Below are 230686 nucleotides of genomic sequence, written 5' to 3'. Positions count from 1 at the left end.
ATGCGAAGAACAAAGATAAAGATTGCCAAGTGAGATAATTTGAGTAGTTAAATTAATCTAATACATAATGATTGGAGAATAAGTATGAGCGATTTGCAGTCACTGTCGGAATTGTATCAAAATAAATTGTTTCGTATCCCAGATTATCAAAGGGGATATGCTTGGAAGCAGGAGCAGCTTGTGGATTTCTGGGATGATATCTTGAATCTGCAGAAAGACAGGTATCATTATACTGGATTATTATCATTGAAAGCTGTCGCAAAAACTGAATCAAAGAGCTGGAACAACGATACATGGTTACTTGATTCTGGTTATAAAGCGTTTCATGTAGTTGACGGACAGCAGCGACTTACAACTTTTTCCATTTTGGTAAATGAGATTGTCGCTTTTCTCGAAGGGTTAAAGTGTAATGAAGGTAAGACGGATGAGGAAATCGTTCTTTGTTATCAGACTTTGAAGGCTATCCGTTCGAAGTACATTTCACAGAAACGGCCACCGCAAAACCTAATTACAACCTACCTTTTTGGGTATGAGAGTGATAACCCTAGTGCAGATTATCTTACCTACAAAATATTTGAAGAGCCGTTCAGTGGGACAGTGAATGAAACCTATTACACAAAAAACCTGAAGTATGCAAAAGAGTTCTTTCGGGATTGTTTGGAAAAACTGTATGTCTCCGATGGAATTGATGGTATAGAGGGTATTTTTCGTAAAATTACGCTCCAACTCATGTTTAATATCCATGAGATTGAAGATGAGTATGATGTTTTTGTGGCTTTTGAAACAATGAACAATCGTGGTAAAAAACTGACTAATCTCGAACTTTTGAAGAATCGGCTGATTTATCTGACAACACTTTATGATAGTGATAAATTGGATGCAATGGACAAAGCTGAATTACGCAAACAGATTAATGAGGCCTGGAAAGAGGTATACTACCAACTTGGTCGAAATCAGAATTCACCGCTATCCGACGATGAGTTCTTAAGGGCACATTGGATTATGTATTTCCAATATTCTCGCAAAAAAGGTGATGATTACATCAAGTTTCTCCTCAATAAGTTTTCAGCAAAGAACGTTTTTGCGAAGCAGATTGTTGCTATTGAAGAGGAAACAGCAGAAATTATTGATTTGGATATTGAAGAAAACGATGAGGTTCTACAATCTACTGAGTCTGAGATAATAACCGCCATCAGTAAATTAGAGCCTGAGGAAATAGCAGCCTACGTTAATAGCTTGAAAAGCGTAGCAAAATACTGGTTCTACACGTTCTTTCCTGAACAGAGTGATATGACACACGAAGAGAAAGTTTGGATCGAACGCCTAAATCGTATAGGAATTGGCTATTTCAGACCACTTGTCGCAGCAGCATTAACTCCAGATGCAAATACCACACCAGAAGAACGTATCGAGTTCTTCCGAGCTGTTGAACGTTTTATTTTCTTGTCATTCAGAATGGCAGCGTCACAGTCAAGTTATCAAAGCAGCGAATATTATCGCAAGACTCGTGATGTTTATACCGGCAAATTATTCTTAAGCGAAGTCACCGCATCCTTGATCACCACTGCCACAAATGACATGGATAACTCTATTAATAGTTTTATTACGAGGACGGATAGACGTTTTTCAAATGGTGGAGGATTCTATGATTGGCGCGATCTGCGCTATTTACTCTTTGAATACGAATATAAGAAGGCTGAGGAAACAGGGATAGAAAAACTTGGGTGGACACCATTTACGAAAGTTGAAAAAGATAAGGTATCGATTGAACATATCCTTCCTCAGACACCAACAAAATTGTACTGGAGAAATCATTTCAGACAGTACACAGAAGATGAAATAAAAATTCTTTCTGGTTCACTAGGTAACTTATTGCCGTTGTCGCAAAGTGTGAACTCTGCTTTGCAAAATGACGGCTTTATAGAGAAAAAATCCTCGAAGAACATTGGTCGACGGGGTTATGAGGATGGGTCACACTCAGAGATAGAAGTATCCAGGCAAACTGATTGGGATGCCCAGCGTATACTTAAACGTGGTATTAAGCTTCTTAAGTTCATTGAAAATCGTTGGAACATCCAATTTAAAGATGAAGCACAGATGATTGAACTGTTGCACATATCCTTTGTCAATGATGGTCGAGCTGACGTGCCGGAAATACCGGAGCCAGAAATTGAAGAGACAATCGTCCAACCTACAGATACAACAAGCGGATTTTCTGATCTAAAACAATTGAGATTGCATTTTTGGACAAATTTTGTCCAGTACTGTCGGAACAATGGGAGGGGAGAGGATATCGCATCTCGAAAACCGTCATATGTCAATTGGTATGATGTTTCGGTCGATAGCCCAAATTATTATATTTTCTTTCAGCTTTACAGAGAGAAAATACTTCGTATAGGAATTTTTGTTAATCGACAAGAGTATTTTTCCAAACTAGAATCGAATAAGGCTGAGATAGAAAACATATTTGGTTTTCCTCTGGAATGGTACACTAGCAGAGAAAAGAGCATCGCAAAAAGAATCCTCTTTTCCGAAGAAAAGGACATCCATAATCCTGAACTGTATCAGGAGCACTTCGACTGGTTAATCAGCCACTTCGATAAGCTAAAAGATGCTCTGGATGAAGTAGAATAAAAAAGTTTATTAAAGTATAAAAAACGAAACTTTACAAATGTGTGTGGGAACGATTTTAGATTGCATTATGACTTTGAAACTGGACACCGAGAATGTCGTAACTTTATTGGAGCATTACCCGGATGAAGTTAAAGGGTTCTAGAATTTCTGTATAAATCTCGTAAAAACTTTAGTAGGATGTATTACGGACATGTATATCGCAAGACCAGTCATTATTTGAAAAACATTAAAAAAGTGGAAATCCAGACTTTATGGATTCCCACTTTTTTATTTACCCTAAATCCCAATGTTTCACCATCCCCTTATGGTAAAATATCCATATTGACATACACGAACAGGAGGCGATCCGATGGGGTTGCAGTTTATTTTAGGCAAGGAATCGGCGGACAAGAAACAAGCGATATATGAGCGGATTTCTAGAATTATGACGGCAGAGCCGGATGCTGAGGTATTCGTGCTGGTTCCGGAGCATGCGAAGTTCGAGGCGGAGATGTCGATCTTGGAAAAGCTTTGGCAATTCGAGGCTTTCCGCGGGCAGGACATGATGGGCTCGATGAATCTGCAGACGTTCAGTTTCAGCCGGTTGGCATGGTATTTGCTGAAGAAGTCGCCGATTTTCCAACAGCAGCAATTGTCGGAAGCCGGCCTCAGCATGCTGGTGCGGAAGATTTTGATGGAGAAGGAGCAGGATCTGATCCTTTTCCGCCGTGAAGCCAATAAAGAAGGCTTCATCAAGCAGCTGACTGATCTGTTTCTAGAGCTGCGCAGCGGCCGCATCGAAGAGGAAGACTTGCAGGGGATTTTGGCGAACCAAGCCGAATCCGGCAACGAGGCCGACTTCCAGCTGAAGCTGACGGAACTGAAGGAGCTTTACCATGCCTTCAATGAAGCGCTGCTGGACAAGTACCTCGAGAAGGAGGTCATCCTTGAGGCACTGGCCGGCGTCATCGAAACGCTGGACATGCAGAATACCTATGTCTTCATAGACGGTTTCTACCGATTCACGGCCCGCGAGCTGCAGATCGTCACGACGCTGCTGCGCTCCGCAAAACAAGTCACAATCACCCTGGCGCTGGACAAAGCTTACGTCGACGAACCGCCGGCCATGCATCAATTGTTCTATACGGCCGGCTCGACCTACCACACGCTCTATCATTTGGCGCGCAGCCTGCGCGTTCAGGTCATGAAGGACCACTGGGTTGCGAAGGACACGGACGGGTACAAGGATGCGCTTTTGGCCTTGGAAAATTATTGGATTGCATCCACCGATGCGACCGCCAACAAAGTCCAAGGCTCGTTCGAGCTGACTGCGGATCAGAAGGAAGCTATCCGGGTCTGGGGCTGCGAAACGAAACAGGCGGAAGTCTTCCATGTGGCCAATGAAATCAAAAAACTGGTCGCCGAAGACGGTTACCGCTACAAAGACATCCTGATTTTGGCGCGGACAGTTGAAGAGTACGAAACAATGGTGAAGCCGGTCTTCGACAAGGACGGGATGGACGTCTTTTATGATAAAGCTGACGCCATGAAGCACCATCCGTTCATGGACTTCATTGACGCGCTGTTCCGCATCCGCCGCCATCATTGGCGCTATCCGGACATTATGCGCTTGCTGCGCACGGAACTGTTGACGCCGGCCAACCATGAAAATCCGGCAAGCCTTGAGGAAACGGCGGCAGCCGTGCTGCATTTCCGCGAACAGGTCGATGTAATCGAGAACGTCCTGCTGGCATACGGCTATGAAGGCAACAGTTGGCTTTCGAAAGATGATTGGTATTTCGCGACATTCAGGGACGAAAATGGCAACAGCAACCAGAGTACCGAGGATAGACGGATGCAGGACACCTCCAATGAGGTCCGCAATTATCTGCGGGATCTGCTGCTGCCGTTCTTCCAGAAGATGGCGAAGGCCAAAACCGGCCGGGAAGCCGCAAGGAACCTGTACAATTTTCTGATTGCGGCCAAAGTCGACAAACAGATGCTTTTCTGGCGCGATGAAGCCTTGGCGCAGGGGGACCTGATCCAAGCAAGGCAGCAGGAACAGATTTGGAAAGTTTTCCTGAACCTGTTGGACGAATACGTCGAAATTCTGGGGGACAGCCCTTTCCGAGCGGCGGCTTTCCATGAAATACTTTTGACCGGTTTCCAGAACGCGACTTTCAGCCTGGTGCCGCCGAGCATCGATCAGGTTGTCTTCTCGAGTATCGAGGGGGCGCGCTTCGAGCCAGCGAAGGTGGTCTTCCTGATGGGGATGACCCAAGACCATTTGCCTGCACAGAAAGAGAATAAATCATTGCTGACGGAAGAGGACCGCGAGCGGCTCAGCGGTTCCTTGCATAATGAAGAGAAATATCTGCACCCGACGACCGCAGAATCGATGGCCGCCGAACCGTATGTGGCCTACCAGGCTTTCCTATCGGGGACGGAGAAGGTCATCTTCAGCTATCCGATGAGTGCGGACGACAGCAAGAAATCGCCGAAGATTTCGCCTTACGTGTCGCGCGTAGCCAATGCGCTGCAGATCCCTGTCGAAATCAAGCACCAGGACATCGCCGATGCGGAGGATACGACGGCCTTCCTCGGCAGCAAACAACAGAACATCAGCCAACTGGTCCATCTGCTGCGCCACCAACGCGCGACGAACGAGCCGGTGCCGACGCTGTGGAAATACATTTTGGCCTACATCTCCAAGGATCCGCAAGCCAAACGGATCATGCAGCAGGTCTTCGCCAGCCTCTGGCACAAGAATGTGCCGAGCAAGCTGACGGCGCCGGTCGCCGAGCAGCTCTACGGGAAAGACCTGTATCTGTCGGTCTCTCAGCTTGAGCGCTATTTCGAAGATCCGTACAGCCACTTCCTGCAATACGGCCTGAAGCTCAAGGAACGGGCGAAATACGAGCTGTCCGCTGCCGGCACAGGCGAATTTTTCCATGAAGCCTTGGAACAGATCGTCAACCAGCTGAAGAGCAGGCTCATCGATACCGCTGACCTGAGCGAGGAGACGGTCAAGCAGATTGCCGATGCTGTTCTGCAAAATATCTACGGGAACGACAAATATAAGATTCTGTCGACCTCCAACCGGATGGCCTTCATCCGCGACCAACTGGGCGAAACGATCCAGAAGATGGCTTGGGTCCTCAACCAGCACAGCCGTCGGACGGCGCTGAAGAACATCCGCACCGAAGCGGTCTTCGGGCAAATGGGCGGCGAACAGATGCTAGACGGGTTGGACATGCCGCTGAACAACGGCGGCACCCTGCATATCCGCGGGAAAATCGACAGGATCGATTTGGTCAATGCCGGGAAAGAGAATTACCTGACCATCCTCGACTACAAGTCGAGCGCGCACAGCTTCAATTTCTCCGACGCCTACTACGGCTTGGCGATGCAGATGATCACCTATCTGGATGTGGCTTTGCTGAACGCCGACAAGCTGCTGGCCGGGAAAACCTTGCCTGCAGGAGCTTTCTATCTGCACGTCAAGAACCCGTTCATCAAGCAGAACAGTTTCATGACGCTCGAGGATTACCAGAAGACGATCATCACCGATTACAAGCTGAAAGGGCTATTGCTGAACGATACGGCTGTTTTGGACACAATCGATCCGTCCGTCGAAAGCGGCAAGTCTTCGGAAATCTTCCCATTCAACAAACTCAAGGCCGGCAATCTGGGCAAAAAAGACGAATTGATTACGTTGGATGATTTCCACAATCTGATCGCCAAGAACCGGGCAAACATGGTGGAAGCCGGCGATAAGATCCTGTCCGGTGACCTGAAGCTTGATCCGATCAAGGAACGGCCATATACGCCGACAGTCAGCGGGCCTTACCGCGCCATCTCGCAGTTCGACAACACGTTGCCGGAGAACCGTTACCGCAAATACATCAAACTGAGCAAGGAAGATGTCCTTTCGAAGATCAAGGAAGAAATTGAAGGGCATGACGGGAACAATCAAGAATCCAACGAGGAAGGGGAGGAGCAATGATGACGGGCATACCGGCACGCACACCCAATGAAAAATTCACCGAAACGCAATGGCAATCGATCTACCAGACCGGGGACAACATCCTCGTCTCCGCCTCGGCAGGCTCAGGAAAAACGACGGTCCTGATTCAGCGCATCATCGAAAAAGTGAAGGGCGGGACGAACGTCGATGAGCTGCTTGTCGTCACCTTCACCGAATCGGCAGCCAAGGAAATGAAGGAGCGGATGACGGGAGCCATCCAGACCGCCATCAACGAAGCGCAGTCGCAGGAACAATACCTGCACCTGATCAAGCAGCTCTCGCTGATGCCGCAGGCGAACATCTCGACGATCCACGCCTTCTGCCTGAAGGTCATCCAGCGCTATTTCTATCTGATCGATCTGGATCCGGTCTTCCGCTTGTTGGCCGACACGATCGAAGTCGAGCTGCTGAAGGAGGACGTCTGGGAAGAGGTCAAGGAGGAACTCTACGGGGAGCCGGATACGCACTTCAAGAATCTGGCCAAGGCTTATTCGAAGGACCGCAGCGACGACGATCTGATGAAGCTGATCTTCTCGCTCTACGATTTTTCGCGCGCAAATCCCATTCCTTACCGCTGGCTGGATTCCTTGCCGTCTTTGTACAACACCGAAAACGGGTTGACGAACAGCGTGCTCTACCAGGAATTGCTGAAGCCGCAGTTGCTGAGCCTGATCGAAGGCATCCGCTACGACATCGAACAAGCGCGGCATCTGGCCGGGCAAGACGTGGAGACGGCTGCCCAGCGCGAAATTTTCGAAACGGAACAGGGCTATGCCGATCGCCTGTTGGAAGCTGTCCAGCAGGATGATTACGAATTGGCCTACACGATTGCGAACGAACAGCTGCAGTTTGCGCGTTGGCCGAGCAGCAAGAAGGCCGATCCGGATGAAGTGAAGGATCAAAAAGCGCTGCTGAAAGGCCTGCGCGACAAATACAAGAAGGATTTCGCCGCATTGAGCGCGCAGTACCTCAACCGGCCGCTTGCGGAACAGGAGGAAGTGCTGAAGGGCATCCATCCCTATGCCGAAGAGATGGCCCGGGTGACGAAACGCTTTTCCGAAGCCTATTGGGAACGGAAATTGGAAGACAATGTGCTTGATTTCAATGACCTTGAGCATCTGACACTGCAGATTCTGGCGCCGATCGCCGAGGACGGGGAGCGCAAGATGAGCGACGCGAGCGCTTATTACCGCAACAAATTCGCGGAAGTGCTGATCGACGAATACCAGGACGTGAACCAGCTGCAGGAAAGCATCCTCTATTGGGTGACGCGGCACCAGCCGGAAACCGAGAACCTGTTCATGGTTGGGGATGTCAAACAGTCCATCTACGCCTTCCGCTTGGCCGACCCGAGCCTTTTCCTGCGCAAATACGCGGCCTTTGCCGACAAAGACGGCGGGGAACGGATCATTCTGGCGGAAAACTTCCGTTCGCGCGCAGAGGTCATCCATTTCACGAATTTCGTCTTCGAGCAATTGATGGACGAAAAAGTCGGGCAGATGGATTACGATGAAGCCGCGAAGCTCCAAGCCGGCAACAAATCTTTCCCGGAGAGCGAGCGCAACCAGACAGAGCTGCTGATCTATCTGTCGGAGAATGCCGACAACGACGAGGAAGCCCTCACACCAGAGAATGATCTCGAAGCTGACCTGACGATCGACGATAAGACAGCCGGGGAGGTCACAATGGTGGCCCAGAAAATCAAGGCGCTGATCGATGAGAAGTTCCTGATTTACGACAAAAAGACCAAGGAAGAAAGGCCGCTTTCCTACCGCGACATCGTGCTGTTGACGCCGACGAAGAAGAACAACCTCGTCATCCTGGAGATCTTCAAGGATTTCCAGATACCGGTCATACTGAACGATACGGAAAGCTATTTCCAGCGCACCGAGGTTTCGATCATCCTGTCCTTGCTGAAGGTAATCGACAACCCGCGCCAGGATATCCCGCTAGCGGCAGTGCTGCGTTCGCCGATCGTCGGTTTGGACGAGAAACAACTGGCGCTGATCCGCATCCAGCAGAAGAACGGCGATTTTTACGAAGCCGCGCAGCATTTCATCAAAATCTGCGAAGCTTCTGAAATCGACCAGTCTGCGGAAATAAAGGATGCGCACAGCAAATTGGCGCTGTTCATGGGCCGCTTGCTCGAATGGCGCAACACGGCCAGACGGAGCAGCCTCGTTACGCTGATCTGGACCATCTACAACGACACCCACTTCCTGGATTATGTCGGCGGCATGGTCGCCGGCAAGCAGCGGACAGCCAATCTGCACGCACTCTATGAGCGGGCCAAGAAATACGAGGAAACGAACTACAAAGGGCTGTTCCAGTTCATCCGTTTCATCGAGAAGATCCAACAGCGCGACAAGGATTTGGCCGAGCCGACCTCCTTCAGCGACGATGAGGATGCCGTCAGAGTCATGACCATCCACGCCAGCAAAGGCCTGGAGTTCCCGGTCGTCTTCCTGATGGATCTGTCGAAACGGTTCAACCTGAGCGACACGCAAAGCAAATACATCTTCTCGGAGACGCACGGGCTCGGAACCGATTATTTCGACGTCCAACAACGGGTCCAGTATCCGTCCTTGGCGCGCCAAGCGTTGGCGATCGAAAAGAAAAAGAAATTGCTGGCTGAAGAGATGCGCAAACTCTATGTGGCTCTGACCCGCGCCGAGCAGAAACTGTTCCTGGTAGGATCATACAAATCCGAAGAGAAACTCTGGGCCGATTGGCAAGTGGCCGACGGAACAAGCGGGAAGCTGCTGCCGGATTACCTGCGCCTGCAGGCCGGTTCGATGATGAAATGGCTCGGCATGTGCCTGTACCGGCACGAGGATGCCGAGAACGACCATTTCCATAAGGAATACCGGGGCGAACTGACACATTATCCGGTGCATTTCAGCATCCAGACTTTCCGTGAGGAAGACTTGCTGTCCTACATCCCGGTCGCCATGGAGGAGATCAACGAATCGCAGTGGAAAGACGAAATCGAGCAGATGGCATCGGCGAAAGTCGAGGCGCATGAACATTCCCTGGCTGAGGAGATGAAGTTGGCCGTTGCCCTGATGGAGGCGAAATATCCCCACGAAGCGTCAACGACGACAACCAGCTACCAGTCCGTTTCGGAAATCAAGCGCCTGTTCGAGGATCCTGACGAAAGCCATATGCTGAAGCTGGATCTGTCCGACACGAAGAGGGTATCCCGCTATGTGGAGCCCGAATTCCCGCGTCCGCGCTTCATGCAAGAGACGGTGATGCCGAACAGCGCGGAAATCGGTACCGCGACGCATTTCGTGATGCAGTCCGTGGATCTGGAAAAGGAAATTACCGCAGCCTATGTGGCGCAACTGTTGCTTGAATTGGTAGGTGACGGGCTGCTGGAGACGGCTGTCGCTGAGAAGCTCGACGCGGAACAGATCGCGTTGTTTTTCCGGACGGAATTGGGGCAGGAAATCCAGGCGAATGCGGACAGGGTGAGACGGGAAATGCCGTTCTCGCTGCTGATCCCGGCCAGCCGGATATTCGCTGAGATGCCAGAAGACTCAACCGACAATCTGCTGATCCACGGTATCATCGACGGTTTCATCGAGTATGACGACCACATCGTCCTCTACGACTTCAAAACCGATTTCGTGGGCGATCAAGCTCCGGTATTGCCCGAGAACATCATCGACAAGTACCGCGGCCAGATGAACCTGTACAAGAAAGGCCTCGAGACCATCCGGCAGAAACCCGTCAGCGCGGCATACATTGCGCTGCTTTCGAACCATACGAATGTGGTTGTCTGAATACGGGGGTATGTTATTGAACGACAAATAGAAGGTGCAGCATCCTTGGTTTTCGCCAAGCGTGCTGCACCTTTTTCGATAGCACGCTGTGTGGGGTGGGGTGCGGGGGTGCGAATTGTCAAATGTTTTCCATACATTCGACAACTTCGTCTCGCTGGAGGGTTAGATTGTCGAATGCCTTCCAACATTAGACAATTTCACCTTACATAGTAAAAAAATTGTCGAATATCCTGCCTACGTTCGACAATTTCGACACTTATCGGTACCCAGGGCGTTACCGGCAACAAAAATAAGGTGCAGCACCCCTTGGTTTCCGTCAAGGGATGCTGCACCTTTTGCTGTTACTTGTAGATATCTTTCCGGTGGCCTATTTCAAGAACTAAGATAGTGATTGTATCATCATTGATGTCTGCAATCAGACGGTAATCACCAATCCGATAACGCCATTCACCGGAATGATTCGCGACAAGTCCTTTTCCGTGTTGTCTGGGATTCTCCGTATCCACCAGATTCTTTTTGATCCAAGATAAAATGATTTGCGCTTGATAACGATCCATTTTCTTCAATGTCTTTTGAGCGCTGCTTTCAAATTCTACTTTAAATGCCACCATCAGAAATCTAATTCCTTCATCATTTCATCGAAAGAAAGAACTTGAGGGTTCTCGATGTGTTGTTTCATGGCGACATGGTAAAGGTCTAGGTCAATTTCATCTTCGATTTTTTCTAATACTGCATTCCTGAAGAGAGCAGAAATCGTAATGTTTTTGGCTTTCGCATATTCCTTGATTAATTTTTCTTCTTCTTCATCCATGCGTAATGATATCGTGCTCATGATAATCACTCCTTTGTATGTACATTGTATTACAAATGCGGCTATTGTTCAAATGTTTTGAAAGCCCATTGGGGATATTTGCCAACCTGGTGAAAAGCAGGCTGTGGAACGGCACATTTCGTAAGCTTCCGCTTTCGTTTCTTTCGGGATTATGGTACTTTTAGGGTGATGAAGTAAAAGGAGGCATCTGGATGAAACGAATAGACCGAATCTACGAGTATATAAAAATCCGCTCGCAGGAGTGTACAGAAGCTGCTTTTGAGCAGGGGAACGAAGGCGTGACGACTCAGGAAGTTGTGACGGAGCTTCAGATCATACGGCCCAATGCAAGCAGCGACTTAAATGAGCTCGTGCGTCAGGGAAAACTAATCAAATCCTTTGGACGACCGGTCAGATATGCGGATCACTCTTTGAAATGGAATAAGCAACCGCAAAAAAAGGTGCATACATATAAAGAAGACCAGCCCAAACCAACCTCAAGGCCAACCAGTGAAACGCGCGGCCCTGCTTCTGACATTTCTCGTGTTCCCGCAACCCGGGAAGGAAAGCATGCGGGCAACCGTGAAACAAATAATGAGGTGTTTGCGAATGTAATCGGTTCAAATGACAGTATGCGGACTCAAGTTGATCAGGCAAAGGCGGCGATCCTCTATCCTCCTAAAGGGTTAAGCTGCTTGATCACTGGACCGACAGGAAGCGGGAAAACCTTTTTTGTTCATGCGATGTTTCGTTTCGCGCAAGCAAATCAAGTTTTCGCAGCTGATAAGGAACTGGTTGTATTCAATTGTGCCGACTATGCGCACAATCCTGAGTTATTGATGGCCCATTTGTTCGGATACCGCAAGGGTGCTTTTACAGGAGCGACAGAAACGACGGACGGATTGATCCAACGGGCAGACGGCGGCATGCTCTTTATGGACGAAGTGCACCGCCTGCCGCCTGAAGGGCAAGAAATGATTTTTTATCTACTGGATCACGGCACTTATAATCGATTAGGCGAAACCGATAAAGCCAATAAAGTCAATGTCCGTCTTGTTTGTGCTACGACGGAAGATCCCGCTTCCAGTTTGCTTCAGACCTTTGTGCGACGCATTCCGATCGTCATTAAATTACCGCAATTTTCAGAACGTCCGATTGCGGAACAGCTGGATTTGTTGAAGCGGATGGTCTCGATCGAAGCCAATCGAATCCAAAAAAGCATCCACGTGAAACAGGATGCAGTGAAGGCATTGATTGGCAGCGTAACCTACGGAAATGTCGGGCAGCTGAAATCGAATGTCCAGCTTGTTTGTGCGCGGGCCTTTTTGAAATATATGAATTCAGATGAAATATCGATTACGTTGGATGAGCTGACCCCAGAGATCCAAAACGGTCTGATGAATCTGGCGAATAATCATCGTGAGCGCTTGAATGAACTCACTCGGATACTGGAGCCCGTGCTGAAGGTGGTGCCGAATGAAGGAGCGGAAAGCCAACTGATCAGCGATTCCTATGAGCTTCCTTATAATCTGTATGAAATCATCGGAAATAAGGCCGCACTTCTGCGTGAAGAAGGGCTTGATAAGGAATCTATCAACCATTACATTACGACCGACATCAATGTCCATCTGAAGTCTTTTTATCGTGATACGGGTTTGACCTTTGACACGGAGAAAAAACTTTCGGAAATCATTGATCAACGCATTATTCGCTTTGCAAAGAGTATGTTTGAGTATGCCCAAGATCATTTGGATTATCACTTCCAACGGAATTTCGTCTATGCGATGAGTCTGCATATCAGTTCGTTTTTAAAACGGATCCAATTAGGCGAAAACAGCCGGACGCTCCATGCAAGCATCAAAAATATGGTGGAAGATTATCCCCAAGAGTTTACGGTCGCTAAATGGATGAAACAAGAGCTGCAAAAAGAATACAGCATCAACATCCCTGAGGTGGAGACCTATTATCTGACTTTGCTGCTGGTTTCATTAAAGCAAGACAAGGTCACAGGTAGAGTGGGTGTTGTGATTGCCGCCCATGGCAGGAGTACAGCAACGAGCATGGCCGAGGTTGTGACGACACTGTTGGGGGTCGACAATATTCGCGCTGTAGATATGCCTCTTGAGATGAAGCCCCAAGTGGCCCTCGAAAAAATTATTCATTGTGTCCAAGAAATCGATCGAGGGAGCGGAGTCATTTTGTTGGTCGATATGGGCTCGCTGGCGACTTTTTCCGAAAAAATCACCGAAAAAACAGGAATTGAAGTCAAAACGATCGACATGGTCACAACGCCAATCGTTTTGGAAACGGTACGCAAGACAGATCTTGTTGAAACGACACTTGATGAAATTTATCGGTCGCTCCAATCTTTCCGTGGTTATGCAGGCAGCAGCGTGACCACCAGAGAAGAGAACGGGCACACCTTGAAGCGCAAAAAGGCAATCATTGCGATCTGCGCTTCGGGTGAAGGAACCGCGCAAAAGATGAAGGAGATCATCGACAAGCATTTAGAGAAATATTTTGATGTGGAAATCGAGGTACTGCCGATTTCGGTAATCGAAATGGATGAGCAATTGGCAAACTTGCAACAGGAGTATGAAATCCTGGCGACAACAGGAATCGTCAAACCAAAAATCGATGCCGTTTACATTCCAATGGAACATTTCTTCAACGGAGATGCCGAAAAAGTATTGGACTATTTAGTGGAAGAGGCCGAATCCTATGATGATAGCGAGTTGACATTGGAAAAGGCGAAGCAGATATGCGTGGAATACATGACGCAAAGCTTTACTTTCTTGAATCCGCAAAAGCTGATCGAACCTTTGTGGAAGTTTAGTTCTTCCTTATTGAAGAATGAAGAAAATTATTCCCAAGCAATCAATCTTCTGATGCACCTCGCGGGAATGTTTGAGCGGTCCTTGCGCCAAGATACATTGATTGCACCGCTTGAAGAACTGGAAATGACCGAACAGTCCGATACATTTAAGCAGCTGGAACAATCCTTAAATCTCCTCAGCAGCACTTTTCAAATTGAAATGCCGAAAGATGAAGTATACTATCTACAACAATTGTTGGCTTATCAAGAATAACGATACAGTATCGCATACACTAACAAAAAATAACAATCGATACACTAAGACACTAAGTGTTTTAGTGTATTTTTTTAGCTTTTTTATCCGAAGAAACGGGCCATACACTAAGTTGGCACGCTTTTTGCATATAGTATAGTGTCTGGTAAATGGCCTGCTAAGCTATTTATCCAAACAGTCATAAAATATATTCAATAGGAGGTATACAAATGGTAGGAATTATCCTAGCAAGTCACGGGAATTTCGCTGAAGGCATTCTGCAATCCGCTTCGATGATTTTCGGCGAACAAGAAAATGTCAAAGCAGTGACCTTGGCGCCTAGCGAAGGTCCGGACGATGTCAAAGCAAAGATGCAAGAGGCCATCGCGTCCTTTGACAACCCAGAGGAAGTGTTGTTCTTAGTCGACTTATGGGGCGGAACACCGTTCAATCAAGCCAACAGTCTTTTTGAAGCACATAAAGACACATGGGCGATTATTGCCGGAATGAACCTTCCAATGGTCATCGAAGCGTACGCTGCACGCCTAAGCAGTGACTCGGCACAAAAGATTGCCGCACAAATTCTTCCAGCAGCGAAGGATGGCGTAAGAGCTAAGCCAGAAAGTTTAGAGCCAAAGAAAGTGGAAGCGGCTTCTAAGGGGCAACAACCAAAAGGCAACCTTCCTGTAGGGACAGTCGTTGGTGATGGAAAAATCAAGTTAGCTTTAGTTCGATTGGATTCACGATTGCTTCATGGACAAGTAGCAACAACGTGGGCGAAATCAGCTGGAACAAATCGGATCATCGTGGTTTCGGATGATGTCTCAAGAGATGAATTGCGGAAAAACCTGATCGTGCAAGCAGCACCGCCAGGAGTCAAAGCCAATGTGATTCCAATCAAAAAAATGATTGAGATTGCGAAAGATCCTCGTTTTGGGAACACCCATGCCCTCTTGCTTTTTGAAAATGTGCAAGATGTCGTTCGGGTAATTGAAGGCGGCGTGAAGATTGAGGAGTTGAATGTTGGATCAATGGCTCACTCAGTCGGCAAGGTTGTCGTGAATAAGGTCTTGTCAATGGGGCCTGAAGATGTGAAAGCATTTGAAGCATTGAAAGCAAAAGGTGTTAAATTTGATGTCCGGAAAGTTCCGAATGATTCATCGGAAAAAATGGATGCGTTGCTGAAAAAAGCTAAAGAAGAATTAGCTAAGGCATAACAAGAAAAGAGGAGGTATATTATGTCAGTCGTTTCAATTATTCTAGTCATCATCGTGGCATTCTTTGCCGGGATGGAAGGCATTTTAGATGAATTCCAATTCCATCAACCGCTCGTTGCATGTACACTTATCGGACTTGTCACAGGTAATCTTGAAGCTGGTATTATTCTTGGCGGATCATTACAAATGATCGCATTAGGTTGGGCAAATATCGGAGCAGCTGTAGCCCCTGACGCGGCACTTGCTTCTGTTGCATCGGCAATTATTTTAGTTTTGGGTGGTCAAGGCGTAAATGGCGTATCTTCCGCTATCGCTATTGCGATTCCTCTGGCTGTAGCTGGATTAGTCTTGACGATGTTTGTTCGTACACTCGCTGTTCCGATCGTTCATTTGATGGACGCAGCTGCAGAACAAGGCGACTATCGCAAGATTGAATGGCTTCAAATTGGGGCTATTGCCATGCAAGGTTTGCGTATCGCAATTCCTGCTGCAATGCTTCTGTTCATCCCTGCAGACGCTGTCCGTTCTGGGTTGGAAGCAATGCCGGGTTGGTTGACTGATGGAATGGCAATCGGTGGCGGTATGGTCGTAGCCGTTGGTTATGCAATGGTAATCAATATGATGGCTACTAAAGAAGTATGGCCATTCTTCATCATTGGTTTCGTCGTTGCCGCTGTATCTCAATTGACGTTGATCGCATTAGGAGCCCTAGGTGTTGCAATGGCCTTGATCTACTTGAACCTTTCTAAAATGGGCGGTTCCGGTAATGGCGGTTCTGGCAATACTGGCGATCCACTTGATTCTATTCTCAACGACTATTAGGAAAGGAGACTGCAAACATGACACAAAATACGGTAGCAAAAAAATTCGTATTAACTAAAAAAGATCGATTAGCGGTTGCTTGGCGTTCCACCTTCATTCAAGGATCATGGAACTATGAACGGATGCAAAACGGTGGCTGGGCTTTCGCAATGATTCCAGCAATCAAGAAACTTTATCCAGAAAAAGAAGATCGCGTCCTAGCATTGAAACGCCACTTGGAATTCTTCAATACACATCCATATGTGGCATCTCCAGTATTAGGAGTAACGCTGGCTCTGGAAGAAGAACGCGCAAACGGAGCTCCAGTAGATGATGTTACGATTCAAGGTGTGAAGGTCGGGATGATGGGACCTCTTGCCGGTGTTGGTGACCCTGTGTTCTGGTTTACAGTTCGTCCAATTCTGGGGGCTTTAGGTGCATCCTTGGCCTTAACAGGAAATATCTTAGGACCTATCTTATTCTTTGTTGCATGGAACGCTATCCGTTGGGGATTCATGTGGTACACCCAAGAATTCGGTTATAAAGCTGGATCAAAAATCACTGAGGATTTGTCTGGCGGAATACTGCAAGATTTGACAAAAGGAGCTTCCATTCTTGGGATGTTCGTATTGGCTGCCTTGGTGCAACGTTGGGTATCCATCTCGTTTGCTCCAACCGTTTCTTCAGTGAAACTTTCAGAAGGCGCATTTATCGATTGGGAAAACTTGCCGAGTGGCACTGCCGGTATCCAGCAAGCTTTGACACAGTACACTTCAGGTTTGTCACTGACTGACACAAAAGTCACTACCCTGCAGAACAACCTGGATCAATTGATACCTGGATTGGCAGCATTGCTGTTGACATTCCTATGCATGTGGTTACTGAAGAAGAAAGTTTCTCCAATCGTGATCATTCTTGGTTTGTTCGTTGTCGGTATCGGCGGACGCTTGATCGGATTGCTATAATTTTCGGATGCATCAAAAATGACGATTATGAGGCTCAGGCAAACAGGCCTGAGCCTTGTTTTTCTTGTAAAAAGTAAAGAGTATATATTATACTCAAACCAGACGAAATGAGAGAGGGGCATATGCAATGGTTGAATCCCTGAATACAAAGGTTGATATGGCAGTGGATGGTACTTCTTATATGGGTTTGACAGACTATGGGAAAATTATGATCGGAGATAAAGCGTTTGAATTTTACCATCATCGTGATCCGCGAAAATTCATTCAAATCCCTTGGGAAGAGGTCGACTATGTCTTGGCATCCGTGATGTTCAAAGGAAAGTGGATTCCCCGCTTTGCGCTTCAAACAAAAAAAGACGGTACGTATACTTTTTCAGCAAAAAATCCCAAAGACGTGCTACGTGCGATCCGGCTCTATGTAAGTCCAGATCACATGGTTCAATCATTGGGTTTCTTCGATGTTTTGAAGAATGCCTTCAAGCACATGTTCAAAAAGAAAGCATCCTGAATAGCAGCGGGAATTTGAGATGCATATGTTTGGCGGTTGCTGGAAGAGCGTGTTAAGGAGGTTTTGAAGTGGCAATGGATATTCGATTAGTCCGAATCGACGATCGTTTGATTCATGGGCAGGTGGCAACCGTGTGGACAAAGCAAAGTAAAGCAGAGCGGATTATTGTCATCAGTGATGAGGTGGCGCAGGATCATCTGCGAAAGACGCTCTTGCGTCAGGTCGCTCCACCAGGTGTAAAGGTCAATGTGATTCCAGTAGAAAAGTTTATCGAAATTTACTTTGATGATACGCTCAATCAATTCCGCGCGATGCTCTTGTTTACGAATCCTACCGATATCGCACGAATCGTGCAAAGGGGCGTTCAAATTGATTCCGTCAATATCGGCAGCATGAGCTATTCGGATGGTAAGAAGATGATCACAAACGCAGTAGCGGTCGACAAACGTGATATTCAGGCTTTTGAGTACTTGAACTATAAGGGCATCCACTTGGATATTAGGAAGGTCGTCGCTGACAATAAAGTAGATCTCATGCAAGTGCTGAAAAAAGAAGGCTTAGTATAGGCGCTCATTAAAAGAAGGCACGAAGCGAATAGAACAGCTTTGTGCTTTTTTAGGTACAGTAACCTTGAGGTGATGGAATGTTAAAAGAAGCGTGTGTAGAAAATTTTACGAACGTCCCAGGTGTCATTGAACGTGGGGCCAAACGGATTGAACTTTGTGACAACTTGGCAGTAGGGGGAACGACACCAAGCATTGGCGTCATCAAAATTGCCACGGAGTATTGTTCCGACAAAGATGTATCCATCATCGTGATACTGCGACCACGAGGCGGAGATTTTGTCTACTCTATAACGGAAAAAGCCATCATGATGCGGGATTTGGAAGAAATAATCGGCTTGCATTCCAATGGTATAGCGGTAGGAGCATTAACCGCAGCTGACGAATTGGATAAACCATTTTTGGAAGAAATCGCCAAGCTAGCCATCGATAATGGGATTGAACTTGTTTTCCATATGGCATTTGATCAAATACCGGAAGATAAGCAAAAAGACGCATTGTTGTGGTTGAAAGAAATTGGTTTTACACGGATTTTGACGCATGGCGGTCCAACCGAAAACACGATTTTCGATAATGCAGCGCATATTGCCGAACTTGCGGAAATCAGTCCAGACATGACGGTCATGCCGGGTGGCGGCATCACGAAAGACAATCTGGCAGACCTTGAAAAAGTTTTGGCATTCACCGAAGTACATGGGACACGAATTGTGTAGGAATCCAGATTAATGAATGGCGACAAAAAGCTCGACCGGAAAAATTTCCCGGCCGAGCTTTTCGTTAGGCTCTTGTTAGTAAGTGTAGTTATTCAGCGCATTCCACAACAGGAACTCGTTGACGCCGGCATCATACAGTGCCTGCACTTGGGCATCGACTTGTTCTTTGCCGTAGGTTTGGTAGAACCCGGAACCCAGGTAAGAAGCGGTGAAGTCCTGCAGCCATGGTCGGCTGATCGGCGGTGTCTCGAGTGTTGCAAGCAACTCGTTTTCGACCTTCATGTATTCAGCAACCAGTTCATACGGATACAGATCCGGCTTGTAGATGCCGAAGTAATCGGTGCCCCAGTGGCTCGGGTAGATCATCGAGGAGATGACATCGACATTTTCGGAAATCTGCGGGAAGTTCTGGCCGATGCCGGATGCTTCGACGACAGAGGCTGTATAGCCGAAGATATCAACGGATACATCCACGCCATAAGGCATCAGTTTCTCTTTCGCATAAGCGGTGAAGTCGGTGATGGCTTGTACACGTTTTTGGTCGTTGGTCATTTCCAAGTCGGCGTAGTCGCCCATGTCATAATTCAATGTGTCTCCCCAAACTTCGAAGCCTTCCGGGAAGCGGACATAGTCGAACTGGACTTCCTTGAATCCGACTTTAGCGGCTTCGATGCCGACATTGACTGCATAATCCCAAGTCTTCTTCAGGAACGGGTTGATGAACGATTCGCCGTTGGAAGCGACCCAGACAGAGCCATCGCTTTCGGTGAAGGACATTTCCGGCTGTTCGTTGGCCAACAGAGTGTCCTTGAAGGTCACGATGCGGGCGATCGGATAGATTTGTTTCTCTTCCATCACGTCCATCAGCTCTTCAATATCCGGGATGTACTCTTCCGTGTTTTCCTGGATGTGGGTGTCATCGGATTTGAAATCCGCAGTCACGACGCCCATGTCGTCCTTGATGTCGATGACCATCGCGTTCAGGTCGGTCGAATCGACGTAATCGACCAATTTGTTGAATTTTTCTTCATAGCCGACCGAGTAGGCTGTCACATAGATGCCTTTGACGCCGTCAGCCGGATAAGCGATTTCGACGCCGCTGTCGTAGAAAAATTTCTTCGGCAGTTCCTTGGCGGTAGGGGTCTTCAAAAGGGCACCTTGGCGCAGCGTCAGCGTGCTTGTAGTAGTGGCTGCTGTTGTTTCTGCAGTGGCGTTTTCGCTTGCAGCAGTGCTCTCGGTTTCGCTGGCCAAAGCTACTGTCGTTCCGGATAGGAAAAACAATAAACTGGCGGCAGCGAGTGTCTGTTTAAAATAGGTCATCATTACATTTCCTCCCGTTCAGGTGATTCGATCACGTTCGGATCCACGATTGTGATATCTTTCGCGCGCAAGCCGTCGATGATGGCGGCGATTGCATCGTTTGTCCAGGGGCGATCGTGCATCAGCAAGTTCGCGCCGTCTCCCAGGTATTGCGAGTTCACCATGACATCGGCTAAAGCAGTGCCTTCCATGTATTCTTCCACCCAGTCATAGCCGTAGGTCCAGTTCATGATCGTCATGCCTTCTGCTGCGGCGATTGCTATGGTGTCGTCATTGTACTGTCCGTAAGGGGCACGCAGGAAGCGCGGACGCTCACCGGTGATCTCTTCGATCAGGTCGTTTGTCGATTTGATTTCTTCCAGTTGCTCATCGTAGGTCAAAGATTGGAAATCAGGATGCGAATAAGAATGGTTGCCGATTTCGAAGCCCATGTCATAGACGGTCTTGATGTCTTCTCGCGCCTGTTCGTTCGTCAGGAATTGTCCCATCACGAAGAAAATAGCGTTGGCATCCTTCGATTTGACGGTCTTGGCAATTTCCACTGTGTAGCTGTTCGGTTGTTGCGGCGCATCGTCGAAAGTCAGCAAAGCGACTTGCGTGTTGCCGTCCTCAGCAATCGGCTGGACTGTGGAAATCTCCGGATTGATTTGATATTCATAGCTGACGGGCTCAGCTTTTTTTGCTGGCTTTTCGGCAGCGGCGGTTTCTGAGGATTCCGCAGCACCGGCAGCAGAGTCTGTTTCTGTACTTTCTTCCTTGCCGATTGCGGCGATGGCTGCTTCCAATTCAACCAATTGTGCATCCAAAGTCGTCAAATTCTCAGCGACGGGGGAGAGGTTTGCTTGGTTTGTTTCGGCAGTCAGGTTGATCGCTTCGATGCCCGCAAAGAATGTGTCAAAAGTGGAATCATCTGCTCCAAAACCAGTCAACAGTTCTTCCTCCTGATCCAAGCTGTCTCTATAGGCAGCCAGGTAAGCCAATGAATTTTCGCTGAACAAATCCAGCGTTTCACCGATCGCCTGCATCTGATCCAGCGGCAAGGTTTCTTCGTCGAATGCAACGAAGTCGGTTTTAGTCTCGGCCAATCCTTCCAAAGCGCTTTCAATTGAATCGACTAAAGTGCGGCGATCTTCAAGGTTGCTGAATACGGCAGCGGAGCCGTCTTTGAAAGTCTTTAATTCTTCATCGCTTGCCAATGATTCATCGAATGTTTTCTGTAACGCAGTCTCCAACTGTTGCAGCTCATTCAACTGGGCAACAATTTCGGTTTCCTCGGTTTTGATCTGGGTGATTGTCTCTGACGCTTCCTTAACTTGATCTGCGCAGGCTGACAATACCAGAGCACCGGCAAAAACTAATGCAATCTTCTTACCTCTCAACATAAACAAGCTCCTTTATTACGTGATATATAACAATACAAGCTTCATTATACCGAAAATGGCGCTTGATTATCAAGGTTGAACGCAATATCTTCAGAAAATTGTTAAATTTACATTAAAACGATAGTCGCGGCAATTATGATCGATGCACCAACAAACGGAAATGCCGGAATCAATGACTATACAATTCGAAAAATTAGTTTACAATAGATAGAGGCAAAAGGAACGTAAAAAACGTTAATTTCAGAATAAGTGAGGCTGTCGGATGATTATCTATTATATAATGGCCATCTTGCTGTTGGTCCTGGACCAGTGGAGCAAAATTGCCATCGTAAATAATTTTGCATTACATGAAGTAAAAGAAGTTATACCGGGTATCTTGTCCTTGTTCTATATCCAGAACGAAGGTGCTGCCTGGGGTATTTTTGAAGGAAGAATGTTCTTTTTCTTCATCATCACAGTGGTCGTCGTGGGTGCGATGGTCTATAATGCGCATAAGCAGGGATTCGACAAAAAAATCGTGGGCATCAGCTATGCTTTTCTTTTGAGTGGTGCTCTCGGCAATTTCATCGATCGGATGCGGTTGGGATATGTGGTGGATATGTTCCGTCTGGACTTCATCGATTTTCCGATTTTTAATGTGGCGGATGTCTGTTTGACGATAGGCGTCATCCTGATGACGATCTATATCCTTTTCATGGAAGAGGAAGAAGTAAAAAGAAGTAAAAATAAGTAAAAAAAATAAGCTAAAGTAAAGTGGGATTCAGAAGATGACAGAAAAAATTGTTTTTAATATTGATGGTCAAACCGGCAGGATCGATAAGATTTTGGCGGATTTCATGACCGGCACGAGCCGTTCGCAGATTCAGGCATGGATCAAAGACGGCAATCTGATGGTGAACGACAAAGCCGTCAAATCGAATTATAAGGTCCAAGATGGGGATCTTCTGGAATTGACGATTCCGGAACCGGAACAAATCAATGTCACACCGGAGGACATTGACTTGGATGTCATCTACGAAGACGATGCGCTGTTGGTCGTCAATAAGCCATCAGGGATGGTTGTCCATCCATCCAAAGGTCATCTTTCCGGCACCTTGGTCAATGGCTTGTTGTTCCACGTAAACTCGCTATCCGACGGCACGGCCAATATCCGTCCTGGGATCGTTCACCGCATTGATATGGATACATCCGGCTTATTGGTCGTCGCGAAGACGAACGAAGCGCACCAGAAATTGGCCGAGCAGCTGGAGAACCATACGATGGAACGGGCCTATCTTGCTTTGGTCCATGGCGTGATACCGCATGAAGATGGCACCATCGATGCGCCGATCGCCCGGATGATGATTGACCGCAAAAAACGCACAGTCGCTGACGGCGGCAAAAAGGCAGTGACGCATTTTGAGGTCATCGAGCGTTTCCGTGATTTCACTTTGCTGAAGCTGCGCCTTGAAACCGGCCGGACTCACCAAATCCGCGTCCACATGAAATACATTGGCCATCCAGTAGCTGGAGACCCTATGTACGGACCTGCTGAAACGCTAAGCGGTCACGGCCAATATTTGCATGCGGCCACTTTGGGCTTCATCCACCCGACAACGGGTGAGAAAATGCACTTCGAAGCGCCTTTGCCTGATTTCTACAGCGAAAAACTGGCGGAACTGCGCAAAAACTGATTGACAGCAACGGCTCTATTCGTTATCATTACAGTAATATTGAAGGAACCTTTAAAATAGTCCAGAGAGGCTAAAAGGTGCATCACATTTTGTATAGCGTCACGTGACTGTACCCTTATGCCCACATGCATAAGGGTATTTTTTTCATTATTGACGATGAAGGAGTAGTGGAGATGGCAGAAGAAATCGAAATCATGGATGCCCAGACGATGAAACGCGCGCTGACCCGCATCACACATGAGATATTGGAAAAGAACGATGGCACCAAGAACCTGATTTTGGTGGGCATCAAAACGCGCGGCATCTACCTGGCCAAGCGCATCGCGGAACGGATCAAAGATTTTGAAGGCATCGAGGTTCCGGTCGGCGAGTTGGATATCACACTTTACCGCGATGATGTGCACCGCGACACGAATGAAAATCCGGTGCTGCACGAAACGAACATTCCGTTTTCGGTTACCGGCAAACATGTCGTGTTGGTGGATGATGTCCTGTTCACCGCCCGCACGATCCGGGCCGGCATGGATGCGGTGATGGATTTGGGGAGAGCGAAACGGATCACGGTCGCGGTCCTGATCGACAGAGGCCACCGGGAGCTGCCGATCAAGGCGGATTACGTCGGCAAGAACATTCCGACATCCCAGGCGGAACAGATTTCCGTCCGTTTGGATGAAGTCGACGGCATCGAAAAAGTTACATTGATCAGAGCGTAAACAAATAGGTCGGTGATTCTTTAACTGTGTCCCGAGAGACCCAGAAGAATTTGCTTTGAAGCTTGCTCCATCGCATTTTTTTAGATCACCTTATTTTGTCAAAATTAAGGAGGAAAATAATTATGAGTCAAGCTATGATGACAGTCGTCAGTCAAACAGAAATCGCAAAAGATATCTTCGAATTGCGCCTGAAAGGTGCATTAGTGAATGAGATGGGAGCACCGGATCAGTTTTTGCATATCCGTGTCCCTGGGGATGAATTGCTTTTGAGACGCCCCATCAGCATCGCTTCAATCGATGCCGAAAAGCAAGAGTGCGTCATCATCTACCGCACCGAAGGAAAAGGCACAACCATCATCAGCCAGCTTAAAGCAGGCGACGAATTGGACATCCTGGGGCCATTGGGCAACGGTTATCCGATCGATATGCTCGAAGAAGGGCAGAATGCTTTGCTGATCGGAGGCGGCATCGGTGTTCCTCCGCTTTATGAATTGGCGAAACAATTGCATGCGAAAGGCATCAATGTTGTGAGCTGCTTCGGTTTCAAAAACAAAGCGGAAGTCTTCTATGAGGCAGAATTCGCGGCATTCGGCAAAGTGAACATCGCGACGGATGACGGCAGCTATGGCAAGCAAGGCTTCGTCACGCAATACTTCGATGAACTGGACGGATTCGTTCCGAACGCAGTCTTCGCTTGCGGCCCGAAAGGCTTGTTGGTGGCGGTATCGAAAACATTCGACCCAAGCCTTACCTACCTTTCGTTGGAAGAGCGGATGGCCTGCGGTATCGGAGCCTGCTACGGCTGCGTCTGCGATAAGAAAAACAGCACATCAGCATACGATAATTACAGAGTCTGTGTCGAAGGACCGGTCTTCAGAGCAGAGGAGATAGTACTATGAATCGATTAGCAGTCAGTTTACCCGGTTTGGAACTAAAAAACCCGATCATCCCAGCAAGCGGATGTTTCGGTTTCGGCGAGGATTACGGCAAGTTCTACGACCTGAGCCTGTTGGGCGCCATCATGACGAAAGCGACGACCCTTGAGCCCCGCAGAGGCAATCCCACGCCGCGTTTGGCGGAAACGCCATCCGGCATGCTGAATGCCATCGGCTTGCAGAACCCAGGTGTTGAGGTTGTTGTTGCACAGAAGCACACAGCACTTGAAAAATACGATGTGCCTTTGATTTCGAATGTCGCCGGAAACACGGTCGATGATTATTACCAAGTCTGCAAAGCCGTTTCCCAATCGCCGAACGTCAAAGCGATCGAATTGAATATTTCTTGCCCGAACGTCCATAAAGGCGGCCTGCAGTTCGGAACCGATCCGGAGATGGCAGCTGCCGTAACGCGTGCGGCCAAAGAAGGCGCAACCGTTCCGGTTTATGTCAAGCTATCACCGAACGTCACGGATATCGTTGAGATCGCCAAGGCGGTTGAAGCAGCCGGAGCGGATGGCATTTCGATGATCAACACGCTTGTGGGCATGCGCATCGATCTGCACACGCGCAAACCGATCATCGCCAACAAGACAGGCGGCCTTTCCGGTCCTGCCATCAAACCGGTAGCAATCCGCATGATCTATCAAGTGGCGCGCGCAGTCAATATTCCGATCATCGGGATGGGCGGCGTCTATACGGTGGATGATGTGCTGGAAATGTTCATGGCTGGAGCCAGCGCAGTCGGCGTCGGCATGGCCAACTTCACCGATCCGTTCGTTTGCCCGAAACTGATCGAACAGCTTCCGCAACGCATGGACGAATTGGGCATCAACAGCCTACAGGAATTAATCAATGAAGTGAGAGAAGGCATCCTCAATGAACGATAAACCGATAATAGCGTTGGACTTTTCAACAAGCGAAGAAATCAAGAACTTCCTTTTGTTATTCAAAGATGAGTCGCTTTATGTAAAAGTGGGTATGGAACTGTATTACCAACATGGAGCGGAAATTGTGAAAAAGATCAAGGAAATGGGCCACGAAATCTTCCTGGACCTGAAATTGCATGACATCCCGAACACCGTTCACCGCGCCATGAAAGGCTTGGCCGCTTTGGATATCGATATGGTCAATGTTCATGCAGCTGGCGGTTCGGAAATGATGAAAGCCGCCAAAGAAGGCTTGATCGCCGGCACACCGGCAGGAAGCGCTGTTCCGAAACTGATTGCGGTCACACAATTGACTTCAACTTCCGAAGAAGCGATGCAGGCGGAGCAGCTGATCAAAGTCAGCCTGCAGGAGAGCGTCCTGCATTACGCGGATTTGACATGCAAATCCGGACTCGACGGCGTCGTCTGTTCCGCATGGGAAGCGCGCATGATCAAGGACCACACGAATGATGATTTCATCTGTTTGACACCGGGTATCCGCCCGGCCGGCAGTGCGGTTGGGGATCAGAAGCGTGTCGCGACACCGGGCCGCGCAAGAGAAATCGGCTCATCCTTCATCGTAGTCGGTCGTCCGATCACCCAAGCAGCGGATCCCGTTGCTGCCTATCACGAAATCAAGAACCAATGGAATGGAGCGGAATAAAATGACGATAGCAAAAGAAGTAGCAAAATCATTATTGGACATCAAAGCAGTGAGCTTAAGCCCGCAGGACCCTTTTACTTGGGCATCAGGCATCAGAAGCCCGATCTATTGCGATAACCGCGTCACTATGAGCTACCCGGCTGTGCGCAAACAGATTGCACAAGGCTTGGCTGATCTGATCAAAGATAAATACCCGGATGCAGAAGTGATTGCTGGAACTGCGACTGCAGGCATCCCGCATGCTGCATGGATTGCCGACATTTTGGACTTGCCGATGGTCTACATCCGCAGCAAAGCGAAAGACCACGGAACAGGCCGCAAAATCGAGGGCAAAATCACTGAAGGCCAAAAAATGGTCGTAGTCGAAGACTTGATTTCAACAGGCGGCAGCGTCATCGAAGCATCAAAGGCAGCTGAACTGGAAGGCGCAAATGTATTGGGCTGCGTCGCCATCTTCACCTACGAATTGGCTAAAGGAACGAAAAATTTCGCCGATGCCGGTCTTGCGATCGACACATTGTCCAACTACAGCACACTGCTGGAAGTTGCCCATGAAACGAGCTACATCTCCGAAGAAGAATTGGAGTTATTGAAAGACTGGAGCAAAGACCCTGAGAACTGGTTCAAGGGCTAATTTAGCGGTCAAATTGTTATCATACGAAACCCCCGTAGACAAGATCTTGAATCTTGCTTGCGGGGGTTTCTCATCATTTTTTACAAGTAAGCGCTCTAATGGTGGTATACTGGATGCATATATTTTTTCGACAAGTACGGGAAGAGGTGAAAATGATGGCGAAACAGGAATTCCAACTGAAACAAACGCAGCAACAATCGGTCCGGATGACGCAGCAGATGCGGCAGGCATTGCACATCTTGCAGATGCCCATGTCTGAACTTTCCGCCTATATAGAGGACAAGGCATTGGGGAATCCGTTGATGGACATCAAAAAGCGGGCATCGGACACGGGCGCGGTGGCCGTCTCCAATGTATACACGGCGGATAATCAGACGCCCTGGTATGAACGCATGGAAAGCAAGAATCAGTCGCTCTATGACTTTCTGCATGAACAGATCTATCTGAACATGAAAAACACGCCGCTCAGGCAGCTGGTTCTGTTCCTCATCCGATATGTGACGGATGACGGCTATTTGGATATCAAGCTGGAAGAGGCTGCGGAAGCAACTTCCGCCGGCGAAGCGGAAATGCTGGATGCCTTGACGCTCCTGCAGCAGTTGGATCCTCCCGGTGTCGGTGCCCGCGACCTGCAGGAGTTTCTGATGCTGCAGACCGAAAGGGACGAACAGTCGCCCCCATTGGCCTACTACATACTGGAAAATTATTTCAAGGAGCTGTCTACCTATCGCTTGGAGTCGATTATGGACGCCGAGGAGATCGACCATGACGAACTGATCGAAATCATCACCTACATGAGTAAGCTGAAGACGAAGCTGCAGTGGGAGGCCACATTCGAGGAGACGGTCTTCGTCGAACCGGACATCTATGTAGCCATAGCCGAGGACAACACGCTGGACGTTTCCTTCAATCAAAGCGGCCTTCCATCGGTCGCGTTCAACGAAGACTATTACAGCGAATTGCTGGCGTTGGCGGATAAAGATATGAAACGTTATCTGGAAGAAAAAAAGAAAGAAATTTCCTGGATCCAGCAGTGTGTTCTCCAACGGACACAGAACGTCATCAAAATAACGGAAGCCATCCTGCAGCTGCAGGCGGATTATTTCTTGGAAAAAGCCTCATCGATGAAGCCTATGGCGATGAAAAACATCGCCAAACTGACAGACCTGAGTATTTCGACGGTGAGCCGGGTCGTGAATGACAAATATATGGCGACCCCGAAAGGCATATTTGAATTGCGCTTTTTCTTCCGGAGCGGTTTTATGAAAGAGGATGACGGGGATCAGGTAGCCATCTCATCCATCGTCATCGAAACCGAAATAAAGAATATAATCGGCCGCGAAGAAAAGGCGAAGCCGGTTTCCGATCAGGTGATTGCCGATCATTTCACCGCTCAGGGAATCGACATCTCCCGCAGGACGGTGGCGAAATACCGCATGGGTTTGGGGATACCCTCCAGTTCGAAAAGAAAAAGGACATAATTATGTCGATCTGTTCGATGAAATCGGCATGAACATAAAACAAAATTAAAAATCCATACAAAAAGCTCCCAGCAAAAATTCTGGGAGCTTTTTTTTGCGTATGTTTTTCAGGTTGAGAAGCTCAATCCGCTTTTAAGGATTTGATCATTTCTTTGTCCGGGGTCACATAGACCGTTTTCTGTCCTTCATAGATGACAAAGCCCGGCTTAGCGCCGTTAGGTTTGCGGATCTGCTTGACGGCGACGTAATCGACGGGGACATTGGCGGAGTTCTGGAATTTGGAATAATAAGCCGCAATATTGGCGGCCTCCAGTATCGTTTCCTCACTTGGATTGTTGCTCTCGATGATGACATGCGAACCGGGGATGTTTTTGGCGTGGAGCCAAGTATCCGACTTTTTGGCGGTTTTCAAAGTCAACTGATCATTTTGCAGATTGTTTTTGCCGACCAGGATGCTTGTGCCATCAGTAGATCTGAAACGATGGGGTTTGCTGACTTTTTTCTTCTTGTGCTTCAGAGACTGCTTACGCTTCAGGTAACCTGCTTCACTCAACTCATCCTTGATTTCCTCCAAGTCCTGCGGATCGGATAATTGGATCTGTGTTTCGATCGTTTCAAGGTATTCATTTTCTGCATGCGTCTGCCTGATCTGTTCATTCACATGGTTGACGGCAGTCGTCAGCTTCTGATACTTTGAAAAGTACTTCTGCGCATTCTGTGAAGGCGTAAGCGAAGGGTTCAGAGTGATGGCTACCGGTTTCTCGTCATCGTAGAAATTATTCAGCACTACTTCTTGTTGGCCTTTTTCGAATTGATGCAGATAAGCAGTCAAAATCTCGCCTTTAATCCGGTAGACATCCGCCTTCTCGGTTTCCTGCAAGGTCTGATCGAGCTTCTGTAGCTTCAATTGATTTTTCTTGCGTTCGGTGCTGACGATCTGCAGCAAGTCTGAAGCGACTTGGTGGATGCGGTCTCGGGTTGCCTTCTCCGCGTAATAAGCGTCCAACAGTTGGCTGAGGGTTGCGAATGACTGCTTCTCACCGGTCAGGCTGTCATAAGGGAATGGCGTAAAGTGCTGTTTCCTTTCGCTTTCGGTCGTCAAGGTCGGCGTCACCGTTTCCAGCCGTTCTTTGAAAAGCTGGATGCTGGCTGACACCGATTGATTTTCGTCAGCGGCATAATGCGCGATTTCCTGCGCCGAATCGCTCCCAAGACCTTGGAATGTTTTTTGTAAAGAGTTCCGCAAAGGGGCTTCGGGATCGAACTGCGCAATGATGCTTTCGATCTCTTGTGGCTCAAGCGCAAAAAGATCCGACCGGTCCTGATGCGGAGGCAGCTGATAAGCTACCCCTGGATGCAAAGGCCTGAAGCTGTTCTGGTAAAAAGGTACGTGCTTCAGGCAATCGATTATTATTCTGGATTCCTTATCGATCAAAAAGATGTTGCTGTGACGGCCCATCAATTCGACGATCAATTCCATCTGGCGTTGGTCGCCGAGTTCATCGAAATTCCGGAACGAGAAAATGATGATTCGGTCGTTGCCCAATTGTTTGATGTCTTCGATGTAGGCACCCTCCAGATTTTTGCGCAGCACCATACAGAAATTGGGCGCGGAATCGGGGTTGGATAAGTTATCATTGATTACTTGTATCCGAGCGTAGGATGGGTGAGCTGACAGCAATACCCGTTTGTTTTTCCGATTGGCTCGTATGGTAAGAATAATTTCGTGCTGAAATGGCTGATAGACCTTACTGATCCTGCCGTTTTCCAGGTCGCGGTTCAATTCCTTAACCATGGCACGTGTAAATACACCATCAAAAGACATGAGAACACCTCCTAGTACATGTCAATATACGCCTTTCATTATACCATATCATCTCCGGCGTCTGGCGTGTTTCTTCTTTGTGTCATATTTTGGTGCAAAACAAAAGGGAAGGCGCACCTGGTATACTTGTATTGTCATTCACCGGATGACAGATATCCAAAACGGCATTCAAGAAGACAATTTACAATCCTAACAACGAACAAAATACAAAAACATAAGTTTCGGTAATTTGAATTACATCAGAAGGAAGAAGGAATATGCGAAATTATTCGGGTTTTTACTTTTATTTTTCCAAAATAAGTAGATTTAGAAATAAACACATGTTCCGAATTAGCGGTTGCTAAAAAATGCGACAACTAAAAAGTGGATTTAATCAAGAATATCATCAATTCGACGATGGGCTCCAGTTGCTGCTGAAATTCGGGAAGGGGGTGGATGAAAACAAAATACTGTTAGTTTCCCAAGTAAACAATCAACATAGTGACATTACATTTGATTTTCAGAGTTTGCTGATTTTTAATAAACAACAATGTATTTTATGTCGGATATCTCATTCAAAAAATCTAATTTCCTAGTGAACAGAGTGTAAAAATAGTATGATGAAATGCTTATACATAGGTATTTTTAGTGATTTAACCTGGGGTCAATGGTGAACGATTCGCGAAATTCATTCCATCAATTTACACGACTGGAAATTATTTTAGGATGGGGATTACATGGATCATTGCACTCGGAAATAAATAAGACAACAATTTTACATAAAAATGTTGCTTTTAAAACGACAGTGACTTATACTAAGAAAGTAATCGAAACATGGAAGCGGTTGCAACTTACCTGCCATCGTGTGTTATTGAATATCAGCACCACTATGATTGGAGCCCGTCATAATGGGGGCCTGCTGTTCCTTCATAACCACTAACAGAAAGTCATCAACTTGCCTTCATGCGGTGTTGCAGAAGAAAAGGCTTGCGATATCCAAACTGAATCCATCGCGACAGCTGAACTTGGAGGTTGTCGCTTATAAAAAAATCTCATTACTGTATGTAGTGAAGAGAGGTAACCTTGGGGGGATGGAGTACGTAATGGATGAATCAATAAGATTGCTGGGTATGGTGTTTTGCTCATTTTTTCATCAGCTAAATCAGCAAACTTATACTGCCATTATTCAATGCATATCCATCCTTTATTCAGCACCCTTCGATTACACGTATACGCAAAATAGGTGAAATCATTTCGAAAGCCAATTTGAACTTCCCCCGAAGTTTTTTTGGGACAATTAAAACAAAAAACATGATCACAGGGTGGTTCCTTGATCATGTTTTTTGTTTTGTGCAGTACACACGGGAAGTAATATGAGAATACCTCATCTTTTTCTAATCCTACTCTTGACTTTGTTTTTCGCATTGGTTACTATTAAATTATCAATCATAAAAGGAGCAATCAAGCATGTCAGCATTTACTAGCGTTTCCAAAGTGAATTTTTTTGATTGGCAAAGCCACGTGGAGTAGGTTGTTCTTTGTGACGTATTGATTGTCCGTAGATACAGCCTCAGATGTAACATCTGAACAGTATCTATGTGGATTACTAAAGATATTTAAGCCGCCACATAGACAATATCGGTCTGTGTGGCGTTTTCTGTATTCAGCCGCCATACTTGGTTCAGATGGCGGCTTTTTTATCACCTTTTTACAAAATAAGAAGAAGAAAAATTGGAGGAATCAGAAATGAAAAAATTATTCAGAGCACGCGCAAGCATCTTGACCCTTATGGCAGCGACAGTATTGATGGCATGCGGCAATTCGGATGCCAATAATTCGGACACATCTTCGGACGGTTCCGCGGCCAGCTCCGCAGACAGCATCAATCCGGATTTGCCTTACATCGGCATCATGCAACTGACGACCCACCCGGCACTTGATCAGATCGGGGAAGGCATCATCGACCAATTGGAGGAGGCCGGTTATGTGGATGGCGAAACGGCAACGATCGATTTCCAGAATGCGCAAGGCGATCAGTCGAACATGCAGTCGATAGCGGAGCGGTTCGTTTCGAATGATGCGGACATCATGATCGGCATCGCTACCCCTGCAGCACAAGCGTTGGCAAATGCATCCAGCGATATTCCGATCATTTTGGGAGCCATCACGGATCCAGTAGCAGCCAGTCTTGTGGATTCATTGGAAAAACCGGGCGGCAACATCACCGGCGTCAGCGATAAGACTCCTGCACGCGACCAATTTGTTTTGATTCAACAGTTGCTTCCTGAAGCCGAAACGATCGGTATCCTTTACTCTTCGGCTGAGGACAATTCAATCAGCTCCGCAAAAGAGGCTGAGGAAATCGCCGCTTCATTAGGTTTGAAGACAGTCACTAAAACTGTCACTTCCACGAACGATATCGCGCAGGTTGCTGAAAGTCTTGCTTCTGAAGTGGATGCCATCTATGTACCGACAGACAACACCATCGCAAGCGGCCTGGCAACACTTATCCCGGTTGCGGATGCCTACAATATTCCGGTGTTCCCTGCAGTGGACACAATGGTAGAAGAAGGCGGTTTGGCGACAATCGGTTTGAATCAATACGCGCTAGGTACCCAAACTGGAGCTGTGGCAGCTGATATTCTGGCTGGAGCAGATCCCGCAACATATCCTGTACAATACGCTACCGGGATCCAGCTGGTCATCAATCAAGCGAAAGCCGACCAATTGGGCATCACGATCCCCGATGATATCGCACAGAACGCCATCTTTGTAGGAGAAGGAGAGTAGACTGAATGAATATGATTATTTCCGCCGTCTCCCAAGGGTTGCTTTGGAGTATTCTGGCACTGGGTTTATTTGTAAGTTTCCGTATTTTGGATCTTGCCGACATGACAACCGAGGGTGCGTTTCCCCTCGGTGCGGCTGTGGCTGTTCAAGCCATCACGCTAGGAGCCAATCCTTTTGTTGCTATTATATTTGCCATCATTGCCGGCAGCTCGGCTGGTCTGATCACTGGTTTTTTGATCACAAAATTGCAGATTCCCAGCCTTTTGGCAGGTATTTTGACGATGACCGGTCTCTATTCCATCAACCTGCGCGTAATGGGCAGAGCCAACATCAGCCTGTTGGGCAAGGATACGATCTTCACTGTTTTCCAAAACATGAATCTTCCCAGACATTTTGACACGATTGCGTTAGGCTCGTTGGTTGTCGCCCTCATCATCGGGCTTTATGTCATTTTTTTCAAAACGGAATTCGGTCAAGCCGTCATCGCGACAGGCGACAACGAAGCGATGGCCCGCTCATTGGGTATTTCCACAAACACGATGAAAATCGTTGGGCTGATGATTTCGAACGGTATCGTCGCATTGGCGGGATCCATCATCGCACAGGACAATGGCTATGCCGACATCAGCATGGGTATCGGAACGATCGTCATCGGTCTGGCTTCGATCATCATCGGTGAAGTATTGTTCACGAATGTCTCTTTCAAAATGCGTTTGGTTTGTCTGATGTTAGGTTCGGTCCTGTACCGCCTGATCATGGTGATGGTACTGGAAGCGGGCATGAACCCGAATGACTTCAAGTTGATCTCAGCTGTATTGTTGACCTTCTTCTTGGCGTTGCCGAAAATCAAGGAAACCTACTACATGTACTCATTGCGAAAGAAGGTGAAGAGAAATGACTAATCAGGAAGCGATGTTGACGATGTCACATGTCTCAAAAACGTTCTACCCTGGTTCACCCAATCAGGTCAACGCACTGCAGGACGTCAATCTGACGGTCAGACAAGGCGATTTCATCACTTTGGTCGGTGGTAACGGGGCCGGCAAATCAACTTTGTTGAATGCCATTTCCGGTAACTTTCTGCCTGATACAGGAGACATCATCGTAAACGGACAAAATGTTACGTTCCTCAAAGAAGATAAGCGTGCGCCTTACATCAGCCGTGTCTTCCAGGATCCAAAAATGGGTACCGCCCCACGGATGACTGTGCAGGAAAATTTATCTTTGGCATACCGCAGAGGCCAAAAACGGACGCTGCGCTTCGGAACTTCGCACGAAGAAAAAGCATTCTTCAAAGAGGAACTGAAAAAATTGGGCTTAGGCCTGGAAAACCGGATGGGTGCTGAAATCGGGCTATTGTCGGGCGGCCAAAGACAAGCCATCGCTTTGCTGATGGCAACAATGAAACGGCCGGACATTCTGCTGCTGGACGAACATACCGCAGCATTGGATCCGAAAACGGCCAAATTGGTTCTGGAATTGACGAATCAACAGGTAATCGACAACAACCTTACCAGCATCATGATCACCCATAACCTGCAGGACGCGATCCAGTACGGGAATCGCATGCTCGTGCTGCATCACGGTCAAATCATGAAGGATTATGACGCAGAAATGAAAAAATCATTGACGCCCGAAAAAATATTTGCTGAACTTCAGGAGTTATCCATCCAAGACATCTTGGTCTGACAGAAAGGTAGTGATCTTTATGTGGCATCCAGGAGATGCGATCGGCTTCATCAGCTGTTCGAACGGATTGACGAATAATGATCGCTCGCTGGAAATGGTTTCGTCACTCAGCCGGAAACTCAAGGATGATTTTGGCCTTGAGACTGTAATGGGTGACGTGCTGTTCCTGGATAAAGAGACACAGCAAACCGAGGCCCCTGCATCCCGTGCAGGGGCTTTATTGTCCCTTTATTCCGATGCGAGCGTAAAAGCGATATTTGACTTGTCCGGCGGGGACTTAGCCAACGAAATATTGCCTTATCTTGATTTTGAAATCATCAAAAAAAATCCGAAGCCCTACTTTGGCTATAGCGACAATACCGTGATTGTGAATGCCATTCAGGCTAAAACCGGCATCCAGAATATCCTCTATAACCCAAAAGTGCTCATGAGTCAGGAGGAAGCTTTACAGACTCGCGCACTCGGTGACTTGTTCAACTTAAACGATGCAGACTGGATCGAAACGTTCGAAATAGCCGAAAATCATCTCTCTGATCAATTTTCGGCAGTTTTTGTAGGCGGGAATCTGCGCTGCTTCCTGAAGCTGGCAGGGACCCCTTATTGGCCCGAATTGGAAAACAAAGTGCTGGTCCTCGAATCGGCAGGCGGCAGATACGCAGCGATGTGCAGCGGGTTGGCTCAACTGGAACAATTGGGCGCGTTCGAAAAGATCAACGGCATGCTCATCGGGCAATTCACGCAAATCGAGTTGGACGGGAAAAGGGCTGCTTTTCTGGCTGTGTGCCGGGAATACGCTTCGCGGTACGGGTTCCCGGTTTGGGAAACAGACTGCATCGGACATGATGACCGTTCCAAGCCGATTCGCATCGGCTAAAGGGAATGCGTCTTGCCTGATCGAGAAAAACACTGCATGCACATGGCCAGCATTGACAAAAGCGCCTCTGCGCGTTATTATTTTAGCAACAGAATGAATTTCCTTTAACGAGAGTCCAGAGAGACTACTAAGGAGCATATCAGGCGTACTGCGCCTTCATCATGACTTTATGCCCATTGTCTCTTTGACCATGGGCTTTTTTTCTGGAGATTTATCCTATCGCACAATTTAATAGCGAATGTGAGACTTTAAGGGGGTCCTGTGAGGCCCGCAAGGTCACTAGATGGCCGCTCTGTACCCAAATCCCGGAGCGGCTGGCCTAGAACCTGAAGAGCTTACAAATTCTTCGGGTTCTTTTTGCCTCCATTCACAAAAAAAACTAATTTGGAGGGCTTTAAAATGATGCAAACGACAAATCAGATCGCATTAAAAAACTTTGTAAGTGTCGAGGAACTCACGAATCTGGAGATCATGTCCCTGATCCTGCGTGCATCCGAATTCAAAAACGGCATCCAACCGGACAGAAATTTGACTGCAGGAACATACGCTTCGAACTTGTTTTTCGAGAACAGCACACGCACACACAAAAGCTTCGAAATGGCGGAGCACAAGTTGGGGATGCAAGTCATCAGTTTTGACACTTCGACAAGCAGCATCAGCAAAGGCGAAACGCTTTATGACACAGTCCTGACCTTATCGGCGATCGGCGTGGATGTGGTCGTTATCCGCCACAGCGCAGAAGCCTACTACAAAGAGTTGATCGAAAGCCCGGGCATTACCGCATCCATCGTGAACGGCGGAGACGGCGCCGGCCAGCATCCAAGCCAGTGCTTGCTTGACCTTTTGACGATCTACGAAGAATTCCATACTTTCAGCGGAGTGAAGGTGGCCATTTGCGGCGACTTGTCGCACTCACGCGTCGCCAAAACAAACATGCAGATGCTGCAGCGCCTCGGAGCGACCATCTATTTCACGGGTCCTAAAGAGTGGTACGATCCTACTTTCGACCAATACGGCACGCACAAGGAAATCGATGACATCATCGGAGAAGTCGATGTCATGATGCTGCTCCGCGTCCAGACGGAACGCCATGGCGGGAAAGCCATGCGCTACACAAAGGCAGAGTATCTCGATCAATTCGGACTGACAGTCGCAAGGGAAGCCCGCATGAAGGAGACGGCCATCATCATGCATCCCGCTCCTGTCAACCGCGACGTAGAATTGGCGGATAGCCTAGTGGAATGCCGCCGCTCGCGGATCGTGACGCAAATGAAAAATGGCGTCTTTGCCAGAATGGCCATCCTGGAAGCCATCATGCACGGAAGAGCAACAAACGTATAATCACAACAATTCACCAGTGGAGGGATCACATGTCAGTTTGGATAAAAAATGCAAAAATGTTGGGTCAAAAAGAGGGACTTATTCCTGCAGAGATATATGTAAAAGACGATAAGATTAAAGCAATCGGCCAGGACCTGCAGATAAAGGATGAAGATGCAACAGTCATCGATGCTAAAGGCGGTCTGGTCACTCCCGGACTGGTAGACGTGCATGTGCATTTGCGCGAACCCGGCTTCACCTATAAAGAGACAATCGAAACAGGAACGCAGGCAGCCGCTCGTGGAGGTTTCACTACTGTCTGCGCAATGCCGAACCTGAATCCCGTTCCGGATACGGCAGATAAATTCGCTGCTATCCAACAGCTGATCAAAGATACTGCCATCATCAAAGTCAAACAATACGCGCCAATCACCGAGAACTTGCGCAGCGATGTCCTGACTGATCAGAAGCAATTGTTGGCAGCTGGCGCTTTCGCTTTCACCAACGACGGTGTTGGTGTACAAACAGCCGGAACGATGTATTTGGCAATGCAGGAAGCTGCCAAGAACAACGCTGCTCTTGTTGCGCATACAGAGGACGACTCCCTTTTGTTTGGAGGCGTGATGCATAAAGGCACGCGTTCCGACGAATTGGATCTGCCCGGCATCTTGAGCGTCACTGAATCGACCCAAATCGCCCGCGATGTGCTTTTGGCGGAAGCGACAGGCTGTCATTACCATGTCTGCCATGTTTCCACGAAAGAAAGCGTACGCGTTATCCGTGATGCCAAACGTGCAGGGATCCATGTTACTGCCGAAGTCGCTCCGCATCACTTGATTCTGATAGATGGTTCGATCCCAACGGACACCGCCATCTACAAGATGAACCCGCCATTGCGCGGCGCTGAAGACCGCGCAGCCCTGATCGAAGGGTTGTTGGACGGCACAATCGACTGCATCGCAACCGATCACGCACCGCATGGCGAAGAAGAAAAACAAGGCGGAATGGTCGGCGCTCCGTTCGGCATTGTGGGCATCGAGACTGCTTTCCAATTGATGTACTCCAACTTCGTTTTGGGTGGGGTCTTCACCTTGAAACAACTGGTCGATTGGATGACCGTCAAGCCTGCAGCATTGTTCGGCATGGAATCCGGGACACTGGATATCGGATCCCAAGCGGATATCGCCATCTTCGATTTGGAAAATGAATACGAAATCCGCAGCGAAGACTTCCTTTCGAAAGCGACAAATACACCGTTCACCGGCTGGAAAGTCAAAGGTGAAACACTTTATACATTAGTGGATGGCAAGGTCGTCTACACCAAATAAATGCAAGACCCGGAGTAAGCAGCGAATTGCAATTCGTTGCTTATTTCTTTATAATGACTAGGCACAATAATGAATGGATAGGTGAAAAAATGACGAAACATTTAAAGAACATGTTATTGGTCATCGTTGCGGTCACCATAACCGCTATCGGGGCGAGTTTCACAGTGAAAGCCAACGTCGGCGTGGGTGCCTATGAAGCCCTTAACATGAGCATCAACCAACTTTCCGGCATCAAAATCGGAACGCTGGCAATCATATTGAATATCATATGTGTAGCGATACAATGGATTTTGATGAAAAAAGATTTTCCACTCAGACAATTGTTTCAAATTCCTGTCACATTGATCCTCGGCCAAGTGATGAACCTGATGCTGTATACGGTATTTTCCGGTTTGACGATCGACCAGTACTGGGTGAAGATCGCCATGGTCATTTTAGGGGGCATCATAGCCTCAATCGGGGTCGGATCGATGATGGCTTTGAATTACATCAATATGCCTTTAGAGGGCGCTTGTATGGCCTTCAGTAACCGTTTCGGCTTCAACTTCGGCAAAGTGCGCCAAATGTTCGACGTGCTTCTGATTGCAGCCGCTTTGTTGATTGCTTTTTCAACCAACACGGCTATTACCGTACGCGAAGGGACCATCATCAGCATGCTTTTCTTCCCGCCAAGCATGAATTTCGTTTATGAGAAAATCAAAGCTTCGGCCGCCGCTCAGGAACTTTCCATCGATCTGGATTGATTCCGCCATCCTGAACCACTAGATATGGTTTGTTTTTTAATCAACAATACTGTATGATGTATCCATAAGCTTTATTCGAAAAGGAAGTCATCATCGAATAACCAATGGAGGGAACCATCATGTCTAACAAGAATGTCACAGTATACACAAAACCGAATTGCATGCAGTGCAATTTCACAAAGAAATTTTTGGATGATAACAGCATCCGTTATGAAATCAAGGACATCCAGGAATCCGAAGCGGCCTTGGCCGAAGTCAAAGAGTTGGGGTTCCAATCTTTGCCGGTAGTCGTCTTTGATGGCGTTGAGCCGTTTTTCGGTTTCAGACCTGATTTGCTTGAACAATTGATCACCGCATAGTCGTTGTCTTCCGAACAGCACCAGATTTCCCTTTACGGGACATCCGGTGCTGTTTTTTTCTGCTAATTGTGGTGAATCATGTTAAGATAGAGGAAACAATCAACAATAACGGTGGCAAGAAAGGGGACTAATTAAATGACAAAATCGTTATACCATACGGAAATCATCAATGCTGAGGGCTTGAACGGGACCGTCTCTGTTTCGGACGGTGAATCTCTGCAGACATCTGATCCGCTGAAGGATTTAGCCGGCTTCAATCCGGAACAATTATTCGGCTTATCATGGGCGACTTGCCTGAATGCGACCATTGAAGCCCTGCTTAAGGCGAGGAAAGCCGAGGCTAGAAGCAAAGCGGAAGTGCACGTCGATTTCTGCAGGGAAGAAGACGGAAAAGGGTTTTATTTCGATTTGAAGGCCTTTATTTCGGTCGAAGGCATGGAGTTGGCGGACGTTGAGAAACTTGCGCAATCCGCCCATAAACGCTGTCCTGTTTCAAAAATCATCGGCGACTACAATCACATCACTTTGGAAGTTGTCCCTTACGCGGAATAACAGCTACAAATCGGCTACTTCAATTAACAGCTAATCCGTATCACTTTGCTTCAGACTGTTTTATGATAAAATAGTGAAAAGCAGAAAAGGTGGCGTAGCATATGTTAAAAGATTTCGATTTTGACAAAAAAGACACGACATTATCCGGCACAAAAAGGTCTGAACTCGGCATTGAACTGGCCGCTTTGCAAAGAAAACTGGTCAACAGCGACTCCTCCATGCTGATCATCGTCGATGGCTGGGAATCCTCAGGCAAAGGGCATGTACTAAAGGATCTGACGAAGGAATTGGACCCACGTTATTTCGAAGTAAGCGTCTTCGATGATGCTTTGGACGACTATGCAGAGCGCCCATTTTTGTGGCGTTTTGCGAGAGATTTGCCCGGAAAAGGCCGGATAGCTTTTTTTGACCGCAGTTTCTATTCGGAACTGATGAACGATTTGAAAATGAAGGACGAACGCCTGGAACATCACCTTGGCTATATTAGTTTTCTGGAACGGATGCTGGTTGCCGACAACACCATCGTCCTGAAACTGTTTCTGCACCACTCAGAAAACACGATGGAAAAACGGATCGAGAAACTGAAAGACGACCCATACAGAGAGTTCCTGATCACCAAAGACGATGAAAAACAACTCAAAAAATACTCCAAATATTTGAAGCACTTCGACAAAATATTGGAAATGACGAACTTCGACGCGTCGCCATGGCACGTGATTTCCTCAGAAGACCTTAAAGATGCTTCCCGAGCAGCACTAAGCATCGCGAGCAGCACTTTGAAGAGCCACCTTGAGCAAACAGAAAAGAAACCACCGGTGCCGATCCGTTCCGGCCTAAAGGAAAAACCACTGGCCAAAATCGATCTGAAAGTTGCCATAACAGAAGAAGAATATGAAGCCCAGCTGGAGAAACTGCAGGAAAAAGCGGGGGAATTGGTCTACGAAATGTGGCTGAAAAAGATCCCTTGTGTTCTTGTGTTCGAAGGCACGGATGCAGCAGGCAAGGGCGGCGCAATCAGCCGCTTGACAAGGTTGATCGATCCGCGCAGTTATGACGTTGCCACGACTGCGGCACCCACCGAGAACGAGAGTCGCTATAACTATCTTTGGCGCTTCTATCAGACTTTTCCGGTCAAAGGGAAAATGACCATTTATGACAGAAGTTGGTACGGCCGCGTACTGGTGGAACGGGTGGAAGGCTTCACCCCGGAACACCGCTGGGCCGCTGCCTACGAAGAAATCAACGAAATGGAACACAACCTGGTCCATGATGGTTTGTTGATCGTTAAATTCCTGATTGTGATAGACAAAGAAGAGCAAAAACAGCGCTTCAAAGATCGGGAAAACGATCCGGAGAAAAACTACAAGCTGACCGATGAAGATTGGCGGAACCACGAAAAATTCGAGCACTACGAAGAAGCAATGAACGAGATGGTCGCCAGAACGGACACGAAAGATGCTCCGTGGATCATTATCGAAGGGAACCAGAAAGAATATGCCCGGATTAAAGTATTGAAGGAATTCATCAGCCGGGCAAGAGCCTTCATCGATAGACATGAGGGCAAGAAGCAAGAAAAATAGTCGAATGTAAGCGGGGCGTATAATTTGTTAACAAACAAGAAAGTAACCATCTATGTAACGGGCGGCATTGCAGTCTATAAAGCTGCCGATCTCGTCAGAAAATTCATCAAAGCAGGCGCCGAAGTTAAAGTGGCGATGACCGCTTCCGCTCAGGAATTCGTCACTCCATTGACTTTTCAGGTACTGAGCAAGCATGAAGTCTACACAGACACCTTCGACGAAAAAGATGCGCAGTTCGTCAGCCATATCCATTTGGCTGACTGGACGGAACTTGCTGTCGTGGCGCCGGCAACAGCCAACATCATCGCCAAGATGGCGAACGGCATCGCCGATGATTTTGTGTCGACTGCACTATTGGCAACAACGGCTCCACGCCTGATCGTTCCTGCCATGAACCAGCACATGCTCGAGAACCCGGCTACAGTCCGGAACATGGGAGCACTGAAAAGTTATGGTTATGAAATCATGGAACCTGACACAGGCTTTTTGGCTGAAGGTTATGAGGGTAAAGGGCGCATGCCTGAACCGGAAAAGATTGTCGAAGCTGCACAGTTGGTCGTTTTGAATAATGCCAAGGAACTGCCTTTGAAAGGCAAAAAGGTGCTCATCACGGCCGGAGGAACGAAAGAGCGCATCGACCCAGTCAGATTCATCACCAATGATTCTTCCGGCAAAATGGGCTACAGTTTGGCGAAAGCTGCCCGTGATTTAGGCGCTGAAGTAACGTTGGTAACCGCAACGAATTTGTTGCCGATTCCTTTTGGGATCGAACCAATATCCGTACAATCGTCCAAAGAGATGGAAACGGCAGTTTTAGATAAATTTCACAATATCGATATGGTCATCATGGCTGCGGCTGTATCTGACTACAGACCGAAAACGCAAGCGACAGTCAAAATCAAGAAAACAAACGAGGATATGAATTTGGTTTTGGAGAAAACAACGGATATCTTGGCTGAGCTCGGAAAAAGAAAAACAGGCCAATTTTTGATCGGTTTTGCGGCTGAAACGCACGAAGTCGAACGGTATGCAATGGACAAACTGAATCGCAAAAACGCGGATATGATCGTAGCGAATGACGTTTCGAAAGAATATGCAGGTTTCAACAAAGATACAAATGAAGTAATCATTTACCAAGTTGACAAAGAACCGATCCAAATTTCGGTGAGATCAAAAGATTTGATTGCTGAAGAAATTCTGTATGCAGCCATCGAATCGATGCATGATGAAATGGGCACGGAATAAGTTAAAATGACAAATAAATAACATAATGTAGCAAAATTGTGAAGAATGTGATCATTTCGCAATTTTGCTATTTTTATATGGTGCGGTCAGGTAGAATTCGATTATTGCGGTTTCTGATAACTTTTACACATAACTTAGTATAATATATATTATGTAAACTTGAATATAGAATTTTTCTGTATAAGATTCCAAACGGCCATAATCCCCCGTTTTCCAGGTTTTTTTCGGTCGAAAAACGCCTCAGGTTATCTATTGATAATTATTAGCAACAAAGGCATTATTTTTCATATTCATCCGTTGGATTCGTTGCTTCAGGGTTAATCAAGTCATAAATACTGGCAATCAAACAAAATAAATAGTTGGATTGCCAGCCATTACAAGCATTTATGGATTAGATTGACATGGATGGACATAATCAGGTCGCTGCAGATAATTATTGCTGAAGGGCCAGCTGATTAAAGTTATTGAGCCACTTTTGGAGGAAACTTAAGGGACAGGAAGGTTTGCACTGGTATTTGGGTTATTTGACGCGACTAACGAAATTTTTCATATAAACAGGCCTAGTATGGTCCTGAAATACAAATCGGCTTATCTGAGCTGGATAAAATCCTGCCCGAAACACAGATAAGCCTGATTAAACATTATAGTTGTCAGTCGAAATACGCAAAAAGCTTTTCTTTGACTTCCTCAAGAAATCCTAAATCTGATGCAGTAGGATTTTCGATTTCCAGCAATGTGAGATAATCATCAGTATCCACGCTGTTGACGACCAGTTCGGCTAAAGAACCATGGGGAAATTTGTTCATACGGACGTCGAGCTCAGATTCCAGATAAGCACGATTACAACCTGAATAGGACTGAACCTTCCTGATCAAATCATCATAATTCACGTTTTTTCTTTGTTCGATTACGATTTCTTCCATGAAGGTCAGGATATCTTGTTCCGCTTGACTCTTGTGTTCCGGAGCCACCCTTTCTTTCAGACCCAGCAAAAACTGCTCCAATTTCAATCTGTTGACTGTTACGTTTTTCATAGTACCATTCACTCCTTGCTCCAGACAGGCTACCAATGTCGTTTACACCTATATATTAACACCATGGGAGCTGATTGGACGAATGATAACGTTTGGAGGAAAGACTACAAAAAAGCGGATGCGCCCTTTCCTACTCTAGGGAAATGGTCGCATTCGCTTCTGTTTTTTATTTTCAGCTTCTTACAGGCATAGCCTGCAGCATTTGGTACAATTCTGATGGAGATGGCACGTCGCTTATATTTGCTGAGTAATGGCTCAAAACAACTTGCCCTCTTCTGTCGACGACGATTGTCGCTTGCAGTTGCAGTTCATTTCCCTCAAAACGTTGACATTCGATCCCATAGTATTCGAATTCCAGCAGTTTTTCTTCGGAAACGCCGTAAACAAGATTGCGCATCGAATCCGATGAAGGGATATCAAAGTGTTCGTATAAGGATTGCTCAGGGTCTGCTATGACGGTATATGGGATTTTCATTTTTGCTGTTCTTTCGGAAACAGCGGCTTCTGCCCCTTGTATCACCATCAGGATCTCGATCCCCTGATCTTGGAGGAAATGATAGGCATCCCGGTATTTCAGCATATCCAGTTGACTCATGCCGCAGCCCAGATGTCTCAGGAAAAACACGGCAGTGAAATCACGTTTCAGCTGAGGTCGGAAACTTTCAAAATTCCCATTCTTCGTCAAAAATAAAAAATCGTCTATTTCTGTTCCTTCGGTCAACTTCACTTGGCCCACCCCTTCCGCATTTTCCCGCAACAGGGTGTTCCTGATGCGGTTTGCCGTTCAATTAACACAATTTGTTGATTCTATGTAAGAATATCTTACCGTTTCTTTCTGATTTTGTCGATGATATTGTTACATTATTCGTCAGAAAATCTGACATACGTTTTCTGAGGGCTGTAAGTGTTGTCATATTTATCCAATGGCTTTAAATTGACAGCGCTTGCACACTGTGATAGATTGACTTTGATGAGGAAAACAAGTACTCAAGGAGGTGTATGTATGGCAAGAGGAGGCGGTGGCGGATCACGGGGAGGTGGTGGTTCTTTCGGTGGAAGCCGTGGTGGCGGAGGCCGTAGCAGCGGTGGTCGCGGCAGTTCTTTTGGGGGCGGATCTTTCGGCAGCAGCAAAAGTGGTCGTGGTGGTGGAAGCAAAGGAAGTAGCGGATCGTTTGGGGGCGGTGGGTTTAATATCCCCCGTTCTTCCGGTTCAAGTGGTCCGATTTTCAGGAGTGGCCCCATTATCAGAGGCCCATCTTCCGGCGGTCCCAATTATTCTGGTGGTAGCCCTAGAGGTGCACCGGGCTGCGGTTTAGGCTGCGGTACGATCGCATTGGTCGTGATCATTCTGGCTATTGTTTTCGGTTTGATTTTCTCCTTCAATACGGGATCTTCTCTTTCCGGTTCAGGCGGGAACAGCGAAATCACCCTTTCTACAGTGGAACGGGAGCCCCTTCCAACGGGTTCCGTTACGGAAACGGATTATTACACAGACACGATCGGTTGGATCGGAAACCGTTCTGAATTGACCTCGGGATTGAAGCATTTCTACGAGAAAACCGGCGTGCAACCCTATCTATACTTGACGGATGACATCGACGGTTCGACGAATCCCTCGATGGAGGATTTGGAAAACTTCGCGAACAAAAAATATGACGAACTATTTGCGGACGAGGCCCATCTGCTGTTGGTATTCTTCGAATATCAGTCCAGCATGTACATGGATTATTATGTGGTCGGTACCCAGGCGGCCACTGTAATCGATACAGAGGCCGGCGATGTCTTGCTTGATTACATCGATTCCTACTATTATGACGACAACAAAACGGATGAAGAATTCTTCAGTGACGCTTTCCGGGATTCCGCGGATCGCATCATGGAAGTGACGCGTTCCCCGTGGATCGCTGTTCTGATTGTGTTCGGCGTCATTATCCTGCTCGCCCTTCTGTTCTTCTGGTGGCGGCATGCAAAAAAACAAAAGAATCTGGAAGCGCAGCAAACCGAAGACATCCTGAAGACGCCGTTGGATACATTCGGCAACACAGAGGCGGAAGAACTCACGAAAAAATATGATGCCGATGTCTCGCGGCAAGTCGATACCAGCCCTACCCCGCAGGCAGAAGACGAAACCCAGGAAGACACGAACCCATAAGGAGGAAACTGAAATGGCAATATTAGAAAGATTCTCGGATATCATCAGTGCGAACATCAACGCTTTGATCGACAAAATGGAAAATCCGGCAAAAATGATCGATCAATACCTGCGAGACATGATGGAAGATTTGGCTGAAGTCAAAAGAAGCACAGCCGGCGTCATGGCCGAGGAGACCCGGACCAAGCGTTTGGTCGATGAAAATCAAGCGGAAGTCATCAAATACACCGATTATGCCAAAAAAGCCTTGGAAGCCGGCAATGAGAACGACGCCCGCATCTTCCTGACCAAAAAGCAGGAATTGGAAAATGTCGGTGCAGGACTGGCTACTTCATACGCTTCGGCGCATGAGAATGCCGTCAAGATGCGCCAGATGCACGATAAACTGGCAACCGACATCGAAACGCTCAAATCCCGCCGCGAAATGATCAAATCCAAGATGGCGGTCGCCAAAACCCAAGAAACTCTGAACAAAGCGACGGATTCCATCGCGAGCACGAAAGGTGCCATGAGCTCCTTCGAACGTATGGAAGAAAAAGCCGACAAAATGTTGGATGAAGCAAATGCGATGTCCGAGCTGAACATGACACCGATCGATGAAGCCAAAGCTCTTGAAGAAAAATACGCCAGCCAGGGCTCGGCCTCAGTCGAAGATGAGCTTGAGAAAATGAAAAAAGATATGGGATTGTAAATCCCCGTCAAATTAAAAAAGTGCACCCTGCCGTTTTGGATGGCAAGGTGCACTTTTTGCTGTTTTTGCGGAAACGCATTTTGAGACGATTTCAAATTAGATGACGCATCCACCATCACGAAATTCTCTCAAAATGCTTTATTTTTTTGGGAAGTCAAAATCCGAAATCGACGCGTTTGTAAACGTTGTTGATGTTCTCCTGGGTGATGTCGATATAGCGGAGCGTGACCGCTTGTGAGGAGTGCTGGAAGATTGTTTGGAGCAAGGAAATATCTACGCCCTGCTTATATGAATGGTAGCCGAAGCTCTTCCGCAGCGAATGGGCGCTCAAGGTGATGCCGATCATATCCCCGGCATGCGCGATGATCCGATGCGCCTGCGTGCGCTTGATGTGACTGTTCTTGTCGGCGTTGGAATAGAACAAGTAATCAGTTGCCGCCAGTCCCTCCCTTTCCACATAATCCGAGATGGATTGCTTCAAGCGGTCGTGGATGGCCAGTTCTTTCTTCTTGCCCGTTTTCATCTCCACGATCTGGTACGACTCTTTCCCCAGTACTTGCCCTACCTTAACGTTCAGGATATCGCTTATGCGCAAGCCGGTGCGGATTGCGTACTCCAAAAGCAGGCGATTTTTCGAATAAGGCGGATAAACGTCCATCAATGTTTGGATTTGGCTGATGTCTTTGATTGCGTGGGTGGTATTCACTTAAATGCCCTCTTGTTTCCTCTATTTTTCCCCTCCAAAATCCGGGGTTTTTCGGTTGATTTCGCTTAAAAAAGCATACCATTTTGGTGTTGATAAATCAACATTTCTCAGGGAACACAATTATACATGTGTTCCCTCATTTGGTGGCAATGTCTATCATTTAGTCGGCTGCAGACACGACTTTTGAGACGATTTCGAGCCTGGATGCGATCGACTGTGCACGAAACTGCACAACAGGCTTTTTTGGGAATGCTTTGACTTTACGTCGCGGAAGCTTCATACTTATTTAATGAAATCATAATACATTTCGTAGGACATCTTTGATACAATTTTAGCAAGCTACGAAAGAAAGAAGGTTAAAGCATGAAACTGAAAAAATTTGTGACAGTAGGTCTGGCTTCGTTGACCTTATTGGGAATTACCGCTCCGGCAGCGTTCGCCGATAAAGTCGCGATCGAACCGATTTTCACATACGGCGAGAGTCTGAATGCCGCTCAACTGGAGGAGACAAGAGAAACGCTCGGAGTAGCTGAAGGAACGAATGAATTAGTTGTGGCAGTCAACGAATTGAACGCCCTGCTGCAGGATAATTATCCCTATAACCAAGTCTATTCCAGCACCTACATCACACCGGCCGACAGCGATGGCGCTGTATCGGTGGAGATACTGACGCCTGAAACCATCACCGCCATCACGGAGGCGCAATACAAGAATGCTGCCATCACAGCCGGAGCTGTGGATGTGGACATCAAGGTGGCATCCGCCGTCACAGTTGACGGATCCGGGGCATTGGCAGGCGTATACAAAGCTTTCGCTGATTCTGGAAACACACTGGATGCAGCCGCTGTGGAAGTCGCTCAGGAAGAACTGGCCGTCACTTCTGCAGTAACCGAGGAAAACCAAGCCAACAGCGGCTATTCGGATGAATTGATGAATGCGGCGATCGTGGAAATGAAACAGGACATCCAAGAAGCAAAGGATGCCAACAACGGCACCCTCAGCGCTGACGATATCCGCCAAATCGTCGAGGATGTGCTGAAGAACTACAACCTTGACAGTATCCTGTCCGCTGACAATATCACGAATATCCAGAACCTGATGATCAATTTCGGAGACATCAATCTTTCCCCTGAGCAAAAAGAGCAAATTGCCGCTTTCGGTGAAGAACTGCAAGCCACTGGCGGAGAATTGTTCGAACAGGCAAAAACAGCCTGGAGCAATGTCGATCAGGAACAACTGAAAGAAGACAGCATGGGCATTTGGGAATCCATCGTCCAGTTCTTCACGAACCTTTTCGGCGGGAAAGACAGCACAACGACTGAAACCGAATAATTGAAGCTTTACAAGCTGAATGATAAAGAAGCCTTCCTTTCAGATTTTATCGAAAGGAAGGTTTCTCGCTATATAGGGACGCAATTGGACTAAACCATGATAATTCCTTACCATCTTCACAATAAAATAAAATTTGCATGTTATCCTCTTGGGAAAGTATTTATGTATGTATCGAAAGGAGGATATAGTATGTTTGACATTTCCGTATTGATTGCCATTTTTTTGGCGATGGGCTATTTCACCTTTTCCAGCCGCGGCATGTTGGCTTATACGTTCGGCATTTATCTGGACCTCCCCAACGTCATCATCCATGAATGCGGCCATGCTCTGACGGCGCGCATATGGGGCGGAAGCATCCAATCGGTAAAATTTAATATCCTTCCCTCCATTGTCAAAAACGGCGGCATCCTCGGTGTAGCCGAAATCGGAAACCGCAGCGGATTGGGGATGTTTTTTAGCCTGCTGGGCGGCTATTTATCGCAGGCATTGTTCTTTCTGGTGATGGCTTATTTGTATCTGCATGGACAGCTGCTGTGGATCATTCCCCTTTTCTTAATTTTCTATTTGCTTACCAATTTGTTGGCGAAGGAGAAGAGTTTTTGGCAGAATCTGATCATCCTGATTGTGATCGGCAGTTCGATTTTGATTTACCGTGATAACTCCAGTTTCCTTTTGCTGATTTATCAATCGTTGGATGTCATCACAATCGGTTTCGTCGTCTGGTACATGCTTGGATTGGCGCATCAATTTTTCATCGTTTTGCTTCTGAAAAGTGACAGCCAGTGGGACGGGGCGGCCTTGGCGACAAGAACATATATCCCTAGCCTTATCTGGAAAGTCTTCTTTCTCATTGCCATGGGCGGAGCCTATTTCGCCCCCTTTTGGCTGCATCTATTGTTGATTTGAAATCAGATAGTCAAAAAAAGCTGAAGAATCGCCTGCAAAAGGTCGGTTCTTCAGCTTTTTAGCTGATTTTATTGTTGAGCCAGATGTGCTTCAATTTTGGCAATGTCGGTCAGATCTTTTTCCCGGCCCAGCTGCTTCTTCATCATAATGACAGACTCCAGGCTCGCGACCGGAACACCCTCGATCAAGGTTATTTCCCCTGCGTGCCAATCTTCAAAAATTTCTACGTCATCGCTGTAGATCACTTTGCGTGCGAAGTCGCCTTGTTTGATCGGGTATCCCTGAGCCGTTAACGCTCGGAACGCTTCCTTTGTGCAGCTGATGTCGATATCTTTCGTTTCCTCTTTTATGCCATGCATCACCAACGCTGTCCCGGTGATGACGCAATAGTCCCCAGATTGCAACGGAAGCGCCGATACGCTTTCCCTGATCGTTTCTTTTCGGAACATATCCTTCACTCCTCTTCTGTTCATCCAGCAACCATTATAGCACGCACTCCCATCAAATTTTTCAAGTGAAGCAAAAAAAGACGGGCCGACGAACAGTTACACTGCTCGAGGATCCGTCTATAAATTAATCTATTTTTATTTCACGTCTTTGAAAAGACCCGTAAAGTCGAACGTTGCAAAGTAATCCGCAGGCGTTTCAGCGCGACGGATCATTTCCGTGCCGCCGTCTTCCTTCAACAGGATTTCGGCCGAGCGCAATTTTCCGTTGTAGTTGTAACCCATCGAGAAGCCGTGCGCTCCTGTGTCATGGATCACGACCAAGTCACCGATGTCGATTTTAGGCAGCATCCGGTTGATGGCGAATTTGTCGTTGTTTTCGCACAATCCGCCTGTCACGTCATACAGGTGATCCGCTGGTTGATCTTCTTTACCCATCACAGTGATGTGGTGATAAGCCCCGTACATCGCCGGACGCAACAAATTGACCGCGCTGGCATCCAGACCGATGTAATCTTTGTAGATGTGCTTTTCGTGGATGGCCGTTGCCACCAAACAACCGTATGGCCCAAGCATGTATCTGCCTAGCTCCGTATAGATAGCAACATCTCCCAAACCGGCAGGGACCAAGATTTCTTCGAACGCTTTGCGGACACCTTCACCGATTTTTGCCACATCCGCAGCTTTTTGCTCCGGAAGGTAAGGGATGCCGATTCCGCCTGAAAGGTTGATGAAAGTGATATCCGCGCCAGTTTCTTCCTTCAATTCAACGGCCGTCTGGAAAAGGATGCCTGCCAGGATCGGGTAATACTCATCCGCTACGTTGTTGCTTGCCAAGAAAGAATGCAGGCCAAAGTGTTTCACGCCTTTTGCCATCAGCTTTTTGAAGCCTTCAGTCAATTGCGGACGTGTGAAGCCGTATTTTGCGTCTTCGGGTTTATCCATGATTTCGTTATTGATCGTGAACTCGCCGCCGGGATTGAATCGGCAGCTGACCGTTTCCGGCAGTCCGGCTGTTTCTTCCAGGAAATCGATGTGGGTAATATCATCCAGATTGATGGTCGCATTCAGTTTGCGGGCCAATTGGAAGTCTTCCTTAGGCGTCACGTTTGATGAAAACATGATTTCATCGCCTTTGAAGCCGAGCGCATCGGACATCATCAACTCTGTATAGGTTGAACAATCGACGCCACAGCCTTCTTCTTTTAAAATCTGCAGAATGGCAGGTGTAGGGGTTGCCTTCACGGCGAAGTATTCCTTAAAGCCTTTGTTCCAAGCGAAAGCCGCATTCAGTTTGCGCGCATTCTCACGGATGCCTTTTTCATCATATAAATGGAAGGGTGTCGGATACTGTTTTACGATTTCTTCCAACTGTTCTTTTTCAACAAATACTTTTTTTGTCATTTGGCTTCAAATCCTCTCATCATTTCGACTACTTTGATTTCGTTCTGCAACGATTCTTTCAATAAATCAACTACATTTTTCTTTCCGGAGTATAGGCAAGTGGAAAACTCTCCCTCATCGATGTCTCCAGTAAGGACGGTCGTGGAATCCACGATGATCCTTACTTGCTTCTTCGGTTTCTCCAAAAGATGGACCGTCATCCCATCATGGGGGAACGGTATATCGGTTATGACGACCATTTTTATGCCGCGCTGATGGGCTGCCTGCATTTCCGTCAAAAGTGCCGGCAGGATGTTCCCGGACACGGACAAGTACACGCGGGACTTTGATTCGGAAATCATATTGCGCATTTTGTCCATTATGCGGTGTTCGCCTGTGATGGTTATGTAACCTTCGGCATCTTCTCTTCTTTGCGGGATATTCTTGATCAATTCCTGCTTGGATTCCTGAAGCGACCGGATCTTGTTCCCGCAGAATTCTTCCACGGGTACTGGTGTGTATCGGGTTGTCTCTCCTTCGATAATGAAGGCAGCTCCTTTTTCAACCAACGAAGCCAATGAGGCATAGGCATTCGAGCGTGAAATACCGGTTATTTTCGAAACCTCATAGCCGTTCAGGTCCCCGTCCGCTAGCAAGGTCAGGTAGATGGTCGCTTCGTGCCTGGTAAGATTAAATCGCGTCAACAATTCTGTGTTATCCACTGAATAGATCCTCTCGTTTCAATGCGTGTTCTGCTTTTTTGACAGTAGTATTACTGCATAGGAACACTATATACTATTTCTGTTTTCTTGTCTATTTCTAATGCTTTTTTCATCAAAAAATTTCTCTTTCGAATTTGTATGCTGAGACATTCTGCATCATGCATGGTGATGGCTGTAATGCTCAACCAAGTCCCCGAGCATATCGGTGGCTATGTCGTTCTGGCCCCCTCGCGGTACGATGATGTCTGCTTTGATTTTGGATGGCTCTATGAACGCATCATGCATCGGTTTGACCGTCGTCAGGTAGCGGGCGATTGTACTTTCGTATGTGCTGTTCCGCTCCCTGATGTCCCTCTCGATCCTTCTGATCAGGCGGATATCCGGTTCAGCATCGACAAATATTTTGATATCGATCATGGAAACTAATTTGGGTATGGCCAAAATCAGAATTCCTTCCAGGATTACGACCGGCTTCGAAACTATCGGAGTCGTCTTTTTCGAACGCGCTTGATCACCGAAATCGTAGATTGGTGCCTCGATGTTTTGTCCAGAACGGAGTTTGGCCAAATCAGAAATCAAAAGTTCGTTATCGAAAGCGTTAGGATGATCGAGATTCAGCTTTTCACGCTCTTCTGCGCTTAGATGTGCCTGATCTTTGTAGTACCAATCCTGCGATACATAGACGACATTGCCCTTGCCCAGTCTTTCCGCGATTGTTTTTGCTACGGTTGTTTTGCCGGCTCCCGACCCTCCGGTAATCCCGATGATGATCATCTTTATCGTCCCCTATCTTAACGGATTGTTGTGTCACTTCTACATCCATTATAAGCTTTCACCGGGCCATAGGCGAACCAGAGTGAACAAAAAAGGAAACAAGAATCTGCATCTGAGCAGACTCCCGCTTCCCTAGTTAGCATTCAAATCAAGAATAATGATTTCAGGACCGTTATGAACACAACCAAACTGAACATCGAAAAGATGGTGGTGAAAACGACGATTTGGCTCGCCAAATCCGGGTCTCCGCCCATCTGTTGCGCCATCGTGTAGCTGGATACCGCTGTCGGCCCTCCCAGCATCGTCATCATCGGCACCAGATTTTCTCTGGTCAATCCGTAGAGGACAGCCAGCGTCAGACCGATTATTGGGATCAGAACCAACTTGAAGAATACAGTCATTGCCAGTTGGATCCGCGCATTATTCAAAGCGTCAAAGCGGAAAGTGCCGCCCATAACAATCAACGCTAAAGGTGTGACCAGACCTTTGATGCCGCTCAGTGTATCGTCGAGGAACAGAGGGAATTTCAATCCGGAAAGGCTGATCAGTATCCCGATTATCGTCCCGATGAACATCGGATTCTTAAGGATATCCAGGAGAATCCTGCCGGGTTGAATTTTATGATCCGAAAAAATGGAAAGTGCCACGACCGACAGAACATTATTCAAGGGAACGATGACCGCGATCAGTATCGATGTCATCCCCAATTGGCTTTCCGACAACAACGAAGTGGCAATCGGCAAGCCGAAAAGGACAAAATTGGAGCGGAATGTGCCTTGCAGCATCACCCCGCGTTTGGCATTGTCCTTTTCTATCCGCGGAATGAATAAGGCAAAAAGGAAGAAAATACTTAAAGTAAGTCCGACAGCGAACAGGAGCACATCCACTCTGAAGGTGCTTCTTACGTCCGCTTCGTAAACGTTCATAAGGAGGTTGATCGGCAAAAAGAACCGAAAAATGGCGTTATTCAAATTTTGATAGGTCGTGCCGTCCAACAGACGGGCCCGCAACAACCCCTGTCCAATCAACATGTACAACAACAAAGGCATTACCGCATTCAATGCAATGGGAAAATTCTCCAACTGATCCTCTCCGTTTCTGGAAGTATAAATATTGTTACGTAGCCTGCTTGAGTAATGAAAGGCTGAATCAATCAATATTATCAGTGTACCATACACAGTTGGAGAAGGTACACTGATTCCCTGACCATGGACTTTCATTGAATAATCTGTGTGTTATTCTTTGCTCCCAACCTCATTAAAGCGCTATACTTGAGGAAAGAAGAGAATAGGAGTGGTCGGAATGATTTATGAATTCAGAGTTGCTGTCCGAGACATCGGCGTGCCGATTTGGCGGGATATCCAGGTGAACAGCGATGAGACTTTCTACGACTTCAACAGCATCATCCAAGCAGCATTCAGTTGGAGCGGATTTTTCGAACACCGTTTTGAAATCACGCGTTCCGGCGGGTCAGATCTCCTTCCTATCATCATTGAGGAGACACCTTTGGACACTTTGGAAGATTACACAGACGAGAGCGACTTCCGGGAATATTCCAATGAAGAACGTGAAGATGTGGATGAAATCGAAGAAAATGAATACGACTATTATGATGAAAACGACAGCGCGGAAAATGAGGACCAGCAGCTGCTGAAATATTTCACCGATATCGATGATGCGGCGACCTACATCTATTTCACGGATGCCGTCTTGGAAGTGGATATCCAACTCACGGAAATGGTTGCTCCCCAAGAAGACTGCAGCTATCCGATTTGTGTAGCCGCGGAAAACGCCAGTCCCGACGAAATGGAGGACCGCCCCACGATTCTGCAGAATCGGGATAAATTGAAACTGACGGACACACAAGATTTGATCCGTTTGATCAATTTCGCATTATCCCAGTTGGGCGATTCGGATATTTTCGACACGGAATATGAAGACTTTGGGTCAGAGTATGCGATCGATACTAACTGGGATGATGTTCCGCCTGATGAGACGGAAGATTCTCCGCCAAATTTCTGATTCATCCTTCAAACTGCACAGCATACCGCTCATTTAGCAGTGGTATGCTTTTTTGATGCATCCTGAAATAACATCCTCACAGTTTGTTGCTTCGGTTCACGTTTTTGGTCATATGGTGAAACAGGTCATACTTTCTTAACAAAATAATCGTCATTCCGAAACAAATGCATCATAAATCTGTGTTATGATGTCCTTTGAATGCTCCAGAACTACAAAAACAGTGTCGTTCCACAAGTTGTTCAGAGCAAATAGACATACAAGGGGGATTAGGCATGACCTACCCGATCATCATCATTGTTCTTCTTATCCTGACATTCATCCATATTACGAGAAAACACAACGGCAAGGAATCCAGATTTCCATTTACGTCAGTGTTTCTCGGCGTGCTCTTCGGATACCTGCATCAGGCCACTGCTGTCGGCAACATGATCGGCATTCCGGACCTTGCCCTTTACCTTTCACTCTTATTTTTGGGACTAGCCACTCTGCAGGTCCTGTTTGGGAAAAGCAAGCAGAAACGCGAAGCAAATGCCCGATTCCGCAGTGGCGTTTCCGGTTTGATCCTGGGAACCGGCTTCCTCTATCTGCACACCCAAACAGCCACTGATCAACTGATAACTGCCAGAACAGGCATTTCCGATTTGACGCTCTATTTGGCCATCGGTTGTTACGCACTGGCGTTCCTGTCCTTTTCGGCAAATTTGAATAAGCTGTTGAAGAAGCAAGGCACTCATTTCAGAAACGGTGTACTCGGTGCGCTGTTCGGCACATTATTCCTTTTCCTGGATACGCAAACGATGGCCGGCGATTTTTTGGCGAACATCACGGGCCTGAACAACTTGCTCCTGTACGCCGCACTCGTCAGTTATGCGATTGCCGTCTTCAGTATGCTTATGGAGGGCAATAAGCGCTTGAAGCTAGCCAGCGGCAACGCCAAACGGGCGATCCTGTGCGCAGGTTTGGGCGCATTATTAAGGTATATCCATCTCCGGACAACTTTGGATGACCTGTTGGGTGTTTCCGGTTGGATGGGAGCCATCTCGTTCAGTCTCTTTATCGTAGCCGCAGGTTTCCTGGCGCTGGACCTGTTCAAATCCGGCAAATTTAAAGGAAAAATCAAAGGGAAAAAGCGTTTTGCTGCAAAATCTGCCAAACAAACGCCAGCTGTCTTCACAGCGGAACAGCCAGCCGTCGAAAATGCGGAAACAAGCGGACTCTCGCGGACTGAATACAGGCGCAAACAAAACCTGTAAACCTTTCAATTAAGTTGCATCCTAAACGAAAAAAAGCAGCGAGCTCTCTTATGATTGAGGGTTCGCTGCTTTTTTCAATCCTCATCCTTGATGTCGGGATCTTCCGGCAGAGGCGTGTTCAGGTAAGTCTCCAGTTCTTGTTTGTACTTTTCCCTTTGTTCGATGAAAAGGTTGAATTGATCGCGGTTCAGGAGTATTTCCTCATCCACACTGATTGTGCGGATTTGACGCTCGCGGATCAAACGATGGATTTCGCTGACCGGCACTTCCAGATAGTCGGCCGTTTCTTGAATATTCAAATACATAATAACACCTTCCACAAAGCTCATTTCATTCATTTTACACCAAGTCCGGAAACTTTGGGAAAGTTTTTCTATTCGCAACAGAACGCCGGGTTACCTGTGCACTTCTCGCCGGCAGTTCTTTCAACGCAGCCGATTGATGTCGGGATTGAAATAGTTCTTCCGTTTGACCCAGACCGGGCCGTCCCCTTTCGTGATCAGGAGCACATCGATCGGCCCACCTACCGTTTCCATCGAAAAGGATATTTTCCCTTTGAAGGAGGTGATGTTGACCAACGTTTCAGCAATCAGAGCAAGTTCCTCCTTCGGCATGGAATCGATCGTCATCAATACAGGGGTCAGATGCCGCTCCTGTTTCATGTTGTCGAAGGCATTCAGGCCCGATTCGACTAGCGTCGCCTTCAGTTTGTTGATTTCCGGAGCATCACTTTCCTTCAGCAACTTTTTCTCAGTAAGTTCCGAAATTAGTTTTTCGAGTGTGGCGCGGAGCAATTCCCCGAGATCGGCCTCCAGATCAGGCGCTATGCCGTTTATGACCGTATGGACCATATCCTGTTGCGCAAATGGAACTATGGCCGAAGAGCATCTGTCTTCGGCAAAATCATTCATCACGATTTGGCGCACAGTCAGCCGTTTTTTGATCACTCTATCGACGACACCGGATATGTCGTACTGATAGATGCTGGGGAACAGCTCATCGAAGCCGAAGCCGGCGATCACCAGGCCGGAATAGGTGTCGGGATAGTAACTGTCGCTGTACACATAATTCCGCACGATCTTATAAAGATCCGGCTTAAATTTATCATAGAGGTTTAAGCCCAAAAACACCGTATCGAATAGCTCCTTAAAAACCTCATCCAGCTTCTCCCCGTAACGATCGGTGAAAACTTTGATAGGCGCCTTTTTGGTGATGCTCTTCATTTTTTCGCTTTCTTTCAGCAAAGCGGGAATCTTTTCCTCGACAGCTTTTTGGTAATCCGCCAGTGTGAAAGCACCGGGAGACGGTATGTAAGTCGTATTCTCCAAAATATTGCAAACATTCTCCGCATAGCCGATGATGAGCACTTCGGAGTAGATTGAGGAGTAGATCTCATCCACACTCTCAAGATAATTGAAGAATTCGGTGCAGTAATCCGAGACCGTATCCAATGGTCTGGCCCCTATTTTCTGATGGAACCCTGTAACGATGATCTCCCATGGAATCCCCATGAATTGTACATTCCCGAACATCATGATGGCAACCGAATGGCTCGGCCCCAGCGAAAAAATCTTATTTCCGGAATTGAATATTTTCATTTGTTCGCTGTTCCCCATCGTCAGGGCGGAATCAGCAGCCAGCACCACTCCGTTCGCGTTCAATATCCCTACTTCTGCCGTCATAATGGTTCCTCGCTTTCTTTACAAGCCTATTCTCCAAAAGCGCTTTCTTTACTTCATTATAGCCTTCCCATATCTTTTCTCAAAACATTAGGATGCCGTCGTAACTTTGGATTCTGCCTGAACGCAACAAAAAAGACCAGTCGCCACAATTAGGTGGCGACTGGTCCGGATTGATGCTAGTCAGTATAGGAATCCAAGCGTGCATACGACTGATAACGGTCTTTTGCGGCCTGTAGGCTTTCGTTGAAGATCGCCTGTACATGCTCAGCATCATACTGGTTGTACAGCGAAGAATAGCGGACTTCTTCCATCAGGAAATCCTGGAAACGTTCAAACTGCGGTTCCTTGGAATCCAACTTGAACGGGTTTTTCCCTTTCAGTTTGTTTTCCGGGTGGAAGCGGTATAGATGCCAATAACCGACGTCCACTGCATCTTTTTCGTGTTCCTGCGATACGGTCAAACCGCACTTGATGCCGTGGCTGATGCATGGGGAATAAGCGATAACGATGGAAGGACCATCGTAGGCCTCCGCCTCGGAGATGACTTTCAAGGTATGCCGCGGATTCGCGCCCATCGCAATCTGGGCGACATAAACGTACCCGTAGTTCATCATCATCATGCCCAAGTCTTTCTTGCGGACCGGTTTGCCGCCGGAAGCGAACTCAGCGATTGCGCCCAGGTTGGAAGATTTCGAAACCTGTCCGCCTGTGTTGGAATAGACTTCCGTATCCAACACGAGGATGTTCACATCTTCCCCGCTTGCGAGGACATGGTCGATACCGCCAAAACCGATATCATAGGCCCAGCCATCGCCGCCGATCATCCAAGTGGAACGCTTCATAAGATAGTCCTTGTAGTCCACTAGTTCGTTGACCAATTGTTGGATTTTCTGATCCGTTGTGTCCGCAGTTTCCAAAGCTTGGATGTAAGCTTCGGCTAATTTGCGGGCACCATTCTTGTCGTTGAATCCTTCAGTCCAGGCTGTTGCTGCCGTTCTGAGCGAATCGTCGATCTGCAGGGTCAAGAGCTCTCCTGTCAATTCCAATGTTCGTTGGCGCAGTTGTTTCGTCGCATGGTGCATCCCTAGGCCGAATTCCGCATTATCCTCCAATAAGGAATTTGCCCAAGACGGTCCGCAGCCTGCTTCATTGGTCGTATACGGCGTGGAAGGAGCAGAGCCTCCATAGATTGACGAACAGCCTGTCGCGTTCGCGATCTGCATGCGATCGCCCACCACTTGGGTGACCAGTTTGATGTATGGCGTTTCGCCACAACCAGCGCAGGCCCCTGAAAATTCGAACAACGGTTGTTCGAATTGGCTGCCTTTCACCGTATTGATGGCGACAGGATTTTCCTTGTGCGGCAGACGGATCATGTAATCCCAGTTATTATTTTCTTCAAGATGGTCTTCACGGTTTTTCATCTCGATCGCTTTTTTGCGGGCAGGACAGGTCAAGACGCAGATGCCGCAACCCGTACAGTCGGCAGCGGACACTTGGATCCGGTATTTGTAGTCTTTGTATGGGCGCATCCCATCCAGAAATTCCACACCTTCAGGGGCCTTGGCTGCCTCATCCTCGGTGGCCAGGAAAGGTCGGATGGCGGCATGCGGGCAGACGAAGGAGCATTGATTGCACTGGATGCATTCTTCGGGATTCCAGATCGGAATCTGGACGGCGATTTCGCGTTTCTCATATTGCGTCGTCCCCTGCGGGAAAGTACCGTCAGCCCGGTCCAAAAAGGCGCTGACCGGCAATTGGTTGCCTTCCATCCGCTCCATCATGCTGGCGATGTTGCGGACAAAATCCGGTTCTTCTCTTATTACTTCCGGCTCATCCTGCGCATCCTTCCAGCTATCCGGAATGCTGATTTTTTGGACAGCTTCCATGCCGGCAACAATCGCTTTCTCATTCATGGAAATGATGGCTTCGCCTTTGTGTCCGTATGATTTGCGGGCCGCCTCCTTCATGTGCTGCATCGCCTCTTCAGCAGGTATGACCGGCAGGATTTTGAAGAAGGCCGCTTGGCAGATTGTATTGATCCGTCCGCCCAAGCCGATTTCCTTGGCAAGATTGATGGCGTCGATCGTATAGAAATCAATCTTGTTTTGTGCGATGTACCGTTTCATCTTGGCAGGCAAGCGTTGTTCGAGATCCTCAGCACGCCAATTGGTGTTCAGAAGGAAAGCTCCGCCCGGTTTCAGGTTCTTCAGCATATCGTATTTTTTGACGTAGGCATGGTTATGGCAAGCCACAAAATCAGCCCTTTCAATCAGGTACGGCTCATGGATAGGCTCCTTGCCGAAACGCAGATCGGAAATGGTGACACCGCCCGATTTTTTCGAATCGTAGGAGAAATAGGCTTGGACATGCATATCGGTGTGATCCCCGATGATTTTGATCGAATTTTTGTTGGCTCCGACAGTCCCGTCAGAACCGAACCCCCAGAACTGCGCTTCAAAAGTGCCTTCCGGACGGACATCGATCTGTTCATCGATCGCAAGCGACAGGTGGGTGACGTCATCGTTGATGCCGATTGTGAAGGGATGCTGCGGTTGCTCTTTCTTCAGGTTTTTGTATACTGCGAAAATTTGTTCCGGCGTTGTGTCCTTCGAACCCAATCCATAGCGGCCGCCGATGATCATCGGACGGTCAAGTCGACTGTTGAAGGCAGCCACGACATCCAAAAAGAGCGGTTCACCGATGGAGCCGGCTTCTTTTGTGCGGTCGAGTACCGCAATCCGTTTTACGGTGTCCGGCAAAGCCTTCAAAAAGTGTCCGACACTGAATGGACGGTAAAGATGCACATTCAGGACACCAACTTTTTCTCCCAAGCGATTCAGGTAATCCGCGGTCTCGCAGGCAGTTTCAAACACGGAGCCCATGCAGATGATGACCCGCTCCGCATCCATGGCACCGTGATAATTGAACAAGTGGTAGTCCCTTCCGGTCAACTGGTTCATTTTTTCCATATAACCTTCGACAATTTCCGGAACAGCATCATAATATCGGTTTGCCGCTTCCTTGGTCTGGAAAAAGACGTCGGGATTCTGAGCCGTTCCCCGCAGGGTCGGGTGATTCGGGCTGAGGCTACGGTCCCGGAATGCCTTCAAAGCATCCTGATCGAGCATTTCCGCAAGGTCGTCATACGATTGAACCTCGATTTTTTGGATTTCGTGCGAAGTCCGGAAGCCGTCGAAGAAATGCAGGAACGGCACGCGTCCTTTGATCGCAGCCAAATGGGCGACCGCGGCCAAGTCCGTCGTTTCCTGAACGCTGGAGGAAGCTAACATTGCATAGCCGGTCTGTCTGCAGGCCATCACGTCAGAATGGTCACCGAAGATGGAAAGCGCATGGCCCCCAACTGCACGAGCGGCAACATGGATGACGGAAGGCAACAGTTGCCCGGCCATTTTATAGAGGTCGGGGATCATCAACAACAATCCTTGCGATGAAGTATAGGAACATGCCAAAGCGCCTGCTTGCAGCGCCCCGTGCACAGTTCCCGCCGCGCCAGCCTCAGATTGCATCTGGGTTACTTTCACGGTTTGGCCAAAAATATTCTTGCGGCCTTCCTGAGCCCAATGATCGACAGCATCGGCCATCGGGGAAGACGGTGTAATGGGATAGATCCCTGAAAGTTCAGTAAAAGCATAAGATGTATAGGCTGCGGCAGTATTGCCATCGACAGTCATATACATTTTTTCGTTGGACATAAAGGATTCCTTCTCTCAAATCGTATAGTTCACATTCAGCGGGTTGTTTTTCTGATATTTTTCGACCAAGAGTCGCAGAAAATGACGGGCTGGTGCATTCGTGTGATTTCATTATAGCAAAAAAGTAAGTGCTCCGGTACACAAACAAAAGCGTTTATTTACGATTTCCTTACCGCGGAAACCCCCTGAGTGAGTATGTTGTAGGTACATTTTGCCAATTCCTGTATTTTTATTCCATAACAGGCGGACTGAGGATGGGTATTTGCCTTCTGACGGATGCAACGCGTTCGAGATCCACCGACACGATTGCGATGTCTTCCTCAAAACCCAGTTGGGTCAGGACGCTTCCCCAAGGATCCGCCACAAGGGAATGGCCGTATGCATGATAACTGAAATCGAGGTCGCGGGCAGGACTGACTCCTACCATGAAGAGCTGATTGTCGACTGCGCGCGCCCGGAACAGCAATTCCCAATGCGCCGGTCCGGTCGTCATGTTGAATGCGCCGGGCACAATGCAGACAAGCGCCCCTTGTTTTTGGAGCATCTCCCAGTCGCTTTGGAATCGGACGTCAAAGCAGATGCCTAAGCCGAAAAGGCCGAATTCGGTCTGGAATACACCCATTCCGTTCCCGGGAGTCAACGTATCGGATTCCTTGAATGCCTGCCCGCCATCAACCTGGATATCAAATAAGTGGGTTTTGCTGTAATCATGGAGCTCGTTGCCTTGGCGATCGAACGTATAGCTTGTGTTGTATATTTTATTTTCCTTGATCTGGGGAATCGATCCGCCGACCACATAGATGGCATTTTCTTTCGCCATCTCCGAGAGCCTCCGGTAGGTTTCCCCGCCCTTCGGTTCCGCATATTCCGGGAAATAGGCGTTATCATAAGGACAATTGAACATTTCCGGGAGCACCGCCATATCCGCTCCACCCTGTGCTGCTTTGTTGACCAATTCTTCTGCACGCTTTAGGTTTTTTTCCTTATCCGCTGTGACCATCATCTGAAGCAAGGCTATTTTCATCCCTATCACCCTCCTGTTTGTTTTTATCAGTATAACGTTTTACTGACGAAGTGTCACAAAAAGCAGGGACGCCTATGTGTGGCCGTCCCTGCTTTTCAATTTTAATAGACTACAACCGGAGTGCCGACTGGATAACTGTAATACAACGTCCGGACCGCTTCATACGGTGTGTTGACGCAACCGTGCGATCCATAGTAGAGGTAGACATCACCGCCATAACCGTGCGTCTGCCAAGGCGAATCGTGCAAACCGACCGAATTGCCCACAAACGGTATCCAGAAGTTAACTGGAGAAGCATAATCCTCCCCGATCAGAACGGAGGGGGACTGCTTGTATGGCTGGATGTAGAATAGCCCTCGCGGCGTGGCGTTGTTGGCGGATGGCTTTCCGGTGATGACCGGAGCGGAAACGAGCATCGTTTCGCCTTTATAAGCCCAGACGCTTTGTTGACTCAAGCTGACGATGATGTAGCTATTGCCGATGTAGTAATTGACTCCGGAGTTGCTGCGGAAATACCCGTTGATCACTGTCCAGTCCGGACCCTTGGCATAGGTTGGAAGTCCCGACAGTGCCGCTTTGTCCACCCAACCGATGTAGCTGCCGTTCAGGGAAATGAGCACATAGTGACCATCCGCTGATTCCTTGACCGCATCGACCTTCTGCCCGACATAGCTATCCGTGCTTGTCCGCCACTGGTAACCGGCATACCCCCAAGGTAAAGTGTCGACCGAAAAACCGGCCTTCGCGATCGTCGGTGAATAGCTCACGATGGTTCCACCGGAAATATTCTGTGCCTGCGGTCGGTTGTTGAAATCCCCCAATGCCTTTTTATCGACCCAACCCAGTTTTTTTCCGTTCAGCGAAAGCAGTACATACGCTCCGTTTGCTGTCTCTTTCACAGCCTCAACCCGCTGCCCTAGGTAATCGGTTGAAGTGGCCATCAGTTGATATCCAGTGTAACCCCAGGGCAGACTATCAATCGAATAGCCTGGTGAAGTGACGGCTGCCGTATAGGCAACAACGACCGCAGAGGCTACATCCTGGAGTTTTGGGGGAATGGAGATATCGGTCAGTGCTCGTTTATCAACCCAACCCAATCGGTTCCCGTTTGACGAAATCAAAACATACAATCCGTTCGGCGACTCTTGGACAGCTTGGATGCGTTCCCCGATATGGTTGTTGGTCGTGTCGATTTGTCCGTATCCGGCATAGCCCCAAGGTAAGCTGTCTATGGAAAACCCGGCTGCTATAGTTGCTTTATAATCTACAGATACCCCCGTTGCCAACTCCTGTATTTTTGGTTGGATATAGATATCCGTCAGTGCCCGTTTATCGATCCAACCCAATCTGTTGCCGTTCAGTGCGATCAGCGCATAGAGACCGTTGGCTGTTTCCTTGACGGCTTGTACGCTATGATTCAAGTAAGCCGAACTTGTTGCCATCTGGGCAAATCCGGCATAGCCCCAAGGCAAACTGTCGATGGAAAAACCGGCTGCACCGATTCGGGCGGCGTAGTCGACTGTCAGCGCGGAAGCGATATCCTGAACTTTAGGTGGGCTGTAGATGTCCGCCAGAGCCCGTTTGTCGATCCAACCTAAATTTTCGCCATTCAGGGAAATCAGCACGTACTGCCCATTGGCGGTTTCTTTTTCGGCCTGGATTTTTTGATCCAAATACGCTGCGCTCGTTCCCATATACATGTAGCCAGCGTAGCCCCAAGGCAGACTATCGATCGAAAAGTTCGCAGCATTTATGCGAGCAGTGTAATCCACGGCAATCGCTGATGCAAGGTCTTGTACCTTAGGGATGATGACAATATCGGATAAGGCACGCTTGTCGACCCAACCCAACTTTTCTCCATTCAGCACTGCCAAAGCGTAGAGTCCGTTCTGCGATTCCCTGATCACTTCGATTTTTTGACCTATAAAATCGTTCGTCATGTAGCGGAAAGCATAGCCGGAGTAGCCCCAAGGCAGGCTGTCGAGCGTAAAGTCCCCTTTAGCGATGACAGCTGTGTAAAAAACGGCTAGGTCAGAAGAACTTTCCTTCACTTCGGTTAATGATGTTGCCGCCGTAGTTATTCCCTCTGCGGGTGCAGATTCAATCTTTACAGCATCGCTTTGCTGGGGAACACCCTCTGTGCTTGCGGGCGCTTCTTCTTCAGGATTTTCCGCGGTGAGACCCAATGCCGCGGTGCCGGAAGAATCCACTGATTCGGTCCCTGTTTCTTCAAGCGGAACATCAGTAACAGCTTTGTTTGGTTCCTCAACGGGGACGGATGATTGCTCAATTATATCCTGTTCTGACTCCGTAGTCGATTCGACTTTGATGCTGCTGCTTTCGTTCACTGCAGTTGTTTCCGCAAAAACTGAGTGTGCCGGTGCCGCCAACAGCATGACAGCGGACAGACCGCAAACCGTAATGACACACCACTGAGCTTTGACTTTACGCATTTTTTTCATGACTTACCCCACCAATCCGTTCGATATTGTAAAGGCTTTCATTCATTGCGAAAATAATTTGATGATGGCGATTCGGAAATCCACTTCATACTTTCATTATATCAATATATTTTTTATCTTCAATATCTACAATCTATTTCTTGCCATTTATTGGGAAAATGGCTGACGGATATATAGAAAGAGCCGAACAGAGACCGATTTGGTCCCTGCTCAACTCTTCCTTTCAGCCAAGATAGATGTGGGCCAGCTTCATTCTGAGTCGTACTCGTCACCGCTGTAATTGTTGAGCAGATCATTCGCATTTTGCGCAGCTTCGATGCTCTTGTTGTATCTTTCCAGCTTCTCCTGGACTTTTCGGAAGACACTGCCTTCCGTGAAATTTCCGTCCGGTTCTCGTTTTCCGCAATTCAGGCCTGTCAATAACTCGATCCCTTCCGAAACTGTTTTGACCGAATAGATATGGAATTTAGCTTCCTTCACAGCCGCGATGAGTTCTTCCTTAAGCATGAGATCGTCCACATTCTGTTCCGGAATAATGACACCCTGTTCTCCACTCAAGCCCTTAGCCTCACAAAGATCGAAAAAGCTTTCGATTTTCTCGGTGGCGCCGCCGATCGGTTGGATTTCACCCTTCTGATTGATGGAACCCGTGACTGCGAAATTCTGCTTCAGCGGCACATCAGCAAGGCTGGACAGGAGCGCATAAAGTTCGGCACTGGAGGCACTGTCGCCATCGACACCGCCGTAATTTTGCTCAAACGTCAATTGGGCGCTCACTGCCAGCGGTTTTTCCTGCGCAAACTGCCCGCCCAAGAAACCAGCCAGCGTCAATACCCCTTTCGAATGGCTGCTGCCGCTCATTTTGGTTTCGCGCTCGATGTTTGTCACACCGTTCGAACCGATATAGGTACGCGCCGTGATCCGCGTCGGATGGCCAAAAGCATACTCTTCGGTCTGGATGACCGAGAGGCCGTTCACTTGACCGATGACCGAATCCTGAACATCAATCATGATTTTGTCCTTCAATAACATTTCCTGGAATTTTTCTTCAATCATGTTGGCCCTGTATTTCCTGTCAGCAAGGGCTTGTTTCACGTGCATATCGGAAACGATAGGAGCCCCCTCGAATTTGGCGATGGCGCTGGATTCATGGACAATCTCCGTAATTTCGTTGAATTGAGTGGACAATTTGGTCTGATTACCCGCAAGCCGCGATCCGTATTCGATTACTTTTCCCAAACCGCTGCGGTCAAAATGCAGGATTGCCGATTCTTCGCAGATCGAGCTGATGAATGAGACATATTTCCGTATGTTCTCTTCATTGCGGTCCATGCTGATATCGAAGTCGACCTTCACTTTGAACAGTTTTCTGAAATCTTCATCGTAGGTTAGCACTTTGTAGAATATCGGGCTCCCGATCAAAATGATTTTGACGTTCAAGGGAATCGTTTCCGGTTTCAGCGTCAAGGTCGGTACATAGCGGTACTGCTCGCCGATGTTCTCAATCAGGGCTTGTTGGTGCTTCAGTACTTTTTTTAGGGCATCCCACATGAAGGGGTCGAACAGGACATCTTTCGCCTGAAGCACCAGATACCCGCCATTGGCTTGGTGGATGGCGCCGCCTTTCACCATGGTGAAGTCAGTCGTCGTGAACATGAATTGGTTTTTGTATTCGATTTTTCCGAAAATATTGTAATAATTAGTGAAAGGTTCGATGATCGCCGGGGCCCCTTTGTTGTTTTCATTGTTCACAAAGAGATTGACTTTGTATTTTATGAACGGGTCACCGTCGTTCTCAGGCAATTGAAAAGGATTTTGCGCTTGCGGTGCATCAGCCAACCGGAAGATGAGGTTGTTTTCGGTAATGTCAGTCAGCACTTTATCGAGATAATCCTGGATTTTTTCCGAATAAGCGTATTTTTCTTTTAATCTGGCGATGGCAGGCTCCGTCGCAAACCGGGTGATCTGCCTGTCCAATTCTTTGAGTTGTTTATCGGCCTCTTTCTCGAGCGCACGGGAACCGCGGATGATTTCATCCAGCCTCTTTTCAAGTTTGTAGGTATTTTCATCAATGATTTTACGTTCATCCGCCGAGAGGGCTTTATATTCTTCCGGGGAAAGCTGCTTGCCGTCCCTGATTGGTATCAAGGCCACGCGTCCGGGTGCTTGCCGGACGACGAACCCGGCTTTGAGCGCTTCCTGTTCGATGCTCCGAAAAACAGCATCCACCTTTTCCTGGACCACTTGGATGATGGTGCCTTTCTGTTGGTCATAATCACTGCTCTCGAACGTTTTCGGAATGAGGCTGCGCATATCCTCTATGAACTCGGTCATGTCATTGCGGAATATTTTTCCTTGTCCTGCAGGCAGAGACACAGCAATCGGTTTATCCCGATCGGCAAAATTATAGATGTAGCACCAATCATCAGGTGTATTGCCTTTCTCTGCCAATCTGGATACAATGGTCTGGACGTAAGTACTCTTCCCTGTTCCTGGTGGTCCGGAAACGAAAATATTGTAGCCGGGCACCGCCATTCCTAAACCGAAATTCATCGATTTTACGGCCCGGTCCTGACCGATGATGCCCTGCAAGGGAGGGACATCCCTGGATGATTCGCAAAAATTCAGTTCGCCGGTATGCAGATAACTCCAGCGCAACTTCTCGACCGGTATACGGTATTTTTCTTCAATCGACATGCAAAGGACTCCTTTACTGTTGGATTGCGCTGGTTGTCCCGGGTAAAGATATCTCCGGGCACACAGAGAAAGCGCTATCATGCTTCAACTCTATTGTATAACAATTTTGCTGAGATGTGGAATTTTTTCTATTTTTTATTCGATTATGATCAGGAGCCATTATTACTCAAAAAATTATCATTATCCACTTTTCAGTCATGGATTGCTGCGCTATACTGATGCAATAGGACGGAGGGATCCACACGCATGCGTTTTACCTTTAACACCAAATTTACAGCTTTATGCCTCTGGATGGGCGTCATTTTTCTCCTGTCGCACCAAAATGGACAGGATTCGTCCGAAACGAGCGGAATCCTATTGGAATTGCTGAAATTACTGGGGATCGGGCCAGGCAGTTCCATTCAGGGTGCGCTCAGTTACCTAGTGCGTAAGGCAGGCCATTTCACAGAGTATCTGATTTTGGCTATCCTGTTTTTGCGCCATAGGAAAGAAAGAAGGTCAGCCGGAAAATCAGCTTTCTGTGCTTTGCTGTTTGTATTTCTGTATGCCTCCTCAGACGAGTTCCATCAGTCCTTCATTCCGGGAAGAGGTCCAGCCTTTTCCGATGTATTGATCGATACCTCAGGAGGCTTGACCGGTATCATTCTGTATGAATGGAAACAGAGATTGATGGAGCGGCAAAATCCGATTTACTGCAAAAAATAAACAGTCAGCGGTCTCCAAAAGACGGCTGACTGTTTTGGAATTATTAGAGTTCTCTATCGCATACCTAATCGACAACGTCTTTTGGCTCATTGAAGACATAGACATTCAGATCGACCGAATCATCATTCACGCTTTTTGCCATGATGTGCAGCCCTTCACAGATCAACTCATCATCTTTGAAGAGGGGTGTTACCCGATAGCGGACTGTTGAGCCTGACTGGATTGCTTCACTGACAATGAACTCTGAGGCAAAATACATGGCCGGGTAGTTTGCATTGCGGTAAAGCGTCACCAGATTGCGCCAATCCTCGCCGCTTCCGCCGAGCACATCCGCCAGCAGATGCCCGCGGTTCAGCTGTTTGGGATTCGAATCATTCTGATTGCTCTTCGACCAGCCAGTCGGCAGGATGCTGCTGTCTGCATCGGTCCCCGTCTGGTACATTTCCGGCGTGATCATTGCGTCCATCGTCGTGACGCGGTTCAGCTCATCCAAATCGCCGTAACGGATCCAGCCTTCCCCTTCAAAGTGCAATTCTGAAGAATCAAAGTTGCTCTTCCCACCGTTTATTTCGATTGTATCCGCACCTGTATATTGAGGCGCATCTTCCGCGGACAGGACAACTGAAGTGTCGGCAGTGCCGTCCTGATTTGAAGTCGGATCGGCACCCTCATGTATCTCGATCCAGGTAAGGATGAGAAACCATGAAAACAGCAAAAGCAGCCTCAACAATTTGTGCTTGCCTGAAGTTTTTCTTTTTGCCATTTCTTCCCCCACTGTTAATAATTGAAAGCATTCCTTCATTTTATCAGTCAATCATTGGGAGTGCAAACAGATTTCCGTTTACAATCGAACCAGTTCCCTTCAGCACAGCAGATTTTATTTTGGAAACAAAAAAACTCTTCTTAAATTACAAGAAGAGTAGGTAAGGCAAGATTATTCAGTGGCAGGTCCATTTTTGACACTCGCCCGGATATCGAATTTCCCTATCGGATCCGGCCCGCGCATGACTTCCCTTTTGATCTGGAGCAAGCCGTCCTCATTCACGCGCGTTTTCCATCTGACCAATTGGATTTGGCCACCGGTGATCTCGATGGCGGTAATGCTTGTCGGATAGATGCAGCAGCCCGAATTGAAGTAAGGCAAATCTTTGGTCTTCGGATATTTGAAGCGGTGCGTATGGCCGCAGATCAGCATTTTTTCATGCTTCTGGATCCACTTCACGTAGTTTTTTTCGATTTTATGCCGTTTGTTCATATTTTTCACGGGACTTGTCGGGCTCTTGACGCCGAAAGCGTGCAGGAACCTCCAAAAATACTTCAGGGAAAGCATCGTCGGATACCAGAGTTGATCGTTAGGCATATCGCCCTGCATGCCGTGGACGACGAATATTTCCTGTTTCGTCGTCCGGTCCTTCAAAACCAACGCTTCGATCGGTCGGATTCCAGGGAGGAAATCATAGAAGAACTCGGTATATTCATCGTAGTTCCGGAAATAATTTTGTTCCACATACCATTGGCTTTTCAGATAGATATTGTGGTTCCCGTAAATCATAATCAGACGTTTTTCGTCATAAAAACGTTTCAGGATAGCGAATACCTCCGGATGGGCATTTTTGATGTGCTTGAATTCATTGTGTTCCCACAGTTCATCACCGTCCCCGTTTTCAACGTAGATAAACTCATTTTTGTAATAGTATTCCAACGCGTACAAAAAAATGTTTTTGTTCCGTGCGAATTCATCCGAAAGGCTCCCATCGCCTCTGTGACAATCGCTCAAAAAAACATAATTGGATGTTTCGTCGATGTATTCGACCCTAGCTTTTTCGTAGGCTTCCGTCAGCCGTTTATCCGTAAACATGCACTTCACCTCATCTCACTGAATCCGTTACTTATATTATAGTTCTCCAAGACCGGAAGCGCCACTATTTAGAGTGTTAAGGAACAAGGAGTGCACTGAAATATTTTATCCGGTTCTGCAACTCAGTTTGGTTCGGAGTGTCCTTTTGATGCTCTCGACAGCAGCGGCACGATGCCCAACAGGACCATACCGAATCCGACGATATAAAAATAAAGGAGATAGACTGAATCAGTGCCGGCTATTTCCAGAACGCCCTTCAGGAAACTGCCGACCGTGAGAGTGGCGATCCCCGAATGGTAGAGGTTGGAAAAGCTGCGCAATCGCTCTGCATCTTCAATATCAACCTTTGCGCGGTTCAAGAGATAAATGAGCAGCCCTCCTGCCAATGGGAATAAGAACATCCAAGTCATTGCCGGCGATGTGACGCCGTGCCCAAACAACCTGTAAATCTTTTCGAGGATGACAATCGCAACGGTCGCGATGAGATAGGTGATGCCCGTTTTTTGCGGTACAGAAGACTTGTTATTCATATCCAATATAGACAATGTCGCTCACTTCCCTTTCCCCTGTGCTGTTGCCGCTTGTCGGATTATTGATGATTTCGCCGTTGAAATAGAGTGTCGACGAACCGCCGCCATCCAAGTTATAGGCCGTGACAGCCCCTCTGTTTTGCATTTCTTCCGCCAACTGCAGCAGAGAAAAGCCTTCGCTTTCATCGGTCCGGCCATCCGACACGATGATGATGTAGTGCAACGGCGAAATTTGGCCGATGGCGGTCCGCGGATTGCTGGTCATCGATTGGGACACTTCACTTGAAGCATCCACGCTGATTTCACCATCTTCGATCAATGCGGGGCCGAAAGAAATGATTTGTGCAATGCTTGATGTGTCCAGGGAAGACAGACTCGTTTCATTTTCGGAAATGATCGAGAAGTCACCCTCGTCATCGATGACCAATGCCTCCGCATCTTCGGTTTCCCTTGCCGTATCACGGTAAAGTGTACCGTTCCTGAGGACATAACCCGCATCCCGGAAACCATAAAAATCGCCGTTGATCGCCAAAATCGCATCATGGCTGGCAGCTATGCTTGAAGTGACAGCTTTTATGTTCCTGCCGTAAGTGTCCTGTGCCAAAGCGGTTTTCAGAAAGGAAGCATCGGAAACTTGGATATCCACCGCATAATAGGTTGTATTGTTGCTCCGTCCTGTTTCGATGGAAATTTGGATATTCTCATCTTCGTAGGAAGATTCGGTGACGATGGCTTCGGTGATCGTTTGTTCACTTACGGATTCGGATACATCCGCCTCCGTCTCCTCATTGCTTGTGCTGGTCGTTGTCTCTGTAGCGGATACCGCAGACAGAGACTTTGGGATGACAAAGGCATCCAATAAGACGAATGCAGTTGCTGCACTCAACAGGCTCGAGTAGATGAGAGCCCAACGATAAGGCTTCGAAAAAAATTGTTTCATAAAATGGTATGTCCTTTCTTGACCGTATTGAATACGTATTTTTTTTGGATAACGTAACTGGCAAAAAAGAGCGATGCATCAATGAATGCTTTTACAAGCAACAACGGAATCGGCAAGCCGCTCAAAAGCTCCACCAGCAGTCCGCTCAAAAACAACTGTGTGATGAAGAGAGCGCCATATTTGATTCCTTGGCTTCCCAATGACCGTTCATTTTGGAATACCCAATGCTTATTCAGCATAAAATTCACAGCTCCGGAGATGCATCTGGCCAACAGGGTCGCAAGGCCTATTTTTGCTGTCATGGATGGGAACAGGTAGGTGCAGAACAATCCGAACAAAGAGAGGTCTACCAGTGCTGACAGCGCTGAAGACAGACTGTATTTCAGAATATTCAAATAGATGCGGACCGAGTCCTTGATCGGGTCGAAATGCGAGGCGCGGTTATTCTCGATGTAGATGGTCTCTATCGGCACTTGCCTAAAAGGGATTTTGTTTTCCACAAATGTCATGAGCATATTCATCTCATATTCATATCTTTCCCCTGTTAGTCCGAGGCACAGATCAGCGTACTGCATCGGAACGCCCCGCAGTCCGGTCTGGGTATCTTGGCAACGGATGCCTGTTGCGGCGCGGAAAATCGAAGAAGTCATTTTGTTGCCGAAGCGGCTGCGGAAGGGAATGCCCTGCTCCTTGAAATTCCGTACGCCCAACACCAGTGCCTGCGGATTTCCGCCCAGCCCGCCGGCGATTTCCCCGATGTTTGCGACCGCGTGTTGCCCATCTGCATCCGCCGTCACAAAACCAGTGCTGTCCGGATACTTGTCCAAAAGAAATCTGATGCCCGTCTTCAAGGCCCGTCCTTTTCCGCAATTGCTGGGATGCGTGCAGACATCGCATGCGTATTTGCTTTTCAAAAGTTCGAAAATAGCTGCATATTCCGCACCGCTGCCATCGTCCACCACGATAGTGTGCAGATCCTTTTTCTGTAGCTCTTCAACCAATAAAATCAACTTTTCGTCAGGGTTAAGAGCTGGAATGATTACGACTGGATTCATATTGACGCCTCCTAATTTTTCAGTCCGGCCAACCGTGCCTCCTTTTCTGGTGCTGATTCCATTTTAAAAGAACGCACCCACTGAATTCCTCGAAATCCATACGAATAGTTGCGGAAAAAAAGTAGCGAAACATACACAAATAAAAGCCCTCACCAAGTTTGGAGCAAAAAAAGTGCCCCAACCACAGGAACCGCTCCTGCTGTGGTTGGGGCACTATCATTATTCGGTATATTGCTTAATTCTGAAACACTGGGGTGGAAAGGTATCTTTCGCCGTTATCCGGAGCGATCGTCACAACCGACTTGCCTGCGCCAAGTTGACCGGCCAAGGCGATGGCTCCTGCCACTGCCGCACCGCTGGAGATGCCCACAAGAATGCCTTCCTCTTTGGCAAGTCTGCGCGTCATTTCGAAAGCTTCTTCACTTGAGACCTGGAACACGCCATCGAATACCGCTGTGTCCAATACCTGCGGAATGAAGCCGGTACCGATTCCCTGAATCTTATGCGGTCCTTTTTGGCCACCGCTCAACACTGCGGATTCGGAAGGTTCAAGCGCATAAATGCCGACATCCGGATTCGCTTTTCGTAAGGCTCTCCCTACCCCTGTGATCGTACCGCCTGTTCCGACAGCCGATAAGAAAGCATCGGGGCCGACGCCGTCGAATGCCTCAATGATTTCCGGACCGGTTGTTGTTTCATGGATAGCCGGATTGGCTGGGTTTTCGAACTGCAGAGGCAGAAAATGGCCAGGTTGGGCTGCAATTTCTCTGGCTTTTGCGATAGCTGTAGGCATCCCCTCAGCCCCGGGAGTCAACACGAGTTCGGCGCCATAAGCCGAAAGCAACAGACGCCTCTCGATGCTCATCGTATCCGGCATCACAAAGATGGCTTTATAGCCTTTCGCTGCCGCCAACATAGCCAAACCGACGCCGGTGTTCCCGCTGGTCGGTTCAACGATTGTGTCGCCCGGCTTCAAGATTCCCTCTTCTTCCGCTGTCGCGATCATGTTCAAAGCGATGCGATCCTTGATGCTGCCGCCGACATTGAACGCCTCTAACTTCAAATAGACATCTGCGAAGCCTTCCGGTACGACTTTGCTTAATTTGATGATCGGTGTATCTCCGATCAACTCTGCTACTGACGATACGATTTTAACCATGCTGATACCCCCATTAAGTGTGTTATTTATGAATGTGTGCTCCAAAATTTGAGTATGAAGCGACTTCTCTGACATTGGATGATAAAGGAAGCATAACACGGGAAAACCTCTGTGAAAATCAGACATAAACGAACAAGGGTGATCGGTTTTCCCGAACACCCTTTGGATTCAATTATCGCTATTGTATTGTTTGTGCCCCATCAGTTCATCTATCGCTTCTTTTGCTTGTTTGTAACGGGCATAATAACTGAATTCGTCCTTCTCACCGATCCCTTTTGCATCCAGCATGACGACTTTATCCAGGTTTCCGCTTCTTTCGATTTCCTCCAGCATCATCTCATGGATGGTCGTCAAAAAGGCATCCTCTGAAAATTCCATGTTGCGGTAGCCGTCATCGACATATTTCAGAGTCGGTGGCACAACCAGAATCAAATCCCACAACTGGCGCGCAATGAAGGCGTTGGCTGACTGTTCCACTATCGCATATTCTTCCGGAGTGATCGCATAGTCCGCGTCCTCGGCGCCAAGGCGTGCGTAAACTTTTGTGACCATCACATCCGTGTCCAAAATCGCCATCCCTTGGCTGGCGGGATCTGCGATTGTATCCCGATTCAGCTGGAACTGCCCGGTGACCAACCGTTGGTAATCCATGCCATCTAATTCGAAATCATTCACATTCGATTCCTCTTGATACTGGCGTGAATATTCGAAACTGTAAGGACAGGAATACAGTTTCGCCAAATCCTTGACCAGCGTCGTTTTCCCCCCGCTTGGAGCACCCAAAACTAGTACCTTTTTTGTGAATGCCCGGCGGAAAGGCAAGGCGATGGCATTAAAATAGCGTAAGGCATCGTTGCGGATATTCAGACCGCTGACCGGGTAGAGGCTGGTGTCCACCAAATGGACTTCGTCGGTGGATTTTTTTTCCAATGCCTCAGCCTGCATCGTTTTCCCGGTATACCAGATCTTTTGCGCATCGCTGTGCTGCAGCGAATCAGCTATCTTGAGGTTGATGATTTCCAACCAAGACTCCCACTCGGTTTCTTTCTGCGGAATGCCTTGGCCGGCCGCCATCACTACATAAATCTGGTTATCATCCGCAAACAATTCGCGCATGTAACGGAATCTCCTGTAGACATCCAGACCGAAAGGCTCGCCGCAATCTCCATCTTCTCCGCAGACGATCACGACGCAACCGTCATTCTCCTTCTTGGCCTTCAGGATGACTTCCAGATGCCCGATATGGCAAGGCGCGAACGCTCCGAAAACGATGCCGATCCGGCTGCCGCTTAATTTGTCCTTGTACAGATTCCCCATCTCAATTCTCCCTTCTGCAGAACGTATTTTCTAGGGTACTCATCTTACCTCTTACATACATTCTACAACTTCCTCACCGCACCGTATAGCATGAAGGTCCTTTCCAAAGGCTGGATATCCGGAAAAAGGACGCTCCAATGAAAAAAACAGGCGCTCAGATCGAGTTGATCTTTGCGCCTGCTTGCTTATCGTTGAAACAGAACAGCCTCGTAGCCGCTGTCATTGATGGCTTTTTTTGTCGTATCACCGATGGCATAAAAAACGAGCGGTTTTTTTTCGGTTTGGTCGTAGACCGAAAAGAATCTTTTCCATGCCGATGGGCTTGCGAAGTAAACAGCGGACAGTTTGCCCATTTTGAGCAGCTCCGTCAATTCCGCTTTGCGTTCCTCCAGGAAGACATTGTGGTACAGGACCGAACCGGTTACATCGTTTTCGATCCCCAGAAGTTGTTCGATGGCATCATCGGCGAGCTGGCTCTTCGGATAGAAAATCGATGTTCCCGTCGGAAAGTTTTTCTGCCAAGCGGAAACAAACTGTCTTTTTGTTTCCTGCGGGCTGACGAAAGCCACTTCAAATCCGCAGGATCGGACCATTTCGCCGGTTTTTTTGCCGATTACGGCAATCAACGGGCGCTGTCCCTTTTCGATGACGGCCAAGACACTTGCTACAGGCGCTTGACTCGTAAAGAAAAGCCACTCGGCCGCGTTGATCTTGTTTTTGATGGTTTCCGTTATAGGCAATTGTTTGATTTCACATAAGGGAATCTCGTAAAACCGTCCGAACCCTTGCGCCCGGAACCGGATCTGATCTGCGCCATTCATGGCTAGCGGCCTTGTCAACAGTATCGCTTTCGTCATGGCAACAATTCGTCAGCTGCCGTTTCCGCCAGTTTCAGCGGATCTTCTCCGATGTAACGTTTCGTGACTCCAGGTTCGTCGATGGAACCAGCCAAGAACGCCAAAAATTCCCATTTCCCATCGTCCAATCGATGCGCATAGCCGCCTATCGGCAAGTCGCAATTGCCATTTGCGCGATGCAGGAAGGAACGCTCCGTAAGACAAGCCAATGAAGCAGCTTCATCATTGATGCCACTAAGCAGCTCAATCAGTTGCTTGTCCTCCTCACGGCATTGGACAGCCATGATCCCTTGTCCAATCGCTGGAACACAGACTTCCGGTTCAAGCATGAGCGTATGCAGCCCATTCAGATAGTCCATCCTTTCGAGCCCGGCTGCTGCCAGGACGATGCCGTCCAAGCCTTCTTCCTTCATCTTGCGAAGACGAGTCTCTATATTGCCGCGGATCGGCACAAACGACATGTTAGGAAATGCAGTCTTCAATTGGTTGATTCGGCGCACACTGCTCGTGCCTATCACCAAAAGCGCTGTTGTCCCTGAAAAGGGTTTGTCGTCGTTCCAGATCAAGCAATCGAACGGATTCGCCCGCTTGGGTGTCGCGACGATCGTCAATCCTTCCGGTAAGCGGGCTGGCACATCCTTGAGGCTGTGCACAGCAAAATCGATTGTCTTGTCCAACAATTGGGCCTCAACTTCCTTCACGAATACGCCTTTCCCGCCGATTTGCGTCAAGGGCACATGAACCAGCCTGTCCCCTTTTGTGGTGATGCCGACCACTTCGACATTCACCGCGGGATCCACTCTTTTCAGAGCCTCAATGACCAGTTCGGTTTGTTTCAGGGCCAACGCACTGCTGCGTGTCCCTACTCTTAGTGTCTTCATGCAGCGACCTCCCTTCTTTCACTATTATAGAGGACTTTCGCTTGTAATCAAACGGATATCTTTACTTCTGCATACCGATTCTGTATGCCATGAAATAAAGCCCGCCCATGAAGAAACCGCCTCCTACCAGGTTTCCGATCCAGACGATGCTGATGTTCAGCATAAATTCCGCCCAAGTCGCCCCACCGGCAAAAATCCCTGCCGGAATCAAGAACATGTTTGCGACGACATGCTGATAACCAGCAATCACAAAAGCCATGATCGGCAGAAAAGTGCCGAAGATTTTCCCGATGAAATCCTTGGCTGCATAGTTCATGTAAACGCCCGTGCAGACCAAGATGTTGCAGGCAACCGAAGAGAAGAACAATTGAACGGGTGCCACATCGATACGGCCTCTGGCGACCGCAATCGTCCGGTCCAAAAACGCTCCTTGCAAGGTGCCGGATAAGTAGCCAAAGAAGTAGGCTACAAACAGGGCCCCGACCAAATTGAACAGGGTTACGACTATCATGTTCTTCAGCCATGATTTTCCGGATATTTCTTTTGCGAACAACGCAAGTGACACCGACAACATGTTCCCTGTCACCAATTCACCGCCCACCAACAGCAGACAGATGAGTCCGACCGGGAAAACCATCGCCCCCAACAGGTTGACGAGCGTGCCCCACTCAGCCGGCATCGATCCCATTGTGCGGATCATGGCAACGCCCGCCAGTCCGATGAAGACGCCGGCCATGATACCCAATGTGGCCATCGTCATGAAACTGTAGTCGGCTTTATGTTTGCCTCTTAGAATGGCTTCTTCCAGTAATTCTTTCGGGCTCAATGCTCCCATAATGGCTTCACCTTTTCCGCTTCATATATATTTTTTGCTGCTGCATCATCAAAGATGATAGTACCGAAATGCTGTTCCGCCAAGTAGTGCTTGTTTACATCATCAAAGCGGCGGTCCCGCCCGGCGCCTACTTGCAGCCACCAGACATCTGCGCCTCTTTGCGTCTGTTCGAGCAGGGCATCCATAACTGGTTTCTGGGTAGAGACATACAGCTTGGATTCGCCTTTTTCCGGCAATTCAGAAAACCAGTCGAAGCGCTCCCCGGCATGGACAACTTCACCCAGGATGATCATGGCCGGATTTTCGATTTTGGTATCGCTGACTTTTTGCCTGATGTCCCCTAGCGTGCCTTGCAGCTTCGACTGCCTGCCGTATGTTCCCCATTGGGTTATCAGGATAGGCATTTCCGCTTTCATTCCTTGCGCCAGGGCCGCCTCCACAAAGCGTCCGAGCGCCTCCACACCCATGTAAAGGCAGACGGTCTGGCCATTCAATAATTGCTGGAAAGTGTTTTTTTCGTTATCGATCAGTCTGCCTGTCGTGAAAGTCACTGAAGTGGCCACTCCTCTTTGCGTCAGCGAAATTCCGCTGTAGCTGGCTGTGCCGCTGGCGGCAGTGATCCCGGGTGTGATGTCGTAATGGAGTCCGGCCTCCTGGCAAGCCTGCAATTCTTCGGTCAGACGGCCGAAAATGACCGGATCGCCGCCTTTCAGGCGGACGACAGAATCATGGGATGCGGCTGTTTCGATCAGTTTCGCATTGATTTCTGCTTGTTTGATCGAGGGCCGATCAGGTGTCTTGCCGACATAGATGAAACGGCAATCCTGCTTGCAATGAAAGAGCAGCAATGGATTGACCAGCCGATCGTAGATGACCGCATCGGCGTGCTGCAACAGCCGTACACCTTTTGCTGTCATCAATTCCGGATCTCCCGGGCCCGCCCCTACGAAATGGATCATAGCGAAGCGCCTTTCAGATAAATGTTCCTGTCTTCAATCAGCAACTCATAAACCTTTAGTTGGCCTTCATCAGGTTCCTGGATGCGTCCATCGATCAAGGATATTTTATAATCCCGCAACGGTTCATAAAGGTATTCCCCTGATACAATCCCTTCCAGCACAGGTCCGTTTGTCATTGGACAAAAATCTTCGATAGCTGTGATGCGGCCGTCGGAAAGTTGGAAGAGGGCAATCTTTTTGTCTCCGATTGAAACAGAGCGCCCGACCTGAGGCAGCAAGGCATCTGTTGTTGTCAAAAATGTTTTTTCTGTCATCTTAATCACCCACCGTTACAAGTTCTCTTCTGTCGATCGAATATAATTTTTCCTGGATGTCGCGATCGCCGACTACTTCGTGCCATGGATCTTTCCGTTTTACTGCGGTTGCCACATCCAAAGCTTCGATCAAGTCCTTGCGTTTGGCAGCATCGCTCAGGATATGTTTGACGGCATCAAATCCTAGACGTTCAACCCATGGAGCAGTCCTTTCGCCATAAATGCCCGTTTCGCGATAATATTGCAGCAAAGCACCGCAATATTCAATGACTTCTTCTTCCGTTTCCACGGTCATAAGTAACTGTGCTTCCTTGACTTCAGTCCCGCCGTTGCCGCCGATGTAGATCTGATAGCCGTTCTCGACACAGATGATGCCGAAATCCTTAACGCCGGATTCTACGCAGCTGCGCGGACAAGCCGATACGCCGACTTTGAATTTGTGCGGTGTGTCGATGAACTCAAAGCGTTCTTCCAACTTGATGCCAAGCCCCATCGAATCCTGGGTGCCGAATCTGCAGAAGTTTTTCCCGACGCAGGTTTTTACCGAGCGGAATGCCTTCGCATAAGCCTGTGCAGATACCATGTCCAATTCTTTCCAGATGGCGGGAAGGTCCTGCTTCTTGACGCCGTAAAGGCCGATCCGTTGGCTGCCGGTGACTTTTACCAAAGGCACATTATATTTTTCGGCTACTTTGGCGATCTGCAGCAGTTGCTGCGGATTCGTCTGGCCGCCCCTCATTCTCGGAATGACCGAGAACGTTCCGTCTTTTTGGATATTGGCGTGCATGCGCTCGTTCACATAGCGCGATTGGCGCTCATCTTTGTGTTCAGTCGGGAAGGCAACATTCAAATAGAAATTGACTGCCGGTCGGCATTTCGCGCAGCCCTCAGGATTTGAAAAATGCAGTTCTTTGAATACATCCGTGCTGGTCGTCAGATGCTTTGCATAAATCTGAGTCATGACTTGGTCTCTGTTCAAATCAGTGCAGGAACAGATGCCTGTTGAAGCTGTGACGCCCTCACCCAGTTCGTGTTCCAACAAAGTCTGGACTTGCGGTTTGCATTTTCCGCAACTGGTTCCGGCTTTGGTGACTTTTCCGACTTCAGCTACGTTTGTCAAGCCTTTGTCGCGGATGCCCCTGATGATGTCGCCTTTCGTGACGCCGTTGCAGCCGCAGACGGTCTCATCATCATCCCAAGCAACGACATCGTCGCTGCCTGCCTCTTCGCCGGCAGCTTGCAGGATTGCGATGGATTGCAGATCAGCGATTTCCTGGCCTTTTTTCATCATGTTGTAGTAACGGTTTCCGTCCGCTGTTTCGCCGTAAAGGACGATCCCTTCGATGCGGTTGTCCTTGATGAACACCTTTTTGTAGTTCCTGTTGACGCCATCGAAGGCTTCGATGCTCTGCATCCCTTCAGTGTCCATGATGTTCCCGGCCGAATACAGATCGCATCCGGAAACTTTCAAGGAAGTGAAGGTCTTGGACCCTTGGTATGGTTTGGCCTCAATGCCGTTCAGCACATCGGCCAGCACTTTCCCTTGTTCAAAGAGAGGGGCCACCAAGCCATAGGTTTTTCCGTCATGCTCGACACATTCACCGATTGCGTAGATCGCCGGCAGATTGGTTTCCATGAAGTCGTTGACGACGATCCCGCGGTTTACTTCCAGCCCGGCTTCCCGCGCCAATTCAGCTGCAGGTCGGATGCCGATCGACATGACGACAAGTTCGGTATCGATCGTGCTTCCGTCCTTGAAGCGCAGGCCGGTGACGCGCTCGTCACCCAATATTTCGGTTGTGGCGTGTTCCAGCAGGAATTTCAGACCCTGTGCCTCCAAATCCCCCTGCAACAATTTGCCGGCTCTTTCATCCAGCTGCGTTTCCATCAACCATTTGGCCAAATGGACTACGGTGACGTCCATTCCCTGCAGCTGAAGGCCTTTCGCGGCTTCCAACCCAAGCAAACCGCCGCCGATGACGACAGCTTGCTTGTGCTTGCCGGCAGCTTCCATCATTTCGGCCGTATCATCGATAGTGCGGAAAGCGACTACTCCGTCTTTCTGCGAACCGGGTATCGGCAAAATGAAAGGATGGGAACCTGTGGCAAAAACCAATTTATCGTAAGGGATCTTCAGCCCTTTTTCGCTTGTTACGATTTTGTTCGCTGTATCGACGCCGACCGCCGGATCTTCGTTGATCAGCGTGATTTTGTTCTCTTCGTACCATGTATATGGATTGGTGATGATTTCATCCACCGTCATTTTATTCTGCAGCACATTGGATAGCATGATACGATTGTAATTCGGATAGCATTCCTTCCCGATGATTGTGATATCATAACGTTCCGGATCCCTTTCCAGAATTTCTTCAACCAAACGAACCCCTGCCATACCGTTTCCGATCAAGACCAAATGTTCTCTCATTCGCGCACCCTCTTCTATTCGTTGTTATAAAATTCACAATAAAGGTTTTGTGAATGATTTAATATTAGGGAAACGCCTAAGTTTTCCGGAACGCCATATTTTGGACAAAAAATTGGTTGGCGAATAGGCAATGGAGAATCTGGCTCCGGTCTGCAGCGCCGCTCCAACAAAAAAACTCAAGCACTAGGCTTGAGTCGGGTTTATTTTTTCGGCAATCTCGTGAAGCAAACGTTTGGCTTTCCTCGGGTCATTCCCGAACGTGGAGACAGCCAACAGATAGTCTTCCCGGCGTAGCGTAGCAAGATTGATGAAGTCACTGTTGGTGCGGTCGGTTGTGTCGTTCAGGAACTGATCCGGTCCAATCTCCGACCTAACCGCTTGGTTGGTTGCCTGATCATCCGTGCAGCTGAAGATGAATGTTGCCCCTTCAAGATCGCCTGATCGGAATGTCCGCTTGAACAATACTACTTCGCCGTTTTTTGCCCACTCCAGGATTTCCGGACTCACGACAGGAGCGATGATGGTCGGCTGAGCGCCGCAACGCATCAACTCCTGCAGTTTCCGCGTAGCGATCTTACCGCCTCCGACCACCACTACTTTCCGTTTGCTGATGTCGACCATCATCGGATACATCCGGCATCCTCCAATCGTTCCTTAAGAGCCGTATGGACGGCCTCTGCGTCGAGCAACTGTTCCAGCAGCACATCTTGGGGCCGGTTTTTTTCGAACCAGATGCCTATTTTTTTAGCCAAGTAGCCATCGGTAAAAAACAACCGCTGCACAATATAGGGATGTTCCCCGGATATTGCTTGATAATGCGGCTCACCTAGATGATTCGTTGCGAAGACTTCGCGACCCAAATCTGAGCTCAAGGCAACAGCGATCCTTCCCAGTTGTTCGGCAGGTTCAGGATAATGGGTCGTGCCGTGCGCAACCAGCATGACCGGAAACTTTGGATGGCGCTCGGTCGCTTCCTGCAATCGACTTTTCAACCAGTCGTACACAGCGCGCGTCGTCCCGAGTGTCTCGCAGATTTCGAACGGAACCGATGCGCTGGCTTTCATGCGCTGCGGGATATCTTCCCGGGCATGCGTTGCCGGGAAAAGCAGCACCGGTACGACGATAATTTTGTCCACCGGCCGTTCTTCGAGCGCTTTGACCGCATCCTCCAATGTCTGTTGTTGCCCTTCCAGCATACCGATCGCTTGCGGCAGGGCCAATGTGTCAGTGAAATCTTTGACGATGTTGGACAGTTTTTGCGGGATGCTGGTCTTTCTGCCGTGCAGCACATACATGATTCCGATATTCATCTTATTCCTCCTAGAAATCGACCAGATGATTTTTCACACTATAACGCAAAAGATCGGCGTAGCTGTCGACCTTCAGTTTTTTTCTGATGTTCGCTTTATGCACTTCTACCGTTTTGACGGAAATATATAATTTTTCGGCTATGTCCCGGTTGTTGTAGCCCAAAGCGACAAGCGGCAGGACTTCTTTTTCCCGTTTCGAAAGACTGGCGTAGAGACTGTCTCCTTGGAATGTGTCCATCTCATCCAGCTTGTCGCTTGTGTAACCACTGTAGAAACGTTGGTTGGCATGTACTTTCCGGATCCCGTCAAGCAAGATGTCGTCGGTTGTGCTTTTGAGGATGAAACCATCGGCTCCTGCATTCAATGCTTCCCTCACGTAGCTTTCCTCATCGTGCATCGTCAAGACGATCACTTTAATTCCGGGATGCGTTTCCTTGATCCGGCGCGTCGTATGCAACCCGTTTTCCCCTGGCGGCATACTGATGTCCATCAATACAAGATCCGCCTGCGTATTTTCCAGCTTCATGAAAACTTCATTGCCGTCAGCGGCATCCCCGACTACCTCCATGTCCGGCTGCGCATTCAGCATGAAGGTCAGCGCATTGCGCACCAATGCATGATCGTCTGCAATAATGATTTTCATGCCGACCCCTCCTTATATGGCACGATCATTGTGATGCGTGTCCCTTTTTTTATACCTGTATCGACTTCCATTTTTCCACCTACAGAGTGGGCTCGTTCCCGCAAATTCAGCAGGCCGAATCCGAGATGGTAAGGATCGTAGATGAACCCTTTCCCTTCGTCCGCAATCGTAACACGCAGTTCTTTTTGGCCAAAATCAACGGTGATGGACGCTTCATTCTCTCCTGAATATTTCAAAGCATTCGAAATCGCTTCCTGAATGCTGCGATAGATGACGACATTTCCTCGGCTGCTGAGAGCATTCCGTTCCCCTTCAACGATAACATGGATGATGAATCCTGTCATTTCCATCGTCTGTTCGACAAACTGATTTATAGCCGGGATAAGCCCGACATCATCCAAGATGCTTGGGCGCAATTCGGTTGCCAAACTCTTGATTTCCAAAAGTACGTCAGCGAAATGGCGATCGATCGCCTGAAGCTTCTGCTGATGGTCCTCAACCGGAGTCCACTTCAACCCTCTTGTTTCCAGCATCAAGCTGTAGATACTCTGCGCTATCCCATCATGGAGCTCACGCGCAATCCTTTTCTGCTCACTCTCGCGTGCTTCGTTCAAATAGGTCAGCATGCTTTTCCCCACTGATTCCAACGGTTTATCGATATAGCTGATTTCCAGCATCCAGTTCTGTTCATTTTTCAGAAGTTTCCCGAAAAATTCATAAGAAATCCCGTCCCGGCCCATAAAAGTGATCGGGAACCCTTCCGAAGCCGCCCATTTATTCTCGAGCGGGCAATTCTTGCAGGCCCGTTTATCCGTATGGAAAGCGCAACAAGTGCCTTTCGCGACCTCTACCGCATATTCCATTGAAATGACATAATTTTTCTCGAACTTTTCTGCCTGTGCATTCCTGTCGATCACATTATAGTCGGCGTCCATTAGCCAAGTCGGCTGGGGAAAAATTTGGGCAATGGGTTCATTTGATTCAGCCATCCTTGGTGCCCCCCTCTTCCAAAAGGGATGCTAAGCCTGTCAAAGAAGCGTAGACAGCAGTCACATCGGCCACATTCGGAGTGATTGGGTTGCGGTATCCCAGCAACAAAACCGCCCGGATGATGCCGTTCTTCATTATCGGGATGCCGATTGTCATATCGAGCTGCTCGAGCCTTGCGATAGGATACTTCAAAAGATTTTGACTGTCCGATTGAATGTCAGTGGCGCGTTGTTCCCGGCCGGTGCGCCAGACTTCGCCGGCTATGCCTTTGCCGATCCGCAAACGGATAGTTTTGTAGCGATCGCTTGTGTTTCCGGCTACATTCGTCCAGCGCAGTTCGGTTTGCTGGCAGGGCGGGGCAATGTCCTGAGCTAAGCCTAAAAAATCCGCCTGCCATTCCTTTCTTTTCTCCTCCAACCACAAATCTACTTGTGACATTGTTCACTACTCCAATTCCCTATATTTTTCAATTTCCCTGTATTTCTATTGCTCTTTATCCAAAAAGTTACTATGATGATACCAATTGTTGGAAGCAAATTATTTAATAAGGAGTTTAATATGAAACAAATCAAAAGTCTATCATTTTTCAATCTGATTCTGATCATCGTCATGACCGTATACTCTTTTTCAAGTATGTCATCCTCTTTTTTCATGATGGGTCTGAAATCATTCCCTTGGTTTTTGATCAGCGCGTTTTTTTATTTTATCCCCTATGCCCTTATTGTATCAGAATATACGCGCAGCTACTCAAATCGTACCGGCGGCATCTACGATTGGCTGAAGGATGCTTTCTCGCCGCGTATCGCTTTCATTACCGCTTTCCTGTGGTATTGCAGCTACTTCACATGGATCATCAGCCTTTTCATGAAATTGTTGATTCCTTTCACCATCATGCTTTTTGGTCAGGACTTGACTTCAGCCGAGCGATGGTTCGGCATCGACACGACCTACTGGATCATGGTTCTCTCGCTTTTGGCTGTATTTTGCATGACTTGGGTAATCAATCGCGGACACCAAGCTGTCTTTTCATTTTTGAAGACGAGCAGCTATGCAATGGTCGGTCTGCTGCTCATTTCCGGAATCGGCAATCTGTTGTTGATGGTGAACAACCCGCAGCTCATCGCGCAAAATATGCAGCAAAGCCTGGCCGCACCGAGTTTCTTCAAAGGGACCAGTGATTCGTTCCTTTCGCAGCTGCCCTTCTTTATTTTCGCCATCACCGCATTCGGCGGATTGGACACAATCGCCAGCCTGGTCGACAAATCCGGCCAACAAAGGAAGAAGTTCCCGAAAGCATTGATCATCAGCGCTGTGATCATCGTCGTTCTTTACTTCGGCGGCATTATGCTTTGGAGCGGCGCGAATAACCTGAATGTATTGCGGGAAACGGATCAGTTCCACCTCGGCAATCTGATGTACGGTTTGATGGGCAGTCTGGCCAATAACATCAGCGTTTCCTTTGGTCTGTCCGCATCCGCGCAGAGTTTCCTTTATCAAGCGTTCATACGCTATACTGCCTTCACCTTGTTTGTAGCCTATATCGGCTTGTTGTCGTCCATCACTTATACACCATTAAAAAGTTTGATTCAGGGTACACCTAAGGAAATCTGGCCGCAATTCCTGACAAAAATCAACCAAAAACAAATGCCCCAAACGGCACTTTGGATCCAGGCTGCGGTTGTTTCTGTATGCATCATCGGCTTATCTTTAAATAGTACCATTTTAGGGGCATTATTCAATCAATTAACGTATATGACAAATGTAGCCCGCGCGATTCCGTATTTTGTCGTAGCGGCCAGTTATCCGTTCTATCGCATCAAGAACCCTGGGTTGCTGAAGCATTCACTGATTGCTTCGCATTGGCAAGGCTACCTTTGCTCGCTGAGCGTCTGCACAGCTACCTTAATCGCCATCACCTTCCAAGTCTATCAGCCGTTCCAAACCGGAGAATATGTCCAAGCCTTGTTGCTGATCATCGGACCGATTCTGTTCGGACTGCTGGGCAGCAGCATCTATCAAAGATTCGAAAAGAAACGAACACAATTGATACTTGAAGATAATCTCTGAATTTTACTTTAAAACGAAAAAAAAAGGAACCGCTCAGACCGAATCACCTGAGCGGTTCCTTTTTTGCGTCTGGAAGCTCCTACTTAGCGCTGCGCCTCAATTCATAGAAGTATTGCACAATCGGATGCTTCATTTTCACTGATTTTTCCATGTCGATGATCCGCTTTTTGCCGACGCGCCGGTCCATTAAGGCCAGGCAATTCAACAGGATGTCTGTGCTCGCGAGGCTGTCTTCGATGGGTTGGCTCAAAAATACATTCGCGGTTTTGTAAAAATCGGATTTGCTTAACGCCGCTTGGGCGGCCATCGTTTGCTTCGCATATGCCAACAATTTGCGGTCGCTCGCGATCACGGCCAACCGTTCTTCCGGCACCTTTCCGCCGGTTTCTTGCCTGATTTGTTCAATTTCGTCATCACTGACCGGAAGCATGATTGCGGGATCATTCTTGATATCCTGTTCCGACTGGTACCACTTCATTCCTGTCGTTCCGTCCTTCATGTTGAAGATTTTTTTATTGTCCACTACTATGCAGCACTGGCCGTTTTTATCGGGTGTGTAGCGGTAGCTGGTGGATAGGTACCCCACTCTGCCGACCAAAGCAGGCGCGAGGAAGCTCTCCAACTGCGGCTTCATTTTACTCCAAATCATAATATCCTCCATCGAGCAGCTTTAGTGCTGTCCATTTATTCTTCTTTACATTATGTCCAAAAATATCATGGTAGGTCAATCCTTTTAAACAACCGAATCTCCTTTTTTTTGCCGTCACATTTTGCATCGGGACGTTTCAATCGTCCTGTATTGCGGAGTATGCTAAAATGTAAGCGTGAAGCATACAGAAGAAATACAGCCAGACATGCCGAATAAGGAGATTCGAAATGAAAAAGGGCAGGCTTGACCACATATCGCTTTTTTCTTGCATTTTACTCAGTCTGATGCCACTAAGTCTCATTCGCAGGGGTCCCGACGAAACTGAAGGAGCGATCGCAGAATCCGGCCTGATTCTGCGACCCGTTCCTTCGGTTGCTGTCCGACTGGATGTTCCGCTCCTGAATCAGCTGGATCCGCCGGCTCTTTTGCTCGGCTGCGAAGTAACCTCGCTGGCTATGATCCTGCAGTACAACGGGATAACGGTCACGAAAAACGAACTCGCAGACAAGCTTCCAGTGGTGCCCATCTACTATGAAAACGGACTGCAAGGTAACCCGAACGAAGGCTTTGTCGGCGATGTCACCGGTTCGGATTACGGTTTTTGCGTCTACCATGGCCCCATCGCGGCATTGGCATCCGAATACATCCCATCTGCTCGCGTAGAGGATATCAGCGGACAGTATTTTGATTCTGTTATCGCAGCCCTGGACCGGGGCTATCCCGTTTGGGTCGTCACCACGACTACCTTCCTGCCTGATGATGAATTGGAAGTTTGGCAAACGCCGACAGGTCCCGTCAACATCAGCTACATCATGCACAGCGTTGTGGTCGTCGGGTATAGCGCCGAGAGTCTGTACATCAATAATCCTTATGGACAAAAGGATCAGGAAATCGACCGGCAAAACTTCATCCTCGCATGGGAACAGATGGGCAAACAAGCCGTCTATATCGCAGCCGGGACGCCCGATCAGACGAAAATGCAGTCCACAGAATAGGGTTCAACGCTCACAGCGCGAAAATCAATCCCTAAAGGGTAATTACTGAAGGGTGAAACTCTCTGAGTCAATGTGTTTGAAAATTCGAATCCTGGGCATTTTTATAGTACATAAGTGCCTTTTTCATGACAATACAGCAAAAAGCCAGCCACAACGATCGCATGGATCATTGTGGCTGGCTTTTGATTCGCAGATATGGAATCTATTTTTTTTCATCCTCGTGCATCTTGCGGATCAATTCATCGATTTTGCTGCCATAAGCCACCGATTCATCACGTTTAAAAATCAATTCCGGTGTCTTGTAAAGTGACAGACGCGTGCCAAGTTCTTTGCGGACAAGGCCAGTCGCCTTATCCAAACCTTGTTGCGTTTTTTCGCGATCGCTGGCAAGTTCCGACAATGTGCTGTAATAGATGGTTGCTTGCTGCAAATCTCCGGTGATTTCCACATCGGTGATGTTTACATTCGCAACCCGCGGGTCCTTTACACGCTTAGCCAAAATATCATTCACTTCGCGTTGTATTTCTTGTCTTATTCTTCCGGCTCTGAAATTAGCCATTTCGGTTCACCTCTCAATAGGTCGATTGCTGCAGTGCTTTATTTCTTGATTTCCACCATATGGTACGCTTCGATGACGTCATCGATGCGGATATCGTTGTAATCTTCGATCATCACACCACATTCGAAGCCTTTTTTAACTTCTTTGGCATCATCCTTGAATCGTTTCAAGCTGGCAAGTTTGCCGTCAAAGATGACGATGTTGTCACGGATGATACGGATACTGCTGTTTCTGCCGATGTAACCATCAGTTACGAACGCTCCACCGATTGTGCCGACTTTAGATACTTTATAAGTCTCACGGATAAGCGCTTGGCCTGTTACTTGCTCTTCGAATTCAGGATCCAGCATCCCTTTCATCGCTGTTTCGATTTCATCGATGGCGTTGTAGATGATGCGGTGCAGACGGATGTCCACATTTTCGCTTTCTGCTTGGATCTTCGCTTGAGGAGTCGGGCGAACGTTGAAACCGATCATGATCGCATTGCTGGCTGCAGCCAAAGTAACATCACTTTCGTTGATCGCTCCAGCTGCTGAGTGGACGATTTTGACGCGTACACCCTCAACCTCGATTTTTTGCAAGCTTGCGGCCAATGCTTCAACCGAACCTTGTACGTCAGCTTTGATGATGACGTTGACTTCCTTCAGCTCTCCGTCTTTCAAACTGGAGAACAAGTTGTCCAGGGTTACGCGGTTTTGTGTTGAACGTTGTTCCATAAGGGCACGTTTCGCACGTTCTTCACCTGCTTGACGCGCAGTCTTCTCATCTTCAAAGACGACAAAGTGATCGCCGGCTTGCGGTGCTGCATTCAAACCTGTGATTTCGACCGGCATTGCAGGTCCAGCTGTTTTTACGCGTCTGCCTTGATCGTTGGTCATTACACGGACACGGCCATGCGTATTACCGACTACGATCGGATCGCCGATTTTCAAAGTACCTGACTGCACCAAGACGGTAGCGATCGGGCCTTTGGATTTATCCAAACGGGCTTCGATGACGGAACCGATCGCTAAACGATTCGGATTAGCTTTCAATTCCTGTACTTCAGCAACCAACAGGATCATTTCCAACAATTCATCGATTCCTTGTCCGAACTTAGCCGAGATGTTGACGAAAATTGTTTCGCCGCCCCAAGCTTCAGGAACCAACCCTTGATCGGACAGTTCCTGCATTACGCGGTCCGGATTTGCTGTCGGTTTATCGATTTTATTAACGGCAACAATGATAGGAACATCAGCAGCTTTCGCATGGTTGATGGCTTCGATTGTTTGCGGCATCACACCGTCGTCAGCTGCGACAACGATGATCGTGATATCTGTGACATCCGCTCCGCGGGCACGCATCGTCGTGAAGGCAGCATGTCCTGGAGTATCCAAGAACGTGATCGGTTTGCCGTCGATTTTAACCTGATAAGCTCCGATATGCTGCGTGATTCCGCCTGCTTCGGTTTGGATTACGTTCGTGTTGCGCAATGAGTCCAAAAGCGTCGTTTTACCATGATCGACGTGCCCCATGATTGTGACAACAGGTGGTCTTGAAACTAATTCTTCCGGATTTTCTTCCATTTCGAAATAGCTGTCCAAATCGGAAATATCCTGAACGATTTTTTCTTCGGCTTCGATGCCATAATCGGCAGCCAACAATTCCAAGGCATCTTTTCCTAATGCTTGGTTTTGTGTGACCATGATGCCCATCAGGAATAATTTCTTGATGATTTCAGCTGGTTCACGGTGCAACTTTTTGGCAACTTCCATTACATTCATGCCATCTGTATAGACGAAAGTTTCCGGTAACTCGCGGAATTTGCGTGGAGGCACTGCAGGTCCTTGCTTAGTTGTGCCTTTTTTGAACTTCGACCGTTTGTTTTTGTTGTAGGGATTGTTGCCTCTCCCTTGATTTCCTTGGCTGCGCGGATTGGAACCGCCTGAATTTTGGCCGTATGATGGACGGTTTGATTTGGCTGGCGCATTGGTAGTAGTATTAGTGTTTGCAGTTTTCTGCACTGGTTTGTCATTTGATTTGTTTGGCGAAACAGAGTCAACTCGATTCATTTTAGTATTTGGACGATTTTGTCCAGCTTGGCTTGTGGCTTGCGCCGGCCGATTTGTATTCTTTTCTGAAACATTTCTTGCTTGTCCTTTATTTTCGGAACCGTTTTTTTGATTCGGAGAAGGATTCGATGGTTTATTTTTCATGTCTGTGTTTTTCCTCAGTTCACTCTTATCAGTAGGTTTATGTGTTCCAGTTGCAGGTGCTTTTTTGTTGTCTGCTGGTTGCTTTTTCTGTGTCGCATTGGACTGCGGTGCACTTGGCTTGGCAACCTGATTTCCAGCAGCGGAAGAGATGGATTGGTTCAACTTTTTGATGTCTCCGTCTTCCATGGTTGACATATGGCTATGATAATCGATCCCCAATTGTTTTGCTTTATCCAACACCGTTTTGCTTGATATCTTGTGTTCTTTTGCATACTCGTAGACACGTTTTTTTTCCATGTCATCACCTTCCTTATCTCATTACTTTGTTCCTTTCAGCCGCATGAAACTTTTGGCGAATCCTCTATCGGTCAAGGCGCAAATGGAACGGGACTTGCCTATTGCTTGACTGATTTGTTCCGAAGTGAAATGCACCAGGAACGGGACTTCATAATAGCGGCATTTGTTTTCTAATTTTTCTTTGGTGTTATCGCTGCAGTCAGTCGCACAAAGGACGAAGACTGCTTCATTTTTTTGGATGGACTTGATGGTCATTTCTTCACCTGTGATCAATTTGCCGGCGCGCAATGCCAAGCCCAGCAAATTCAACATCTTGTCTTCAGGTGTCATAATAAGCTCCTTGCTTTTTGGTGTTCAACGTAATCGAATAACTCCTGATAGAACGCATCACTGATCGCGGTCTCAAGGTGTTTGTCCAAAAGGTGTTGTTTCCAAGCCTTCTGCACCAATGCAGGTTCCAGAGAGACATAGGCTCCACGGCCATTCATGCGGCCGGTTGGGTCAATGGCAACTTCACCTGCTTGATTTTTTACGATGCGGACCAATTCTTTTTTTGGTTTCATCTCATTGGAGACGATACATTTCCTCATCGGAATTTTTCTTGTCTTCATAAACCTTCACCTCACTGATTAGTCTTGATAGTCCTCTGCTAATTCATCATAGCTTTGTTCCGGATCTGTCTCGACTTCCGAGATCAGTTGCTCTACATCTTCAGGATCAAGGATTTTTTCATCGTTTTCGTATTCTTCCGTATAATCCGTATCTTCCGCCGGGACTGTGATGTCATCAGCGACTTCTTCAGCCGTGAAAATCTTATCCAAGCCTGCAAAAGAATGAAGCGTATCAGCATCTTCTTCATCGGATGCAACTTTTTGAGCACCAGATTCCATCAATAGCTTATTATACTCCGTTTCGGACTTGATATCGATTTTATAGCCTGTCAATTTGGCCGCTAAGCGAGCATTTTGACCTTTTTTACCGATTGCCAATGATAGTTGGTAATCCGGAACGATGACTGTGCAACTGCCGTCTGCTTGATGGAAATCGACATTGACGACTTGTGCCGGATTCAGTGCATTTCCGATATAGATCGACGGATCTTCATTCCATTCAACGATATCCATATTTTCTCCGCGCAATTCGTTGACGATCGCTTGGACACGTTGGCCTCTCGGTCCTACGCAAGTTCCGACAGGATCGACGTTCTTATCGCGGGAGCGCACGGCAACCTTGGAACGGTCCCCTGCTTCACGTGCGATCGAAACGATTTCGACTACGCCATCGAAGATTTCAGGAACTTCCTGTTCAAACAATCTCTTCAGCAAGTCGGGATGACTGCGGCTGACAAAAACTTGCGGCCCTTTTGATGTGTTTTCGACTTTTGTGACGTACACTTTGATGCGGTCGTGCGGCTGGAACGTTTCATTCGGAATCTGCTCCTGCTTGGACAAAACAGCCTCAATTTTCCCAAGGCTCACATAAATATAGCGGCTGTCCATTCTTTCGACAACGCCCGTCAAAATATCATTCTCATAAGCGATGAATTGATTGTAGACGATGCTGCGCTCCGCTTCACGGATACGTTGCATGATGACTTGTTTGGCTGTCTGAGCTGCAATCCGTCCAAAATCTTTAGGAGTGACCTCAAAACGGATCTTATCGCCTAATTCGTATGCCTTGTTGATCTGCAGAGCATCCTCCAGGCTGACTTCCAAAGTCGAATCGAACACCATATCCACTACTTCTTTAACAGCGTAGACATGGATGTCCCCTTTTTTAGTATCGAATTCCACTTCGACGTTTTGGGCCTGTCCGTAATTGCGTTTGTATGCAGACACAAGCGCAGCTTCCAACGCACTGATGACAATCTCTTTTGAAATACCTTTGTCTTTTTCCAACACTTCAAGAGCACTTAACATTTCTTTGCTCATATTACTTGTTCACTCCTATCTCAAAAAATGATTAAAATTGGATAGCCAATCTTGCGTTTGCGATCTGTTTTCTTTCGATTTCGATATCTTTTGTTCTGGTTTTGATTCTGATCGTCAATACGACGGAGTCATCGTTTACTTCCTTCAACGTTCCTTCGTAGAATTTCTCACCATCAATCGCCTGATAGAAGGACAGATGCACGTATTTACCGATGGCATTCTGCATATCTGCTTCAGTCTTTAATGGACGCTCTGCGCCTGGCGAGGACACCTCCAGGAAATACGCCTGAGGGATCGGATCCGGATCGATGGCATCCAATGCTTCACTGACTTTTTCGCTGATCAATGCGCACTCTTCGATATCGATGCCGCCTGGTTTGTCTATATAGATTCTGAGAAACCAGTTTTTCCCTTCCTTCAAAAACTCCATATCCACTAATTCTAAATTCTGTTCATCAACTATTGGTTGAACCACTACTCGAACTTCATCTACTACACGACTCACAGAAATCCTCCTTTATCAATCCTACACCACTGTCTTACATTGGCTGACTGCGTAAAAAGAGTGAGCGTTTCCGCTCACTCCATCCGACGACTTATTCTTTTATAATCATACACCATTGTGTCAGTAAATGCAAGGACTTACCAATCTAAAGGCTTTGGAATAGCCTTCCTCTAAAAATCAAATAAAGAAAGTTGATTTTCATCGGGTAAGTTTTTCAACACTCCGTTTTCATTCATGTAATCGATGATCGTTTTCGAAACCTTCCCTCTCGTCGCCAGATCCTCTTTGGAAAGGAACGGTTGGGCTTCCCTCGCTTGAACGATCTGGTTCGCCACGTTGCCGCCTAATCCTGGGATGGCCCGGAACGGCGCAATCAGTGCGTCCCCCTCGATCACGAAATTATTGGCGTGCGATTTATCAAGATCGACCATCTTGAAGTTGAAGCCGCGCTCCACCATCTCGTTCGCCAATTCAAGGACGGTCAACAAACTTTTTTCCTTGACCGACGCTTCCAAACCCTTGTCCATGATTTCTTTCATGCGGGTCTTGATCATTTCTTTCCCTTGCGTCATCGCAACCAAATCAAAATCCTGCGCGCGCACGGAGAAGAAGGCGCAGTAATAACGGATCGGCTGGTGCACTTTGAAATAAGCAACACGCAAAGCCATCAATACGTACGCAGCCGCATGGGCTTTCGGGAACATGTATTTGATCTTCAGGCACGACTGGATATACCATTCAGGTATTTCCTTCGCCCGCATCTCCGCTTGCCAGTCATCAGGGATCCCCTTCCCTTTACGGACACTCTCCATGATTTTGAAGGCCAGTCCGTCATCCATACCGTGATGGATCAGATAGACCATGATGTCATCACGACAGCCGATAACGTCCGCCAACGGGATGTTGTTCTCGCGGATGAGCGTTTCGGCATTGCCCAGATAAACGTCCGTACCGTGGGAAAGGCCCGAAATCTGCAGCAATTCCGCAAAGGTGTTCGGGCTCGTCTGCTCCAGCATCCCACGGACAAAGCGCGTCCCGAATTCAGGTATTCCGAGTGTTCCGGTTTTGCTGAATATCTGCTCCGGCGTGATCCCCAACACTTCGGTACCGCCGAAAATCTTCATGACATCCGGATCGTTGGGCGGGATTGTCTGCGGATCGATTCCGGACAGATCCTGCAGCATCCGGATTACGGTCGGATCATCGTGTCCAAGTATATCCAATTTCAGCACGTTATCATGGATGGAGTGGAAGTCGAAGTGGGTCGTTTTCCACTCAGAGTCCTGCGCATCGGCCGGGAACTGGATCGGTGTGAAATCATAGACATCCATATAGTCCGGAATGACGATGATGCCGCCGGGATGCTGTCCGGTCGTCCGTTTCACGCCCGTGCAGCCTTTTGCCAACCTGTCGATTTCCGCCGATGAGAATCTGAAGTTGTGGTCCCGCTCGTAGGCTTTCACATACCCATAAGCTGTCTTGTCCGCAACCGTGCCGATCGTTCCGGCCCGGTACACATACTCCTCGCCGAAGAGCTCTTTCGTGTAGGCATGGGCCTGTGCTTGGTATTCCCCTGAGAAGTTCAAGTCGATATCGGGAACTTTGTCTCCGTAGAAACCAAGGAAAGTTTCGAAAGGTATGTCGTGCCCATCGCGGTCCATGTCTGTTCCGCATTTCGGACAATCCTTTTTCTCCAGATCGTACCCGGAACCGATCGATCCGTCTTCATAGAAATAGGAATATTTGCATTCCGGGCAGCGGTAATGCGGCGGCAAAGGATTGACTTCCGTTATCCCGGTCATGGTGGCTACAAAACTTGAGCCGACCGAGCCCCGGGACCCTACCAGGTAACCGTCCTGGTTGCTTTTCAGCACCAGTTTTTGGGAAATCAGATAGATGACCGAGAAGCCGTTGCCGATGATCGAGTTGAGCTCTTTCTCCAGCCTTTTTTCGACCAGTTCAGGGAGTTCTTCGCCATAGAGACGTTTTGCTTCATCATAAGAAAGTCGCGTGACCTCCTCGTTCGCCCCCTCCATGTTCGGCGTATACAATTGGTCCTTGATCGGGACAATCACTTCAATGCTGTCGGCAATTTTTTGGGTGTTGTACACGACGATTTCCTTGGCTTTTTCTTTGCCGAGGAAGGAGAAACAGTCCAACATCTCATCAGTCGTCCGGAAATGGGCTTCCGGCATGTGCAGGACTTTCCCTTGGTTCACCTTCAAAGATCCGATCAATATTTCCCGGTAGATGGCGTCCTCCTTGTTCAGGTAATGGACATTCCCGGTTGCGACGACCGTTTTGCCCAGTTCATCCCCAATGGCGACAATCTGGGTGATGATCTCTTCCAGATCGCTTTCATTCTTGACCAGTTCCTTCGTGATGAGCGGGGCGTAGACTTCTTTCGGCATGACTTCGATGTAATCATAGAACTTGGCTTTCGCTTTTGCTGCTTCCGCCCCTTTTTGCATCATCGCCTCAAATATCTCGCCTTCGCTGCAGGCAGAACCGATCAATAAGTTTTCCCGGCTAGCTTGCAGGACGCTGCGCGGAAGGCGCGGTGTCCGGTAATAATAATCGATGTTCGAAGCAGAAATGATTTTGAACAGGTCCTTCAGCCCATCCTGATTTTTTGCCAAAATCGTTGCATGGAAAGGCCGGGCCCGTTTGTATGAATCGCCACCGCCTATGTATTTGTTTAGTTCATCATGAAACAGGATGTTGTGCTCATCGCGGGCTTCCTTAAGGAATATCCAGCAGAGTGCCCCGGTTGTTTCGGAATCGTAAACGGCACGGTGATGCTGTTCCAAGCCGACACCATAGCGTTTCGCCAACGTATTCAAACGATGGGATTTCAATTGGGGATGCAAGAAACGGGACATCTCCAAAGTATCGATCACTGGTTGTGGTGCTTCTGGCATGCCGTAGCGTTCATAGCTGTTGTTCAGGAAGCCCATGTCAAAACTGGCATTGTGGGCTACGAGAATGGTTCCCTCAGCGAATGCGGCGAATTCCTCGAGCACCGTTTTTTCCGGTTTGGAATCGCGCACCATGTCATCGGTTATTCCGGTCAATTGGATGGTAGTCTGCGATAATGGATGGCCAGGATTGATGAATTCTTCGAATGTCGCGATGACATTGCCTTTGTACATCTTTACGGCAGCCAGCTCGATGATCGTGTCGTACACTGCCGACAATCCAGTCGTTTCCACGTCGAATACGACATAGGTCGCTTCGCTGAGATCCTCATGGACCGGATTATAGGCTATCGGAACGCCATCATCGACAACGTATGCTTCAATTCCGTACAGTATTTTAACATTGTTCGCTTTTCCGGCTGCGTGGGCATCGGGGTAGCCTTGCGCAGCTGCATGGTCAGTCAGAGCAATGGCTTTGTGTCCCCATTTCGCTGCTTGTTTGACAAAATCACCGATGCCGTTGGTGGCATCCATCTGACTCATGTTTGAATGCAGATGCAATTCCACCCTTTTTTCGTCTTCGGGCGCACGATCTTTCCGTTCCGCATGAGCCACCTCGTTCACGTCCCGGGCATTCACAACCAAATCACGCATGAACGTGTCTTCTTGGACACTTCCGCGTACGCGCACCCAGATGCCTTTTTTGACCAGCTCGAAGTTTTGTTCATCTGTTTCATTCGAAGAGAACAGCTTAACCGAAAACGAGGAAGTGTAATCCGTCATTTTGAATACAAGCAGTTTTCGGCCGGAGCGCAGTTCACGGATTTCGCTGTCAAAAATATAGCCTTCGATGACCACGGACCGCTCTTCTTCGGTAATTGAAGCCATCTGCTTGATTTCTTCCTTGCCGGAAATTTGTCTGCCGATCAACAAAGGGCCGTTGCTGCCTGCTTTAGATTGAGACCCATCACTGCGCTGTCTTTCCTGTTGGTTTTGTTTGATGGCTTCTTCTGCTTGTTTGACCAGCATTTCATCCTGCTCTTGTTTCCTTGCCAGATATTGTGCCATTCTGGCTTCGGAGGCTGCCTCGTCCACTTCAATCGTGATTTGGAAACTTGGAAATCCCAAGACCAGGTAGTTCTGTTGGATCACGGATAAGTAGTTATCCGCCAAATGATTTTTGGTGATCTCGTTTTCAACATTGATCACGACTTTGTTGTCCAGGACAACTGGCGTATGCTTGGCAAACAGACTCTGAACCAGCGGAGAGGATATGTTGCTGCGCTGGACGACCGTTTCCCAATAATCCAGAATGCTCTCGTTCGTCAAAATCGGTTTCCTTGTTTTGATCTGAAAATCGATCGTGGCGATGGATTGGAATTTTATTTTCATGTGGTTCATCAAAGCATTGAACACTTCGAAAGGCAGGACGTTATCAAAAACGAACTGGAATGACCATAATTTGGATTTTTTATGCACGATGACCCGTTCGATTTCCCCGCTTTCAAAATACGGTAGATACTCCGGTTGGTGATGCAGATTTATCTGTTCCAGCATCTGTTGGAACAATTCATGTTTCGATAATGCCATTTGATCTCTCCTTCTCAACTAACGAACAAAAAGATCCAAAGAATGAACTTTCCTTTCTTTGAATCTTCCTATTTTCTTTCTATCATTGGCCAAAGAAAAATCTTTGAATATCATTCCAAGTGACGATGACCATCAGCAAGAGCAGAAGTCCCATTCCGACAGCTGTGATGATGCCTTCCTTCTCCGGATCCAGTGGCTTGCCTCTGATTCCTTCCACTACGTTCAGCAGCAGTTTTCCGCCATCCAAAGCCGGAATCGGCAACAGATTCACGACACCAAGGTTGATGCTCAAGTAAGCCAGGAAACTGAGCACGCTAAGAAAGCCATAATCAACGACTTGTTCGGTAGCCGCATAGATGGCGACAGGCCCGCCGAATGAATCAGCCTGGAAGCCGGTCCTGAACATGGCGAAGACCAGACCGAAAATGGAAGTGGCGATCACCCAGAACTCTTCGAATCCGTAACTGATTTTAGCCATCAAGGTGCGATCCATAGGGGGAGCGACACCGATCAAGCCATAGTCATTACCTTGCTCATCGGTTTTCGTGTCAGGCGTGACGAGGACATCACGTGCTTCCTGGCCGCCTGTCATGACTGTAAGTGTGATTTCGTTGCCCGGATTAGCTTGGATGGACGCAACCAGTTCCGTCCAATCGGCGATTTCCTCGCCATTCACAGCCAGCACTTCGTCATCTACCCGCAATCCGGCTGCCTGCGCCGGGCTTTCCGGTTGGATTTCCCCTAGCCGGTTATCGTTGACCGTAACTCCGCCTTGCACGAACGCAATCGTAATGAACACGGCGATACCCAAAATGAAATTATTCATCGGCCCCGCAAAGTTCGTCATCATCCGTTTCAGCAAAGGAGCTGATTGGTATTGCACATCGATGGGAGCGATCTGAACCTCCGTTCCGTCGGTTTCGATGATTGTCGCATCGCGTTTGACCGCATAGGTAACTGGTTCCGAACTTCCCGGAATGATCCCTTTTATGAAGAGTGCGTGTTCCAGATCAGCCTCCAGTAATTCTATCGGAACAGCCTGCAAATGCTGTTTGTTGCTTAAATCTATTTGAGTGACCTGTTGTGCTTCGTCAAGGGATATGTTAAGCGGCATACCGGGTTTCAACTCGTTGTCCTCATCCCCGATGCCGGCCATCCGCACATAACCGCCGATGGGCAGCATCCGGATCGTATAGGTTGTTCCGTTATTGCGATGAGAGAAGATTTTCGGTCCCATGCCGATTGCGAATTCACGAACCAAAATGCCAGCTTTTTTCGCAAAATAGAAATGGCCGAATTCATGGATGATCACTAATATGCTGAACACGATAATGAACGTTATGATTGTCTGAAACATGTAATCCCTCCCTTTCTTTATCTTGCCTTCGCTTTGTTAAAATATGAAATGCAGAAAAATATGGAACACAGGCATCACAAAAAGCGTGCTGTCGAACCGATCAAGCATACCGCCATGTCCGGGCAATATCTTCCCGGCATCCTTGACACCGAAGTAGCGTTTGAATGCCGATTCAACCAGATCACCCATCTGGCCGCAGACCGAAAGCAGGACAGCCAGCATGATCTGGAGTCCCATCGATAACCCCAGGGGATTGTAGTAATGGAAAAACACGATAGCGATCAACACAGCAGCGACCGATCCGCCGACGGAGCCTTCGATTGTTTTGTTGGGGCTGATTGCCGGTGCCAATTTGTTCTTGCCTATTTTTCTTCCGATCATGTAAGCGCCGATATCCGTCCCCCAGATGATGAACAGCACTAAAAGCACCATCCAAAAGCCGATATCCCTTGTCTGCATGAAATAATAAAATCCTCTCCCCACATAAAGGGAAGTCAGAACGGAAGCAGCTGCATCGTCAAATGAAAAATCATTTCTTGAGAACACTGTAAACACGAACAGTATCAACGCTTCCAAGTATATCAAAAGCATGGCATCAATGCCGTCAGGGATGAAGTGCAGATAGGATTCCGGCAACATCAAAAGGACGGTCGCCAAAGCAGTTATGATACCCTCCACACTGAAAATGGACATTTTTTTCATTTTCAATAATTCTTGGACTGCGATCAAGCCGATTGCTGTCATGAGCAATTGCAACGGCAGTCCCCCAAACCATAGGAATGGGATAAAAACGGCAGCAGCCAATACGCCTGTGATGACTCTTGTCTTCATATGTATCCTCCCTATATGCCGCCGAAGCGACGATTGCGATGCTGATATTCAGCTAACGCAGCCTGTAAGCTGGCTGTTGAAAAATCAGGCCAAAATTCCTCCGTGAAGTACATTTCGCTGTAGGCAGCCTGCCAAAGCAAAAAGTTGCTCAACCGGATTTCTCCGCTGGTGCGGATCAGCAAGTCGGGATCCTGCCATTCACCAAGTCCGCTTGTGAATAGATATCCAGCGAATACTTCATCAGTGATTGCGTCTGCTGAGAGTGTGCCCGATTCAACGTCGCGTGCAATCATTTTTGTGGCTTGAAGGATTTCAGCCCTGGAACCATAATTCAAAGCGAAATTCAAAATCAAACCGGTATTGTCTTTCGTTTTTTCGATCGCATTTTGCACGACCTTCAGCGTCTTCTCGGGCAATTGATCTATCCAGCCGATGGTCGTCACTTTGATGTTGTTCTGCATCAATTCCGGCATGAATACATCAAAAAAATCGATGGGCAAACCCATCAAAAACTTGACTTCATCAGTCGGACGTTTCCAGTTTTCTGTTGAAAAGGCATATAGCGTCAGTACCTTAATGTTCAGGCGACTTGCTTCTATGGCTATCCTTTTCACGGTATTCATGCCCTCTTTATGTCCGTAGACCCGCGGCATCAATTTATTCTTAGCCCAACGGCCGTTTCCGTCCATGATGATGGCGACATGGGCTGGAACGATGCCGTTCTCATCGAACGGCAAATCTGTTTTTGGATTCTCACTCTTGAATAGAGCCATGCTTTATCCCTCACTTTTTCGTAACTCTTTTTATTTTAACAAAAACCCGCCCGAATTCCTATGATTAACAGGAAATTATATAATTTTTAAAAAGAGCCAGGGCACAAATCATTCGAAATGATTTGCGCCCTGGCTGCTTTCCAACGGATGGAATTTTAAACGTCCAAAATTTCTTTTTCTTTGTCCGCTGTTATTTTGTCGATTTCTTTGGAAGATTTGTCGGTGAACTCTTGTACCTTCTTTTCGTAAGTGCGCAACTCGTCTTCTGTGATTTCTTTGTTCTTTTCTGCTTTTTTCAACGCTTCGATGGCATCGCGGCGGATATTGCGGATAGAGATCTTAGCCGCTTCATTTTCTTTGCCGACGGTTTTCGCCAACTCTTTGCGTCTTTCTGAAGTTAATGGCGGAATCACCAAACGGATGACGTTTCCGTCGTTGGCTGGGTTGATGCCCAAGTCGCTCTGGTAGATTGCGCGTTCGATATCACCGATACTGGATTTATCGTAAGGTGTTACCAACAACATGCGTCCTTCAGGAATCGTGATGGAAGCCAACTGATTCACTGGCGTGCTCGCTCCGTAGTATTCCACTTCGATGCGGTCCAATAAACTCGCATTCGCGCGGCCAGCCCGAATCGAGCCGAGTTCGCGGATCAGAGCAGCTTCCGTCTTTTTCATTCTTTCGAGCGCATTATCCAGGATTGCTTTAACCATGATTATTTCCCCCTAACAGTCGTTCCGATATCTTCTCCCATTATAACACGGCGAATATTCCCTTGTCTGTTTAAGTTAAATACAACCAGCGGGATGTCGTTATCCATGCTTAATGAGCTTGCTGTGGTATCCATTACTTGCAGTCCTTTGGAAATAACATCCAAATGAGTCAATTCAGAGAATTTTGTTGCGTTCAAATCCTTCATCGGATCGGATGAATAGACCCCATCAACATTGTTCTTAGCCATCAAAATAACGTCAGCATTGATTTCAGCGGCACGAAGGGCTGCTGTCGTGTCAGTAGAGAAGTATGGATTGCCGGTACCGGCAGCAAAGATCACAACGCGTCCTTTTTCAAGGTGACGGACAGCTCTTCTGCGGATATAAGGTTCAGCAATTTGTCTCATTTCGATGGAAGTCTGCACACGGGTAGGAACCCCTTCATTCTCCAGTGCATCCTGAAGAGCCAGAGAATTCATGACAGTCGCAAGCATACCCATATAGTCGGCTTGCGCTCTCTCCATACCCATTTCAGCGCCAGTCGTACCGCGCCAAATATTGCCTCCGCCCACAACGATAGCGATTTCCACGCCCAAGTCATGGACTTCTTTGATTTCTTTTACGATTTCTTCAATCGTCGGTGGGTTGATTCCGAAACCAGTGTTGCCCGCTAAAGCTTCACCACTTAGTTTTAAAACAACGCGTTTGTATTTTGGTTCACTCATTCTATATTTCCCTCCGTAATTGGCTGACCCCTGATCAATCAGGCTTATGACTATGATAAAAAAGCCCCAATTAAGGGGCAATTTTCATTATTTTTTGACTTGGCTCATAACTTCTTCTGCGAAGTCCACAGAGCGTTTTTCGATACCTTCGCCTACAGCGTAGCGGACGAATGATTTAACAGAGCCGCCTTTAGATGCAGCATATTGTGAAACTGTTTGATCTGGATCTTTAACAAAAGGTTGATCGTTCAATGAAATTTCGCTCAAGAATTTGTTCAAACGGCCTACGATCATTTTTTCAACGATGTTGGCTGGTTTGCCTTCGTTCAATGCTTGTTCAGTAAGAACTTTCTTCTCATGCTCAAGTTCTTCTGCAGAAACTTCGTCGCGAGAAACATATTTAGGATTGATGGCAGCGATGTGCATAGAGATGTCCTTAGCAGCATCAGCATCAGTAGATCCTTCCAATACTGTCAATACAGCGATACGTCCGCCTTGGTGCAGGTAAGCGCCGAAAGCATCAGCATCCGTTTTTTCAACGATAGTAAAACGACGCAAAGTAATTTTTTCGCCGATTACTGTAGTAGCGTTCAAGATAACATCGTTCAATGAACCCTCAGCAGTTTCGATTGCTAAAGCAGCTTCCAAAGTTTCTGGCTTGTTTTTAGCGATGATTGCTGTGATATCAGCTACCAAGTTTTGGAATTTGTCGTTTTTCGCAACAAAGTCAGTTTCTGCATTGATTTCAGCGATAACAGCTGTATTTCCGTCAACATATACGTTTGCAAGTCCTTCAGCAGCGATACGGTCAGCTTTTTTAGCTGCTTTTGCCATACCATTTTCTCTTAGGTAGTCAACCGCTTTGTCCATGTCGCCATCGACTTCTACTAGAGCTCTTTTAGCATCCATCATGCCTACGCCTGTCATGTCGCGTAATTCTTTAACCATTTTTGCTGTTACTTGTGCCATTCTATGATTCCTCCTGAATATTCTTTTTCATAAAAAAAACTGCCCCAAAGAGATAGAAAAGATGTCGGCTACCTAATTGGCTATATCTTTCTTCTTTTCTGAGACAGCTCGTTACTTCAAACTAAATAGGAAATATTATTCGTTGTCGCCTTCAACGACTTCAACGATTTCTTCTAATGAAGTTGCTTCATCAGCTTCAGCTGCAAAAGTTTCTTCAACAGAAATTTCAGCTTGATCATTTCCTTGGTTGCCTTCGATGAAAGCATCAGCCATTTTAGCAGTGATCAATTTAACTGCACGGATAGCATCATCATTTGAAGGGATTACTACGTCGATTTCATCTGGATCACAGTTAGTGTCAACCATAGCGACGATAGGAATGTTCAATTTGTGCGCTTCTTGAACAGCGATTCTTTCTTTTCTTGGGTCAACGATGAACATTACATCCGGGATTCTAGGCATATCTTTGATACCGCCCAAGAATTTTTCCAAACGTTCTTGTTCTTTTTTCAAGATTGAAACTTCTTTTTTAGGAAGTAGTTCGAAAGTGCCGTCTTCAGACATAGCTTCGATTGATTTCAAACGTTTGATACGTTTTTGGATAGTATCCCAGTTAGTCAAAGTACCACCTAACCAACGGTGATTTACGAAGAACTGACCTGAACGGATAGCTTCGTCTTTGATTGAATCTTGCGCTTGTTTTTTAGTCCCTACGAATAAAGCTACGCCGCCTTCTTCAGCAACGTTAAGCATATATTTGTATGCTTCGTCGACTAATTTCACAGTTTTTTGCAAGTCGATGATGTAGATACCGTTTCTTTCTGTGAAGATGTATCTCTTCATTTTTGGGTTCCAACGACGAGTCTGGTGACCGAAGTGTACGCCTGCTTCCAATAATTGTTTCATTGAAATTACTGCCATGTTTATTTCCTCCAAGTTTGTTTTTATTTTCCTCCCCTGATTTCTTCTACAGCAGAAACTCATCTTACGATAAGCAACGTCCGCCGTATCGATCAAGGTGTGAAATGTGGTTTTGCACCGTTGATAATTATATCGAATTACGCTGAAAGAAGCAAGTGTTTTTTCAGAAAATGAATAGCGGCAGCATCCTCACCGGATATTTCAGGATTGGATCCCCAGAATCTGCTTGATATCATCGTTCGTCAACCTTTGTCTGCTGAGCGCCTCTTCCCCTTCCGATACGATCAATTGATCAAAGAGCATTTTTTTGTCTTGCTGGAGTTGATTGATTTTCTCTTCGATGGTTCCTTCTGCGATGAATCGATACACTTGCACGTTTTTCTTTTGGCCGATGCGATGCGCTCTGCCTGCGGCTTGCTCTTCGACTGCCGGATTCCACCATAGATCAAAAAGGATCACCGTATCTGCGCCGGTCAGATTCAACCCGGTTCCGCCCGCTTTCAGGGAAATCAAAAAGACATCAGTCTGGCCTTCATTGAACTGGTTGACAAGCGTAATCCTTTCGGCAGGAGGGGTTTTCCCGCTGAGGTACAGATGACTTAAATTTTCCTTGGCCAACTCTGCTTCGATCAATTTCAGCATGGAAGTGAACTGTGAAAAAACCAAAACGTGCTGGTTGTTTTCTTGAGCGTTCTTCAAAATCTCGACCAGTTGTTCCAATTTACCCGATCCGCCCTCGTAGGCCACATCCACTAAGCGGGGATCGCAGCAGATTTGACGCAGACGGGTCAGCCCGGCCAAAATTTCCATGCGGTTCCGTTGGAAATCTTCACTGTCATAATCAGAAACCTTTTCCTGCAGTTGCTGCAGATAAGCCAAATACATGATTTTTTGGTCACGGTTGAGGCTGCTGTAGATATCCGCTTCCGATTTTTCGGGAAGGTCGCCCAACACATCCGCCTTCAGCCTGCGCAACATGAAGGGTTTGGCTGTTTTGGAAATGTCTTCGAGTGACATTTTTTTGAATTCCTGCAGTTTCGGGAACAACCCAGGCAAAATCAATTGGAAAATCGCCCAAAATTCCGTCACGCTGTTCTCGATTGGTGTTCCGCTCAAAGCGATATTGACCCGGGCATTCATTTTGGCTATCGCCCGGAACGTCTTCGTATTATAGTTGTTGACGTACTGGGATTCGTCCAGAATCATCGCGTAGAAATCACATTTTTGATAAGATTCGATGTCCTGACGGAAACTTTGATATGAGGTGATCGCAATGCCATTCTCCGGCAGCTGTGACAGTTGCTCTTCCCGTTCCTTTTTCACGCCGCTGATGACGCTTATCTCAAGCAAGGGCGCAAATTTTTGGAATTCGTATTTCCAGTTGTAGATCAGTGAAGCCGGCGCGATCACCAAAGCGGGTTTGCCTTCATTCTTCCCTTCCTCAACTTCGCTGAGCAGGAAGGTGATCAGCTGCAGCGTTTTGCCCAGTCCCATTTCATCGGCCAAAATACCGCCTAAGCCATAGTTGGCAAGGAATTTCAGCCATTTGAAGCCGGTGACTTGGTACGGACGCAAATCCGCCTGCAACGTTTTCGGCAGTTCAGCCGGGAACTCGTTCGGGTGCTTGATGAAATGATACAACTCATTAAGGAAATCTTGGCTGCCGACTTCAGGGTTCAGATCATTGATTTCTTTTTCAAGCGTCATGCTTTTGATCATCGGCATGGAGAGAGTCCCATCGTGAAGCTGAGACTCATCTTTGATCAACGAAAGGAAACGATTCATCTCCCTCATTGTTTCAGTCTCCAGAGACAGGATGCGCCCGTCTTCTGTTTTGTAATAGGCATCATTTTTTTTGAGGCTGTTCAATAATCTGTCTATTTCATTTTCCGAAATGCCACCGACATCAAAACGGATATCCAAGAAGGAATCCCTCGTTCTGCGTTGGACTGAAGTTGAAACTGCTGTGTTCTCGACTATCAGGTTCTGCAGATCCGGACTTAATTCGACCTCTGCATAGCGGCGCAAAGTTGGTATTTTTCTGTAAAGGAAGCTGAATAGGTCGACATCTTTTGTGGCCAGGAAGGATATTTGGTTTTCGATAATGTTGAATTCCAAATTTTCCAATACCTGCAGGATTCTTTCTTCGCCTATTGTGTCCCTGATCAGGAATTGCGACTCTGCTTTGGAGGCGCGGTTCTGTAGGAAGACCGTTTCCCCGTATTTGAAGAAAATTTCCCCTTTTATGCGCTTGGCAGGTCCACGGAAATGGATGGAGACAGTCAACGGCTCATCGATGATGTTGCGCTCCAGTTCCTCGCTGAAGTGCACCGATCCGATCTGTTTCAGCAATGGGATGACATAGGTCAGCAAATCCGATACGTCGGTCTCTTCGATTCCGATCACACTTGCATCCTCAAAACGTTTTTCAAAGAAAGAGAGGTACCCCAAAAGTTTATGCTGCTTCACACTGAGCGGATGGACTTTGTTGCCTTCAATCAACCAGTCATAATCCAACAGATGGATGATATTGTCCCGCTGGATGCGTAGCTCTATTCCTTTGCCTTTCTTTCCCAGCAGGAATTGATAGCCCGGTTTTTCGGGACTGATCTGCACATCCGGATACGTTTGATCGCCGGCAATCCATTCGACCCTGCCGGTTTGGATCAAATCAGCCAAAATGGAGTGCGCTGAACTCGGCGGAAGGATCAGATAGGAATCCAATTTTCTGGCCGTGACATTCAACAATTGCTTATTTAACGCAGCGGGTTGCTCTTCCAGTAACTTATGCAACCGGTAGATGATAGGCTGGTCCAATTCCTGTATCTTGACTGTCCGGAAAGCGATCACATCACCGAGGCGGTATTCCCATTTTTCTTGTTTGATGAATTGTTCCGTAAATTGTTCGATATTGGTGACCATGTAGGGTTTATCGACCCCTGCACGCAAGGACAGAGCCAATACATGCTCACCTGTGTTTTGCATCAGATTGTTTGGCTTCATGCGCAGAACCTGCAGCGTATACTGCACTAAAAAATCTGCTTGGGTGGTAAGACTTTGGGCGCCTTTGTTTTCTTGAAAGAAAATCTGCGTCAAGTCATTCACAAATTCTTGACCGGCAGTTTCCGCATCTACCTGAAACTGCTCAGCGCTGCTTTCCGTCAAAATACGGGTGCCGCATTTCTCTTTCAGATACAATTCAACAGCGATCGTATGCTTGCAATACTGGTGATTTTTCCAGTATTTGCACTGACATACATCCTGTTCTCTGGCTGTCCCGTCTAAGGTGACATGATACATTTTACTGCCGAGCACCTCACAATGCCAAACCTGGCTGTGGAAATCCGGTTGTACGGATAGCACGCGATCCTCATTCACATATTCGCGTCCCTCTTGTATCAACTTGTCCGGCATACTCCATTTCACGCAATCACTTCCTCTGCTTCTTGCTGTCCATCCTTTATTGTACTGCAATTCTGTCGAAAAATATACCTTCTTCCCCTTTAACGCCGGCCAGAGCGTAATATTTAACTTGAAATATTCCACAAACTATCCCATACTAATTAGCATAATGCTAAAGCAAAAGGAGCCCTGTCATGTTTTTTAAAACAGTCGTTATCATTGTGAGATTTCTGTTCCGTATCCTGAACGGGAAGACTGAAATCCAAAACAAAGAGTATATTCCCAAAGATACAGCTTTTATCCTTGCTGCACCTCACAGAAGTCTGCTGGATCCCATTTTCATTTCGTTTGGCGTATACCCGCATGTATTTTCCTCGATGGCGAAGCAAGAACTTTTCAAAGGTAAATTCATTACTTGGGTGCTCACTCACATGAACGCCTTCCCTGTCAATCGTGAAAACCCGGGTCCGAGCGCCCTGAAAAAGCCTGTTTCAATTTTGAAGGAGGGCAAAACCAATCTGCTGATCTTCCCTACCGGTTCGAGACATTCCGCGGAAATCAAAGGCGGAACTTCTTCCATAGCCAGGTTGGCCAATGTTCCGATCCTTCCGGTTGTCTATCAGGGTCCGCTCACATTCAAGGATCTGCTGAAACGCAAAAAAGCGACTGTCCGCTTCGGCAAGCCAATCTATCTGCCGAAGGAAAAGAGGATTTCCAGAGAAGAACTGGCTGCCTACGACGAATTGCTCGGAACCACCTTCCGCCAGTTGGATCAGGAGATCGATCCGAATTTCGTTTACGTAGCAAAATAACGCCAAGCAACATCGGCAATCTCCGATTCAATAACAAAAATACAAAAACAGCACCGGAAAAAAATTCCGGCGCTGTTTTTTTTATTTTGTACCAGCCAATCAATCGTTCATCGACTGCAGCATGTACATGTCATAATAGGTTCCCCGTTTTGCGATCAGTTCTTCATGCGTGCCTCTTTCGATGACGCGCCCTTTGTCCAGCACAAGAATCAGATGAGCATCCCGAATAGTGGACAGGCGATGCGCGATTGCAATCGTCGTTCGACCTTCACGCATTTTGCGCATACTTTCTTGGATCAGCAGCTCCGTTTCGGTATCGATATTGGCAGTCGCCTCGTCAAGGATGAGCACTTTCGGATCCCGCAAAATCGTCCGGGCAAACGAAATCAATTGTCTTTCGCCGCTTGAATAGCTGGCCCCGCGTTCGATCACTTTTGCATGGTAGCCTCCCGGCAGCGACTCGATGAATGAATCGGCATGCACAAATGCTGCCGCGGCCTCAATGTCCCGATCGCTGTATCCTTTGTTCATCAAACGGATATTGTGGGAGATGTCGCCGTAGAAAAGGAAGGAGTCCTGCAGGACCAAGCCTATTTTCGAGCGAATCTCGTCGATCGGATAAGTCTTGATGGATTTCCCGTCAATCAAAATATCGCCTTTCTCGAACTCGTAAAAACGCAGCAACACATTGATGATGGAGCTTTTGCCGCTGCCCGTATGCCCAACCAACGCAACCGTCTCGCCCGGATTGGCTGTAAAGCTGATGTCTTTGAGCACATCCTGTTTGCCGTCATAAGAGAAGGAAACATCTTTGAATTCGATCCTGCCCTGGATGATTTCCAATTCCGAATCTTCAGGTTGGCTTGGCGCCAATTCGGCATTATCCAGAACGCTCAGGACCCGTGAACTGGAGACGATGCCGTCCTGAAGGGCGCTGAGGTTATCCATCATCATCCCCATCGGACGGAAGAAATTTTGGATATAGGTAGTGAAAGCATAGATGACTCCCAGCTCCACGACGCCATTCAATGTCTGATAGCCAAACAACCAAAGGACGATCGCCAAAGCAATTGCCTGCAACAGATTGACGACCGGCATCAACATCAAAGCGTTCATCTGAACCATCGCTACGCGACCTTTGCTGTAGTCGTCATTGATTTGATCAAATTCCGCGCGCAGCCGCTTTTCTTGACGGAACTGCTGGATGATCGCCATGCCGGAAATCGATTCATTCAATTTCGTGTTCAGCTGGCTCAGCCTTTCGCGCATCGTACGGTAAACGCGCGTGCTGTATTTTTGATAATACCAAATCAGACCGGCCATTATCGGCACAAAAACGATGAAGAGAAGGGAAATCTGCTTATCCAATGTCCACATAGCGATGAACACAGTGACGATGCTGAAGATCCCTTCTGCCAAGGCCAAAAATACATTCCAGAATTCCTTGATGGTTTCTGTGTCATTGGTGACGCGCGAAACGATCGAACCGGCTGGCGTCGTATCGTAATAGCGCATCCCCAATTGATTGATCTTGCGGAAAACGGCATTGCGGATATTCTCAACGGTTTGTTCCGATGCCATGCTGAATATGTAACGCTGCAGATACGTGACCAACATCTTCAACAGGATGGAGCCCAGATAGGCCATCGCAAAAAATACGCTGATGTTGGTCGTGACATTGCCCACAGCAAGATAATCATCCATGTAAATTTGGATGATGCGCGGAGCCACCACATTCACTAATGATAACGCGATACTGAAAAGCAAAGCGATCAAAAATTGAAAGCGGAAAGGATGGGCAAATCGGAAGATTCTTTTGGTTACCCGGAGTTGCTCCTTCAATGGGATTGTCTTAGACCATGCTGATCCACTCATGCTTCATCCTTCCCTTCCAATTTGGTTTCGAGTTGCTGTTTTTCATACATCCTGCGGTACCAACCGTCCAATTCCATCAACTCATGATGGGTACCGCGTTCGACGATGCGCCCTTCATCAAGGACAATGATTTCATTCGCATGCATCACGCTGCTGATCCGATGGGCTGCGATGATCGTTGTCTGGTCGGCTCTTTTTTCCTTAAGCCCCGTCAGGATTGCTTCTTCGGTCTTCGCATCCACCGCGGATAAGGAATCATCCAGAATGAGCAGCTCCGGTTCGGTCACCAGAGCCCGCGCAATCGCTATCCGCTGTTTTTGCCCACCGGATAAGGAAACGCCCCTTTCGCCGACTAATGTATCATAACCATCGGGAAACCCGAGAATATCATGATGGATGGCAGTCAAAAGCGCAGCCTCTTCAACCTTTTGTTGGCTGATGGACGGATCAGCGAAACGGATGTTTTCCCTGACGTCAGAAGAGAACAAGAAGTTGTCCTGAGGAACGTAACCGATTCCGCTCAATAATGCATCCAATGAATAATCACGGATATCAATCCCGTTGTAGTTGATGCTGCCGGTATATTGGTCATACTCCCGCAACAGCAGGCGGAAAATCGTACTTTTGCCAGATCCGGTTCTGCCTACAATCCCTAATGTTTGTCCCTTCTCCAAATGGAAACCGACATCCTGGAGACTGATTTCTTCGCTGTTGGGGTAACTGAATGATGATACTTGAAAATCCAGATCACCTGTTACCGGAGTCCGGATGGCATTCTTCTGCTCCTGAATCGTTGATTTTTCCTTCAGAAGCTCATCGATCCTGCTGTAACTGGCACTTCCCCGTTCCAGCACATTGAACAATCTGCCTACCGCCAACATTGGCCATGCCATCATTCCGATGTAACTGATGAATGAGACCAACTGACCGATGCTGATGCTGCCTTCCACGACAAAACGTCCACCAAAGATGATTGTCAGCGCAAAAGAAAGTCCCAATATTAGTTGAATCGCTGGATCAAATAAGGCGTCGACCCTGTAGACAGCCTTATTTTTCGCGACGACATCCTTCGTCATCGCTTCGAAATCATGGATATCCTCTTCTTCTTCACCGAACGTCTTGATGACTTTGACACCGGATACGCTCTCTTGCGTTTTGTCATTCAGACTCGAGAAAGCCGCTTGCGCTTTGCGGAATCGTTTGTGCATCTTTTGTCCGAGGATCCTCGACACCAAGGTCAAAGCCGGCAACGGAATCATGGCGATGAGCGTCAAGCGCCAGTCGATCAAGAAAAACATTGTAAAAAGCGTAATACCGCCTGAAGAAATCGAATCCGCCAGTGTCAGTATGCCTGCGCCGGCGACCATGCGTATTGCATTCAAGTCATTCGTTGCATGCGCCATCAAATCGCCGGTCCTGTACTTTTGGAAGAAGACAGCATCCATTTCGGTGAAATGCTTGAACAATCGTGAACGAAGTATCTTTTCCAGTTCTGCCGAAGTCCCCCAAATCTTCATCCGCCAAATATAACGGAAGAGGTATTGCAGGACACCTGCGACCAATATGACCGCCGACCACTTCCACAAAGACGCCATCGTTAAAGTTCCCAGCGCAATTTCATCGATGATGATGCCGACGACCCGCGGCGAAACGACTTGAAGAATTGCGACAATTATCAGGAAAAAGACGCCCACAAAATAAGCTTTCCATTCCTGACGGAAAAACCAACTTAGCTTTTTGAAAATACTCACGTATATTACCCCTTTCTTACCTGTATTCAGACAAAATAAAAATGTGGAACCGTAAAGATCCACATTTTGTATATTATTTCATTAGTCTATTTCTTTTTCTTTGTTGATTGTGCTTTCATAGAAGCCATGATTTGTTTTACTTTTCTTTCGGATGGTTTTTGACCCATCTGCATCATCATAGAACGCAACATTTCTTCATTGATCGGTGGATTTTCTTCAAAATATTTTACCATATAACGTCTTGCAAGGAAAAATCCGCCAACCGCGCCTATTACTATTCCTAAAATGACCATCATTACCCATGCTGTTGTTGACACGTATTCATCCCCCTTTCCAAAGCATTCATTCATTAATTGTACTAAAGATTATGAGAAAAAGAAATAGCAATCACGGATAAATTTAGCAATTTTTCGAAAACGCTACAGCCGTTGCCGGTTTCGGGACAATTCCGAGCATATTCTTGCGTCATCCCTAAGAATATGCGAACATCTGTTTGATTTTTTGGATGATTAATGGTATCCTAAACTTATAAATATAGGATTACGGAGATGATGATCTCATGGTTAAAAATAAAGATTCACGCCAAATTGAAGTGCTTCAATACATTTATGAAGAAGTCCAGGAAAAGGGCTATCCACCGACCGTAAGGGAAATCGGGAATGCAGTAAAACTGTCTTCTACATCTACAGTGCATGGCCATCTGTCGCGTCTTGAAAAAAATGGGTTTATCCAGCGCGACCCTACAAAACCCCGTGCGATCGAACTGACTCAAGCTGGTCTGGATAAATTGGGGATCATGTCGGATAAAATGCCTTTGTTGGGTACCGTCACAGCCGGTGCACCCATACTGGCCGTGGAAGAGGCAACCGATTATTTCCCGGTTCCCCCTGATCTGAAATCCAATTCCGGATCTTTGTTCATGCTGAAGATCCGCGGAGACAGCATGATCGACGCCGGCATATTCGATGGCGACTCAGTCATCATCAGAAAACAAGCCACGGCTGAAAACGGTGATATCGTCATAGCCATGACGGACGATGATGAAGCGACCTGCAAACGATTCTACAAAGAAAACAACTACTACCGCCTGCAGCCAGAGAACGCGAGCATGGATCCGATCATTCTGGATTCTGTCCTCATCCTGGGCAAAGTAGTCGGTCTGTACCGGAATCACATCATTTAAAGAACAGTCCCCCGACTGACGCAAAAAGGCTGCCAACTCGGCAGCCTTTTTGCGTATTTATCCCAATTCGGATTGCTGTTGTTATCAGTATTCCATCAGCGTGAAGATGTCGTACCCTTGAATCAGGTCACGGCCCTTCAAGTCCAGCAGCTCGATCAGGAACGCCAAACCGACCACTTCTCCGCCTAATTTTTCCACCAATTCGATGGTTGCGGCTGTAGTACCGCCAGTTGCCAACAAATCATCACAAACCAGCACTTTGTCACCGGGCAGGATGGCGTCTTGATGCAATTGCAGTGTCGCTTTTCCGTATTCCAGACCGTAGGATACTTCTACAGTTTCGCGCGGCAATTTGCCTTTTTTGCGGGCCATCGCGAATCCGCAGCCTAATTCCACAGCGACCGGGCAGCCAACCATAAAGCCACGCGCTTCGGGTCCGACTACTTTATCGACATTCAAGTCTTGGGCATACTTCACAATTTCTTTGATCGAATAGCGGTAGGCTTCGCCGTTTGCCATCAAGGGCGAAATATCGCGGAAAATGATGCCTTGCTCCGGAAAATCTTTTACGTCAGCAATATATTGTTTCAAATCCATTTTATGTTCCTCCTAATTATTGTACCATCATCTGTTCATTCAACCATTTCGTCAGTTGTGAAAACGGGCTGTAGATGAATATCTTCTCAGCTTCCATTTTCTGCAGGCGATCTTTGTATACTTGCGTATCGTCTAAAGCCCTTTTGACGGGATTCTTGACCTCATTGATGAAACCATCGTCTATTGTAACAAATCCCGCCTCCAAAAACACTTGAATCATAAAAATGGCAAGATTTTTCTTGATTTTTAAGTAATCTGCCAAGGCATCTAACCGATTTCTCACATCGATGTCCTTATGGGAACGGATATACTGGTAAAATCTTGCAAACTGGTCTTTAGGAGGGACTCCATCCGCGTAAACGCTATTCGATTCATGAGAGACGACATACACGTTTTCGAACTGATTGCTCTTCAGGATATTCGCCAGCAGGTCCATCTTCAACGGACATTCGAAGAGCACAAGGTTCTTGGCGCTGACATCCTGCAAGGCGTCCGCTGTGTTGTCGGTGAGTAAGGCAGCGTTCGAACTGTTCGGGATGCGCTCATAAAATTGCTTCATGATGCCGGAAGTCGAAAATAGATACAAGGCATCTTCCACAGCCAATGCCGATTCTTGAATGACCGAACTCCTTTTGTCGAAAAACTGGACGTGTTTATTTTTGATGTCCTTCAGCTGCAGCTGCGGTTTCGCGCTGTCCCGCCAAACATTTATCGAAAGTTCACCGATGAGAGAAACGACATCCGCTTCGTTCAAGTGATTGCTGATGCTCCCCTTGTTGAAGCCGATCACATCCAGGAAGAGGTTCTTGTCCTTGAGCTTAAATTTAAGATGCTTGTTGTCGGCACCGATCTGTCTGATGTCCGTCAAGGGCACATTTTGGAAGCCGAACATAGGCTTTGGATTATCAGTCCCATACGGTTTCAGCAATTCCAATTCCTTCAAAAACTGCAAAGTGACATCGGCAAGAGGCAGGATGGCATCGATGTAAATGGATTCGCCCAATACAATCGCATCATGGTAGTGAGCCGCATAGCTGTTTATCTTTTCGGAGAAGGCGGATAAATCGGCGGCTGGGAGACTCATGCCTGCTGCCATTTTGTGCCCACCGAACTTCGTAAGCAAGTCTTTTGCATCGGTCAAAGCAGCATAGATATCCAACGCTTCAGTGCTGCGGGCCGACCCTTTCGCTATGCCGGTTTTTTCATCGATGCGGAATAGGATAGTCGGGCGCCCGAATTCCTCGACCAGCTTGCTTGCCACAATCCCGAGAACGCCCTCGTGCCAATGCTTGTTGCCTAACACAACAACATCCGGCATGTTTTCGTTCTTCGCCAGTTGGGCACTGGCTTCTTCATGGATGGATTGGACAATGCCTTGTCTCTCGACATTCTTTTCCTGTATGTAAGCAACCAGTTCAGCTATTTTTTCTTCGTCGAATGACAGCATCAGTTCAGCGCCCGGACCCGCATCCTCCAACCGACCGACTGCGTTCAAACGCGGTCCGATGATAAAACCGATGCTCTCTTCGTCCAAATTGGCTGCATCTATTCCTGCGGCTTCCATCAACGCAGCCAAACCGAGCCGATGCGTTTGTTTCATGACTTGCAGTCCCTGTTTCACAATCCATCGATTTTCGCCTGTCAAACTCACAAGGTCCGCAACGGTACCGATAGCGGCCAGATCAAGCGATTCGTATGGCATTTCTCCGAGCAGAGCTGCCGCAATTTTTAGGGCGACGCCAGCTCCGGAAAGATCCGGGAAAGGATACGTTCCGGCAGGATGTTTCGGGTGGATGACGGCGTACGCATCCGGCAAGGCAGCCGGCAATTCGTGATGGTCGGAAACAATGACGTCGACCCCCATTTTTTTTGCCATCGCTATTGGTTCGTGGCCGGAAACCCCGTTATCGCAAGTCAGGATCAGTTGCGCCCCGTTTTCGATCAATTTTTTGAATGCGGCAGCATTTGGGCCATACCCATCCGTGAAGCGATTCGGCAAATAATAGCCGACATTGCCGCCCAACACTTCGATCGTTTCCACAAGTATGCTGGTACTTGTGATACCATCCGCATCGTAGTCCCCGTAAACGACGATTTCCTCTCCCGTTTCAATAGCTTCAGTCAAGCGATGGATCGCTTTATCCATATCGTGCAGCAGATACGGATCATGGAATTCCATTTTGGCCCCATCGATGAAAGCTGTGATCTGTTCTTTTGTTTCCAGTCCCCGCTGCATGCAAAGCATGACGAATCTTTCTGATAAGCCTGTAGCCTGACTGATTTCCTTGCTTACAGAGTCATCAATTTCTGATTTGCGTATTTTCCAATTCATCTTTGACGATAACAATTTACCGACTCCTTACTTTATAAACTATATAAGCGCGCTGAGGCCCCCATTAATCCAAAAAAGACTAGAAGCTGAAATCGTTCTAGTCTTTTCTTTGTAACTTGAAGTGGCCATCAAATGAATCTCCGGCGCTGTTTTTATCATACTTTGCTCGGTTGATCCGGATTGCCAACTGTAAACTTTTTGATCAATTCTTCTTCAAGCGAATTGATTTTGCTGTCCTTCTGAGTCAATTGCGCCCTCAGATCGGTGAGTTGCTGTTCATACCCGGCTTTCGTCGCATCGACTGCTTTTTGGATTTCTTTCCCTTTTGCATCGATTTCAGCGCGCATCTGTTTGAACTCTTTGTTCTTCTTCGTCGCACTGCCTGTCGCAACCAATAAAGTGATGAGCGAGCCCATCAGGAGTGAAACCAGAATGACGATGATCAGAGGCCCATCGACAACGGCGAAACCAAAATTGACCGGCACAGAATCGACATTGAAAACGGCAAACAGCACAATGATGATGATCAAAATAATGCCCGCTACTAATCTCCATTGATTTTTCATACTAATCGCCCCACTCATTTTGATATTTCCCACTCTTATTATCATCTTTTTGCAGTTCCCTAGTCAACTTATAGCGCTTAGATGCAATCCGATTCTCAAAACAACTTAACTTTCTACGATTGTTTCGTTAAGGCTATCTCGAACTCATCATAATCATTGACGAGTTTCGTATTCGGAAAGACTTTGCGGGCATCCCGCTGCAACTGATGCGCATTGCCGTTCAGGTAACGGGCACTGATGTGGGTCAAATAAAGCTGGTCGGCGTTTGCTTCTTTGGCTACGTTGGCCGCGTCGATGCACGTAGAATGGAAATAATCCGACGCGATCGCTTGGTCTTCTTTCCCGAAGGTGCTCTCGTGAACCAGCACATCGGCATTTCTGGCCAAAACGACCGTATTTTTCGTTCTTCTTGTGTCGCCCAAAATCGTTACGACGCGTCCTTTAGTCGTTTTTCCGATAAAGTCCAGCCCGTTGATGGTTCTCCCATCCGGCAAAACAACAGTCTCCCCGTTTTTAAGTTTCCCGTAGAGCGGTCCTGCGGGAACATCCATCTCTTTGAGCTTATCGGCCTGCAATTCGCCTGGGTAGTCGGCCTCTTCGACACGGTACCCGTAAGAAACGATGCCGTGATTCAGTTTTGCGCAACTCACACGGAACTGCTCATCTTCAAACACAACGCCATCTTCAGTTATTTCGTGAAAAAAGATCGGATAGCGCAAGTGGGACTGGGATATGCGCAGACTGGTCAGCACAAATTCCTTGATTCCGACAGGGCCATAGATGTTCAAGGGAGTATTGCCGCCTTGAAAAGCCCTGCTGCTCAAAAATCCCGGCAGTCCGAATATATGATCTCCATGCAGATGGGTGATGAAGATCTTTTCAACTTTCCTGGGTCGGATGGTTGTTTTGAGCACACGTTGCTGTGTCCCTTCCCCGCAGTCAAAAAGCCAGATGGCATTGCGTTCATCCAACAGTTTTAACGCGATGCTGGAAAGATTTCTGCTGGTGGAAGGAACACCGGCTCCGGTGCCTAAAAATTGAATTTTCATAATCAATTGCTCCCATTTTCATCATTTAATTCTTGATAGATTTCCTCTGCCACAAAAAGAGCTAATTGTTGCGCGCCAGTCGGATTCGGATGGACTTGATCCTCCAGAAGCCACTCATCGTGTCCGCTGCTGTAGGCGTTCCAATCCAGAATATGGACATTGGAATGGTTGCTTTCGGCAAGCGCCAACTGCTCGTTAACGCTGTCCTTCCAGATTCTCGGTACATTCGTCGTGAGGAAGAACAGATTCCGGGAAGTCCCGACTTCCTTTATGAAAGTTTCCATTTGCCTCTGAGTGAAAGTCCCGTTGGAACCCAGAAAGACCACAACCGTATCCTGCAATTTTTCCCTTTTTTCCAAGTCAGCAATCACAGCAGGAGTTTGGTAAAGTTGTCTGCTGACGGCACCCTCCACAACCGCTTGACCGAATATCGTCACCAGTTGATCCGCGACGGAGAGCAACACGGAGTCGCCTATGAAGGTAATATCCGCATCATGGGCGAACAACACGGTCTCTCGTTCGAGCCCTTCGATATTGTTGATGGCCCTGCTGCGGGCGGAATCGTCACGATTGATTTCTTCCATTTTGCTCTGGCTGGCTGCGATCTGCTCACGCAATTGCTGCACTGCGGCATTTTCGCCGGATTTTGCTTGGGCAAATCCCGTCAGAGCAATCATCAGCAGACAGAAACTGATGATTGCAGCGAGTTTTTCCGGCAAATGCCCAGTAAAACCCCGGGATCCTGAAAGTTTCATTCGGGCAAAAGTATCGGCAAGTCGCCAAGACTGCACAAACGGGACTTTCCAACGCTCTTTTTCGAATAATTGGTAACCTGTTTCGGAAAGACTGAGGATGAGTACCAGCTGAATCAAAACATGGCGACCGGGATCAACGCTCGTATCGACTACTTTTGCTTGATAAAGGGCAATGACAGGATAGTACCAGAGATACAGCAGGAAACTCCGCCTGCCGAGCCACTGAATCGGTTTGAACCTCATCATTCTTGAAATGCCTGTTGCCGGATGTGCTGTTAAGGCAACTGCAACGCCGATGATGACGCTGTTGAGATACATCCCGCCTCTGTAAGTGAATGTCTGGCTATCCAGCATATTGCTGAACATTACGCCGAGAACAGCGTAGCTCAACAAACCGGCGAACGTCAATCTTCGGACAAGCTGCTTCGGCACCGGTTCATCCAGCCTCTCTAACGGCCACACAACCGAAAGCGCACTGCCGATCATAAACGAAAACAGGCGCGTGTCCGTCCCAAAATAGACGCGCGAAGCGTCCTCTCCAGGTACATACAGCATCGCCATCGCAAGGGCAGAAAACAAAGAAAGTCCGACCGCTGTGTAGAGGATTATCCGTTTATCTTTGTACAACGCCAACAGCAACAACACAATCAGTGGCCAGATGACATAGAATTGGCTTACGACCGAAAAGAACCAGAGATGCATGAACGGTGACTGCACATAGAATTGTTCAAAATACGAACCACCAACGGAAATTTGCCACCAGTTGTTGACCATCCCCAATGACGAAAGGAGCCAGGGCCGCAAATTCAGCAAGAGGTCCCTTTGGAACAAAGTGATATATGCGGTCACCGCTATCAACATCCATAACAACGGAAGGAACAGCCTGTGAAACCTTCTGGCCAAATAGCGCTTGTAAGCCATTTTACCCTTTTGGCCGTATTCTTCAATCACCGACGATGTGATGAAAAAACCGGTCAGGACGAAAAAAATGTTAACAGCCAAGTAGCCGCCAGGCAAAACATGAGGCATCAAATGATAGAAAATGATGGCAATAATCGCAAGCGCCCGCATCCCATCCAATGGAATGGAGCGTTTCTGTAATGTCACGATAATTATCCCCCATTTATTGATACTGGTGATGCTTTTTAATCGACGAACTCAAAATGGTAGGTCATGATGCGGACCATGTCGCCATCTTTCGCTCCCTTAGCCCTCAGTTTTTCATCCACGCCCATTTGACGCAATTGACGCGCGAAACGCATGATGCTTTCGTCATGAGCAAAATTGGTCATGTTGAATAATTTTTCTAATCTTTCGCCGCCCAATACCCATGTGGAATCAGGATCGCGTCCGATAGTGAATTGTTCTTGATTTTCTTCGAATTTGTAAAGGACGGATGTTTCGACTTCTTCTTCGTCGAATAATGGGAACTCAGGCGTTTCCTTCAGAACTTCAGCAGTGTAATCCAACAATTCGGCTACGCCGGTCGTTGACCAGGCTGAAATCGGGAAAATTCTTGGCGCTTCGGCATCACCAAACTTTTCGGCGATTTTCTGTTTGAAGACTTCAAGATTTTCTTCCGCTTCCGCCACATCCATTTTGTTGGCTACAATGACTGTCGGTCTTTCCAGCAAACGCAATTGGTAACTTTCCAATTCTTTGTTGATTTTTTCATAGTCATCGAAAGGATCTCTGCCTTCCGTGCCCCCCATATCGATGACATGCAGAATGACTCTTGTGCGCTCGATGTGGCGCAAAAATTGGATTCCCAGACCGACGCCTTGGGACGCGCCCTCGATCAACCCCGGCAAATCGGCCATGACAAACTCTTCTCCACTGCGTGTTTGGACCATACCTAAATTGGGCACAAGGGTAGTGAAGTGATAGGCTGCGATTTTTGGTTTAGCTTTTGACACGATCGACAGCAATGTCGATTTACCTACTGACGGGAAGCCTACCAAACCGACATCCGCGATGATTTTCAGCTCAAGCTCCAACTCCAGCTCTTGCCCAGGTTCACCGTTTTCGGCGATTTCGGGTGCAGGGTTCCTCGCAGTGGCAAAACGGTTATTCCCGCGACCGCCACGTCCGCCTTTTGCGACTACAGCCTGTTGTCCAGCTTCCGTCAGATCAGCGATGAGTTCTTTTGTTTCCGCATTGCGCACAATCGTACCTGGCGGAACTCTGACTATTGTGTCTTTTGCTCCGCGGCCGAACATGCTCTTGCTCATGCCGTTTTCGCCGGGCTTACCTCTGAAATTGCGGTTATAACGGAAATCCAATAACGTGCGCAGACCTGGATCCACTTCAAATATGATGCTTCCTCCACGGCCGCCATCGCCACCTGCAGGACCCCCATCGGGAACATACTTTTCGCGACGGAACGCTACCATTCCGTCGCCGCCTTTACCGGCTTTTACATGCACTTTTGCATGATCTAAAAACATTGACATCTTTTTTCCCCCTTGGAAAACTGTTCGGCACTCTATATGCCGAACAAAATGATTCGATTGGCCCAAATTTTTCAAATGCGCTTCCGCAGTCAAAAAGTTGGACAGTTATCTTTAACAAATAATTTGCGCTTCTTTCTTTTGAACCGCTCATTCTTCCCTCTTAATTTACCATATTAACCAAAAAACGAAAAGAAAATACAGTATGGGAGGTCTTGATCCAACCATCGCCCGGCGAAAGACAAAATGATGGAGCCGGGAGTAAACAATGTTAGCCCCGCCTCCATCACTTCACTATTTAAGGATCAATTTTCTGACATCAGCAAACTGCAGAATGCTCAAGGTCAGATTACCCAGCGTATTCAAACGGTTGCTGCGGATAGCGATATCCTCTACCATGACCATATTTTCATCGAAATAAGCTTCAATGTATGGCGCAATGGCAGCCAATGCGGCGTAATCCGCTTCCGGATCGCCGTGGGAAAGTGCCAAATCGAGATGGTTGATCTGCACGTACAGATTCTTCTCGCTGGCTGTTTCCAGCAGCTCTTTCTGAACAGGAATCGATTCATCAGGATTCCCGGAAATGTTAACGACGCGCGCAAGAGCTTCCATGATTGCCTTGAATGACTCCTCTTCACTGTGAGCCTGCAAGACTTTTGCGTTTGCGAACAAAGTATTGACATCTTTTTCGCCGGATTGCAGCACAGCTTCCACTATATCATATCGGATGCCGTAGGTTTGAAGTTTCTGTTGGATCCGGGCGTTTGCAAAAACGGCAAGTTCATTCATCGTTTTATCGAACAATTCTGCATCTTCAACCGCATAGACCTCTGTCAACAAGCTTGAAAGCAACTCTTCCAATGAAAACGACCATTGGTACTTCTCGACGATCTGGATGACCCCGATCATTTGGCGTCGCAAAGCATACGGGTCATTCGATCCTGTCGGAACCATTCCCTGCAGGAAGAAACTGATGATGCTGTCCAGTTTGTCCGCCATCGCCAAGACAGCTCCGACTTGGGTTTCCGGCAATTCGCCTTCACTGGATACCGGCAGATAGTGTTCGCGGATGGCAGCAGCTACAGCAGCAGTTTCACCTTGCTGCAACGCATAGACTTCACCCATAATCCCTTGCAATTCCGTAAATTCGGAAACCATGTTCGTCACCAAATCAAATTTGTAGATGGAGGCCGCACGCAACAATTGCGTTTTGTCGTCCTCTGCCAGATCAAGCACATCAGAAAGATGGGCAGCAATTTTCGCTGTGTTGTCCATCTTATCATGAATGGAGCCGATTTTCGAATGGAATGTGACTTTCTTCAATTTTTCGACCGACTGCGCAATGGTGATGCGTTGATCTTCGTTGAAGAAGAATAGGCCGTCCTCAAGTCTTGCTGTCAGGACTTTCTCGTTCCCTTTCTTAACGTTATCGATGAATGCGCCATTCCCGTTGCGCACGGAAATGAAGTACGGCAATAATTTTCCGGTTTTGTCCTTCACTTCGAAATAGCGTTGGTGGTCCTTCATCGATGTGATCAATACATCTGCCGGCAACGTCAAATATTTGCTGTCGTATTCACCGAAGAAGGCAGTCGGGTATTCCACCAATGAAGTGACTTCCTCCAATAAGGTTTCATCGTTAGGGATGATCCAGCCATTTTCAGCTTCAATCGCCTGGAATTGGGCCCGGATCATGTTTTTTCTTTTGTCCTGGTCGGCGATGACATGTTGTTCCGCCAATTTCTCCGCGTACTCCTCCGCATGCGCGAGCGTCACTTCTTCGCCCAAGAAACGGTGTCCGCGCGTGGTCCGGCCTGAAACGACATCCAGCACCTGGAACGGGATGATTTCATCATCAGCCAATGCCGCAATCCAATGGATCGGACGGATGTACTTGAAGTGATGGTTGCCCCAATGCATCGAAACAGGGAAAGTCATCGACTCAACCACTGTGTTCAATTCCTTCAGGACTTCCGAGGTAGCTTTTCCGCTCGTTTCCTTCTTGACGAAAACATACTCTACACCATTCAGTTCATCAAAGAAGATGTCTTCAGGCGTCAAGCCTTGCCCGCGGACGAAGCCCAGTGCAGCTTTTGACCAACTCCCGTCAGCCTGCAAAGCAATTTTTTTTGCGGGTCCTTTGACGACCTCGGCCAAATCAGCCTGTTTATCGCTGACTCCACTGGCGATGACCGCCAAACGTCTCGGTGTCGCATACATTTCGATCGCATCGAAATTGATGCGGTTATCTTCCAAAAAAGCGGCCATTTTTTCTTTCAGTTGGATACTGCTGCTGCGCACATATTTCGCAGGCATTTCTTCAAGTCCGATTTCTAATAATACAGTTTGACTCATCACATTAGTCCTCCTTCAGGGCAAGTTCTTTTTGATCATCCGAAAGCAAAGGGAATCCCAGTTCTTTTCTCTTTTGGACAAAAGCTTTCGCCAGTTGGCGCGCCATATTGCGGATACGCGCGAGATAACCTGCGCGATCTGTAGCAGAAATGACCCCTCTTGCATCCAACAGGTTAAAGGCATGCGAACTCTTCAGGACATAGTCATAGGCTGGATGCACGAGACCGTTCTCGATTTGTTTTGTCGCTTCCGCTTCAAACGAATCAAACAGCTGGAACAACAGGTCGACGTTGCTTTCTTCAAATGAATATTTGGAATGTTCGAATTCCGGTTGGCCGAAGATTTCACCGTATTTCACGCCCTTGGTCCATTCAAGGTCATAGACACTGTTCACGTCTTGGATGTATGAAGCCAAGCGCTCCAAACCATAGGTGATTTCGCTCGTGACAGGACTGCATTCCAAACCGCCTACCTGTTGGAAATAGGTGAACTGGGTGACTTCCATCCCATCCAACCAAACCTCCCAACCCAAACCGGCGCAACCCAGTGAAGGGTTTTCCCAGTTGTCTTCGACAAAGCGGATATCATGTTCGATCGGATCGATTCCCAATACCTTCAAGCTTTCCAGATAAAGTTCCTGGATATTGTCCGGTGATGGCTTCATGACCACCTGGAATTGGTGATGTTGGTAAAGGCGGTTGGGATTTTCACCGTAACGGCCGTCAGCCGGACGACGGGAAGGCTCCACATAGGCCGCGTTCCAGGGTTCAGGGCCGATTGCGCGCAAGAAAGTATACGGGCTCATTGTTCCGGCACCCTTTTCAGTATCATAGGACTGCATCAAAAGGCAGCCTTGATCTGCCCAAAAATTTTGTAGCGCTTGAATCATTTTTTGCACAGTTAATTTGTTTTCCATCATAAATCTCCTCCACTTGAAATAATACATAAAAAAAGTCCCTATGCATCAAGTCTCCTTGAAACATAGGGACGAATATTTTCGCGGTTCCACCCTAATTCCGGCAAATGCCGGCACTTCGTTACAAGACTCGGATACGCCTTTCCGCAATAGTCTCCCGCTTTGGCTCACACTATCCCAAATTCGCTTTTCGGTACTGACCAGAGGTACTTTTATCTTCAACGTCCAGTATTTAGTTCTTCTCAATAGTAGCCTTGTTCCTGCAGAATGTCAAGAACTACTTGAATCGGACTGCCCGCTTTCGCTCGGCTTGTTCGGCTCTGGTTCCGCAACAGAACGGAAAGGAATCTCCACCTTTGTCTCCCAAGCGAACATCTGATCGATGAAGCTCTTGCTTTTCAGGCGGATCCCGACATATTCTTCATATAATTCGTCAATGAAGGCTCTGAGCGCCTGTTTCGTCGCCGGTTTGATTTTGATATTCCCGACTTGCTTTGGCGTTACCACTTGGAAAATCCTCGCAAAATGGACAGCCGCCGGGCTTGCATGCGACCTTCTGGGGTCCTCCCCGTAATGCTTCTGGCACAGCGCACCGGAATATTTGACCGAAAAATCGAAAGGTTCCTGCTTGCTGTGACAGATGACGCATTCCTGCAATTGCGGAGCTGCTCCAAAATATTTCAATACCCGCATTTCGAAAATGTTCACTACGATTTCCGCATCCATCCCGTTCTGCATGGCGACCAGTGATTCCTCCAACAAATCGAAGAGATCGGCGGCCTTGATGGCATCATTGATCGCCGCATCGGCCAGGTTGTTCAAATAAGTCGCATAGGCATTCAGGTGGATGTCCGTCTGCATTTTGGAAAAGTGGATGATTTCGCGGCTATCCTGCAGGAAGCTGAGTCCGTCATCCTTGATGCGGCCAAGATACGTCGCTTTTGTGAAGGGCAGGAGCGCTGCTTTCAAGGAATGGTTCGGGTTTTTGATGTTCTTCACAAAAAACATCCGTTTTCCATGTTCACGCGTAAATATTTTTACCAAAGCATCCTTTTCCCTGTGTTTTCGGATCGATAAGACGATGCCATCAAATTCCTGATATGTCTCCATGTCGCACCCTTTCGAAAAGAGAAGAGTCCGGAAGGAAACCTCCCAAACTCTTTCTGATTGCTATTCAAGTATCTTTAGCGCACTAGCTGATCAATCGTAATCTTTTTGGCGGTAACCGTAGTCCTGCAGATAACTCTGCTTGTCGCGCCAATCTTTTTGAACCTTCACCCAAAGCTCGAGGTAAATTTTATCACCAAGCATCGCTTCGATATCGCGGCGTGATCGGACACCGATTTCTTTCAGCATTTTCCCGCCTTTTCCGATGATGATGCCTTTTTGACTGGCCCGATCCACGATGATGGTTGCATGGACGTGGACTTTGTCGTCCTCGTTGCGCTGCATCGATTCAACGACGACAGCCACGGAATGCGGTACTTCTTCTTTGGTCAATTGGAGGATCTTTTCGCGGATGAATTCGGACACGACGAAGTATTCCGGATGGTCCGTCACTTGATCGTCCGGATAGAATTGGGGTCCTTCCGGCATGTATTTTTTGATGGTGACCATCATTTCATCCACATTGTTCCCTTGAATGGCAGAAATTGGGATCACTTCATTGAATTCATTGTCGGAAGTATAGTCCATGATAATTTTCAGCAATTCTTCCGGTTTGATCTGATCAATTTTGTTGATGATCAAAAATTTCGGAGTGCGCAGATTCTTGAGTTTTTCAAGAATAAAATTATCGCCCGCTCCTCTTTTTTCTGTTGCGTTCACCATGAACAGAACCAAATCCACTTCATTAAAGGTGCTGTATGCGCTCTTCAACATGAAATCATTCAAACGCGTCTGTGGTTTGTGGATTCCGGGCGTGTCGATGAACACGATCTGAGAATCATCCGAAGTGACTACTCCTTGGATTTTGTTCCGGGTAGTTTGCGGGACATCGCTCATGATGGCGACCTTTTGACCGACGATGCGGTTCAAAAGTGTCGATTTTCCTACGTTCGGTCTCCCGATGATGGAGACGAACCCTGATTTGAAACCTTCTTTTTTATTCATAAAAAACTCCTCAAATTAACTTATAATATAATTCCACAAACTCGGGCAAAAAGATGATGGCCGCAATAAGGATCGTAAAGAACACCGTAACCAAGACCGCTCCGGCAGCGATATCTTTTGCTTTCTTTGCCAGAGGGTGATATTCGTAATCAGTCACCAAATCGACCACATTTTCAAATATCGTATTCAAAAACTCCATGATGATGACCAAGAAGATGCAGAAGATGATCACGATCCATTCCATTGTGCTCGATTCGAAAAACCATGCCAACAAGAGCGGTATCAAGCCCAACAAGGCATGACTGCGCATGTTTTTTTCCTCTTTGAGGATAATGCCGATGCCATCCAAAGCATGCTTCACTGAAGCAAAAAAATTTGGATTCTTTCCGATTTTCCCCATTTTTTCCCTACTCGTCCCTTTTAAGTCCATAAGCATCCAGTATCTCTTTCTGAAGACCGAACATTTCCTTTTCGTCTTCTTCCGTCATGTGATCATAACCATTCAAATGCAGGAAACCGTGCAAAGCAAGGAAGCCTAGTTCTCTTTCGAAACTGTGGCCATAGGACTCCGCTTGCTCGGCGGTCTTGTCGGTCGAAATGATGATATCACCAATGTTGGTGGGAAAGGAGCCGGTTATGCTTTCCATATTGATCGGGAAGTCATCATCCATGTCATCATTCAGCGCAAAGCTGATGACATCCGTCGCTTGATCTTTGTTCCGGTATTCACGATTGATCTCCCTGATGCGGTCGTTGTCCACAAAAGTGATCGACAATTCGGTATCGGGCGCCAACTTCAAATACTCCCCCGCAAAGGAGATCAGGGAATGGACCAATTCAGTGTGCTCTTTCTGTACAGATTCGGTTTCATCAAAAATATCTATTTCCATATAATCGCTCACTTTTCTATGTTGTGTTTTGTTTCCTCTTTGACGTCATATGCTTTGATGATGCTCGCAACGACCGGGTGGCGCACGACATCATAAGTATCAAAGGTGACAAAAGTGATATCCGGGATGCCCTGAAGCTTCTTCTCGGCATCAATCAATCCTGATAGAGCGCCTTTCGGCAAATCGATTTGGGTCTTGTCGCCGTTGACGATCATTTTTGAACCGAAGCCGAGCCTTGTCAAGAACATCTTCATCTGTGCTACAGTTGTGTTCTGCGCTTCATCAAGGATGATGAAGGCATCTTCCAGCGTCCGTCCGCGCATGTAGGCAAGCGGCGCAATTTCGATGACACCCCTGTCCATCAAGCGGGTCGTGTGCTCGACGCCGTAGATGGCATAAAGCGCATCATAGACCGGGCGCAGATAAGGATCAACTTTTTCCTTCAGATCGCCGGGCAGGAACCCTAGATTTTCACCAGCTTCAACAGCCGGACGAGTCAGGATGATTTTCTTTACCTTACCATTCTTCAGAGCCTCGACAGCCATCACTACGGCCAAAAAGGTTTTTCCGGTTCCGGCAGGGCCTATTCCGAATACAACATCTTTTTTCTTGACGGCCTGCACATATTGTCTTTGGCCGAAATTTTTCGCCCGGATAGGCTTGCCTGCGTATGACCTGCCGATTTCCTCCTCATAAAGGTTAATGAAGAAGTCGAGGCTTCCGCGTTCCGACATTTTTATAGCTGTGACGATATCTGTTTGTGAAATAGGGATGCCGCGCGCTAACAATTCCAATAGTTGCTTCAACAGGGAGCGGGCCTTGTCGACAGCCAGCTCTTCGCCACTGATTTCGATTTTCATGCCGCGGCTTGTAATGGTCACATGCAAAGCATCTTCCAGCATCTTCAGATGCTTGTCTTGCGATCCAAATAATTGAGGCAAAACGGATGCGTCCATCACTTCAATTTTCTCTGTTTTATTCACTTTATCGGTCAAACAAGCTACACTCCTCTTTTTGGGGATTTTTTTCACTGCTTATTGCTAATAGTATAACATAAAGCGGCATGGCTTATGAAAATATTTATCCCCTTGCGTGCACGGTGATTCTTCAGGACGACAAAAAAATGGAATGATACGGAGATCATCCCATTCTTTATCGATTAGTCTCTAAGAATTTTAGAAAGTGAGCATCTGGCTGTTAGAATTTACGTTTTCTGGCAGCTTCAGATTTTTTCTTGCGTCTCACACTTGGCTTTTCATAAAATTCATGTTTACGAGCGTCTTGTAGAGTTCCAGTTTTTGAAACAGTACGTTTAAAGCGACGAAGAGCATCATCAAGAGATTCGTTTTTACGAACAACTGTTTTTGACATTAAATATTCCCTCCCTCCGAGCATTAAAAGTAACGTTTCCTTTTGAAAGTAAGTAATCAAAATGAAATTGTTCTTTTGATATTATATCATAGGCGAAAGCAATTGCAACGTTTTATTGCAAAACAATAATAGGAATTGTATCCTTGGGGAAAACCTGGGTTCTCCGTTCTGCCCTCAGCACTATCCAGCAGCCAGACAATTCTTGCAAACACCAAATATTTCGAAGCGATGGGAAGTAATCTGGCATCCTTCCAACTGTTGCTCAAAGAAATCCATCGGGCACATCTGCAGAGCAATCGTCATTCCGCATTGTTGACAAATAAAGTGATGATGATGGTGCCCCTCATGCAAACAAGTGATCCGGAACAGTTTTTCGTTGTTCAATTCTGTTTCTTCCAATATCCCAACTTCAACAAAAGTATACAGATTGCGGTATATCGTGTCATAGCTGAGGGTCGGATATTCATCCTCCAACGCATGAAGGACAGCTTTTGCGGACAGATAGCGGTTAGCTTCCACAAAAACCGTAATGATATCTTCTCTTTTTTGGGTATATTTATATCCCTGTTTCTTTAATTGCTGCAGTGCAATGGTCACGGTATCTACCGGCATCATTTTCCCTCCCGACTCTATCAATTTCAAATTGACTATAGTATATTATTAGTGAGATTGCAATGATTAAGATTCAGGAAGGACGAAATTATATGGAACAACAAGAGCAACAGGACCTACATTTTGTCATCATATCCGATTCAGTAGGGGACACCGCCAGGAAAGTCCTTCAGGCCGTCTTGGCACAATTCCCATCGGTAACCGTTCATATGTATCATTATCCGTTCATCAGAAAAATGAAAGACTTGGAGCCTGTATTGGAAGAGGCCAAAGAGCTGAAAGCATTTGTCATTCATACTCTGGTCGTCGAAAATTTGAGTGAATACACGGACAATTTTTGCGTTGCAGAGGACCTGCCTTGCTATAATATATTGAAAGATCTGGTCAGGGATATCTCCGAAACGACCGGACAGCAGCCCATCCGAAGAGCAGGCGCCTTGCATCGTTTGGATGATGAATACTTTAACCGGATCAGCGCCATCGAGTTCGCCGTCAAGTACGATGACGGGAAAGATCCAAAGGGTTTCTTGGATGCGGATTTGGTCCTGTTGGGCGTTTCCCGCACTTCAAAAACGCCGCTCTCCATGTTTTTGGCGAACAAGAACATCAAAGTAGCGAACCTGCCGATTATGCCGGAAGCCTCAGTGCCTGACGAAATTTGGCAAGTGGACCCTAAGAAAATCGTCGGATTGACCAATGATGCCGAAGTATTGAATAATTTCCGCAAGGAACGGATGATTGCCTATGGATTATCGCCGGAAACCATCTATTCGGACATGGACCGGATCCGTGCTGAGCTGGAATACGCCTATGAATTGTACAACAAATTGGGTTGCATCGTCATCAATGTATCCAAACGTTCTATAGAAGAAACAGCCGCCATCATCATGAGCAGCATCGAAATTTCTGATACGACCATTATACCCTGATATCAAAAGAAGAGGACCCGGATTTAATTCGGGCCCTCTTTCTATTCTTCAATTCGTTTGCCGCAGCAGCTCCGTTAGAACCCTCTGCTGGATCCGCCGCCTCCGGAAGAACCACCGCCTCCGAAGCCGCCTCCTCCGCCGAAGCCTCCGCCTCCGAAACCACCACCGCCATATCCTCCGCGATGATCGTTGCCGCGGTAACCACCGCCACCACCGCTAAGCAGCAGCCACCACAACGGGTTCATTCCGCCGCCGCGTCCACCGCGTCCGCCTCTGCCTCGACCACCAAAAAAGAAGGACAACAGCAAGAGGATGAACAGGAATTGGACCAGATCGGCGAAGAACGATGAATCGCCTTCCGCGTATTGCGTTGTATCGACAGGATAGCCAGAGAAAATCACTTCGTCATCATATTGATATTCTTCATTTACGACAACAGCAGCCTCCGTAAAGATTTCTTTCAACCCACCGTCGAAATCATTAGCCGAAAGATAATCCAGATGATTGTCCAGGATCCTGCCGGTCCGGCTGTCCGTTAGGGCACCTTCCAGACCGTATCCGATTTCGAAGCGGATTTCCCTTTCTTCAAGAGCCAACAAAATCAGCACACCGTTATCGGCATCTGCCTGGCCAATTCCCCACTTTTCGAACAGGTCAACGGAATACTCCTCGATTGTCTCGCCCTGCAGCGAATCGACAACCGCCACAACAACTTGGGGCTTTTCTTCCGTCAATTCATATTGCTCATTCACGCTCAGGATGAATGTTTTCGTTTCTTCGGAGAGCGTGCCGCTTGGATCATAGACATAAAACTCGGTTGTCGGATCAGGCAACGCTTGCGCCTGTTTGGAAGGTGCGAACGCCATCGCAAAGAAGAACAGTCCCAAAACCGCAAGCGATTGCCATCGCGCTTTTTTCCTCATTTGAAACAAAGCATCATCAGCCCCTCAATTATTCATCGTCAGTATTCAGATCCACACTAGGAGCGGTTTCAGCACCGCTGACCGCTTCAAAATAAGATTTTTCATCAAATCCGAAGAGGCCGGCCATGAGCGATCCCGGGAACCGTTTGACTTTGTTGTTGTATTGTTGGACCGCTTCATTGTAACGATCCCTTTCGACCGAAATTCTGTTTTCGGTGCCCGCCAACTCATCCATCAAAGCCGTCACTTGCTCATTCGATTTCAATTCCGGATAGTTCTCGACAATCACCAGCAGACGCGAAAGTGCAGATTCCATTTCGTTGCTGGCTGTAACCTGTTCTTCGGTCGTCTGGGCACTGCCGATTCTTGCGCGGGCATCAGCTATTGCCCCGAAAACTTCCTGTTCCTGTTCCATGGCTCCTTTTACTGATTCCACCAAGTTAGGGATCAGATCATAACGTCTTTGGAGCTTGGTTTCAACATTCGCCCATTGGACATCGACATTGCTCTCCTCCGTCACCAAACCGTTATAGGAGCTGATCAATGGCACTCCCAACAGCAGCACTGCAATAAAAACACCAATTAAGCCCTTCAACCAACCTTTCATCTTCCCATCTCCTTTATTCTTTCATTTTGTGCTTGAATAGTATTATCCCTGATTTTACCCGAAATGGCATCCATCCAAAGATGTATTTCTCACTGATTCAGTATATCTTCCAATAATCGCGGATTGAATGTTTGCGACTTCAGCATATCCAATTCAAATCGGTAAGGCGCCTTCTTGTTCTTTTTATCCTCGCCGACGAACGGAGTTTCCAATATTTTCGGCAAATCCTGCAATTGCGGGTGATGGACAATTTTGTTCAAAGTTTCAAAGCCGATGGTGCCCAAACCGATGTTAGCATGTCTGTCTTTGTGGGTTCCTCTTTCGTTTTTCGAGTCGTTGATATGGACCATTTTCAAACGTTCCAGTCCGATCACGCGGTCGAATTCTTCCAAAACACCGTCGAAGTCCTCTTTGACGTTATAGCCCGCATCGTTCGTATGGCACGTATCCAACGTCACCGAAAGTTTGTCGTTATGGACTACGCCATCCATGATGGCGGCCAACTCTTCAAATGTCCGGCCGATTTCCGTGCCTTTTCCGGCCATCGTTTCCAACGCAATCTGTGCAGTCTGACTAGGCTCCAGCACTTCATTCAGACCCTTGATGATCTGTTTGATGCCAACCTCAGAACCGGCGCCGACATGAGAACCCGGGTGCAGCGTAATCTGTTTTGCGCCAAGCGCTTGCGCCCGCACGATTTCATCGCGCAAAAATCCGATCGCGAATTCAAAATGCTCCGGTTTTGTAGTATTTGCCAAGTTGATGATGTAGGGAGCATGAACGACCAGTTCGACCAAACCGTGCTTCGCCATATAATCCATGCCTTCCGGAATATTCATCTCATCAACGCTTTTTCTCCGGGTATTCTGCGGAGCGCCTGTGTAGATCATAAACACCGAAGAACCGTAGGATGCTGCCTCTTCCGCTGAACCCAACAGCATTTTTTTACCGCCCATAGAAACATGTGAACCTATCTTTAACATATCTTCACCCTTTTATTGTGTATTATCCTAAAAAGCAGTTTCGCCTTCAGTAAAGCCTGAGACGAAAAAACAAGCCTTATGATACGTTTATTGTATCATAAGGCTTGTTTTCCTTACCATCAGATGCTCTTTTTGGTCCGATTGTTAGTCCAATGAAGCGATTCTTAGGCTCAATTCTTTCAACTGAGCTGCGCTTACTTCACTTGGTGCGTTAGTCATCGGATCGAAAGCTTTTCCGTTTTTAGGGAACGCGATCACTTCGCGGATATTCGATTCGCCAGCCAACAACATGACCAAACGATCCAGCCCTAAAGCGATGCCGCCATGCGGTGGGAAGCCGTAGTCGAAAGCATCCAACAAGAAACCGAACTCCTCTTCGGCATCTTCTTTACTGAAGCCAAGTGCCGCAAACATCTGCTCCTGCACTTCTCTTGTGTAGATACGCAAAGATCCGCCGCCGATTTCATAGCCGTTCAAGACGATATCATAGGCTTGTGCATAGACATCTTCCGGATGATCAGCTAATTTGGCAAGATCCTCATCGTTTGGACGAGTGAATGGATGATGCATAGCAGTATAACGTTTTGCATCCGCATCGTACTCAAGCAATGGCCAGTCCACAACCCAAACGAAAGCAAACTGGGATTTGTCGATCAGATCAAGGTCACGGCCGAACTTCAGACGAAGCTCTCCTAAAGCTTGATAGACGATTTCTTTTTTATCCGCAACAAACACGAGCAAGTCGCCAGGCTCCGCATCCATCAGTCTGATCAATTCTTCGCTGTCTTCAGTGAAGAATTTCGCCACGGCACCTTTCAGCCCGTCCTCTTCGACTTTCATCCATGCCATGCCTTTTGCGCCGTATTGCTTGGCATATTCGATCAGATTATCCATGTCTTTGCGCGAATAGGCATCGGCTTTGCCTTTGACATTCAATCCACGGACTTGTCCGCCGTTTTCGCTTGTCGCTTTGAACACGTTGAATGAAGAAGTTTTCGCAAATTCATTCATATCGATCAGTTCCAAAGCGAAACGGGTATCCGGCTTATCGCTGCCGAAACGGTTCATCGCTTCATCGTAGGAGATGCGAGGGAATGGAGCCGGAATGTCTTTGCCCAATACGTCCTTCATGACTTTCTGCAGCATGTTTTCGGTGATTTTCTGGATTTCCTCAGCAGACAGGAAACTGGTTTCGATATCCACTTGCGTAAACTCAGGCTGTCTGTCACCGCGCAAATCTTCATCGCGGAAGCAACGAACGATCTGGTAATAGCGGTCAAAGCCTGCGCCCATCAGCATCTGTTTGAACAGTTGCGGCGATTGCGGCAGTGCATAAAATTCGCCTTGGTGTACACGGGATGGAACGATATAGTCACGTGCACCTTCCGGGGTTGATTTCGTCAAATAAGGTGTTTCGATGTCCATGAAATTCAAGTCATCCAAATAGTTGCGGACAGTGCGCGTCGTTTGGTGGCGAATTTTCATATTGTTCATCATTTTGTCTCTTCTCAAATCGATGTAGCGGTATTTCATACGCAATTCATCGGATACGTTCAGGTCGCCTTCGATATAGAAAGGAGGCGTCTTTGCTTTAGCCAGAATTTCCACGGATTCCGCTTCGATTTCGATTGTGCCCGTGCCGATGTTCGGGTTGATCTGGTTTGCTTCGCGAAGGACCACTTTACCTTTGACCTGCAGTACATATTCCCCACGGATCGTTTCCGCAATGCGGAAGGCTTCTTCGCTGAATTCTGTATTGAAAACGACTTGGACGATGCCTTCGCGGTCACGCAGGTGGATAAAAATCAATCCGCCTAAGTCCCTTCTTTTGTTAACCCAACCATTGGCTACGACTGTCTGTCCAACGGATGCTTCCGTCAATAATCCGCAATACTCTGTTCTTCTTTCCATTTTCACTACCCTCTTCTGTATGTTCTAGTCTTCTTTTCCGAAAAATTCATTAAAAGCTGTCATATCGGCTGTCTGTGTTTTGTACACTTTATCAAAATCAGCATAAATTTCAGCCAGCGACAACGTCTGTTCTTTGCCGGTCGACATCACTTTGAATTGCACTTGTTTGTTCTTTATTTCGTCTTCGCCGATGGTCAGCACTACTTTGGCTCCGTTTTTCGTGGCGGTTTTGAATTGGGCTTTGGCTTTGCGGTCATGGAAGTCCCGATCCGCCGAATACCCTGCTTGGCGCGCATTTTGGACCAATTTCAAGCTTTCGATGTTCGTAACTTCTCCCAGGCCGACGACATAGACATCCAACTCGGATAGTTTCGGCACATCGACTTGCTGATCCTTGATCAAAAGGATCAGTCTTTCCAAGCCCATCCCGAAGCCAAAACCAGGCACTTCCGGCCCGCCGATTTCCTGGACCAAGCCGTCATAACGGCCGCCGCCGCAGATGGTCGTTTCCGCCCCGAAAACTGCGGATGAAGTCATGATTTCAAAAATGGTATCCTGATAATAATCGAGCCCACGGACCATGTTGCTGTTGATCGTGAAAGGAATTTCCAATGCCTGAAGCATTTCCTGAACCGCCTCAAAATGTTTCCTTGAATCTTCCGAAAGGAACTCCAAGATGCTTGGAGCTTGGGCAACGATTTCCTTGTCGCGCTTGTCTTTGCTGTCCAGCACACGCAATGGGTTCTTATGCAGACGGGTCTGCGAATCTTTGCTCAGTTCATCATGGAAAGGTTCCAGGTAGGCGATAAGCGCCTCGCGGTATCTGATCCGGTCTTCCGTCTTCCCCAACGAATTGATGACCAATTTCAGATCGCTCAATTCCAATTCTTTCAGTATATCCCATGCCAATGCCATCGTTTCGACATCGGTCGCAGGATTGACGCTTCCGAAAACTTCCACACCCAATTGGTGGAATTGACGCATTCTTCCGCCTTGTGGTCTTTCATAGCGGAACATTGGGCTGATGTAATAGACTTTCAGTGGTTTCGGGTGTTCAGGACCGAAAAGTTTGTTTTCGACGTAGGCCCGAACTACTGGAGCCGTTCCTTCCGGTTTCAATGCAATGTGCCTGTCACCTTTGTCGTAGAAATCATACATTTCCTTCGATACGATATCGCTCGTATCGCCGACCCCTCTGGAAAACAGTTCATAACTTTCGAACATCGGGGTGCGGATTTCTGAAAATTGATAGTCATGCAATAAAATCCGGGCTGTTTCTTCCACGTATTGCCAAATTTCTGCTTCCTGCAAAAAAATGTCGGCAGTCCCTTTTGGTTTTTGTATCATTTTTATCACTCCTTAAGCTTCATACTGTCTTCTGTCTGAAAAAAAGCAAAAAAATAGCCCTCTTTCCATCATGGAAAAGGACGATTAGTCAGACGTGGTGCCACCTTTATTCGAAAGCATAGCTTCCCTTTAACGAGTAACGTTCGTGGCGTAATAGCTTTTCACTATTAATCCTCCAACCTGTCTTTCAAATAAACGTTTGGGAGTGCTCTCAGCCGCGGCAATCCTCTCTGAATCAAACCAATCTATTCTACTTCGATCTTCACTGGACATTTATAATTTCCTTAACGATACAAGATAAGCCCCGAATTGTCAATACTGTTTTCATCAAACTTTCACTTTCACAATTTCTGAAAAGGCTTTGCAATGGATGCCGCATCTTTGCTATAATGATAGAAGAATTGAACAATTTTTGTAAATTTTATGCACCCCAAACCAGAAAGGAGACAACCAGTGAAGACTATCGCAAAAAATAGACATCTATTCTTCCTGACGCTTGTTTTGCTATTTGTCGGATTGGGCTCCTTCGGTACGGTAGCATTAGCTAACTATACTACAGTCAGCATCTCCGCCAGCATCGTAAATGTCCGGTCCGGTCCAGGCTTATCCTACGACATCATGACGCAAATTCAAGGCGGTTCCTCTGTCAATGTTTTGGCCGAAAAGAATGAATGGTACAAAGTCAGGCTTTCGGATGGAAGAATCGGTTGGGTTGCCAGTTGGCTGATCAACAACACCGAAATCGCGGCAACATCCGAATTACTGGCTACAGTCCTGGTGCCCTCCGCCAACGTCCGGCAAGAGAACAATGAAACAGCTGAAGTCATCGGAACGGCCAGTGAGGGCGAAAAATTCGCTCTCCTATACGAAGAGAACGGCTGGAGTCAAATCCAGTACAATAACAAAGTCGCATGGATTTTGTCTGAGCTGATCGAAATTTCACCAGGCAGCATCCAATTGGCGCCGGAAACAGTCGATACCACAGCAGTTGTTGTGGACGATGCTAATCCGAAGGTCATCATCACGATGGATGGCGTAAATGTCCGCAGCGGTCCTTCGACAGGCAGCGAAATTCTGTTCATTGCCGAAAAAGACGAAGAGTACGAACTGATCAGCGAATCCGGTGATTTTTATAAGATCATTTACGAAGGGAACAAGGAAGGCTACGTCGCCTCCTGGCTGGTGGAAACATCCGAATCGCTCAATACGCCGGTCACTGCGTCCTCAACCACCACGCTTGCCGAAGCGACCATCGTAATCGATCCGGGCCACGGAGGAGAAGATCCAGGTGCGGAAGGTACTTATATTTACGAGAAGGAAGTAACACTCAAAACCGCTCAAGCGGTGGCGGAAAAATTGCGCAGTGCCGGAGCAAACGTCATATTGACGCGCACCTCCGATGTCTATGTCACTTTGGAAGATCGCGCAGAAATGAGTAATGTCAACAATGCTGATCTGTTCATCAGTCTGCATTATGATTCAACCGCAAGCGGTACTTCCGCGACAGGATTCACGACTTATTATTATGCGGATGCGGATATTCCGTTGGCAAATCTCGTTGATGATCACCTGGCTGACACTTTGCCGTTGCAGGACAATGGTTCCAAATTCGGCGATTTTTTGGTCACACGCGAAAACGATCAGCCCGCCTTATTGTTGGAGCTTGGGTATATGAACAATGACTCGGATGTCAAGACCTTCAACTCCGATTACTATCGCTCATTGGTGGCAGAAAGCATCTACGAAGCATTGACCGAATATTTCCAATAAACCAGAAAATCGGAATAAAATAAAAGAGTCGGCAGTTCGAACCATTCATGGTTCAAGCTGCCGGCTCTTTTATTTGTTTTTGGAATCGATGAGGATGGTTACGGGCCCATCGTTGATCAAAGTCACAGCCATGTGCGCCCCAAACTTTCCCGAGGCCACTGAGAAACCTTCCGCTCTTAAAAGTTCATTGAACTCTTGATAGAGCGCCTCCCCGATTTCGGAAGCGGCCGCATTGGTGAAGCTTGGGCGATTGCCTTTTTTGGTATCAGCGAACAAGGTGAATTGGGATATGGAAAGGATGGCTCCGTCCACATCCTTCAAAGAGCGATTCATTTTGCCTTCTTCATCCTCGAAAACCCTGAGATTCGAAACTTTACGGGCAAGGTAGTGCACATCTTCTTGTGCATCGTCCTTACCGATGCCGACCAAAAGCATGAAGCCCATACCAATTTCTCCTATGATTTCCCCATCAACCGAGACGGATGCTTCCGTCACTTTCTGTACGACTACACGCATATATTTCCTCTATTCATTTTGATTCATTAGGATGTGACCCTTCTGACTGTGTAAACATCCGGGATATTTTTGATTTTATCGACGATTTTATCCAGTTGGCTCAAATTTTGGATCCCGATTTTCAACGTTATGACAGCAATTTTATTGCTGTCGACTTTCCCGTTTACGCTACTGAGATTTTTGGTCATTGTGTTCACGACATGCAAGATTTCGTTCAGGAGACCGGAGCGATTGTAGCCCTCGACCGTCAACTCGGTTTCGTAATCGATATTGGAAGTACCTGTATCTTCCCATTCGACATCGATCAACCGGTCGCCATGTTCTCCGGACACCTGCACATTCGGGCAATCTTTCCGATGGACCGAGATCCCGCGCCCTTTTGTGATGTAGCCGACAATTTCATCCCCCGGAACCGGATTGCAGCAATGGCTGATGCGTATGAGCAGATTATCCACTCCTTGAATGACTACGCCCCCTTCATGACGGATCTTCATTTTAGGATTATCTTTTTTCGTTTTTTGCTCGATCGTGTCCAGCTGTTGTTCCGCTTTGTGTTTATCCCGCTCACGGCGAGCTTTCTCGGTCAAACGGTTCGAAACAATGAAGGCAGACAGTTCGCCGAACCCGATGGCGGCATAAAGATCATCTTCCGAATTGACATTGAAGCGATTCAACAAATCTTTGATCCCTTGTTTTGTCAGGAATTCCTTTGGCGAGAATTCCATTTCCGTCAGTTGTTTTTCCAGCATATCCCGGCCTTTGATGACATGTTCGTCGCGGTCCTGCAGCTTGAAATAGCGTTTGATTTTATTTTTTGCTTTGCTGGTGGAAACCAGGTTGACCCAGTCCCTGCTTGGGCCGAATGAGTTCGGTGACGTCATCACTTCGATGATGTCACCGTTCTGAAGCTTGTAATTCAAAGGGACGATTTTCCCGTTGACTTTGGCGCCGATGGTTTTGTGTCCGATTTCGGTATGGATGTTATAGGCGAAATCCAAAGGACCGGCACCCGATGGCAATTCAACGACATCGCCTTTCGGAGTGAAGACATACACTTTGTCCTTGAAGATGTCCTCTTTGACGCTTTCCACAAACTCGCTGGCGTTCTTGGAATCATCCTGCAGATCGATCAGATCGCGGAACCAGTCGATCTGATGGGGCATCTTTTCCGGATCGATTTTTTTGGTTATGCCCTCTTTGTATGCCCAGTGAGCCGCAACCCCGTATTCCGCGACTTGGTGCATTTCGATTGTCCGGATCTGGATTTCCACAGGCGTTCCCTGCGTGCCGATGACGGTCGTGTGCAGCGACTGATACATATTCGCCTTGGGCATGGCGATATAGTCTTTGAATCGGCCAGGCATTGGTTTCCATTTTGTATGGATGGCACCCAAAACGGCGTAGCAGTCTTTGATGGAATGGACGATGACGCGGATAGCCAACAGATCATAGATTTCCGTGAATTGTTTCTTTTGGTCCTTCATTTTTCGGTAAATGGAGTTGATGTGCTTCGGCCTGCCGTAGATGTCGGCCTCAATCTCCAATTCATCGATCGACTCTTTGATTTTGTTGATCGTATCCTTGATGTAGAGTTCCCGTTCATCTCGTTTGCTGTTCATCAGATGAACAATCCGGTAATATTGCTGTGGGTTCAGATACCTGAGCGACGTATCCTCCAATTCCCATTTGATCCGGTTCATCCCTAAGCGGTGGGCTAAGGGTGCGTATATCTCCAACGTTTCATTGGATATGGTCCGTTGTTTTTCCGGCTTATGGTATTTCAATGTCCGCATATTGTGCAATCTGTCCGCCAATTTCACCATAATGATCCGCAGATCCTTCGCCATGGCCATCAACATTTTGCGGTGATTTTCGGCCTGTTGCTCTTCATGCGACTTGTATTCGATCTTCCCCAACTTGGTGACGCCATCGACCAGGATGGCTACGGTTTTGGAAAATTCCCGTTCGATATCCTCCAAAGTATATTCTGTATCTTCCACAACATCATGCAAAAATCCCGTTGCAATCGTTTCCGGATCTAATTTCAAATCTGCCAATATCGCTGCGACTTGGGTCGGATGAACGAAGTACTCCTCACCGGACTTCCGCATCTGTCCGCTATGAGCCACCCTGGCAAAATCACACGCTTTTTGGACAAATGCCACATGGGTTTCATTCATATATTCCGCGCATAGCTGCACAACCTCTTCAGGCGAATAGGTTTTGATTTTCGGCATGTTGTCACTCCTGACTCTTAAGATTATGTATTTACTTACTGCGATTCCGTTCAAAAACGAAAAAGTTGCTGAATATATCCTATTCTGCAAACAAAAAAGTGAATATATTTCCCTTTATTATACTTTAAATCGGAACAATGCGCCATCAACAATTATCCTCTGTTCACATCCTCAAAGCAGCAAAAAACCTTGAAGGGCAGCTTCGTAAAAAGAAGTCCCTCAAGGTTTTCCTGATTATTGATCCAAACGGATGCAAACGGAGCATCCCTCACTCTTATTTTGCCGCAAGCCAACCTTCAACGATTTTCTTGCCGCTGGAAGTGCCCAGACGAGTTGCGCCGGCTGCAATGAAAGCCAAGGCATCTTCATACGAACGCACACCTCCGCTTGCTTTTACATCCGTTACAGGTCCAACTGTCTTGCGCATCAGTGCAACATCTTCCAATGTTGCTCCACCAGTTGAAAAACCGGTGGATGTCTTGACAAAGTCGGCACCCGCCTTTTGTGCCAACTGGCAAGCGATCACTTTCTCTTCGTCGGTCAACAGGCAAGTCTCGATGATGACCTTCAGGATTGCCTTGCCTTTGACTGCTTCGACCAAAGCCGCGATTTCATGCTCGACTGTTTGGTAATCGCCATCCTTCAAGGCTCCGATGTTGATGACCATATCAACTTCATCGGCACCGTTCTGAACCGCCTGTTTCGCTTCGAAAGTCTTCACTTCTGCCGTATTGGCGCCATGCGGAAAACCGACGACAGTGCAGACGAGCACATCCGAACCGGTCAGGAAGGCTTCAACCTTTTTGACCCAGTATGGCTGTACGCAGACTGATTTGAAGTCGTATTCCTTCGCTTCTTCGCAAAGGGATTTGATTTCCGCCTCTGTCGCGTCTTGTCTTAATAAAGTGTGATCGATGTATTTGTTTAAACTTTCAACCATTTTTATCCGCTCCTTTTCTTAATTCCATTTCATAGGATACTGCCGCCAATGCATACAAGGGCGCTGTTTCTGCTCGTAAAATCCTCGGTCCCAACGCACAGCTCTTGTGGCCGGCTTGTCTGAAAGCCGTCAGCTCTTCCGGAGCCAACCCGCCTTCAGGACCGAACACAAACAATAAGGAATCGCCTGGTTCAAGATTTTCCAACGTGTTCACCAAGATGCTGCCTTCACCGGCCTTTGCATCTTCTTCATAGGCAATCAGCACTTTGCTGTATTTTTCTGCTTCCGCCAGCAACTCCTTGAGGTTATGGACAGGATGGACGTAAGGTTCTTTTTGGCGGTGCGATTGCTCGGCTGCCTCTTTCGCGATTTTCTGCAGGCGCTGCTGTTTCTTTGCGCTTTTATCCGATGTCCACTTTACAACCGCATTTTTTGCTGCGAAAGGAATGAAGGCTACCGCGCCCAACTCAGTGCCCTTCTGTACGATGTATTCCAGTTTGTCGCCCTTCGGCAGTCCACAGGCGATCGCAATGTTGACCGGCAGTTCCGTTGAGCGGTCTTCATCGGCCACCCACTTCAAGCTGACCGTATCTGCAGTCACATCGATGATTTCCGCTACGAATGAAATGCCGGAGTTGTCGGCCAAATAGACCTGCTCCCCCTGCTTCATGCGCATCACATGGAGCATATGGTGATGGAAATCATCCGACAAGATGATCGGCTGCGTTTGATAATCTTTTGTTAGAGGTGGAATGATGTATCGCTGCATGCTTTAATCCTCCAGATTTTTTGTGCAGATCAGGCAAACCCAATCTTTCATTTGCTTTTCTTGCTCGATTTCAAAGCCGTTGCTGATCAAAACTGCGATCAGTTCCTCTTTCTTCGAATCGATGATGCCCGAAAGGATGAAATAGCCATCGTCCTTCAGGTTCCTGTAGGCATCGGGAAGCAACAGCAGTAGGATTTCCGCCAGGATATTCGCAACAATGATATCGGCTTCCTGATCGGCAATCCCCACCAAAAGGTTGTTCTCTTTGACGATGACATCCGAAGCATAAGCATTATAAGCGATGTTCTCTTTGGAAACACGTGTTGCGATTTCGTCGATATCGTAGGCATAGACAGTTTCCGCACCCATTGCCTTGGCTGCGATGCTCAGCACGCCTGACCCGGTTCCGACATCGATCACTTTTTCGCCGCCGCGCATCACTGCTTCGAGCGCTTCGATGGACAGACGTGTCGTTGGATGCGTGCCGGTACCGAAGGCCATCCCGGGATCCAACTGAATCAGCATTTCTTTTTCATCTTCAGGGGTGTATTCTTCCCAATAGGGTACGATCGTCAAAAAGCGAGTAAGGCGGATCGGATGGAAATATTCTTTCCAGGAATTTTCCCAATCCTCTTCTTTCACATGGTTGATCTGCAACTCATTCTTCCCGATCTTCAGATCAATTTTTTCCAACTCTGCAAGCTGTTCTTTGATGAACAACACGGTGTCCTGGAAACCCGCGTTGTTCGGATAATAAGCCATGATATAGACGGAATGCCCTTCCTCAGGCAAGGCCCGTTCCTCTTTGATCTGGCCGAAACCATCATCCTGCAGATTGACGAAGTCCAATTCGTCATCTATGGCAACGCCTTTCGCACCGGCTTCCATCAATATATTCGATACAGCCTCAACCGCTTCGGTAGCAGTCACAACCTTCACTTCATTCCATTCCATTTACAATCACCTTTCCTATCATCAAGGATAACGATAATACGTTTCATCAAATCTTCCTAATTCCTTCAGTGTTTCGATTGTCTGCATAAAATTCAGCTCATTCCAATGCAATTCGAAGCTGGAGTCGCCCTCATTTTTCAGAAAATCCCTGAGCTTGCTGTTAGCTTCGCCGACCGTCAGGCGAATATTCTTGACCACCGCTTCGGCCAATCCGCCTTGAATCCCTTTTTTCCGGTCAAATGGGATGCCGGTCAAATACTCCTCAGTCTTGATTTTTGAGGATGCGCGATCATAAAACAAAACAGAATCTTCAAAAATGAACCGATCTTCGTGATTCGAGTGGCCAAATATATCAGAAATACTATTGTCTGGAGGATAACTGACTTCTAATAATAACACAATTTCGACTGTATGGAAGGGTTTATGCCACTCCAATCGCCATTCGCAAGGCAAGTGCTGTTCTTCCAATTCCTCGTGGATTTTGTCGATCATACTTTTGTCCATTTTCTTCCTCCTCGTTTTATTCGTTTCGGCATGGCCATTATAGCTGTGTACCGCATCGTTCGAAGCTCTCAATCCATTGTAGCAAATAATGATAAAAATATATATTCTGGGCTGTCAAACGACAAATGATTTACCGAAAACCGGCACGCAACATGGGGGAACGATTTCTAAAAAGGTCGGTTTGTGATATATTTAGTCTAGGCAAAAAGTTGGAGGGATATTTCATGACAGAACAAGCAGAAATCAGACAATCCATCGATTACTTAGTGACCCGCATAGCACGTGATTACCAGAAAGAAGAATACAAAGACCGCTTAAAAGTCCAGATTCCATTCGGTCGAAGGGCTGAAATACTGTTGGCCGATGATTACCTCTCATCGGATGAAAAAATCATTTTTGAGGATGGAATCGATCCGGCGGTAAAAAGTGAACTCTTCAAAGAGGTCCTGCAATCCAAAACGGATAAGGTCTTCAAAAGCTTTTTGTTGGAGATATTCGGTAAGCAGCCGGTCCTTAATGAAAATTTATCCATCACGACAACTAAATCAGGCGATAAGCAATACATCATCATCAATTTCCAAGGAGCCTTGCCCTATTAAGCTTTCCATTCACGCAGGGCCTTCATGATCATCGGCTGGGGCAATAAAAAATTAAGTTGAGTTTATGCGAAAAGCCTGATATGATGTTGATTAGAATATTTGCTTATTAATATTACTTTTTTATGCTATACTGTTTAGGTAACAAGGACAACTAACGAGGTGTGCAAATATGGCAGATAAAAATCTAACAACTAAAGATATTCTGCAAAAAGAATTCAAAAGCGCTATGAGAGGCTATAATGTTGCAGAAGTCGATGAATATCTGGATATGATCATAAGAGATTATGAATCCTATCAAAAAGACCTTTCTTATCTTCAAAGCGAAAATGAGCGTTTGATGAGCCGTGTGGACGAGTTGACGAAGCAAGCAGTTTTAGCTAAGCCGACCCAGTCGAATGTATCTTCAGTCGGCAGCGGTGTAACGAATTTTGATATTCTGAAACGCCTTTCCAACTTGGAGAAACATGTATTCGGTTCAAAATTGGATGAAACAAACGAAGAAGCAAACTAGCATCAAAAGACATTTGTAAATTTCGGGTAATTGCGGTCTCCTTTATGGAGGCTGAGGAAAGTCCATGCTCGCACAAGCTGAGATGCTTGTAGTGTTCGTGCTTAGCGAAACAATAAGCTAAGGCAATCGATAGATTGACGGCAGAAAAAAAGGCTAAGGGCTCTGCCTATGCCTGAGTATTCTTGAAAGTGCCACAGTGACGAAGCAGACGGGGAAACCTTTCTGGTGGAACGCGGTAAACCCCTCGAGCGAGCAACCCAAACTTTGGTAGGGGCACTCTTTCCAAGGAAATGAACGAGGGAAAGAGGCAGAAATGCAGATAGATAATTACCTCCGCCATCAGAGGCCTGGCTCAGATGGCGCGACAGAACATGGCTTACAGAAATTTACAAATCAGGCTTTTTTTCTTCAAAAGAATACGATCGAGGATGGGACAAGCTAATTTTTGTCCCATTTTTCGTGCATTATCCGGCAATTTCTAAGGCAAAACAATAAGGAGTTATCAATGAGAACATATCAATTAGTGGCTACGGCCGCAAGCGGCATCGAAGCCATCACCGGCAACGAGCTGAAGAAAATGGGCTACAACGTCCAGGTAGAGAACGGCAAAGCCTACTTCACCGGTACAGAAGCGGACATCATCACAACCAACCTATGGCTGCGCACCGCTGACCGCATCAAAATCGTGTTCGGCAAGTTCGAAGCAAAAACATTCGATGACCTTTTCGAGCAAACGAAAGCTTTGCCATGGGAACAAATCCTTCCGATGGATGCGGAATTCCCGGTTTCCGGCAAATCGCAAAAATCGACTTTGTACAGTGTCCCCGATTGCCAAGCAATCGTCAAGAAGGCTATCGTCAACCGTCTGAGCGAATACTACCACCGCCGTACCCGTTTGCCTGAATCCGGCGCACTCTATCCGATCGAAGTGGCCATCAACAAGGATGAAGTGATCCTGACGATCGACACGAGCGGTTTCAGCCTTTTCAAACGCGGTTACCGTTCCGAAAAAGGCGGCGCACCATTGAAGGAAAATATGGCAGCCGCTTTGGTGATGTTGACCAATTGGTTCCCTGACCGTCCCTTCTATGACCCGACTTGCGGTTCCGGTACGATTCCGATCGAAGCGGCTCTGATCGGCCTGAATATTGCTCCGGGGTTGAAACGCTCTTTCCCTTCCGAAGAATGGAACATTTTTGAAGAAGGCTTATGGGATCGCATCCGCAATGAAGCAAAAGCTGCCGCGAACTTTGATGTGAAGTTGGACATCGGCGGTTCGGACATCGATCCGCATGTGATTGCCATCGCGAAGAGCAATGCCAAAAAAGCAGGCGTTGCGGAGTATGTCACTTTCAAACAATTGGCTTTGGCTGACTTCACGACAACCAAGGAATACGGCACGATCGTCTGCAACCCGCCTTACGGTGAACGTCTTTCCGATCAGGAAGAGATCGAGATCCTCTACAAAGAGATGGGCCAAGTTTTCCGTCCGTTGAAGACATGGAGCAAATACATCCTGACGAGCGAATTGCTTTTCGAAGAATTCTACGGCGAAAGAGCCACGAAAAAACGCAAACTCTACAACGGCAGATTGCGTACCGATTTCTTCCAGTATTGGGGAACGCGCCCGCCAAGAATCAAAAAAGAGATTGATGCCAACGAAAGCAAAGAAAAATAATTTTTAAAAATAAAAGCAATCCGAATACCCCGCTGATGCGAGGTATTCGGATTGCTTTTTTTGGTTAGTAACCCTATTATTTCATAATCCGTATCGTTGCTGCTGTCGAACCAACCCGGACGGATGATCGTATAATCCAGACCGGAAGCTTCAATGACGTCAGCCGCGTCACGGTACGTCTGCAATACCGGATTGGAGCGAAGATTGCCGGAAGAGCCGACTGAAGCCGGGATTTCGTTATAGATACCCATCGAAGTAATGAATATCAAACGATTGACTCCAACACGTTTCATCGATTCCACAATCGCTCTGGCCATTTTCCCTAAGTTCCCTGTCAAAGATGCAAAGACTACATCCTGGCCCGAAATGACTTTGTCCAGTTCGGATGCATTCATCACATCGCCAGAAACGGCAATTTCTCTCGTTGAATCGACTGGCTTGAGCCTATCCGGACGCCGTGAAAAAAGCGTCAATTCATCGTTGGTTTTTTCAAGGAACATCTGTCTTGCTACGCGACCAACTGAACCAGTTGCGCCGATAATAACTATTTTCGTCATCATTTCCACCTCATATTTCGTGTTGATATGAGTATGGTATCACTTGGAGTTCACTCAAATTCAACCATGAACAGACATCTTTTTTTCCGGGCATAAAACATAGCCTTTACATAGTCAATGCGGAAACGTAACGGTATAATATACTCAATCAAAGCAAATGAAGCCTAATCCAAATTTCATACACAAAGCGCTTGACTTGGAGTTCACTCCAAGAGCTATAGTCAGAACAGAAATGAAATGGAGGTAAGATTGATGAGCAAAATATGGATGATTACAGGGGTAAGCAGTGGCTTCGGCTACGAACTGACAAGACAGTTGCTGGACAAAGGCGACAAGGTGATCGGAACGGTGCGTAATAAAGCTAAAATTTCCGATTTGATTGCGGAGTACCCGACGCTGTTCGATTGTCAGATCCTTGATGTGACAGATACCTCAGCTGTCCATCAGGTGGTGAAGGAATCTTTTGAAAAACATGGAGAAATCGATGTCATCATCAATAATGCTGGCTACGGGCTGTTCGGCGCGGCTGAGGAGTTGAGCGATGAGCAAGTGGATCTCATCATCGCAACCAATTTGACCGGATCCATCCAGATGATCCGCTCCGCCCTTCCGTTCTTACGCAAACAAGGTCACGGCCGCATCATCCAAATCTCTTCCTATGGCGGACAAGTCGCTTTCCCGGGCAATTCCATGTACCATGCCACGAAATTCGGGATCGAAGGTTTTTGCGAATCCGTCGCTCAGGAAGTGGGACCCTTCAATATCGGCGTAACCATTGTAGAGCCTGGCGGAGCACGGACTGAATTCCGCTACGGCAGCGCGCAAGTCGCTGAACTGATGCCTGAGTACGACGGCAATCCAGCGCACAGCTTTCTTGCGATGCTTGATTCAACAAAGGTACTGGCACCCGGAAATCCTGCGGAGATGGCAAAACGAATCATCGAAAGCGTGGATATCACACCGGCACCGCTTCGCATGGTGCTTGGTTCGCAAGCGCTGGCCAGCACCATTTCTACGCTTGAGAACCGCTTAGCCGATTTCCGGACGCAAGCGGAACTGGCAGCCTCAACGGACTACAAGGAATAATCCCTGTGGCCTAAAATAAGGCAATACTGATTATCACATTCATCATGATACGAAAATCAAGCCCGCTTGAAACTCCTGGCAACAGGAATCCAAGCGGGCTTATTCATTGTCTATTGATTTTCAATTCCGAATTTTTCAGTTGTGCCCCATAATATGATGAGGGATGTATGGTTCTTCCAGAGTCAGAATATCCTCCGCAGAAAGTTTGAAGTCAAGAGCAGAAATGGCGCTGATCAGATGGCTTTCCTTGGTGGCCCCGATGATCGGAGCAACGACTTGATCTTTTTGCAGTAGCCAAGCCAAGGCAACCTGAACCCTTTCAACGCCATATTTTTTGGCAATCGCTGCAACCCGCTCCACAATGACGCGGTCCTGTGCCTCGGTCGTATCATACTTATGTTTCGCCACTTGATCCGTTTCGAAGCGTTTCGTAGTGGCCGACCAATCCCTTGTAAGCCTGCCTGAAGCCAGTGGACTGTAAGGCGTCACGGCAATCTTTTGATCGGCGCACAACGGCAGCATTTCCCGCTCTTCCTCCCTGTACAAAAGATTCAAGTGATTCTGCATCGAAACGAACTTTGTCAACCCTAGTTTTTCGGCAGTCGACTGCGCTTTGGCGAATTGCCACGCGAACATTGCGGATGCGCCGATATAACGGGCTTTGCCGGATTTCACGACATCATGCAGGGCTTCCATCGTTTCCTCGATCGGAGTGTTGTAGTCCCAGCGGTGGATGATATAAAGGTCGACGTAGTCCATGTCCAGCCGCTTCAGGCTGTGATCGATTTCGCTCAGGATCGCTTTACGGGAAAGGCCTCCTCCGTTCGGTGCTTGGCGCATCTTCTGATGTACTTTTGTAGCCACCACAATCTCATCACGGTTGGCGTACTCGTTCAAAGCTTTCCCAAGGATGCTCTCACTGGCTCCGTATGAGTAGATGTTGGCCGTATCGAAGAAATTGATCCCCAGATCCAACGCACTTTTGATGACTTTTCTGCTCTCTTCTTCTTCCAGTACCCAATTATGGAAACCGCTGTTCGGATCGCCGAATCCCATGGCCCCTAGGCAAATCTGCGAAATATCCATACCTGTATTGCCAAATTTTACGTAATCCATTAACATATCCCTCCAGTTTCAATTTGATGACATAGCAGTTTCCTATGTTGCTGATAGCATACTCCTTGAAGTGAACTCCAAGTCAAGTCTAACCAACAACTTGATTGCACGAAGCAGCGGATGGAGGCGCGCAAAAAGGCCATCTCAGTTTCAGTACGAAATAGGAGATAGCCTTTTTTGTTTGATGAAATGTTTTCCATGTTTCTGCAGAAAAAACATATCATCATTTTCTCTTTTTGGTGAGCTGATATAGCGCTTTTCTGGCGAGATTATCGGCTCCTTTGTTTTCCTTTTCCGGAATCCATTCCAAGTAAAAATTGGTGAACGCAGGCAATTCCCGCAAAGCCTCTTCCAGCAAAAGCTTATGCTCCGCTTTTTTGGTATACTTTTTCCTGATCGATTCGGCAACAAGTTTACTGTCAGTGTAACAAAAAACGAGCTGGTCCTGTTTGTTGTGTGCTTTCAGATGACGCAATCCATACAGGAGCGCTTCGAATTCGGCACGATGATTATCCATTCTGTCTTCTAAAGGCAGACCTATCTGCTCCTGTACGCCGTCCTCTACGATCAAAATCCCGATGGCAGCATACCCTTCTCTTCCGGTGGCCGCCCCATCCACAAATAATTTTATCACCTGTTCCACATCCTAAAAAACAAAGGTGAAAGGAAATCCTGAACGGATTCCCTTCACCTTTGCGGTTTACTGTGCTTTTTTTATGTTTCTGCCACGACCATCACATTTGTAGCCTGTGGTCCCCTTACGCCTTCAGCAATATCGAACTGAACGCGTTGCCCTTCTTCAAGTCTTTTGAAGCCTTCTCCAGCTATACCGGTAAAATGTACGAAAATGTCGTCATCCTGTTGCTCGAGTTCAATAAAACCATATCCCTTATCATTATTGAACCACTTTACTTTGCCAAATTCCATTGTACATCCTCCTTCAACACTCAATTCTTTGGAACTGCTTTCACAAAGACGGGTTACTCTCATTATAGAGAGGAAACCCAATCGAGTCAATTATTCCGATGAGCTCATTCAAAAAAACCAAAAAAATCGGCCAGCTTATTTTCCAATTGTCCGATTTTATCGCGGATGCTTTGTTCGCTTGCTTCCCCCGTCCACTCTGCTCCGTTGTAAATGCGGTAGAGCACATCCAACCACTCTGAAACGGATGGGATCGTCCTGTCTTCGAACGGATAAAGGAGGGAAAGTTGCATGAAGAAGGCATTCTCCATGGCATCCGCCAAAGTAGGATTTTTATTGGCGATTTCTTCCCGGATGTACGCCATTCCTTCTCTGTAGGTTTTTGACTCGATCAACGGAACAACTCCAGCCAGATCGACTTTTTCTTCGGCTCCGTCCAATCTGACAGTCAGCGATGGATGCAGCCCGCGCGCAAGAAATTGATGGATGATCTCTGTCTTGAGCATCCGATGGAGACTGTTGTTCATAAGCAAGCGTTGCGCGATCTTGCTGAATTGGTCATCCTCCAAATCCTTCAACTGTTGCGCATAGGCTTGTTGCTTATGGAAAGGCTGCGTATCGATGCTTTTTTCTGCCTTGAGTATTTCTGAACTTTTTTTCAGCTTCTTCTCTAAATTCTTCAGTTCTACTTTTTCGACTTCAGCTTCCAATTGCTCCAAGGCGAATTGGTGTTCCATCGACAGACCGAAAGTATTTTTTCGCGCTTCAATTTGTTCACGGGCCGAATCGAAAGCCCCGGACTGCATCAATCCTTTTAAGTACAGAAAATCGATGTCATCCACAGAAATGGAGGCTGCTATGTCCGGCCGCATTTCGGTTATCATCGCCAGGCTTTTTTCTGCTTGATCGGTCTCCTGCAGCAACATGAGGTAAAGCGGGAGGATGTCGTCCGCCTTCTTGATCGCTATGGCTTTGCCGATCCATTCTTCCGCAAGCTGCAGATTTCCCTCTTCGAATGCCAACAGTCCTTTTTTCAAGTATCCCTCGTAATTTAATGGAAAAACAATTTTTTCTCCCATTTCCATCACCCCAATCTAAGCTGATTTTCCTGTTAGGTCATTATAACACAAAAGCGAACGCGAAAAAAACCGCCCATACAGCATCAGCTGTGTGGGCGGTCCATAACAGTTCTTGAATCAATAGTTCCGGAATCGCTTCTGGCGTTGCTCGATCAATTCCGCTGGAGTCAGTTGCTTCAGCTCTTTCAGCTTGGCACTTAACTCCCGCTTCAGTTCAAGCATGACATCATCCGATTTGCGGGCCACTTTCCTGCGGGTTTCCATAACGATTTTGTCGATGACGTCGAGTGCAAAAAGGTCATCCGGCGTCAACTTCATTACTTTGGCTGCTTCATCGGATCGCGAGGAATCTTTCCACAAAATCGATGCAAAGCCTTCCGGGGACAGAACAGAATACATGGTATTCTCCAACATCCACACCTCGTTGCCCATCGCCAGCGCCAAGGCACCGCCGCTGCCGCCCTCGCCGATGAAGATGGCGATGAAAGGAACCGTCAGCTGACTCATCACCAAAAGCGATTCAGCGATTGCTTCACCGATACCTCGGTCCTCAGAGTCGACATCGCAAAAAGCACCTGAAGTATTGATGAAAGTAACGATTGGGCGATTGAATTTTTCCGCCTGTTTCATCAAACGGATCGCTTTACGATAGCCTTCCGGATGCGGTGATCCGAAATTCCGATAGACATTTTCAGTCACATCATGGCCTTTTTGCGTTCCGATGACGGTTACCGGCATGTCATCCAGCAGTGCGATCCCGCCCACGATAGCAGGGTCGTCCCCGAACTTTCGGTCACCGTGGAATTCAACAAAACCATCGCAGATGGCATGTATCATTTCTGTAGCCGTCAGACGGGAGATGCTTCTTGCAGCGGTGATAATTTCTTTGACATCCTTCACTGCACTTCACCCGCCTTTTCTGCAGGAGCATGGATCAGCAGGATATGCTGCAATGCCCTCTTCAAATCTTTTCTGGCCACAATTTTGTCGATAAAGCCGTTTTCCAGCACCTTTTCGGCTGTCTGGAAACCTTCAGGCAATTTCGCTTTGATTGTCTGCTCGATGACGCGCTTGCCGGCGAAACCGACAGTCGCCCCTGTTTCCGCAAGGATGATATCCCCTTGCATCGCAAAGCTGGCCGTCACGCCCCCAGTAGTCGGATCGGTCAGGACCGTGATGTACAACAGCCCTGCTTTACTGTGGTTGGAGACCGCAACGCTGACTTTCGCCATCTGCATCAAGGACATGATGCCCTCCTGCATTCTGGCGCCGCCTGAAGCAGTGAAGACAATGATTGGGAGCTTTTCAACCGTTGCGCGTTCAAACGCGAGCGTCAGTTTCTCGCCGACCACTTTCCCCATGCTTGCCATGATAAAGTTCGAATCCATCACACACAAAGCAACTTTATGCTTATTGATGAATGCCGCGCCGGTTACAACCGCTTCGTCAAGTCCCGTTTTTTCTTTGGCGATCTTCAATTTGTTCTCATATCCCGGAAAAGCCAATGGATTTTCTTCGGGCATTTGGGCGTTCCATTCATCAAAAGAACCTTCATCAACGATATTGGAAATGCGTTCATATGCCGAAATCCTGAAATTATAGGCACAATGCGGACATACTTTATCTTTCCCTAAATCCTTGCTGTAGATCGTTTTTTGACAATTCGGGCATTTTTCCCATAAGCCTTCAGGAACAATCGGTTTCTGATCGCCTGCTTTTGAAGCGGGAACTTGAGCTATCGGAATGTAAGGACGCTTACGAAATAATTTCATTTCCTCACCTCTAGTGTGACTTCTTGACTAATTGATTTATACACTTTCCTCTTCTTCAGGGGCCCAAGTCTTAAGGAACACATTCTGGAGATATTCCGTATCGTAATCTCCGGAAATGAAGTTGGGATCCTGCAGAATATCTTCCTGGAAGAATTGGTTCGTGTCGACTCCCTCGATGACCAGTTCCTGCAGCGCACGCCTCATTTTGGCGATTGCTTCACTTCTGTCGTCGCCTTTTGTGATGATTTTGGCGATCATCGAGTCATAGAATGGCGGAATCATATATCCGCCATACATGGCGCTTTCGACACGCAGTCCATTCCCGCCGCTAGGCAAGAACAGGTAGTCGATTTTACCGGACGAAGGTCGGAAGCCCAAAGCCGGATTTTCAGCGTTGATACGGCATTCGATCGTATGACCGGTGATGACAACCTCATCTTGCGTAAAGGACAAAGGCTCACCGCTCGCAATGCGCAATTGTTCTTTGACGATATCAATGCCAGTCGCCATTTCGGTTACCGGGTGCTCAACTTGGATACGCGTGTTCATTTCCATGAAATAGAAACGTTGTTCCGTATCGACGAGGAACTCGATCGTGCCAGCATTGGTATAGCCGACATGTTTGGCCGCTCGGATGGCGACGTCCCCCATGGCTTTGCGTGTTTCCTCAGAAATGAATGTGGACGGGCTTTCTTCCAACACTTTCTGATGATTGCGCTGAAGGGAGCAATCGCGCTCGCCCAGATGGACGACATTGCCGAACGAATCGCCTAAAATCTGCACTTCGATATGACGAGCCGGAGTGATGATCTTTTCAAGGTACATGCGGTCGTCCCCGAAGGCTGCCTTTGCTTCCGCTTTCGCTTGGCTGAAGGCTGCCTCCAGACCGTTTTCTTGGTAGACTTTACGCATCCCTTTACCGCCACCACCAGCGGCAGCTTTCAGGATGACCGGATAACCGATCTTCTCTGCTTGTGCCACTGCCTCTTCGTATGAAGAGATGTAGCCTTCGCTTCCCGGAGTGACAGGTACGCCTGCTGCTATCATCGTTTTGCGGGCATTTGCTTTGTTGCCCATCAGGTCGATGATGGTGGAAGAAGGTCCGATGAATCGGATATTCATTTCTTCGCACATTGTGGCGAATGCGCTGTTTTCCGAGAGGAACCCGAAGCCTGGATGGATGGCTTGGGCTCCTGTAACGACTGCTGCGCTCAAGATGCTTGTCATATTCAGATAGGAATCGCTCGCTTTTGCAGGACCGATACAAATAGCCTGAGTGGCCAGCTGTGTATGCAACGCTTCGCGGTCAGCTTCAGAATAGACCGCTACCGTTTGGATTCCTAACTCATGACAAGCACGAATGATCCTGACAGCAATTTCTCCTCTGTTTGCGATCAATACCTTAGTAAACATATTATCTACCAATGATGAATGTCATTTCAACTTCACAAACTTTTTTGTCTCCGACAAAAGCTTGTCCATAACCGATACCTGCAAATTTTTTCAATTTGACGATATCAACTTGAAGGCGTAAAACGTCTCCAGGAACAACTTTTTGACGGAATTTGACTTTATTCAATCCGCCTAAGTAAGCTGTTTGTCCCTTGAAATCAGGTAATGTCAACAAAGGAATAGAACCAGCTTGAGCCAACGCCTCAACGATCAATACGCCTGGCATTACTGGTTCTCCAGGGAAGTGGCCTTGGAAGAAAGGCTCGTTGATTGTTACATTTTTGTAGCAGACGATGTGTTCGCCTGGTGTCAATTCTTCAACTTTATCGATGAAGAAAATCGGATAGCGGTTTGGGATGATATCCATTACTTCTTGTGCGCTTAATAAACTCATTTTATTAGTCTCCTTTTATTAGACGATGCGGAACAGCGGTTGGTTGTACTCAACGATTTGTTCGTTTTCAACCAACACTTCAACGATTTCCCCATCAAATTCGCTTTTGATTTCATTCATAAGTTTCATTGCTTCCACCAAGCAGACGACGTCGCCTTTTGCGATGCTCTGGCCTTTAATGGCGTAAGGTTTTGCATCAGGAGTCGGTGCCAAGTATACAACGCCGACAATCGGAGAAGTGATGATCTTTCCTTCTTTTGCAGCAGCCGCTTCAGAAACGGCCTCCTTGATGTTTTGGACCGGAGCAGTCACTGCTGGAGTTGGAGCTGCTGCCGGAATGCTGTCGCTTGACTGCTGGTTAGATTGAACCAACTTATTTTTGGACAACAAGAGTTGAAAGTCGCCTGTCTGATAATGCAACTCAGTCAAGGTCGATTCATCGATCAAGGAAATCAGGCTTTTTACATCTTCAATATTCACGTATTAAGCCTCCCATTTTTTGAAACATAGTACGGCATTATGGCCGCCGAAGCCCAACGAGTTGCTCAATGTGTAGGTGACTTCTTTTTCACGTCCAACATTCGGAATGTAGTCCAGGTCGCAATTTTCATCAGCAGTTTGGAATCCGATTGTAGGAGGCATAAAATTATCCTGGATGGCTTTGACACAGGCAACCGCTTCAATACCGCCGGCAGCGCCCAGTAGATGTCCAGTCATGCTCTTTGTACTTGAGATAGCAACGTTGTACGCTTCTTCGCCGAATGCATACTTGATTGCAGCCGTTTCGCCTGAATCATTTGCAGGTGTGCTTGTTCCGTGAGCGTTGATGTAATCAACTTGCGCCGGAGTGATGCCCGCTTCTTTCATCGCTTGGATCATCGCTTTGCCAGCACCGCTTCCGTCAGCTGATGGAGCCGTCATATGATAAGCATCACAGGTGACGCCGTATCCGACAACTTCAGCCAAGATGTTTGCGCCGCGTGCCAGTGCGTGATCAAGATTTTCAAGCATCAAGATTCCCGCACCTTCGCCCATGACAAAACCATCTCTTTCTTTATCGAAAGGAATGGATGCACGGTCCGGATCAGTGTTTGTGGATAAAGCCGTCAATGCCGCAAAACCAGCGATGCCGATTTCGCAGACTGTAGCTTCCGATCCGCCTGCAAGCATCAAGTCCGCATAACCATGTTTGATGCTGCGGAACGCTTCTCCGATTGAGTTTGTCGCGGAAGCACAAGCAGTAACGATGTCCATGCTCGGTCCTTTAGCCCCGAATTTGATGGCAGTATTTCCTGCCGCCATGTTTCCGATCGCCATCGGTACGAACATAGGCGGTACGCGTTTCGGCCCTTTTTCATGCATTTTGATGATGCCGGATTCCATCGTGATGAAACCTCCGACACCAGACCCGATGGTAACACCAAAACGGTCCGCATCGATTTTCTCCATATCGATGCCGCTTTGTTCCACGGCTTGAGCTGAGGCTGCTACCGCATATTGCGAAAACAGATCCATACGCTTGTATTCTTTACGGTCCATATATAAGGTCGCATCGAAGTCCTTGACTTCGCCTGCGACAGAAATGCCCGTTTCGCTTGCATCAAATTTAGTGATGGACGTAATACCGTTTTTACCGTTTTTGATGCCGTCCCAATATTCAGTGACTGTATTTCCTAAAGGTGTGATAGCACCCATACCTGTAATAACAACGCGATTCATAATTATCCTCCTGTCTTACATGTACATGCCGCCATTGACACTGATGGTCTGGCCGGTAATGTAAGTATTCTCACTCAAGAAGACAGCTGTGTTTGCCACTTCTTCGGCTTTTCCAAATCGTTTCAATGGGATTTGCGTCAACATCTGTTCCTGAATCTTCTCTGAAAGAACATCCGTCATTTCCGTTTCGATGAATCCTGGAGCAATGGCATTACAAGTAATGCCCCTTGTTGCAGCTTCACGGGCGACAGATTTCGTCAATCCGATGATGCCGGCTTTGCTGGCAGCGTAGTTGGCCTGCCCTGTATTTCCTGTTTCACCGACGACGCTTGAAATATTGATGATGCTGCCGGCTCGTTGCTTCAGCATCAGCGGCAAAGCGTGGCGGATCATGTTGAAGGTGCCCTTCAGATTCACTTGATAAGTGGCATCAAAGTCCTCTTCATCCATGCGCATGATCAATTTGTCGCGGGTGATACCTGCATTGTTAACCAAAACATCAACGGAACCGAACAGTTCTTTGGCTTGGCTGACGATTTCTTTGGCAGTCTCAAAATCGCTGACATCGCCCAGGAGCGTTTTGACAGTTACGCCGTATGACTCCAGATGCGCAACTTTTTCTTCAGCAATCGGTTTGCGTGCATTAAGAACGATATTGGCTCCACGCTTCGCATACGCTTCAGCGATGGCTTCCCCGATTCCTCTTGAACTACCAGTGACGATGACCGTCTTTCCTTTTAAATCCAAGACTATCCCTCATTTCTTGTCTGATCTTCTCATTTTTGTAATGCTTCAAGGGTCTTGTTGAGGGATTTCAAATCCTCCACATTGTATACAGCGACCTCTTTATTGATTTTTTTGATGAATTTGCTTAAAGTCGTGCCCGGGCCGACTTCCACGAAAGTGTCCACACCCAGTTCAACCAGCTTGCGGACGCTGTCTTCCCATAATACCGGCGATTCGATCTGACGCACCAAAAGACCCTTGATGGCGTCTCTTGCTACGATGGTCGCTTCGGTATTGCCTACGACAGGAATCTTAGGCTCATCGACAATCACTTCAGACAAAGCCACTTCCAATTTTTCCGCTGCAGGATGCAACAGAGCCGTATGGAAAGGACCGCTGACGTTCAACGGGATGATGCGTTTCACGCCTTTGGACTCAAGAATCTCGATAGCTTTATCTACGCCTTCGATTTCCCCGCCGATGACGATCTGTGTCGGCATATTGTAGTTGGCAGGCGCGACATAAGCTGTCTCGCTTGCTTCCCGGCAAGATTCTTCGATGACGGAACGTTCCGCATTCATGACGGCAGCCATTTTGCCACGGCCTGCCGGCACTGCCTCGCTCATATATTTGCCGCGTTTCGCTACGAGCGAAATAGCCTCATTAAAAGAAAAAGCATTGGCTTTCACCAGTGCTGTATATTCTCCGAGGCTCAATCCTGCAACAAAATCTGGCTGAATTCCCTTTTCAGCTAGTAATTGATCAAGGGCGTAGCTAACCGTTAAGATTGCTGGTTGTGTATATTCAGTTAAATGAAGCTTGTCATTCTCTTGGAAACATAGTTCTGCAACATCGTAACCAAGAGTTGCAGAGGCTTCTTCAAAAACAGTGCGCACAACGGCATACTCGTTATAAAGTTCTTGACCCATGCCGAAATATTGTGCACCTTGACCACTATAGACAAAAGCTGTTGCCATTATTTCACCTCTATAAATTTGTTACTCAGCCCACAATTTAGCTTGAGCCAAAATAACTTGTTCGCATTCCGTCATATACTCTTGTATGATATCGTGACACGTTTGTTCCTTCGAAATCAAACCGGCAATTTGTCCAGCCATCATCGAACCGTAGTCTTTATCACCATCGACAGTCGCTCTTCTCAGAGCGCCTTTGCCCATTTCTTCAAGTTTTGCCAAGTCCGGATTTTCCTTGCTTGTCTCTTCTTTTTCGACTTGCAGATATTCTCTGGTCAATTTATTGCGCAACACACGAACAGGATGTCCGGTAATCTGACCGGTAATGACTGTATCGATGTCTTTCGCTCTAAGGATGGCATTCTTAAAATTTTGATGTGCATTGGATTCTTTGGCAACTACAAAACGGGTACCCACTTGAACAGCAGATGCGCCCAACATGAAAGCAGCTGCCATCCCGCGTCCATCTCCGATACCGCCGGCAGCGATGACTGGAATGGAAACGGCATCGACAACCTGAGGAACCAGGGCAAGTGTCGTTGTTTTTCCGATGTGTCCACCGGATTCCATACCTTCGACGACGACAGCGTGTGCGCCATCTTTCTCCATTCTTCTCGCTAAAGCTACTGAAGCCACAACCGGAATGACTGTGATGCCTGCTTCTTTGAATTGGTTCATATAACGGGCTGGACTTCCGGCGCCGGTTGTGACAACCTTAACGCCGGCAGCGATCACTGCTTCAACAATAGCATCGACATGCGGATTCAAAAGCATGATGTTTACACCAAAAGGCTTATCCGTCAATGCTTTCATTTTCGAAATTTTTTCATTCGCTACATCCACACTATCATGTCCAGTCCCGATAAGACCCAATCCACCAGCATTGGAAACGGCACTTGCCAAATCAGCATCCGCTACCCACGCCATTGCCCCTTGAATGATGGGATATTGAATACCTAATAGTTCACATAATTCTGATTTCATACAAGGCCTACTTTCCTTCTACTGCTTATTCTGCTAATTGAGCGTCAACGTATTTTACTAAATCTTCAACAGTGTTGATGCCTTCGTCTGATTCAATTTTGATGTCGAATTCGTCTTCGATGTCGTTGATGATTTGGAATAAGTCTAAGCTGTCTGCATCCAAGTCTTCTCTGAAGTTAGTTGCTAATTGTACTTCTTCTACTTCTTTGTCCAATTGGTCCACGATAATAGCTTGAATTTTTTCGAATGTCATAATAAATTCCTCCAAATATGTTTTTTAGTTTAATGATACTACGATGGCTCCCCAAGTGAGGCCGCCACCAAATCCTGTCATCAGCACCTTATCTTTGGTGCCGAGTTGAATTTCTTTAGATTGAACGAGCTGGTCAAACAAAATAGGTATACTGGCCGCCGAAGTATTACCCGTATCCGCAATGTTGCTGGCAAACAATGAGAAAGGTAATTTTACCTTTTTGCTGATTGCTTCCAATAAGCGGATATTGGCTTGATGAGCTATGATTTTCTTCAAATCGCCTTCGACGAGATTGCCTTTCAGCATTACGTCCCGGATCATATCCGGCACACTCCGGATTGCAAAATCAAAAATTGCTCTGCCATCCATCGTAAGGTAGGACTGCTCCTCTTCCGCGGTTCCGCTAAACGGACTTTTAAGTTTTTTTGTATCCGACACCAAGGCTCCATGGCGTCCGCCATCAGAATGGATGTCTTCTGCAACAAAACAGTCGTCTTCCGTTCTTTCCAACAATATGCCACCTGCACCGTCTCCAAACAGGACAGCCGTCGATCGATCTTCCCAATTGACTGCTTTCGACATTGTTTCTGCACCAATGATCAAGCCATATTGATATAAATTGCTTTGCATCAAATGGATCCCGGTGGATAAAGAATAAACAAATCCCGAACAGGCTGCATTGATGTCAAAACAAAAGGCCTTTGAAGCACCAATTTTCTCTTGAACCAGGCAGGCAGTCGATGGACTTCCAGCGTCCGCTGTCATTGTTGCCACGATGATGAAATCGATTTGATCCGCAGTAATATTTCTATCCTTCAGGATGTTAAGAGCGGCTTTGCTGGCTAAATCCGAAGTGTTCTCATCCTTCGAAATATGCCTTTGGCGGATGCCAGTTCTCTTGCTGATCCATTCATCGCTTGTATCCATGATTTTAGCAAGATCATCATTTGTGATGATCTGTTCAGGAAGATAATGTCCCGTTGCGCTAATTTTTGAACCCATTTTATCAACCCTGTTCCTTGATATTTTGAACTAACCCAAATAAGAAACCGTGAAGATTGTTTAGGCCTTTCAGCAAAACTTTCACTTCCTGATCTTCCATATCGCGAATGGTATTTTTTACCATCTCTCTATGGAACTTATCATGAAGACGATACAGTAAGCGTCCTTTTTTGGTTAATCCTAGTTTTACGACTCTGCGGTCTTTCTCCATCCGAATGCGTTCGACATACCCCTTTTTTACCAGAGCGTTTATGGCCACCGTCAAAGTTCCCGCAGTTATGTTCAATTTTTTTGCTACTTCAGAAGTTGTGTGTTCTTGATACATGCCGATTGCCTCGACAGTATGCATCTCCTTTATGGATAGATCAGAAAATGAACTGACACGCAATGCACCTTCTTCGATATCCAGCACTTCATTGAAGACAGCTACGAGATATGAGTTAATTTTATCTATGGAATGATCCAAAGATATCACTCCCCCTTTCGACGCCCAATCAAACCGCATTAGTTTGAAGGTCAAAATAGTTTGATGTTCAAACCTTTCGACTTTCAAACTATATAAAATTTTATACAACCTGTCAAGCATTTCGATAATAATTTTTCTCTAATATCTTCCGGTGTTGCAAGATTCATTGATTCTTCCCAAGTCAAACTGGTTGCGGCAATCTGCGGGATGAAAAAGCCGCCTGATACGGACTTCTGCAACAAAAAGAAGCGGCGATGATCGCCGCTCCTTTTCATATATGTATTAGTCAACTTTAACAAATTCTTCAATGTCTTTGAAATTCACAATCGTTTTATCCTCACAGATGTCCTTCATTGTGCCGGAGGATAAATCCCAATAAATTTCTACGACGGCGCTATTTGTCAATAATTTCCGGATTACCCCTACCATTTCCTGCTTGCGGAAGGTAAATTTTATTTCATCACCGATTTCAGGCCGTATAGATTCCTTGATGGCATCGACGACCTCCAAAGCCTGCTCATACGACACGCCAAGCAGATTCGCAATACGTGAGTTGCTCGTACCCTTACGTAATTCGCTCTCAATCATGGTTTTCGTTTCGTTAGTAATATTTCGTACCATTTCCATTATCGCCTCACTTTTAAGAACCAGGAACTACAACAGACTTACAAGTAGTAGTATACCACACTTTCCGTAATTTAGCCTAAATTTCCAATTATTGCCTTTAACATCGGAATATATCTTTCAAATTATTGACTGGTGCCCGCAATTTCATTCTAAATAGGTATTAATTATCTGCTCGCTATGAGGTATAATGAGGATGTGAAGATTTTAACATTCTGTTTAGGAGGGATTTATGATGTTGAATGATCTTATTACAATACTGAAATATGAATACACGGTTCATCCAGGGGAATATTTCAATGTGGATACTTACTGGGTAAAGAGCATGTCTGAAGTGAAGACTGTCATCATCGACCAGGATCATGTATTCACGAAAATGGTAAGTTTTTATCCCAAAAATTTTGTCATTTATTTGGAGCAGTTCCCAGACCAGAGCATCTACCGCACCAACTTCCCGTTGAAAAAAATTGAGAACAGCGATTCGCATGAGGTTGTTTTCGACGAAACGACAAAAAACGTCTTTGAATATCTGGATTGATTTCATGAAACTTCAAAATCATTGCCACAGAAAAAGCCCGTTGCAAGGATCAGATCCTTGCAGCGGGCTTTTTAATTTTTTTTATACGTCTCAAGAGAGATTCGAACTCCCGACCGTTCGCTTAGAAGGCGAATGCTCTATCCGGCTGAGCTATTGAGACAAAATTCATATTCGGCAAAACAAATTTGGAGCAGTTTCAAACCGGTGTCACAAGAAATGATTATACAGCAAACCATTTAAGTTGTCACCATAATTTTGACTATTTCCCAAAAAATATTTCACTGTTGCAACAAAGAGACAATTTTATCGCGTTCTTCATCCACTGCCCGGACCATCAGGCTGCCCTGAGAAAAAAAACGTCGCATCCGCTTCATCACGAATGCAACCGTTTCTCTGTCATGGACTTATGATCCTGAAAACAGATATGACGTCTCAAGAGAGATTCGAACTCCCGACCGTTCGCTTAGAAGGCGAATGCTCTATCCGGCTGAGCTATTGAGACAAAATTTTGAGCCATCAGAACGACTCACAACATTTAACAGTATAGGCGATAACCAGCTCAAAGTCAATACTATTTCGCAGGAAGGTTCTGAGTTTTTGCTGCTTTTTGAGTTCCTTATTTCCAAAAAAGTGATTTTCGGGCTGAGTGTACATTAAACTCAGCCCGAAATCACAACTCATTGTGCGAAAAACGTATCCTTCACTGCTGCTGTTACTGCCAATTTGACGTGTTCATAGGTCAGTCCGCCCTGCACGTAGAGCAGATAAGGCGGTCGGATCGGGCCATCTGCCGTCAATTCCAAGCTTGCGCCCTGAATGAAGGTTCCGGCGGCCATGATGACATCATCTTCGTAACCGGGCATATAGGCCGGAATCGGTTTGACCGTTGCGTTCACCGGGGAATATTTCTGTATCGTCTGAGCAAAAGCAATCATAGCTTCCTTGCTCGGCAATGCGACCATCTGGATCAGATCAGTGCGTGGGCTGTCCCAAGCAGGGGTGGACGATACGCCGCACTCCTCCAGCAATCCAGCTGTATAGACAGCGCCCTTCACCGCTTCACCGACAACATGGGGCGCCAAAAACAAACCTTGGTACATCTCCAAAAGGCTGTAGAGTGAGGCTCCCGCTTCACGGCCGATACCCGGAGTTGTCAAACGGTACGCACACCGTTCGATCAGGTCTTCCCGGCCGGCGAGGTAACCGCCCATCTTTACGATGCCGCCGCCCGGATTTTTGATGAGGGAGCCGGCAATCAGGTCGGCTCCGACTTCAATCGGCTCCAGTGTTTCGACAAATTCCCCATAGCAATTGTCGACAAAAAAGACGGTTTCCGGACCCACATGCGGTCGGATTGCTGCAATCATCTCCTTAATTTCGTTTATTGTAAAGGAGGGTCTTGCTGCATAGCCGCGGGAGCGTTGAATCGCGATCATTTTTGTTTTTGGGCTGATTTTTTCCAGGACCGTCGGAATGTCCACTTTGCCGTCCGCACACAGATCGATATGCTGATATGCGATATTGTACTCTTTCAGGGAGCCGATCCCGTTCCCGGTAAGACCAACAATATCCAATAGCGTATCATATGGCGTTCCGGTCACGTACATCAATTCATCTCCGGGGCGCAGAACTCCGAAGAGCGCAGTCGAGATAGCGTGTGTTCCGGAAATGATTTGTGGCCTGACCAAAGCGGCTTCAGCCTGAAAAACCTCCGCATAGACTTTCTCCAGCGTATCGCGGCCGTCATCGTCATAGCCATAGCCGGTGCTCGGGTTAAAATGGTAATCGCTGACACGGTGCTTCCGGAAAGCTTCCAGCACCTTGCCTTGATTCGATAAAGCCTTCTCCTGTATCTCTTTAAAAACGGGCTGGATTTTGTTGTCCACTTTTCCGACTAATTCCGCCAGCATTTCTTCTTTATTCGTCACTTGCATCCGTTGCTTTGTCTCCTAACCACTTTGAATTGCTTTTAGCGTACCCTCTTAAGCGGTATGCGTTGGTTTCTTCTATGTATTCGATCGATTCTACAAAGGTCTCTTGCTGCATCTTATTCATCGTCCGGGCTTCAGGGCCGCTTGCATCGATGTCCTTTGTATATGGGACCAACATTTTGGCGATTTCATCCCAGAGGAAGTCCTTCAATCGGTTGATGTCGCCATCATCAAGCGCGGAAATAACGATGTTCGGGAAGAGTCGCGGCTGGAAATCCGGACCGGCAAGATCCCGTTTGTTGTAGATCGTCAACATCGGTGTTTTGTCCATATCCAGATCCTTCAGCAGCGCCAAGACGGTTTTTTCATGCTGATCGATGAAGGAAGTCGAAGCATCCACCACGTGCAAAAACACATCCATATTGCGGCTCTCTTCCAAGGTCGAATGGAAGGCATGGATCAACTGTGTCGGAAGATCCTGGATAAAGCCTACGGTATCGGTTATGGTAGCCTGGAATTGGTTCGGCAGCGTCAGCTTCCTTGTCAAAGGATCCAGAGTCGCAAACAGCTTGTCCTCTTCCAACGTTGCTGCATCGGTCAAACGGTTGATGATCGTCGATTTGCCTGCATTCGTGTAACCGATCAATCCGATCTGGAAGACTTCGCTGGCATGGCGTTTTTCTCTTGCCCTTTGGCGGTGCAACTCTGTTTCTTCCAATGTTTTTTTGATTTCCTGCATCTGACTGTGGATGTGTCTGCGGTCGGTCTCGAGTTTTGTCTCACCTGGTCCTCTTGTTCCGATCCCCCCGCCCAGACGGGATAAATTAACGCCTTGACCCATCAAACGCGGCAACAGGTAACTCAACTGCGCTAAGGCAACCTGAAGTTTCCCTTCTTTACTGCGGGCGCGCATCGCAAAAATGTCCAATATCAACTGGACCCGGTCGATGACCTTACAGTCGACAGTCTCTTGGATGTTGCGTACCTGCTTAGAAGAGAGCTCCTGCTGGAAAATGACGGTATCCGCCTCAAGTTCTGCACACAAATTCACCAGCTCTTCCACTTTCCCTTTGCCGATGACGGTCCGCGAATCTTTACGTTCCCTCTTTTGGGTCAATACGCCGACAACTTCCCCTAACGCGGTTTCGGTCAATTCAGCCAGTTCCCTCAGTTCATATTCAAAGGCTTCATCTGTTTGATTCGTCTGAACGTTCACCAGAATTACTTTTTCTTTCGTATTTTCCATAGAATTTCCAACTTTCTTTATTCGTTCTTTCTCATCTATTAGGCTAAGAACGACTCGACTAATTCTTCGATTTTCTGCATCTCGTGGTCATTCTGAACCAAGTCAAACCAATGGATGCCGCTCATTCTGTTCCGGAACCAGGTCAACTGCCGTTTGGCATAGCGCCTTGAATTTTGCTTCAGCTGCTCTGCGGCTTCTGCAAATGTGACTTCACCATTGAAATAACCGAACCATTCTTTGTAGCCGATCCCTCTTGTAGCCTGCGTCTTGGCGGGCAATTGCCTGTCAAAAAGAGCGTTCGCTTCTTCAACCAGACCATTAGCGACCATCAGATCCACGCGTCGGTTGATGCGATCGTAAAGGATGCTGCGCTCGGTGTCAAGTCCGATCAGCAGCGCATCATAATGAGGGTCTGCCTCCCGGTCGGCCTGATCCGAGAAGCGTTTCCCGCTGAAGTGGATCACTTCCAAAGCGCGGATCACCCTTCTGCTGTTGTTCGGATGGATCTGTTCAGCCGCTTTGGGATCCTTCTCCTGCAATTGCCTCCATATATGCATGGCATCGGTCCGTTCCAGTTCAGCTTCCAGTTGTTTCCGGTAGTGAGGATCTTCGGCAGCCACCCCGCCGAACTGCATATCAAACAAAAGTCCTTCTATATAAAGTCCCGAACCTCCGACGACAATCGGAAGCTTGCCTCTTGCCAGAATCGACTCGATGGCCTGTCTCGCGTCCCTTTTGAAATCGGACGCAGTGTAGTCCTGCTCCACCGGAATGATATCCAAAAGATGATGCGGGATGCCTTCCGCCTCTTCCTCGGTCACTTTCGCCGTCCCGATGTCCAACCCAGCGTATACTTGCATGGAATCACCATTGATGATTTCACCATTGTATTTTTTTGCCAGTCGGATGCTCAGTGCAGTTTTCCCCACTGCTGTCGGACCGACAATGACCATGATTTTCTCTAACTTTTTCTTTGTTGTTTCAGACACCCTGAATCACCTTTCTCATTTGCAGTGCGCGTTCCGGATAATCCGTGATCATCGAATCGATATTTTTTCGCAGACAGACCTGCATTTCGACCTTCCGGTTCACCGTCCAAACGCGAAGCGGGATCTTTGATTGTTCGAAAGGGGGCAAACTGCGCAGTATCGAGAATTTTGGATGCCAGCCTTCCACGGCAATCCCTTCACCAAGATTCATTTGCTGCTTCCCTTTCTTGCTGAAAAGCAAGGCAATTTCCGATTCCCCGCGCAGCGCTTTGATTCTTTTCAAGGTTTCATAATGAAAACTGGAGTAGATGACCGAAAACTGGGCAAGATAGGGTTCTGCCAAAGCAAGCACCTTTTCTTCGATTGCGGGATACTGGAACACATCCGTCTTCAATTCGATGTTGAGGACGCCTGTAAAATGATTATCCGCCAATAGGTTCAATACCTCTTGAAGTGTCGGGATGCGGGCGTCACTGTATTTCGGATCGAACCAGCTGCCGGCGTCCAATTCCTTCAATTGCTGCAGCGTCATGTCTTTGATGTAGCCTTTTCCGGATGTCGTGCGGTCCACGGTCTCGTCATGGATGACCACGACCTCACCATCTTTGCTCAAATGGACGTCCAACTCTATGCCGTCGCTTGCAACTTTCAGAGCTTCCTGAAAAGCCTCCAGCGTATTTTCTGGCCGGGTTCCGCGACTGCCCCTGTGAGCGATGATTTTAGTGTATGCCAATCTCCTCAATCCTTCCGGTCTGCTCTACTGCGCAGTTTTTCTTTTACGCTTTGTTTTTTTCGGTATCGGCCAACTCCAGCAGTTCTTTCGCGTGAGCCAGTGAGAGTTCCGTGATATCGGTGCCTGCCAACATGCGCGCGACTTCGTTGATCCGTTCAGCCCCGAACAGCGGTTTGACATGTGTCTTTGTCCGATCGGCGATGATTTCTTTTTCTATATAGAGGTGCTGATCTGCCATCGCTGCCACTTGCGGCAGATGGGTGATGCACAGCACCTGCGAGTAGCTGGCCACCAAGTGGATCTTATTGGCTATCGCTTGCGCTACCCTGCCCGATACACCAGTATCCACTTCATCAAAGATGATGCTGGTGATGCCTTGGGTTTTGGTGAAAATGGCTTTCATCGCCAACATCATCCGGGAAAGTTCGCCACCGCTGGCCACCTTCGCCAATGCTTTCAGAGGTTCGCCGACGTTCGTCGCAATATAGAATTCCACCTGATCCAAGCCGTTATCCGTTATCGCGGTCTTCCCCGATTGTTCATGGAAAACAGTCTTGAAGAGAACTTTATCCATATACAGTTCCTTTAACTGCAATTGGATCTGTTCTTCAAGAACGACTGCAGCTTCCCTCCGGATCGCAGTCAGTTGTTTGCCGATAGCCATAACCTCTGCTTTTGCCTTGTTATAGTCCACGTTGAGTTTCTCAAGGTAGCTTTCCCGGTTTTCGATCAGGTCCAGTTCCTGGGAAATTTTACCGTAATGCCCAATCACTTCGCTGATTGTGTTTCCGTATTTCCGCTTCAACTGGCGGATCAATTCCAACCTGTTTTCGATTTCGTTCAAGCGGCCTTCATCGTAGGACAATTGCTCGATTTCCGACAGGATGTCACCCGCGCATTCCTGCAGTTGATAATACGCTGCCGAGACGGATGATGCGATTGTCTGATAGACAGGATTGATGTCCTGAACTTTTTCCAGTGCCGCCATGCCGAGACCGATTTTGTCGATGCCGTTTTCCTCGCTGTTCTGCAATGAATCATATGCACTGGTCAAAGCCTGCATGACTTTTTGGTAGTTGACGAGCAGGTTCCGTTCTTCTTCCAGTTTTTCATCCTCAGCAGGATCCTTCAATTGTGCTTGTTCGATTTCCTGGATTTGGAAAGTCAACAAGTCGATTCTTTGGACTGTTTCTTTCTCGTCTGTCTTCAGTTGGATCAATTGTTTGCGTGTATCCAAATATTTGGAATAGCTATTGAGGTAGGTCATTTTGACTTCTTTCAATTCATTCCCGGCGAACTGATCCAGTAGGTCGATATGTTTTTGCGGATCCATCAATTCTTGATGTTCGTTCTGTCCATGGATATCGATCAGGGTTTCCCCGACCTCGCGCAGAGTCGCAACCGTTACGATTGTGCCATTGACGCGGGAAATATTTTTGCCGTTCCGGGAAAGTTCCCGTTGCAGCAGAACTTGGTCCCCATCCGCCTCTATTCCATACGATTCCAGCACGGCCGCTGTCTTGGCGTTTTCGGGAATACTGAAAAGCCCCTGGATGACCGTTTTGTTTTCGCCGTGTCGAATCAAATCGTGGGACCCTCTTCCGCCTGCCAACAGACCGACGGCATCGATGATGATGGATTTTCCTGCTCCGGTTTCCCCGGTAAGCACGGTCATTCCCTCGTCAAAACTCACTTGAAGATTTTCAATTATCGCAAAATTTTTAATGGACAACTCTTGTAACATTCCGCATTCCCCTTCACAACGGTTCCTAAAATACCTATTTATCGGAAATTGAGATCGATTTGCTTTTCAGCTGCAGATAAGCCTCTTTGACCACTTGCGGGCTGTCGATTTCTGGAGAAATGATTCCCGGCGCATGGTCATTGGCCTGTAAATGGACCAAAAACTCGATGTTTCCGGTCCCGCCTGTGATAGGCGAATAGCTCAGATTCTTCACATCGAACCCGGTCAACGCGGCGAAATCCAAGATGTCCCGCAACACTTCATTGTGGACTGCCGGATCACTGACGATGCCTTTTTTGCCGATTTTTCCTCTTCCGGCTTCGAACTGCGGTTTGATCAGCGCAACGACATCTCCGCCGACTGCAATGATTTCCTTCAGAACCGGCAAAATAAGTTTCAGCGAAATGAAGGATACGTCAATGGAAGCCATCTCCGGCCTTCCTTTTTCAAAATCCGCCAATTTGCTGTAACGAAAATTCACCCGTTCCATCACGACAACCCGTTCATCCTGGCGCAGTTTCCAATCCAATTGATTGTAGCCGACATCCAGTGCATAACAGAGTTTTGCCCCATTTTGCAGCGCGACATCCGTAAAGCCTCCCGTCGAACTGCCGATATCCAAGAAGATTTTGTCCTTTGGATCCACTTGGAATAATCCGATGGCTTTTTCAAGTTTCAATCCGCCACGGCTCACATATTTCAACGTTTCTCCTTTTATATGGAGAGTTTTCTCGACGGAAATCTTTTCACCCGGTTTGTCGTAACGCTGGTTGTTTTCGTCATAGATTTGCCCGGCCATGATCAATCTTTTGGCTTTTTCACGGGAATCAGTCAAGCCCTGTTGTACTACAAGTAAATCCAATCTTTCTTTTTCCATGGTAATCTCCCGTTATATTCTGACGTAATCCATTAATTGGCGGAATACATCTATTTTATCCTCCGCACCGCTATAGGACAGTGCCACCCGATCCAAACAGCCTTCCGCTTGGCCGATGACGCTGTTCAGTTCCTGGATGGCTCCGCTTACCCCTAGCAGAGATGGGTATGTATTTTTGTTCAATGCGGCATCGTGATGGATGGTTTTTCCGGTCTCGGCCTCATCCAACACGACATCCTTCAGATCATTGTGGATCTGGTAAGCCAAGCCCAAGTGTCTGGAGAACTCTTCCATTTCGGTTGTGAATGGTTCATCTGCCTCCGCGACAAGGCATCCCGCCGTGACAGCGTATCTTATCAATGCGCCGGTTTTTTTCTCGTGCACTTGTTTCAACTCTTCTATTGTAAGTGCCTTCTTTTCGCCTTCAACGTCATCCATCTGTCCGGCTATCATTCCATTCGGACCCGAGGCTTTCGCCAATAAGCCGATCAGTTTGATTTTTTTGTCTGCCGAAATGGCGGTGGATTCTGCAAGTATCTCGAAAGCGGCCGTCAACAAGGCATCACCGGCAAGGATCGCCGTGGATTCTCCGAATACCTTATGCAAAGTCAAGCGCCCCCGTCTGTAATCATCATTATCCATAGCCGGCAGATCATCGTGGATCAAGGAATAGGTATGGATATATTCCAAAGCGGCTGCGGCGGCAAATCCATCCGTAATCTCGCCGTCTGCCAATGAAAGGGTCGCCAACACTAAAAGAGGGCGAATTCTTTTTCCGCCCCCCATTAAAGAATACGCCATCGCTTTGTGCAGATTTTCTTGCGCAGGCACACATGCATCCAATTCCGAATAGAGGTAATCATCGAACCGAGGCATCCATTCCGATTGAAATTCGTTAAGACTCATGTTCGTCATTCTCCTTCGGTCTGGACTGTCGGCTCTTCAAAATTCGCTTCCGAACCATCAGGGTTGACGATTTTCGCCAACGTTTTCTCAGCATTGTTCAAAGTGTCTTGGCAATACTTGCTGAGATCCATCCCGACCTTGAATTGCTCCAAGGCCTCTTCCAAGGGAACATCCCCTGCTTCCAGTCTTGTTACAATAGCTTCTAATTGGTTCATCGCTTCTTCAAAACTTACTTTCTTTTCGGCCATCATCATTTTTCCTCCACCACTTGTTTTACTTCTGCTTCGGCATAACCATCCGAAAAATTCACCTTCAATTTATCGCCGCTGTGCAACTCCTTGACGGATGCGACTACGTTGCCATCCCGAGTCGTGTAAGTGTACCCTCGCGACATGATCTTCAATGGACTCAACAAGTCCAACGATTGCATGACCGACGCCATGCGCATTTCCTTTTGCTTCAGATAGCGGTCCATAGCCCTGTGCAGCTCATCGGCAACCTGTTGTCTGCGATTGCCGGCCAGCTGCACTTCCCTCGCGGGATTGCGGTTTTCAAGGCGCAATTGCAGCCGTTGCAGCTCATTGGACCGCAGCTGGATCTGTTGCTGTATTTGAGTGATCAGGCGTTGCTGTACCTGGTCCGCTTTGATGGCATAGCCTTCATACATCCTTTCCGGTTGTCTGAAGATATAGGATTGCATGGCGCGGTTCAACCGCTGCTGCTGCATCGTGTGCAGATGCCGCATCTTTTGATAGAGTCTGTTGTCGATCTGATGGATATAGCGGATGACATCGCTCAATACCGGTACAGACAATTCTGCTGCTGCCGTTGGAGTAGCGGCGCGGACATCGGCAACAAAGTCGGCCAATGTCGTATCAGTTTCATGCCCTACGGAAGAAATGACCGGGACACTCATGGCTGCTATTTGCCGAACGACTGCTTCCTCGTTGAAGGACCAAAGATCCTCAATGGAACCGCCGCCCCGCGCAACAATGACAATATCAAAATCCCCTTTTTGCTCAATTGCTTGAAGATTTTTTACGATATTGGCAGCGGAATCCTTACCCTGGACAATCGTCGGATAGAGCACGAGTTGCACAATCGGGTATCTCCTTTTGACGGTCGTCATGATATCCCGAATGACCGCGCCACTTGGACTGGTCACAATGGCGATCCGATTAGGAAAGACAGGAAGCTTTTTCTTCGGCAGGGAAAACAAACCTTCGCGCGCTAATTTCTCCTTCAGTTCCGAGAAGGCTTGGTACAGAGCGCCGATGCCATCCGGTTCCATATGTTCTACCATGATATTGTAGGTACCGCCCGATTCGTAGACATTCACCCGTCCGATGAGCATGACCTTCATCCCTTCCTTGGGCTTGAAGGTCAGCTTGTCGAATCTGCCTTTATACATCACTGCTGAGATGACGGCATGGTCATCCTTCAGGCTGAAGTATTGATGGCCCGGACGCGGACGATAATTGGATATTTCACCAGTAAGGTAAACACGTTCGAGATAAGGATCGGCATCAAATTTTCTTTTGATGTATTTGGTTAAAGCGGTGACGCTTAGATAGACAGGTTCCAACTTTGTGCCTCCTTGATTATTTTGCTTTATCGATTGTTTGTTGCAACAGCATCGTGATGGTCATCGGACCGACACCGCCTGGCACTGGTGTGATGTGGCTTGCGATGCCCATTGCACCGGCCGTGTCCACATCGCCGATCAATTTGCCCTCCGCACTGCGGTTCATCCCTACGTCGATTACGACTGCGCCCTCTTTGATGAAATCAGCAGTGACGAAATGGCCTCTGCCGATTGCCGCAACCAGGATGTCGGCTTCTTTAGCCAATTCTTTCAGGTTTTTGGTGCGTGAATGGGCGATTGTGACTGTCGCGTTTTCGTTCAGCAACATGATGGACATCGGCTTGCCGACGATATTGCTCCGGCCGATAACCAACGCTTTTTTCCCTTCAAGCGCGATATTGTACTCTTCCAAAATTTTCATGATGCCGTACGGTGTGCATGGCAATGCTGATTCATTGCCCAGGAAGAAGTTTCCGACGTTCATCGGATGGAACCCATCCACATCCTTCTCGTAACGGATGGCGCGCAGGACTTTTTGTTCATCTATGTGTTTCGGCAAAGGCAACTGCACGAGAATGCCATGCATGCTGTCATCTTGGTTCTGCTTTTCAACTTCAGCCAGGAGATCCGCTTCGGAAATGTCTGCCGCAAGGCGAACGACACGCGAATTCATACCCATTGCTTCGGATTGTTTCTCTTTATTGCGGACATAGACTTGGCTCGCTTTATCCTCGCCGACCAAAATGACGCAAAGACCCGGGGTTTTCCCTTCCGCTGTCAATGCTGCTACCTGTTCTTTCATCTGATCCTGCATTTTTTTTGCTAAGCCTTTTCCATCCATGATAATCGTTTCCATTAATCAATCTCCTTTTCCTAGGTGTTACCGTTTATTTTACCATAATATCTTTGATTACGGTTAGAAAAGCGGGCTTGGTATACCCGAATTCATCAACTAAAAAAAGAAAACCCTTATGCCGAAGCATTAAGGATTTTCCGTTTTAGGAATGAGGTTTGACAATACACCATTGATGAATTTGCTCGATTGTTCATCGCAATAGAGCTTTGAAATTTCGATTGCTTCATTCAACGCTACCCTTTGAGGTACCTGTTCCGTATCTCCCAACAACATTTCATAAGCAGCAATCTGCATGATCAAAGCGTCGGCTTTGGCCAATCTGCCCACAGTCCAATTCTTCAGGTAAGGTTGGATCGCTTCATCGATCGCCGCTTGATTATCCAACACGCCATGCACCAGTGTGACCAAATAAGGATACTCCTGAATTTCGATATCCTCTTCGCTGTTCCATTCCTCTGAATCGCTCAGCAACGCTTGCTTGATTGCTTCTTCAGGGGTCAATTCTTCGTTCGTCTTCAATTGGAAAAGGGCTTGAAGCGCCTTTTCCCGGATTTCTCTTCTTGTTAAACGGGAAGTGCTCACGCATTCTCCCCCAATTCTGTATCCAAATCAAGATAAGTGTTGTCTTCGGATTTTGGTGCGACAAGGCCGACCACATGGACGTTCACTTGCGACACTTCAAGATTGCTCATGTAAAGGACTTGTTCCTTCACTTTTTCTTGCATATCCAAAGCGACTTTCGGCACGGAAGCCCCGTATTTGATGTAACAATACACATCAACCGACAAACCATTTTCATCGACTGTCAAATGTACACCTTTGTTATGGGCAGTGCGTCCCAACAATTCATTGACGCCGGTCTTGAATGACCCTTGCATCGCATAAACACCGTCTACTTCATTCGCTGCAATGCCAGCGATCACTTCTATCACTTCAGGAGCAATTTCAATCTCTCCCAGCGGAGCCGGACCGTTTGCTAAAGGAATGTTTGTTTCTTCCATCATCTGTCATTCTCCTTTCTTGGGAAACACTATGCGCGGGATACGTAAGAACCGTCCGTTGTGTTGACGATAAGCATATCATCCGCATTCACGAAGAATGGTACGTTGACCATCAATCCAGTCTCCATTTTAGCCGGTTTTGAACCGCCTGAAGCTGTATCGCCCTTGATCCCTGGCTCAGTTTCTTCCACGCGCAGGATTACTGTGTTCGGAAGATCGACACCGATTGTTTCTGATTCATACATCAGGATGTTGACTTCCATGTTTTCTTTCAGATAATTCAATTCGTACTCGATTTGGCTTGCATTCAATTCGATCTGTTCATAGTTTTCAGTGTCCATAAATACATAAGCACCGGAACTCTCGTAAAGAAACTGCATTTTGCGGTTCGCGATATGCGCTTTTCCGACTTTTTCACCCGCACGGAAAGTTTTTTCCTGTACAGCTCCTGTGCGAAGATTCTTCAATTTTGAACGGACAAAAGCCGCACCTTTACCTGGTTTAACGTGTTGGAAATCGACAACTTTCCATAACCCTCCATCAATTTCGATCGTTAGGCCTGTCTTAAAATCATTTACTGAAATCATTAATAATTCCTCCTGTGGCAGCTCATTTGAACTAAGTTTACCATTATTTTAGTGCGGATTCTATTTTTTTATAAAATAATCAATTCTTTTGGAGAATGTGTCAAAATCTCGTTGCCGTTATCCCGGATCACAAGATCATCTTCAATCCGGACACCGCCCAGACCTGCAAGATAGATGCCCGGTTCATTAGTGATGACATTCCCCGGAACCAGCACTTTCCCGGCTTTTTGCGATGTGTTCGGACCCTCGTGTATCTCCAAGCCGATCCCATGGCCATTGGAGTGACCGAACGCTTCCCCGTAGCCTTGTTGCGTAATGTAATCGCGGGCGACACTGTCGACTTCGATGCCGGTCATGCCGGCTTTTGCTGCCTCATTCACGCGCAGTTGGGCAGACAGAACAATCTCGTAGATTTTTTTCAATTCTGCATGGGGTTGCCCAACCGAAACCGTGCGGGTCATATCCGAAACATAGCCGTTGTAATAACAACCAAAATCCAGCGTCACGAAGTCGCCTTTTTCGATCAATTTCGGACTGGCGACACCGTGCGGCATGGCGGAACGGATGCCACTGGCGACAATCGTTTCGAATGAAACGCCGCTCGCACCCAAATCGCGCATGTGGAAATCCAAGCGATTAGCGATCTCTATTTCCGACACTCCCGGACGGATGTGATCGAGGATGAACATGAACCCGGCGTCCGCAATTTCACAGGCACGTCTGATGGTCTTGATTTCCTCTTCGTCTTTGACTTCACGCAATTCTTCGATGATGCCTGAAGCAGGAATCAGATCACAGGTCACCAGATCCTCCAAATCCTCGACACTGCGGAAAGACATGATGGCGTCTTCAAACCCCAGAGATGAGAGGCCATTTTCTTCCACAATTTTTTTCACTTCATCGAATATCGGTCCTTTATTCTGAATAATCTGAAAACCCTGCGCCTGTGAAGCAGCTTGTTGGGTATAACGGAAGTCGGTCACAAAAAAAGCTTCCTCTTGAGTGATGACCGCCAAACCGGTCGTACCCGTAAAATTGGAAACATAACGTAAGTTATATTGACTTGTCACCAGCATTGCATCCATCTTCTTTGCTTTGATGGCATCCTGCAATTTTGAGACTCTACTCATTTCACATACTTCCTTCCAATAAAAATATCCTGTTTGTTTACAAACATACCTATCAAGTATATCAAAAAAGAGCCCGCATAGATAGGGGAAATTCGTGTATATGCGCTTTGGGATCAGCATTCGATTCCAAACCCGATGAACTACCAAAAAACGCACAAGAAACCCGACGTTATTTCGGGTTTCTTGTGCGTTTCTCTTGGCTGCTTACCTCAGCCTCGTTCTCCATAAGACCTTTCTTTTTTTGCGTATCACTGCGGGGACAGGATTTCCACTACCAAAGTTTCGCTGTAGGCATTCTGAAGCGTCACGGTTGCTGTGACCTTGCCGCTCGCATCCGCCACGCAGTGCACGCTTCCTTCGTCGAAAGACAGGGAAGCTGGTACGATCCGATTTTCCGGAGTCGATTCTTTGTTATGTTCCTTCAGCCAGTAGTCTGTATAGGCCAGCAAAGTTTGCGCTTTGTAGTGGTTTTCCGTCAATCTGTACAGATAGAGCTGATTCTCATAAACCCTTATGATTCCGAAAAGCATCATTTGTGAAAGGAACAGGTAGAAAATGGTGATCGGTAAGATCGAGCCGCCCTTCCCCCGTGAACGATCACTATTAAATGGGTGCCTTCGGCAGGATGAAATGCGCTCTGCGCGTCTGGTCGTCCGAAAGCGTAGCCTGGATAAAAACCCCTTCATTGGTCACCTCGTATTTCAGCGCTTTGACATGCAGCAGCATCGGATGATAGCCGGCCCCGTTTTTGTACCGGAGTACTTTGTTGATACGGAATTCATAAGTATAGGCGGCTGCATCGGCCGGATTTTGCGATTTGGTGCGGATGGTCGTGCTAGTCTTTTGCACCAACAACTCATCTTCCAACTCATGCTCGAGTTGGATCAGGAAAAGATGCCATTCCGCATCCTGGGTCTTCTCCATCTGGATATTCGCAGTGCGGATGACCTCCATGCCTCCCATCATCAGCAGCAGCACCATCGTATTGACAGTCAGTGCAAACGCCGCTTCCAATAAAGTGAATCCTGCTTGCGATTGTTTATGGACTTTCCGCTTGGATTTCGTCGACACGCACCGTCACCCTTTCTGCCCCGTCACTGCCGCCCACCTCCAACTGTGCAGTTTCCGGATCCCAAGTAGTGGTGAACAGCATCCCTCCGGAAGCCTGACTTCCGATTGGGTTGCCTCCCTTGGCGATGACCTGCATCTGGTCCTGCGCGACCCGCCAGTAGGCAACTTCCTCTCCCGCTGCTTCTAATGTCGTGAAAAATTGAACGGAATGCGGAAGCAGCACATAGAGCGAGATGCTGACCATAGCCAAAGCGATCAGACTTTCGAAAAGCATATAACCGCTGCTATCGTTTAGCTTTGTTGACTTCATAACGACCGCTCCCCAATTGGATTGTGATGGTATAACGATATCGGGCTGTTTCCATGATGATGGTGTTCGGCTGCAGATACCCGCTGCCCCCTTTGATGAATCCGGTGTAGCCTTGGATCACTCTTGATCCTTCAGGCAACAGCAACTTGCGGTTGATGTAACGGTCCGATCCGGCGCCGTCTTGAAAAACAGCGTAATGCGTTGCCCCGATCGGTCGCACGACATCCATATTGACGCCGTTCCCTGTGATGACCGCGTAACTCTGCGCCGTGTGCAGCTCCGTCAGGAAATCGTCCAAAAACAGATTGAACGCGAATTCATCCGTTGCGGTTCCCACTTGCGGGGTCAGCAGCAAAATCATGGATGCGATGATCAGCACCAACAGGCTTTCTAATAATGTAAATCCGCTTTTATACATTATTCAAGCCGTCATTTAAATCATTCAATTTTGGAAACATTTCCGCCTGCAATTGTCAGTTTGGCGGTTGCTTGAGTCACTTGATTGTCGCTTAAGTAACCACCAGCCTTGAGTTCAGCGAAATTGGCAGCTTCCGTCCCTGTATCCAGTTCATACATGTCAGCCTGTGTCTGCACGACGACCGCCAGAGCGTCCGTGCCTTTTGTCTCCACGCTTTTCTTCGTGTTCGCCACATTCGGGATGATCATCAGCATCAGCACCGATATGATGAACAGAACAAGAACCATTTCCATTAAAGTGAAACCATTTTTGTTTTTTAGTGTTTTTTTGATCGTATTCATTAATACATTCCTCCTAATGAACTAAGCATCGGCATCAACAATATAAGATAGATCGCCATCACGATGACGGCGACCATGAGGAACAAGACAGGCTGCAGCCAGCCGATTTTCTGCTCGATGTCCGCTATCAGCAGCCGGAAACATTCTTCGCTGTACATGCTCAACTTGATCGGCAACTGGCTGGTGAGCTCGCCGTGATAGATGATCCAGCCCATCTCCTCTTTGAAGATGGGATAACGTTTGATGATCGTCATCAAGCTGTCGCCCTGCATCAACCCTTCCTCCACCAATCCGGATATTTCCTTCATCCAGGCCGTCCCTTCATCGCCGCGCATCAGCGAAACGATCTGGTTCAGCTGCATGCCGTTGCGGAAGAAATAGGCGTATTCCCGGCAGAAGAAAAAGGAATAGTAGAGTTGGACCCATTTGCTGAAGAGCGGAATCCGGCAGAACAGCAACGATTTTTGGAAAGCTGATTTCTTTTTCAAATAACTTTTTGCCAACAGGAACAAACTGGCGTCTAATGCTAGCGTGCCCAATATGATGAGCGGCAGGTTCTCCAGGTAATTCAGGATGATGCGGACCATCAATCCAGAACCCTCTTCCGAGGGCACCAGCATCGTCTCCAAACTGGGAAGCAGGACCTGCCTGATCGCAATCAGCATCACATTCGCGAACACCAGCAAAAACAACGGGTAGATCAGGACTTTTCTGAGCTTATGCAGCTGTTTGTCCTTTTCCGTCAGGAAGTCTGAACAAAACAGCAAAGTTTCCGTCAATTTCCCGTGAAGGAAGGACAGCCGCAGCTGCGATACGACTTGCTCCGAAAAGCCGCATCCAGCCAATGCATCAGCAAGATTGATGCCTGTTTCCAGTTTGGCCTGCATGCGCTGGATATCGTCCACGCGCTTCGGCTGCATCATCTTCAGAAAGGCGAGCCCTTCGGCCAACGAAAACCCTTCCTTCAGCAATTCTCCCAAGCGCCTCAGAAAATAAGCCTGCTCTTTTGCCTGCCAGCGTTTTTCAGACGAGATTTTCCAGGTAATGCTTTTCCGTAATGTATCCACACGCATAGGCTTTGCGCAATTTGTCATTCAGTGAGACAAACCGCTTTCCGTCCTCCTTGTCCCGCAGATGATTCTGCAGTTCCTTGCCTGCCAATATTTCGTAGATGGCAGCCGACTTTTCGTTTACCTGATAGTGGGAGCAGTGAATCGTGCACTTCCCGGAGCACAGCGGACAATATTTTGCGATCAGACGTTGGGAGACGACAGCGAGCAGCGTCTGCTTCATTTGTTCGGAAGAAATCGCCAGTTCCCGCAGCCTTTCCAATACCCCGAATGACTCCTTGGCATGGATCGTCGCAATCACCAAGTGGCCCGTCAAGGCGCTCCTCACAACCATTTTTGCCGTTTCCTCATCCCGGATCTCGCCTATGACAAGGATGTCCGGATGATGGCGCAGACACTGGCGGATGAGCAGATCGTACGTGATGCCCGCAGCTTCGTTCACTTCGGCCTGCAGAAACAGCGGCTCTTCAATTTCGACCGGATCCTCCATCGTAATGATCTGCAGCGGTTCATCGGCGTATTTCCTGCGCAGCAAATGATAGATGGTGGTTGTTTTCCCGGAGCCGGTAGGACCGGAAAACAGCACCAGCCCGCTCTTATGATCCAACAGTTCGAGCAGCTCCGATTCCTGGGCCGGAAAAAATGCGTGCAAACCTGGCTCCGAGCCCGGATTGGCGTACAGCATACGGATCACGAGCGACTCTTGGTAGCGGAAATTCGCGATGGTGGACAGCCTCAGTTCTATTTTTTTGCCGTTCAGCCGGTACCTGACAGCTCCGGATTGCGGTTTCCGCCTTTCGCCCACATTCATGTTCGAAAGAAATTTGAAATAGGAAATCAGCCGTTCACCCTTTTCGATTGTATACTCGGATACTTTCGACAATCCGGTACTCACCCGGAAAAAGAGTTCATAATGGTCTTCGTAAGGGAGCAGATGGATATCGGAAACACCCAGCCGCATCGCATCCGCCAAAAGGCTCTCTGCCTTTTCTTCCATATCATCACCTCATTTCTATTTTGCCGTCACTAATAGCTTCTGCAAAAACATCGAGTCCGCTCTTTATCCGACGAGAAACTTATCATAAAATATGTTATATTGGCTTAAATAGCGGTCTCACACATGAAAAATATGCGGGATCACTCAAGTATAAGGGAGGTGAACTTTTTGAAAAAGAACGTTACTGCATCGATTCTTTGGATTGCTATCGGAACATTTCTGTTCGCGGTGGGCATCAATATGTTTTCCGTTGCGAACCATCTTGGTGAAGGCGGCGTCACCGGCATTAGTTTGTTGGCCTTCTATACCATGAATATCCCTGTTGCCATAACTAGTTTCGTCTTGAACGCCATCATCTTGGTCATCGGATTCCGCTTTTTGGAAAAATCGACCATGCGGTTGACGCTTCTGGCCACCCTGTTGATGTCGGTGTTCCTGCAGCTTACGGCTGCCTGGCGTTACCCGATGGAAACCATCATCCTGGCGCCGCTTTGCTCCGGTTTTTTGGTCGGCACAGGTTTGGGCCTCGTGATGCAAGCGGGCGGTTCCACAGCCGGTTCCGATATCATCGCCTTGATTTTCAATAAATATCTCGGCTGGAGCACCAGTGTCGCACTGGTCGTATTGGACCTGTTCGTGGTCGGGCCCTCCATCTTTGTCATTGGGCTGGAAAATGTCGTCTTGACTGCCGTGCATCTTTATGTACAAACGAAAGTTCTGGATTTCATCCTGGAAGGGTTCAATCCGAAGAAACAAGTACTGATCATCTCGGATCGGCATCAGGAAATTGCTGATGCAATCGATAAAAAAATCGGCCGCGGAATGACCTTTTTGTCAGGCGAGGGCTATTACTCCAAAAGTCAGAAGAAGGTGATCCTGATCATCGTCAACAGACAGCAATTGATGCCGCTCAACCGGATCGTGACGGCCATCGATCCGAAGGCTTTCTTCACCATAAGTGAAGCGCAAAGCGTCATCGGCGAAGGCTTCTCTTATTTGATTTCGGATGAGCACTACCAGCAAAAAATCAACGATTTCATCGACAATCAGTCGGAATGATCACAAAACAACTGCACAACGAAAAAGAACGGCAAGGGACCATCCTCAAGGTCCTTGCCGTTCTTTTTCGTTGTGAACGATTATTATTTTAAAAATATTTATCCCTTTCAGGAAAGCAGAAAAACGACGGTCTTCATAATGTCCATTTTCTCCACAGCAGCGTTGTAGTTCATTCTGGCAATCTTCAGGTTCTGCTCTTTCTCACGCAATATGGCGAGGTTTTCCTCCGAATTGTCTTTGATCCATTCGCCTTTCACATCCGCCAGGGTGATTTCCTGCAGCTCCACTGCTTTTTTCGCTTCCAGCAGCTCGAACTTCAGCAATCCGTATTTCCTTTCCAGGTCCTGCATTTTGACGGGATCCTGTTCCTTCAACACATCGATTCTGGCTTTCAGCTCTTCCATATCCCCTGCCGCCTCCAATTCCTCATCAACAGCTGTTCTCCCGCTTTACCCCGCCAAAAAATTGCAAATTTCCAGTCCGAACTGTTTCGCTTGATGCGGACCGCTCGCAGTGATGATATTGCCGTCGACTGTCACAGGGGACTCAGAATACACTGCCCCTTTGGCTTCGATAGTCGCAATCTCGGATTCGAAAACAGTCGCATTTTTCTTCTTCAATAAACCCGCATTCGCTAAGATGACAGGCGCGATGCAAATGGCCGCAACCATTTTGCCCTGTCCGTTCATCGCTTGGGCCAACATCCAGGCATGCGGATCGTCGAAGAAAACGCGGCTTCCCTTTCCCCCAACGAACACCACACCATCAAAACTGTTCGTATCGACATCCTCAACCAAAAGATCCGACTGCGCGATTCCGCCATGCACACCCATGCAGGTACCGGTTTTGTGGCTGGCGATCCACATCTCATGTCCGCATTTAGCAACTTCTTCTTGGGTCATGAATAATTCTTCATCGCGGAAGTCTTCAGGTGCAATCACAAATATTAGTTTTGCCATACTGCTGTTCCCCCATTCATTGTTATCCCGATCGGATAATGATAGCTTCGCTTTGGAGCCATGTTCGAAAAGCCCAAGGGCAGATCGAGTTTAGCTACCTAAATTATACTACAAGCCAAGCGAGAAAGCGATTGCAGGGGAAAAGATGACGCTTAATGGCCAGCGGCGGGACGGCATCCAAAAAACCGAATGCCCGCCATTGTCTGCTGACAAGGAAGGCATTCGGTTTTGATTTTGTGTAAGCTGTTATTCTTCGTCGTCCAGATCAGCGTTGTGGAATACTTCAGAGACGTCATCATCATCTTCCAGTTTTTCCAGCATCGTCCTGAATTGCGTTTCCTTGTCCGCTGCGATAGCCGACATTGTTTGCGGAACCATCGTGACTTCCGCTTCGGCCAGCACGTAGCCTTCTGCCTTCAAAGCTTCGCAAACCGCATCAAAATCGGCAGGATCCGTGTAGATCTCGAATACTTCATCGCTTGTCTGCAGCTCTTCCCCACCAGCTTCCAATACGCTCATCAACATTGTGTCTTCATCCACTTCCAAGTCTTCACGCTCGATTGCGATATAGCCTTTGCGGTCGAACATGTAACTCACCGAACCGGATTCTCCCAAAGATCCTCCGTTTTTGTTGAATGCGACTCTGATGTTTGTGGCGGTACGGTTGCGGTTGTCGGTCAATGCATGGACCAAAACAGCCACGCCGTTCGGGCCGTAACCTTCATAAGTGACTTCTTCATAGTTTTCGCCTTCTCCGGCAGATGTTGCTTTCTTGATGGCGCGGGTGATGTTGTCATTCGGCATGTTCGCTGCTTTCGCTTTATCGATGATCAAGCGCAGGCTCGGGTTAGATGAGGGATCCGGACCGCTGTTTTTTGCAGCCATATAAATTTCTTTCGATAATCTCTGGAAAATTTTACCTCGTTTTTGATCGGCAGCGCCCTTTGCGCCTTTGATTTTACTCCATTTTGAATGTCCTGACATTCAGATCCCTCTTCTCATCTATTAATTTACTCAATCATTTTATCAAAAGTAACCGCTCATGGCAATTCACTTTCTGCCTTTTCTGACCGTCAGGAAGAACCAACCGGCGATTATAGCCAAAATTGCCCCTGCGCTGGCCAATATCACGTCTTCCTTCATCGCAAATGCCGGGGACACAAGCGATTGATGAAATTCATCCGCAGCCGCGTAACTGATGGAAAGCAGCAGCGCCACAACAATCGGTGTTACCTTGTCCCGAATCTTCCCGGACAGTCCCCCATACCACAGGTACGCCAAGATGAAATAGGAAAGGAACATCCATATCTTGCTGCCGAAGAATCCAAGAAAACCGAAATAGCCCAATGCCCCCATGCTGACCACCTGCTCCCCGTATCGGAAGGTGAATGTTGCGAACAGGCCGGAGAGCGGTTGCGACTGCAGGAGATTCGCGATGATATTCGGCAAAGCATAAAAATCTTGTTGGAAAGTGGCGCGGTAATAGAGATAACCCATGATCAGAACTGCTCCCACTATGTATGAATTGCTCTTTTGTTCTCGTTGCATGTAGCTTTTTTCCTTTCCTGATGTGAATTCTTTTATTATTTCTGCTGTAAATGGATATAATGTACTTATGGCAATACGTTAGTCAATCAAGACTGAGAGGATGATCAGCATGAAATATAGCCTTACCTGGGATTTGGATTCATTTTTTGAAGGCGGGAGTTCTTCACCGGCCCTGCAAGAAAAGATACAGTCCATCCAAGAAGGATTGAAGGATTTTGAATCCGCAGCAAACGCTTGGGACCCCGAACGAGATAAACCGGACTATCTTGTATTTCAGGATCTGCTTCATGACGAGGAGCTGTACGCAAAAGCCCTGATGCAATGCAACAGTTTCATAACTGGTGTCCAGTCAGCCGATGTATCGGATTTGGATGCAAGCGCAATCCATGCGCGAATAATTCAATTGTACAGCAAATTAACGATTATTCAAACGACTCTGAAGAAAAAAGTAACCGCAGTCAAAGAAAGCGATTGGGCCCCGTTATTGGAAAAACCTGCTTTTTCAGCGCTTGCATTCGCCCTGTCGGAATGGCGCCAACAGGGCAGCCGGCTCTTGTCCGACAAGGAAGAAGCCTTGTTGGCTACATTGCGTGTCGATGGTTTCAACGGTTGGAGCGCGCACTATGACACGCTCGTATCCTTCATCAAGATCCCCTTTGAAGAGTCTGACGGAACTTTGAGCGAACTATCCGCCGGCCAAGCGATGAACCGGATGTATGCCGATCCCGATCCGAACGTCCGCAAAAAAATATTCACTGAATGGGAAAAAGCCTGGGGATCCCTTGCACCGGCATTCGCCGATACGTTGAACCACCTGCAAGGTTTCCGGTTGGCTGATTTTGAGGCGCACCAGGATGAGGATTTCTTGGCGGAACCTTTGCGCTACAACCGCATCAAGCGCGAGACCCTGGATACGATGTGGCAGGCCATCAGCGCGAACAAACAGCCCTTCCTTTCGTTTTTGGACCGTAAAGCCGCTCTGATGGGCAAGGACAAGCTTGCCTGGTATGATGTCGATGCCCCTGTGTCGCTCGGCAGTTTCCAATCAAAGACATTCAGTTTCGACGAAGCAGTCGATTACATCATTGAACACTTTGCCTCCTTTGGTCCGAAACTGGCAGAATTTTCCTTGGATGCCGTCAAGAACCGCTGGGTCGAAGCCGAAAACCGATCCGGGAAAAGACCTGGCGGCTATTGCGAAGATTATCCGGAATCGAAAGAATCACGCATTTTCATGACCTTTACGGGTTCAGCAAGCGATATGAGCACGTTAGCCCATGAGTTGGGCCATGCCTTTCATTCCCACGTGATGCGCGACTTGCCAGATCTGAATACGCGCTACGCCATGAACGTGGCCGAAACGGCATCGACTTTTGCGGAAACCATCATCAGCGCGGCTACGGTCAGAGAAGCCAGCAGCGACGAAGAAAAAATTTCCTTGCTCAATACGAAGCTCGAAAACGCGACAGCCATGTTTCTGAATATTCATGCCCGTTATCTTTTCGAAAAGTCCTTCTACACCGAAAGGATGAACGGTTTTGTCACTGCAGAACGGCTGTCCGGAATGATGGAGGCTGCCCAGAAAGAGGCCTACCAAGGGGCCTTGAGTGACTACCACCCTCTATTCTGGGCGAGCAAATTGCACTTTTTCATCGATGATGTGCCATTCTACAATTTCCCTTACACGTTTGGCTTCCTGTTCAGCCTCGGGATTTACGCGCAATCGATGCAGCAGACCGAAAATTTTGAGGAAACCTATATTTCCCTCTTGCGGGATACCGGTTCGATGACGACGGAGGAGCTCGTAATGAAGCATCTTGGTGCCGATATCACGCAGCCTGACTTCTGGAACCAGGGCTTGGAGATCATGGCGGGAGACGTCGAAGAATTCCTGCGTTTGACCCAAAAATACATGTGAAGACAAAATAAATCCCTGCGACCAAGTAATACCGGTCGCAGGGATTTGCTTTTGTTCAAGTGGCTGCCGGTCCATAAACCTTGATGAAGGATGGCAGTATTTCGATTTCTAGCGGAAATGCCGGTCCTTCATCGCCGTCGACATTGGTGATCAGGCTGTCGCCATCTTCAAGGGTGATAGTGGCCTGTTCGAAAGACATATAGATGACAGTATCCGAATTTCTGATTTCGCCCATGATAAGCTGTGGCAAGAGTCTCAGCGAATCCAACAGATTGAACTCCTTGAAAACAACCATCCGCATCTTGCCGTCATCGACTTTTGCTTGCGGCATAAAATTTTCGAAGCTGGCAATCGAATTCGTCAATGCGATCAGAACAAGCGGCGATTCCTGCGTAAATGTCTCTCCATCAACCGTAAAACGGAACCGATGCATCGTCTGGCTCGTCAGTGCTTTTCCTGCTTCCATGAAATATGCCAGCGGGCCATATTTTGTTTTTTGCTCCACGCTGACCTCTTCGACAGCTTCAGGAATCGCACCGGCAGCGACATTCGACACAAAATAACGATCATTGACCTTGCCGATATCCAGATCGACCAAAGCCGCATCGCCCAACATGCTGATGGCTTGCTCGGGTTCCAATGGGATACCGATCGCTCTTGCGAGGTCATTGACGGTGCCCAGAGGAACAAACCCGAAGGATACGTTTTTTCCGGCAGACGCCAAGCCATTGACTGTTTCGTTGACAGTGCCATCGCCGCCCATGCAGAAAACTGCTTCATGGCCCTTGTTTGCCGCTTCATGCGCGAACTGCATGGCATCCCCCTGTTTCTCGGTTTCTTTGACTGTGACCTCTTCGAACATTTTGCTCAATTGCGCTTTCATCAAATCCAGATAGCCAGTAGCTTTTTCGCCCCCCGACGACGGATTTACGATCAATGTGCAAATACCCATATCATTCCCCCGCTTTCATTTTACCTTTGCAGCAAGTGTAGCACGCAGCCCCCACATCCATAAAGCGGGACGCCCTGTTTCGGCTGTTGAGCATATTCTTGGCTTTCCGCTTACAAAATGTGTATAATTTCATAACGTTCGAAGTAAAACACATTGATTCAGGAGGAGCAGTATGACAAAAGAATATCGTGTCCTACTCTATTATAAATATACACCGATAGAGGAGGCAGAAACATTTGCGCAAGAACATCTACGATTCTGCAAAGAAATCGGCTTAAAAGGAAGAATTTTGGTCGCCGCAGAAGGCATCAACGGTACGGTTTCCGGAACCGTTGAACAAACGCAAGCGTATATCGAGCATATGAATGCAGACGCACGCTTCAACGACATCACCTATAAAATCGATGAAACGGACGGTCATGCCTTCAAGAAGATGTTTGTCCGTCATCGTCAGGAAATCGTGTCCCTGCACCTTGGGGGAGACGACCTCGATCCTAACGAAACAACCGGAGCATACTTGTCGCCGGAAGAGTTCCGTGAAGCCATCCTTGACGAAAATACGGTTGTCATCGATGCCCGCAACGACTATGAATTCGACCTTGGTCACTTCCGTGGCGCCGTCCGTCCGGATATCGCAAACTTCCGCGAATTGCCGCAATGGATCCGCGACAACAAGGAAAAATTCATGGAGAAACGCGTTGTCACCTATTGCACCGGCGGCATCCGCTGCGAAAAATTCTCAGGTTGGCTCGTCAAGGAAGGCTTTAAGGATGTCGGCCAACTGCACGGAGGCATCGCAACCTACGGGAAAAACGAAACGGTCAAAGGCGACCTTTGGGACGGAAAGATGTATGTATTCGATGAGCGCATCGGTGTGGATATCAATCGCATTGAACACGTCGTGGTCGGAAAAGACTGGTTCGATGGTACGCCATGCGAACGCTATGTGAATTGCGCCAACCCGAGCTGCAACCGCAGAATGCTTTGTTCCGAAGAAAACGAACACAAATATATGCGCAGCTGCTCGCATGAATGCCGCATCCACCAGCCGAATTATTATGTGCAGCGCAATCAATTGACACAGTCTGATGTAGCGGAGCGTTTGGCCGCCATCGGGGAGACAATGGAGAGCTCTGCCGCAACAACTGCGTAACAGCCACAGGATCAGCAAGGATAGCATTCCTTGCTGATTTTTTTTGGTTCCTCCGACTTCGTGATTGTTCGTTCTATTGAATAGTCAGGGGAAAGCTTTTTTGTTATACTGATAAGTGACCACCTGAAAAGGAAAGAGGGAACATATGAACAATCCAGATGGAAATAAAGCTGAAAAATGGCTGAAAAAAACCGGGCTATTTTTTAAACGCCTTGGGCAATCGATAAACGGCAGCCTCCAGCGGATTTTCACAAAAGAAAATGCTGCTAGAACAAAGGAAAAAGCCTTGATTTGGGAACAAAAGACCCACAGGCGCATGGAACAAGGCAGAGTGTCTTGGCGAGGAATGAGACGGAAGCTTGTCACAGAAACAAACATAAAGCCGCTTCTCTCAAAAGGAGCTTTCGGTTTCAATGTTTTTTTTGGTGTGATCCGGAATATTTTTACCGGCATCGTACTGTTGATGGTCCTGTTGGGAATCTTCGCTGGCGGTGCAGGCTTGGGTTACTTCGCTAATTTGATTTCAAAGGAGACAGCCCCTTCATACGAAAGCATGGCTGAAGACATCGGCAATGTCGAACTAGTTTCGACTATGTACTATGCAAATACCGAAGCGATTTCGGAAATCCGCACCGACTTGGTCAGGACCACGGTCGGATCGGAAAGCATTTCTCCGCTCATCAAAGAGGCGCTCATCGCAACGGAAGACGAAAATTTTTATGAGCACGAAGGGATCGTTCCTAAAGCCATACTGAGGGCATTGGTGACTGAACTGACCGGCTTCGGCAGCCAAAGCGGCGGTTCCACCTTGACGCAACAGCTCGTCAAACAACAGATACTGTCGAATGAAGTGACTTTTTCCCGCAAAGCCAATGAAATCTTGTTGGCACTGCGGCTTGAAAATTTCTTTACGAAGGACGAAATACTGACAGCCTACCTGAACGTCTCTCCCTTCGGCCGAAACAGCAGCGGTTCCAATATCGCAGGCATAGAGGAAGCGGCGAACGGTATTTTTGGAATACATGCAACAGATGTATCGTTGGCTCAGGCAGCATTTTTGGTGGGCATCCCACAGAATCCTTATACTTATACCCCTTTCACGCAATACGGCGAAAGAAAGGAAGATTTGACTGCAGCTCTGAACCGAAAAAACACCGTACTTTTCCGTATGCTCAGCGAAGGCTACATCACCAAGGAAGACTATGATGCTGCAATCGCGTACGACATCACCCAGGATTTCGTCGCTGCTCATGCCACGCAAGCGGACAGGAACAGTTACCTTTATCAAGCTGTCGAACGTGAAGCGATCCTGATATTGATGGAACAGGCCGCTGCCGGTGATGACCTCACGATGGATGATCTTGAAGCGGACATCGAATTGTACAACGAATACTATGCAAATGCAGACAATACGCTGCGCTTATCCGGCTACAATGTTTACAGCACAATCGACAAAGACATCTATAACGGCATGCAGGAAGTTGCGGCCGAGTATGGTCACACTTTAGGGAATACATTCGTGGATACCTATGTTGATGCAGATGGGGTCACGCAGGAAGTGACCGAGCTTGCCCAAACAGGCAGTGCGCTGATCGAGAATGAGACCGGAAAAATCATCGGGTTCATCGGCGGCCGGGATTTTTCGGTCAATCAGGTGGACCATGTGTTCAGCACCAACCGTTCCCCCGGTTCGACAATCAAACCATTGCTGGTCTATGCGCCGGCAATCGAACAGGATTTTATCTACCCTGCTTCCATGGTGCCTGATACAAAAATCAGCATCAAACAGCCCGATGGCACACTATGGGAGCCTACAAACTTCGGCGACACCATTTCCAATACATTCATGACGGCTCGCCAAGCGCTCTACCAATCAAAAAACAACCCCACGATCAAGCTCTACGTCGCGATGAATGATGAAGGGATGAACCCTGGGCAATATCTGGAAAAAATGGGCATCACCTCGATCGACGAATCGGAATACGGCAATCCATCCTTAGCGATCGGGGCAACGAATGATGGCCCTACCGTTTTGGAACAAACCAGTGCCTTCACGACTTTCGCAACCGGAGGCGATCATGTTGAGCCATATCTGATCGAAACGATCACGGACAAGCACGGGGATATCGTTTATCAGCACGAATCCGAAACGACTGAAGTATTCTCGGAACAGACAGCTTATCTGACTTTGGATATTCTGCGCGATGTCATCACCGATGGCACAGGCCGCTCGATCAACAATTACCTGAATTTCAGCGCCGATTGGGCCGGAAAGACCGGGACATCGGAAGCCAACCGGGACATCTGGTTCATCGCCAGCACCCCTACCGTCACGCTCAGCTCTTGGATGGGTTATGACAATTACAAGGGGGAACATGTCTTCTATGACCCTAATAATCAAGGTCTTCCGACCGGGCGGAATCTGAATTACTGGTCCCAGATCGCCAACAAGATCTACAGCATCAATCCAGACATCCTCGGCACCGATCTGACACATCAACAACCGGAAGGGATTGTCGAAAAATCAGTGCTGGCAGAAACCGGAACGTTGGCAGGCACCGTTTCGTTCGCGAATGGCTTGTCCGTTTCCCTTAACGGCAGCACAAGGAGCGACCTTTTCAAGTCGGATTCACTACCGAAAACGATCTCCTACAACTTCTCTCCTGGGGCCACCGAGGCGGACTTGGAAGATTTTTGGGACAGTTACCTTTCTGCAGCAGAAGCGAGAAGCAATGCAGCCGCTGCTTCCCGAAACAACGCTGCAGACGATGCGGAGGCAGAACCCGAAACAGAGACTGACGAAACAACCGAAGAGACGGAAACCGAAACAGAAGCCGAAACCCCACCGGCTGAAGAAACCCCAGAAGCTGAGGAGTAAGAAATTGGCTGTCCCATCCCGGGACAGCCTTTTGATTGCCGTTGCATATAGTTTTGCAATGTGCGATACTCCCGTGTTTCTGGCTGATCATTTCTTGAAAAACACAGAAAAAAGCCCTGCATCTGGTTCGGATGCAGGGCTTTTTGGGCTTGAATGTCTTTCGGATGAACAGATTATTTTTTTGGTAATGTTGTTCCTCTGTTGACGATTTTGTATGGAAGAATGATTGATTTTTCATCAATTTCTTCTTTGTTCATGATTTTCGTCAGCAAACGCATCGCAACAGCGCCGATATCATACAGCGGCAACATGATGGATGTCAACTTTGGACGAGCCATTTCTGTTATGCGGGAATTATTGCTGGCAGTGACTTCAAATGCCTCAGGAACGCTGACATCTGCATTGATGATACCGTTCAACAGGCCGATGGCAAGTTCATCACCGGCTACGTATGCTGCATCCACTCCGGCTTCAAGTAATTGTTCAGCCAATAGCTCACCATTTTGAAGCGTCGGCTCACATTCGAAGACAAGGGCTTCATCAAAAGGAATGTTTGCATTGACCAAAGCGTTTTTGTAACCCTTCAGGCGATACTGTCCATTGATCGGATTGGAAAGCGATGCTGATACGAAAGCAATGTGTTTTTTGCCGTTCGCAATCATGTTCGCTACGACTTCTTCGGTTGCAGCAATGTAATCGATATTGACGCTTCCGACTTGTTGCTCAGGATCGATTGTTCCAGCCAGCACGACCGGCGTTTTGGAACGCGAGAATTCTGCGCGCAGCTCATCAGTGATCTTATTGCCCATATAGATGATGCCATCCACTTGTTTCGCAAGTAAGGTGTTCAATACTTGGATTTCTTTCTGGTCATTCTGGTCGGAGTTCGCTAAAATGATATTATATTTGTACATTGTAGCGATATCATCGATTCCTCGTGCCAAAGATGCAAAGAACAGGTTTGTGACGTCAGGAACGATAACCCCTACTGTCGTTGTTTTCTTGCTTGCCAAACCACGGGCGACCGCATTCGGTCTGTAATCCAAACGTTCAATGACTTCCAATACCTTTTTCCTTGTGGATGGTTTCACGTTTGGATTACCGTTCACTACGCGGGAAACAGTTGCCATGGAGACGTTTGCTTCGCGAGCCACATCGTAAATTGTAATCGTTTGTTTTTCCATTTATGTTGCTCCTTATCTCAATTGTTTTCAATTTTTTATTTTCCATTATTCAACATAATGTTGTAAATATTGATTGTTTTACAAGCTTATAATGAATTTAACATTGTTTCATAAGATATGCAAGCGTTTTATAAAAGTTTTCATGAAAATTTCACATTGCGTTATTCAAAAATAGAACCCTAATTATATGCTATAATACTAAAGAAAGGAAGGTGTCATATTAAAAATGCCTTTAAACTCAATTATCAATTTAATGAAAAACCAAGATGTCGATATCATATTCCTCAATGACCCTAAAAATGTCTTTTATGTTTCCTCATACCGGAGCGATCCGCACGAGCGAATCTTGGCGGCCGTTTTGTTCAAGGATGCAAAGCCCCTGCTGTTTGTCCCTGCGTTGGAAGAAAATGATGCGCGGAAGACTGCTGAGGAATTTGAAGTGGTCAGCTACATGGATACGCAAGACCCTTGGACGGTACTGGCAACCAGCATACAAGCGCGTCATTCGCCGCTGTCGGACTGGTCCATCGAAAAGGATTTCTTGACTGTCGAGCGTATGGAAGCATTGCGGAAACATTTCCCGACAGCCACTTTCGGCCATAACATCAGCGCAACCCTTCAGGAAATGCGCCTGATCAAGAATGAACAAGAACTCGCCTTCATGAAGGAAGCTGGCTATTGGGCTGATGAAGCACTCAAAATAGGTGCAAAAACGCTTCGCGAGGGCATCACTGAACTGGAAGTCGTTGCAGAAATTGAATACCAACTGAAAAGAAGAGGCGTAGCCGAAATGAGTTTCACAACTATGGTACTTTTCGGTGAAAATGCAGCCAGCCCCCATGGCGTCCCCGGCGACACCAAACTCAAGAAAAACCAGTTTGTGCTGTTCGATTTGGGAACCATGCACGAAGGTTATGCCAGTGATGTGACACGCACGTTCTTCTTTGGTGAAGAGCCATCTGCGCACCAAAAAAAAATCTACGATTTGGTATTGGCAGCCCATGATGAAGCGATGGCTGCGGTCCATCCCGGCATCAAAGCTGGCGAATTGGACGCCGTAGCGCGGACAATCATTACCGAAGCGGGCTACGGCCGCTACTTCAACCATCGTCTGGGCCACGGCTTGGGTCAAGGTGTGCATGAATTCCCATCCATCATGGAAGGCAATGAAATGGCCCTTACTGAAGGTATGTGTTTTTCCATCGAGCCCGGCATCTACATCGAAGGGGATATCGGGGTCAGAGTCGAGGATTGCGGATTTGTGACTGCAGACGGTTTTGAATCCTTCACGCACACCCCTACCGATATAGGTGCGTATTTAAAATTGATCGATTAGTGGGTTGGGCTGGTGCAGCGGTATCGACCGACAAAACACTACGCAACAAAAAAACAGGCACGCGGCCTGTTTTTTTGTTGCGTTCAGATATCTTCCACGCTGTCTTTGATCTCTTCAACCTTTTCTTCCACTGCGGCTTTTTTCTCTTCCGTTACGGCTGCAGCTTCCTCTTTGCCCTCCTCAGCGATGACAGAAGCAAATTCTTTCACATCAGTAGCTTTCTCTTTGATGTCTTCTTTTACTTTTTTCAAGTCATCACCGACATGTTTGGTCGTTTCAGTGAATTGTGTTTTAATCGATGAAGTGGTGTCCTTCAAGTTGATTTTGATATCTTCCGTGGTTTCTTTGGCGACGTCCATGAACTCATTGCCCTTCTCTACAGCGATATCTGCATAATCGCGTGCTGTATCCAGAAGATTATTTACTTCCTCCGTGATGTCATCGCGCAATTCTTTGCCTGGTTTAGGCGCAAACAACAAAGCTGTAATGGCTGCAGCTGCCCCGCCGATGATTGCCCCTAATAAAAATCCACCTTTACTTTTTGTCATAATCTTCAAACTCCTTTTCGTTTATTTATTGATTGACGCTTCAGTAAGTTTTGAACTTTGTGTCCTTCGTTTCTTTCTTCGCTTGCCGTTGACGGGCAATTGCCAATGCCGTCCGCCCAAGTTTTCCGACAGTGGAGGAACCTGATGCGCTTTTGACGCCTTTTCCCCCGCCTTTAAGTGATACTGCCAAATTTCTGGTAGATTGGTTCACATCAGAAACGGTCACACCTAAATCGCCGATTGCAGTGAATAAAGGATCTGTCTTGCTGATTTTGCCGTTCAGGTCGTCCACCAACGTATTAGCCTTATTCAGTAAGCCTTCGACTTCAATCGACAAGTGATCGACATCTTTTGTGATGACGGCCAGGCTTTTATTCGCTTCTTGGGTCACTTTTTCAACCTCGCCTAAGATGTCAGTGACTTTCCTTAATGCCAAGATGATGAAAACCACCAATACCGCAAAAGCCAGCGCAGCAATCAAAGCTGCAATTTCACCATATCCCATTATTTGTACTCACTCCTTCTTGATCCATACGTGCATCTGTCAAAGCATTGTATGAATTTTTATAAGATTTATACTATTTATAATAAAATGATACCATAGTCATTTGTTATATGCTATTGAAACCCCTTTAGTCAGCACCATTTCCACGAAAATGGATTGTTCTGCTTCAGACACGCTTTCTTCAATAAAACGTAACCCTATCTCCATTTTCATGAGCCGGTTAATTTGTTACAATGGAAACAGCTGTTCAGAAATGAGGGATTTTATGAATGATATAAGTATACAAGACAGTGCTCTTGCGCAAGATTTGATAGAGGAAGTGGTGACGAATCCTAATATTTTCGTCAAATGGTGGAACAGCATCGCCTGGGAAGAGATTGTGGGCTTGTTCATTTCGAAAGGCATTACCTTGCTTTTTTTGCTGCTCATCTTTTTTGCTTTAAAACGTTTATCCAGTTACGTTTTGCACCGTACTTTCGAAAAACAAATATTGACCAAACATATTACTCAGAATCGTGCCACCACCATCTATAAAATAGCCGAGAATGGTTTGCGTTATCTTTTGTTCTTCTTTTTGATCTACGGGGTCCTCTCCATTTTGGGTGTGCCGATCGCCACACTCATTGCCGGCGCTGGTCTTGCGGGTCTGGCGATCGGTCTCGGCGCACAGCAATTCATCAACGATATCGTCAATGGTTTCTTCATCATCCTGGAGTCCCAATTTGATGTCGGCGATCACGTTGTCATCGGCGGAATCGACGGCACTGTCGTGAATGTCGGGCTGCGGACGACACAAATCAAGAGTTTTGATGGTACTTTGCATTTCTTGCCGAACCATACCATCACGACCATCAGCAATCTGTCCCGGAATGATATGCGGGCAATGATCGATATCCTCTTGTATCCGGATACCGATTTCGAAACGGTCGATCAGGTCATCCATGCGGTCAATGAACGGATTGTGCCGGAACATCCGGAAATCGTCAAAGGCCCGAATGTTGTCGGCATCACCGATAAAGGGAATGGCCAGCTTGCCTATCGTGTGGTCTTTTATACACTGAACGGTCAGCAGTTTGCCATCCAAAACCTGTTCTTGGGAAGTTACCGTTCCGCACTGTTGGAGGCTGGCATCCAGATTCCGGCGATGCCGTACACCGCCCCGAAAGCATAAGCAAAAAAAGTGCTCCGCATCCAAATCATTTGGCGGCGGAGCACTTTTTCTTTAGGGTGAGGCTCGAAGCAAACAGCCGCTTTCTATCTTTCGGATGCCACTTCTTCTTTCTCCTCAATTTTCTCAAATTTATAGAGGCGATGGATGCCATGCACCAAGTGATTCACTCTCGTCAGAATCTCTTTGCGCGTGATGATGCCGATAAATTTGCCATCATCTTCGGTAACGCACAGGAAATTGTGATCGATCAGATAATTCAGAATATCCTCAAGATCCGTCCATGGACGGATGGTCTGCACATTACTGTCCATCACTTCTTCCACGGTGAGTGTTTCCATCTTGTCATAGCGGATCGCATCGATTTCCGTGATGGCTTTGATGATCATCGGTATGGAAATCAGGCCCTTGATGCGGGACTTCGAATCCAAAACGGGAATGACGGAATACTTCACTTGGGACAGCACCAGAAACGCATGGTTCAGATTGTTCGAACAATGTACATTGGCGACATTTTCGCCATGGATCATCAGATCCCCGCACGCCTCATTGTCCAGCAATAGCCCGGCTACTTCGCTACTAATCATTTTAATTTCCTCCTAAAAGGTGTCCATCAGGCGACTATGCCGCCGGGAACACCTTCTTTGCATATAATCAAAGAATTTGAAATTGTTTGTTCAGATCGACCATTTCCTGATGGCGGTCATTGTAATAGGTCACTGTGACGGATTGGCCGTCCAATGTGACGATGCAATAGGTCTTTTCCATCAGTGTGCCGCGCGGTTGACTGATGCTGCCCGGATTGACGAACAGGATGCCATCCTCCTGTTCCGCTTTGGCGATATGGGTATGCCCATAAAATACCAGCGAAGCATTCGCTTGCTGGGCTTCGCGTTTCAACCCGGCAACGGAGTCCCTAACAGAATGACGATGCCCGTGAACAACCAGCACATTTTTGTCGGCGGCCTGGAATCGGTATTCGTCGTTCATTTGATAATCATAATCGCAATTCCCCATCACTGTGGACATGATTCCCCAGATCAGATCGGAACTGCTCAATTCCGAATCACCGCAGTGGACAAAATGATCGACCTGATTCGCATAGCGCAAAGCCAATTCGTTCAGAATATCTTTTTTGCCATGGCTGTCGCTGACTGCAAGTATTTTTACCATCTAATCCGCTTCCTTTTCCAGCCAGGCTGCCCAACTTTTCTCCAGATTTTTCAGGGCATTTGCGCGGTGGCTGATCTGATTTTTTTCGGTATCGCTCAATTCTGCCATCGTCTTGCCTAAGTGTGGCAAATAAAACAAAGGATCATATCCGAAGCCATTGTCTCCGCTCGGGAACTCCGCGATTTCGCCCTCGATATCCCCTTCGACAACCAAACTCTCCCGATCCGGATGGGCCAACACTAAGGTACAATGGAAATGCGCCTTACGGGATGGGTTTTCCTGGGACCCAAGCATCGCAAGCACCTTCGCATTATTGGCGGCATCGCTTTTCATTCCACCAGCAAATCGGGCAGAAAACACACCTGGCTGGCCATCCAAGGCATCGATGCAGATGCCCGAATCATCCGCCAAGACCGTCATACCCAACAATGCGGCGATCGTTTCAGCTTTCTTGCGTGCATTGGCTTCGAACGTATAGCCGGTTTCCTCCACATCTTCAATCTCCGGATAGTCCAACAAAGTCACCACTTCGTAGCCTTTCGGTTCAAACAGGACGGCGAAATCCCTGGCTTTTCCCGGATTTTTGGTCGCTATCACGATCTTCTTTTTTTCCGTTGCGTTCATTGTATCCCTCATTTCTCAATCATTTTTCAATCAAATTGACCAGATCAACTTTTTCGACTGTAAAATTGCTCTGGCCGAGCCAATTTTCTGCGATATCCGAAAATAGTTTCGGCGATCCAGTCGTATAAAAATGGTATTCGGAGGCTTCCTTGTTGTGCGAGCTTTCCGCCAAGCGGAAATAATCCAATAAGGTACTCACCTCAGATACCGTTTCGGCACCGGAATCGATTAGTGTCACGCAAGGCCCCATCACATTTTGGATGAGCGGTGTCAAAAGCGGATAATGCGTGCACCCCAGAATCAGAGTGTCGATCGATTCCTTCAGCAAGGGGTTCAGCGTTTCCGCAACCACTTTTTTCGCGATCGATCCGTTGTACTGATTGCTCTCAACCAGCGGCACAAACTTGGGACAGCTCATGCTGATGACAGAAATGCCCTTGTCTTTATCCTTGATCGTTTTCTTGTAAACGTCGCTGTTGATTGTGCCTTTTGTGCCGATTACGGCTATGCGTTCATTTTTCGAATGTTTGATTGCGGCACGGCTGCCGGGATTGATGACACCGATCACCGGAATGTCAACGCGCTCCCGGATGATGTCCAAGGCGGCAGCAGTCGCAGTATTGCAGGCAATCACCAGCATTTTGATATCTTTCTTCAGCAGAAACTGTGTCATTTCCCATGTATATTGAATCACTTCTTCTTTGGGCCTTGGTCCATAGGGGCATCTGGCGGAATCCCCCAGATAATAAATGGATTCATTGGGAAGCTGTTTCATCGCTTGTTTCACGACGGTCAAGCCGCCGACGCCAGAGTCAATAAAACCGATTGCTTTTTTGATCATGCAGTTACTTCCTTTATTTGTTTTCGTATCTCTATTTTACCTTAAGATGCACGGTTTTTGTAAAAATGAGGCAAATTTCATACTGACTTGCTTCACTTTTGCGGAATAGGTTGTTTCCTTCTTACACGTCCACTGCCGATTATTGGTCGTCCAAAAATAAGTGTGCTACAATAGTCTCAATTTCAGGACGGTTTTTTCTTGTCCTCCTGAAGCGTCCGGCATTATGATGGATGCAGACCAGGAAGAAGGAGTGGACATACAAATGAGTTATCAAACGATTGTAACCGTAGTGGATAAAGGCTTAATCGACCGCGTCTTCGAAAGCGCACGCTGCGAAGAATCCTACTGTGGCACCGTGATAGCTGGCCGCGGATCCGGGATGCATGAGAACAAGAAGTTGTTCAATCTGGCTTTGGAACCGGAAAAGGAGATCCTGCTGGTGTTGACCCAGGAAGAACATTCCGAAAAAATCATCAACCAAATCGAGGAAGCTGTAAATATTACCACACCCGGGAATGGCATCCTTTTTGGGATCAACCTCAGGAGAGTCCATGGCATTTCTGGATAGGAACAAAGGAAACTCGTTATGCCGCGACCGGCGGCATAACGAGTTTCCATTTTTTGTCCGGATAGGATTGGCCCGTTCAGCCCTTCAGTAAGCGGCGTTGTTCCTCTTCTTTTTTCCAGTCCGAAATATATTTGAAGACCGGAATCAACAGCAGGATCAACCCCAAAGCTTTCTTGGCAGTCCACATAAACATCTTCCTTTCTGATTGCATGTTGGATTTCTTACCCCTATTATGCCTGATGTTGAAAAAAAACGCCATTGATAGGCATCGCCTGAAAATAGGCTCTATCCACTTATTAAAATACGTGTATAATGAAGTGTAACTTTAAGGGGGGAAATCCATTGAATCCTGAAAACGAAAATGCCCATATTATCGATAACGAGCACTTCTCCTATTTATTGATAAGGGATTACCTTCTGGGAAACATCCTAGGCGAACATACCGATGAAATATTGTATTGGGCCGGAAAAGATTTGGCTCGGCAATTCCCGTTAAAAAGTCAGGAAGACCTATATGAAGCGATGATTTATTGCGGTTTCGGACAACTGGAACTGCTGAAAAAAGAAAAAAATACGCAACAATACCGTTTGGAAAGCGATCTTGTCACCGTCCGCACCCAAAACGAGCAAGCCACCTTCCAACTGGAAGCCGGATTTTTGGCGCAGCAGATCCAGATGACGACCGGTCTCCCCTGTGAGGCAAAAGCGGAGATTGTAGTCGGAAAAGACAAGAAAAAAGAAGTCATCATCACGCTGTTCATTGAATGAACAGCTAAGCCCAAGCATCCCGGTAATCTTTTGCCGCGTAGCTTGGGCTTTTTTGGCGAATGCGACGCGGTTTGGGCTTTCTACAAAAATTGCAACCTCCACCACGAAGTTCCCACAGCAAAAAAGAGTTGCCGGAAGCCCTGAAACGTCAGGAAACCGGCAACTCTTTCTTATTCTTTAAATATATTTTTCAAGCGTTTCTTCAAGCATCTCTTTTGCGTGGTAGCCGACTAATTTCTCTACGACTTGTCCATCTTTTTTGATCAACAACGTTGGGATGCCCATGATGCCGAATTGGCTAGGCGTTTGCGGATTAGCATCCACATCCATTTTAGCGAATGTCACTTTGTCGCCGATTTCTTCATCCAATTCATCGATGATCGGTGATTGCATGCGGCAAGGTCCGCACCAAGTTGCCCAAAAATCCACCAATACGACCCCATTTTTTGTTTCTGTCTCGAAATTTGCATCTGTTAATATTTTTACCATTGTATTTACTCCCTTCACAATTCATCGTTATGTATCAATTATAGCAGAGGTTTTGCTCAGTACCAATCAATCTGCTCAGCCGCGGAACGTAACGATCGTCGCGCCGTTTCCGCCGGCATTCACCGGGGCATACTCGTAGGAAAGAACTTGCGGGTGACGCTTCAACAAATCGCCGACCCCTTTGCGGAGAGCGCCTGTTCCTTTTCCGTGAACGATCGTTACTTGCGGATAACCCGCCAATAAAGCGGCATCCAAATACTGATCGACTTCAGCCAATGCTTCTTCATAGCGCTGGCCTCTGAGATCGAGCTGCGTCGCCACGTGACTGGATGAAGCAGATTTGACAGTGGCGATCTGCCGCTGTCTTTTTTGTTGCTGCGGCTCTTCTTTGATCAGCCTGAGGTCCGATTCCGGCAGTTTCATCTTCATGATCCCCATCTGTACGACCCATTCGCCGTTGCCTTTCTTTTCGACCAGCGTCCCACGCTGGCCATACGTTTCCGTAATGACTTCATCGCCCGGCTTCAATATCTTTTTCTCTTTTTCTTTGCGCAGCACCTTGTTTTTGGCCAAAGACTCATCCTGGCGCAGATCATTGAATTGTCTGCGCAGATCGATCAGTTCGTGCTCTTTGATGCTGCCGGAAGTACCCATGTTCAGCTGCATTTCACGGATTTCCTGCAACAGGAATTCCGCCTCTTCTTTCGCCGTGTCGACCAACTTGTTGGCCTCTTTTTTGGCATCTTCGATGATTTTTTCCTTGTTTGTTTCCAACTTTTCGTTGGCGCGCTTCAGGTCCGCCAATAATTTGTCGGATTCTTCCAACTGCGCTTGGAGCTGCATGGATTCTTTTTCGGTGACGCGTCTCTTCTGTTCCAGATCCGCAATCATCTCGTTCAGGTTCTGGCTGTCCACATCGATGAAACTGCGTGCCTGATCGATGATGCTCGGGTTCAGACCGAGTCGTTTCGAGATATCGAAGGCGTTGCTTCGTCCGGGTACGCCTATCTGCAGTCGATAGGTCGGAGCCAAAGTCTCAACGTTGAATTCCATGCTGGCATTGATCGTTCCGGAGCGATTGTATCCGTAGGCTTTCAATTCGGGATAATGGGTGGTGGCCATGACATAGCTGCCGATGCCGCCGATGTAGTCCAAAATCGAAATTGCCAGAGAAGCTCCCTCTTGCGGGTCCGTACCGGAACCCAACTCATCCAAGAGCACAAGACTTTTGTCGTCGATCTGATTAAGGATCGAGACGATGTTGGTCATATGCGAGGAGAACGTACTCAGGCTCTGTTCGATCGACTGCTCATCGCCGATATCCGCAAAAATTTCCGTGAATATGCCGATTTGGCTATCCTCATCCGCCGGTATTTGAAGGCCGGATTGGCCCATCATTTGGATGATCCCGAGTGTTTTCAGCATGATCGTCTTTCCGCCCGTGTTCGGACCGGTAATAACGATGGCTTGATATGCTTCACCGAGGATCAGATCATTCGCGACAACGTCATTCTGATCGATGAGCGGGTGTCTGGCTTTCCAGATGGCGATGTGATTTTCTTTACTGATGGTCGGGCGTGTCGCTTTCAGGGAATCAGCATAACGCGCTTTTGCGTTGATGAAATCCAGAGTCGCCAGCACCTCGCTGTTTCCATACAATTCCTGCGTAAAAGGCTCGATTTCCATCGATAATTCATACAGAATCCGTTCGATTTCGGCTTTCTCTTGTGCAGCCAACTGGCGCAGATGATTATTCAGATCCAGAATGGCTTGCGGTTCGATGTAAAGCGTCTGGCCTGTCGAGCTTTGGTCATGGACAATGCCGCCGAATTGATTGCGGTATTCGACCTTGACCGGAATCACAAAACGGTCATTGCGGATCGTGATGATGGCGTCACTGAGGTAGGAAGCTTTGTTGCCTCTGATGATGTCATCCAATTTGGTCCGGATATTCTGTTCGCCCTGCTTGATTCCTGTACGGATCCCTTTCAAGGCAGGCGAGGCATCATTCTGGATCGTACCATCCTCATAGACGGTTGCTTGGATCTTTCTTGTGATTTCGGGCAATACGACCAGCCTGTCCACCAATTCGTCCAGGACAAAGAAGGGAATCTCGTTGTCTTCGAACCACTGGAAGAACTGGATGATTTCCCTTGTCGTCGACAATACCCGGCCGATTTCGGCGATTTCCTTGCCGTTCAAGGTACCGCCTATCTCCAGACGCTTCAGATGGCTGCGGATGGACTTCAGCCTCGGCATCGGAATCCCGCCCTTCAGGCGCAACACCTTTCTGCCGTCTTCCGTTTCATTCTGCAATGCAATGACTTTTTCCGGATCGGTTTCGGGCCGTAATGCCTGAATTTTATCTATCCCTTGATCGGTTGCCGCAAAATTCTGGAGTTGTTGTTTGATTTTTTCGAACTCTAATGTTTTGCTAATTTTATTATTCATCTTATTCTCCTAAAAAGTGCTTTCTCCAAAAAAAGCGGGACGATATAGTAACACTATACAGTCCCTTCTGTTTAACTAACTGTCTTTACTGAATGATGCCGATCCACCAGTCGTAGATCAGGCGTGAAAAGTAAGGCGTTTCGGACACCATCCAAGCCGCAAGTTCACTATCGACATAGAGCTGTTGAATGAAATCCAGCGGAATCATGGATGCGAGCGTCAGCAAAAGGAACATCCCGATGTAGTGAATCAGGAATCCGAGCACGCCGCCGCCCAGCTGATTCAGCTGCTTGATGATCGGGAAGAACGCCAATGAGTTCAGCATGCTCCCGACAAATCTTGTGGCAAGCCAGCCTGCGAACAACAGCAGGATGAATGCCAAGCCGTTATAAAACGCCTGATCCAGGACGAAGGACACCTCTTCTGTGTAAAAAATCAATTCTTTGCCGAACTCGACGGATGGATATGGCACCAACAAGTCGATCTTATCCGCGACAACGGTGTAGTATTCTCTGGCGACCAAGAAAGAAATGAAATATCCTACGGTGTAGACAACCTGCAGAATAAGACCTCTTCTGACGCCTGTATAGATGCCCCACAACAAAGAGAGCACTATGATCAACGTAAGCATTTTTTCACCTGATTTCTACAGTCTTTTTACTACTTTTTTCCATCGTGCTCGTGATTTTTGGTGTAAGGCGGGATGGCATTTTCAGCGTTCCTGTTGACACCCAAAGCCGAACGCACTTGATTTCTGTGCTGAGCCCGCTTCAGTGTTGCCTCGGAAGCGGTTGTCGTCTTCGTCAATTTTGAATTGGATTTCCTGGCCGGCAGTTCGTTGGCTTCCCGGGCAGCTTGCTGCAGTTCGCTGATTGTTGCAGGCATAGCAGTCACTGTTTGACTCTCGTTATCGCGCTTTTTCCCGGCAAAGTCAGCCACGGCCTTATTTGTTGCTGCGTTCCCGGTCATCTTTTCTGCAGCGTGTTCCTTTTCAGGCGTTTCGACTGCAATTGCTTCGGGTTCACCAGCTTCTTTAGCTGCTTTCTCCTCAGTCAGAGCAACGGCGTCTGTTTTTTGTTCGACTTCGGCAACCGCTTGGTTTTGGGGCTCCACATCCGAAGCCTTTTCCGGCTCGGTTTGCTCTGTTTCCTCAACGGATGCAGCTTGTGTGACGCTTTGGCTTTCCTGCAAAGCTTTCTCCAGCTTCGCCACTTTCAACAGCAACTCTTCCATCTCCAACTGCTTCGTGATCTGATCGGAAATGGCGTTCACAGCCACGAGAATGCCGCGCTCCTCCCGACCAAGCGCCGGAGCTGCTTCTTTAATCTGTTCCAACTGCGCATTGACCAATTCCGATACCGCAGTCAAATGCTCAGGTGCTTTATTTCCCACAATCGTATAGGTCTTTCCTGCTATGATTGTTTTGAATCTTCTCTTGTTTTCTGTCATATTCAAAGTCCTCCATTAAAAAACTGTCTAGTATATTTTAACATAAATCCGACGAAATGCAGTATAAACCTCTTCAAGTTCCCAATCCTGTCCTTTCCCCCAAAACGGCTGCCCAAACCGCTACTATTTCCCATGAAGAAGAGGACTTCCTGTGATAGAATAAAGGATGCTACTACCGAAAAGCTGAACAGAAAAATTTAATTGAGCAAGGATGAGAATATGTCGAATGCCGTATTGAAAGTAACGACGGGCCAACTGAAAAAGATGGCCGTTTTTTATCAGGATTATGCTGTGAAACCAGTGCCGCACAGCCTTTTCACAGCCAAAAAGAACCAGACCACCATCACCGGTTACAATTCCGGTAAAGTGCTGTTTCAAGGCCAAAACGCCGAAAATGAAGCAGCGCAGTGGCAAGCATCCAGCGAGCAGGTCGGAGCCACTAAAGCCCCTGCCGCAAAGAACATGCTGAAAAAAGAGGCCCCGAGCAAAACCGGCCTCCCTGCAGGCTTTTCCGAATGGTCCGTCATCGGCAGCGATGAAGTCGGCAACGGCAGCTATTTCGGGCCATTGACGGTCTGTGCCGTCTATGCTTCCGCCGAACAATTGCCGTTGCTGAAAAAGTTGGGCGTTCAGGACTCAAAAGCTTTGACGGATGCCCGCATCATCACCATTGCGAAGCAATTGTTGCAGCATGTCCCGCACAGCGTCATCAACTTGATGCCCGAAAAATACAATGAGGTCCAACCGACGATGTCCCAAGGGAAAATGAAGGCGTTGCTGCATAACCAAGTTCTTGATCAGCTGTTGAAGAAAGTAGCTCCGGAAAAGCCAAAAGCGATCCTGGTCGATCAGTTTGAATTGCCTTCGACCTATTTCAAGCATATTTCCGACCAAAAAGTCCAGGTGAAGGAGAATGTTCATTTCCAGACAAAAGGTGAATCCCATCATCTGGCGGTCGCGGCGGCCTCTATCATCGCCCGCTACTATTTCCTGAAGACCTTGGCTGACATGACCTCAGTATCCGGTTATCCGATCCCTTCAGGCGCCGGCGCCAACGTCGACCTGATTGCTGCCGAAATGTACCGTCAAGGCGGTTTGGAACTGCTGGGCAAATATACGAAGCTCCACTTCGCCAATACCCAAAAAGCCATCCGACTGGCGGACAGGTAGCAAGAAAAGCGGAACAGGTTCGTGAAGCTAGCCCACACAAAAAAACGATTCGCCATACAAATGGCGAATCGTTTTTTTGGTTGTTCAGGAAAGTGAAACAAGCTGATGTCCTTAACGGATTGCTGCTCCGCATTCGGTTTCCAAAGCCGCAACCAATTTCGCGAAAGCTTTGTTGATGTCTTCATCGACAAGTGTTGCTTCAGGGTTCAGGAATGACATGGAGTAAGCAACAGACTTCTTGCCGTCTTCGATGCCCTTGCCCTGATAGATGTCGAACAGATGGACATCCTTCAGGAATTTGCCGCCGTTTTCCTTGATGGTCCTTACGATCTGTTGGTGTGTGACGGTCTCATCCACCAACAAAGCCACGTCGCGGGTCACGCCAGGGAATTTAGGGATCGGTTGTTGCGTGATCACTTCCTTCGGTGCGGCAATGATCGCTTCGAAATCGATCTCGAAGGCATAAGTTTCCTTCAGGTCATAGGCATTTGCCGTAGCCGGATGGACTTGGCCAACATAACCGATATAGGCATCGCCCATATAGACGGCAGCCGTTCTGCCCGGATGCATCCATTTCAGGTCTTTGGCAGCTTCGAAACGGATTTGATCGCTCAAGCCCATCGTTTCGAAATACCCATCCAATACCCCCTTGGCATGGTAAAAATTGACGGGTTCGGCAGCCATTTGCCAATCCTTTTGGTAGGCCATTCCTGTCAGCACACCGGCTAAGCGTTCTGCTTCGATCGGCAATACGCTGTCAGCTGAAGGGAAGAATACCCGACCGATTTCGTAAAATTGGATATCCGTGCTCTTGCGGGCAACGTTGTAAGCGGCATTGTCCAAAAGTGTGCTCAGCAAGTTCATCCGCAGCGTGCTGCGATCCTCGCTCATCGGCCAAGCCAAACGGATGCCTTCCTTGTCTTCGACCGCGTATTCTCTCGCTTTTTCGGCAGTAGTCAGCACGTAGCTGATGTTTTGGGTCAGTCCCGCACCTTCCATGAATCTTCTGGTGATGCGCATCGTATGTTGTTTAGGCGTCAATGCGGTAGGCAAAGCCGGTGTGATCGGCAAAGTTTCCGGAAGGTTGTCGTATCCGTAGATGCGTGCGACTTCTTCCAGGATGTCCGCATAGATGGAAATATCCCATCTTCTCGGCGGTACAGCAACGGTGAATGTTTCGCCGTCAAACGTCGATGCAAAGCCCAACTGATTGAAGATGGCAGTCACCTCATCGCTGGAAATGGCAGTCCCCAATGAACGGTTGATTTTTTCCAAAGTGATGACCACTTCCGTGTCCTTCACTTCCACCGTATCAACGGATGCCGTGCCGGCAACGATTGTGCCCCCCGCCAACTCATGGATCAGTTCAGCTGCATGTTGTCCAGCTGTGAGGATTGTCGCGACATTGATGCCCTTTTCGAAACGGGAACTGGATTCACTGCGCAAGTTGAATTTACCTGCGGTTTTGCGGATCAAAACCGGATTGAACAATGCGGATTCCAATGCGACAGTCACAGTTCCATCAGTGATTTCTGAATCCATACCGCCCATGACACCAGCCAAGGCAATCGGCGCAGTGCCATTCGTGATGACGATGTTATCCGTATCCAACGTTCTTTCCACTCCGTCAAGAGTAGTCATCTTTTCGTTGGCTTTGGCGCGGCGGACGATGATCTCTTTTGAACCGATTTGATCATAGTCGAATGCATGCAACGGTTGGCCGTATTCCAACAGGATATAATTCGTGATGTCGACTACGTTGTTGATCGGACGGATGCCGCCGTTCATCAATTTGTTCTGCAGCCAAAGCGGACTTTCCGCAATTTTGACGTCTTTGATCACCTGGATGTGGTAAGCCGGCGCGTCGGTTGTATCCTCAACGGCTACTTTGATGTGATCCGCAACAGAACCTGTCTTTTCGGAAACAGGCGCAGCCGGGAATTCCAGTTCTTTGTTGTAGATGGCCGCAACTTCATAGGCGGAGCCGCGCATGCTCAAAGCATCGGCGCGGTTCGGCGTGATGTCGATGTCCAGAATCGCATCATCAAGATCCAACAAGTCAACGACTTCCGTTCCGGGAACTGCTTCAGTCGGCAGGACAAAAATCCCGTCCGCATATTTTTTTGGAACGACACTCTCAGGATAGCCCAATTCAGCCAACGAACAGATCATCCCGTTCGATTCTTGGCCGCGCATTTTGCCTTTTTTGATCTTCGCATTGCCGGTGATCCGTGCGCCATGCAAAGCCACGATGACTTTTTGGCCTGCAGCCACATTCGGCGCACCGCAGACGATCTGGATCGGTTCATCAGCCCCGACATTCACTTGGCAGACATGCAGATGGTCCGAATCAGGATGGTCGACTACGGACAACGTTTCCCCAACGACGATTTTTGACAAGCCTTTGCCCGGATAGATGACGTCATCCACTTCGATACCGGTACGGGACATTTTTTCCGCTAATTCATCTGGTGTTACATCTGATAGATCTAAATATTCTTTTAACCATTTATAGGATACTTTCATTATGTTACTCCTTTACATCGAATTGACTTAAGAATCGGATATCATTTTGGTAGAAGTGGCGGATGTCATCAACACCATATTTCAACATCGCTACACGTTCCTGGCCTAGACCAAATGCAAATCCGGAGTATTTCGTAGAGTCAATTCCAGACATTTCCAGAACATTGGGATGGACAATACCTGAACCCAGGATTTCAATCCAGCCGGTTTGTTTGCAGACGTTACAACCGGATCCGCCACACTTGAAGCAGCTGACATCGACTTCCACAGAAGGTTCCGTGAACGGGAAGTAGCTAGGGCGTAAACGGATTTCACGTTCTTCCCCGAACAATTTTTTGGCGAAGACGGCAAGGGTCCCCTTTAGGTCAGCCAAAGTGATGTTCTCTCCGATGACCAATCCTTCAATCTGGTGGAATTGGTGCGAGTGGGTCGCATCATCGCTATCACGGCGATAGACTTTCCCAGGACTGATCATCTTCAACGGACCTTTGGAAAAATCATGCTTCTCCATCGTGCGCGCTTGGACAGGTGACGTATGCGTACGCAACAACAATTCATCGGTGATGTAGAAAGTGTCCTGCATATCGCGGGCCGGATGATCTTTCGGGAGATTCATCTTCTCGAAATTGTAGCTGTCCTGTTCCACTTCTGGGCCGTCCACGATTTTGTAACCCATCCCCAAAAACAGATCTTCGATTTCCTCGTTGATCTGCGTCAATACGTGTGTCGTACCTTGCGCAATCTTCTTGCCCGGTAGGGTGACATCGATCGTTTCAGCCGCAATTTCAGCTTCCATTTTTTTAATTTCAAGTGCATCTTTTTTGGCTTGGATGGCGGCTTCAATATCGTCACGCAATTCATTTGCCAAAGTTCCGATGACCGGGCGTTCTTCAGGAGTCAGATCTTTCATCCCTCTCAAAGCCTCTGTGATTGGTCCTTTTTTTCCCAAATAAGAAATACGGACTTGATTCAATGACTGCAGCTCCTCTGCAGATTCGACTTGCTGCAAAGCATCTATACGTAACGTTTGTAATTTCTCTTTTAATTCCATGTTCTGTCCCCTTCTCATAAAAAATGCAAAAAAATCCCGTCCCTGGTAAGGGACGAGATTTTCGTGGTACCACCCTTGTTTCGTTGCAAGCAACGACACTTCATTTGTTTAACGGTAATAAACCGGAACTTTATTCATTGCACAGGGCAAATCCCAAAGTCAGCTCGGGGAGTGAAAAAACACAATCATCTTCTATAAAGGCTCGCAGTCAATGGCCATTATTCCCTGAAAAAAGCTGCAGATCGTGAAGGTTCCCTTCAACGCTTTTCGTATTCATTTTACTTACTTTGCCAGTTTAACCGGAAATGCCGTTTCCGTCAAGTTCGGATTCAGACCCACGCATCCGACCAAGTTTGGATTTCCTGCATCACACTGTTCAATGCCTTACCTTTTTCCGACAATCCGTACATCACTTTGATTGCCGCCGCAGGATTTTCGGTTCTTACCACAATTTTTTCATCTTCCAGCTCTTTTAAGCGTTCAACTAATACTCGATCACTGACATTAGGTATCTGTGCGGCCAATTCCTTGAATCGTTTATCTCCGTCCATCAAGACTTCGATGATTAAGCCGGTCCATTTCTTCCCTAAAATAGAGAATGTCTTTTCGAATTTTGGACAAATACATTTTTTTACTTCCAGCATTTCATTCACAGCCTTCACCTCTTTGACCTATTATAAACACCCTCATTTCCCCTGTCAAAGGGAATGTGCCTTTTGTCACAAAATGTTTACAAAAAATAAGCATCCTATCCCGCAAACAGCACTAACTGAATTGGTTCCCCAGATAAATGCCTGCAGGCGCCGAATATTTCCATCAAATTAGGAAAAACTTCACGAAAAATATTCGTGAATATTCGGCAACCAGCTTGCAAGCTGTACAAAAAGTTCATGTCTGTTTCTTATAATAGGATAGGAATTTCACAAAGGCAATACTTTTTCACGTTTAAATGAAAAAATAGCGATTTTTTAAAGATTTCTTCAGCCGACGAAGTGATAAAGCAAGATACCTGCCGCGACCGCAACATTCAAGGACTCGGCTTCGCCAAAAATCGGAATGTACAAATTCTGATCCGTCAACGCCAATATTTTTTCAGAAACGCCATTTCCTTCATTACCCATTACCAATACAACCGTATCGGTCGGAGGAAGAGTGCGGTAATCGACGGCAGCTTCGTTCAGTTCGGTTCCGTAAACGGGCATGCCTTTACTCTTCATTTCAGGTATCAACTCTTGCAAAGCGGCGCGATGAACCGGCAGATGGAAATGACTACCTTGCATAGAACGCAATACTTTATCATTGTACAGATCAACCGATCCCTCACCTAAAAAGACACCAGAATAACCGGCAGCATCCGCTGTTCGGATGATGGTGCCGACATTCCCAGGATCCTGCACCTGATCCAAAAGGATATATTTCCCTTTGTAATCCAAAATCGGAGTGTCTTCAGGAATCTTAACGATCGCAACGACTCCTTGCGGCGTCTCGGTCTGGGCCAAGCTGGCGAGGATTTCCGGTGAAACGATGACGATGACTTCTTCCGCAATCTTCAGATCCGACTGCTGGAAAAAAGTTTCCGTCATCACGATTTCTTGGATGATCGCATTTGCTTTGATGGCCTCCTTCAGAAGGTGTGTCCCTTCGATCAGATAAGCCCTCGCCTCTTTCCGGCCTTTAGTCGTCTGCAGTTTTTTCCATTGTTTTACTTTTTGATTTTTCATCGATACTATCTTTTCCATTTTGTAACCCCTCAGTTCAACATATTCCCTATTATACCGCATCAGCGCCTTAGCGTTGCAAAAAAAGAAGAAGAGAACAGGAAATCCTGATCTCTCCTCTATATCGTATCTGTTTTATCCGCCGATGTAATTCACAGGATTTACTACTGCGCCATTTTCTTGTACTTCAAAGTGCAAGTGGACGCCGGTTGAGCTTCCTGTCGTACCCATTACACCAACTTGTTGCCCTTGGCTGACGGTTTGTCCTGGAGCCACCAACAAGCCCGGTTGCATGTGGGCATATAATGTTTTGACGTTTACGCCATTGATGGTGCCGTGGTTGATGACAACATAATAGCCGTAGCTTGCATGATACGTAGCTGTCTCGACTGTACCGGATTGGGCTGCCGAAATTGCTCCGCTGCCTGCGATATCAACGCCACGGTGGAATTCGATCGATCCTCCGAATGGAGAAACGCGATTTCCGAAAGGTGAAGAGATATAGCCGCTTGCCGGTCTCAAGAACCCGCTGGAGTTCACGGAATAGCTAGGTGTTGAAGTTGTCTGTGATACTGACGCTGTCAAGTTGTTGGCGGCTGCCGCTGCGGCTGCTTCGGCTGCGGCGATGGCTGCTGCCTCTGCCTCAGCTGCAGCGACGGCTTCAGCTGTGATACGGGCTTGTTCAGCTGCCATATCGTTGCTGATGGATTCAGTTTGCGCTGCTAATTCAGCTTTCGTGGATTCCAAGCCATTTTTCTCGGCTTCAGTCAATTCGTAGTTCTCGATGACTTGCGCGATTTGGACGTCGATTTCAGCTTTTTGGGCTACGACATTATTTTTTGAAATCAATATTTCTTGTTTCAATGCTTCAGCGGAAAGCTTTTCTTCTTCAACAGCCACTTTGCTGTCTTCGACTTTTTGCTGATCTGCTTCCTGTTGTTCCACGATGTCCTTGTTGGCAGTCACAATTTTTGAAACGACCGTGATTTTTCCGACTAGGTCAGAGAAATTCTCTGAAGACAAGAGGATTGATGCTATATTCGTAACGCCCGCATCCGTTTGGATATAACGAGCTTGCGTATTTAATTTTTCGGTTCTTTGGTCGATGACTACTTGTAAAGATTCGATTTCAGCCTGCAACTCCAAAATTTTTGATTGGATAGCAGCTAATTTTTCTTCTTGTGCAGCTAATCGGCCAATCAATTCATCCAATTGCGATTGAAGTTCATTTACTTTTGTTTCCAAATTTGCTTTTTCGGATTCCAAAGTATTCAAAGAATTTGATTTTTCTTCAATCTGCGATTGAATCGTATTCGTTTCTAATTGCAAAGCATCTTTTTGTTGTTGTAATTCTTCCAATGTAGCCGCCTGAGCAGTAAAACCACCTGCAATCGGACTAAGCAATAAGATTGATGAGAACAACGCGATATGTTTTTTTCCCAATTATACTTCTCCTCCTGTTTCTACTACGAGATGAAGTATATCAAAATTAAAATACCATTACATGATAGAAATATGACAATTGTATTTCAATTTGTTACGACGGTTGAAAATCCTGAAATGTTGTTCATGTTTGCACAATACCTTCCGAAGACTGTCAACATTTGATTGTTCACGCTTCCAGCGCTATACTTTACCTGTACCAAGTGATATCTCCGCCATCGCTCTTCAGGAAAGAAAGGGGCAATAACATGAAAATCGATCAAAAAGATTTGCACAAACCGGGTACGGATAACCTTCCTCCTGGCGTCTACAAAGAAGTTGGCCCAAGAGGGGGCAAAATCACCGGCAGCAAAGAAGTCCATATCGTTGAAGGGCACAGACTTCCGCCTACCAACAAAGCTGGAAACAAATGGATCAAAAAAGACTGATTTTTAGCGAATAACTGATCATTTGAAAGATTCAGGGCGGAGGAAACTTGGAATGCAGTTCAGAAAAGGACCGTGCAGAAAGCGCCGCACAGTCCTTTTCTCGTGTGATGCATTATTTTGCCAACAGCTCCTTGATGATTTTGGAGACGAGTGCTTTATCGGCTTTTCCGTCCAGCACCTGCATCGAGAATTTCATCGCATCCTTCAGCGGCATTTCGGCTACGCCGTTTTCGGCCAAAAAGAAGCGGACTTCTCTTTCATCCATCATTTTAGGCACATAAGCCTCCAAAATGGCCAATTTTTTCTGGTTTTCTTCAATCAGATCTTTGCGTTCGACCTGCTTTGCAAAAGCGATCGCTTCATTGGTCTTTTTGATGTCCTTCAGAAAAACATGGATTTCCTCAGCCTCTGTCATTTCGCGCTTGTTGTCGATCAAGAAAGAATCATACTCCGTTTTGATCAGGCGCAGGACATCCGCCTTCAATGTGTCCTTGTCTTTTCTTGCTTGGATGAAATCCTTGTTGACTTTTTCTTTCAATGTCATGATTACTGAGCTCCTTTCGGTAATTAGGTATAGGCTGCCTCAATATTGATTAGCTGCAGCGGCCAAGTTTCACCCCTCATTTTAAGGAAAAGAAGCGGAGTTGGCAAATCTTTGCTCCTTTTTCCGGAAATTGGCAAGGTCGCATTCCAGAAAACAGCAATACCACAATTGCTGTATATGGCGATTAACCTTCCTAAGCGGTAAAATTAGGACAAACAAGAAAATCATTTGCAAATAAATCAATTTATTCCTTCTCAGAAAAGGGTGAACTCATGTCTTACTTTTGGACTTTTGAATCGGATTTGCCAAGCGGGTTGGGCGTGGAGACATTCAGCTTGGCTCATATTGGTGTCCTTATCCTGTCTGCAATCATCATCTTCTGCATAATCAAGCTCTACCGCAAGCAGACTGTTTTGGGAAAAAGAAGCATAAAAATGACTATAGCCGCTTTGTTGATTCTGCTTTATTTTTCGCGCTGGATTTGGTGTGCCCTTTTCGGAAATTTTTCCTTTTTTATGAGTATGCTGCTTCCTCTGCACCTCTGCAGCGTGTCGGCAATCAAGGGCGCAACCGCAGTCTTTTCAAACAATCGACTGCTGAAAGAATTTTCTTATGGCGTTGGTTTGCCGGGCGGATTGGCCGCTATGGCCAACCCCAATTTGGGACCTTACCCTCTTTTCAGCTTCTTTTTTGTCGAATACAACCTGACACATATCCTGCTGATTCTGCTTGCTTTATTGTATGTGTTCGGCGATGGATTTCGACCTGACGTGAAAAGCTTACCGTATTCCATCTGCTTGGGAGCGCCTTTCATCGTGATTGCCGTCTGGGTCAACCAATCAATCGGCAGCAATTATATGTTCCTGAACCATACAGAAAAAGGGACAGTGCTTGTGCTTTTCGACAAGTGGCTGGGAACGCCCGGCTACCTTGTTGCGGTCCTCGTATCCATCATCATCAGCTGGGCCATCCTGTACGCGCCATGGGAAATTTCCAGAAGAAGGGAATCCATGTGATGACGAGTCGGCCTCAAGTGAATTTATTAAAAAAAAAAAAACAGAAATGCTGATTTTTTAACAGCATTTCTGTTTTTTTACTGCTATGAAACAATCAGACAGGTTGTTTATTTCAGCAATTCGTACATGGCATCCGCGTAGATGGCTGTTGCGCGGAAAAGATCATCCAACGCGATGAATTCGTTGGCTTGGTGCATTGTGTCGATGCTGTCAGGGAACATCGCGCCATAGGCAACACCGCGTTCCAACAGGCGCCCGTAGGTTCCGCCGCCGATGGATTGTTCATGCCCCTTCAGGCCGGTATGTTTTTCGTAGACAGCCAACAATGTTTTTACCAACGGATCGTCAGCCGGCACGTAATGCGGCAATTTGCCGTGTCCGCCTTTTGCGATCGTCACGCCGTAGGAGGCCAAAGCCGCTTCCAACTTGATCTCGATGCCTTCTTCGGAAACGCCTTGCGGGTAACGGAAGTTCAACGCCACTTCGCCGCCGGTTGTCGGTGTGAAAGTGAAGATGCCGGCATTCATGGTCAATTCGCCCATGACCGCATCCGTGTAAGCCAAGTTCAATTTATGTGCATCATGCTGCAGGTGGATACGGTCCGCGATCAATTCGAGGAAAGTGGCCGCTTGTCCGCCGAAGTTGAATTTGTTCAGGAAAGTGGCGAGATAAGTGCCCGCGTTCACGCCTGCAGCCGGATTCATGCCGTGAGCGGCTTTACCGATCAATTCGATTGTAACTTGTTCACCTTCCACAGAAATCGTTCCTTTGACCGGATTGTTTTCAAGGAAAGCAGCGAAGGCTTGCTCAATTCTGTCGGCCTCGGGGCTGATGAATACGGCAGTCGCATCCTGAGGGACCATGTTTTCGCGCAGGCCGGCATCAAAACTCAACAACTCGTTCTTGCCGCCTTTGTTGTCGCCTCTGAATTGAACCATGAAAGTCTGCATGCCCTTTTCACCGTTGATGATCGGGAACTCAGCATCAGGAGAAAAACCGAAATCCGGAATCCGTTCGTTTTCAAGATAGTGGTCCATGCATTTCCACCCGCTCTCTTCATCCGTTCCGATGATGACGCGGACCTTCTTGGATATAGGCAGTTTCAGATCGCGGATGATCTTCAATGCATAATAGGCAGCCATCGTAGGACCCTTATCATCGCTGGAACCGCGGGCGTAGATGCGGTCATCGATGATGACAGGCACGAAAGGATCCGTGTCCCAGCCGGTTCCGGTAGGCACAACATCGACGTGACCAAATACGCCCATCAATTCCTCGCCATCGCCGAATTCGATATGTCCGGCCAGATTGCCGACATTTTTCGTAGTGAAACCGTCCCGTTCACCGATAGCCAAGAAAGCTTCCAGAGCCTCTTTAGGGCCTGGTCCAACCGGGGCATCCGGGGTTATTTTCGAATCATCCCTTACACTGTCGATCCGCAATAATGTGAATAAGTCCTCCAACAGCTCCGTTTTTCTGATTTCCACTTCTTTTTTCCAATTGATTTCCATGAACGCACATCCTAACTTAAAATATCATGCTATCATCATATCACTTTTGGCAAAATTACCAAATAAAAGCTTGGTATTTAGGCCCAATAACCCGAAAAATCTTAGCCTTTTTTAATCGACTCCGGCAGATGTTCCCGCAATGCCGCAAGTTCCTCATCGGTCAATGGCCGATATTCCCCTTTTGCCAGTTGCTCATCCAAACGAAGAGGCCCCATCGTCAACCGTTTCAGGAAAGTGACCTCTTTTCCGCAGGCCAGCACCATCCGTTTCACTTGATGAAACTTCCCTTCTTTGATCGTGATCTCTACATCTGAGGTATCCTGTTCTTCATCATAAGTCAGGAGCTCTAGTTTTGCAGGCAGGCAACGATAGCCGTCCTCCAGAATGAGCCCTTCAGAAAAGGCTTTTTGGTCATCTTCGGTCATCCGGCCAGCTACTTTCGCGAAATAAACCTTGTCCACATGCCGTTTCGGCGACAGCAGGAAATGCGCCAATTGGCCATCGTTCGTCAGCAGAAGCAGCCCTTCCGTATCCTTATCCAGACGGCCCACCGGAAAGAGCTCCTGTTGGTGCAATTCGAAAGCCAGCAGATCGATGACCGTCTTTTGGTGGTTGTCCTCCGTTGCGCTGAGGACGCCCTGCGGCTTATTCATCATCAAGTACAGGTATTCCTGATAGCTGACCGGTTCACCGCCGACCAGAATAGTGTCCTTTTCGCTGTCCACTTTGGCCTCGGCTTTCGTTTCTGTTTTCCCGTTGACCGTCACCAGCTTCCTTTTCAATAACACTTTGACTTCTTTTCTTGACCCGAATCCGGAATTCGACAGCAGTTTATCCAAACGCATATTTTTTCTCCCTTATAAACCAAAAAGCACCCACTAAGGCTGCTTTTCAGTTTCGTTTATTTTATTTGATGCGCATTTTTCTGCGCAGTCCGTTTGCTTTGGCGCCCAAAATATCATCCGCGATGCGCAATTTCAGGGTCAAGAACAAGTAGACGAATCCCCCGACTGCCGCTACGATGGCTACAACCACCAGTGCCGTCAGTTTGCGATCGATCGGAATGACCAGCATGCTGGCTTTCAATGCGATGAACGCGCAGACCGTCATGACCAATGCGACTGTCAAAATTTTCCCGGTTTTTTTCAATGTATCAACCATCCCGAAATGGGTCAGGTGATAGATTTTCCATCCGCTCAAGAGAACTGTCACGATGAAACCGATTGTCGTCGCAACCAACGCACCTGCCGTATCGAACAAAGCCAACATCGGGTATTGCATGATTGCTTTGACCACAAGTCCTACCAGCAGATAGGAGATCATTGTCTTATGCCTGCTCAAAGACTGCAAAATCGACCCGAGAACCGTGAACAGCCCCAAAACGATACTCATCAGAGCGGATACTGCCAATAGCGTAGGGCCTACCGGATGGAGCGGGTAGAACACGTTGTAGATCGGTTCGGAAACGATCATCATCCCCAAAGATGCCGGAAGCATGATGAAAGCGAACAATTGGATGATCTCCCTTACTTGGCTCTGCAGCACACGGAAGTTCCCTTTCGTGAACTCAGCGGCTATCAATGGGACCGCTGCTGTGGCCATCCCGACCGCCAACGAAACGATGATCATGATCAATTTGTCGGCGTTGAAACTGAACAATCCGAACAGATCTTCGATTTCTTTGCCGGAGTAATTCGTCAAGTTCTCCATCATCGGCTTGAACGTCACTTGATCGATCAGCTTGGCGAAAGTGATGCCTGATCCGATCAGGATGAATGGAATCGACTCCTGCAGCATGCTCTTAATGGCCGCAGTCGTCTGGATGTTGCTGGATGGTTCACTGTTGGCGATCAAGGGTTGATATTCAGCCATCTTCTTTTTGTAATAAAAAAGCAGGATGATGGCCGCTACGATTGCGCCCACAAACGCCGCGAAAGTGGAATGGGCAACCGCTGTGGCGATGTTGCCATCCAGAAGTTGCATCACGATGTAGGTGGCGCCCAAAAGGTACACTACCCTGCCGATCTGTTCGAACACTTGCGAAATCGCTGAAGGCACCATATCTTGGTAACCCTGGAAAAAACCGCGCATCAAGCTCATGCCCGGCACCAGCAACAGAGCGGGAGCCAATGCACGGATCACCAACGCCCCGTCTTCAGGCGAAGCGGCCGGACTGTTCTCAGCGATCATCGGTGCCAACCCGTACATCAACGCAGCACTGACCGCACCCGTCAAAAACATGAAGAACATGCTCTTCTTAAAAATGTCGATTCCGGTACGGTATTGATTTTTTGCATTGTATTGGGCTACCTGCTTGGACATCGCTGCAGGAAAACCGGCTATCCCGATCGAAAGGAACAGCTGATAGGGTGTATAACCTATCGAATAAAGGGCATTTGCCGTATTGGCTGCGTCAGTCGAGCCCATCAAGGCATTCCATGGGATGATGTAGAGCGCACCGAGCAATCGGGAAAAAATGCTCCCGAAAGTCATCCAAAAAGTCCCCTGTACCATCTTGTTGTTTGTTGTTTCGTTTTCTTCATTGACTTTTCTATCTGTTGACATGTGCAACCTGCTTTCTTCCTGATGAATGAAAGAGAATAATAATTCCATCACTCAATTATTTTACCAAAAATCAGTTTTTTTTCAATCTATAGCAGTCTTATTTTGCAAAATCCTAATAATTTCAGAATAATTCCTGACATTTCCAGGCTAAACGCCCTATTTATTTGCATGCGTTTTCATATCATCCCCTTATCGTTTATGGTAAAATGTAAGTGTGGAAAACAACTCTGCCAATCCATTTTTTGCAAAAGCAAATTCGCAGTCACTTAGCTTTGAGCACTGTCATGTCAACCGTTTCGCATAGGCTGCAATAGAAAAGAGGAATAAAAATGAACACCTCAAGAAAGGGGTTCAGACATTTATTCGGAGTCATCCTTTCGCTCCTGCTTTTCTTCACCCTTTCGGCAACACCTGCTTTGGCTGCTACCTCGCAGATTATTTACCAAGGTTCGACATCCAATAAGGTCGTTGCCTTAACGTTTGATGATGGATCGGACGGATATTACATCCAATCAATTCTGAACACATTATCAGCCAATAATGTAAAAGCCACTTTCTTCCTCACTGGTCAAGGCGCTGAAAATCATCCGCAGGCAATCAAGAACATTGTCGCAGCTGGCCATGATATCGGAAACCACTCCTATAATCATCCCGATTTCACAACCGTATCGACTACCGAGATGACAAACCAACTCAACCGAACCGAAACAATCATCACAAACCTCACCGGTAAGAGCACAAAACCTTTCTTCCGCGCTCCTTTCGGATCCTATAACAGTACCGTCCTGCAAACAGTCGGAGACGCCGGCTATACTTACACATTCCAGTGGACGATCGATTCGCTCGACTGGACAGGCAATTCAGCCAATGACATCTACAACCGCGTCATCAACAACGTCGTACCTGGAGCCATCGTATTGCTGCACGCCGGTTACGGCGCCAACGGAACAACTGCCGCATTGCCGAACATCATCAATCAGCTGCGTGCGATGGGCTACTCGTTTGTGACGCTTTCTCAGCTTATGAACACCACAAGCACGCCGGGAACAGGAACGAGCTACACCGTCCAAGCAGGCGACACGCTTTATGCGATCGCCTTGCGGTATGGCGTGACGGTCCAAGCGATCGTTAATGCAAATGGCATTACCAACGCCAATCTGATACGCGTCGGACAAGTTTTGACGATTCCGGGAACAACTACTCCTACGACTCCTACTACTCCTACAACGCCGACTACCGGCACGACTTACACAGTCAAAGCCGGGGATACGCTCTATGCCATCGCCTTGCGGTATGGCGTAACGGTCCAACAGATCGTTGCCGCCAATAACATCGCCAACGCCAATCTGATCAGTATCGGCCAAGTTTTGACGATACCTGGCACCGGAACGCCTACGACTCCTACAACACCTACGACCGGAACGTCCTATACCGTCAAAGCCGGGGATACTTTGTATGCCATCGCGCTTCGCTATGGCGTCACCATCACACAGCTCGTGAACGCCAACGGAATAGCCAATCCGAACCTTATCCGTGTCGGTCAAGTGTTGGTCATCCCTTAAGAATGGCTGCATAACCCCATTTCAGACAACACAGAAAATAAAGAGAACGCATACCCCGTCTGAGTTGGGGTGTGCGTTCTCTTTGTTATTTTTAGATTAATTCGCTACAACATTGACCAGTTTCCCTGGGATAGCGATGGTTTTTCTGACGGTTTTGCCTTCGATTCCCTCTTTGATGATGCTGTTTTCCAATGCCATTGCAATCATGTCTTCATTGGAAATAGCGGACGGAACCATTTCTTTGGTTTTCACTTTACCGTTGATCTGGAATACGACTTCGATCTCGTCTTCGACAAGGAAAGCTTCATCATAAGTTGGCCACGCAACGTAGGAAATGCCTTCCTGTTTGCCTAGTTTCACCCAAAGCTCTTCACTGAAGTGAGGTGCGATCGGCGCAAGCAATTGAACAAAGCCGGTAACGTATTCGAAAGGCAATGCATCCACTTTGTAGGCTTCATTGATAAAAATCATCATTTGCGAGATTGCCGTATTGAAGTGCAGATTATCATAATCCTCGGTTACCTTCTTGACAGTCTGATGGTAGACCTTGTCCAATTCATGGGTGTTGATGGTTGTGATGCGGTCACGCATCTTATCATTTTCATCCAAAAGCAGGCGCCAAATGCGATCCAGGAACTTACGGCTGCCTTCGATGCCGCCTTCGCTCCATGTCGATGATGCATCCAACGGTCCCATGAACATTTCGTACATGCGGAGCGTATCTGCGCCATATCTTTCCACGATGTCATCCGGATTGACGACATTCCCTTTAGATTTGGACATTTTTTCATTGTTTTCGCCCAAAATCATGCCCTGGTTGTACAATTTTTGGAACGGCTCTTTCGTCGGAACGATGCCGATATCGTAAAGGAATTTATGCCAGAAGCGCGCATACAGCAGATGAAGAACCGCATGCTCGGCACCACCTATATACAAGTCGACGTTCTGCCAATATTCCAGTCTTTCTTTTGAAGCAAGATCGTTGCGGTTGTGCGGATCCATGAAGCGCAGGAAGTACCATGAGCTGCCTGCCCATTGCGGCATTGTGTTGGTTTCGCGTCTGCCTTTCATGCCAGTTACCGGATCGACAACATTGACCCACTCATCGATGACGGCAAGCGGGGATTCCCCTGTGCCGCTCGGTTTCACCTGATCGGTCTTCGGCAACAACAGCGGAAGTTCGTTCTCAGGAACCGTTGTCGATGTGCCGTCTTCCCAGTGGATGACAGGGATCGGTTCGCCCCAGTATCTCTGTCTCGAGAACAACCAATCGCGCAGACGATAGGAAATCACTTTTTCGCCCAGTCCGTTTTCGGACAGCCAGTCGTTCATCTTCGCGATCGCTGTCGCTTTATCCAATCCGTTCAGGAAGTCGGAGTTGATGTGCAAACCATCTTCCGTATAGGCTTCCTCTTCGACGTTTCCGCCTTCAAGTACCGGTATGATATCCAATTCGAACTTTTTGGCAAATTCATAGTCGCGGGTATCATGGGCAGGAACAGCCATGATGGCGCCGGTTCCGTATGTCGCCAATACATAATCGGCGATCCAGATCGGGATTTCTTTGCCGTTCACCGGGTTGATCGCATAGGCGCCAGTGAATACGCCGGTTTTTTCTTTTGCAAGCTCCGTACGGTCCAGATCGCTCTTCAGTGAAATGGAATCGATGTAAGCCTCGACTGCTTCAGCCTGCTGCCCGGACATGATTTCCTTGACCAGCGGCAACTCAGGCGCCATCACCGCATAGGTCGCACCATACAATGTGTCCGGTCTGGTAGTGAAGACCGTGAAGTCTTTATCCGAATCTTTGATCTTGAAAGTGACGTTCGAGCCTTCCGAACGTCCTATCCAGTTCCGTTGCATCTCTTTGATGCTTTCTGGCCAGTCCACCAATTCCAGATCGTCCAGCAGCCGTTCTGCATAGGCAGTGATTTTCAGCATCCACTGTCTCATCGGTTTGCGGTAAACCGGGTGACCGCCTCGTTCGCTGACGCCATCGACAACCTCTTCGTTGGCAAGCACGGTACCCAATGCCGGACACCAGTTGACTGAAACTTCCGCCTCATAGGCCAAACCTTGTTCATACAATTTTGTGAAGATCCATTGCGTCCATTTGTAGTAGCTTGGATCCGTCGTATTGATTTCGCGGCTCCAGTCATAACTGAATCCAAGCGATTGGATCTGGCGCTTGAAGGTTTTGATGTTGTGCTCAGTAAAATCAGCCGGATCGTTACCGGTATCCAGCGCATATTGCTCAGCCGGCAAGCCGAAAGCATCCCAACCCATCGGATGCAATACGTTAAATCCTTGTGCGCGTTTTGCGCGGGCAACGATATCCGTCGCCGTGTAGCCTTCCGGGTGGCCTACATGCAAGCCTTGGCCGGATGGGTAAGGGAACATATCCAATACATAATATTTCGGTTTCCCGCCCTCTTCGGTCGTTTTGAAGGTACGGTTGTCTGCCCAATATTTTTGCCATTTTTTCTCGATCGTTTTATGCGTATAACCCATTTCCAGCAACATCCTTTTCTTTTCATTCATCCAAACAGGCGATGGGCCATAAAAAAAGTCCCATAGGCAGCGTCCATCACTGGTTCTGCCTATAGGACGAGTTTTTTCGTGGTACCACCTATATTGAATGTCTTTGCATTCCTTATCATGCCTGTAACGCAGCGATGCGGTCCTGCTTACTTATGCTTTCAGCGGAACAACTCAAAGGCGAGTTCAAGAGGCTCTCTGTGCATTTTCACCACCCATGCACTCTCTTCAAAAAAAGCTGCTCCCTACTATTCCTTCTCTATGTCTGTTTCAGTTATGAATTGATTCATCTGTTATTTTAACAAATAAAACTCATTTCATCAAGACTTGATGCCTAACCTAACCAATCACTTCATGACCTAGAGGCTGATGATTTGACCGACATAAATGATGTTGGATGTGATATCATTCGCTTCGATCAAAGCCGCTAAACTCACGCCGTTTTTCTTGGCGATGCTATACAAAGTGTCGCCTTTTTGGACGGTATACGTATTACCGGATGCCGCAGGCGCACTAGTGGCCGTTGAAGTTGTCATTGCAGCCAATTTCAATGTTTGGTTCACAAAAATGATATCTGTGCTCAGACTGTTCCAAGTCTTCAGCTCGGCAACAGAAACGCCATTTGCGGCCGCAATCTTATAGAGCGTATCCCCTTTTTGGACCGTGTACACTTTGTTTGTGACAGTCGGAACGGAAGGTGTCGTTACAGTCGGCGTCGTTACGACTGTAGAAGTATTTCCGGTCGTAACCATGGCCTTCACCTGCAATGATTGACCCGGATAAATATAATCGGAACCCAGGTTGTTCAGTGTCTTCAATTCAGTTAGCGTCAGGCCGTTCGCATTCGCGATTTTCCAGAGCGTATCTCCGGATGCCACTGTGATTGTGCTCGCCGTGCTGGACGTTGACGGCGCAGTTGTCGTTGGCTGTGTAACGGTCGGCGCGGTGACTGTCGCGCTCTTAAGCGTCAGCACTTGCCCAGGGACAATGACATCAGAGGTGAGACTGTTCAGTGTTTTCAGTTCAGCTACGCTCAAACCGTTGGCATTCGCCAATTTCCAAAGCGTGTCTCCGGATGCTACCGTGATTGTGCTTGCTGTCGACGGCGTTGTCGGAGTCGTTGGTGTCGTCGGTTGCGTCACACTCGGCGTTGTCGTTGTCGTAGTTTGTTTAAGCAACAATGTTTGGCCTGGAACGATTACATCACTCGTCAGGTTGTTCAGTGACTTCAATTCAGCTACGCTCACACCATTTGCGTTCGCGATTTTCCAGAGCGTGTCTCCGGATGCTACCGTTACGCTTCCGGTTATTGTTCCCGGCGTCACGGTAGGAGTGGTTGGCGTTACAGTAGCAGCGCTCTTCAAGAGCAATACTTGACCCGTCAGAATTGCATCACTTGTCAGGTTGTTCAGCGCTTTTAATTCGGCAACCGTCAACCCGTTCGCGGTCGCAATTTTCCACAAAGTATCTCCGGACACGACAACGACACTGCTGCCTGTCGATGGCGTAGTTGGTGTAGTCACTCCAGGCGTCACAGTAGTGGTGCCGTTGATGTAGTTCACTGGATTGACGACAGTCCCGTTTTCCTGCACTTCGAAATGCAGATGGACTCCTGTCGAGCTGCCGGTTGTTCCCATCACGCCGATTTTTTGCCCTTGGCTAACGGTCTGCCCTACGGATACCGATAGCCCTGATTGCATATGCGCATACAACGTTTTGATGGTCACGCCATTTATTTTGCCGTGGTTGATGACGACGTAGTTGCCGTAGCTGTAGTGATAAGCCGCGACTTCCACTATGCCCGCTTGTGCTGCGGAAATATTGCCGCTGCCCGCGATGTCAATACCCCGATGGAATTCCAAAGCGCCATTGATAGGCGACGTGCGGTATCCGAACGGAGATGAAATATATCCGCTGGCCGGTTTGATGAAAGCTCCTGTGACTGTGGTTCCCGTAGTGCCCGTATTCGTTCCGGTAGTTGGTATTGTAGTACCCGTCGAAGCCCCTGTGGTTTTCAGGATTTGTCCCGGATAGATCGCATCGGAAGTCAGATTGTTTGCGGTCTTCAATGCTGTAACGGTCATGTTGTTTGCATTTGCGATCGACCACAGTGTATCACCCGATTTTACCGTATAGGATTGGGTAGTTGTTTGACCTGTATTGCTGTTTGATCCGTTTTCAGTCGTATCCGGAGCAGTCGTTGTTGCTTTGCTCAACAACAACTTTTGGCCCACGTATATGGTATCGCTCGTCAGCGTATTCAGGCTCTTCAATTCACTGATCGTCAGGCCGTTCGCAGTAGCGATTTTGTATAGCGTATCGCCAGCGACTACCGTATAGCCCGAATTTGTCGTTTCTGATGGTGTTTCGGTTGGCGTAGTTGGTGCGGTTGTTTCTTCTTCCGAAGGCGTCTCTTCCTCGACGGTGACACTGTCAGGCAGCACCAGACGGTCGCCCACATAGATCATGTTGGAATTCAATTTATTCAGCGTCAACAGATCGACTAACGAAATCGAATATTTTTTAGCGATTGCGTAAAGCGTGTCGCCCGCTTGGACAACGTGGACGGCATCACCCGCTTGAACCGGAGTTTCTGGTGTCGCAACGTCTTCCGTATCCTCAGCTGGTTCGCTTGGTGTCTCTTGTTCCGGGGTATCCTCATCGGGATTCTCCGGAAGCTCTACAGTCGGTAATTCAGGCGTTTCAGTCGGCGTCTCGAAATCGACATTGCCTGCATCCGGTTCTTCAACCTCATCTTCGTCAACAGGCTGATAATTGTCATATTGATCCAATCCGTATTGCGCAATGATCCTGTTCAATTTTGTGCTGTAGGCTGTGTCGGTCGCATAACGGCCGGTCAGGTAAGCTGTCGCGTCCTGATAAGTGGCTGCATTACTCTTCCAAGCACCAGCATAATAGGTCGGATTCCAACTGGTCCCGTTTGCCAGAAGATTTGCGTAATCCTGCAGGGATTCAGCATACGAAGGATATTTTCTGAATTCAGCGTTGATGGGATAGTAATTCTGGCCACCGCTGTCCTCCAATGTCTCCATATTGATGGACTCCCCATTGTATTCCCCTTTGATACCGAACAGGTTATAGTTGGGAGCCTTCGATAAAGTGCTTGTACCCCATCCACTTTCCAGGATGGCTTGGGCCATCATCACGGAGGCGTACAGATCATTTTGCGCAGCGATTACGGTCGCAGACGGGATGATCTGGTTCAAAAAGGGATTAGTGGAATATACTTGTGTATCCGTTGTTCCAAGCGTAGTCGACTCTGCTGCCAAAACCAGTTGGACTGGCTTCACGACAGTTGTCATAAAGAACGATGTGCTCAACACCGCTACGCTGCGTTTCAGTCTTTTATTCGTGGTGATAAAAGAATTGATCAGTTGTTCATTTTTCTTTTGGTTGATGCGTTCGTTTCTGGATAACACCAAAATAAACCACTCCCTGTATCAAAAATACTGCCGATTTGGCAGTGAAAAAATCTGAATTTATAAAAATGATGGAAAATAATTTAAATTTCTTTTAAGAAAATCTCCCAATATGTCTATTATATGTTTGTTTCCTAAATTTTTGAATGGCTATCATAACCATATTCAATATTTAACAATTGAAATAAATCTGTAACAATCCTTTCCACCACTTAAAAGTAAGCCCTTTCCTCAGGGAACCTCTCATGAAATGCAGAAAAGCCCTCAAATAGTCTACTGACTGGCCAAAAATCGTGATAAAATGGATGGTGAGGTGAAAGTATTGACAAATCAATTTTTATACAGTGACACAAATAAACGTTACCATACATGGAATTACCATCTGCAACAACACTTTGGCGAAAAGATTTTCAAAGTAGCCATCGATGGCGGTTTTGATTGCCCAAACCGCGACGGCACAGTCGCACACGGCGGTTGCACCTTCTGCACCGTTTCCGGATCCGGCGATTTTGCCCAAAGCCGCATCGACCCGTTGCCTGTTCAATTGCGCAAAGGCATCGATATGATGCACAAAAAATGGCCGAATGTAAAAAGTTACATCGCCTATTTCCAGAATTTCACCAATACGCACGCGCCCGTGGATATCCTGCGCCATCGTTATGAACAGGTCGTCAATGAGGAAGGCGTGGTCGGCATCATGATTGCGACACGACCGGATTGCCTGCCCCCCGAAACGATCGCATATTTGGCGGAACTGAACAAGCGCTACTACATATGGGTGGAATTGGGACTTCAGACCATCCATGAAGAAACAAGCAAAATCATCAACCGGGCACATTCCTATGATACCTACCTGAAAGCAGTCGATGAACTGCGTGCGCATAATATCCCGGTATGTACGCATCTCATCAATGGGCTTCCGGGAGAAACCCATGACATGATGATGGAGAGCGTCAACCGCGTCATTCTGGATTCGGATATCCAAGGCATCAAGATCCATTTGCTCCATTTGATGAAAAACACCAAAATGCTCCGGGACTACCATCAAGGCAGGCTACGGTTGCTGGAGAAAGAAGAATATGTTGAACTCGTCTGCGATCAGCTTGAAGTCATTCCGGAAGAAATCGTCATCCACCGCATCACGGGAGACGCCCCGCGTGACACCCTTGTCGGACCGATGTGGAGCCTTAAAAAGTGGGAAGTGCTGAACGCAATCGATCATGAGTTGGAACGCCGTAATACTTATCAAGGGATCCACAATATCAGGAATAAGGGTGAGGAACATGTTGTTGTCCGCAGTGGACTTCAGTCATAGATTGCTGAAGGAAACGGTCTGTAAGGGAGATCTCGTCATCGATGCCACTGTCGGAAACGGGAACGATACGGTTCTATTGGCTACATTGGTCGGGCCGACAGGAAAAGTGATTGGATTTGATATCCAGAAACAAGCCATCGAAAACACGAAGCAAAAGCTATTGTTTGCTGGCTTGACGGATCAGGTAACCCTTCTTCACCAAGGGCATGAAACACTTCCGGATGTATTGGCCGATCATCCGGAAATCGGCGGTGCCATCTTCAATCTGGGCTACATGCATGGAACCGACAAAACAGTCATCACCCAAAAAGATACGACCATCCATGCCGTCAGCGCCTTGTTACCCAAGTTGCGGATCGGCAGCTGCATCATCTTGGTTGTATACAGTGGTCATCCTGGCGGTATGGAAGAGAAGCAGGCCCTGCTTGATTATGTAAGCGGGTTGAATCAAGCTTTATACAAGGTACTCCAATATGGTTTCATCAACCAGATTAACCATCCACCGATTCTGATTGCCATCGAGAAAAAGAAAACACCTTATATGAAATAGAAAAAAGGAAAGCGTTCGGCATATTGCCGGAACGCTTTCCTTTTTCAGTTGGTCATTTTGTGTTTGCTTTATTTGCCAGCTTGGACATATGAAAGCAAAGCTTCTGTTTTATCCGTCTTCTCCCAAGTGAAGTCAGCATCTTCACGGCCAAAATGTCCGTAGGCTGCTGTCTTTTTAAAGATAGGACGACGCAGATCCAACATTTGGATGATGCCTGCTGGTGTCAAGTTGAAGTTTTTGCGTACCGCTTCAATCAAAGTGGCCTCTGGATATTCGCTTGTACCGAACGTGTCGATCGCAATCGATACAGGTTCAGCAACACCGATCGCGTATGCCAATTGGATTTCGCATTTTGTAGCTAAACCAGCCGCAACAATGTTCTTCGCAATGTAACGAGCCGCATAACTTGCAGAACGGTCAACTTTTGTAGCATCCTTACCTGAGAACGCACCGCCACCATGACGCGCATATCCACCATAAGTGTCAACGATGATTTTCCTGCCCGTCAGACCGGAATCTCCTTTAGGACCGCCGATAACGAAACGTCCTGTAGGATTGATGAAGTATTTAGTATCAGCATCCAACAAGGCATCGTCGATGACCACATGGATGACATGCTCCAAAATATCTTTTTTCAATTGTTCCAACGTGACATTCTCGTCATGTTGTGTGCTCAAAACGATCGTGTCCACACGTTTCGGTTTGCCGTTCTCATCGTATTCCACGGTAACTTGCGTTTTTCCGTCCGGTCTTAAATACTCCAAAGTACCGTCTTTGCGGACTTCAGATAAACGTTTCGCTAACTTATGACTAAGTGAAATAGGTAATGGCATCAGTTCTTCCGTTTCGTTGATAGCAAAACCGAACATCAAACCTTGGTCCCCTGCACCGATTTCATTGTAATCCGTAGTCACTGACTCTCTGCGTTCCAATGATTCGTTGACACCGATTGCGATATCGTCGGATTGTTCGTCCAATGACACCATTACGGCCAAATTATCCGCATCGAAACCAAACTTACCACGCGTATAACCAATTTCAGTTACTGTATCGCGGACGATCTGCTGGATGTTTACGTACGCGCTTGTCGTGATTTCACCAAAGACAACTACCAGTCCTGTCGTGACAATCGTTTCGCAAGCAACACGCGCGTTTGGATCAGCAGCCAACAGCGTATCCAAAATTGCATCACTGATCTGATCAGCGATTTTATCCGGATGACCTTCCGTTACCGATTCTGAAGTAAATAATCTTTTTTCTACCATTTTTCATTCCCCCATTTTTTGGTTACAAGGCGTCTTCACATATTGTGAATCCTATCGGGATATTGCAATTAGCCTCTGAAATGCAACATACCTAATATACGCTATCATCGTTAAAAAAGCAACAAAAAATAAGAGAATTTCATCTTTGTGCCACAGATGGAGCCCAAAAAAATACTGATCCAAATATTTTTGGGCCGCTTTTGACTCTTCCGTAACTTGACATCGCAAAGACGTTAACCTATGATGAATTTGCGCAATATATATGAGTTGACACACACAATCTACCATTAATAAAGAAGGAAGAGACTATGCTGACAATCAAGAAACAATTCATTCACCTGATGAACCACACCTTATTGGCACTGCTGACCGCCCCTTTGACCCTGCTTCTTTTCGGAGCATGGAGAGGAATGACCTTCAACGGACCCAACTATCTGCTGCTTTTTATGCTTTATCTATTTCTGATGTTTACCCATGCCTTGGAACGTCTACTTTCGAAAAGAGAACAATCCGACGCAAAACTTCCATATAAAATGATTCTGGTTTTAGGGATTCTTTCGATCGGAATGTTGACGATCATCTTCTATTTATCGAACCTGATCCTGACCGCCATTCTTTTACTGTATCTAATTTACCTGATCTTGCAGTTTTATCCCTACAGTATGACAAATACTTTTTACGAAATACTGCTGAGGCCTTTCTTTAAGATACTCATCCTTTCATCTGTATCCTTTTTTTCGCAGGCAAACTTTATTCCGCTGCAACTGCAGTACGAAGTGCTTCCATTGATCCTATTCCATATCTTTGGTTTAATACAGGTTCAGATCAAGAATACTGCAGGCAGCAATCAGCCCCTGACTTATTATCAACAACTGCTATTGAAGCACTCAAAATTTTTGAAAATGACTATTTTCCTGCTTTCCTACGCAACAGGAATCCTCCAGATACTTAACCTCAACAGCTCGCTATGGGCCATAAGCGTATTCGTATTGTCCATCCTGCTAGTCTTCCCTTTGTTCAAGAGAAAATTTCAAAGCGATCTCAGAATCGAACAATATCTGACCAACTATGGTTTTCTTTTCACGTTGAGTTATTCATTTTTATTTTTGGTCTAACAGAAACAGGCAGAGGCATCAGTCGATTGACTGATGCCTCTGCCCGTCTCTGTATAAGAAAAAAGCACTCAGAAGAGTGCTTTTCAGTGATGATCCGTACGGGAATCGAACCCGTGTTACCGCCGTGAAAGGGCGGTGTCTTAACCGCTTGACCAACGGACCATAAAGATAGTGCAAATGGGCCTAAATGGACTCGAACCATCGACCTCACGCTTATCAGGCGTGCGCTCTAACCAGCTGAGCTATAGGCCCTTCAAAAGCGCATGAAAGTTCATCATTCATCAGAAATCAGAATCAATTGCGGGGACAGGACTTGAACCTGTGACCTCCGGGTTATGAGCCCGGCGAGCTGCCAACTGCTCCACCCCGCGATAGTATTAATATGACATAAGGGTCATGACAATGATCCGTACGGGAATCGAACCCGTGTTACCGCCGTGAAAGGGCGGTGTCTTAACCGCTTGACCAACGGACCATGATTTTTATTCTTCTGATAAAGCTACGGAGAAGGAGGGATTTGAACCCTCGCGCCGCGTTAACGACCTACACCCTTAGCAGGGGCGCCTCTTCAGCCACTTGAGTACTTCCCCTAAAAAAGAGAACTCCACTATCTGTATGCTTTATCAATGGGCCTAAATGGACTCGAACCATCGACCTCACGCTTATCAGGCGTGCGCTCTAACCAGCTGAGCTATAGGCCCTTCTTAAAAAAAGCGGGTGAGGAGAATCGAACTCCCGACATCAGCTTGGAAGGCTGGGGTTTTACCACTAAACTACACCCGCATGGCGGCTCCGACGGGATTTGAACCCGCGATCTCCTGCGTGAC

At 47.4% G+C, this 230686-nt stretch carries 211 protein-coding genes, 9 tRNA genes, 1 other RNA gene, 1 riboswitch and 1 other annotated feature; of the genes, 63 read left to right on the top strand and 158 right to left on the bottom strand.

From position 1 onward, the window contains the following. The first annotated feature begins 84 nt into the window (after positions 1–84). The 3 genes from BM184_RS03400 (at position 85) to addA (ending at position 10428) form a co-directional block, all read left to right on the top strand. Positions 85–2634: a DUF4268 domain-containing protein gene (locus BM184_RS03400; RefSeq protein ID WP_086941453.1), complete on the top strand. Its 2550-nt coding sequence runs from the start codon at positions 85–87 to the stop codon at positions 2632–2634. A 349-nt stretch (positions 2635–2983) separates the two neighbouring features. Further along, positions 2984–6619, top strand: a complete 3636-nt coding sequence (locus BM184_RS03395) for a PD-(D/E)XK nuclease family protein (RefSeq protein WP_086941452.1) — start codon at positions 2984–2986, stop codon at positions 6617–6619. Beyond that, positions 6616–10428 carry a helicase-exonuclease AddAB subunit AddA gene (gene addA, locus BM184_RS03390; RefSeq protein ID WP_322787146.1) on the top strand — a complete coding sequence of 1271 codons (3813 nt, stop codon included), beginning with the start codon at positions 6616–6618 and terminating at the stop codon, positions 10426–10428. Before BM184_RS03395 ends, addA begins: the two co-directional genes overlap by 4 nt. A 341-nt stretch (positions 10429–10769) precedes the next feature. On the opposite strand, the gene BM184_RS03385 is transcribed toward addA, so the two are convergent. Continuing rightward, the gene (locus BM184_RS03385) at positions 10770–11039 is read right to left on the bottom strand and encodes a type II toxin-antitoxin system RelE family toxin (protein WP_086941450.1); all 270 of its coding nucleotides are present in this window, start codon (positions 11037–11039) and stop codon (positions 10770–10772) included. After that, positions 11039–11260, bottom strand: a complete 222-nt coding sequence (gene relB, locus BM184_RS03380; RefSeq protein ID WP_086941449.1) for a type II toxin-antitoxin system RelB family antitoxin — start codon at positions 11258–11260, stop codon at positions 11039–11041. Before relB ends, BM184_RS03385 begins: the two co-directional genes overlap by 1 nt. 191 nt (positions 11261–11451) lie before the next feature. Between relB and BM184_RS03375 the strand changes: the two genes are divergently transcribed. The 7 genes from BM184_RS03375 to BM184_RS03345 all read left to right on the top strand — a co-directional run bounded on the left by BM184_RS03375 (position 11452) and on the right by BM184_RS03345 (position 19074). Continuing rightward, positions 11452–14328 carry a sigma 54-interacting transcriptional regulator gene (locus BM184_RS03375; protein WP_086941448.1) on the top strand — a complete coding sequence of 959 codons (2877 nt, stop codon included), beginning with the start codon at positions 11452–11454 and terminating at the stop codon, positions 14326–14328. A 209-nt stretch (positions 14329–14537) separates the two neighbouring features. Beyond that, positions 14538–15524 carry a mannose/fructose/sorbose PTS transporter subunit IIA gene (locus tag BM184_RS03370; RefSeq protein WP_086941447.1) on the top strand — a complete coding sequence of 329 codons (987 nt, stop codon included), beginning with the start codon at positions 14538–14540 and terminating at the stop codon, positions 15522–15524. Positions 15525–15545: 21 nt separating this feature from the next. After that, positions 15546–16346, top strand: a complete 801-nt coding sequence (locus BM184_RS03365) for a PTS mannose/fructose/sorbose transporter subunit IIC (RefSeq protein ID WP_086941446.1) — start codon at positions 15546–15548, stop codon at positions 16344–16346. A 17-nt stretch (positions 16347–16363) separates the two neighbouring features. Then, positions 16364–17290, top strand: coding sequence for a PTS system mannose/fructose/sorbose family transporter subunit IID (locus tag BM184_RS03360; RefSeq protein ID WP_086941445.1), 927 nt, complete (start codon positions 16364–16366; stop codon positions 17288–17290). A gap of 127 nt (positions 17291–17417) precedes the next feature. Further along, entirely contained in the window at positions 17418–17798 is a 381-nt protein-coding gene (locus BM184_RS03355; RefSeq protein ID WP_086941444.1) for a DUF956 family protein, read from the top strand. Positions 17799–17866: 68 nt separating this feature from the next. Further along, positions 17867–18364, top strand: a complete 498-nt coding sequence (locus BM184_RS03350) for a mannose/fructose/sorbose PTS transporter subunit IIB (protein WP_177208521.1) — start codon at positions 17867–17869, stop codon at positions 18362–18364. A 77-nt stretch (positions 18365–18441) separates the two neighbouring features. After that, on the top strand, positions 18442–19074 hold the full coding sequence (locus tag BM184_RS03345; RefSeq protein ID WP_086941443.1) for a copper homeostasis protein CutC: 633 nt from the start codon (positions 18442–18444) through the stop codon (positions 19072–19074). A gap of 75 nt (positions 19075–19149) precedes the next feature. Here BM184_RS03345 and BM184_RS03340 read toward each other — a convergent pair whose 3' ends face one another. After that, positions 19150–20397 (bottom strand): putative glycoside hydrolase, encoded by a 1248-nt coding sequence (locus BM184_RS03340; protein ID WP_245830503.1) that lies wholly within the window; start codon positions 20395–20397, stop codon positions 19150–19152. Continuing rightward, on the bottom strand, positions 20397–21776 hold the full coding sequence (locus BM184_RS03335; protein WP_086941442.1) for a polysaccharide deacetylase family protein: 1380 nt from the start codon (positions 21774–21776) through the stop codon (positions 20397–20399). The genes BM184_RS03340 and BM184_RS03335 overlap by 1 nt, the downstream gene beginning before the upstream one ends. A gap of 262 nt (positions 21777–22038) precedes the next feature. Here BM184_RS03335 and lspA point away from each other — a divergent pair, with 262 nt between their 5' ends. From lspA to rpoN, 8 genes are all read left to right on the top strand, one after another. Further along, on the top strand, positions 22039–22509 hold the full coding sequence (gene lspA, locus BM184_RS03330; protein WP_086941441.1) for a signal peptidase II: 471 nt from the start codon (positions 22039–22041) through the stop codon (positions 22507–22509). A gap of 34 nt (positions 22510–22543) precedes the next feature. Then, positions 22544–23449 (top strand): RluA family pseudouridine synthase, encoded by a 906-nt coding sequence (locus BM184_RS03325; protein ID WP_086941440.1) that lies wholly within the window; start codon positions 22544–22546, stop codon positions 23447–23449. 173 nt (positions 23450–23622) lie between these two features. Further along, positions 23623–24162 carry a bifunctional pyr operon transcriptional regulator/uracil phosphoribosyltransferase PyrR gene (gene pyrR / locus BM184_RS03320; protein ID WP_086941439.1) on the top strand — a complete coding sequence of 180 codons (540 nt, stop codon included), beginning with the start codon at positions 23623–23625 and terminating at the stop codon, positions 24160–24162. Between the two features lie 122 nt (positions 24163–24284). Further along, on the top strand, positions 24285–25061 hold the full coding sequence (locus BM184_RS03315; RefSeq protein ID WP_218150975.1) for a dihydroorotate dehydrogenase electron transfer subunit: 777 nt from the start codon (positions 24285–24287) through the stop codon (positions 25059–25061). Beyond that, positions 25058–25987, top strand: a complete 930-nt coding sequence (locus BM184_RS03310) for a dihydroorotate dehydrogenase (RefSeq protein ID WP_086941438.1) — start codon at positions 25058–25060, stop codon at positions 25985–25987. The genes BM184_RS03315 and BM184_RS03310 overlap by 4 nt, the downstream gene beginning before the upstream one ends. Continuing rightward, positions 25977–26690, top strand: coding sequence for an orotidine-5'-phosphate decarboxylase (gene pyrF, locus BM184_RS03305; RefSeq protein ID WP_086941437.1), 714 nt, complete (start codon positions 25977–25979; stop codon positions 26688–26690). The genes BM184_RS03310 and pyrF overlap by 11 nt, the downstream gene beginning before the upstream one ends. A 1-nt stretch (position 26691) precedes the next feature. Next, the gene (pyrE, locus tag BM184_RS03300) at positions 26692–27324 is read left to right on the top strand and encodes an orotate phosphoribosyltransferase (RefSeq protein WP_086941436.1); all 633 of its coding nucleotides are present in this window, start codon (positions 26692–26694) and stop codon (positions 27322–27324) included. Between the two features lie 152 nt (positions 27325–27476). After that, complete coding sequence (rpoN, locus tag BM184_RS03295; protein ID WP_177208520.1) at positions 27477–28805, top strand: RNA polymerase factor sigma-54; 1329 nt, start codon at positions 27477–27479, stop codon at positions 28803–28805. Between the two features lie 121 nt (positions 28806–28926). On the opposite strand, the gene BM184_RS03290 is transcribed toward rpoN, so the two are convergent. Continuing rightward, positions 28927–30630: an NFACT RNA binding domain-containing protein gene (locus BM184_RS03290; RefSeq protein WP_086941434.1), complete on the bottom strand. Its 1704-nt coding sequence runs from the start codon at positions 30628–30630 to the stop codon at positions 28927–28929. 1725 nt (positions 30631–32355) lie between these two features. Here BM184_RS03290 and trpX point away from each other — a divergent pair. The 11 genes from trpX (at position 32356) to coaBC (ending at position 43089) form a co-directional block, all read left to right on the top strand. Further along, positions 32356–33399, top strand: a complete 1044-nt coding sequence (gene trpX / locus BM184_RS03280; RefSeq protein ID WP_245830502.1) for a tryptophan ABC transporter substrate-binding protein — start codon at positions 32356–32358, stop codon at positions 33397–33399. Between the two features lie 5 nt (positions 33400–33404). Next, positions 33405–34301, top strand: a complete 897-nt coding sequence (locus BM184_RS03275; RefSeq protein ID WP_086941432.1) for an ABC transporter permease — start codon at positions 33405–33407, stop codon at positions 34299–34301. Then, on the top strand, positions 34294–35088 hold the full coding sequence (locus BM184_RS03270) for an ABC transporter ATP-binding protein (protein ID WP_086941431.1): 795 nt from the start codon (positions 34294–34296) through the stop codon (positions 35086–35088). Before BM184_RS03275 ends, BM184_RS03270 begins: the two co-directional genes overlap by 8 nt. Before the next feature lie 19 nt (positions 35089–35107). Then, entirely contained in the window at positions 35108–35962 is an 855-nt protein-coding gene (locus BM184_RS03265; RefSeq protein WP_086941430.1) for an LD-carboxypeptidase, read from the top strand. Positions 35963–36361: 399 nt separating this feature from the next. Next, complete coding sequence (locus BM184_RS03260) at positions 36362–37303, top strand: aspartate carbamoyltransferase catalytic subunit (RefSeq protein WP_086941429.1); 942 nt, start codon at positions 36362–36364, stop codon at positions 37301–37303. 29 nt (positions 37304–37332) lie between these two features. After that, a complete protein-coding gene (locus BM184_RS03255; RefSeq protein WP_086941428.1) occupies positions 37333–38610 on the top strand; it encodes a dihydroorotase in 1278 nt (425 codons plus the stop codon). Positions 38611–38699: 89 nt separating this feature from the next. Next, a complete protein-coding gene (locus BM184_RS03250; RefSeq protein ID WP_177208519.1) occupies positions 38700–39353 on the top strand; it encodes a YczE/YyaS/YitT family protein in 654 nt (217 codons plus the stop codon). 119 nt (positions 39354–39472) lie between these two features. Beyond that, positions 39473–39712 carry a glutaredoxin-like protein NrdH gene (gene nrdH, locus BM184_RS03245; RefSeq protein WP_086941426.1) on the top strand — a complete coding sequence of 80 codons (240 nt, stop codon included), beginning with the start codon at positions 39473–39475 and terminating at the stop codon, positions 39710–39712. A gap of 135 nt (positions 39713–39847) precedes the next feature. Beyond that, positions 39848–40264 carry an OsmC family protein gene (locus BM184_RS03240; protein WP_086941425.1) on the top strand — a complete coding sequence of 139 codons (417 nt, stop codon included), beginning with the start codon at positions 39848–39850 and terminating at the stop codon, positions 40262–40264. 101 nt (positions 40265–40365) lie between these two features. Beyond that, positions 40366–41844, top strand: coding sequence for a phosphate:AMP phosphotransferase (locus BM184_RS03235; protein WP_086941424.1), 1479 nt, complete (start codon positions 40366–40368; stop codon positions 41842–41844). A 24-nt stretch (positions 41845–41868) separates the two neighbouring features. Beyond that, on the top strand, positions 41869–43089 hold the full coding sequence (gene coaBC / locus BM184_RS03230) for a bifunctional phosphopantothenoylcysteine decarboxylase/phosphopantothenate--cysteine ligase CoaBC (RefSeq protein ID WP_086941423.1): 1221 nt from the start codon (positions 41869–41871) through the stop codon (positions 43087–43089). A gap of 650 nt (positions 43090–43739) precedes the next feature. Here the strand turns inward: coaBC and BM184_RS03225 are convergent. Both BM184_RS03225 and BM184_RS03220 read right to left on the bottom strand, forming a co-directional pair. Next, complete coding sequence (locus BM184_RS03225) at positions 43740–44123, bottom strand: hypothetical protein (RefSeq protein ID WP_086941422.1); 384 nt, start codon at positions 44121–44123, stop codon at positions 43740–43742. 172 nt (positions 44124–44295) lie between these two features. Next, complete coding sequence (locus tag BM184_RS03220; RefSeq protein ID WP_177208518.1) at positions 44296–44850, bottom strand: redoxin domain-containing protein; 555 nt, start codon at positions 44848–44850, stop codon at positions 44296–44298. 276 nt (positions 44851–45126) lie between these two features. Between BM184_RS03220 and BM184_RS03215 the strand changes: the two genes are divergently transcribed. Continuing rightward, positions 45127–46275 carry a hypothetical protein gene (locus tag BM184_RS03215; protein WP_177208517.1) on the top strand — a complete coding sequence of 383 codons (1149 nt, stop codon included), beginning with the start codon at positions 45127–45129 and terminating at the stop codon, positions 46273–46275. 13 nt (positions 46276–46288) lie between these two features. Further along, entirely contained in the window at positions 46289–46966 is a 678-nt protein-coding gene (locus BM184_RS03210; RefSeq protein ID WP_086627915.1) for a PspA/IM30 family protein, read from the top strand. A 154-nt stretch (positions 46967–47120) separates the two neighbouring features. Here BM184_RS03210 and BM184_RS03205 read toward each other — a convergent pair whose 3' ends face one another. Next, on the bottom strand, positions 47121–47672 hold the full coding sequence (locus BM184_RS03205) for a tyrosine-type recombinase/integrase (RefSeq protein ID WP_086941420.1): 552 nt from the start codon (positions 47670–47672) through the stop codon (positions 47121–47123). A 363-nt stretch (positions 47673–48035) separates the two neighbouring features. Here BM184_RS03205 and BM184_RS03200 point away from each other — a divergent pair, with 363 nt between their 5' ends. Both BM184_RS03200 and BM184_RS03195 read left to right on the top strand, forming a co-directional pair. Further along, on the top strand, positions 48036–49004 hold the full coding sequence (locus tag BM184_RS03200) for a DUF1002 domain-containing protein (RefSeq protein ID WP_086941419.1): 969 nt from the start codon (positions 48036–48038) through the stop codon (positions 49002–49004). Between the two features lie 189 nt (positions 49005–49193). Then, positions 49194–49910 (top strand): M50 family metallopeptidase, encoded by a 717-nt coding sequence (locus tag BM184_RS03195; protein WP_177208516.1) that lies wholly within the window; start codon positions 49194–49196, stop codon positions 49908–49910. A 68-nt stretch (positions 49911–49978) separates the two neighbouring features. Here the strand turns inward: BM184_RS03195 and BM184_RS03190 are convergent, their stop codons facing one another. The 5 genes from BM184_RS03190 to BM184_RS03170 all read right to left on the bottom strand — a co-directional run bounded on the left by BM184_RS03190 (position 49979) and on the right by BM184_RS03170 (position 54317). Beyond that, positions 49979–50359, bottom strand: a complete 381-nt coding sequence (locus BM184_RS03190; RefSeq protein ID WP_086941417.1) for a hypothetical protein — start codon at positions 50357–50359, stop codon at positions 49979–49981. A gap of 135 nt (positions 50360–50494) precedes the next feature. After that, the gene (locus tag BM184_RS03185) at positions 50495–51760 is read right to left on the bottom strand and encodes a diaminopimelate decarboxylase family protein (RefSeq protein ID WP_086941416.1); all 1266 of its coding nucleotides are present in this window, start codon (positions 51758–51760) and stop codon (positions 50495–50497) included. Further along, positions 51757–52461: a TrmB family transcriptional regulator gene (locus BM184_RS03180; RefSeq protein ID WP_086941415.1), complete on the bottom strand. Its 705-nt coding sequence runs from the start codon at positions 52459–52461 to the stop codon at positions 51757–51759. Before BM184_RS03180 ends, BM184_RS03185 begins: the two co-directional genes overlap by 4 nt. Before the next feature lie 156 nt (positions 52462–52617). Continuing rightward, a complete protein-coding gene (gene udk, locus BM184_RS03175; RefSeq protein ID WP_086941414.1) occupies positions 52618–53235 on the bottom strand; it encodes a uridine kinase in 618 nt (205 codons plus the stop codon). 143 nt (positions 53236–53378) lie between these two features. Beyond that, positions 53379–54317 (bottom strand): AEC family transporter, encoded by a 939-nt coding sequence (locus BM184_RS03170; RefSeq protein WP_177208515.1) that lies wholly within the window; start codon positions 54315–54317, stop codon positions 53379–53381. A 220-nt stretch (positions 54318–54537) separates the two neighbouring features. Between BM184_RS03170 and BM184_RS03165 the strand changes: the two genes are divergently transcribed. After that, positions 54538–55257, top strand: coding sequence for an IS1096 element passenger TnpR family protein (locus BM184_RS03165; RefSeq protein ID WP_086941412.1), 720 nt, complete (start codon positions 54538–54540; stop codon positions 55255–55257). 272 nt (positions 55258–55529) lie between these two features. Further along, complete coding sequence (locus BM184_RS03160; protein ID WP_086941411.1) at positions 55530–56510, top strand: hypothetical protein; 981 nt, start codon at positions 55530–55532, stop codon at positions 56508–56510. Between the two features lie 74 nt (positions 56511–56584). Here the strand turns inward: BM184_RS03160 and BM184_RS03155 are convergent, their stop codons facing one another. The 6 genes from BM184_RS03155 to BM184_RS03130 all read right to left on the bottom strand — a co-directional run bounded on the left by BM184_RS03155 (position 56585) and on the right by BM184_RS03130 (position 68091). Next, positions 56585–56815 (bottom strand): helix-turn-helix domain-containing protein, encoded by a 231-nt coding sequence (locus BM184_RS03155; protein WP_086941410.1) that lies wholly within the window; start codon positions 56813–56815, stop codon positions 56585–56587. A gap of 120 nt (positions 56816–56935) precedes the next feature. Next, positions 56936–58192, bottom strand: a complete 1257-nt coding sequence (locus BM184_RS03150) for a hypothetical protein (RefSeq protein WP_086941409.1) — start codon at positions 58190–58192, stop codon at positions 56936–56938. A 176-nt stretch (positions 58193–58368) separates the two neighbouring features. Beyond that, complete coding sequence (nifJ, locus tag BM184_RS03145) at positions 58369–61893, bottom strand: pyruvate:ferredoxin (flavodoxin) oxidoreductase (RefSeq protein WP_425445335.1); 3525 nt, start codon at positions 61891–61893, stop codon at positions 58369–58371. 244 nt (positions 61894–62137) lie between these two features. After that, positions 62138–62932, bottom strand: a complete 795-nt coding sequence (locus tag BM184_RS03140) for a carbon-nitrogen hydrolase family protein (protein WP_218150974.1) — start codon at positions 62930–62932, stop codon at positions 62138–62140. 101 nt (positions 62933–63033) lie between these two features. Then, the gene (locus BM184_RS03135; RefSeq protein WP_086941406.1) at positions 63034–65394 is read right to left on the bottom strand and encodes a L,D-transpeptidase family protein; all 2361 of its coding nucleotides are present in this window, start codon (positions 65392–65394) and stop codon (positions 63034–63036) included. 249 nt (positions 65395–65643) lie between these two features. Then, entirely contained in the window at positions 65644–68091 is a 2448-nt protein-coding gene (locus BM184_RS03130) for an AAA family ATPase (RefSeq protein WP_086941405.1), read from the bottom strand. Positions 68092–68337: 246 nt separating this feature from the next. Here BM184_RS03130 and BM184_RS03125 point away from each other — a divergent pair, with 246 nt between their 5' ends. Continuing rightward, entirely contained in the window at positions 68338–68796 is a 459-nt protein-coding gene (locus BM184_RS03125) for a VanZ family protein (RefSeq protein WP_086941404.1), read from the top strand. A 64-nt stretch (positions 68797–68860) separates the two neighbouring features. On the opposite strand, the gene BM184_RS03120 is transcribed toward BM184_RS03125, so the two are convergent. The 18 genes from BM184_RS03120 to BM184_RS03035 all read right to left on the bottom strand — a co-directional run bounded on the left by BM184_RS03120 (position 68861) and on the right by BM184_RS03035 (position 85307). After that, complete coding sequence (locus BM184_RS03120; protein WP_177208514.1) at positions 68861–69559, bottom strand: DNA/RNA non-specific endonuclease; 699 nt, start codon at positions 69557–69559, stop codon at positions 68861–68863. A 171-nt stretch (positions 69560–69730) separates the two neighbouring features. Continuing rightward, positions 69731–70654: a metallophosphoesterase gene (locus BM184_RS03115; protein WP_086941402.1), complete on the bottom strand. Its 924-nt coding sequence runs from the start codon at positions 70652–70654 to the stop codon at positions 69731–69733. 122 nt (positions 70655–70776) lie between these two features. Then, positions 70777–71199 (bottom strand): hypothetical protein, encoded by a 423-nt coding sequence (locus BM184_RS03110; RefSeq protein WP_218150973.1) that lies wholly within the window; start codon positions 71197–71199, stop codon positions 70777–70779. Continuing rightward, positions 71177–72124 carry a phosphodiester glycosidase family protein gene (locus tag BM184_RS03105; RefSeq protein ID WP_086941401.1) on the bottom strand — a complete coding sequence of 316 codons (948 nt, stop codon included), beginning with the start codon at positions 72122–72124 and terminating at the stop codon, positions 71177–71179. Before BM184_RS03105 ends, BM184_RS03110 begins: the two co-directional genes overlap by 23 nt. Beyond that, positions 72121–73179 (bottom strand): bifunctional glycosyltransferase family 2/GtrA family protein, encoded by a 1059-nt coding sequence (locus BM184_RS03100; RefSeq protein WP_086941400.1) that lies wholly within the window; start codon positions 73177–73179, stop codon positions 72121–72123. Before BM184_RS03100 ends, BM184_RS03105 begins: the two co-directional genes overlap by 4 nt. A 235-nt stretch (positions 73180–73414) precedes the next feature. After that, positions 73415–74338, bottom strand: a complete 924-nt coding sequence (gene cysK / locus BM184_RS03095) for a cysteine synthase A (protein ID WP_086941399.1) — start codon at positions 74336–74338, stop codon at positions 73415–73417. Positions 74339–74506: 168 nt separating this feature from the next. After that, on the bottom strand, positions 74507–75655 hold the full coding sequence (locus BM184_RS03090; RefSeq protein WP_086941398.1) for an AAA family ATPase: 1149 nt from the start codon (positions 75653–75655) through the stop codon (positions 74507–74509). A gap of 185 nt (positions 75656–75840) precedes the next feature. Then, positions 75841–76512: a uroporphyrinogen-III synthase gene (locus BM184_RS03085; RefSeq protein ID WP_086941397.1), complete on the bottom strand. Its 672-nt coding sequence runs from the start codon at positions 76510–76512 to the stop codon at positions 75841–75843. Beyond that, positions 76509–77393, bottom strand: a complete 885-nt coding sequence (gene hemC, locus BM184_RS03080; protein WP_086941396.1) for a hydroxymethylbilane synthase — start codon at positions 77391–77393, stop codon at positions 76509–76511. Before hemC ends, BM184_RS03085 begins: the two co-directional genes overlap by 4 nt. Positions 77394–77454: 61 nt before the next feature. Beyond that, on the bottom strand, positions 77455–78228 hold the full coding sequence (locus BM184_RS03075; RefSeq protein ID WP_086941395.1) for a formate/nitrite transporter family protein: 774 nt from the start codon (positions 78226–78228) through the stop codon (positions 77455–77457). Further along, positions 78216–79187, bottom strand: coding sequence for a uroporphyrinogen-III C-methyltransferase (cobA, locus tag BM184_RS03070; protein WP_086941394.1), 972 nt, complete (start codon positions 79185–79187; stop codon positions 78216–78218). Before cobA ends, BM184_RS03075 begins: the two co-directional genes overlap by 13 nt. Further along, the gene (locus tag BM184_RS03065) at positions 79184–79501 is read right to left on the bottom strand and encodes a nitrite reductase (NAD(P)H) small subunit (protein WP_086941393.1); all 318 of its coding nucleotides are present in this window, start codon (positions 79499–79501) and stop codon (positions 79184–79186) included. The genes cobA and BM184_RS03065 overlap by 4 nt, the downstream gene beginning before the upstream one ends. A 1-nt stretch (position 79502) precedes the next feature. Then, positions 79503–81926: a nitrite reductase large subunit NirB gene (gene nirB / locus BM184_RS03060; protein ID WP_086941392.1), complete on the bottom strand. Its 2424-nt coding sequence runs from the start codon at positions 81924–81926 to the stop codon at positions 79503–79505. Positions 81927–82109: 183 nt separating this feature from the next. Next, complete coding sequence (locus BM184_RS03055) at positions 82110–82559, bottom strand: precorrin-2 dehydrogenase/sirohydrochlorin ferrochelatase family protein (protein WP_086941391.1); 450 nt, start codon at positions 82557–82559, stop codon at positions 82110–82112. Further along, a complete protein-coding gene (locus BM184_RS03050; RefSeq protein WP_086941390.1) occupies positions 82547–83236 on the bottom strand; it encodes a sirohydrochlorin chelatase in 690 nt (229 codons plus the stop codon). Before BM184_RS03050 ends, BM184_RS03055 begins: the two co-directional genes overlap by 13 nt. A 10-nt stretch (positions 83237–83246) precedes the next feature. Continuing rightward, entirely contained in the window at positions 83247–83879 is a 633-nt protein-coding gene (locus BM184_RS03045; protein ID WP_086941389.1) for a response regulator, read from the bottom strand. Beyond that, positions 83876–84868, bottom strand: coding sequence for a sensor histidine kinase (locus tag BM184_RS03040; RefSeq protein WP_086941388.1), 993 nt, complete (start codon positions 84866–84868; stop codon positions 83876–83878). The genes BM184_RS03045 and BM184_RS03040 overlap by 4 nt, the downstream gene beginning before the upstream one ends. Then, positions 84861–85307: a GAF domain-containing protein gene (locus tag BM184_RS03035; protein ID WP_086941387.1), complete on the bottom strand. Its 447-nt coding sequence runs from the start codon at positions 85305–85307 to the stop codon at positions 84861–84863. The genes BM184_RS03040 and BM184_RS03035 overlap by 8 nt, the downstream gene beginning before the upstream one ends. Before the next feature lie 120 nt (positions 85308–85427). On the opposite strand from BM184_RS03035, the gene BM184_RS03030 reads away from it, so the two are divergent. After that, positions 85428–86936: an amino acid permease gene (locus tag BM184_RS03030; protein WP_086941386.1), complete on the top strand. Its 1509-nt coding sequence runs from the start codon at positions 85428–85430 to the stop codon at positions 86934–86936. Positions 86937–87015: 79 nt separating this feature from the next. Here the strand turns inward: BM184_RS03030 and BM184_RS03025 are convergent, their stop codons facing one another. Further along, positions 87016–87585 (bottom strand): SF0329 family protein, encoded by a 570-nt coding sequence (locus tag BM184_RS03025; protein ID WP_086941385.1) that lies wholly within the window; start codon positions 87583–87585, stop codon positions 87016–87018. 227 nt (positions 87586–87812) lie between these two features. Here BM184_RS03025 and BM184_RS03020 point away from each other — a divergent pair, with 227 nt between their 5' ends. Beyond that, positions 87813–88580 (top strand): C39 family peptidase, encoded by a 768-nt coding sequence (locus BM184_RS03020; RefSeq protein ID WP_086941384.1) that lies wholly within the window; start codon positions 87813–87815, stop codon positions 88578–88580. Between the two features lie 202 nt (positions 88581–88782). Here BM184_RS03020 and rbfA read toward each other — a convergent pair whose 3' ends face one another. From rbfA to BM184_RS02945, 15 genes are all read right to left on the bottom strand, one after another. Continuing rightward, positions 88783–89139: a 30S ribosome-binding factor RbfA gene (gene rbfA, locus BM184_RS03015; RefSeq protein ID WP_086941383.1), complete on the bottom strand. Its 357-nt coding sequence runs from the start codon at positions 89137–89139 to the stop codon at positions 88783–88785. 38 nt (positions 89140–89177) lie between these two features. After that, complete coding sequence (gene infB, locus BM184_RS03010; RefSeq protein ID WP_086941382.1) at positions 89178–91631, bottom strand: translation initiation factor IF-2; 2454 nt, start codon at positions 91629–91631, stop codon at positions 89178–89180. 21 nt (positions 91632–91652) lie between these two features. Continuing rightward, positions 91653–91961, bottom strand: coding sequence for a L7Ae/L30e/S12e/Gadd45 family ribosomal protein (locus BM184_RS03005; protein ID WP_086627878.1), 309 nt, complete (start codon positions 91959–91961; stop codon positions 91653–91655). Further along, complete coding sequence (rnpM, locus tag BM184_RS03000; RefSeq protein WP_086941381.1) at positions 91958–92242, bottom strand: RNase P modulator RnpM; 285 nt, start codon at positions 92240–92242, stop codon at positions 91958–91960. The genes BM184_RS03005 and rnpM overlap by 4 nt, the downstream gene beginning before the upstream one ends. Positions 92243–92260: 18 nt before the next feature. Continuing rightward, positions 92261–93562, bottom strand: coding sequence for a transcription termination factor NusA (gene nusA, locus BM184_RS02995; protein ID WP_086941380.1), 1302 nt, complete (start codon positions 93560–93562; stop codon positions 92261–92263). Between the two features lie 31 nt (positions 93563–93593). Beyond that, positions 93594–94067: a ribosome maturation factor RimP gene (gene rimP / locus BM184_RS02990; RefSeq protein ID WP_068559597.1), complete on the bottom strand. Its 474-nt coding sequence runs from the start codon at positions 94065–94067 to the stop codon at positions 93594–93596. A gap of 170 nt (positions 94068–94237) precedes the next feature. Continuing rightward, positions 94238–98575: a PolC-type DNA polymerase III gene (locus BM184_RS02985; RefSeq protein ID WP_086941379.1), complete on the bottom strand. Its 4338-nt coding sequence runs from the start codon at positions 98573–98575 to the stop codon at positions 94238–94240. A gap of 82 nt (positions 98576–98657) precedes the next feature. Beyond that, entirely contained in the window at positions 98658–99932 is a 1275-nt protein-coding gene (rseP, locus tag BM184_RS02980; RefSeq protein WP_086941378.1) for an RIP metalloprotease RseP, read from the bottom strand. 36 nt (positions 99933–99968) lie between these two features. Continuing rightward, positions 99969–100763 (bottom strand): phosphatidate cytidylyltransferase, encoded by a 795-nt coding sequence (locus tag BM184_RS02975; protein ID WP_086941377.1) that lies wholly within the window; start codon positions 100761–100763, stop codon positions 99969–99971. Between the two features lie 11 nt (positions 100764–100774). Then, the gene (locus BM184_RS02970) at positions 100775–101536 is read right to left on the bottom strand and encodes an isoprenyl transferase (RefSeq protein WP_086941376.1); all 762 of its coding nucleotides are present in this window, start codon (positions 101534–101536) and stop codon (positions 100775–100777) included. A gap of 155 nt (positions 101537–101691) precedes the next feature. Continuing rightward, positions 101692–102249, bottom strand: a complete 558-nt coding sequence (gene frr / locus BM184_RS02965) for a ribosome recycling factor (RefSeq protein WP_086941375.1) — start codon at positions 102247–102249, stop codon at positions 101692–101694. Positions 102250–102251: 2 nt separating this feature from the next. After that, the gene (pyrH, locus tag BM184_RS02960) at positions 102252–102974 is read right to left on the bottom strand and encodes a UMP kinase (protein WP_086941374.1); all 723 of its coding nucleotides are present in this window, start codon (positions 102972–102974) and stop codon (positions 102252–102254) included. An 87-nt stretch (positions 102975–103061) separates the two neighbouring features. Further along, on the bottom strand, positions 103062–103943 hold the full coding sequence (tsf, locus tag BM184_RS02955; RefSeq protein ID WP_086941373.1) for a translation elongation factor Ts: 882 nt from the start codon (positions 103941–103943) through the stop codon (positions 103062–103064). A 135-nt stretch (positions 103944–104078) separates the two neighbouring features. Beyond that, the gene (gene rpsB, locus BM184_RS02950; protein WP_068559617.1) at positions 104079–104864 is read right to left on the bottom strand and encodes a 30S ribosomal protein S2; all 786 of its coding nucleotides are present in this window, start codon (positions 104862–104864) and stop codon (positions 104079–104081) included. A 201-nt stretch (positions 104865–105065) separates the two neighbouring features. Further along, positions 105066–108290: a DEAD/DEAH box helicase gene (locus tag BM184_RS02945; protein WP_086941372.1), complete on the bottom strand. Its 3225-nt coding sequence runs from the start codon at positions 108288–108290 to the stop codon at positions 105066–105068. Between the two features lie 170 nt (positions 108291–108460). Here BM184_RS02945 and BM184_RS02940 point away from each other — a divergent pair, with 170 nt between their 5' ends. Beyond that, positions 108461–109078: a lysophospholipid acyltransferase family protein gene (locus BM184_RS02940; RefSeq protein ID WP_086941371.1), complete on the top strand. Its 618-nt coding sequence runs from the start codon at positions 108461–108463 to the stop codon at positions 109076–109078. A gap of 99 nt (positions 109079–109177) precedes the next feature. On the opposite strand, the gene BM184_RS02935 is transcribed toward BM184_RS02940, so the two are convergent. The 3 genes from BM184_RS02935 to BM184_RS02925 all read right to left on the bottom strand — a co-directional run bounded on the left by BM184_RS02935 (position 109178) and on the right by BM184_RS02925 (position 113021). After that, on the bottom strand, positions 109178–110953 hold the full coding sequence (locus tag BM184_RS02935; protein ID WP_086941370.1) for an ABC transporter ATP-binding protein: 1776 nt from the start codon (positions 110951–110953) through the stop codon (positions 109178–109180). Further along, positions 110950–112704 carry an ABC transporter ATP-binding protein gene (locus BM184_RS02930; RefSeq protein ID WP_086941369.1) on the bottom strand — a complete coding sequence of 585 codons (1755 nt, stop codon included), beginning with the start codon at positions 112702–112704 and terminating at the stop codon, positions 110950–110952. The genes BM184_RS02935 and BM184_RS02930 overlap by 4 nt, the downstream gene beginning before the upstream one ends. Positions 112705–112790: 86 nt before the next feature. Beyond that, a complete protein-coding gene (locus tag BM184_RS02925; protein ID WP_068559628.1) occupies positions 112791–113021 on the bottom strand; it encodes a YneF family protein in 231 nt (76 codons plus the stop codon). Positions 113022–113263: 242 nt separating this feature from the next. Between BM184_RS02925 and lexA the strand changes: the two genes are divergently transcribed. Beyond that, entirely contained in the window at positions 113264–113887 is a 624-nt protein-coding gene (gene lexA / locus BM184_RS02920) for a transcriptional repressor LexA (protein WP_086941367.1), read from the top strand. 84 nt (positions 113888–113971) lie between these two features. On the opposite strand, the gene BM184_RS02915 is transcribed toward lexA, so the two are convergent. The 15 genes from BM184_RS02915 to BM184_RS02845 all read right to left on the bottom strand — a co-directional run bounded on the left by BM184_RS02915 (position 113972) and on the right by BM184_RS02845 (position 129898). Further along, the gene (locus tag BM184_RS02915; protein ID WP_086627861.1) at positions 113972–114484 is read right to left on the bottom strand and encodes an adenine phosphoribosyltransferase; all 513 of its coding nucleotides are present in this window, start codon (positions 114482–114484) and stop codon (positions 113972–113974) included. Positions 114485–114500: 16 nt separating this feature from the next. After that, positions 114501–116831, bottom strand: a complete 2331-nt coding sequence (gene recJ / locus BM184_RS02910) for a single-stranded-DNA-specific exonuclease RecJ (RefSeq protein ID WP_143091103.1) — start codon at positions 116829–116831, stop codon at positions 114501–114503. Between the two features lie 140 nt (positions 116832–116971). Further along, on the bottom strand, positions 116972–117382 hold the full coding sequence (locus BM184_RS02905; RefSeq protein WP_086941365.1) for a lipopolysaccharide assembly protein LapA domain-containing protein: 411 nt from the start codon (positions 117380–117382) through the stop codon (positions 116972–116974). A gap of 113 nt (positions 117383–117495) precedes the next feature. Then, positions 117496–118431, bottom strand: coding sequence for a ribonuclease Z (gene rnz / locus BM184_RS02900; protein ID WP_086941364.1), 936 nt, complete (start codon positions 118429–118431; stop codon positions 117496–117498). Positions 118432–118433: 2 nt separating this feature from the next. Further along, on the bottom strand, positions 118434–120293 hold the full coding sequence (locus BM184_RS02895) for an acyltransferase family protein (RefSeq protein WP_086941363.1): 1860 nt from the start codon (positions 120291–120293) through the stop codon (positions 118434–118436). A 38-nt stretch (positions 120294–120331) separates the two neighbouring features. Beyond that, positions 120332–121639, bottom strand: a complete 1308-nt coding sequence (gene obgE / locus BM184_RS02890) for a GTPase ObgE (RefSeq protein ID WP_086941362.1) — start codon at positions 121637–121639, stop codon at positions 120332–120334. 291 nt (positions 121640–121930) lie between these two features. Continuing rightward, a complete protein-coding gene (gene glyS, locus BM184_RS02885) occupies positions 121931–123994 on the bottom strand; it encodes a glycine--tRNA ligase subunit beta (RefSeq protein WP_086941361.1) in 2064 nt (687 codons plus the stop codon). A 4-nt stretch (positions 123995–123998) separates the two neighbouring features. Beyond that, positions 123999–124910 (bottom strand): glycine--tRNA ligase subunit alpha, encoded by a 912-nt coding sequence (gene glyQ, locus BM184_RS02880; protein WP_086941813.1) that lies wholly within the window; start codon positions 124908–124910, stop codon positions 123999–124001. A 270-nt stretch (positions 124911–125180) separates the two neighbouring features. Then, positions 125181–126020 (bottom strand): DNA repair protein RecO, encoded by an 840-nt coding sequence (gene recO / locus BM184_RS02875; RefSeq protein ID WP_086941360.1) that lies wholly within the window; start codon positions 126018–126020, stop codon positions 125181–125183. Between the two features lie 90 nt (positions 126021–126110). Then, entirely contained in the window at positions 126111–127022 is a 912-nt protein-coding gene (gene era / locus BM184_RS02870; protein ID WP_086941359.1) for a GTPase Era, read from the bottom strand. Between the two features lie 10 nt (positions 127023–127032). Next, positions 127033–127422: a diacylglycerol kinase family protein gene (locus tag BM184_RS02865; RefSeq protein WP_245830501.1), complete on the bottom strand. Its 390-nt coding sequence runs from the start codon at positions 127420–127422 to the stop codon at positions 127033–127035. A gap of 7 nt (positions 127423–127429) precedes the next feature. Next, complete coding sequence (gene ybeY, locus BM184_RS02860; RefSeq protein ID WP_086941812.1) at positions 127430–127912, bottom strand: rRNA maturation RNase YbeY; 483 nt, start codon at positions 127910–127912, stop codon at positions 127430–127432. Between the two features lie 8 nt (positions 127913–127920). Continuing rightward, positions 127921–128868, bottom strand: coding sequence for a PhoH family protein (locus tag BM184_RS02855; protein ID WP_086941811.1), 948 nt, complete (start codon positions 128866–128868; stop codon positions 127921–127923). A gap of 241 nt (positions 128869–129109) precedes the next feature. Continuing rightward, positions 129110–129283: a 30S ribosomal protein S21 gene (gene rpsU / locus BM184_RS02850; protein WP_068559653.1), complete on the bottom strand. Its 174-nt coding sequence runs from the start codon at positions 129281–129283 to the stop codon at positions 129110–129112. A 180-nt stretch (positions 129284–129463) separates the two neighbouring features. Next, the gene (locus BM184_RS02845; RefSeq protein ID WP_305727960.1) at positions 129464–129898 is read right to left on the bottom strand and encodes a Fur family transcriptional regulator; all 435 of its coding nucleotides are present in this window, start codon (positions 129896–129898) and stop codon (positions 129464–129466) included. Positions 129899–129987: 89 nt separating this feature from the next. Here BM184_RS02845 and BM184_RS02840 point away from each other — a divergent pair, with 89 nt between their 5' ends. Continuing rightward, positions 129988–130824 carry a pyruvate, water dikinase regulatory protein gene (locus BM184_RS02840; RefSeq protein WP_086941356.1) on the top strand — a complete coding sequence of 279 codons (837 nt, stop codon included), beginning with the start codon at positions 129988–129990 and terminating at the stop codon, positions 130822–130824. 74 nt (positions 130825–130898) lie between these two features. Here BM184_RS02840 and BM184_RS02835 read toward each other — a convergent pair whose 3' ends face one another. The 5 genes from BM184_RS02835 to hisS all read right to left on the bottom strand — a co-directional run bounded on the left by BM184_RS02835 (position 130899) and on the right by hisS (position 136595). Next, positions 130899–131747 (bottom strand): TPM domain-containing protein, encoded by an 849-nt coding sequence (locus BM184_RS02835; protein ID WP_086941810.1) that lies wholly within the window; start codon positions 131745–131747, stop codon positions 130899–130901. A gap of 28 nt (positions 131748–131775) precedes the next feature. Further along, positions 131776–132354 (bottom strand): LemA family protein, encoded by a 579-nt coding sequence (locus BM184_RS02830; protein ID WP_086627846.1) that lies wholly within the window; start codon positions 132352–132354, stop codon positions 131776–131778. 89 nt (positions 132355–132443) lie between these two features. Continuing rightward, positions 132444–133337 (bottom strand): deoxyribonuclease IV, encoded by an 894-nt coding sequence (locus BM184_RS02825; protein WP_086941355.1) that lies wholly within the window; start codon positions 133335–133337, stop codon positions 132444–132446. Positions 133338–133481: 144 nt separating this feature from the next. After that, complete coding sequence (gene aspS / locus BM184_RS02820) at positions 133482–135248, bottom strand: aspartate--tRNA ligase (protein WP_086941354.1); 1767 nt, start codon at positions 135246–135248, stop codon at positions 133482–133484. Between the two features lie 24 nt (positions 135249–135272). Further along, positions 135273–136595 (bottom strand): histidine--tRNA ligase, encoded by a 1323-nt coding sequence (hisS, locus tag BM184_RS02815; RefSeq protein ID WP_086941353.1) that lies wholly within the window; start codon positions 136593–136595, stop codon positions 135273–135275. Between the two features lie 453 nt (positions 136596–137048). Here hisS and BM184_RS02810 point away from each other — a divergent pair, with 453 nt between their 5' ends. After that, entirely contained in the window at positions 137049–138365 is a 1317-nt protein-coding gene (locus BM184_RS02810) for an N-acetylmuramoyl-L-alanine amidase (protein WP_245830500.1), read from the top strand. Between the two features lie 69 nt (positions 138366–138434). Here BM184_RS02810 and dtd read toward each other — a convergent pair whose 3' ends face one another. From dtd to BM184_RS02780, 6 genes are all read right to left on the bottom strand, one after another. Continuing rightward, positions 138435–138881, bottom strand: a complete 447-nt coding sequence (dtd, locus tag BM184_RS02805) for a D-aminoacyl-tRNA deacylase (protein ID WP_086941351.1) — start codon at positions 138879–138881, stop codon at positions 138435–138437. A gap of 26 nt (positions 138882–138907) precedes the next feature. Then, on the bottom strand, positions 138908–141118 hold the full coding sequence (locus BM184_RS02800; RefSeq protein WP_086941350.1) for a RelA/SpoT family protein: 2211 nt from the start codon (positions 141116–141118) through the stop codon (positions 138908–138910). 274 nt (positions 141119–141392) lie between these two features. Next, entirely contained in the window at positions 141393–142058 is a 666-nt protein-coding gene (gene deoC / locus BM184_RS02795) for a deoxyribose-phosphate aldolase (RefSeq protein WP_086941349.1), read from the bottom strand. After that, the gene (locus BM184_RS02790; RefSeq protein ID WP_086941348.1) at positions 142051–142827 is read right to left on the bottom strand and encodes a 16S rRNA (uracil(1498)-N(3))-methyltransferase; all 777 of its coding nucleotides are present in this window, start codon (positions 142825–142827) and stop codon (positions 142051–142053) included. The genes deoC and BM184_RS02790 overlap by 8 nt, the downstream gene beginning before the upstream one ends. Positions 142828–142830: 3 nt before the next feature. Further along, positions 142831–143781, bottom strand: coding sequence for a 50S ribosomal protein L11 methyltransferase (gene prmA, locus BM184_RS02785; protein ID WP_086941347.1), 951 nt, complete (start codon positions 143779–143781; stop codon positions 142831–142833). A gap of 21 nt (positions 143782–143802) precedes the next feature. Then, a complete protein-coding gene (locus BM184_RS02780; protein ID WP_086941346.1) occupies positions 143803–144285 on the bottom strand; it encodes a DUF3013 family protein in 483 nt (160 codons plus the stop codon). 224 nt (positions 144286–144509) lie between these two features. On the opposite strand from BM184_RS02780, the gene BM184_RS02775 reads away from it, so the two are divergent. From BM184_RS02775 to BM184_RS02760, 4 genes are all read left to right on the top strand, one after another. After that, the gene (locus BM184_RS02775) at positions 144510–144884 is read left to right on the top strand and encodes a hypothetical protein (protein WP_086941345.1); all 375 of its coding nucleotides are present in this window, start codon (positions 144510–144512) and stop codon (positions 144882–144884) included. A gap of 169 nt (positions 144885–145053) precedes the next feature. Beyond that, complete coding sequence (gene gpsB, locus BM184_RS02770) at positions 145054–145395, top strand: cell division regulator GpsB (RefSeq protein ID WP_068559682.1); 342 nt, start codon at positions 145054–145056, stop codon at positions 145393–145395. A gap of 18 nt (positions 145396–145413) precedes the next feature. Then, positions 145414–145779, top strand: an RNA gene (rnpB, locus tag BM184_RS02765) — RNase P RNA component class B. Between the two features lie 121 nt (positions 145780–145900). Beyond that, a complete protein-coding gene (locus tag BM184_RS02760; protein WP_086941344.1) occupies positions 145901–147073 on the top strand; it encodes a THUMP domain-containing class I SAM-dependent RNA methyltransferase in 1173 nt (390 codons plus the stop codon). Here BM184_RS02760 and BM184_RS02755 read toward each other — a convergent pair. Further along, complete coding sequence (locus tag BM184_RS02755; protein ID WP_409373505.1) at positions 146974–147633, bottom strand: NAD(P)H-binding protein; 660 nt, start codon at positions 147631–147633, stop codon at positions 146974–146976. The two genes, BM184_RS02760 and BM184_RS02755, sit on opposite strands and share 100 nt — an antisense overlap. Positions 147634–147882: 249 nt before the next feature. On the opposite strand from BM184_RS02755, the gene BM184_RS02750 reads away from it, so the two are divergent. Beyond that, the gene (locus BM184_RS02750) at positions 147883–148716 is read left to right on the top strand and encodes an SDR family oxidoreductase (RefSeq protein WP_086941342.1); all 834 of its coding nucleotides are present in this window, start codon (positions 147883–147885) and stop codon (positions 148714–148716) included. A gap of 135 nt (positions 148717–148851) precedes the next feature. On the opposite strand, the gene BM184_RS02745 is transcribed toward BM184_RS02750, so the two are convergent. From BM184_RS02745 to BM184_RS02665, 17 genes are all read right to left on the bottom strand, one after another. Then, on the bottom strand, positions 148852–149832 hold the full coding sequence (locus BM184_RS02745; RefSeq protein WP_086941341.1) for an aldo/keto reductase: 981 nt from the start codon (positions 149830–149832) through the stop codon (positions 148852–148854). Positions 149833–150055: 223 nt separating this feature from the next. After that, entirely contained in the window at positions 150056–150466 is a 411-nt protein-coding gene (locus tag BM184_RS02740; RefSeq protein ID WP_177208513.1) for a ribonuclease HI family protein, read from the bottom strand. An 80-nt stretch (positions 150467–150546) separates the two neighbouring features. Then, complete coding sequence (locus tag BM184_RS02735; protein ID WP_086941339.1) at positions 150547–150759, bottom strand: cold-shock protein; 213 nt, start codon at positions 150757–150759, stop codon at positions 150547–150549. A 104-nt stretch (positions 150760–150863) separates the two neighbouring features. Then, positions 150864–151835 carry a tetratricopeptide repeat protein gene (locus BM184_RS02730; protein WP_086941338.1) on the bottom strand — a complete coding sequence of 324 codons (972 nt, stop codon included), beginning with the start codon at positions 151833–151835 and terminating at the stop codon, positions 150864–150866. 117 nt (positions 151836–151952) lie between these two features. Next, positions 151953–152735, bottom strand: coding sequence for an acetyl-CoA carboxylase carboxyl transferase subunit alpha (accA, locus tag BM184_RS02725; protein ID WP_086941337.1), 783 nt, complete (start codon positions 152733–152735; stop codon positions 151953–151955). After that, positions 152732–153607, bottom strand: coding sequence for an acetyl-CoA carboxylase, carboxyltransferase subunit beta (gene accD / locus BM184_RS02720; RefSeq protein ID WP_086941336.1), 876 nt, complete (start codon positions 153605–153607; stop codon positions 152732–152734). Before accD ends, accA begins: the two co-directional genes overlap by 4 nt. Before the next feature lie 36 nt (positions 153608–153643). Continuing rightward, the gene (locus BM184_RS02715; RefSeq protein ID WP_086941335.1) at positions 153644–155020 is read right to left on the bottom strand and encodes an acetyl-CoA carboxylase biotin carboxylase subunit; all 1377 of its coding nucleotides are present in this window, start codon (positions 155018–155020) and stop codon (positions 153644–153646) included. A 1-nt stretch (position 155021) separates the two neighbouring features. Further along, a complete protein-coding gene (gene fabZ, locus BM184_RS02710; protein ID WP_068559698.1) occupies positions 155022–155453 on the bottom strand; it encodes a 3-hydroxyacyl-ACP dehydratase FabZ in 432 nt (143 codons plus the stop codon). Between the two features lie 18 nt (positions 155454–155471). Then, positions 155472–155933 carry an acetyl-CoA carboxylase biotin carboxyl carrier protein gene (gene accB, locus BM184_RS02705; protein ID WP_086941334.1) on the bottom strand — a complete coding sequence of 154 codons (462 nt, stop codon included), beginning with the start codon at positions 155931–155933 and terminating at the stop codon, positions 155472–155474. A gap of 3 nt (positions 155934–155936) precedes the next feature. Then, positions 155937–157172 carry a beta-ketoacyl-ACP synthase II gene (gene fabF / locus BM184_RS02700; protein ID WP_086941333.1) on the bottom strand — a complete coding sequence of 412 codons (1236 nt, stop codon included), beginning with the start codon at positions 157170–157172 and terminating at the stop codon, positions 155937–155939. A 15-nt stretch (positions 157173–157187) separates the two neighbouring features. Next, complete coding sequence (gene fabG, locus BM184_RS02695; RefSeq protein WP_068559704.1) at positions 157188–157919, bottom strand: 3-oxoacyl-[acyl-carrier-protein] reductase; 732 nt, start codon at positions 157917–157919, stop codon at positions 157188–157190. A gap of 29 nt (positions 157920–157948) precedes the next feature. Then, the gene (gene fabD, locus BM184_RS02690) at positions 157949–158875 is read right to left on the bottom strand and encodes an ACP S-malonyltransferase (RefSeq protein WP_086941332.1); all 927 of its coding nucleotides are present in this window, start codon (positions 158873–158875) and stop codon (positions 157949–157951) included. A gap of 21 nt (positions 158876–158896) precedes the next feature. Next, entirely contained in the window at positions 158897–159856 is a 960-nt protein-coding gene (gene fabK / locus BM184_RS02685; protein WP_086941331.1) for an enoyl-[acyl-carrier-protein] reductase FabK, read from the bottom strand. A 25-nt stretch (positions 159857–159881) separates the two neighbouring features. After that, on the bottom strand, positions 159882–160109 hold the full coding sequence (locus BM184_RS02680; RefSeq protein ID WP_068622893.1) for an acyl carrier protein: 228 nt from the start codon (positions 160107–160109) through the stop codon (positions 159882–159884). Positions 160110–160133: 24 nt separating this feature from the next. After that, a complete protein-coding gene (locus BM184_RS02675) occupies positions 160134–161111 on the bottom strand; it encodes a beta-ketoacyl-ACP synthase III (RefSeq protein ID WP_086941330.1) in 978 nt (325 codons plus the stop codon). A gap of 4 nt (positions 161112–161115) precedes the next feature. Beyond that, entirely contained in the window at positions 161116–161577 is a 462-nt protein-coding gene (fabT, locus tag BM184_RS02670) for a fatty acid biosynthesis transcriptional regulator FabT (RefSeq protein WP_177208512.1), read from the bottom strand. A 282-nt stretch (positions 161578–161859) separates the two neighbouring features. Continuing rightward, positions 161860–162198: a DUF2187 domain-containing protein gene (locus BM184_RS02665; RefSeq protein ID WP_086628185.1), complete on the bottom strand. Its 339-nt coding sequence runs from the start codon at positions 162196–162198 to the stop codon at positions 161860–161862. Positions 162199–162433: 235 nt separating this feature from the next. Here BM184_RS02665 and BM184_RS02660 point away from each other — a divergent pair, with 235 nt between their 5' ends. Then, a complete protein-coding gene (locus BM184_RS02660; protein ID WP_177208511.1) occupies positions 162434–162739 on the top strand; it encodes a hypothetical protein in 306 nt (101 codons plus the stop codon). 86 nt (positions 162740–162825) lie between these two features. Here the strand turns inward: BM184_RS02660 and BM184_RS02655 are convergent. From BM184_RS02655 to comGA, 23 genes are all read right to left on the bottom strand, one after another. Continuing rightward, positions 162826–162899, bottom strand: a tRNA-Arg gene (locus tag BM184_RS02655). A 268-nt stretch (positions 162900–163167) separates the two neighbouring features. Next, positions 163168–163241, bottom strand: a tRNA-Arg gene (locus BM184_RS02650). Between the two features lie 175 nt (positions 163242–163416). Beyond that, positions 163417–164673, bottom strand: a complete 1257-nt coding sequence (locus tag BM184_RS02640) for a methionine gamma-lyase family protein (RefSeq protein ID WP_086941327.1) — start codon at positions 164671–164673, stop codon at positions 163417–163419. Beyond that, complete coding sequence (hflX, locus tag BM184_RS02635) at positions 164657–165916, bottom strand: GTPase HflX (protein ID WP_086941326.1); 1260 nt, start codon at positions 165914–165916, stop codon at positions 164657–164659. Before hflX ends, BM184_RS02640 begins: the two co-directional genes overlap by 17 nt. A 38-nt stretch (positions 165917–165954) precedes the next feature. After that, positions 165955–166869 carry a tRNA (adenosine(37)-N6)-dimethylallyltransferase MiaA gene (gene miaA, locus BM184_RS02630; RefSeq protein ID WP_086941808.1) on the bottom strand — a complete coding sequence of 305 codons (915 nt, stop codon included), beginning with the start codon at positions 166867–166869 and terminating at the stop codon, positions 165955–165957. 28 nt (positions 166870–166897) lie between these two features. Then, positions 166898–167638: a glycerophosphodiester phosphodiesterase gene (locus tag BM184_RS02625; protein WP_086941325.1), complete on the bottom strand. Its 741-nt coding sequence runs from the start codon at positions 167636–167638 to the stop codon at positions 166898–166900. 43 nt (positions 167639–167681) lie between these two features. Beyond that, positions 167682–169382, bottom strand: a complete 1701-nt coding sequence (gene recN, locus BM184_RS02620) for a DNA repair protein RecN (protein WP_086941324.1) — start codon at positions 169380–169382, stop codon at positions 167682–167684. Positions 169383–169416: 34 nt separating this feature from the next. Next, positions 169417–170259: a TlyA family RNA methyltransferase gene (locus tag BM184_RS02615; RefSeq protein WP_086941323.1), complete on the bottom strand. Its 843-nt coding sequence runs from the start codon at positions 170257–170259 to the stop codon at positions 169417–169419. 12 nt (positions 170260–170271) lie between these two features. After that, positions 170272–171165 carry a polyprenyl synthetase family protein gene (locus tag BM184_RS02610; RefSeq protein WP_086941322.1) on the bottom strand — a complete coding sequence of 298 codons (894 nt, stop codon included), beginning with the start codon at positions 171163–171165 and terminating at the stop codon, positions 170272–170274. A 5-nt stretch (positions 171166–171170) separates the two neighbouring features. Further along, positions 171171–171413, bottom strand: a complete 243-nt coding sequence (locus tag BM184_RS02605; protein ID WP_177208526.1) for an exodeoxyribonuclease VII small subunit — start codon at positions 171411–171413, stop codon at positions 171171–171173. A gap of 2 nt (positions 171414–171415) precedes the next feature. Next, the gene (gene xseA / locus BM184_RS02600) at positions 171416–172750 is read right to left on the bottom strand and encodes an exodeoxyribonuclease VII large subunit (RefSeq protein ID WP_086941320.1); all 1335 of its coding nucleotides are present in this window, start codon (positions 172748–172750) and stop codon (positions 171416–171418) included. Between the two features lie 16 nt (positions 172751–172766). After that, a complete protein-coding gene (gene folD, locus BM184_RS02595; protein WP_086941319.1) occupies positions 172767–173606 on the bottom strand; it encodes a bifunctional methylenetetrahydrofolate dehydrogenase/methenyltetrahydrofolate cyclohydrolase FolD in 840 nt (279 codons plus the stop codon). 126 nt (positions 173607–173732) lie between these two features. Next, positions 173733–174188 (bottom strand): transcription antitermination factor NusB, encoded by a 456-nt coding sequence (gene nusB / locus BM184_RS02590; RefSeq protein WP_086941318.1) that lies wholly within the window; start codon positions 174186–174188, stop codon positions 173733–173735. Continuing rightward, positions 174185–174610 (bottom strand): Asp23/Gls24 family envelope stress response protein, encoded by a 426-nt coding sequence (locus BM184_RS02585; protein WP_086941317.1) that lies wholly within the window; start codon positions 174608–174610, stop codon positions 174185–174187. Before BM184_RS02585 ends, nusB begins: the two co-directional genes overlap by 4 nt. Before the next feature lie 26 nt (positions 174611–174636). Further along, complete coding sequence (gene efp, locus BM184_RS02580; protein ID WP_086941316.1) at positions 174637–175194, bottom strand: elongation factor P; 558 nt, start codon at positions 175192–175194, stop codon at positions 174637–174639. A gap of 68 nt (positions 175195–175262) precedes the next feature. Then, positions 175263–176324, bottom strand: a complete 1062-nt coding sequence (locus BM184_RS02575) for a M24 family metallopeptidase (protein WP_086941315.1) — start codon at positions 176322–176324, stop codon at positions 175263–175265. A 248-nt stretch (positions 176325–176572) separates the two neighbouring features. Then, entirely contained in the window at positions 176573–176857 is a 285-nt protein-coding gene (locus tag BM184_RS02570) for a hypothetical protein (RefSeq protein ID WP_143091102.1), read from the bottom strand. 70 nt (positions 176858–176927) lie between these two features. After that, on the bottom strand, positions 176928–177395 hold the full coding sequence (comGF, locus tag BM184_RS02565) for a competence type IV pilus minor pilin ComGF (protein WP_086941313.1): 468 nt from the start codon (positions 177393–177395) through the stop codon (positions 176928–176930). Next, complete coding sequence (locus BM184_RS02560) at positions 177364–177705, bottom strand: hypothetical protein (RefSeq protein ID WP_086941312.1); 342 nt, start codon at positions 177703–177705, stop codon at positions 177364–177366. The genes comGF and BM184_RS02560 overlap by 32 nt, the downstream gene beginning before the upstream one ends. Continuing rightward, positions 177680–178123: a prepilin-type N-terminal cleavage/methylation domain-containing protein gene (locus BM184_RS02555; RefSeq protein ID WP_086941311.1), complete on the bottom strand. Its 444-nt coding sequence runs from the start codon at positions 178121–178123 to the stop codon at positions 177680–177682. Before BM184_RS02555 ends, BM184_RS02560 begins: the two co-directional genes overlap by 26 nt. A gap of 20 nt (positions 178124–178143) precedes the next feature. Beyond that, entirely contained in the window at positions 178144–178464 is a 321-nt protein-coding gene (comGC, locus tag BM184_RS02550) for a competence type IV pilus major pilin ComGC (protein ID WP_086941310.1), read from the bottom strand. Then, complete coding sequence (gene comGB / locus BM184_RS02545; RefSeq protein ID WP_177208510.1) at positions 178464–179531, bottom strand: competence type IV pilus assembly protein ComGB; 1068 nt, start codon at positions 179529–179531, stop codon at positions 178464–178466. The genes comGC and comGB overlap by 1 nt, the downstream gene beginning before the upstream one ends. After that, entirely contained in the window at positions 179488–180531 is a 1044-nt protein-coding gene (gene comGA / locus BM184_RS02540; RefSeq protein WP_086941308.1) for a competence type IV pilus ATPase ComGA, read from the bottom strand. The genes comGB and comGA overlap by 44 nt, the downstream gene beginning before the upstream one ends. A 168-nt stretch (positions 180532–180699) precedes the next feature. Here comGA and BM184_RS02535 point away from each other — a divergent pair, with 168 nt between their 5' ends. Continuing rightward, complete coding sequence (locus BM184_RS02535; RefSeq protein ID WP_245830499.1) at positions 180700–181590, top strand: YitT family protein; 891 nt, start codon at positions 180700–180702, stop codon at positions 181588–181590. A 107-nt stretch (positions 181591–181697) separates the two neighbouring features. On the opposite strand, the gene BM184_RS02530 is transcribed toward BM184_RS02535, so the two are convergent. The 4 genes from BM184_RS02530 to BM184_RS02515 form a co-directional block, all read right to left on the bottom strand. After that, positions 181698–181994 (bottom strand): hypothetical protein, encoded by a 297-nt coding sequence (locus BM184_RS02530; RefSeq protein WP_086941307.1) that lies wholly within the window; start codon positions 181992–181994, stop codon positions 181698–181700. A 45-nt stretch (positions 181995–182039) separates the two neighbouring features. After that, positions 182040–182549, bottom strand: a complete 510-nt coding sequence (locus tag BM184_RS02525; RefSeq protein WP_086941306.1) for a DJ-1/PfpI family protein — start codon at positions 182547–182549, stop codon at positions 182040–182042. Between the two features lie 246 nt (positions 182550–182795). Next, a complete protein-coding gene (locus BM184_RS02520; protein ID WP_086941305.1) occupies positions 182796–183533 on the bottom strand; it encodes a YebC/PmpR family DNA-binding transcriptional regulator in 738 nt (245 codons plus the stop codon). 66 nt (positions 183534–183599) lie between these two features. Beyond that, on the bottom strand, positions 183600–184097 hold the full coding sequence (locus BM184_RS02515; protein ID WP_086941304.1) for a VanZ family protein: 498 nt from the start codon (positions 184095–184097) through the stop codon (positions 183600–183602). 109 nt (positions 184098–184206) lie between these two features. On the opposite strand from BM184_RS02515, the gene BM184_RS02510 reads away from it, so the two are divergent. Beyond that, on the top strand, positions 184207–186015 hold the full coding sequence (locus tag BM184_RS02510; protein ID WP_086941303.1) for a M3 family oligoendopeptidase: 1809 nt from the start codon (positions 184207–184209) through the stop codon (positions 186013–186015). A 55-nt stretch (positions 186016–186070) separates the two neighbouring features. On the opposite strand, the gene BM184_RS02505 is transcribed toward BM184_RS02510, so the two are convergent. Then, complete coding sequence (locus BM184_RS02505; protein ID WP_086941302.1) at positions 186071–186967, bottom strand: diacylglycerol/lipid kinase family protein; 897 nt, start codon at positions 186965–186967, stop codon at positions 186071–186073. Positions 186968–187139: 172 nt separating this feature from the next. Here BM184_RS02505 and trhO point away from each other — a divergent pair, with 172 nt between their 5' ends. Continuing rightward, the gene (trhO, locus tag BM184_RS02500; protein WP_086941301.1) at positions 187140–188120 is read left to right on the top strand and encodes an oxygen-dependent tRNA uridine(34) hydroxylase TrhO; all 981 of its coding nucleotides are present in this window, start codon (positions 187140–187142) and stop codon (positions 188118–188120) included. Between the two features lie 145 nt (positions 188121–188265). Beyond that, positions 188266–190998 (top strand): transglycosylase domain-containing protein, encoded by a 2733-nt coding sequence (locus BM184_RS02495; RefSeq protein WP_086941300.1) that lies wholly within the window; start codon positions 188266–188268, stop codon positions 190996–190998. Positions 190999–191171: 173 nt separating this feature from the next. Here the strand turns inward: BM184_RS02495 and ccpA are convergent, their stop codons facing one another. Next, positions 191172–192182, bottom strand: coding sequence for a catabolite control protein A (gene ccpA, locus BM184_RS02490; RefSeq protein ID WP_086941299.1), 1011 nt, complete (start codon positions 192180–192182; stop codon positions 191172–191174). 226 nt (positions 192183–192408) lie between these two features. On the opposite strand from ccpA, the gene BM184_RS02485 reads away from it, so the two are divergent. Further along, positions 192409–193518, top strand: coding sequence for a M24 family metallopeptidase (locus BM184_RS02485; protein ID WP_086941298.1), 1110 nt, complete (start codon positions 192409–192411; stop codon positions 193516–193518). A gap of 83 nt (positions 193519–193601) precedes the next feature. On the opposite strand, the gene BM184_RS02480 is transcribed toward BM184_RS02485, so the two are convergent. Next, positions 193602–194066, bottom strand: a complete 465-nt coding sequence (locus BM184_RS02480; RefSeq protein WP_086941297.1) for a YtxH domain-containing protein — start codon at positions 194064–194066, stop codon at positions 193602–193604. 40 nt (positions 194067–194106) lie between these two features. Beyond that, positions 194107–194571 (bottom strand): DUF948 domain-containing protein, encoded by a 465-nt coding sequence (locus BM184_RS02475; protein ID WP_086941296.1) that lies wholly within the window; start codon positions 194569–194571, stop codon positions 194107–194109. Positions 194572–194836: 265 nt separating this feature from the next. Between BM184_RS02475 and BM184_RS02470 the strand changes: the two genes are divergently transcribed. Beyond that, positions 194837–195742, top strand: a complete 906-nt coding sequence (locus tag BM184_RS02470; RefSeq protein ID WP_086941295.1) for a mechanosensitive ion channel family protein — start codon at positions 194837–194839, stop codon at positions 195740–195742. Between the two features lie 83 nt (positions 195743–195825). Here the strand turns inward: BM184_RS02470 and cbpB are convergent, their stop codons facing one another. The 4 genes from cbpB to racE all read right to left on the bottom strand — a co-directional run bounded on the left by cbpB (position 195826) and on the right by racE (position 198377). Continuing rightward, positions 195826–196326 (bottom strand): cyclic-di-AMP-binding protein CbpB, encoded by a 501-nt coding sequence (gene cbpB / locus BM184_RS02465; protein WP_086941294.1) that lies wholly within the window; start codon positions 196324–196326, stop codon positions 195826–195828. Positions 196327–196393: 67 nt separating this feature from the next. Further along, the gene (locus tag BM184_RS02460) at positions 196394–196912 is read right to left on the bottom strand and encodes a metallophosphoesterase (RefSeq protein WP_086941293.1); all 519 of its coding nucleotides are present in this window, start codon (positions 196910–196912) and stop codon (positions 196394–196396) included. Beyond that, positions 196913–197536 carry an XTP/dITP diphosphatase gene (locus BM184_RS02455; RefSeq protein WP_245830490.1) on the bottom strand — a complete coding sequence of 208 codons (624 nt, stop codon included), beginning with the start codon at positions 197534–197536 and terminating at the stop codon, positions 196913–196915. A gap of 19 nt (positions 197537–197555) precedes the next feature. Next, positions 197556–198377 (bottom strand): glutamate racemase, encoded by an 822-nt coding sequence (gene racE, locus BM184_RS02450; protein ID WP_086941291.1) that lies wholly within the window; start codon positions 198375–198377, stop codon positions 197556–197558. A gap of 262 nt (positions 198378–198639) precedes the next feature. Here racE and BM184_RS02445 point away from each other — a divergent pair, with 262 nt between their 5' ends. Both BM184_RS02445 and BM184_RS02440 read left to right on the top strand, forming a co-directional pair. Beyond that, a complete protein-coding gene (locus tag BM184_RS02445) occupies positions 198640–198945 on the top strand; it encodes a P-II family nitrogen regulator (protein WP_143091101.1) in 306 nt (101 codons plus the stop codon). 342 nt (positions 198946–199287) lie between these two features. Then, on the top strand, positions 199288–199713 hold the full coding sequence (locus BM184_RS02440) for a YslB family protein (protein WP_177208509.1): 426 nt from the start codon (positions 199288–199290) through the stop codon (positions 199711–199713). A 177-nt stretch (positions 199714–199890) separates the two neighbouring features. On the opposite strand, the gene trxA is transcribed toward BM184_RS02440, so the two are convergent. From trxA to zapA, 4 genes are all read right to left on the bottom strand, one after another. Next, positions 199891–200202, bottom strand: a complete 312-nt coding sequence (gene trxA, locus BM184_RS02435; RefSeq protein WP_068559792.1) for a thioredoxin — start codon at positions 200200–200202, stop codon at positions 199891–199893. A gap of 75 nt (positions 200203–200277) precedes the next feature. Beyond that, a complete protein-coding gene (locus BM184_RS02430) occupies positions 200278–202653 on the bottom strand; it encodes an endonuclease MutS2 (protein ID WP_086941288.1) in 2376 nt (791 codons plus the stop codon). Positions 202654–202738: 85 nt separating this feature from the next. Then, the gene (locus BM184_RS02425) at positions 202739–203284 is read right to left on the bottom strand and encodes a CvpA family protein (protein WP_086941287.1); all 546 of its coding nucleotides are present in this window, start codon (positions 203282–203284) and stop codon (positions 202739–202741) included. Positions 203285–203313: 29 nt separating this feature from the next. Further along, complete coding sequence (zapA, locus tag BM184_RS02420) at positions 203314–204102, bottom strand: cell division protein ZapA (protein ID WP_086941286.1); 789 nt, start codon at positions 204100–204102, stop codon at positions 203314–203316. Positions 204103–204321: 219 nt separating this feature from the next. Here zapA and rnhC point away from each other — a divergent pair, with 219 nt between their 5' ends. Next, a complete protein-coding gene (rnhC, locus tag BM184_RS02415) occupies positions 204322–205272 on the top strand; it encodes a ribonuclease HIII (protein WP_086941285.1) in 951 nt (316 codons plus the stop codon). Positions 205273–205383: 111 nt separating this feature from the next. Here the strand turns inward: rnhC and pheT are convergent, their stop codons facing one another. The 5 genes from pheT to BM184_RS02390 form a co-directional block, all read right to left on the bottom strand. After that, positions 205384–207798, bottom strand: a complete 2415-nt coding sequence (gene pheT / locus BM184_RS02410; RefSeq protein ID WP_086941284.1) for a phenylalanine--tRNA ligase subunit beta — start codon at positions 207796–207798, stop codon at positions 205384–205386. Positions 207799–207802: 4 nt separating this feature from the next. Beyond that, a complete protein-coding gene (gene pheS / locus BM184_RS02405) occupies positions 207803–208849 on the bottom strand; it encodes a phenylalanine--tRNA ligase subunit alpha (RefSeq protein WP_086941283.1) in 1047 nt (348 codons plus the stop codon). Positions 208850–209178: 329 nt separating this feature from the next. Then, a complete protein-coding gene (locus BM184_RS02400) occupies positions 209179–209493 on the bottom strand; it encodes a winged helix-turn-helix transcriptional regulator (RefSeq protein ID WP_086941806.1) in 315 nt (104 codons plus the stop codon). A 336-nt stretch (positions 209494–209829) separates the two neighbouring features. Beyond that, positions 209830–210588, bottom strand: coding sequence for a TrmH family RNA methyltransferase (locus tag BM184_RS02395; RefSeq protein WP_086941282.1), 759 nt, complete (start codon positions 210586–210588; stop codon positions 209830–209832). Positions 210589–210702: 114 nt separating this feature from the next. Beyond that, positions 210703–212010, bottom strand: coding sequence for a murein hydrolase activator EnvC family protein (locus BM184_RS02390; protein ID WP_086941281.1), 1308 nt, complete (start codon positions 212008–212010; stop codon positions 210703–210705). Between the two features lie 248 nt (positions 212011–212258). On the opposite strand from BM184_RS02390, the gene BM184_RS02380 reads away from it, so the two are divergent. After that, positions 212259–212438: a YjzC family protein gene (locus tag BM184_RS02380; RefSeq protein WP_086941280.1), complete on the top strand. Its 180-nt coding sequence runs from the start codon at positions 212259–212261 to the stop codon at positions 212436–212438. Positions 212439–212550: 112 nt separating this feature from the next. On the opposite strand, the gene BM184_RS02375 is transcribed toward BM184_RS02380, so the two are convergent. Beyond that, the gene (locus BM184_RS02375) at positions 212551–212982 is read right to left on the bottom strand and encodes a GatB/YqeY domain-containing protein (RefSeq protein WP_086941279.1); all 432 of its coding nucleotides are present in this window, start codon (positions 212980–212982) and stop codon (positions 212551–212553) included. A gap of 272 nt (positions 212983–213254) precedes the next feature. Between BM184_RS02375 and BM184_RS02370 the strand changes: the two genes are divergently transcribed. Then, positions 213255–213998: a YwaF family protein gene (locus BM184_RS02370; RefSeq protein ID WP_086941278.1), complete on the top strand. Its 744-nt coding sequence runs from the start codon at positions 213255–213257 to the stop codon at positions 213996–213998. Between the two features lie 107 nt (positions 213999–214105). Here the strand turns inward: BM184_RS02370 and pepV are convergent, their stop codons facing one another. The 3 genes from pepV to BM184_RS02355 all read right to left on the bottom strand — a co-directional run bounded on the left by pepV (position 214106) and on the right by BM184_RS02355 (position 218074). Beyond that, on the bottom strand, positions 214106–215509 hold the full coding sequence (pepV, locus tag BM184_RS02365; RefSeq protein WP_086941277.1) for a dipeptidase PepV: 1404 nt from the start codon (positions 215507–215509) through the stop codon (positions 214106–214108). Between the two features lie 101 nt (positions 215510–215610). Continuing rightward, positions 215611–216354: a pseudouridine synthase gene (locus tag BM184_RS02360; protein ID WP_086941276.1), complete on the bottom strand. Its 744-nt coding sequence runs from the start codon at positions 216352–216354 to the stop codon at positions 215611–215613. A gap of 61 nt (positions 216355–216415) precedes the next feature. Continuing rightward, positions 216416–218074, bottom strand: coding sequence for a putative polysaccharide biosynthesis protein (locus BM184_RS02355; RefSeq protein WP_177208508.1), 1659 nt, complete (start codon positions 218072–218074; stop codon positions 216416–216418). Positions 218075–218403: 329 nt separating this feature from the next. Here BM184_RS02355 and BM184_RS02350 point away from each other — a divergent pair, with 329 nt between their 5' ends. Beyond that, on the top strand, positions 218404–219636 hold the full coding sequence (locus tag BM184_RS02350; RefSeq protein WP_086941274.1) for a LysM peptidoglycan-binding domain-containing protein: 1233 nt from the start codon (positions 218404–218406) through the stop codon (positions 219634–219636). A 96-nt stretch (positions 219637–219732) separates the two neighbouring features. Here BM184_RS02350 and leuS read toward each other — a convergent pair whose 3' ends face one another. Continuing rightward, complete coding sequence (gene leuS / locus BM184_RS02345; RefSeq protein ID WP_086941273.1) at positions 219733–222147, bottom strand: leucine--tRNA ligase; 2415 nt, start codon at positions 222145–222147, stop codon at positions 219733–219735. 89 nt (positions 222148–222236) lie between these two features. Next, positions 222237–222445, bottom strand: a binding site (T-box leader). A gap of 88 nt (positions 222446–222533) precedes the next feature. Then, a complete protein-coding gene (locus BM184_RS02340) occupies positions 222534–225614 on the bottom strand; it encodes a LysM peptidoglycan-binding domain-containing protein (RefSeq protein WP_281252474.1) in 3081 nt (1026 codons plus the stop codon). 322 nt (positions 225615–225936) lie between these two features. Between BM184_RS02340 and BM184_RS02335 the strand changes: the two genes are divergently transcribed. Then, a complete protein-coding gene (locus BM184_RS02335) occupies positions 225937–226929 on the top strand; it encodes a TIGR01212 family radical SAM protein (RefSeq protein WP_245830488.1) in 993 nt (330 codons plus the stop codon). After that, positions 226898–227479 carry a tRNA (mnm(5)s(2)U34)-methyltransferase gene (locus BM184_RS02330; protein ID WP_086941271.1) on the top strand — a complete coding sequence of 194 codons (582 nt, stop codon included), beginning with the start codon at positions 226898–226900 and terminating at the stop codon, positions 227477–227479. Before BM184_RS02335 ends, BM184_RS02330 begins: the two co-directional genes overlap by 32 nt. Positions 227480–227547: 68 nt before the next feature. On the opposite strand, the gene metK is transcribed toward BM184_RS02330, so the two are convergent. Further along, complete coding sequence (gene metK / locus BM184_RS02325) at positions 227548–228744, bottom strand: methionine adenosyltransferase (RefSeq protein WP_086941270.1); 1197 nt, start codon at positions 228742–228744, stop codon at positions 227548–227550. Then, a riboswitch (SMK box riboswitch) is annotated at positions 228742–228817 on the bottom strand. It overlaps the preceding gene by 3 nt. A gap of 235 nt (positions 228818–229052) precedes the next feature. Here metK and BM184_RS02320 point away from each other — a divergent pair. Continuing rightward, positions 229053–229859 (top strand): hypothetical protein, encoded by an 807-nt coding sequence (locus tag BM184_RS02320; protein ID WP_086941269.1) that lies wholly within the window; start codon positions 229053–229055, stop codon positions 229857–229859. A 90-nt stretch (positions 229860–229949) separates the two neighbouring features. Here the strand turns inward: BM184_RS02320 and BM184_RS02315 are convergent. The 7 genes from BM184_RS02315 to BM184_RS02285 form a co-directional block, all read right to left on the bottom strand. Beyond that, positions 229950–230021, bottom strand: a tRNA-Glu gene (locus BM184_RS02315). Between the two features lie 16 nt (positions 230022–230037). Continuing rightward, a tRNA-Ile gene (locus BM184_RS02310) sits at positions 230038–230111 on the bottom strand. Between the two features lie 46 nt (positions 230112–230157). Continuing rightward, positions 230158–230230: transfer RNA gene (locus BM184_RS02305), tRNA-Met, on the bottom strand. Positions 230231–230262: 32 nt separating this feature from the next. Beyond that, positions 230263–230334, bottom strand: a tRNA-Glu gene (locus BM184_RS02300). Between the two features lie 27 nt (positions 230335–230361). Further along, a tRNA-Ser gene (locus tag BM184_RS02295) sits at positions 230362–230449 on the bottom strand. A 37-nt stretch (positions 230450–230486) separates the two neighbouring features. Beyond that, positions 230487–230560: transfer RNA gene (locus BM184_RS02290), tRNA-Ile, on the bottom strand. Between the two features lie 11 nt (positions 230561–230571). Continuing rightward, positions 230572–230642: transfer RNA gene (locus BM184_RS02285), tRNA-Gly, on the bottom strand. Positions 230643–230686: the final 44 nt, after the last annotated feature.

It is taken from the genome of Trichococcus pasteurii, assembly GCF_900112935.1.
GTDB classification, from domain to species: Bacteria; Bacillota; Bacilli; order Lactobacillales; family Aerococcaceae; genus Trichococcus; species Trichococcus pasteurii.
This window is presented reverse-complemented; position numbering and strand designations above follow the sequence as displayed.

Excerpts from the sequence above, each read along its gene's own strand:
- BM184_RS03055 (WP_086941391.1), bottom strand. The coding sequence starts at position 82,559 with ATGTATCCGATGATGGTCGACATCAGCAAACGGAAAGTAGTGGTGGTC.
- BM184_RS02605 (WP_177208526.1), bottom strand. The coding sequence starts at position 171,413 with ATGGCCGAAAAGAAAGTAAGTTTTGAAGAAGCGATGAACCAATTAGAA.
- BM184_RS02775 (WP_086941345.1), top strand. The coding sequence starts at position 144,510 with ATGACAGAACAAGCAGAAATCAGACAATCCATCGATTACTTAGTGACC.
- BM184_RS03210 (WP_086627915.1), top strand. The coding sequence starts at position 46,289 with ATGGCAATATTAGAAAGATTCTCGGATATCATCAGTGCGAACATCAAC.
- BM184_RS02665 (WP_086628185.1), bottom strand. The coding sequence starts at position 162,198 with ATGGTACGAAATATTACTAACGAAACGAAAACCATGATTGAGAGCGAA.
- aspS (WP_086941354.1), bottom strand. The coding sequence starts at position 135,248 with ATGGAAAGAAGAACAGAGTATTGCGGATTATTGACGGAAGCATCCGTT.
- BM184_RS02400 (WP_086941806.1), bottom strand. The coding sequence starts at position 209,493 with ATGCTGGAAGTAAAAAAATGTATTTGTCCAAAATTCGAAAAGACATTC.
- BM184_RS03100 (WP_086941400.1), bottom strand. The coding sequence starts at position 73,179 with ATGAATCCAGTCGTAATCATTCCAGCTCTTAACCCTGACGAAAAGTTG.
- BM184_RS02425 (WP_086941287.1), bottom strand. The coding sequence starts at position 203,284 with ATGCTTACGTTGATCATAGTGCTCTCTTTGTTGTGGGGCATCTATACA.
- infB (WP_086941382.1), bottom strand. The coding sequence starts at position 91,631 with ATGGAAAAAAAACGTGTCTACGAGTATGCAAAAGAACACAAGATATCA.
- BM184_RS03075 (WP_086941395.1), bottom strand. The coding sequence starts at position 78,228 with ATGGGAGCATTGAGCCCGAAAGAATTACTGGAAGAAGCCATTCTAAGA.
- BM184_RS03275 (WP_086941432.1), top strand. The coding sequence starts at position 33,405 with ATGAATATGATTATTTCCGCCGTCTCCCAAGGGTTGCTTTGGAGTATT.
- pyrH (WP_086941374.1), bottom strand. The coding sequence starts at position 102,974 with ATGAGTGAACCAAAATACAAACGCGTTGTTTTAAAACTAAGTGGTGAA.
- rpsB (WP_068559617.1), bottom strand. The coding sequence starts at position 104,864 with ATGGCAGTAATTTCAATGAAACAATTATTGGAAGCAGGCGTACACTTC.
- BM184_RS02835 (WP_086941810.1), bottom strand. The coding sequence starts at position 131,747 with ATGAGGAAAAAAGCGCGATGGCAATCGCTTGCGGTTTTGGGACTGTTC.
- BM184_RS03360 (WP_086941445.1), top strand. The coding sequence starts at position 16,364 with ATGACACAAAATACGGTAGCAAAAAAATTCGTATTAACTAAAAAAGAT.
- BM184_RS02360 (WP_086941276.1), bottom strand. The coding sequence starts at position 216,354 with ATGCGTTTGGATAAACTGCTGTCGAATTCCGGATTCGGGTCAAGAAAA.
- BM184_RS03310 (WP_086941438.1), top strand. The coding sequence starts at position 25,058 with ATGAATCGATTAGCAGTCAGTTTACCCGGTTTGGAACTAAAAAACCCG.
- BM184_RS02970 (WP_086941376.1), bottom strand. The coding sequence starts at position 101,536 with ATGGCTCTATTCAAGAGTGAGAATCCAAAAACAGATTTGCCGTTCGAT.
- BM184_RS02615 (WP_086941323.1), bottom strand. The coding sequence starts at position 170,259 with ATGGAAAAAGAAAGATTGGATTTACTTGTAGTACAACAGGGCTTGACT.
- fabF (WP_086941333.1), bottom strand. The coding sequence starts at position 157,172 with ATGAATCGCGTTGTTATTACAGGTATGGGTGCTATCACACCTTTAGGA.
- miaA (WP_086941808.1), bottom strand. The coding sequence starts at position 166,869 with ATGGTCATTGTCGGTCCGACAGCAGTGGGGAAAACTGCACTGAGCATC.
- BM184_RS03045 (WP_086941389.1), bottom strand. The coding sequence starts at position 83,879 with ATGAAAATCATTATTGCAGACGATCATGCATTGGTGCGCAATGCGCTG.
- BM184_RS02755 (WP_409373505.1), bottom strand. The coding sequence starts at position 147,633 with ATGATGACGAAAATAGTTATTATCGGCGCAACTGGTTCAGTTGGTCGC.
- BM184_RS02975 (WP_086941377.1), bottom strand. The coding sequence starts at position 100,763 with ATGAAGACAAGAGTCATCACAGGCGTATTGGCTGCTGCCGTTTTTATC.
- obgE (WP_086941362.1), bottom strand. The coding sequence starts at position 121,639 with ATGTCAATGTTTTTAGATCATGCAAAAGTGCATGTAAAAGCCGGTAAA.
- recN (WP_086941324.1), bottom strand. The coding sequence starts at position 169,382 with ATGTTACAAGAGTTGTCCATTAAAAATTTTGCGATAATTGAAAATCTT.
- BM184_RS02375 (WP_086941279.1), bottom strand. The coding sequence starts at position 212,982 with ATGACATTGAAAGAAAAAGTCAACAAGGATTTCATCCAAGCAAGAAAA.
- BM184_RS03005 (WP_086627878.1), bottom strand. The coding sequence starts at position 91,961 with ATGACACCTGAAGACAAGATGTTGAATTTGCTGGGCTTGGCATTGCGC.
- glyQ (WP_086941813.1), bottom strand. The coding sequence starts at position 124,910 with ATGGAAAACAAATTAACTGTGCAAAAAATGATTCAAGCGCTACAAAAT.
- BM184_RS03345 (WP_086941443.1), top strand. The coding sequence starts at position 18,442 with ATGTTAAAAGAAGCGTGTGTAGAAAATTTTACGAACGTCCCAGGTGTC.
- trhO (WP_086941301.1), top strand. The coding sequence starts at position 187,140 with ATGACAAAAGAATATCGTGTCCTACTCTATTATAAATATACACCGATA.
- gpsB (WP_068559682.1), top strand. The coding sequence starts at position 145,054 with ATGGCAGATAAAAATCTAACAACTAAAGATATTCTGCAAAAAGAATTC.
- BM184_RS02555 (WP_086941311.1), bottom strand. The coding sequence starts at position 178,123 with ATGTATAAAAGCGGATTTACATTATTAGAAAGCCTGTTGGTGCTGATC.
- BM184_RS03375 (WP_086941448.1), top strand. The coding sequence starts at position 11,452 with ATGAAACGAATAGACCGAATCTACGAGTATATAAAAATCCGCTCGCAG.
- BM184_RS03090 (WP_086941398.1), bottom strand. The coding sequence starts at position 75,655 with ATGGGGAATCTGTACAAGGACAAATTAAGCGGCAGCCGGATCGGCATC.
- BM184_RS03335 (WP_086941442.1), bottom strand. The coding sequence starts at position 21,776 with ATGTTGAGAGGTAAGAAGATTGCATTAGTTTTTGCCGGTGCTCTGGTA.
- BM184_RS02915 (WP_086627861.1), bottom strand. The coding sequence starts at position 114,484 with ATGGATTTGAAACAATATATTGCTGACGTAAAAGATTTTCCGGAGCAA.
- deoC (WP_086941349.1), bottom strand. The coding sequence starts at position 142,058 with ATGGTTGAAAGTTTAAACAAATACATCGATCACACTTTATTAAGACAA.
- pheT (WP_086941284.1), bottom strand. The coding sequence starts at position 207,798 with ATGAAAGTATCCTATAAATGGTTAAAAGAATATTTAGATCTATCAGAT.
- rseP (WP_086941378.1), bottom strand. The coding sequence starts at position 99,932 with ATGTTTCAGACAATCATAACGTTCATTATCGTGTTCAGCATATTAGTG.
- BM184_RS02430 (WP_086941288.1), bottom strand. The coding sequence starts at position 202,653 with ATGAATAATAAAATTAGCAAAACATTAGAGTTCGAAAAAATCAAACAA.
- ybeY (WP_086941812.1), bottom strand. The coding sequence starts at position 127,912 with ATGGAAATAGATATTTTTGATGAAACCGAATCTGTACAGAAAGAGCAC.
- BM184_RS02800 (WP_086941350.1), bottom strand. The coding sequence starts at position 141,118 with ATGCCGAAAATCAAAACCTATTCGCCTGAAGAGGTTGTGCAGCTATGC.
- BM184_RS02840 (WP_086941356.1), top strand. The coding sequence starts at position 129,988 with ATGGAACAACAAGAGCAACAGGACCTACATTTTGTCATCATATCCGAT.
- BM184_RS02905 (WP_086941365.1), bottom strand. The coding sequence starts at position 117,382 with ATGAAAAATCAATGGAGATTAGTAGCGGGCATTATTTTGATCATCATC.
- BM184_RS02475 (WP_086941296.1), bottom strand. The coding sequence starts at position 194,571 with ATGGGATATGGTGAAATTGCAGCTTTGATTGCTGCGCTGGCTTTTGCG.
- BM184_RS02470 (WP_086941295.1), top strand. The coding sequence starts at position 194,837 with ATGAATGATATAAGTATACAAGACAGTGCTCTTGCGCAAGATTTGATA.
- prmA (WP_086941347.1), bottom strand. The coding sequence starts at position 143,781 with ATGGAATGGAATGAAGTGAAGGTTGTGACTGCTACCGAAGCGGTTGAG.
- BM184_RS03270 (WP_086941431.1), top strand. The coding sequence starts at position 34,294 with ATGACTAATCAGGAAGCGATGTTGACGATGTCACATGTCTCAAAAACG.
- BM184_RS03150 (WP_086941409.1), bottom strand. The coding sequence starts at position 58,192 with ATGACGGCAGAAGTAGGGATATTGAACGCGAACGGAGTGGTGCTGGCT.
- BM184_RS03085 (WP_086941397.1), bottom strand. The coding sequence starts at position 76,512 with ATGACGAAAGCGATACTGTTGACAAGGCCGCTAGCCATGAATGGCGCA.
- BM184_RS03020 (WP_086941384.1), top strand. The coding sequence starts at position 87,813 with ATGAAAAAGGGCAGGCTTGACCACATATCGCTTTTTTCTTGCATTTTA.
- BM184_RS03035 (WP_086941387.1), bottom strand. The coding sequence starts at position 85,307 with ATGTCACAAGTAGATTTGTGGTTGGAGGAGAAAAGAAAGGAATGGCAG.
- BM184_RS03215 (WP_177208517.1), top strand. The coding sequence starts at position 45,127 with ATGGCAAGAGGAGGCGGTGGCGGATCACGGGGAGGTGGTGGTTCTTTC.
- pepV (WP_086941277.1), bottom strand. The coding sequence starts at position 215,509 with ATGGAAATCAATTGGAAAAAAGAAGTGGAAATCAGAAAAACGGAGCTG.
- BM184_RS02715 (WP_086941335.1), bottom strand. The coding sequence starts at position 155,020 with ATGTTTACTAAGGTATTGATCGCAAACAGAGGAGAAATTGCTGTCAGG.
- BM184_RS03155 (WP_086941410.1), bottom strand. The coding sequence starts at position 56,815 with ATGTATTTGAATATTCAAGAAACGGCCGACTATCTGGAAGTGCCGGTC.
- BM184_RS02480 (WP_086941297.1), bottom strand. The coding sequence starts at position 194,066 with ATGACAAAAAGTAAAGGTGGATTTTTATTAGGGGCAATCATCGGCGGG.
- BM184_RS02455 (WP_245830490.1), bottom strand. The coding sequence starts at position 197,536 with ATGAACGCAACGGAAAAAAAGAAGATCGTGATAGCGACCAAAAATCCG.
- tsf (WP_086941373.1), bottom strand. The coding sequence starts at position 103,943 with ATGGCACAAGTAACAGCAAAAATGGTTAAAGAATTACGCGACATGACA.
- recO (WP_086941360.1), bottom strand. The coding sequence starts at position 126,020 with ATGGAGACATATCAGGAATTTGATGGCATCGTCTTATCGATCCGAAAA.
- BM184_RS03250 (WP_177208519.1), top strand. The coding sequence starts at position 38,700 with ATGACGAAACATTTAAAGAACATGTTATTGGTCATCGTTGCGGTCACC.
- glyS (WP_086941361.1), bottom strand. The coding sequence starts at position 123,994 with ATGAGTCAAACTGTATTATTAGAAATCGGACTTGAAGAAATGCCTGCG.
- hflX (WP_086941326.1), bottom strand. The coding sequence starts at position 165,916 with ATGGAAAATACGAAAGAAAAAGTAATTCTGGTGAACGTTCAGACGAAT.
- BM184_RS03400 (WP_086941453.1), top strand. The coding sequence starts at position 85 with ATGAGCGATTTGCAGTCACTGTCGGAATTGTATCAAAATAAATTGTTT.
- BM184_RS02745 (WP_086941341.1), bottom strand. The coding sequence starts at position 149,832 with ATGGATTACGTAAAATTTGGCAATACAGGTATGGATATTTCGCAGATT.
- BM184_RS02485 (WP_086941298.1), top strand. The coding sequence starts at position 192,409 with ATGCCTTTAAACTCAATTATCAATTTAATGAAAAACCAAGATGTCGAT.
- BM184_RS02750 (WP_086941342.1), top strand. The coding sequence starts at position 147,883 with ATGAGCAAAATATGGATGATTACAGGGGTAAGCAGTGGCTTCGGCTAC.
- fabD (WP_086941332.1), bottom strand. The coding sequence starts at position 158,875 with ATGGCAACAGCTTTTGTCTATAGTGGTCAAGGTGCACAATATTTCGGC.
- cobA (WP_086941394.1), bottom strand. The coding sequence starts at position 79,187 with ATGATCCATTTCGTAGGGGCGGGCCCGGGAGATCCGGAATTGATGACA.
- relB (WP_086941449.1), bottom strand. The coding sequence starts at position 11,260 with ATGAGCACGATATCATTACGCATGGATGAAGAAGAAGAAAAATTAATC.
- rnhC (WP_086941285.1), top strand. The coding sequence starts at position 204,322 with ATGTCGAATGCCGTATTGAAAGTAACGACGGGCCAACTGAAAAAGATG.
- BM184_RS02610 (WP_086941322.1), bottom strand. The coding sequence starts at position 171,165 with ATGAGTCTTAACGAATTTCAATCGGAATGGATGCCTCGGTTCGATGAT.
- lspA (WP_086941441.1), top strand. The coding sequence starts at position 22,039 with ATGATTATCTATTATATAATGGCCATCTTGCTGTTGGTCCTGGACCAG.
- BM184_RS03240 (WP_086941425.1), top strand. The coding sequence starts at position 39,848 with ATGACAAAATCGTTATACCATACGGAAATCATCAATGCTGAGGGCTTG.
- BM184_RS02825 (WP_086941355.1), bottom strand. The coding sequence starts at position 133,337 with ATGTTAAAGATAGGTTCACATGTTTCTATGGGCGGTAAAAAAATGCTG.
- trxA (WP_068559792.1), bottom strand. The coding sequence starts at position 200,202 with ATGGTAAAAATATTAACAGATGCAAATTTCGAGACAGAAACAAAAAAT.
- lexA (WP_086941367.1), top strand. The coding sequence starts at position 113,264 with ATGGTTAAAAATAAAGATTCACGCCAAATTGAAGTGCTTCAATACATT.
- BM184_RS03040 (WP_086941388.1), bottom strand. The coding sequence starts at position 84,868 with ATGGCTGAATCAAATGAACCCATTGCCCAAATTTTTCCCCAGCCGACT.
- BM184_RS02505 (WP_086941302.1), bottom strand. The coding sequence starts at position 186,967 with ATGGGTATTTGCACATTGATCGTAAATCCGTCGTCGGGGGGCGAAAAA.
- BM184_RS02780 (WP_086941346.1), bottom strand. The coding sequence starts at position 144,285 with ATGGACAAAAGTATGATCGACAAAATCCACGAGGAATTGGAAGAACAG.
- BM184_RS02985 (WP_086941379.1), bottom strand. The coding sequence starts at position 98,575 with ATGGCATTATCGAAACATGAATTGTTCCAACAGATGCTGGAACAGATA.
- BM184_RS02865 (WP_245830501.1), bottom strand. The coding sequence starts at position 127,422 with ATGGGGAAAATCGGAAAGAATCCAAATTTTTTTGCTTCAGTGAAGCAT.
- BM184_RS02510 (WP_086941303.1), top strand. The coding sequence starts at position 184,207 with ATGAAATATAGCCTTACCTGGGATTTGGATTCATTTTTTGAAGGCGGG.
- BM184_RS03140 (WP_218150974.1), bottom strand. The coding sequence starts at position 62,932 with ATGAAAATAGCCTTGCTTCAGATGATGGTCACAGCGGATAAGGAAAAA.
- accD (WP_086941336.1), bottom strand. The coding sequence starts at position 153,607 with ATGAAATTATTTCGTAAGCGTCCTTACATTCCGATAGCTCAAGTTCCC.
- BM184_RS03065 (WP_086941393.1), bottom strand. The coding sequence starts at position 79,501 with ATGACAGAAAAAACATTTTTGACAACAACAGATGCCTTGCTGCCTCAG.
- BM184_RS03260 (WP_086941429.1), top strand. The coding sequence starts at position 36,362 with ATGATGCAAACGACAAATCAGATCGCATTAAAAAACTTTGTAAGTGTC.
- BM184_RS03395 (WP_086941452.1), top strand. The coding sequence starts at position 2,984 with ATGGGGTTGCAGTTTATTTTAGGCAAGGAATCGGCGGACAAGAAACAA.
- nifJ (WP_425445335.1), bottom strand. The coding sequence starts at position 61,893 with ATGTATATGACTGTCGATGGCAATACTGCCGCAGCCTATACATCTTAT.
- udk (WP_086941414.1), bottom strand. The coding sequence starts at position 53,235 with ATGATCATCATCGGGATTACCGGAGGGTCGGGAGCCGGCAAAACAACC.
- BM184_RS03120 (WP_177208514.1), bottom strand. The coding sequence starts at position 69,559 with ATGGCAAAAAGAAAAACTTCAGGCAAGCACAAATTGTTGAGGCTGCTT.
- BM184_RS03355 (WP_086941444.1), top strand. The coding sequence starts at position 17,418 with ATGGTTGAATCCCTGAATACAAAGGTTGATATGGCAGTGGATGGTACT.
- BM184_RS02445 (WP_143091101.1), top strand. The coding sequence starts at position 198,640 with ATGAGTTATCAAACGATTGTAACCGTAGTGGATAAAGGCTTAATCGAC.
- cysK (WP_086941399.1), bottom strand. The coding sequence starts at position 74,338 with ATGGTTAAAATCGTATCGTCAGTAGCAGAGTTGATCGGAGATACACCG.
- racE (WP_086941291.1), bottom strand. The coding sequence starts at position 198,377 with ATGATCAAAAAAGCAATCGGTTTTATTGACTCTGGCGTCGGCGGCTTG.
- BM184_RS03160 (WP_086941411.1), top strand. The coding sequence starts at position 55,530 with ATGACCTACCCGATCATCATCATTGTTCTTCTTATCCTGACATTCATC.
- BM184_RS02935 (WP_086941370.1), bottom strand. The coding sequence starts at position 110,953 with ATGAGTGGATCAGCATGGTCTAAGACAATCCCATTGAAGGAGCAACTC.
- BM184_RS02680 (WP_068622893.1), bottom strand. The coding sequence starts at position 160,109 with ATGACATTCGAAAAAATTCAAGCTATTATCGTGGACCAATTGGACAAA.
- BM184_RS03165 (WP_086941412.1), top strand. The coding sequence starts at position 54,538 with ATGATTTATGAATTCAGAGTTGCTGTCCGAGACATCGGCGTGCCGATT.
- BM184_RS03135 (WP_086941406.1), bottom strand. The coding sequence starts at position 65,394 with ATGAAAAAAATGCGTAAAGTCAAAGCTCAGTGGTGTGTCATTACGGTT.
- BM184_RS03030 (WP_086941386.1), top strand. The coding sequence starts at position 85,428 with ATGAAACAAATCAAAAGTCTATCATTTTTCAATCTGATTCTGATCATC.
- BM184_RS02350 (WP_086941274.1), top strand. The coding sequence starts at position 218,404 with ATGAACACCTCAAGAAAGGGGTTCAGACATTTATTCGGAGTCATCCTT.
- BM184_RS02320 (WP_086941269.1), top strand. The coding sequence starts at position 229,053 with ATGCTGACAATCAAGAAACAATTCATTCACCTGATGAACCACACCTTA.
- fabZ (WP_068559698.1), bottom strand. The coding sequence starts at position 155,453 with ATGAGTTTATTAAGCGCACAAGAAGTAATGGATATCATCCCAAACCGC.
- BM184_RS03105 (WP_086941401.1), bottom strand. The coding sequence starts at position 72,124 with ATGAAACAATTTTTTTCGAAGCCTTATCGTTGGGCTCTCATCTACTCG.
- comGA (WP_086941308.1), bottom strand. The coding sequence starts at position 180,531 with ATGGAAGAAAAGGCAGAGAGCCTTTTGGCGGATGCGATGCGGCTGGGT.
- nirB (WP_086941392.1), bottom strand. The coding sequence starts at position 81,926 with ATGAGAGAACATTTGGTCTTGATCGGAAACGGTATGGCAGGGGTTCGT.
- BM184_RS02330 (WP_086941271.1), top strand. The coding sequence starts at position 226,898 with ATGTTGTTGTCCGCAGTGGACTTCAGTCATAGATTGCTGAAGGAAACG.
- rpsU (WP_068559653.1), bottom strand. The coding sequence starts at position 129,283 with ATGTCAAAAACAGTTGTTCGTAAAAACGAATCTCTTGATGATGCTCTT.
- BM184_RS02515 (WP_086941304.1), bottom strand. The coding sequence starts at position 184,097 with ATGCAACGAGAACAAAAGAGCAATTCATACATAGTGGGAGCAGTTCTG.
- BM184_RS02735 (WP_086941339.1), bottom strand. The coding sequence starts at position 150,759 with ATGGAATTTGGCAAAGTAAAGTGGTTCAATAATGATAAGGGATATGGT.
- BM184_RS03200 (WP_086941419.1), top strand. The coding sequence starts at position 48,036 with ATGAAACTGAAAAAATTTGTGACAGTAGGTCTGGCTTCGTTGACCTTA.
- rpoN (WP_177208520.1), top strand. The coding sequence starts at position 27,477 with ATGATGGCGAAACAGGAATTCCAACTGAAACAAACGCAGCAACAATCG.
- BM184_RS02355 (WP_177208508.1), bottom strand. The coding sequence starts at position 218,074 with ATGTCAACAGATAGAAAAGTCAATGAAGAAAACGAAACAACAAACAAC.
- BM184_RS03255 (WP_086941428.1), top strand. The coding sequence starts at position 37,333 with ATGTCAGTTTGGATAAAAAATGCAAAAATGTTGGGTCAAAAAGAGGGA.
- BM184_RS02575 (WP_086941315.1), bottom strand. The coding sequence starts at position 176,324 with ATGAGTAGAGTCTCAAAATTGCAGGATGCCATCAAAGCAAAGAAGATG.
- BM184_RS03185 (WP_086941416.1), bottom strand. The coding sequence starts at position 51,760 with ATGACAAAAAAAGTATTTGTTGAAAAAGAACAGTTGGAAGAAATCGTA.
- pyrE (WP_086941436.1), top strand. The coding sequence starts at position 26,692 with ATGACGATAGCAAAAGAAGTAGCAAAATCATTATTGGACATCAAAGCA.
- efp (WP_086941316.1), bottom strand. The coding sequence starts at position 175,194 with ATGATTTCAGTAAATGATTTTAAGACAGGCCTAACGATCGAAATTGAT.
- trpX (WP_245830502.1), top strand. The coding sequence starts at position 32,356 with ATGAAAAAATTATTCAGAGCACGCGCAAGCATCTTGACCCTTATGGCA.
- BM184_RS02370 (WP_086941278.1), top strand. The coding sequence starts at position 213,255 with ATGTCTTACTTTTGGACTTTTGAATCGGATTTGCCAAGCGGGTTGGGC.
- BM184_RS02560 (WP_086941312.1), bottom strand. The coding sequence starts at position 177,705 with ATGAAGTCAACAAAGCTAAACGATAGCAGCGGTTATATGCTTTTCGAA.
- BM184_RS03315 (WP_218150975.1), top strand. The coding sequence starts at position 24,285 with ATGAGTCAAGCTATGATGACAGTCGTCAGTCAAACAGAAATCGCAAAA.
- BM184_RS02460 (WP_086941293.1), bottom strand. The coding sequence starts at position 196,912 with ATGGTAAAAATACTTGCAGTCAGCGACAGCCATGGCAAAAAAGATATT.
- BM184_RS02525 (WP_086941306.1), bottom strand. The coding sequence starts at position 182,549 with ATGGCAAAACTAATATTTGTGATTGCACCTGAAGACTTCCGCGATGAA.
- era (WP_086941359.1), bottom strand. The coding sequence starts at position 127,022 with ATGAATAAAAAAGAAGGTTTCAAATCAGGGTTCGTCTCCATCATCGGG.
- BM184_RS03125 (WP_086941404.1), top strand. The coding sequence starts at position 68,338 with ATGCGTTTTACCTTTAACACCAAATTTACAGCTTTATGCCTCTGGATG.
- BM184_RS02520 (WP_086941305.1), bottom strand. The coding sequence starts at position 183,533 with ATGTCAGGACATTCAAAATGGAGTAAAATCAAAGGCGCAAAGGGCGCT.
- BM184_RS02640 (WP_086941327.1), bottom strand. The coding sequence starts at position 164,673 with ATGCAAGTGACGAATAAAGAAGAAATGCTGGCGGAATTAGTCGGAAAA.
- BM184_RS03385 (WP_086941450.1), bottom strand. The coding sequence starts at position 11,039 with ATGGTGGCATTTAAAGTAGAATTTGAAAGCAGCGCTCAAAAGACATTG.
- BM184_RS02675 (WP_086941330.1), bottom strand. The coding sequence starts at position 161,111 with ATGGGTTCAAAAATTAGCGCAACGGGACATTATCTTCCTGAACAGATC.
- BM184_RS03225 (WP_086941422.1), bottom strand. The coding sequence starts at position 44,123 with ATGAAAAACGTAACAGTCAACAGATTGAAATTGGAGCAGTTTTTGCTG.
- BM184_RS03265 (WP_086941430.1), top strand. The coding sequence starts at position 35,108 with ATGTGGCATCCAGGAGATGCGATCGGCTTCATCAGCTGTTCGAACGGA.
- BM184_RS02530 (WP_086941307.1), bottom strand. The coding sequence starts at position 181,994 with ATGGAAGAGCTGAAAGCCAGAATCGATGTGTTGAAGGAACAGGATCCC.
- BM184_RS03290 (WP_086941434.1), bottom strand. The coding sequence starts at position 30,630 with ATGTCTTTTGATGGTGTATTTACACGTGCCATGGTTAAGGAATTGAAC.
- pyrF (WP_086941437.1), top strand. The coding sequence starts at position 25,977 with ATGAACGATAAACCGATAATAGCGTTGGACTTTTCAACAAGCGAAGAA.
- comGC (WP_086941310.1), bottom strand. The coding sequence starts at position 178,464 with ATGAATACGATCAAAAAAACACTAAAAAACAAAAATGGTTTCACTTTA.
- BM184_RS02845 (WP_305727960.1), bottom strand. The coding sequence starts at position 129,898 with ATGATGCCGGTAGATACCGTGACCATTGCACTGCAGCAATTAAAGAAA.
- BM184_RS02730 (WP_086941338.1), bottom strand. The coding sequence starts at position 151,835 with ATGGGAGAAAAAATTGTTTTTCCATTAAATTACGAGGGATACTTGAAA.
- frr (WP_086941375.1), bottom strand. The coding sequence starts at position 102,249 with ATGGTTAAAGCAATCCTGGATAATGCGCTCGAAAGAATGAAAAAGACG.
- hemC (WP_086941396.1), bottom strand. The coding sequence starts at position 77,393 with ATGAAGACACTAAGAGTAGGGACACGCAGCAGTGCGTTGGCCCTGAAA.
- rnz (WP_086941364.1), bottom strand. The coding sequence starts at position 118,431 with ATGAAAATTCAATTTTTAGGCACCGGAGCCGGTGTTCCTTCCACCAGC.
- nusA (WP_086941380.1), bottom strand. The coding sequence starts at position 93,562 with ATGAGCAAAGAAATGTTAAGTGCTCTTGAAGTGTTGGAAAAAGACAAA.
- BM184_RS02660 (WP_177208511.1), top strand. The coding sequence starts at position 162,434 with ATGATGTTGAATGATCTTATTACAATACTGAAATATGAATACACGGTT.
- BM184_RS03050 (WP_086941390.1), bottom strand. The coding sequence starts at position 83,236 with ATGAATATCGGAATCATGTATGTGCTGCACGGCAGAAAGACCAGCATC.
- BM184_RS02585 (WP_086941317.1), bottom strand. The coding sequence starts at position 174,610 with ATGATGGAAGAAACAAACATTCCTTTAGCAAACGGTCCGGCTCCGCTG.
- folD (WP_086941319.1), bottom strand. The coding sequence starts at position 173,606 with ATGGAAACGATTATCATGGATGGAAAAGGCTTAGCAAAAAAAATGCAG.
- zapA (WP_086941286.1), bottom strand. The coding sequence starts at position 204,102 with ATGACAGAAAACAAGAGAAGATTCAAAACAATCATAGCAGGAAAGACC.
- BM184_RS03325 (WP_086941440.1), top strand. The coding sequence starts at position 22,544 with ATGACAGAAAAAATTGTTTTTAATATTGATGGTCAAACCGGCAGGATC.
- BM184_RS03190 (WP_086941417.1), bottom strand. The coding sequence starts at position 50,359 with ATGTTCCGAAAAGAAACGATCAGGGAAAGCGTATCGGCGCTTCCGTTG.
- BM184_RS02495 (WP_086941300.1), top strand. The coding sequence starts at position 188,266 with ATGAACAATCCAGATGGAAATAAAGCTGAAAAATGGCTGAAAAAAACC.
- cbpB (WP_086941294.1), bottom strand. The coding sequence starts at position 196,326 with ATGATTAGTAGCGAAGTAGCCGGGCTATTGCTGGACAATGAGGCGTGC.
- BM184_RS02940 (WP_086941371.1), top strand. The coding sequence starts at position 108,461 with ATGTTTTTTAAAACAGTCGTTATCATTGTGAGATTTCTGTTCCGTATC.
- dtd (WP_086941351.1), bottom strand. The coding sequence starts at position 138,881 with ATGCGTGTAGTCGTACAGAAAGTGACGGAAGCATCCGTCTCGGTTGAT.
- BM184_RS03365 (WP_086941446.1), top strand. The coding sequence starts at position 15,546 with ATGTCAGTCGTTTCAATTATTCTAGTCATCATCGTGGCATTCTTTGCC.
- rbfA (WP_086941383.1), bottom strand. The coding sequence starts at position 89,139 with ATGGCTAATTTCAGAGCCGGAAGAATAAGACAAGAAATACAACGCGAA.
- fabK (WP_086941331.1), bottom strand. The coding sequence starts at position 159,856 with ATGAAATCAGAATTATGTGAACTATTAGGTATTCAATATCCCATCATT.
- nrdH (WP_086941426.1), top strand. The coding sequence starts at position 39,473 with ATGTCTAACAAGAATGTCACAGTATACACAAAACCGAATTGCATGCAG.
- BM184_RS03235 (WP_086941424.1), top strand. The coding sequence starts at position 40,366 with ATGTTAAAAGATTTCGATTTTGACAAAAAAGACACGACATTATCCGGC.
- metK (WP_086941270.1), bottom strand. The coding sequence starts at position 228,744 with ATGGTAGAAAAAAGATTATTTACTTCAGAATCGGTAACGGAAGGTCAT.
- BM184_RS02790 (WP_086941348.1), bottom strand. The coding sequence starts at position 142,827 with ATGCAGCGATACATCATTCCACCTCTAACAAAAGATTATCAAACGCAG.
- BM184_RS03130 (WP_086941405.1), bottom strand. The coding sequence starts at position 68,091 with ATGTCGATTGAAGAAAAATACCGTATACCGGTCGAGAAGTTGCGCTGG.
- pyrR (WP_086941439.1), top strand. The coding sequence starts at position 23,623 with ATGGCAGAAGAAATCGAAATCATGGATGCCCAGACGATGAAACGCGCG.
- BM184_RS02855 (WP_086941811.1), bottom strand. The coding sequence starts at position 128,868 with ATGGACGCATCCGTTTTGCCTCAATTATTTGGATCGCAAGACAAGCAT.
- BM184_RS02570 (WP_143091102.1), bottom strand. The coding sequence starts at position 176,857 with ATGATGCTTTTCGGAATCATAAGGGTTTATGAGAATCAGCTCTATCTG.
- leuS (WP_086941273.1), bottom strand. The coding sequence starts at position 222,147 with ATGGGTTATACGCATAAAACGATCGAGAAAAAATGGCAAAAATATTGG.
- BM184_RS03340 (WP_245830503.1), bottom strand. The coding sequence starts at position 20,397 with ATGATGACCTATTTTAAACAGACACTCGCTGCCGCCAGTTTATTGTTT.
- ccpA (WP_086941299.1), bottom strand. The coding sequence starts at position 192,182 with ATGGAAAAACAAACGATTACAATTTACGATGTGGCTCGCGAAGCAAAC.
- rnpM (WP_086941381.1), bottom strand. The coding sequence starts at position 92,242 with ATGAAGACAAGAAAAATTCCGATGAGGAAATGTATCGTCTCCAATGAG.
- BM184_RS02395 (WP_086941282.1), bottom strand. The coding sequence starts at position 210,588 with ATGGAAAAGATAGTATCGATGAAAAATCAAAAAGTAAAACAATGGAAA.
- pheS (WP_086941283.1), bottom strand. The coding sequence starts at position 208,849 with ATGGAATTAAAAGAGAAATTACAAACGTTACGTATAGATGCTTTGCAG.
- BM184_RS03195 (WP_177208516.1), top strand. The coding sequence starts at position 49,194 with ATGTTTGACATTTCCGTATTGATTGCCATTTTTTTGGCGATGGGCTAT.
- BM184_RS02830 (WP_086627846.1), bottom strand. The coding sequence starts at position 132,354 with ATGAAAGGTTGGTTGAAGGGCTTAATTGGTGTTTTTATTGCAGTGCTG.
- BM184_RS03115 (WP_086941402.1), bottom strand. The coding sequence starts at position 70,654 with ATGTTTACGGATAAACGGCTGACGGAAGCCTACGAAAAAGCTAGGGTC.
- BM184_RS03025 (WP_086941385.1), bottom strand. The coding sequence starts at position 87,585 with ATGATTTGGAGTAAAATGAAGCCGCAGTTGGAGAGCTTCCTCGCGCCT.
- BM184_RS03370 (WP_086941447.1), top strand. The coding sequence starts at position 14,538 with ATGGTAGGAATTATCCTAGCAAGTCACGGGAATTTCGCTGAAGGCATT.
- hisS (WP_086941353.1), bottom strand. The coding sequence starts at position 136,595 with ATGATACAAAAACCAAAAGGGACTGCCGACATTTTTTTGCAGGAAGCA.
- BM184_RS02380 (WP_086941280.1), top strand. The coding sequence starts at position 212,259 with ATGAAAATCGATCAAAAAGATTTGCACAAACCGGGTACGGATAACCTT.
- BM184_RS02760 (WP_086941344.1), top strand. The coding sequence starts at position 145,901 with ATGAGAACATATCAATTAGTGGCTACGGCCGCAAGCGGCATCGAAGCC.
- addA (WP_322787146.1), top strand. The coding sequence starts at position 6,616 with ATGATGACGGGCATACCGGCACGCACACCCAATGAAAAATTCACCGAA.